This window comes from Desulfosediminicola flagellatus (assembly GCF_005116655.2).
Lineage (GTDB): Bacteria > Desulfobacterota > Desulfobulbia > Desulfobulbales > Desulfocapsaceae > Desulfopila > Desulfopila flagellata.
The window spans coordinates 5,931,545-6,162,230 of record NZ_CP050698.1; the positions used below are offsets into that span (position 1 = coordinate 5,931,545).

The 230,686-nt window shown below is 44.9% G+C and carries 179 protein-coding genes, 1 tRNA gene and 2 other RNA genes (2 of these 182 cut by a window edge); 95 read left to right on the plus strand and 87 right to left on the minus strand.

Features of this window, described 5'->3' with window-relative positions; genetic code table 11:
• The 3 genes in view from FCL46_RS24625 to FCL46_RS24635 are tightly spaced (at most 12 nt apart) and all read left to right on the plus strand, a layout consistent with a single transcriptional unit that may run on beyond the window.
• Positions 1-743, plus strand: the end of a protein-coding gene (locus tag FCL46_RS24625; protein WP_136809138.1) for a sigma-54 interaction domain-containing protein. 814 nt of this gene lie to the left of the window's left edge; only the last 743 of its 1,557 coding nucleotides appear in the window; the start codon falls outside the window, past its left edge; it ends in the stop codon at positions 741-743.
• A 3-nt stretch (positions 744-746) separates the two neighbouring features.
• On the plus strand, positions 747-1,301 hold the full coding sequence (locus FCL46_RS24630) for an epoxyqueuosine reductase QueH (RefSeq protein ID WP_136809139.1): 555 nt from the start codon (positions 747-749) through the stop codon (positions 1,299-1,301).
• A 12-nt stretch (positions 1,302-1,313) separates the two neighbouring features.
• Positions 1,314-1,985, plus strand: coding sequence for an XTP/dITP diphosphatase (locus tag FCL46_RS24635; RefSeq protein WP_136809140.1), 672 nt, complete (start codon positions 1,314-1,316; stop codon positions 1,983-1,985).
• A 23-nt stretch (positions 1,986-2,008) separates the two neighbouring features.
• Here FCL46_RS24635 and FCL46_RS24640 read toward each other — a convergent pair whose 3' ends face one another.
• The 4 genes from FCL46_RS24640 to dnaN all read right to left on the minus strand — a co-directional run bounded on the left by FCL46_RS24640 (position 2,009) and on the right by dnaN (position 9,233).
• Positions 2,009-3,040 carry an NAD(P)H-dependent glycerol-3-phosphate dehydrogenase gene (locus FCL46_RS24640; RefSeq protein WP_420811296.1) on the minus strand — a complete coding sequence of 344 codons (1,032 nt, stop codon included), beginning with the start codon at positions 3,038-3,040 and terminating at the stop codon, positions 2,009-2,011.
• Complete coding sequence (gene gyrA, locus FCL46_RS24645; protein ID WP_136809141.1) at positions 3,015-5,501, minus strand: DNA gyrase subunit A; 2,487 nt, start codon at positions 5,499-5,501, stop codon at positions 3,015-3,017. Before gyrA ends, FCL46_RS24640 begins: the two co-directional genes overlap by 26 nt.
• Before the next feature lie 131 nt (positions 5,502-5,632).
• On the minus strand, positions 5,633-8,047 hold the full coding sequence (gene gyrB, locus FCL46_RS24650) for a DNA topoisomerase (ATP-hydrolyzing) subunit B (RefSeq protein WP_136809142.1): 2,415 nt from the start codon (positions 8,045-8,047) through the stop codon (positions 5,633-5,635).
• Positions 8,048-8,102: 55 nt separating this feature from the next.
• The gene (gene dnaN / locus FCL46_RS24655) at positions 8,103-9,233 is read right to left on the minus strand and encodes a DNA polymerase III subunit beta (RefSeq protein ID WP_136809143.1); all 1,131 of its coding nucleotides are present in this window, start codon (positions 9,231-9,233) and stop codon (positions 8,103-8,105) included.
• A gap of 1,249 nt (positions 9,234-10,482) precedes the next feature.
• Between dnaN and FCL46_RS24660 the strand changes: the two genes are divergently transcribed.
• The gene (locus FCL46_RS24660; protein ID WP_167505986.1) at positions 10,483-11,493 is read left to right on the plus strand and encodes a serine hydrolase domain-containing protein; all 1,011 of its coding nucleotides are present in this window, start codon (positions 10,483-10,485) and stop codon (positions 11,491-11,493) included.
• Between the two features lie 76 nt (positions 11,494-11,569).
• On the opposite strand, the gene FCL46_RS24665 is transcribed toward FCL46_RS24660, so the two are convergent.
• The 4 genes from FCL46_RS24665 to FCL46_RS24680 all read right to left on the minus strand — a co-directional run bounded on the left by FCL46_RS24665 (position 11,570) and on the right by FCL46_RS24680 (position 12,772).
• The gene (locus tag FCL46_RS24665; protein ID WP_167505987.1) at positions 11,570-11,743 is read right to left on the minus strand and encodes a hypothetical protein; all 174 of its coding nucleotides are present in this window, start codon (positions 11,741-11,743) and stop codon (positions 11,570-11,572) included.
• A 21-nt stretch (positions 11,744-11,764) separates the two neighbouring features.
• Entirely contained in the window at positions 11,765-12,067 is a 303-nt protein-coding gene (locus FCL46_RS24670) for a hypothetical protein (RefSeq protein ID WP_136809145.1), read from the minus strand.
• A 14-nt stretch (positions 12,068-12,081) separates the two neighbouring features.
• Positions 12,082-12,396 carry a peroxiredoxin gene (locus FCL46_RS24675; protein ID WP_136809146.1) on the minus strand — a complete coding sequence of 105 codons (315 nt, stop codon included), beginning with the start codon at positions 12,394-12,396 and terminating at the stop codon, positions 12,082-12,084.
• Positions 12,397-12,514: 118 nt separating this feature from the next.
• Positions 12,515-12,772 carry a sulfurtransferase TusA family protein gene (locus tag FCL46_RS24680; RefSeq protein WP_136809147.1) on the minus strand — a complete coding sequence of 86 codons (258 nt, stop codon included), beginning with the start codon at positions 12,770-12,772 and terminating at the stop codon, positions 12,515-12,517.
• A 321-nt stretch (positions 12,773-13,093) separates the two neighbouring features.
• Here FCL46_RS24680 and FCL46_RS24685 point away from each other — a divergent pair, with 321 nt between their 5' ends.
• The 6 genes from FCL46_RS24685 to cmk all read left to right on the plus strand — a co-directional run bounded on the left by FCL46_RS24685 (position 13,094) and on the right by cmk (position 19,596).
• A complete protein-coding gene (locus FCL46_RS24685) occupies positions 13,094-14,338 on the plus strand; it encodes a YeeE/YedE thiosulfate transporter family protein (RefSeq protein ID WP_136809148.1) in 1,245 nt (414 codons plus the stop codon).
• A 430-nt stretch (positions 14,339-14,768) separates the two neighbouring features.
• Positions 14,769-15,881 (plus strand): HD domain-containing phosphohydrolase, encoded by a 1,113-nt coding sequence (locus tag FCL46_RS24690; RefSeq protein ID WP_136809149.1) that lies wholly within the window; start codon positions 14,769-14,771, stop codon positions 15,879-15,881.
• 37 nt (positions 15,882-15,918) lie between these two features.
• Entirely contained in the window at positions 15,919-16,203 is a 285-nt protein-coding gene (gene gatC / locus FCL46_RS24695; protein WP_136809150.1) for an Asp-tRNA(Asn)/Glu-tRNA(Gln) amidotransferase subunit GatC, read from the plus strand.
• Between the two features lie 85 nt (positions 16,204-16,288).
• Positions 16,289-17,746, plus strand: a complete 1,458-nt coding sequence (gatA, locus tag FCL46_RS24700; protein ID WP_136809151.1) for an Asp-tRNA(Asn)/Glu-tRNA(Gln) amidotransferase subunit GatA — start codon at positions 16,289-16,291, stop codon at positions 17,744-17,746.
• A 52-nt stretch (positions 17,747-17,798) separates the two neighbouring features.
• A complete protein-coding gene (gene hisC / locus FCL46_RS24705) occupies positions 17,799-18,911 on the plus strand; it encodes a histidinol-phosphate transaminase (protein ID WP_217909516.1) in 1,113 nt (370 codons plus the stop codon).
• Positions 18,904-19,596: a (d)CMP kinase gene (gene cmk / locus FCL46_RS24710; RefSeq protein WP_136809153.1), complete on the plus strand. Its 693-nt coding sequence runs from the start codon at positions 18,904-18,906 to the stop codon at positions 19,594-19,596. The genes hisC and cmk overlap by 8 nt, the downstream gene beginning before the upstream one ends.
• Before the next feature lie 180 nt (positions 19,597-19,776).
• Here the strand turns inward: cmk and FCL46_RS24715 are convergent, their stop codons facing one another.
• Entirely contained in the window at positions 19,777-20,400 is a 624-nt protein-coding gene (locus tag FCL46_RS24715; protein WP_136809154.1) for an OmpA family protein, read from the minus strand.
• Between the two features lie 426 nt (positions 20,401-20,826).
• Between FCL46_RS24715 and FCL46_RS24720 the strand changes: the two genes are divergently transcribed.
• The 9 genes from FCL46_RS24720 to FCL46_RS24760 all read left to right on the plus strand — a co-directional run bounded on the left by FCL46_RS24720 (position 20,827) and on the right by FCL46_RS24760 (position 28,984).
• Positions 20,827-21,255, plus strand: coding sequence for a DUF2721 domain-containing protein (locus FCL46_RS24720; protein WP_136809155.1), 429 nt, complete (start codon positions 20,827-20,829; stop codon positions 21,253-21,255).
• A 1-nt stretch (position 21,256) separates the two neighbouring features.
• A complete protein-coding gene (gene rlmKL / locus FCL46_RS24725; RefSeq protein ID WP_136809156.1) occupies positions 21,257-23,437 on the plus strand; it encodes a bifunctional 23S rRNA (guanine(2069)-N(7))-methyltransferase RlmK/23S rRNA (guanine(2445)-N(2))-methyltransferase RlmL in 2,181 nt (726 codons plus the stop codon).
• A gap of 117 nt (positions 23,438-23,554) precedes the next feature.
• Positions 23,555-23,956, plus strand: coding sequence for a response regulator (locus FCL46_RS24730; RefSeq protein ID WP_136809157.1), 402 nt, complete (start codon positions 23,555-23,557; stop codon positions 23,954-23,956).
• Between the two features lie 222 nt (positions 23,957-24,178).
• Positions 24,179-24,547, plus strand: coding sequence for an Hpt domain-containing protein (locus FCL46_RS24735; protein WP_136809158.1), 369 nt, complete (start codon positions 24,179-24,181; stop codon positions 24,545-24,547).
• Between the two features lie 81 nt (positions 24,548-24,628).
• Positions 24,629-26,251 (plus strand): response regulator, encoded by a 1,623-nt coding sequence (locus FCL46_RS24740; RefSeq protein ID WP_136809159.1) that lies wholly within the window; start codon positions 24,629-24,631, stop codon positions 26,249-26,251.
• Between the two features lie 201 nt (positions 26,252-26,452).
• The gene (locus FCL46_RS24745; protein WP_228723277.1) at positions 26,453-27,523 is read left to right on the plus strand and encodes a 3-oxoacyl-ACP synthase III; all 1,071 of its coding nucleotides are present in this window, start codon (positions 26,453-26,455) and stop codon (positions 27,521-27,523) included.
• Positions 27,511-28,095, plus strand: a complete 585-nt coding sequence (gene amrA, locus FCL46_RS24750) for an AmmeMemoRadiSam system protein A (RefSeq protein ID WP_136809160.1) — start codon at positions 27,511-27,513, stop codon at positions 28,093-28,095. The genes FCL46_RS24745 and amrA overlap by 13 nt, the downstream gene beginning before the upstream one ends.
• Entirely contained in the window at positions 28,092-28,718 is a 627-nt protein-coding gene (locus FCL46_RS24755) for a hypothetical protein (RefSeq protein ID WP_136809161.1), read from the plus strand. Before amrA ends, FCL46_RS24755 begins: the two co-directional genes overlap by 4 nt.
• Before the next feature lie 56 nt (positions 28,719-28,774).
• The gene (locus tag FCL46_RS24760) at positions 28,775-28,984 is read left to right on the plus strand and encodes a hypothetical protein (RefSeq protein ID WP_136809162.1); all 210 of its coding nucleotides are present in this window, start codon (positions 28,775-28,777) and stop codon (positions 28,982-28,984) included.
• 13 nt (positions 28,985-28,997) lie between these two features.
• Here FCL46_RS24760 and FCL46_RS24765 read toward each other — a convergent pair whose 3' ends face one another.
• Positions 28,998-34,250, minus strand: coding sequence for a trifunctional serine/threonine-protein kinase/ATP-binding protein/sensor histidine kinase (locus tag FCL46_RS24765; protein ID WP_136809163.1), 5,253 nt, complete (start codon positions 34,248-34,250; stop codon positions 28,998-29,000).
• 182 nt (positions 34,251-34,432) lie between these two features.
• A complete protein-coding gene (locus FCL46_RS24770) occupies positions 34,433-35,494 on the minus strand; it encodes a hypothetical protein (RefSeq protein ID WP_136809164.1) in 1,062 nt (353 codons plus the stop codon).
• Between the two features lie 141 nt (positions 35,495-35,635).
• Between FCL46_RS24770 and tsaA the strand changes: the two genes are divergently transcribed.
• On the plus strand, positions 35,636-36,358 hold the full coding sequence (tsaA, locus tag FCL46_RS24775; RefSeq protein WP_136809165.1) for a tRNA (N6-threonylcarbamoyladenosine(37)-N6)-methyltransferase TrmO: 723 nt from the start codon (positions 35,636-35,638) through the stop codon (positions 36,356-36,358).
• A gap of 29 nt (positions 36,359-36,387) precedes the next feature.
• Here the strand turns inward: tsaA and lptC are convergent, their stop codons facing one another.
• The 4 genes from lptC to FCL46_RS24795 all read right to left on the minus strand — a co-directional run bounded on the left by lptC (position 36,388) and on the right by FCL46_RS24795 (position 40,299).
• A complete protein-coding gene (lptC, locus tag FCL46_RS24780; protein ID WP_136809166.1) occupies positions 36,388-36,972 on the minus strand; it encodes an LPS export ABC transporter periplasmic protein LptC in 585 nt (194 codons plus the stop codon).
• Positions 36,969-37,613 (minus strand): KdsC family phosphatase, encoded by a 645-nt coding sequence (locus FCL46_RS24785; RefSeq protein WP_228723278.1) that lies wholly within the window; start codon positions 37,611-37,613, stop codon positions 36,969-36,971. The genes lptC and FCL46_RS24785 overlap by 4 nt, the downstream gene beginning before the upstream one ends.
• A gap of 175 nt (positions 37,614-37,788) precedes the next feature.
• The gene (gene kdsA / locus FCL46_RS24790) at positions 37,789-38,637 is read right to left on the minus strand and encodes a 3-deoxy-8-phosphooctulonate synthase (protein ID WP_136809168.1); all 849 of its coding nucleotides are present in this window, start codon (positions 38,635-38,637) and stop codon (positions 37,789-37,791) included.
• Between the two features lie 3 nt (positions 38,638-38,640).
• The gene (locus FCL46_RS24795; RefSeq protein ID WP_136809169.1) at positions 38,641-40,299 is read right to left on the minus strand and encodes a CTP synthase; all 1,659 of its coding nucleotides are present in this window, start codon (positions 40,297-40,299) and stop codon (positions 38,641-38,643) included.
• A 201-nt stretch (positions 40,300-40,500) separates the two neighbouring features.
• Between FCL46_RS24795 and msrB (FCL46_RS24800) the strand changes: the two genes are divergently transcribed.
• On the plus strand, positions 40,501-41,547 hold the full coding sequence (gene msrB / locus FCL46_RS24800; RefSeq protein WP_136809170.1) for a peptide-methionine (R)-S-oxide reductase MsrB: 1,047 nt from the start codon (positions 40,501-40,503) through the stop codon (positions 41,545-41,547).
• 108 nt (positions 41,548-41,655) lie between these two features.
• On the opposite strand, the gene FCL46_RS24805 is transcribed toward msrB (FCL46_RS24800), so the two are convergent.
• Both FCL46_RS24805 and FCL46_RS24810 read right to left on the minus strand, forming a co-directional pair.
• A complete protein-coding gene (locus tag FCL46_RS24805; protein ID WP_136809171.1) occupies positions 41,656-42,372 on the minus strand; it encodes a YkgJ family cysteine cluster protein in 717 nt (238 codons plus the stop codon).
• 48 nt (positions 42,373-42,420) lie between these two features.
• A complete protein-coding gene (locus FCL46_RS24810; protein WP_136809172.1) occupies positions 42,421-42,621 on the minus strand; it encodes a hypothetical protein in 201 nt (66 codons plus the stop codon).
• Positions 42,622-43,090: 469 nt separating this feature from the next.
• On the opposite strand from FCL46_RS24810, the gene FCL46_RS24815 reads away from it, so the two are divergent.
• On the plus strand, positions 43,091-43,756 hold the full coding sequence (locus FCL46_RS24815) for a DUF2959 domain-containing protein (RefSeq protein WP_136809173.1): 666 nt from the start codon (positions 43,091-43,093) through the stop codon (positions 43,754-43,756).
• A gap of 236 nt (positions 43,757-43,992) precedes the next feature.
• Positions 43,993-44,844: a KPN_02809 family neutral zinc metallopeptidase gene (gene ypfJ / locus FCL46_RS24820; protein WP_136809174.1), complete on the plus strand. Its 852-nt coding sequence runs from the start codon at positions 43,993-43,995 to the stop codon at positions 44,842-44,844.
• Between the two features lie 81 nt (positions 44,845-44,925).
• Here ypfJ and FCL46_RS24825 read toward each other — a convergent pair whose 3' ends face one another.
• Entirely contained in the window at positions 44,926-45,816 is an 891-nt protein-coding gene (locus tag FCL46_RS24825; RefSeq protein ID WP_136809175.1) for a phospholipase C/P1 nuclease family protein, read from the minus strand.
• A 316-nt stretch (positions 45,817-46,132) separates the two neighbouring features.
• A complete protein-coding gene (locus FCL46_RS24830; protein WP_136809176.1) occupies positions 46,133-47,764 on the minus strand; it encodes a hydantoinase/oxoprolinase family protein in 1,632 nt (543 codons plus the stop codon).
• Between the two features lie 270 nt (positions 47,765-48,034).
• Between FCL46_RS24830 and FCL46_RS24835 the strand changes: the two genes are divergently transcribed.
• Complete coding sequence (locus FCL46_RS24835; protein WP_136809177.1) at positions 48,035-48,838, plus strand: enoyl-ACP reductase FabI; 804 nt, start codon at positions 48,035-48,037, stop codon at positions 48,836-48,838.
• Positions 48,839-48,851: 13 nt separating this feature from the next.
• Here FCL46_RS24835 and FCL46_RS24840 read toward each other — a convergent pair whose 3' ends face one another.
• From FCL46_RS24840 to FCL46_RS24880, 9 genes are all read right to left on the minus strand, one after another.
• Positions 48,852-50,885: a TonB-dependent receptor plug domain-containing protein gene (locus FCL46_RS24840; RefSeq protein ID WP_136809178.1), complete on the minus strand. Its 2,034-nt coding sequence runs from the start codon at positions 50,883-50,885 to the stop codon at positions 48,852-48,854.
• 298 nt (positions 50,886-51,183) lie between these two features.
• Positions 51,184-52,086 carry an agmatinase gene (speB, locus tag FCL46_RS24845; RefSeq protein WP_136809179.1) on the minus strand — a complete coding sequence of 301 codons (903 nt, stop codon included), beginning with the start codon at positions 52,084-52,086 and terminating at the stop codon, positions 51,184-51,186.
• Positions 52,083-53,261 carry a carboxynorspermidine decarboxylase gene (gene nspC / locus FCL46_RS24850; RefSeq protein ID WP_136809180.1) on the minus strand — a complete coding sequence of 393 codons (1,179 nt, stop codon included), beginning with the start codon at positions 53,259-53,261 and terminating at the stop codon, positions 52,083-52,085. The genes speB and nspC overlap by 4 nt, the downstream gene beginning before the upstream one ends.
• A 26-nt stretch (positions 53,262-53,287) precedes the next feature.
• Positions 53,288-54,505 carry a saccharopine dehydrogenase family protein gene (locus FCL46_RS24855; protein ID WP_136809181.1) on the minus strand — a complete coding sequence of 406 codons (1,218 nt, stop codon included), beginning with the start codon at positions 54,503-54,505 and terminating at the stop codon, positions 53,288-53,290.
• A 254-nt stretch (positions 54,506-54,759) separates the two neighbouring features.
• Positions 54,760-56,685: a biosynthetic arginine decarboxylase gene (gene speA, locus FCL46_RS24860; protein WP_136809182.1), complete on the minus strand. Its 1,926-nt coding sequence runs from the start codon at positions 56,683-56,685 to the stop codon at positions 54,760-54,762.
• A 359-nt stretch (positions 56,686-57,044) separates the two neighbouring features.
• Positions 57,045-57,977, minus strand: a complete 933-nt coding sequence (gene ctlX / locus FCL46_RS24865; RefSeq protein WP_136809183.1) for a citrulline utilization hydrolase CtlX — start codon at positions 57,975-57,977, stop codon at positions 57,045-57,047.
• 329 nt (positions 57,978-58,306) lie between these two features.
• Complete coding sequence (gene msrB, locus FCL46_RS24870; RefSeq protein WP_136809184.1) at positions 58,307-59,389, minus strand: peptide-methionine (R)-S-oxide reductase MsrB; 1,083 nt, start codon at positions 59,387-59,389, stop codon at positions 58,307-58,309.
• Positions 59,390-59,998: 609 nt separating this feature from the next.
• Positions 59,999-61,066 carry a sensor histidine kinase gene (locus FCL46_RS24875; RefSeq protein ID WP_136809185.1) on the minus strand — a complete coding sequence of 356 codons (1,068 nt, stop codon included), beginning with the start codon at positions 61,064-61,066 and terminating at the stop codon, positions 59,999-60,001.
• Positions 61,067-61,076: 10 nt separating this feature from the next.
• Positions 61,077-61,781 (minus strand): response regulator transcription factor, encoded by a 705-nt coding sequence (locus FCL46_RS24880; protein WP_217909517.1) that lies wholly within the window; start codon positions 61,779-61,781, stop codon positions 61,077-61,079.
• A gap of 1,390 nt (positions 61,782-63,171) precedes the next feature.
• Here FCL46_RS24880 and FCL46_RS24885 point away from each other — a divergent pair.
• The 4 genes from FCL46_RS24885 (at position 63,172) to FCL46_RS24900 (ending at position 70,998) form a co-directional block, all read left to right on the plus strand.
• The gene (locus tag FCL46_RS24885) at positions 63,172-64,296 is read left to right on the plus strand and encodes an NrtA/SsuA/CpmA family ABC transporter substrate-binding protein (protein WP_136809186.1); all 1,125 of its coding nucleotides are present in this window, start codon (positions 63,172-63,174) and stop codon (positions 64,294-64,296) included.
• 9 nt (positions 64,297-64,305) lie between these two features.
• Entirely contained in the window at positions 64,306-67,143 is a 2,838-nt protein-coding gene (locus FCL46_RS24890; protein WP_136809187.1) for a PAS domain-containing protein, read from the plus strand.
• Between the two features lie 292 nt (positions 67,144-67,435).
• The gene (locus tag FCL46_RS24895; protein ID WP_136809188.1) at positions 67,436-68,347 is read left to right on the plus strand and encodes a PilZ domain-containing protein; all 912 of its coding nucleotides are present in this window, start codon (positions 67,436-67,438) and stop codon (positions 68,345-68,347) included.
• A 461-nt stretch (positions 68,348-68,808) separates the two neighbouring features.
• A complete protein-coding gene (locus FCL46_RS24900) occupies positions 68,809-70,998 on the plus strand; it encodes a malate synthase G (protein ID WP_136809189.1) in 2,190 nt (729 codons plus the stop codon).
• Positions 70,999-71,139: 141 nt separating this feature from the next.
• Here FCL46_RS24900 and FCL46_RS24905 read toward each other — a convergent pair whose 3' ends face one another.
• The 10 genes from FCL46_RS24905 to FCL46_RS24950 all read right to left on the minus strand — a co-directional run bounded on the left by FCL46_RS24905 (position 71,140) and on the right by FCL46_RS24950 (position 83,519).
• Entirely contained in the window at positions 71,140-71,877 is a 738-nt protein-coding gene (locus tag FCL46_RS24905; protein WP_136809190.1) for a creatininase family protein, read from the minus strand.
• A 216-nt stretch (positions 71,878-72,093) separates the two neighbouring features.
• Entirely contained in the window at positions 72,094-72,939 is an 846-nt protein-coding gene (locus tag FCL46_RS24910; protein WP_136809191.1) for a hypothetical protein, read from the minus strand.
• Positions 72,940-73,111: 172 nt separating this feature from the next.
• Positions 73,112-74,290 carry a Shedu anti-phage system protein SduA domain-containing protein gene (locus FCL46_RS24915; protein ID WP_136809192.1) on the minus strand — a complete coding sequence of 393 codons (1,179 nt, stop codon included), beginning with the start codon at positions 74,288-74,290 and terminating at the stop codon, positions 73,112-73,114.
• 300 nt (positions 74,291-74,590) lie between these two features.
• Positions 74,591-75,679 carry a tetratricopeptide repeat protein gene (locus FCL46_RS24920; RefSeq protein WP_136809193.1) on the minus strand — a complete coding sequence of 363 codons (1,089 nt, stop codon included), beginning with the start codon at positions 75,677-75,679 and terminating at the stop codon, positions 74,591-74,593.
• 612 nt (positions 75,680-76,291) lie between these two features.
• On the minus strand, positions 76,292-76,822 hold the full coding sequence (locus FCL46_RS24925) for a MerR family transcriptional regulator (RefSeq protein ID WP_136809194.1): 531 nt from the start codon (positions 76,820-76,822) through the stop codon (positions 76,292-76,294).
• 63 nt (positions 76,823-76,885) lie between these two features.
• Complete coding sequence (locus FCL46_RS24930) at positions 76,886-77,371, minus strand: hypothetical protein (protein WP_136809195.1); 486 nt, start codon at positions 77,369-77,371, stop codon at positions 76,886-76,888.
• A gap of 560 nt (positions 77,372-77,931) precedes the next feature.
• On the minus strand, positions 77,932-79,374 hold the full coding sequence (locus FCL46_RS24935; RefSeq protein ID WP_136809196.1) for a hypothetical protein: 1,443 nt from the start codon (positions 79,372-79,374) through the stop codon (positions 77,932-77,934).
• A 2-nt stretch (positions 79,375-79,376) separates the two neighbouring features.
• Positions 79,377-79,763: a hypothetical protein gene (locus FCL46_RS24940; RefSeq protein WP_136809197.1), complete on the minus strand. Its 387-nt coding sequence runs from the start codon at positions 79,761-79,763 to the stop codon at positions 79,377-79,379.
• Between the two features lie 32 nt (positions 79,764-79,795).
• Positions 79,796-81,280 carry a hypothetical protein gene (locus FCL46_RS24945; RefSeq protein ID WP_136809198.1) on the minus strand — a complete coding sequence of 495 codons (1,485 nt, stop codon included), beginning with the start codon at positions 81,278-81,280 and terminating at the stop codon, positions 79,796-79,798.
• Between the two features lie 526 nt (positions 81,281-81,806).
• The gene (locus FCL46_RS24950; RefSeq protein WP_136809199.1) at positions 81,807-83,519 is read right to left on the minus strand and encodes a DUF389 domain-containing protein; all 1,713 of its coding nucleotides are present in this window, start codon (positions 83,517-83,519) and stop codon (positions 81,807-81,809) included.
• A 319-nt stretch (positions 83,520-83,838) separates the two neighbouring features.
• Here FCL46_RS24950 and FCL46_RS24955 point away from each other — a divergent pair, with 319 nt between their 5' ends.
• From FCL46_RS24955 to FCL46_RS24975, 5 genes are all read left to right on the plus strand, one after another.
• Positions 83,839-84,918: a (Fe-S)-binding protein gene (locus FCL46_RS24955; RefSeq protein ID WP_136809200.1), complete on the plus strand. Its 1,080-nt coding sequence runs from the start codon at positions 83,839-83,841 to the stop codon at positions 84,916-84,918.
• Positions 84,919-85,484: 566 nt separating this feature from the next.
• Complete coding sequence (locus FCL46_RS24960; protein ID WP_136809201.1) at positions 85,485-87,017, plus strand: GGDEF domain-containing protein; 1,533 nt, start codon at positions 85,485-85,487, stop codon at positions 87,015-87,017.
• A 340-nt stretch (positions 87,018-87,357) separates the two neighbouring features.
• Complete coding sequence (locus tag FCL46_RS24965; RefSeq protein WP_136809202.1) at positions 87,358-88,173, plus strand: AraC family transcriptional regulator; 816 nt, start codon at positions 87,358-87,360, stop codon at positions 88,171-88,173.
• A 186-nt stretch (positions 88,174-88,359) separates the two neighbouring features.
• On the plus strand, positions 88,360-89,142 hold the full coding sequence (locus FCL46_RS24970; RefSeq protein ID WP_136809203.1) for an epoxyqueuosine reductase: 783 nt from the start codon (positions 88,360-88,362) through the stop codon (positions 89,140-89,142).
• Positions 89,143-89,190: 48 nt separating this feature from the next.
• Positions 89,191-89,550 (plus strand): tRNA-binding protein, encoded by a 360-nt coding sequence (locus FCL46_RS24975; protein WP_136809204.1) that lies wholly within the window; start codon positions 89,191-89,193, stop codon positions 89,548-89,550.
• Between the two features lie 376 nt (positions 89,551-89,926).
• On the opposite strand, the gene FCL46_RS24980 is transcribed toward FCL46_RS24975, so the two are convergent.
• The 8 genes from FCL46_RS24980 to FCL46_RS25015 all read right to left on the minus strand — a co-directional run bounded on the left by FCL46_RS24980 (position 89,927) and on the right by FCL46_RS25015 (position 99,161).
• Positions 89,927-90,484: a GNAT family N-acetyltransferase gene (locus FCL46_RS24980; protein ID WP_136809205.1), complete on the minus strand. Its 558-nt coding sequence runs from the start codon at positions 90,482-90,484 to the stop codon at positions 89,927-89,929.
• Entirely contained in the window at positions 90,475-91,596 is a 1,122-nt protein-coding gene (rsgA, locus tag FCL46_RS24985; protein WP_136809206.1) for a ribosome small subunit-dependent GTPase A, read from the minus strand. The genes FCL46_RS24980 and rsgA overlap by 10 nt, the downstream gene beginning before the upstream one ends.
• 594 nt (positions 91,597-92,190) lie before the next feature.
• On the minus strand, positions 92,191-92,667 hold the full coding sequence (locus FCL46_RS24990; protein ID WP_136809207.1) for an Lcl C-terminal domain-containing protein: 477 nt from the start codon (positions 92,665-92,667) through the stop codon (positions 92,191-92,193).
• A 473-nt stretch (positions 92,668-93,140) separates the two neighbouring features.
• Positions 93,141-94,340 (minus strand): ABC transporter permease, encoded by a 1,200-nt coding sequence (locus FCL46_RS24995; protein WP_136809208.1) that lies wholly within the window; start codon positions 94,338-94,340, stop codon positions 93,141-93,143.
• 12 nt (positions 94,341-94,352) lie between these two features.
• On the minus strand, positions 94,353-95,558 hold the full coding sequence (locus FCL46_RS25000; protein WP_136809209.1) for an ABC transporter permease: 1,206 nt from the start codon (positions 95,556-95,558) through the stop codon (positions 94,353-94,355).
• Positions 95,559-95,688: 130 nt separating this feature from the next.
• Entirely contained in the window at positions 95,689-96,363 is a 675-nt protein-coding gene (locus tag FCL46_RS25005) for an ABC transporter ATP-binding protein (protein WP_136809210.1), read from the minus strand.
• Entirely contained in the window at positions 96,360-97,514 is a 1,155-nt protein-coding gene (locus FCL46_RS25010) for an efflux RND transporter periplasmic adaptor subunit (RefSeq protein ID WP_136809211.1), read from the minus strand. Before FCL46_RS25010 ends, FCL46_RS25005 begins: the two co-directional genes overlap by 4 nt.
• 372 nt (positions 97,515-97,886) lie before the next feature.
• The gene (locus FCL46_RS25015) at positions 97,887-99,161 is read right to left on the minus strand and encodes a 4Fe-4S dicluster domain-containing protein (RefSeq protein WP_136809212.1); all 1,275 of its coding nucleotides are present in this window, start codon (positions 99,159-99,161) and stop codon (positions 97,887-97,889) included.
• Between the two features lie 781 nt (positions 99,162-99,942).
• Here FCL46_RS25015 and FCL46_RS25020 point away from each other — a divergent pair.
• From FCL46_RS25020 to FCL46_RS25100, 17 genes are all read left to right on the plus strand, one after another.
• A complete protein-coding gene (locus FCL46_RS25020; RefSeq protein ID WP_136809213.1) occupies positions 99,943-100,872 on the plus strand; it encodes an amidohydrolase family protein in 930 nt (309 codons plus the stop codon).
• A gap of 192 nt (positions 100,873-101,064) precedes the next feature.
• Complete coding sequence (locus tag FCL46_RS25025) at positions 101,065-102,510, plus strand: aldehyde dehydrogenase family protein (RefSeq protein WP_136809214.1); 1,446 nt, start codon at positions 101,065-101,067, stop codon at positions 102,508-102,510.
• 102 nt (positions 102,511-102,612) lie between these two features.
• Complete coding sequence (locus tag FCL46_RS25030; RefSeq protein ID WP_136809215.1) at positions 102,613-102,891, plus strand: BMC domain-containing protein; 279 nt, start codon at positions 102,613-102,615, stop codon at positions 102,889-102,891.
• Between the two features lie 214 nt (positions 102,892-103,105).
• A complete protein-coding gene (locus FCL46_RS25035) occupies positions 103,106-103,384 on the plus strand; it encodes a BMC domain-containing protein (protein ID WP_228723440.1) in 279 nt (92 codons plus the stop codon).
• 135 nt (positions 103,385-103,519) lie between these two features.
• Complete coding sequence (pduL, locus tag FCL46_RS25040) at positions 103,520-104,191, plus strand: phosphate propanoyltransferase (RefSeq protein WP_136809217.1); 672 nt, start codon at positions 103,520-103,522, stop codon at positions 104,189-104,191.
• On the plus strand, positions 104,184-104,780 hold the full coding sequence (locus FCL46_RS25045) for a hypothetical protein (protein ID WP_136809218.1): 597 nt from the start codon (positions 104,184-104,186) through the stop codon (positions 104,778-104,780). Before pduL ends, FCL46_RS25045 begins: the two co-directional genes overlap by 8 nt.
• On the plus strand, positions 104,781-105,065 hold the full coding sequence (locus tag FCL46_RS25050) for a EutN/CcmL family microcompartment protein (RefSeq protein ID WP_136809219.1): 285 nt from the start codon (positions 104,781-104,783) through the stop codon (positions 105,063-105,065).
• Positions 105,066-105,139: 74 nt separating this feature from the next.
• Positions 105,140-105,460 (plus strand): hypothetical protein, encoded by a 321-nt coding sequence (locus tag FCL46_RS25055; RefSeq protein ID WP_136809220.1) that lies wholly within the window; start codon positions 105,140-105,142, stop codon positions 105,458-105,460.
• 88 nt (positions 105,461-105,548) lie between these two features.
• On the plus strand, positions 105,549-106,868 hold the full coding sequence (locus tag FCL46_RS25060; protein WP_136809221.1) for a 4Fe-4S dicluster domain-containing protein: 1,320 nt from the start codon (positions 105,549-105,551) through the stop codon (positions 106,866-106,868).
• 37 nt (positions 106,869-106,905) lie between these two features.
• The gene (locus FCL46_RS25065) at positions 106,906-107,469 is read left to right on the plus strand and encodes a BMC domain-containing protein (RefSeq protein WP_136809222.1); all 564 of its coding nucleotides are present in this window, start codon (positions 106,906-106,908) and stop codon (positions 107,467-107,469) included.
• 909 nt (positions 107,470-108,378) lie between these two features.
• On the plus strand, positions 108,379-109,386 hold the full coding sequence (locus FCL46_RS25070) for a TRAP transporter substrate-binding protein (RefSeq protein ID WP_136809341.1): 1,008 nt from the start codon (positions 108,379-108,381) through the stop codon (positions 109,384-109,386).
• Positions 109,387-109,480: 94 nt separating this feature from the next.
• A complete protein-coding gene (locus FCL46_RS25075) occupies positions 109,481-111,358 on the plus strand; it encodes a TRAP transporter large permease (protein WP_136809342.1) in 1,878 nt (625 codons plus the stop codon).
• 90 nt (positions 111,359-111,448) lie between these two features.
• Positions 111,449-113,929 (plus strand): (2S)-3-sulfopropanediol dehydratase, encoded by a 2,481-nt coding sequence (gene hpsG / locus FCL46_RS25080; protein ID WP_136809223.1) that lies wholly within the window; start codon positions 111,449-111,451, stop codon positions 113,927-113,929.
• A 236-nt stretch (positions 113,930-114,165) separates the two neighbouring features.
• Complete coding sequence (gene hpsH / locus FCL46_RS25085; RefSeq protein WP_136809224.1) at positions 114,166-115,089, plus strand: (2S)-3-sulfopropanediol dehydratase activating enzyme; 924 nt, start codon at positions 114,166-114,168, stop codon at positions 115,087-115,089.
• A gap of 323 nt (positions 115,090-115,412) precedes the next feature.
• Positions 115,413-116,798: a sigma-54 interaction domain-containing protein gene (locus FCL46_RS25090; RefSeq protein ID WP_136809225.1), complete on the plus strand. Its 1,386-nt coding sequence runs from the start codon at positions 115,413-115,415 to the stop codon at positions 116,796-116,798.
• Between the two features lie 54 nt (positions 116,799-116,852).
• The gene (locus FCL46_RS25095) at positions 116,853-117,581 is read left to right on the plus strand and encodes a sulfite exporter TauE/SafE family protein (protein ID WP_136809226.1); all 729 of its coding nucleotides are present in this window, start codon (positions 116,853-116,855) and stop codon (positions 117,579-117,581) included.
• 61 nt (positions 117,582-117,642) lie between these two features.
• Positions 117,643-118,260: a nitrite reductase gene (locus FCL46_RS25100; protein ID WP_136809227.1), complete on the plus strand. Its 618-nt coding sequence runs from the start codon at positions 117,643-117,645 to the stop codon at positions 118,258-118,260.
• A gap of 72 nt (positions 118,261-118,332) precedes the next feature.
• On the opposite strand, the gene FCL46_RS25105 is transcribed toward FCL46_RS25100, so the two are convergent.
• Positions 118,333-120,081, minus strand: a complete 1,749-nt coding sequence (locus FCL46_RS25105) for a cytochrome c3 family protein (RefSeq protein ID WP_136809228.1) — start codon at positions 120,079-120,081, stop codon at positions 118,333-118,335.
• Between the two features lie 272 nt (positions 120,082-120,353).
• Positions 120,354-120,512 carry an NADP-dependent isocitrate dehydrogenase gene (locus FCL46_RS25110; protein ID WP_167505989.1) on the minus strand — a complete coding sequence of 53 codons (159 nt, stop codon included), beginning with the start codon at positions 120,510-120,512 and terminating at the stop codon, positions 120,354-120,356.
• Between the two features lie 326 nt (positions 120,513-120,838).
• Between FCL46_RS25110 and FCL46_RS25115 the strand changes: the two genes are divergently transcribed.
• Positions 120,839-123,754, plus strand: coding sequence for a DNA translocase FtsK (locus FCL46_RS25115; RefSeq protein ID WP_228723281.1), 2,916 nt, complete (start codon positions 120,839-120,841; stop codon positions 123,752-123,754).
• A 355-nt stretch (positions 123,755-124,109) separates the two neighbouring features.
• Here the strand turns inward: FCL46_RS25115 and FCL46_RS25120 are convergent, their stop codons facing one another.
• Positions 124,110-126,335: an NADP-dependent isocitrate dehydrogenase gene (locus FCL46_RS25120; RefSeq protein WP_136809229.1), complete on the minus strand. Its 2,226-nt coding sequence runs from the start codon at positions 126,333-126,335 to the stop codon at positions 124,110-124,112.
• Positions 126,336-127,043: 708 nt separating this feature from the next.
• Positions 127,044-127,931 carry an HDOD domain-containing protein gene (locus FCL46_RS25125; RefSeq protein WP_136809230.1) on the minus strand — a complete coding sequence of 296 codons (888 nt, stop codon included), beginning with the start codon at positions 127,929-127,931 and terminating at the stop codon, positions 127,044-127,046.
• Between the two features lie 425 nt (positions 127,932-128,356).
• Here FCL46_RS25125 and FCL46_RS25130 point away from each other — a divergent pair, with 425 nt between their 5' ends.
• Together FCL46_RS25130 and FCL46_RS25135 are read left to right on the plus strand one after the other, a co-directional pair.
• Positions 128,357-129,403: a threonine aldolase family protein gene (locus FCL46_RS25130; protein ID WP_136809231.1), complete on the plus strand. Its 1,047-nt coding sequence runs from the start codon at positions 128,357-128,359 to the stop codon at positions 129,401-129,403.
• Positions 129,404-129,417: 14 nt separating this feature from the next.
• A complete protein-coding gene (locus tag FCL46_RS25135; protein WP_136809232.1) occupies positions 129,418-129,867 on the plus strand; it encodes a MarR family winged helix-turn-helix transcriptional regulator in 450 nt (149 codons plus the stop codon).
• 192 nt (positions 129,868-130,059) lie between these two features.
• Here the strand turns inward: FCL46_RS25135 and acs are convergent, their stop codons facing one another.
• A complete protein-coding gene (gene acs, locus FCL46_RS25140) occupies positions 130,060-132,042 on the minus strand; it encodes an acetate--CoA ligase (protein WP_136809233.1) in 1,983 nt (660 codons plus the stop codon).
• Between the two features lie 432 nt (positions 132,043-132,474).
• Here acs and FCL46_RS25145 point away from each other — a divergent pair, with 432 nt between their 5' ends.
• On the plus strand, positions 132,475-132,801 hold the full coding sequence (locus tag FCL46_RS25145; protein WP_136809234.1) for a putative zinc-binding protein: 327 nt from the start codon (positions 132,475-132,477) through the stop codon (positions 132,799-132,801).
• Positions 132,802-133,004: 203 nt separating this feature from the next.
• On the opposite strand, the gene FCL46_RS25150 is transcribed toward FCL46_RS25145, so the two are convergent.
• The 6 genes from FCL46_RS25150 to FCL46_RS25175 all read right to left on the minus strand — a co-directional run bounded on the left by FCL46_RS25150 (position 133,005) and on the right by FCL46_RS25175 (position 141,069).
• Positions 133,005-134,552 (minus strand): RNA-binding domain-containing protein, encoded by a 1,548-nt coding sequence (locus FCL46_RS25150; RefSeq protein ID WP_136809235.1) that lies wholly within the window; start codon positions 134,550-134,552, stop codon positions 133,005-133,007.
• Positions 134,553-134,829: 277 nt separating this feature from the next.
• Positions 134,830-136,032: a sodium ion-translocating decarboxylase subunit beta gene (locus FCL46_RS25155; protein ID WP_420811297.1), complete on the minus strand. Its 1,203-nt coding sequence runs from the start codon at positions 136,030-136,032 to the stop codon at positions 134,830-134,832.
• Between the two features lie 395 nt (positions 136,033-136,427).
• Positions 136,428-138,188, minus strand: coding sequence for a biotin/lipoyl-containing protein (locus tag FCL46_RS25160; RefSeq protein WP_136809344.1), 1,761 nt, complete (start codon positions 138,186-138,188; stop codon positions 136,428-136,430).
• Positions 138,189-138,296: 108 nt separating this feature from the next.
• Positions 138,297-138,560 carry an OadG family protein gene (locus FCL46_RS25165; protein WP_136809237.1) on the minus strand — a complete coding sequence of 88 codons (264 nt, stop codon included), beginning with the start codon at positions 138,558-138,560 and terminating at the stop codon, positions 138,297-138,299.
• Between the two features lie 240 nt (positions 138,561-138,800).
• Positions 138,801-139,085: an antibiotic biosynthesis monooxygenase family protein gene (locus tag FCL46_RS25170; RefSeq protein ID WP_136809238.1), complete on the minus strand. Its 285-nt coding sequence runs from the start codon at positions 139,083-139,085 to the stop codon at positions 138,801-138,803.
• A 247-nt stretch (positions 139,086-139,332) separates the two neighbouring features.
• Entirely contained in the window at positions 139,333-141,069 is a 1,737-nt protein-coding gene (locus tag FCL46_RS25175; RefSeq protein ID WP_228723282.1) for a vWA domain-containing protein, read from the minus strand.
• 318 nt (positions 141,070-141,387) lie between these two features.
• Here FCL46_RS25175 and FCL46_RS25180 point away from each other — a divergent pair, with 318 nt between their 5' ends.
• The 4 genes from FCL46_RS25180 to FCL46_RS25195 all read left to right on the plus strand — a co-directional run bounded on the left by FCL46_RS25180 (position 141,388) and on the right by FCL46_RS25195 (position 145,710).
• A complete protein-coding gene (locus FCL46_RS25180) occupies positions 141,388-142,200 on the plus strand; it encodes a sigma-70 family RNA polymerase sigma factor (protein WP_167505990.1) in 813 nt (270 codons plus the stop codon).
• A gap of 97 nt (positions 142,201-142,297) precedes the next feature.
• On the plus strand, positions 142,298-143,239 hold the full coding sequence (locus FCL46_RS25185; protein ID WP_136809240.1) for a hypothetical protein: 942 nt from the start codon (positions 142,298-142,300) through the stop codon (positions 143,237-143,239).
• 139 nt (positions 143,240-143,378) lie between these two features.
• Complete coding sequence (gene pyrF, locus FCL46_RS25190) at positions 143,379-144,092, plus strand: orotidine-5'-phosphate decarboxylase (RefSeq protein WP_136809241.1); 714 nt, start codon at positions 143,379-143,381, stop codon at positions 144,090-144,092.
• A 160-nt stretch (positions 144,093-144,252) separates the two neighbouring features.
• A complete protein-coding gene (locus FCL46_RS25195; RefSeq protein ID WP_136809242.1) occupies positions 144,253-145,710 on the plus strand; it encodes a TrkH family potassium uptake protein in 1,458 nt (485 codons plus the stop codon).
• 433 nt (positions 145,711-146,143) lie between these two features.
• On the opposite strand, the gene FCL46_RS25200 is transcribed toward FCL46_RS25195, so the two are convergent.
• From FCL46_RS25200 to FCL46_RS25220, 5 genes are all read right to left on the minus strand, one after another.
• Entirely contained in the window at positions 146,144-146,857 is a 714-nt protein-coding gene (locus FCL46_RS25200; protein WP_136809243.1) for a substrate-binding periplasmic protein, read from the minus strand.
• Between the two features lie 336 nt (positions 146,858-147,193).
• Entirely contained in the window at positions 147,194-147,892 is a 699-nt protein-coding gene (locus FCL46_RS25205) for a FadR/GntR family transcriptional regulator (protein WP_167505991.1), read from the minus strand.
• A gap of 78 nt (positions 147,893-147,970) precedes the next feature.
• Positions 147,971-148,378 carry a hypothetical protein gene (locus FCL46_RS25210; RefSeq protein WP_136809245.1) on the minus strand — a complete coding sequence of 136 codons (408 nt, stop codon included), beginning with the start codon at positions 148,376-148,378 and terminating at the stop codon, positions 147,971-147,973.
• An 815-nt stretch (positions 148,379-149,193) separates the two neighbouring features.
• The gene (locus FCL46_RS25215; RefSeq protein ID WP_136809246.1) at positions 149,194-152,364 is read right to left on the minus strand and encodes a hypothetical protein; all 3,171 of its coding nucleotides are present in this window, start codon (positions 152,362-152,364) and stop codon (positions 149,194-149,196) included.
• Positions 152,365-152,721: 357 nt separating this feature from the next.
• The gene (locus tag FCL46_RS25220) at positions 152,722-153,396 is read right to left on the minus strand and encodes an HAD family hydrolase (protein ID WP_136809247.1); all 675 of its coding nucleotides are present in this window, start codon (positions 153,394-153,396) and stop codon (positions 152,722-152,724) included.
• An 890-nt stretch (positions 153,397-154,286) separates the two neighbouring features.
• Here FCL46_RS25220 and FCL46_RS25225 point away from each other — a divergent pair.
• The 8 genes from FCL46_RS25225 to cooS all read left to right on the plus strand — a co-directional run bounded on the left by FCL46_RS25225 (position 154,287) and on the right by cooS (position 163,729).
• Entirely contained in the window at positions 154,287-155,237 is a 951-nt protein-coding gene (locus FCL46_RS25225) for an aldolase catalytic domain-containing protein (RefSeq protein WP_136809248.1), read from the plus strand.
• A 610-nt stretch (positions 155,238-155,847) separates the two neighbouring features.
• A complete protein-coding gene (locus FCL46_RS25230; protein WP_136809249.1) occupies positions 155,848-156,990 on the plus strand; it encodes an AI-2E family transporter in 1,143 nt (380 codons plus the stop codon).
• 30 nt (positions 156,991-157,020) lie between these two features.
• A complete protein-coding gene (locus FCL46_RS25235; RefSeq protein WP_136809250.1) occupies positions 157,021-157,953 on the plus strand; it encodes a ComEC/Rec2 family competence protein in 933 nt (310 codons plus the stop codon).
• A 149-nt stretch (positions 157,954-158,102) separates the two neighbouring features.
• Complete coding sequence (locus FCL46_RS25240; protein ID WP_136809251.1) at positions 158,103-158,714, plus strand: TetR/AcrR family transcriptional regulator; 612 nt, start codon at positions 158,103-158,105, stop codon at positions 158,712-158,714.
• 23 nt (positions 158,715-158,737) lie between these two features.
• Complete coding sequence (locus FCL46_RS25245; protein ID WP_136809252.1) at positions 158,738-159,259, plus strand: PaaI family thioesterase; 522 nt, start codon at positions 158,738-158,740, stop codon at positions 159,257-159,259.
• Positions 159,260-159,675: 416 nt separating this feature from the next.
• On the plus strand, positions 159,676-160,749 hold the full coding sequence (locus FCL46_RS25250) for a patatin-like phospholipase family protein (protein ID WP_136809253.1): 1,074 nt from the start codon (positions 159,676-159,678) through the stop codon (positions 160,747-160,749).
• Between the two features lie 276 nt (positions 160,750-161,025).
• Complete coding sequence (locus FCL46_RS25255) at positions 161,026-161,688, plus strand: Crp/Fnr family transcriptional regulator (RefSeq protein WP_136809254.1); 663 nt, start codon at positions 161,026-161,028, stop codon at positions 161,686-161,688.
• Between the two features lie 151 nt (positions 161,689-161,839).
• Positions 161,840-163,729, plus strand: a complete 1,890-nt coding sequence (gene cooS / locus FCL46_RS25260) for an anaerobic carbon-monoxide dehydrogenase catalytic subunit (RefSeq protein ID WP_136809255.1) — start codon at positions 161,840-161,842, stop codon at positions 163,727-163,729.
• Positions 163,730-163,851: 122 nt separating this feature from the next.
• Here cooS and FCL46_RS25265 read toward each other — a convergent pair whose 3' ends face one another.
• The 4 genes from FCL46_RS25265 to FCL46_RS25280 are packed head-to-tail and all read right to left on the minus strand — an operon-like array spanning position 163,852 to position 167,045.
• Entirely contained in the window at positions 163,852-164,292 is a 441-nt protein-coding gene (locus tag FCL46_RS25265) for a CBS domain-containing protein (RefSeq protein ID WP_136809256.1), read from the minus strand.
• A gap of 59 nt (positions 164,293-164,351) precedes the next feature.
• Positions 164,352-164,936, minus strand: coding sequence for a LutC/YkgG family protein (locus FCL46_RS25270; protein WP_136809257.1), 585 nt, complete (start codon positions 164,934-164,936; stop codon positions 164,352-164,354).
• On the minus strand, positions 164,933-166,318 hold the full coding sequence (locus tag FCL46_RS25275; RefSeq protein ID WP_136809258.1) for a lactate utilization protein B: 1,386 nt from the start codon (positions 166,316-166,318) through the stop codon (positions 164,933-164,935). The genes FCL46_RS25270 and FCL46_RS25275 overlap by 4 nt, the downstream gene beginning before the upstream one ends.
• Entirely contained in the window at positions 166,290-167,045 is a 756-nt protein-coding gene (locus FCL46_RS25280; RefSeq protein WP_136809259.1) for a (Fe-S)-binding protein, read from the minus strand. Before FCL46_RS25280 ends, FCL46_RS25275 begins: the two co-directional genes overlap by 29 nt.
• Positions 167,046-167,423: 378 nt before the next feature.
• On the opposite strand from FCL46_RS25280, the gene norR reads away from it, so the two are divergent.
• On the plus strand, positions 167,424-168,995 hold the full coding sequence (norR, locus tag FCL46_RS25285; RefSeq protein WP_136809260.1) for a nitric oxide reductase transcriptional regulator NorR: 1,572 nt from the start codon (positions 167,424-167,426) through the stop codon (positions 168,993-168,995).
• A 188-nt stretch (positions 168,996-169,183) separates the two neighbouring features.
• Here the strand turns inward: norR and FCL46_RS25290 are convergent, their stop codons facing one another.
• Positions 169,184-172,411 carry a YhdP family protein gene (locus FCL46_RS25290; RefSeq protein WP_136809261.1) on the minus strand — a complete coding sequence of 1,076 codons (3,228 nt, stop codon included), beginning with the start codon at positions 172,409-172,411 and terminating at the stop codon, positions 169,184-169,186.
• A gap of 680 nt (positions 172,412-173,091) precedes the next feature.
• Complete coding sequence (locus tag FCL46_RS25295; RefSeq protein WP_136809262.1) at positions 173,092-173,532, minus strand: flavodoxin domain-containing protein; 441 nt, start codon at positions 173,530-173,532, stop codon at positions 173,092-173,094.
• Positions 173,533-174,072: 540 nt separating this feature from the next.
• Between FCL46_RS25295 and FCL46_RS25300 the strand changes: the two genes are divergently transcribed.
• From FCL46_RS25300 to FCL46_RS25325, 6 genes are all read left to right on the plus strand, one after another.
• The gene (locus FCL46_RS25300; RefSeq protein ID WP_136809263.1) at positions 174,073-174,657 is read left to right on the plus strand and encodes a helix-turn-helix domain-containing protein; all 585 of its coding nucleotides are present in this window, start codon (positions 174,073-174,075) and stop codon (positions 174,655-174,657) included.
• Positions 174,658-174,946: 289 nt separating this feature from the next.
• Entirely contained in the window at positions 174,947-175,174 is a 228-nt protein-coding gene (locus tag FCL46_RS25305) for a 4Fe-4S binding protein (protein ID WP_136809264.1), read from the plus strand.
• A gap of 201 nt (positions 175,175-175,375) precedes the next feature.
• On the plus strand, positions 175,376-176,434 hold the full coding sequence (vorB, locus tag FCL46_RS25310) for a 3-methyl-2-oxobutanoate dehydrogenase subunit VorB (protein WP_136809265.1): 1,059 nt from the start codon (positions 175,376-175,378) through the stop codon (positions 176,432-176,434).
• Between the two features lie 3 nt (positions 176,435-176,437).
• A complete protein-coding gene (locus FCL46_RS25315; protein WP_136809266.1) occupies positions 176,438-177,187 on the plus strand; it encodes a thiamine pyrophosphate-dependent enzyme in 750 nt (249 codons plus the stop codon).
• The gene (locus tag FCL46_RS25320) at positions 177,181-177,750 is read left to right on the plus strand and encodes a 2-oxoacid:acceptor oxidoreductase family protein (protein ID WP_136809267.1); all 570 of its coding nucleotides are present in this window, start codon (positions 177,181-177,183) and stop codon (positions 177,748-177,750) included. Before FCL46_RS25315 ends, FCL46_RS25320 begins: the two co-directional genes overlap by 7 nt.
• 60 nt (positions 177,751-177,810) lie before the next feature.
• Positions 177,811-178,866, plus strand: a complete 1,056-nt coding sequence (locus tag FCL46_RS25325; RefSeq protein ID WP_136809268.1) for a Glu/Leu/Phe/Val family dehydrogenase — start codon at positions 177,811-177,813, stop codon at positions 178,864-178,866.
• 103 nt (positions 178,867-178,969) lie between these two features.
• Here FCL46_RS25325 and FCL46_RS25330 read toward each other — a convergent pair whose 3' ends face one another.
• Positions 178,970-179,710, minus strand: coding sequence for a DUF4114 domain-containing protein (locus FCL46_RS25330; protein ID WP_136809269.1), 741 nt, complete (start codon positions 179,708-179,710; stop codon positions 178,970-178,972).
• Between the two features lie 710 nt (positions 179,711-180,420).
• Entirely contained in the window at positions 180,421-181,629 is a 1,209-nt protein-coding gene (locus tag FCL46_RS25335; RefSeq protein ID WP_136809270.1) for a molybdopterin molybdotransferase MoeA, read from the minus strand.
• A gap of 411 nt (positions 181,630-182,040) precedes the next feature.
• On the opposite strand from FCL46_RS25335, the gene FCL46_RS25340 reads away from it, so the two are divergent.
• The 4 genes from FCL46_RS25340 to FCL46_RS25355 all read left to right on the plus strand — a co-directional run bounded on the left by FCL46_RS25340 (position 182,041) and on the right by FCL46_RS25355 (position 188,227).
• The gene (locus tag FCL46_RS25340; RefSeq protein ID WP_136809271.1) at positions 182,041-183,705 is read left to right on the plus strand and encodes a hypothetical protein; all 1,665 of its coding nucleotides are present in this window, start codon (positions 182,041-182,043) and stop codon (positions 183,703-183,705) included.
• Between the two features lie 374 nt (positions 183,706-184,079).
• On the plus strand, positions 184,080-185,264 hold the full coding sequence (locus tag FCL46_RS25345; RefSeq protein ID WP_136809272.1) for an ABC transporter substrate-binding protein: 1,185 nt from the start codon (positions 184,080-184,082) through the stop codon (positions 185,262-185,264).
• Positions 185,265-185,650: 386 nt separating this feature from the next.
• Positions 185,651-187,534 carry an anthranilate synthase family protein gene (locus tag FCL46_RS25350; protein WP_167505992.1) on the plus strand — a complete coding sequence of 628 codons (1,884 nt, stop codon included), beginning with the start codon at positions 185,651-185,653 and terminating at the stop codon, positions 187,532-187,534.
• Between the two features lie 192 nt (positions 187,535-187,726).
• Positions 187,727-188,227: a hypothetical protein gene (locus FCL46_RS25355; RefSeq protein WP_136809274.1), complete on the plus strand. Its 501-nt coding sequence runs from the start codon at positions 187,727-187,729 to the stop codon at positions 188,225-188,227.
• Here the strand turns inward: FCL46_RS25355 and FCL46_RS25360 are convergent.
• On the minus strand, positions 188,197-189,315 hold the full coding sequence (locus FCL46_RS25360) for an adenylate/guanylate cyclase domain-containing protein (protein ID WP_136809275.1): 1,119 nt from the start codon (positions 189,313-189,315) through the stop codon (positions 188,197-188,199). The two genes, FCL46_RS25355 and FCL46_RS25360, sit on opposite strands and share 31 nt — an antisense overlap.
• Before the next feature lie 502 nt (positions 189,316-189,817).
• Between FCL46_RS25360 and FCL46_RS25365 the strand changes: the two genes are divergently transcribed.
• Both FCL46_RS25365 and gnd read left to right on the plus strand, forming a co-directional pair.
• A complete protein-coding gene (locus tag FCL46_RS25365; RefSeq protein ID WP_136809276.1) occupies positions 189,818-191,791 on the plus strand; it encodes an FAD-containing oxidoreductase in 1,974 nt (657 codons plus the stop codon).
• Positions 191,792-191,930: 139 nt separating this feature from the next.
• Positions 191,931-193,379 (plus strand): decarboxylating NADP(+)-dependent phosphogluconate dehydrogenase, encoded by a 1,449-nt coding sequence (gnd, locus tag FCL46_RS25370; protein WP_136809277.1) that lies wholly within the window; start codon positions 191,931-191,933, stop codon positions 193,377-193,379.
• Positions 193,380-193,412: 33 nt separating this feature from the next.
• Here the strand turns inward: gnd and FCL46_RS25375 are convergent, their stop codons facing one another.
• The gene (locus FCL46_RS25375; protein ID WP_136809278.1) at positions 193,413-193,604 is read right to left on the minus strand and encodes a hypothetical protein; all 192 of its coding nucleotides are present in this window, start codon (positions 193,602-193,604) and stop codon (positions 193,413-193,415) included.
• Between the two features lie 314 nt (positions 193,605-193,918).
• Here FCL46_RS25375 and FCL46_RS25380 point away from each other — a divergent pair, with 314 nt between their 5' ends.
• The 7 genes from FCL46_RS25380 (at position 193,919) to FCL46_RS25410 (ending at position 200,334) form a co-directional block, all read left to right on the plus strand.
• On the plus strand, positions 193,919-195,763 hold the full coding sequence (locus tag FCL46_RS25380; RefSeq protein WP_136809279.1) for a PP2C family protein-serine/threonine phosphatase: 1,845 nt from the start codon (positions 193,919-193,921) through the stop codon (positions 195,761-195,763).
• Between the two features lie 2 nt (positions 195,764-195,765).
• On the plus strand, positions 195,766-198,300 hold the full coding sequence (locus FCL46_RS25385) for an ABC transporter ATP-binding protein/permease (RefSeq protein WP_136809280.1): 2,535 nt from the start codon (positions 195,766-195,768) through the stop codon (positions 198,298-198,300).
• On the plus strand, positions 198,275-198,790 hold the full coding sequence (locus FCL46_RS25390; RefSeq protein ID WP_136809281.1) for a Crp/Fnr family transcriptional regulator: 516 nt from the start codon (positions 198,275-198,277) through the stop codon (positions 198,788-198,790). The genes FCL46_RS25385 and FCL46_RS25390 overlap by 26 nt, the downstream gene beginning before the upstream one ends.
• Positions 198,787-199,182: an ATP-binding protein gene (locus FCL46_RS25395; RefSeq protein ID WP_136809282.1), complete on the plus strand. Its 396-nt coding sequence runs from the start codon at positions 198,787-198,789 to the stop codon at positions 199,180-199,182. Before FCL46_RS25390 ends, FCL46_RS25395 begins: the two co-directional genes overlap by 4 nt.
• A gap of 34 nt (positions 199,183-199,216) precedes the next feature.
• Positions 199,217-199,552, plus strand: a complete 336-nt coding sequence (locus tag FCL46_RS25400) for an STAS domain-containing protein (RefSeq protein WP_136809283.1) — start codon at positions 199,217-199,219, stop codon at positions 199,550-199,552.
• Positions 199,553-199,748: 196 nt separating this feature from the next.
• Positions 199,749-200,072 (plus strand): hypothetical protein, encoded by a 324-nt coding sequence (locus tag FCL46_RS25405; protein ID WP_136809284.1) that lies wholly within the window; start codon positions 199,749-199,751, stop codon positions 200,070-200,072.
• 58 nt (positions 200,073-200,130) lie between these two features.
• The gene (locus FCL46_RS25410) at positions 200,131-200,334 is read left to right on the plus strand and encodes a hypothetical protein (protein ID WP_136809285.1); all 204 of its coding nucleotides are present in this window, start codon (positions 200,131-200,133) and stop codon (positions 200,332-200,334) included.
• 47 nt (positions 200,335-200,381) lie between these two features.
• Here the strand turns inward: FCL46_RS25410 and FCL46_RS25415 are convergent, their stop codons facing one another.
• Entirely contained in the window at positions 200,382-201,359 is a 978-nt protein-coding gene (locus FCL46_RS25415; RefSeq protein ID WP_136809286.1) for an HD domain-containing protein, read from the minus strand.
• 429 nt (positions 201,360-201,788) lie between these two features.
• Between FCL46_RS25415 and FCL46_RS25420 the strand changes: the two genes are divergently transcribed.
• On the plus strand, positions 201,789-202,682 hold the full coding sequence (locus FCL46_RS25420) for a GGDEF domain-containing response regulator (protein ID WP_136809287.1): 894 nt from the start codon (positions 201,789-201,791) through the stop codon (positions 202,680-202,682).
• Between the two features lie 126 nt (positions 202,683-202,808).
• On the opposite strand, the gene purF is transcribed toward FCL46_RS25420, so the two are convergent.
• The 7 genes from purF to FCL46_RS25455 form a co-directional block, all read right to left on the minus strand.
• The gene (gene purF / locus FCL46_RS25425) at positions 202,809-204,224 is read right to left on the minus strand and encodes an amidophosphoribosyltransferase (RefSeq protein WP_136809288.1); all 1,416 of its coding nucleotides are present in this window, start codon (positions 204,222-204,224) and stop codon (positions 202,809-202,811) included.
• Between the two features lie 422 nt (positions 204,225-204,646).
• Positions 204,647-205,792 (minus strand): M20/M25/M40 family metallo-hydrolase, encoded by a 1,146-nt coding sequence (locus FCL46_RS25430; protein ID WP_136809289.1) that lies wholly within the window; start codon positions 205,790-205,792, stop codon positions 204,647-204,649.
• Between the two features lie 227 nt (positions 205,793-206,019).
• On the minus strand, positions 206,020-207,198 hold the full coding sequence (ispD, locus tag FCL46_RS28530) for a 2-C-methyl-D-erythritol 4-phosphate cytidylyltransferase (protein WP_136809290.1): 1,179 nt from the start codon (positions 207,196-207,198) through the stop codon (positions 206,020-206,022).
• Between the two features lie 280 nt (positions 207,199-207,478).
• An RNA gene (rnpB, locus tag FCL46_RS25440) (RNase P RNA component class A) lies at positions 207,479-207,833 on the minus strand.
• An 18-nt stretch (positions 207,834-207,851) separates the two neighbouring features.
• Positions 207,852-208,562, minus strand: coding sequence for a zinc ribbon domain-containing protein (locus FCL46_RS25445; protein WP_136809291.1), 711 nt, complete (start codon positions 208,560-208,562; stop codon positions 207,852-207,854).
• A 20-nt stretch (positions 208,563-208,582) separates the two neighbouring features.
• Positions 208,583-209,416: a Nif3-like dinuclear metal center hexameric protein gene (locus FCL46_RS25450; protein WP_136809292.1), complete on the minus strand. Its 834-nt coding sequence runs from the start codon at positions 209,414-209,416 to the stop codon at positions 208,583-208,585.
• A 204-nt stretch (positions 209,417-209,620) separates the two neighbouring features.
• Positions 209,621-209,697 (minus strand) — tRNA-Ile (locus FCL46_RS25455).
• A 654-nt stretch (positions 209,698-210,351) separates the two neighbouring features.
• Between FCL46_RS25455 and FCL46_RS25460 the strand changes: the two genes are divergently transcribed.
• The 6 genes from FCL46_RS25460 (at position 210,352) to FCL46_RS25485 (ending at position 218,363) form a co-directional block, all read left to right on the plus strand.
• Positions 210,352-212,205 carry a M48 family metallopeptidase gene (locus FCL46_RS25460; protein ID WP_136809293.1) on the plus strand — a complete coding sequence of 618 codons (1,854 nt, stop codon included), beginning with the start codon at positions 210,352-210,354 and terminating at the stop codon, positions 212,203-212,205.
• Between the two features lie 2 nt (positions 212,206-212,207).
• Positions 212,208-213,056 (plus strand): deoxyribonuclease IV, encoded by an 849-nt coding sequence (locus FCL46_RS25465; RefSeq protein ID WP_136809294.1) that lies wholly within the window; start codon positions 212,208-212,210, stop codon positions 213,054-213,056.
• Positions 213,057-213,327: 271 nt separating this feature from the next.
• A complete protein-coding gene (locus FCL46_RS25470; RefSeq protein WP_136809295.1) occupies positions 213,328-215,127 on the plus strand; it encodes a GspE/PulE family protein in 1,800 nt (599 codons plus the stop codon).
• Positions 215,128-215,172: 45 nt separating this feature from the next.
• Complete coding sequence (gene smpB, locus FCL46_RS25475) at positions 215,173-215,634, plus strand: SsrA-binding protein SmpB (RefSeq protein ID WP_136809296.1); 462 nt, start codon at positions 215,173-215,175, stop codon at positions 215,632-215,634.
• A gap of 84 nt (positions 215,635-215,718) precedes the next feature.
• Positions 215,719-216,085: a transfer-messenger RNA gene (gene ssrA, locus FCL46_RS25480) on the plus strand.
• An 817-nt stretch (positions 216,086-216,902) separates the two neighbouring features.
• The gene (locus tag FCL46_RS25485) at positions 216,903-218,363 is read left to right on the plus strand and encodes an alpha/beta hydrolase (protein WP_136809297.1); all 1,461 of its coding nucleotides are present in this window, start codon (positions 216,903-216,905) and stop codon (positions 218,361-218,363) included.
• Between the two features lie 50 nt (positions 218,364-218,413).
• Here the strand turns inward: FCL46_RS25485 and FCL46_RS25490 are convergent, their stop codons facing one another.
• Together FCL46_RS25490 and FCL46_RS25495 are read right to left on the minus strand one after the other, a co-directional pair.
• Positions 218,414-219,190, minus strand: a complete 777-nt coding sequence (locus FCL46_RS25490; protein ID WP_167505993.1) for an alpha/beta fold hydrolase — start codon at positions 219,188-219,190, stop codon at positions 218,414-218,416.
• A gap of 338 nt (positions 219,191-219,528) precedes the next feature.
• Positions 219,529-223,032: a PAS domain S-box protein gene (locus tag FCL46_RS25495; protein WP_136809298.1), complete on the minus strand. Its 3,504-nt coding sequence runs from the start codon at positions 223,030-223,032 to the stop codon at positions 219,529-219,531.
• Positions 223,033-223,960: 928 nt separating this feature from the next.
• Here FCL46_RS25495 and FCL46_RS25500 point away from each other — a divergent pair.
• On the plus strand, positions 223,961-224,929 hold the full coding sequence (locus FCL46_RS25500; RefSeq protein WP_136809299.1) for a metallophosphoesterase: 969 nt from the start codon (positions 223,961-223,963) through the stop codon (positions 224,927-224,929).
• Between the two features lie 167 nt (positions 224,930-225,096).
• On the opposite strand, the gene FCL46_RS25505 is transcribed toward FCL46_RS25500, so the two are convergent.
• A complete protein-coding gene (locus FCL46_RS25505) occupies positions 225,097-225,759 on the minus strand; it encodes a TetR/AcrR family transcriptional regulator (RefSeq protein WP_136809300.1) in 663 nt (220 codons plus the stop codon).
• A gap of 626 nt (positions 225,760-226,385) precedes the next feature.
• Here FCL46_RS25505 and FCL46_RS25510 point away from each other — a divergent pair.
• Entirely contained in the window at positions 226,386-227,174 is a 789-nt protein-coding gene (locus FCL46_RS25510; RefSeq protein ID WP_136809301.1) for a class I SAM-dependent methyltransferase, read from the plus strand.
• Between the two features lie 648 nt (positions 227,175-227,822).
• Here FCL46_RS25510 and FCL46_RS25515 read toward each other — a convergent pair.
• From FCL46_RS25515 to FCL46_RS25530, 4 genes are all read right to left on the minus strand, one after another.
• Positions 227,823-228,335 carry a response regulator gene (locus FCL46_RS25515; RefSeq protein ID WP_136809302.1) on the minus strand — a complete coding sequence of 171 codons (513 nt, stop codon included), beginning with the start codon at positions 228,333-228,335 and terminating at the stop codon, positions 227,823-227,825.
• A gap of 492 nt (positions 228,336-228,827) precedes the next feature.
• Complete coding sequence (locus FCL46_RS25520) at positions 228,828-229,436, minus strand: LysE family translocator (protein ID WP_136809303.1); 609 nt, start codon at positions 229,434-229,436, stop codon at positions 228,828-228,830.
• A gap of 51 nt (positions 229,437-229,487) precedes the next feature.
• Entirely contained in the window at positions 229,488-230,297 is an 810-nt protein-coding gene (locus FCL46_RS25525; RefSeq protein WP_136809304.1) for an AraC family transcriptional regulator, read from the minus strand.
• A gap of 9 nt (positions 230,298-230,306) precedes the next feature.
• Positions 230,307-230,686, minus strand: partial view of a YaiI/YqxD family protein gene (locus tag FCL46_RS25530; RefSeq protein WP_136809305.1) — the 3' portion only. 73 nt of this gene lie beyond the right edge of the window; the window shows 380 of its 453 coding nt (coding positions 74-453); its start codon lies beyond the right edge, outside the window — the gene reads right to left on this strand; it ends in the stop codon at positions 230,307-230,309.

A 230,686-nucleotide genomic window follows, 5' to 3' on the forward strand; every position in this document is an offset into this window, starting at 1 on the left:
AAAGTGAGCTGTTCGGACACGAAAAAGGTGCTTTTACAGGCGCTAATGAGCGCAAAATTGGACGATTTGAGCAAGCTGAGGGTGGTACACTCTTTCTTGATGAAATTGGCGAAATAAGCAACTCTGTGCAGGTAAAACTCCTTCATGTCGTGCAGGAAAGGACATTTCAAAGACTGGGTTCAACACAATTGATAGAATGTGATGTGCGTCTTGTAGCCGCAACTAACAGAGATCTGGAAAAAGCGGTAAGGGAATCATCTTTTAGAGAAGACCTCTATTACAGGCTCAATGTTTTCCCGGTTTACATGCCACCTTTGAGAGAGAGACGTACTGATATTCTTCTTATTGCTGAATTCTTCCTTGAAAAATTTTCGAATGATAACAATAAAAAAATTCGAAGAATTTCAACATCAGCTATTGATATGCTGGTTCAGTATCACTGGCCTGGAAATGTCAGAGAACTGCAGAACTGCATGGAGCGTGCTGTTCTTATCTGTGACGAAGACACTATAAAAGGAATTCACCTCCCCCCTACCCTTCAGACTTCAGACCAGAGAACGGGTGAAAATCCATTATCACTCACATCGGCGGTTGAAAACTTTGAGAAGGAACTTATTATTGACGGGCTGAAAAAGAATAATGGTAACCAGACTAAAACTGCGAAATATCTTGATACCAGTCTGCGCATCATTAATTACAAGATTCACCAGTACAATATAGATCCTAAAAAATATAAAATATAATTCGTGAAAATTCTTCTCCATACCTGCTGCGGGCCCTGTTCAATTTATCCTATTGAAGAGTTGAGTAAAGAATATGCAGTATCTGCCTATTTTTTTAACCCAAATATTCACCCTTTTCAGGAGTTTAAACGTCGTAAAAACAGTCTCAGAGAGTACTGCGAGAAAAACCGAATCCCCATAATAGACCTGGGCAGCTACGGCATGAAGGAGTTCTTACGAAAAGTAGTATTCCATGAAAATACCAGGTGCAATGTGTGTTATTCGTGGCGCATGGAAGAAACCGCAAAACGAGCAGCTGAAGATGGCTTTGAAGCGTTTACGACAACCCTACTTTACAGTCGCTACCAGAATCACGACAAACTCCGCCAATGTGGGACAGAACTTGCTGAAAAATATGGTATTAGCTTTATTTACAAGGATTTTCGTGAAGGTTGGCAATACGGTATAGACAAATCTATAGAACTTGGTATGTACAGACAACCATACTGTGGATGTATATATAGTGAGCAGGAGCGTTATGATAAACTTCTGCGAAAAAAGAACAACACTACCAAATAGAAGGAACTTAGCATGGTTTCTATGATCGTACTGGCAACACGCAATAAGAATAAAGTTAAAGAATTTCAGGAAATCCTAAAAGATACCGACCTTGAACTCAAATCACTTGACGATTTTGGTCCCATTCCTGAAGCGATTGAAGATGGTCAGACTTTTGATGATAATGCCTACAAGAAAGCTATTCATACCGCTAAAATTTTAGGAATACCTGCTATAGCTGATGATTCAGGGCTGGTTGTTGATGCCTTAAATGGTGAACCTGGAGTCTTCTCTGCCAGATATGCAGGCCCGGATGCAACTGATGCAGACAACTGTGAGAAACTCCTTGATCAGCTCAATGGCAAAGAAAACAGATCTGCTCACTTTATGTGCGTAATATCTATTGCTGTGCCTTCAGGTCCTGCTCTTACGTATGAAGGACGATGTGATGGCGTTATTTTAAAAGAAAAACGAGGAGAAAGCGGCTTCGGATATGACCCGCTTTTTTACTTTGAGGATTTTGGAAAGACATTTGCAGAAGCCACGATGGCTGAAAAAAATGTCGTCAGCCATCGTGGAAAAGCACTTCAGGAAGTTAAAAAAGAGATCCCGCAAATAGTTAAATGGCTTGAACAGCGTCTGTTTGAAGAAAAACCACCGCATCCAGACCACGACCAGTTCAATGATAATGATTGGTCAAAGTAACATCGCAAAATATACGGATCTGTTTATTCGACCTTCAATTCTCGATTAAGCAGATCCCGTACTGCATCCGAACAGTTTTTATGCTCATAAATGATTGCATAAACCTGTTCCAGTATAGGCATCTCTACGCCAATCTTCCGAGCCAATTCATAACCGGATCGTGTTGTTTTTACACCTTCAGCGACCATATTCATTTCACCGATAATATCGTCGAGTTTACGCCCCTGTCCAAGCTTTAATCCTACGGTTCTGTTACGACTGAGATCACCAGTACAGGTAAGCAGCAGATCACCAAGACCGCTAAGTCCTGAAAATGTTGATGGTTCAGCATGTAAAGCAACTCCAAGGCGTGTAATTTCAGCTAACCCTCGAGTTATCAGAGCGGCACGGGTGTTTAAACCATACCCCAAACCATCACATATTCCTGCAGCGACGGCGACGATATTTTTGAGTGCTGCACTTATCTCAAGACCAATGACATCAGTACTTGCATAAACTCGAAAAGTATCCGTACCAAAGCACTCCTGGAGTAATTTGGCAATATTCAGATCCCTGCATCCAATAGTGATTGCAGTCGGATGATGCTGAGCCACCTCTTTAGCAAATGAGGGACCCGAAAGTACTGCTGTATGAATAGTATGCTTAATTCCAAGGGAATTATGAACATCCTCCATAACCTGATTCATGGTCATGAGGGTTCCATTTTCAATTCCTTTAACAGCGGAGACTACACATGATTCAGGTGGCAACAACGGTGCCACCTGTTCATACACCGCTCTATATCCGTGAGATGGGACGACCATGCAGATAATCTGACATCCTCCAACAGCTTCGTTTAGGTCAGCTGTTGGACGAATATTGTCATCAAATGGAAATCCGGCAAGGTATGCTGAGTTTTCTCTTTCTTCCTGTAGCTTCTTAATATGTGACGGATTATGTCCCCACAGCGGTACAGAAAAGCCTTTTGACGCTAAAACCATAGCCAGGGCCGTCCCCCATGAACCGGCCCCAATTACAGCTATTTTCTGATTATTCTTCACCATCGGATTCTTCATCTTCATCTGTGGAGTTATCCTTGGCTACAGAATCCATACCTACGACTTTCTCTTCATCATCAAGATTGATGAGACGAACACCCTGTGTGGTACGGCCAATAACACGGACTGTACTGAGATCCATACGAATCATTTTACCGCGATCAGAGATGAGAATAATCTCAACCTCGTCATCAACCTGAGTTGCTACAATGACATCCCCGTTTCTTTCACTTTGTTTAATACCGAAAATGCCTTTACCACCACGCTTCTGGATTCGATATTCTCCGATCGGACTTCGTTTACCATATCCATTTTCTGTAACAACAAGAATGGAGTCATCAGAGGATACAACGATAGCACTTACCACTGTATCTGCTTCGCGCAATCTCATACCGGTTACACCGGCAGCAGTTCGACCCATTGTCCTAATATCAGACTCATGGAAATGAATAGAGAGTCCCTGTCTGGTCATCATCAGGATTGTGTCATCACCACCGAGAATGTGTGCAGCTATAATTTCATCACCTTCTCTAATTGTAAGTGCACGTTTTCCTTTGCGTAATGGTCTCCTGAATTCCTGGAGGCTGGTCTTCTTGATCCTACCGAATTTTGTAACCATCATGATGGTCTTTTCCATGTTTTCATCATCAAATGATGAAACAGGCAGGATAGCAGCAACCTTCTCACCTTCAGCCAGGTGAAGCAGATTGACTATTGCTTTACCACGCGCAGTTCTACCGGCCATTGGCAACTGGTAAACCTTACGCCAGAAAACTTTTCCGTAATTTGTAAAAAACAGGAAGGTATCAAGTGTTGAAGCAACATAGAGACTTGATACGAAATCTTCCTCTATATTTTTAACGCCTTTAACCCCTTTTCCGCCTCTGTGTTGAGATCTGTATAAGGTTGCAGGATTACGCTTAATATATCCTGAATGGGTAACAGTGACGACCATGTCTTCAGGAGCTATCAGATCTTCTGGAAGAAACTCGTCTACAGCCTCAATAATCTCTGTTCTTCGATCATCACCGTAGGTTTCACGGATTTCGAGGAATTCATCCTTGATGATTTTAGTTATCAGATTTTCATCAGCAAGAATCTCTTTTAATCGTGTTATATCTTTAAGAATAGCCTCATATTCTGCGGCTATTTTCTCACGCTCAAGACCGGTGAGACGCTGCAGTCGCATATCAAGTATTGTCTGAGCCTGAATATCACTCAAACTATACCTGGCAATCAGTTCTTCTTTAGCTTCCTGCGGATTTCTTGAGGCCTTAATCAGAGCAACAACATCATCAAGGTTATTTATCGCAATATTAAGACCTTCAAGGATATGTGCCTTTTCTTCAGCCTTACGCAGTTCAAAAGCTGTCCTTCGATAAACAATGACCTTACGATGAGAAATAAAATGCTCGAGTATCTGCTTTATATTCAGCACTTCAGGCTTGTTATTAACAATTGCTAAAAAGTTGATACCAAACGACTTCTGCATCGGTGTCATCTTATACAATTGATTAATTACAACATCGGCATTCTCATCTTTTTTCAGTTCTATAACAACACGAAGCCCTTGTCTATCGGACTCGTCTCGTACTTCTGAAATAGACTCAATCCGTTTATCTTTCACAAGAAGAGCAATTTTTTCAACAAGATGTGCCTTGTTTTGCTGATAAGGTACCTCTGTTATAATAATTGCTTCACGCTTACCACCCTTTGACTTCTCTACGTGCGTGAGCGCGCGCATGGTAATAACTCCCCTGCCCGTCTCATATGCTTCGCGAATACCTGCACGTCCACAAATAAGAGCTCCTGTAGGAAAGTCAGGCCCGGTAATGATAGACATCAATTCATGAACCGTAACATTAGGATCATCAATCATTCCTATCAACCCGTCTATAACCTCCGTAAGGTTGTGCGGTGGAATATTGGTAGCCATACCTACAGCAATACCTGATGAACCATTTACCAGCAGGTTAGGTATTTTTGACGGCATAACCGATGGTTCATTAAGGGAGTTGTCGTAGTTTGGAACAAAATCGACAGTTTCCTTATCAAGATCAGTAACAATTTCACGGTCAATTTTGGTCATACGCGCTTCAGTATAACGCATCGCTGCCGCAGAATCGCCATCAAGAGAACCGAAGTTACCCTGTCCGTCCACAAGTGGGTAACGCATGGAAAAATCCTGAGCCATACGTACAATCGTATCGTATGCAGCAGTATCACCATGAGGATGATACTTACCGATGACGTCACCGACAATACGCGCGGATTTGACATATGGCCTATTGAAGAAAACACCGAGTTCACGCATGGCAAACAGTGCTCTTCTATGAACAGGCTTCAATCCGTCACGAACATCAGGAAGCGCGCGACCTACGATTACACTCATGGCATAATCGAGATACGATTTCTGCAATTCTTTTTCTACAGATATCGTTGGAAATATTTCTTTTACATTATCATTTTCAGTAGTCATAACTATATGTAATACAGAGTATTATGTGACCCATAGGCCGGATAAGTAAACCAGATTATAGCCCAGCTTTGCTGGATAAGTCCCTTTGCCAGGTTGTTCACACGATGAACATGCAAACAATCTGTAAGGTCTTAAATATCGAGATCAGTAACCTCGAGTGCATGATTCTGAATAAACTCTCTTCTCGGCTCCACCTTATCACCCATCAGCGTGGTAAAGATGTCATCAGCCTGTTCCGCGTCATTAATCGTTACCTGTACAAGTGTACGGTTTTCCGGGTTCATTGTAGTCTCCCAGAGCTGATCAGGGTTCATCTCACCAAGACCCTTGTATCTCTGCAGATGACTTCCCTTAAATGATTCGTCACGAACAGATTGAACCATCTCATTCCAGTCGCCAACTTCACGTGAAGTTTCCTGTCCCGACTTAGCAATTGTGGTAAGAGTGAAAGTACTTTTCAGATATGGCTGTATTTCCTTAAAAATACTGAGTGCTGTCCTATACTCGTTAATAAGTGGAATTTGCGGTCCAAGTGTCATCATTATCTGCACTTTTCCACGTATTGCGATATCCGCTTCATAACAGTCAGGACGCCATCTACAGGATCGTACGTTGCCTATAACAAGTTTATCAGCATGCAATTTCCCAATGAGTTCCTTTACAAACTCCTCATTTGCAAATTGATCTGCTGAACGAATATTGTTTTCAAGCATGAAATAGAGCATTTCTTCCCAGATATTCATGCGATGCATGTACGCAACAATACGCTGGTAAATAGAGAGTTTCTCCATAAGAGAAACCATATCACTACCTTGAATAACAACAGGTTCTTCACCATTGATAGTTACGCGTACCTTCTCACTCGCCTCGGTGAAAAGGTGAGCGTTAAGCTCGGAATCTTCAAGGAAGTATTTCTCTTTTTTTCCTCTTCCCAGCCTGTAGAGAGGTGGTTTTCCTATGTAAATAAATCCACCCTGAACAAGCGGCAACATCTGACGATAAAAGAAGGTAAGGAGCAGGGTACGAATATGAGCACCATCGACGTCAGCATCTGTCATAATAATAACTTTATGATAGCGCAGCTTATCAACATCAAATTCGTCTTTGCCTATTCCACAGCCAAGTGCAGCGATGAGCTGTTTTATCTCTTCACTGTTAAGGATTTTATCGAATCTGGCTTTTTCCACGTTCATGATCTTACCACGAAGTGGAAGAATAGCCTGGATAGAACGATCTCTACCCTGCTTTGCAGAACCACCGGCAGAGTCACCCTCCACGATGAATATCTCTCTTTTTGCTGGATCCTTTTCCTGGCATTCAGCAAGCTTGCCAGCCATCAACAAAGATGTTGAACCTTTCTTTCTCGAAAGATCACGGGCTCGCTTAGCTGCTTCCCTTGCCCGTGCAGCTTCAACAACTTTTCCGAGAATACGTTTTGCGATATGTGGATTCTGCTCAAGAAACTGGGTAAGTTTTTCAGTACAGACAGACTCAACAATTGACTTAACTTCTGAGTTACCAAGCTTGGTTTTAGTCTGTCCTTCAAACTGTGGATCTGGAACATGTACTGAGATTACACACGTAAGTCCTTCCCTGACATCCTCTCCCCCCATTTTCTCTCTGAGGTTTTTCGGGATGATATCATCACTTGCATAACGGTTAATGCATTTTGTCAGTGAAGAACGGAAACCGGCAACATGGCTACCGCCTTCTCGTGTATTAATATTATTCACAAAACTGAAAAGTCTTTCTGAATAGCCGTCGTAATACTGGAATGCTATCTCAACCTCGACCTGATCCTTCTCACCTGTAATCAAGATAGGTTCCTGGAATACAGGTGTCCTGTTTCTGTTAAGATAATTGACGTAAGATAAGAGACCACCAGTGGCATGGAATTTATCTTCCTCGCCGCTACGTTCATCTTTTAAATGAATTTTAATATCTTTGTTAAGAAAAGAAAGCTCACGAATTCTGGTCTTTACGGTTTCGTAATTATAAACCGTAGTCTCCTGAAATATACCTGAATCAGGCTGAAAGGTTATGGTCGATCCTGTTTTTTCGCTGGTGCCTATTTCTTCAAGTTCTGAGGTTTTATCGCCATAAGCATATGTCTGCCTATATATTTTACCGTTTCTCCTTACAGTCGCGATTGCTTCAGAAGAGAGAGCATTCACAACAGAAACACCAACACCATGCAAACCACCTGAAACCTTGTATGTCGAATGATCAAATTTACCACCAGCATGCAAGGTGGTCATTACAAGTTCAAGAGCTGATATGTTCTCAGTGGGATGCATATCTACAGGAATACCACGCCCATCATCCTCAACTGTTACAGAGTTATTCTCATGGATGGTTATACGTATTCTGCTGCAGTAACCCGCAAGAGCTTCATCGATACTGTTATCAACAACCTCCCAGATGAGATGATGTAATCCTACTTCAGAGGTACTACCAATATACATCGCTGGTCGTTTTCTAACAGCTTCAAGGCCGTCAAGTACCTTAATCTGCTCGGCACCATAGTCGTTTTTTTCTTCTGTCACGCTCTATCCTTCTATATAAAATTCAAATAATGAAACAGTTGATTCAGAAAAATTCCTATAACTGCATAGGCATTATGATACTTGTAAAGCCTTTATCCTCAACAGATTTAATAAGACATGGGCTGTTGTTTGAATTGATGTAGGCATCTATTGTTTCACACTCCATAACCTGCAGTGTCTCAAGGAAATATCTACAGTTAAAACCTAGAGTCAGCGGATCGCCGTCATATTCGATAGATTGAACATCCTTCGCATTCCCCAGATCAGCGTTCTGAGAGGTAAGTGTCATCTTATCGTTGTCTATCTGCAGCTGAATTGTATGAAAGATATCCTCAGTGAAAAGGTTAATGCGTTTCAAGGATTCGAGAAAGGGGATCCTGTCAATCTTTGCACAGTTTTCAAGTTGTACGGCATTAATGATAGCCTGATACTGCGGGAAGTCACCATGCTTGAGTCTGATGATCATTACAGCTTCACCATCTCGCAAAACCAACTGTTTTTCTTCAAAAGAAATTTCTATGCTGTCACGGGATTCACAGAATTTTTTCCACTCCTGAATACCTTTTTTAGGTATCAGCGTAACATCATTTAACCGAAGTTGGCTAATATCTGCTGCCACATCTTTTTCCATAATGGAAAGTCTATGGCCGTCTGAAGATATCATTTTGAGGAATGCTCCATCATCTCTCTGTTCTTTTTCAAAGAGTACTGAAGTCAGTGAATAGATATTTTCCTGATCATTGGCAATGGAGAATATGACCTTGTCGATGAGATCAAGGAATACATGCGACTCAAAAGAAACAAAGCTATCATCTTCGTATTCAGGAAATTCAGGAAACTCGTCGTTAGCCATACCTGCGAGATTGTATGTACTGTGGCCGGCAGTGATAACAACCCAACTGTTTTCAGTCTCTTCAATGGTAATTGTGTCAGAACCTGATTCTCTGACAATCTCGAATATTTTTTTAGAGGGCAGGGTAAGACTACCGGCATCCTTGATGTCGGCAGGAACAAACAGCCGTAAACCAACTTCAAGATCTGTGCCGGTAAGTACCAGGCCACTATCCTTTACCTCTATGAGGACGTTGGAAAGAATGGCAAGCGTGCCTTTCTTGTTGGTTATGTTTTGCAGGCTGTTCAGGCCATCTAAAAGATCATTTTTAGCAACTGTACAGTGAAGCGGCATATGGGACTCCTTTTTTGGCGAATCCTGATGTTATTTATTTCCGGTACTCTTGACGGGGATAACACACAGATAAAAGCTATAAGCTTCTGATTTAATGAGTATTTACAGATCCATTCAGCGTGATGACAACCTTTTTAGAAAAGTGTTTTTTGAGTTATCAGCAGACTTTCAGGCTTTTGATAAATTGAGACAGTGTAATAAAGCCGGTTATTTCACCTTTTACTTTGCTGGAAAACAGGTAAATCAAGGCAAAAAATAAATCGATAAAACAAATAGATAAAATAAATTTTACCAACACAATAATCTAGTAAAAACAGGTGAAAAATACAATAAAATAATCAGTTCAGGCCTTCTTAAAATGAAAAAAAAAGCCCCTCTTTGATAGGTTGGTCACATTTTTTGCATATCTTTTCATTTACCAAGAATCTTTCGATGCACATAAAAACGGCATAACATACTGGTTTTTTAATATTTTTATAAATCAAATAACACGAGAGCTTTCAAACTGCTCACGTTACAACATGATTGTCTATTTTTTACTGAGTAGTCAAAGTTGATCTAAAATGACCATCAGAGAGCCTCAATAGTGTCATTTTTTCAGATTTGGTAGATCTACATACCTATACTCATCTTTTTATGAATCGACTTGAAAAGACCGTTTTTTGTTGTTTTCTTTTAATGAGGTTGTGTCTGAGAAAAATTTTTCCAAATCTGACTCCTGATTCATTCTTTTTAAGAAAAGAACAAAAAGAGTTTTTCTATTGATGTTCAGTAAGGAGGAGCCTTCAGGATTCCCTTTATTTTATTATAAAGAAACTATTATTTTTATTAGAACGGTGGATATGTTTAAAGAACACCTAATCTATTGATAACAATGGTAATTATATGAACATTGTTATGTATGGAAACTCTACCCGTTTTGTGGATAACGCGTTTTCCACAGAGTTATCCACAATGATTCAATACGTTTTCCACAAAACGGTGTTAAAAAGATGTTGATAACTTTCTTGATGATTGTTGATAACTTTTGCATATACGCAATGTAGTGGCATAAATCGAACCAGCTATAACGGTGTAAAAAACGTTTTTTTAGGGTCTGCAAGGGGATAAAAATGGAAAAAAGTGAGGAATGGCCAGAGAAAACATGAAAAGTTATAAGGAAAAAATGATCAGAGAAGGCCTGGATAATCTTTTATCAACATTCTCAGCAACTCAGGTACCAGCAGGTATTAGTCTTGCTGGATCTATAATGAAAATGGGTGTTTCAGAGCGTTTTAGCTACAATTCAGGCCACACAGAACTGATTAATCAGAATATCCCGGTTTCAGCGGAAACATTCTTTGATCTTGCTTCATTAACCAAACCGCTTGTTACAGCCTTGTCGTTGTATATTCTAATGGAGAGTGGAAAAGTCTCATTACCCACGACATTGAAGGACCTTTTCCACCCAAAGGTTATTCCTGTAAATAAACAATCAATTCAAATATATCACCTTCTCTCTCACTGCTCAGGATTGGCTGCGCATAAAAATTATTACGTTAAAGCACTTGGACTCTTACCTGAGAAACGAAAGGAGTATATTATCAGTGCAATCCTCTCTGATAATTTGCAATACAGAACCAGTTCTGACCACTTATATAGTGACCTGGGTTACATCCTTCTTGGATATATTATAGAGACAATAACAGGGGATCAACTTGATAGGTTTTTTGCAGATAACATCTCGAAACCCTTAGGACTTGCTGATTCACTTCTCTTTAAATTTAAAGAACTACAGGCAGGTATGGCGAGTTGTGCTATGACAGAGGTATGTGCCTGGACTAACACCTGGCTCGAAGGAAAAGTACATGATGATAACTGCAGAGTTATGGGTGGAGTAGCTGGGCACGCAGGGCTTTTCGGGACGTCGCATGGAGTTTTAAGGGTATGTGAAGCTCTCATTGACGTGTGGCAGGGAAATGATGGGTTACTTCCCATTAAACAGCGTTCTTTGATGACATTTCTAGAAAAGATAGAGGGTTCGACCTGGAGGTGTGGTTTTGATACTCCTACCACGTTGTATTCAAGCAGTGGTAGGTTATTTGGTAAAAATAGTATAGGTCATTTAGGTTACACAGGTACATCTTTTTGGATAGATCTGGATAGAGGGATTAGTATAGTACTGCTGACAAACAGGGTGCATCCTACGAGACAAAATGAATTTATTAAAAGGCTTAGGCCTCTTATTCACAATATAGTTATGGAAAAACTGATAAGCTGAAGAGTGGAAAAAGAAATGAAGTCCTTTCGGGTAATGAATTACCCGAAAGGACTTGTGAAGGACGTGTATGAGTGGTTTACCACCAGGAGATGGTCTGGTCCGCCTCAAAAATCATATCTACCAGTTTGTCATAGTCCGGAGAGTCAGCATAAAGATCAAAGCTTTCAGCCTCTCTGTCACGGGTAACAATTTCTACCAGTTTTTGTATAGTCTCATCAGGTTCAGATTTATACACATTGAGAATCTTCATTAGCGTATCCTTTAAAGAATATTATTTAATTCCGTAAGGAATGATGTGGGTCATCTCACGAAGCTTTTCACCGAGCTCTTCAATTGTGATGCCGGTAAGATCGCTTTTTTCGACATTTGCTGGAACAGTTGTGAGGATATCGCCTTCCATATCACGTAACATCTCTATGGTTTCTTTGGCATACTCATCCATTGCAGGAAGTTCCGTATCCATTACTACGCCATACGCGTACATATTCTCAACAGCAAGACCCAGTGCTGAGCGAATGCCGTCTGTAGCATAGTCCTCATGTCTGAACATCAAACATACTTTTTTGTATTCCATGATCCAGGATCTCCTTACAGACTGAGATAGCAGTCAAAATCTTCGATGATTATGCCGTGCTGTGCTTGGGTAGCCATTTTTTGGGGAGTCAGTCCAGCAGGGACATCGTCAACGCTATATCCTTGCTTTTGATAACTGTCTACGCAGATGGATACATCGTCGGCGATTTCACATAATTCTGCAAATGCAGGATCTTTTGATAGGTTGGTAGCTTTCCATGTGAAAAATATTTTAATATTTGCTCCTTTCGACTTTGCTGCTTTGGTGATGCCCATAAGATGCGGCATACACGCTTCAGTCGTGACAAATATTCCTAAACTTTTTGCCATGATTATCTCCTGTTGAGGATAAGGCGGGAAATTTCAGTGTAGCGGTAAATATTTAGATATACGAGGAGATTACCTGTTCAATAAAAAAAATATTCCTTACTGAACAGGTAGGTTGTGATTATCCCTTCTTGATAAAAAAGGATATGTAACCTGTTTCTTCTTTCTCTCCCAGGTACTCATGACCTGCGCGATCACACCAGCCAGGGATATCATTTCGAGAACCTGGATCGGTACCGTCAATCTGCAGAATCTCGCCTGTTGCGAGTTTACCAATCTCTTTTTTGGTGCGTAAAAGAGGCATTGGACAACTTAATCCTTTTGCATCGAGAACGGCGTTTGCGGTTATTCCTTCATCAGCTTTTTTAGAATCACTCATATGGACCTCCTGACAATTACTGGTTCGTTTTATACTACAGGGTAGTATGTTAGGACATTAGGTTCTTGTACGATAGATAACTTTGATTGAATGACAAAGCTATACTGTGAAGAAAAAAATCTGTCAAGAAGTAAAAAAAACAGCATAATTGGCTAATTTTTATGCTAAAATGGTTATTTTTGTACGACATTGTGGAGGTTGTTGCGCAAATGAATGACTATTCATATTTGTGGTTCTTGACAAATAAAAAGTTGAGTTGTAAAGGAGTAGATATTTTGCCATGAGCAGGACACCTTTAAGATATGTGTTAGGAGGGAAATAATGAGTGAAGAATCTGTATTAGCAAGCAAGGCGAAAGGGCTATATAAGTTGTTTTGCCAAACTGAATGGAATCCTACGGTAACTGGTGTAGTGGTTGCATTTCTTTCGGTAATGATAATGGCCTGGTGGAGACCCTGGGGTGCTGTTGGAGCTTTACGCAGCTGGGGTGACTGGATAATGTACGGAATAAGTTCAGTTGTGGGTTCCGAAGCTGGAATTCTTGCTCTGTACGATGAAGCACCTCGTTCAGTGTTAGTTAACTCCGGTTCAGTAATTGGTATTGGTTTTATTGTAGGTGCATTTATTTCAGCATGTGTTGGAAAAGAATTTGCTCTCAGGGTTCCGCCTTACAGAGAAATGGTGAAAGCTGTCATTGCCGGTATCCTCATGGGGATTGGAGCATCACTGGCAGGCGGATGTAATGTCGGTGGTTTTTATAATGCTATTGGCAATCTTTCAGCGAACGGATTTTCAATGATGCTTGGTCTTGTGTTTGGCGTGGTGCTCGGACTTAAGCTCCTCTATGTGGAAATGGAACATATAAGCTGGGGTGACGGTGGAGCTAAAACCATTTCATTGCCATCACCAGTAGTGTCCGTATTTGCTTTGCTCGGAATTGCAGGCCTGGTGGCTGGTGCATATGGCTATGCAGGCTTTGAAGATGATGAATACATCTCATCTCTTAGCGGAATTCTGTTGTTAGCAGCAGCTCTTGGATATACTATGCAGCGTGGACGCTGGTGTATGGTTCAGGGATTTCGTGAGCCGCATATGACCGGTGATTGCACTATGGCAAAATCTGTCATGCTCTCGATAGTCATTGTTGCAATAGGTGCAGCTGTTCTGAAGTATGCCGTACCTATGAGGGCTGAGGGAGAGGCAGTTCTTGCACCAATGAATTATGTCCGTGGAACCTTTGGCTGGGGAAGTATCGTTGGTGGTTTTCTTTTCGGCCTGGGAGCTATGTTTGCAGGTGGTTGTGGATCAGGAACATTATGGCGTGTAGGTGAAGGACAGGTCAAACTGATGATGGTTGTTCCTTTCTTCGCTGTGTCGACTTCAATGATGACAGCCTGGTTCAGGGATAATGATTTTGAGGCTGATGGTGTTCTTGGTTCCTACGTGTATCTTCCTGATGTCTTAGGATATGGTCCGACACTAACCCTGATAGCTGGCAGTATGATTATCTGGTATCTGGCGGTGAGCTGGAACGAGGATACCAATAAACTTATTGTTCCTATGTGATCTTGGATAGGCATAACAATTATTAATCGCAATCTCCACTGGATGGAGATTGCGATTTTTTTTTGATTTGGATAGACGAGACTCCTGCCAAATATTTTAAGTAGAAATGTTACCAATAAACAATATAGTTGTACTTAGAAGGTTCTAAATTTTTATACTTCTTTTGAAGTCATAGTCTGTTCTCACGCTGCTCTGCGGTGAGGACAAATGATTACCCTCTTATTATCCAATTTTCATAAATTAACGATATTAAACGAAAAAAAACATTAAACAAGTACGCGCATATTTTAAAAAAATTATAGGAATTTGCTGAGAATGCATTCCCGGGTAGAGATCAGGTTGATTTAGCCAGGGAGGGACGTTGCAAAAAAATATAGGAGACTGTAATCTTATACATTGTTAATATGCATTTTTTCCCGGAGAAATTTACTTGAGAAAAACGCAGTCAAAAATCCTCATAGCTGATGATGATACGATGGTTCGCTCAACCGTTTCCAAGATACTGGAAATGTTCGGGCATGCCGTCTATGCCGTCGAAGATGGTCGAGATGTATTAGAAATCATTGATGAAACATTTGACGTAATCATTCTCGATATAAACATGCCGGATATGGATGGTTTTCAAACCATTACAGCGTTAAATGCGTTGGATCTGGATATCCCGGTGCTGTTCCTGACAGGCGCAGGATCGATGGATTATGTCGTAAAGGCCATAAATCTTGGAGCATATGATTTTTTGACAAAGCCTATTGAAGATCTGGACATTTTTAATGTCAAGATCCGCAGGGCCATAGAAAAAAGAATGTATGTCCTGCAGGAAAGACGCTATAAAGCCGAACTTGAAGATGACATACGACTTAAGGCAAAAGAGCTTGAAGAGAAAAATAAACTTCTCCTCAGTTATAGTCGGAGTCTTGAGAACGCGACAGTTCAGTTGATGTCCAGTCTACAGAATGCCATGGAGGAGAAGGACTTCTATACGGCCGGACACACCATGCGTGTAACAGAATATGCTGCTATGCTTGGCAGGGCCATGGGGTTTCCTGAAGAGGAATTGAAAATACTGAGTAGGGCAGCTCAGTTCCATGATATAGGGAAATTGGTTATCGATCTTTCCTGCATACAGAAACCAGGGAAGCTTACTGACGAAGAGTGGGTACTTATTAAGAAGCATCCGAGCGTCGGAGCAAATATAATTGGACCCCTGGGTTTCATGGAAAAAGAGCAGTTTATTATTCGTCATCATCACGAGCGAGTAGACGGAAAAGGGTATCCCGATGGCTTGAACGGAGATGATCTTGATTCGCTCACTAAAATCCTTATTGTTGTCGATAGTTACGACGCTATGACGTCAAAAAGGAACTATCGGCGGAATTTAAGTATGGAAGTGGCAATTGAAGAGTTGTTTGCCTGTAGCGGAACACAGTTTGACTTAGAGACTGTAGAGTGTTTTTCTAAGAATATTGTTAATTTTACCCCAGATAAAAGTGTTTTCTCCAGTGAATATATTGATGGAGTCTACGCAGCCAAAAACAAGAAGTAGAGTTACTACTACAAGCTGAAAAGGTACGGCAGGAATTATGAAAATTACGAGGGAAGAGGTTTTGCATGTGGCTCATCTGGCCCGGCTGAACCTGAATGAGGACGAGCTTGTCAAGATGACTGAGCAGCTGGATAACATCCTCTCTTATGTCGATAAACTTTCAGAGCTCAACACTGAGAATGTGGAACCTACAACTCACGCGCATAAATCGGTAAATGCCTTTCGTGAGGATGTTGTTCTTGAATCGTTGAGTCGCGAAGATTCACTAGCTAATGCGCCGGAAGATAATGGTGAGATGTTCACTGTACCGCGAATAATCTGAGTTTATTGCGTAAAAACGGTAAAAGCTAAAAAGAATTCCTACTGTTAAACCAGGCTATTAATGCCTGTTTTTTTTTGAGGTTTGTATGCAGCCCTATGAACTTACCATGGTACAGGCCATGGAAAAACTTGATGCAGGTGAACTTTCCTCCGTTGAATTGACACAAAGCTGTCTAAAGAGGATTGGAGAGGTTGAAAAAGACCTGAAGTCGTTTGTCACTATTGATGCTGATTCGGCTATTAGACAGGCGGAAAATGCCGATAAAATGCGTCGGGGAGGAGCTGACGGCAGCCTTCTCGGAATTCCTTTGGGGATCAAGGATTTACTTTGTACCAAAGGGATACGGACTACGTGTGGATCTAAGATTCTTGAGAATTTCGTACCGCCTTATGACGCTGCTGTTGTAGAAAATATAAAAAATGCAGGCGGAGTTATTCTTGGCAAACTCACCATGGATGAGTTCGCAATGGGTTCAACCTCCGAGACATGTAAATTTGGAGTACCGCAAAACCCATGGAAAGAGGGCTATGTTGCCGGTGGATCATCCGGTGGTTCTGCATCCTCAGTGGCATCTGGTGAATGTCTTGGTTCACTTGGTTCAGATACAGGTGGATCTATTCGTCAGCCAGCTTCTCTTTGTGGTATTGTCGGATTAAAACCGACCTATGGTCGTGTATCCAGATATGGTCTGGTTGCCTTCGCTTCCTCTCTGGATCAGGTTGGTCCACTTTCCCGTGATGTTGCCGATTCAGCGCTGATGATGAATGTTATCAGCGGTCATGACAAGCGTGACTCCACATCCATGAAGATGGAAACTCCTGATTTTTCCAAATCTCTGGTTGAAGGTGTCAAGGGGTTGCGAGTCGGTGTTCCTGAAGAGTACTTTGGTGAAGGGCTGGATCCTGAAGTTCGCCGCATTGTTGAAAACGGTATAAAAATCTTAAAAGATGGTGGTGCTGAGATTGTCAATCTCTCTCTGCCGCACACGGATTATTGCGTTGCGGTTTATTATCTCATTGCACCGGCAGAGGCCAGCTCAAACCTTGCACGCTATGATGGTGTTGCCTATGGATTGAGAGATCAAAAAGCGGAATCTCTTCTTGAAATGTACAAAGAGACGCGATCTGCAGGTTTTGGTGCAGAGGTGAAGCGAAGAATCCTGATAGGAACCTATGCCCTATCATCCGGGTACTATGACGCCTATTACAAAAAAGCATCTCAGGTCAGAACCCTGATTCTTAATGATTTCAACAGGGCGTTTGAGAGTTGTGATGTCATTATCTCTCCCGTAACGCCTACCCCTGCATGGAAGATCGGTGAAAATGTCGATGATCCGCTCTCTATGTATCTTTCAGACATTCTCACGCTTTCTGCAAACCTGGCAGGGATTCCGGGGATGTCGGTTCCCGGAGGTTTTAGTGATAAGGGACTGCCTGTGGGGATTCAACTGCAGGGTGCACACTTTCGAGAAGATGTACTGTTGAAAACTGCTTATAATATCGAAAAAGCTCTGGGGATGGGATCACAGATTGCCTCTCGCTAGCACAATACAAAGAAGTATTTAAATATGAATGACACATATTGGGAGAAATCTGTTGAAACTTCAAATTCCTGAAAATATACAGGCCATAACTCCATATCCGCCAGGAAAACCGTTAGACGAACTTGAGCGGGAGTACGGGGTTAAAAATTCAATTAAGCTTGCATCAAATGAGAATCCGTGGGGGCCTTCACCCAAGGCAATCGCAGCCATACAGGATGCACTCGGCAGCCTCAACAGGTACCCGGACGGGTCGAGTTACTACCTTACTCAGGCTATCGCCAAACATTTTGGTATGTCAGCCCAGGAAATTGTTTTGGGCAGTGGCTCAAATGAGGTAATTGAATTTCTGGTGAAAGCATTTGTAGGGGTGGATGATGAAGTTATCACCTCTCACCCTTCTTTTTTGATGTATCAGAAATTTGTCCAGGTACGTGGTGGAAAGAATCTGGTGCTGCCGTTAAAGGGGATGAGGCATGATCTTCAGGCTATTCTTGCATCTGTAACAGCCAGGACCAGGCTTGTATTCCTTGATAATCCGAACAATCCTACCGGCACATATATAAATCCTGCCGATTTATATACATTCCTCAGTGCAATGCCTGAGCATGTGATTGTTGTGCTTGATGAAGCCTATGTGGATTTCATGGATATGAGTTATCAGGTAGATATCTATTCGCTGATAAAAAACAGTGATGGACGTTGTCCGGTCGTTTCGTTGCGGACCTTTTCTAAAGCATACGGATTATCCGGTTTGCGTGTTGGATTTGGTTTGATGGCAAAAGAGATTGCTGATTGTCTGCATAAGGTGCGTCAACCGTTCAACATGAACAGCCTTGCTCAGGTTGCAGCTCTTGCAGCCCTCGAGGATACAGCGTTTTTTGATCAGACCATTAAGAAAACCATCACCGGTCGAAACATTTTAATGCGCGGAGTTGAAGAACTCGGTTGCAAAAGTTATCCTTCTGAGACCAATTTTTTCCTGATTGATGTGGGTGGAGATGCAGACGCTTTGTATAACGCGATGCTCTATAAAGGGGTAATTGTTCGTTCTATGAGGGCATACGGATTCCCACAATGCATTAGAATAACTATTGGAACTGATGAAGAAAATGCACGTTTTCTAAACGCGTTTTCTGAATGTCTGAAAGAACTTGAATATGTCTGATAAACACAACATAGTCACAATTGATGGCCCGTCAGGTGTTGGTAAATCGACCATCAGCAGGAAGGTAGCTGCAGCACTCGGTTTTACATACCTCGACACTGGAGCAATGTACCGGGGGGTAGCGTATTATCTGCAAGAGCTTGGAATCATTTTTGATGATGAGGCCCGTGTGGCACAGTCGCTCGACTCGCTGGTGCTGAAGTTGTTACCGGCCAGGGATGAAAATAGCGATGTAGAGGTCATTGTTTCAGGTAAAGATGTGAGCCGGCAAATCCGAACACCGGAAATGTCCATGGCGGCATCGGCTGTGTCAAAACTCGGTGCTGTTCGATCTAAGCTGACGTCCATGCAACAGGAAATAGGAAAGCATGGAAAAATAGTCGCAGAAGGCCGTGATACCGGAACTGTTGTTTTCCCTATGGCTATGTATAAATTTTTCCTTGAAGCTAATCCGGAGGAGAGGGCTCGCCGCAGGGTCTTGCAGCTTAATGAAAAAGGAGAATCTGCAGATTTTGATCAGATTCTGAAGTTAACTCTTGAGCGGGATAAGAATGACAGTGAAAGGGCACTCGCTCCTTTAAAGCGGGCAGAAGATGCTATAGCGATAGATACAACAGAGTTGAGCATTGAAGATGTTAGCAGGAAAGTGCTGGAAACGATTAAGGCTAGGAGTTTTTCGGCTTGAGCTTTTTTTCTTCAAATTAAAGAATTTTGTAAACTCAGGTAAATCTATACACTGTATATTGCGAGCAGTAATCTTTCGACAATAACGACGATTTGAGTAAAAAGGGTTTAATCCTAAATATTTCCCGCTGCTGACAAGGAAACAGACCCCTGGCTTTTATACAAATCAGGGGTCTGTTTTTTATTCGATAATAAAGTCTGCGCGTCTGTTTTGGGAATATGAAATTTCGTCCTGTCCAAAAAAGAGTGGTTTTTCCTCACCATAAGAAACGGTTCGAACTCTAGCAGGATCAGTTCCCAGGTCAACAAGGTACTGCTTGGTATTTTGGGCACGTCGCTCTGCAAGTGCTATATTATACTCGTTGGTTCCCCTGTCGTCGGTGTTTCCTTCTATGACAACATAGGCGTTCGGAATCTGGCGAATATATTCAGAATTACTTTCCATTTTCGCAACCATATCCGGTCGGATAGTTGCCTGGTCGAAGTTAAAGTAAATAGGGGAGAGGCCTCGAGTGGAGCGACCATAAAGCTTTTTATACTCTTCAGTGGGTTCAGCCATTCCTTCCGCTGCGGTGACTGAAGTGGCTGTTGATGTGTCATCAAGACTGCCTTCAATAGGAAGACTTTCTTCAGAGTAGCCACCACCTTCAGCTGCAGGGTAGCTGATTGGCGTACCTGCATCTGCACCTCCGTCCATGGTGGTTTCCGGTGGCATAACGGTTTTTTTGCCACATCCGCTGCCAAGCAACAGGATGAGGGATCCAGTAATTGCAGTGAGTAGAAGGGTGGTGCTCTTCGTTTTCATGATGCCTCCTGTAATGCTTGTGAGTGGTATAGAAAAATGAAATGCATCTGGGAATTTAGCTAATTCATTCTAGCCGCAATGGCATTGAGGTCAAGTTATTTTGTAGGGATAACCTGTGATTTCCAATTGTCATAATAGAAGTTGCGGATAGGTGATACTCTTTACAATGTACACGTGTCATGTCCTGTGTCAGGTGTCGTAAAAATGTGAAGCTTTTTCTCTTCCTGCAAGGCGTGACTGATGGAGCATAGCAGCGCCATGTAACAGAAGGAGTAACGAGGTCAGGAAGTGAAAAGGGCGAGCAGAATTAGACATCAGAGGCATAATAGGACAGCGCGTAATTTTAATGCTGTACACAATAAAAACAACAACCGCTCGAGACACTGTCAGGAGCTGTACGATTAAACACTCTAACCAATTAAATTCATGGAAATAACGCTCACCACTCCCGCCCTGCTTTTTCCTGCAGTGGCCTTTCTCCTGGTTGCCTACACAAGCAGATTTCTTGCTATTGGGGCCAGAATACGAAACCTGCATGATAGATATCAGACACGCTCGGATGCAATAATCTATAAACAAATTGTCAGCTTGAAACGACGGGTTGTACTTATTCGAAATATGCAGGCGTGTGCTGTGGCAGGACTTTTTCTTTGTATTTTTTCTATTTTTGTCCTTTTTGCTGGCTGGATGATGATGGGAAAGGTCCTTTTTGCCGGAGCACTTGTACTTTTTCTGGCTTCTCTTGGGATTTCACTTCATGAAATTCTACTCTCTGTCGATGCTCTTAACCTGGAACTGATTGATATTGAAGACAGGGTTCAGGACGACAGTAAAAACAATTTAAAAGATGCATGATATGAATACAAACGACATCTCGGAGAGTCCGTTAATGAATAGCAGATACACTTTTGCAGCAACCTGTGGCGCCGGAACTGAAACTCTGGTGGCTGGAGAAATTGAAACGTTTGGTGGTGATAAGTTTGAAGAAGGACGAGGCGTTGTCAGCTGGGAGGGGAATCTCGAGAGTGGTTACAGGGCCTGCCTCTGGTCAAGGTTTGCTTCGAGAATTCTCCTACAGGTGAAAACGTGCACAGTAACCGATGAAGAGTCGCTCTATCAGGCGGCTCTTGAGGTTAACTGGAGTGAACACATGGACGTATCCACCACGTTTGCAATTGATGCAACTGTGACTGCAGATGCGGTTATAAACCATAGCCGATTCGCGGGATTAAAGGTTAAGGACGCTATTGTTGATCAGTTCCGTGATCAATATGGTGAACGGCCTTCTGTGGATATCGAGCGTGCAGGGGTTCGGATAAATCTTCTCGTAAAGGGAGATATGGCAATTTTTGCTATCGATCTTTCCGGAGATGCTCTTCATAAACGTGGCTACAGGGTTGAAAAGAGTCTGGCACCGTTAAAAGAAAACCTCGCTGCGGCAATTGTACAGTTGAGCGGTTGGAACGCAAATTGTGATCAATCCACCCCACTTGTCGACCCAATGTGCGGATCGGGCACTTTACTTATTGAAGCAGCTCTGATGTATGGTGATATTGCTCCTGGTCTGTCTCGGAATTACTTTGGATTTACTGGTTGGAAGCAACATCAGAAATCACTTTGGGACACTCTTGTGAATGAAGCTCTTGCACGGGAGGATGCGGGTAATGAAAAAGAATGGCCGGTAATTATCGGATATGATGCAGATGCGCAGGCTGTTCGGGCTGCGAGAAACAACGTGATGAAAGCGGGCCTGGATGACAGGATTCGTATTGAAAAGGCAGAACTGGCATACCTGCAGCCCAAAGAAGGTGTCGGAACGCTTCTTTCAAACCTTCCCTTTGGGGAGCGCCTTTCAGAGACTGAACAGGTTGCCCAGCTTTACCGCGCACTTGGAAGAATAGCTAAATCTCATTTTGCAGGATGGAAGCTGGCAGTATTCATCTCAAACCCTGAACTTACAGATAGTTTTACTGTTCAGTGGGAAGATAAGCATCGGCTGTATAACGGTTCTCTGCAATGTAGAGTCTTGCAATGTGTTGTGAAAAAGGACGAAGAGCAGGATTTTACATGGCAGGTAACGGATACCCCGGTTGAGGGTGATGGTGTCGATTTCAAGAACCGCTTTCGAAAAAATCTCAAAAAGTCCCTTAAGGCGGCAAGAAAAAATGAAGTGAGTTGCTTTCGTGTCTACGATCGTGATCTTCCAGATTACAATGTGAGTATCGACATATACGAAAAGTGGGTACATGTTCAGGAATATGCGCCACCACAGACTGTTGAACCCAAAATTGCTTCTGCACGATTTCAGACCGTATTGAGATCTGTCAGGGAGATTTTTGGCATCAGGGCGGACAGGGTTTTTATCAAGACGCGTGAAATACAGCGTGGGAAAAAACAATATCAGAAAAAATCAACTCGAAGAAAAATGCATGAAGTGCGTGAGGGGAAGTGTTTCTTCCTTGCAAATTTCACCGATTATCTTGATACCGGGGTTTTTCTTGATCACCGGCCGGTAAGAGAGATGATTCACCAGAAAGCGTATGGAAAACGGTTTTTGAATCTCTTTGGATACACGGGTACAGCCACCGTGCAGGCAGCAACAGGCGGTGCAGCTACCACAACAACAGTTGATCTGTCTAAAACATATACTGACTGGGCAAAGATGAATCTGGCGCTCAACGGTTTTGCAACTGGCAAGAAAAACCGGGTCGTGAGTGCTGATTGCATGCAGTGGCTTCAGGAAGATACTGGAATATATGATCTGATATTTGTTGATCCTCCGACATTTTCCAACACCAAGAAAGAGCGACGCGTGTTCGATATTCAGCGGGACCATCATAAGCTGCTGGAGTTGGCTATGGCTCGTTTAAGTGAAGACGGTTTACTGATATTTTCTACAAACTTCAGAAGGTTCAAGCTGGATCCACAACTCAGCGAGAAGTATCAGACGACTGATATTACACGTTCGACAATTTCTTTTGATTTTGAAAGAAACCAGAAAATTCACCTGTGCTGGGAGATGAGAAAGAAGAGCTAGCTGAGCTGGCGAAAGTCCGGTACACGAGTATGAAAATGCAGGGCAGACCTTTTTCTCATTTACGGGTTCATGATATCTTTATTCGTATGATTATTTTTTTCTGAAAAGGATGGATCTATGAAAACCCTCATTGTCGAAGATGATTTTCTCGCCCGCTCTCTGCTGACCACAGTTCTTGCAGAATACGGGGTGTGTCATGTGGCGGTAAACGGGGAAGAGGCCCTTGCCGCAGTGGTGCGAGGTTTTGAAGAGAAAAATCCGTATGATCTGATTTGCCTGGATATCATGATGCCTGTTATGGATGGTCAGCAAGCCCTGCAGGAGATTCGCAAGATTGAAGAAACAATCGGAATAATGGGGATTGATGCGACGAAGGTCATCATGATTACGGCTGTGGATGACTCAAAAAATATCATGAAAGCGTTTCGTCAGGGACAATGCGAAGCGTATCTGACAAAACCGCTGGATCGGGAAAAGTTGTTGAAACATCTTGTTGATCTAGGTCTTGTGGCCGGGTAATTGTCTCAGAGTCATACACAGCATTCTCAACCGAGGTGTTAGCCTTATTCGGTTAAATATAGTCGACCTCTTTCCACCTTTTTTCCTGTGATCTGTAAAAAAAGGTCGCAGGAAAAGCATGTACCCTGTCTAATTGTAGGTGTTTATAGTTGCGGGAACCTACTCAATATATTAGGGGTAAGAGAGTAAGAAACATCTCTCAACCTTGCAGACTGGAATTGAATGAAAAAGACTATTTCATATTCCAATCCTCCGCCTGTAACCATTCCGGTTCTGCGCGAGCATTTCAGGACCACGTATACGCTTGATGAAGCTCAGGTTGAGTTGATGATCCAGAGTTCACAGCTTTCTCTTGAGGTGACATTGTCAGCAGCCAGAGAGGCTTTACTGAAGGATGACACCTGTCAGCCGTTAGCACGGGCTGCTCACAATCTGAAAGGATTGCTCCTGAATATGGGAGAAGAGAGTTGGGCACAGGTTGCGCGACAGATTGAGCAGGCAGCAATATCAAATGAAGAGTTTGATTATGCAGGGCACATTGACAGGTTGTACGTAGGAGTTGCAGCAGTAATGGGATACACTCCTGAGTAGTTTGGCTTTCAGGCCGACAGTAACTCCACACTATCATTTACAATCACTACTTTATTACTATTTACATAGAGGGACTCTCTGGTGAATAACGAGATTGAAAAACTGCAAACAAAAATAGCTGATCTCCAGAAGAATAACAGTGCACTGAAAAATCGCATAGTATCGCTGGAAGGTGCATTGGATAAAGCTGAAAGGGCCAGCCTGGTTAAAAGTGAGTATTTGGAAAATCTGAGTCACGAGATCAGAACATCCATGAACGGCATAGTCGGTATGACAGGTCTTGTCATGGAAACTGAACTCAGCCGGGAACAGGAACAATATCTGGAGATGGTTAATACATCTGTGGACCGTTTGCTGGAGGTAGTCAATGAGGTTCTTGATTATGCAAAGATCGAGGCCGGGTTGCTAGATCTTGATCAGCAGGATTTCAATCTCAAAGAGAGCCTGGATCACGATCTGTATCTTCTCAAGTTGAGTGCAGAACAAAAGGGACTCTCTCTCACCTGTAAGATTGAGCCGGATGTACCGGAATACATCTATGGTGACCCTAAACGACTGGTACAGGTATTGACCAATCTGGTGGCAAATGGCATACGTCACACCGATTCAGGTGGTGTTGCTATCTCAGTAACAAATCATGGATATGATGATAATAATCGTTTGTCTTTACTCTTCTCAGTCGATGATACAGGAGAAGGCATAGATATTGAGAAGCAGCAGCGTATTTTCCAGACATTTTGCCGTACCGACTTATCCGGCGGAATAACTGCAGGTGGAGTAGGGGTAGGGCTTACAATCTGTTCTCAACTGGTGAAAATGATGGGAGGAGAGTTGGGACTGGCTTCAAGCAAAAAGGGATCAACATTCTGGTTCTCTCTTCCATTTAAAGAAGTGGCCGATTTTGATTTCAAGATTGAAGTAGACGAGCTTACCAAAACACGACAGGCTGAAACTGCGTATTATGCACTGCAGGGGGCAAAAATACTTCTGGCAGAGGATGAACCTATTAACAGTGTTTTGACCGAGACTATGCTTACTAACGCCGGCGTAGAAGTTGTATGCGTTGAAAATGGCCAGGAGGCACTGGATAAAACCAAAGAAGAAGATTTTAACCTTATTCTGATGGATGTTCAGATGCCGGTCATGGATGGTTTGGAAGCGACCAGAAAACTTCGTTCAAGAGAGAAGAAGAGTGGCAGGAAATCGACACCGGTTATAGCTCTTACAGCTCTCGCTATGCAGGGTGACAGGGAAAAGTGCCTGCAGGCCGGAATGGATGATTATCTTACAAAGCCCATTGAAAAGTCACAACTGCTTGGGATATTGTCCAGGTATATGACCAGTTCCGCCCTCGTTGTGGACAGTGATATGGAAAGTCAGCAGGTGATGGTTCGTTCACTGGTGGAAAATGGCTGGAACGTGACAATAGCAGAGACTGGAAGATCTGCCATGTATGAGGCTTCACTTAACCGATTTGATCTTATTCTGCTTGATACCAAAATGCCTCAAATGGATGGAGTCGAGGCGGCCAGGGTTATTCGTAAGCTTGAGGAATACTCTGGAAGACATGCATATATTGTCGGGATTGGTGTTGGAAACGGCGGTGAAGAAGAAAAATGCATAGAGAGTGGTATCGACGGCTATATAGAGCGACCTGTAACCAGGGATAAAATTAGTGAGAAGTTGCAACATGTACAGAGATAGATTTCTTTTTGCCGGGTTATTGTTGTCAATAGACGGTTGAATGAACGAAAAACCGGTAAAATGGCCATTTGAGCTAATTTACTTGTATGGTAGTACTACTCCACGTATAATGTCCCGCTGGTCAGTAGCAAGGAAATACTCTGGGGTGCCGATACGCTGCAACTTCGCGCAAGCTGCCGTCTGGCATTCTCAGAGGAAATAATGTTTTTTGGTAACCACTCATCATCTATGATCAGCTATTCGCACGTAAGTCTCGACACTTTCGGATATGAACTCCCTCCCCGAATTCTCACTTCAGAGGAAATAGAAAACAGGTTAGCTCCGGTTTATGAGCGTCTAAAACTGCCGCAAGGCCGTCTTGAGCTAATGAGCGGAATCCGTGAGCGGAGGCTCTGGCTGGATGGAACCCGGCCAAGTGAAGCCGCTGCAAAAGCGGGCAGGCGTGTGCTTCAGGCAGGTGATATTGATCCCGCCGAGGTTGAATGTCTGATATTCACCTCTGTATCGCGTGATATGATGGAGCCTGCAACAGCCTCTTTTGTTCACAACGCTCTCGGTCTGCCTGAATCCTGTCTGATCTTTGATATCTCCAATGCATGTCTCGGATTTCTGGATGGTATGATAACCCTGGCTAATATGATAGAATTAGGGCAGGTGAAAAATGGACTTGTGGTCTCGGGGGAAACAGCTGAGGAGCTACTTGATTCAACCATTCGTACTCTGGTGGCTGATCAAAACCTGAGTAGGAAGACCATAAAACCGGCTTTTGCTTCTCTTACAATAGGGTCCGGGTCCATGGGCCTGTTTATGAGAAGAGCTGTTGAAAACGAGACAAAACCACGTCTTGTTCATGGTGCCTGGCGGGCCAGTACGCGATATTCAAATCTTTGTCATGGTAATCAGGCAAGCGGTAACTCGACGCTGATGGCGACCGATTCCGAAGAGCTTCTCCACAGGGGAGTTGAAACTGCCAATCACACCTGGCGAGAATTTTCGAGAAAGCCTGGCTGGGGTGCTGAAGATATTGATGGATTTTACTGTCATCAGGTTGGAACGGCGCACGCACGATTGCTTTTTGACACTCTTGGTCTTGATATTTCTAAAAACTTTGAGACACTTGCCACACTCGGCAATGTGGGCTCGGTCTCAGCACCGATTACCTTAGCTCAGGCAATGGAACAGGGAAGATTTGGTCCGGGACAAAAAGGAGCGTTGCTAGGTATAGGCAGCGGCATTAACTGCCTTATGCTGGGCATCGAATGGGACAAATGATAACAGGTGAAATAGACAGAAAGCAGGCAAAAAAACTGCTTGAGCTCGCAAGACAGACAATCTATGCAAAATTGCATGATCAGGCATTAGCGATAGAACAGCCTGAAGATGATTGCTTTAACGAGAATGCTGCAACGTTTGTAACTTTAAAGATTGCTGGCCAACTGCGTGGATGTATAGGATCGCTAAGCCCCACAGTTTCACTCTGGGAGAGTGTTAAAACGAATGCGCTCAGTTCTGCTTTTCATGATTCCAGATTCAGTCCACTCACAGCTGATGAGCTTAAAGATGTTCATATAGATATTTCAATTTTGACTTCTCCTGTCGATCTTGTCTATGTTGACGCAGAAGACCTCATTACCCTTTTGCGACAGGGCGTTGATGGTGTTATTTTGCAATATGGCAGTAGAGGAGCCACCTTTCTGCCTCAGGTCTGGAAGCAGTTGCCGACGGCCGAACTCTTTTTGGGACATCTGTGTCTTAAGGCAGGTCTTTCAGAAAATTGCTGGCGGGAAGACCACCCAACAATTCAGACGTATACTGTTCAAAGTTTTGCAGAGGAAGAGGTATGAAGGAACTGGTATTACCGGAACATCTGGCTGAAAAAATGGAACAGCTTTACCAGCAGATGGAAAAGGATTACAGCAATGTAGCGAGAGCCCTTGAATTCAGTTGTGAGGGATGCCCGGATAACTGCTGTGACTCCTATTTTCAACATCACACGTACGCTGAGTGGGCATATCTATGGCACGGTTTACGTCAGATGCCACAGGAAAAGCAGGACCAGATTCGAGGTTGGGCTGAAACGTATATAGCGGAGTGCCGCAAGGCCGAAGATAAGGGTGAACGCCCACAGGTAATGTGCCCACTCAATGAAGAAGGGCTCTGTATTCTTTATGCCCATCGTCTGCTGGTCTGCAGAACGCACGGTGTGCCTGCACGAATGCGTCGCCCGGATGGTAAGGTTATGCCGTTTCCCGGATGTTTTCGCTGTCAGGATATTGTTGAAGAACGTGAAAAAACCGGCCTTAAAACTCCCCACGTTGAACGAACGCCCTTACTGATGGAACTGGTCAAGGTGGAGGATGAGTTTCTTGAGCATAAACGCCACATGTATCCTCGACTGAAGCTGACTATTGCTGAGATGATAGTCAATGGTCCGCCGTCAATCCCGACCCCGCACTGCGAACGATAGCAATTCTCGATCTATTTAGCGTTGTATATTTTTGCCCTCTGAGGCTTTGAGAAATAATGACAAAAGAAGAAAAGTTTCCTGGCGACCTCTGGGATAAAGTAGGGTCTTTGGAAGATATTGAAACCATGCAGGTCCTGACTAGGCTTTTTGATGTGTATGAGCTACAACTACAGAATAATCCTCAGGATGGCGCAGCTCAGCAGTTCTTTAAGTACCTTGAGCAGGCCATTGCCCAGGCCTCGGAATGTAACCTGAATCGTCGATAGCCCGCATTTCAGGTTATATGTCAGTCGCCGCCGTGATCTTTTCGACTTCCAAGTCATTTTTCAGAGGATTTTCTGTAATTGTCGGCAGGGAAATGATGAATGTCGTGCCTGAACCTGGGGTTGAAATAAAGTCCAGATTGCCCTTGTGATGCTTAATAATACCGTATGAGATAAAGAGCCCAAGCCCGGTGCCATCTTCTTCTGTTTTGGTTGAAAAGAATGGCTCAAACATGCGGTCCTGGTTGTCATAGGCAATGCCTGTTCCTGTATCAGAAACCTCAATAACCATTCCAGCACCGCTTTTTCTCGTTTTAACCGTCAAGAGGCCGCCACCGTCTATCATTGCGTCCACAGAGTTCATTGTGAGATTGAAGAGGACCTGCGTTATCTGGTCGACAATGGCATCGACCTGAGGGAGTGAGTGGTCGTAATCTTTTTTCAAACGAATCCTGTTGGCAGAGAAGTGCTTTTTCTGAAAAAGCAAAACGTTGTCAATAAGATTGTGGATATCTATTCGGGTGAGTCTTCCGGTAGACGGTTTGTTGAGTCGTTGGAGGTTCTGGATCAGTTTTTTCATTCGTTCGCATTCCTCCAGACCCAGCTCCAGAAGCTGTTTGTCACTGCCGGACATTCCGTCCCGTTTATGGAAGTCGTCAATGAGATATTTTAATCCCATAAGCGGATTTCCAAATTCATGGGCGATGGATGCCGATAATCTGCCGAGAGCACTAAGCTTTTCAGCATGAAGTAGCTGGAGTTGAGTGTTTCTTCTTTTCTCTACTTCAGTATTCATTCGTGTGACAGTACGCTCCAATTCTTCGAAGAGTCGTGAATTTTTCAGTGAAATTGCAGCTTGTGTGCCAAGGAGGTGCAAGAGCTCCTGTCTGTCCGGCGGGAAGGCACCGGTGGCAAGGTTGTTCTCAAGGTAGAGGATACAAAAAATCTCACCCTGATGAATAATAGGCATACAGAGCAACGATCGTGGCTTTTTCTGTAAAATATACGAGTCGTTGGTGAAGAGCCCTTCCTTGCAGGCGTCGTTAAGTACAACGTCTACAGCTGCGTGGGTGACGTAATTTACTATTGCGACTGAGGCGATATCCTGAGAGCTTATCGGGGTATCTGTAAGCGTGACGATTGAACTGCGATAGATAGACCCTCGCACCTTTATTTTCCAGTCATGCTTATCACGAAAGATGAGAAATCCGCGCTGGGCACCTGCACTTTCAAGCATTATCCGCATCATCTTTTTTAACAGTTCATCAAGTACCATTTCACTGTTGAGAATGCGGGAAGCCTTGATAACCGTCATCATATCAAGCCGGGAACCGCCCTCACCGGGAAGTAGGGTGTTTGACATGGGGATGGTTCCACTGGAAGCCAGGCTCTTTTGGGTATGTGCTGAAGGAATAACCCACTCCTGTGCATCAAGATGATTAACTTTTGATACAGCACCCCATCGCTGATAGCAGTAGCGGGCCTCCCTCATGTAAGGACGTGCTATGTGTGCTTTTCCTTTACTATTATAGAACCTCGCCGCACATTCATAGGCCAGAGCTTCTTCTTGAAGATATTCGTGTTCCTTGGCGAGATGAATGGCCTTGTCATACCATTCCATGGCTTTTTCAGAATTGCCGCGAATGCGTTCACGCTCAGCTTCGACAAGGCTGAATTTGTGCTCATAATTTTGCGGTGCATAACGGGCCCATATCTTCAACAAGTTCTGGTTTTTACGGATTATGAAACTGGAAGCAATTTTTTCTGAAGCGTTGAAGTTTCCATATTCTGCCAGTCGAGCCAGTGAGTCGTAAAAGTGAAAGACAGGCAGAAAAACAGAAGAGGTGAGGCTCGGGAGATATCCTTTTGCCTTATCAGAATAGTCCAGAGCCTGGCGGTAGTTGTTAAACAGCACAGCATGACTAAGCTTGATTATCATTGCAAGACAGTATGATGATTTGTCACCTGATTGCAGATAGCCGGAGAGCTGAATATCTTCATCGAAATATTGGCCTTTCAGGATCGCTGGTTCGCGGGTTTCTTCCGTAAGGTTATTCACTGCCTGGCGAATAACCTTTATCCTGTTGAGCTGAAGTTGTTGATTGAGCCTGTCTATTAAAGTGAAATGCTGTTCTATTTCTGATCGGGTGGTGCTGAGATTACTGCCTTGAAAATAGTGGCGAAATGAAAGAGAGCAGGCAGCATTGGCTGATGTATCAAGATCTCCGTTTTTAAGCCCTTCCTGAATAGCAATCTTAAGCGGTTGAAGTGTAGTTCGGATGTGCGACTGCCAGTGGGCTATGAAACTGTTATAAATATATGTGGGCAGCCCTCCCGTCTTTTCGTCAGCCATATCTTTTCTGAGCTGCAGGGCTGTACTGGCAAAGAGGTTAGCGCGCGGAATATTTCTGGCAGAGGAGGCACAGAGCAGTAATCCATGAGTCAGGTAGCCTGTAACTGAAGATTCAACGCTGTTTCCATAACGTAGAGTCAGCCGAAGAGCATGTTCACTCAGTAATGGTAGAAGGTGAGGATTTGCCGTGTAGGCAGCAGTGCCCATATCGTGCAGAAAGCCTATGGTAAGAAGAGCTTTCCTGTCAGTCATCTGAGGAAGATTACGTAGCTGGGATTGACTAACCCCGAACAGTCGAGTCCGGCTTCTCATCAGTGATAATAGCATCTGGAGTCGGGATGGCTGTTCTGGAATTTGTACACCCAGACGAAAAAGCATTTCGCGACAGCAGTCAACAGCCTGGGCAGGCAAGCTCTGAGCTTTCAAAGAACGTACACGAGTTCGATAGACTCTTGCAATATCCTCCACGTCGGTTGAGTACTTTGTAACCGCTCGGAAGTACAATTCAACGTCATCATAGTCTGAGCACAAAAATGCTGTTTCACATCCCTCAATATGTAGGGTGACAGCAAGACTATTGTCAGTGTGCCAGGAGTCATCAGACAAACAGGATAGCCCCCGCAGTATGTAGCTATGTGCGGAGGTGTAATCAGACGATCGCTTTGCCTTTTTTGCCGCATCCAGGTTGACTTTGGCGAGTTGGATTTTTTCCGATTCGTCGGTTATCTGGTCGATACCGCAGTTGAGGTGGCTTGCTATTTCAAAGAGTTGTCTGTCGTAGTGTGTTGTAGCAACAGTGTTAAGCAATATTCTTCCGGCCTTGTATCGAACAATCCTGCAATTGTCGCTACTTATCTGCTGATGAATGGCCTGCCATATCTGGTCGTGTGCGAAGTGAAAATAGGATTCATCAGCTATGGATGGCATAGGCTTTTTAAGAATAAAGCCCTGACACAAGGCATCATGCAATTCTTTGAGGCACTCTTCTGCAGAGTAGCCGAGAAGTTTTGTGAGCAGCTGAATTGAGAATGTATGACCAATACAGGAGGCTATCTTTAAAAGATTGCGAGTGGATTCGGTAAGGTCTTCTATTCGCTTAACCAGTAAATCAGCAATGTTTTTTGTCAGGTGGCTATTAGAAACCTTTTCTTCATCCCATTCCCATCGGTTGTGCCGAGACGAATACCTGAGGTGGGACTCTCTGTTTATAGAGTAGAGAAATTGTTTAAGATAAAAAGGGTTTCCTCCTGTTTTTTTGTGACAGATTGTTGCAAGGCTTGCGATATCTTGAGTCTCAAGATTGAGTGTTTGTTCGAGGAGGAGACTGGTATTCTGAAGATTGAGTTCACCAACAGGGAGACGTTTAGTCTGATGGAGGTGGCTGTTTTCGCGTGCATAGATAAATCGGCTAAGCTGGTTCTTGCCATCGTCCAGTTCATCACGATAAGTTGCGATAAACATGAATCCGCCGAGATCAGCGGAGCCGAGCAAAGTATCGAGCAACTTGAGACTGTCGGGATCAGCCCAGTGGAGGTCGTCGAAAAAAAGGATTAATGGAGGACCTGCATGACAGGCAGCTTGAAAGAAGCTCTGAAAAACCCTGGTAAATCGGAGTTCAGTCTCTACGGGGTTGAGTTCAGAGATTGATTCCTGTTTGCCAAGTATAAGATCTAGCTCCGGGATAAGTTCGGTAAGAACCTTACCTTCTCCATTAAGAGCTTTTAAAAAATTTCTTTTCCACAGATCAATCGATTCCTTGCCCTCTGAGAGAATTTGTCGAACCAGATGCTGAATCGTTACTGAAAAGGCGGCATAGGGGGTTATACTTGAAACCGGTTCAAAGCTGCTCTGCAGGAAATAGTTTTTTTCACGCGATAAGCGCTTTTTGAACTTCTGCACCAGAGAGCTTTTACCGACGCCGGATGGACCCGAAATCAGGTATATTACAGATTCTCCATCTTTTAGCAGATGCAGGCCAGAACTGAGTACTTCCAGTTGATTGTCTCTGTCATACAGCCTGTTGGAGATGTTAAGTGTTCGTAAAGTTTCTTCACCTCCCGGCTCAAAATTACCGATAGTTCCATGTTCTCTTAAGCTATGGAGACAGCGTTTCAGGTCGGCAATGACTCCGTAACTGTGCTGATATCGATTTGAAGGAGACTTTTCAAGAAGTTTACTGATGATCGCTGAAAGTGGGCCCGGAATATCTGCATTAAGTTTGCTGGCAGAAGGAGGTGTCTGGGCAAGGTGAGCATGAACGAGTTCAGCCGGTTCTGTCGTTTCAAACGGCAGCGATCCGGTGGCGAGCTGAAAGAGTGTCACCCCAAGGGAATAAAAGTCGGTACGGTAATCGACAGCAACCTTAAGGCGTCCTGTCTGCTCCGGCGAAATGTACGGCAGGGTACCGTCAAGCAGAGATGATTGTAACTCGTTATTGTCGTCAGCATCACTTGAGGTCGCAATATTGAAATCAATGAGTTTAATTCGCTTTTTATCGTTGCTGACAAGAATGTTGGAAGGGTTCAGATCTTTGTATATAATTTTTCTGGAGTGAACCTCTTCCAGTGCGCGAGTCAGTTCAATGCCAATCTGCAGTATTTCGATAGTGTCAAAAATAGTGCTTTGCAGTGCCTCTTCAAGGGTGAGGAATTCGCCTTGCAAGTCTTCAAGCACCATCGCCAAGGTGTTGTGGTGTTTTTCGAGCCCTAGTGTCTTGATGATGTAATTGGAGTCAAAAGAAGCCAGGAGGAGATACTCATGGCGAAGGCGATTAAGTCGATCGGTGTCAGGACGATCACCTTTGACCAGCTTGATGACAACGGCTTGCCGGGTTGATTTCTGTAGAGCCCGATATACGACTGTGTTGCTGTTTTCGTATATTTTCTCAGTTGTTGTGTATCCGGCAATTGTCGGCACAGATATCTCCTGCTGCTAAAATTAACCTATTTGCGGGAAGCTGAAACTATTGAAGCTGAATATTGTAACAGTCACCAGCAATAAAAGGCAAACCGTAAAAACAGGGAATATCGTCTTCATCAGTGCTTTTATGTGAAAATCCTGAAGTGAATATACCTCTTATGAGTATGGTTTGAGTAAATTCAGATTGATAACAGCATTTCTGCAATGGTGTCAGCTCCATTTTCATATACCGGAGGTTGACGGGGATTGGCGAGTATTTCAGGAAGGCGGGCAATCCATCGCCCTTGAATAAAATCATCCACGGACAACAGGGTGCCTTTCATCTGATTCTGTATATATTTTTCCAGGATTTGAGACTCGGCAAAATCCGGTCGGGTAATACAGCATATCCGTGTTCCAGCCTGGTAGCATTCAGCGGTTGTTGAGTATCCGCTTTTGCATAGTACAAGATCAGCTGCAGCAACGATGTCCGGGTGATAATATTGCGAGGTGCGGCCCAGTGCCAGACAATTATCTGAGATGGTTTGGGTCGAGGGTTGTCCGGCGAGAATATAATAGTTGTTTGAATGATTGCGTATTTGATGCCAGGCAGGCATGTTAAAGTCGATTCCGCCCATGGAGATTACAATGAGTTGCTGATCACGAAGATCTAAAGACTTCCTTATGTCTGCAGTGGGAAGGCGGCGTTTGCGAAAAACTGGAGGAACTGTCGGGGCTGTACTGATTGGTTTACAGACAGGCGTAACCTGAATATGATAATCTGCCATTCCATATATCTCTGAAAGGGTCTTTATTGATCTGAAAAGATCCGGGTGTTCAGGTACAAAGTTTTGGTAAATCCAGTCCCATGTGAAGTTTTCAATGAGTATGGACGGGATCTTTGCAATTTCAGCTGCCTGGATTCCCATCGGCGAAATATCACAAATAACAGCATCACAACCGTTCATTGCTTTTGCCAGTTGATCTACAGGTATTTGAGAGGACTGCAGCATGCTGTCGAGTGCAGCTATAGTCCCGGGGATATTATTACGCAGGGCATCATATTGTACAATCCCCACATCAGTTGCAACCCGATGGAAGCTTATATTCTTGAGTGATTCCTCAAAAAGATGTTTGGGAGCTGTTGTGAACAGTACGATTTCAAGTGATGGGTGGCGGGATTGCAGGGCTTCCAGTATGGCAATTGTTCTGGTTGCATGGCCGAAACCATGGGGCGTAATACAGGCTGCAATGCGCTTCATGATACGGTAAACCTCAGTAATTAGAAAAATGTACTACAAGATAACCCCGGTTCATTCAATGTAACCGGCGAACACCTTGAAGACAAGCTGTGCTGATAGACTGGAATACTAAAGACTTTACAAAAATAAACAAAAAATATAATGACAAAACGTTACAATATGGAGCCGATTGGTGAAATCCGCTCATGCTATACTGAAAAGTTCGGAATCCCCAGGCAGCCGGGCCTCGTTACAGCCGCTGTTGGACAGCTTGAATTTTACCCTCCGTATAACAGAGAGGAGATGTTCAAGGGGTTGGAGGCGTTTTCTCATATATGGGTCATTTTTATCTTTCACGAGACTATTAATGAAGGCTGGAAGCCGACGGTGCGACCGCCGAGGCTTGGTGGACAGAAGCGGGTTGGGCTCTTTGCCAGCCGTAGTCCGCATAGACCCAATCATCTTGGAATGTCGGTGGTGCGTCTTGAAAAGATACGGGTGGAGAAGGGGAGCGTAAGCCTTGAACTTTCAGGTGTTGACCTGCTCGATAGAACCCCTGTGGTAGATATTAAGCCGTATGTTCCTTATTCAGACGGTCCTGAAGATGCCACCTGTGGTTATGCGCGTATGCCGGTCGGCCAAAACCGTGTGGAATTTTCGCCAGAGGTGGAGCAGTTTTTAGTCTATTATCAGCAGGCTACAGGTCGAGATCTACGGGAACTGGTGCTTCAGACACTACGTAACGACCCTCGTCCGGCTAGCCAACGTGCCGCCGGGCGTGAATTTGGTATGTTGTTGTGGAATGTTAATGTTCGCTGGCGAGTTGTTGACGATGGTTTCGAAGTGTTTAACTGCGAAGAGCGAAACAGCGATACGCCGCAGTAATATGTGCGCAGATGCGATCTGCGCAAAAATCACGGTGAGATGGAGCCTTCTATCAAGCAAAGAACACGACCACCCATCTCATAGTATCCTCGTTCAACGTCATAATCGAGACTGGTGCCGACGACCTCAATGGTTTCACCCTCTATCCGCGTCTTACCCGGACAGTTCACCATCCGCGTCTCATCATCATAATAGAAGAGGTCGGTATAGAGGTGCTGATCAGCAGCCGGTTTGGTGATAACAACGTTGTCCATCAGGGTGAGGTGTTGTGTTGAGCCGTTAAAGATGCCACGTTCCGCAACAACATTTGTTGCTTCACCTTCGTTGTTAAATAAGTCCGCGTTGACCTGATCAAGAATGTACTCATTAGGTTTTTCAGTTGTGAAGGCCGATTTAGAGTGAATCTCAGCTGTCATTCTACCATTCTTACTTTGAAGGATACGGACTGTTTCCATGTTGAAGTTCTGGGCTTCCAGGTCTCTCGTGGAGGTTATTTTTTTGTCATAGGAAACGCGGGGAGTGAGGAAGTTACCGATAGGTATCCGCCAGACTGGAAAGGTGATTATCAGGCCAAGTGGTATAAGCCAGATCAGGTTTCGTCGTTTGATCATCATCCGAGAGTATATTCCCGAAGAAGTTTCTGTAACTCTCTACGAGCACTAAGGATCAGTGTGCAGGCATCCCTGACAGCTCCTTCCCCGCCCGGTCGTGAAGTTACGTAGTGTACAACGTCCTTAAGTTCATCAGCTCCATTGGCTGGCGTAATGGATAATCCCACTTGTTGAAGCAAGATCAGATCAAGCCAGTCATCACCCATATAGGCAACCTCAAATGGTTTAAAACCGGTTTTTTTAAGGATCTCTTTGAACGCTTCATTCTTTTTTCGCGCACCCTGATAAATATGAGTCATTTTCAGTTCGGTGGCGCGACGCTCAACCATAGGAGATTTCCTGGCAGTGATAATACCAGTTTCGACACCTGCCTGGTGTAGTAGGCTGATACCGAATCCGTCCTGAGTGTTGAATGATTTCAATTCTTCTCCACTGCTTGAGTAGTGCAGGGTGCCGTCAGTCAGCACACCGTCAACATCAAGCAGCAGAAGTCGTATGTTTTTGGCTTTTTCAAGAACCAGTGCGCTGACTCCGGCCGGATGCGTTTTTTCACCACGTTCACGCGCTATCTGGCGGTATCCGTCCATTACTTCACAATCAGAAGGATAACCACCAGGGGAGGATGGAGTGCAGGGTTCTGTCATAATGTCTATTGGTTTGACTAAGAGGTTGTTCGAGAATTGCAATTTTGTCTCGAATCGAGGCATTTATAAAAAACAAGCGCAGTCATATGTTGAATATTACGAGCATTGTTTTTTATAAATAACGAAGAGTTGGGGCAAAAGGGCATTGTTGGACAGCCTCCTCGGGGAATTCTAATCAGATCAGGCCGGTCACAGCCTCACGAATACGCAACAGCTGAACGAGCAAGTCTTCGATCTGGTCGAGCGGAATTGAATTAGGGCCGTCACATAGTGCCTTATCCGGATCAGGGTGTATTTCCATAAACAGCCCGTCAATACCGGCAGCAATTGCAGCGCGTGTAAGCGGGGCTATAAATTCGCGCTGTCCGCTGGATGATCCACCGGCACCACCTGGAAGCTGAACTGAATGGGTAGCATCAAAAACAACAGGACAACCAAGTGAACGCATAATTGGAAGTGAACGCATATCCACGACCAGGTTATTGTAGCCAAAACTTGCACCACGTTCCACGAGCATCACTTTGCTGGAGCCGGATTCACGCAGTTTATTCACCACGTTTTTCATATCCCATGGTGAAACGAACTGGCCCTTCTTGACGTTTACCGGCTTTCCGCTCTTAGCAGCAGCCGAGAGCAGGTCGGTCTGGCGACAGAGAAAAGCAGGGATCTGTATGATATCAAGTACCTTTGAGGCAGCCTCAACCTGATGTACTTCGTGAATATCAGAAACTACAGGAACCTGAAGTTCTTCACGAAGGCGACCAAGGATCTCAAGACCATCTTTTAAGCCTGGTCCGCGATATGAGGTTATTGAGGTGCGATTTGCTTTGTCAAATGAGGCCTTGAACACATAGTTGATGCCAAGCCGCGAACAGATTTCCTTCATTTGTGTGGCAACTGTTCTGGCCAGGTCTTCAGACTCAAGTGCACAGGGACCACCAATCAACATCAATGGCTGGTCGCTGCCGACACTGAAACCAGTGCCGGCAGGAGATTCGATCGTAACTGGAGAAATCTCAGTCATCAGTTATTTACCCAGTTTTTTTGCAAGTGCTGCGCTGATGAAATCCCTGAAAAGCGGATGTGGCTTCATCGGTTTTGACTTGAATTCAGGATGGAACTGACAGCCCAGGAACCATGGATGATCAGCAATTTCAACTATCTCTACCAGGTTGTTGTCCGGGGATGTTCCTGCGATAGTCAGGCCGTTTTCTTCAAGGATAGCTCTGAATTCATTGTTGAATTCAAAGCGATGACGATGGCGTTCTGAAATCTCTTCCTGTTGATAGGCCTTGGATGCATAGGTCTCTTCTTTGAGCACGCATGGATACGCACCAAGTCGGAGAGTTCCACCCAGGTCAGAGGTTTCGTCGCGCACCTGCTTCTGGTTGGTTCTATAGTCAAACCATTCCTTTATCAGGTAGATAACAGGTTGATCTGTCTCAGGATCGAGCTCTGTTGAGTTTGCGCCTTTCAGTCCAGCGACATTACGGGCATATTCAACAACAGCAAGCTGCATACCGAGACAGATACCGAAGAATGGTATCTTGTTTTCTCGGGCATATGTGATCGCTTTGATTTTGCCTTCTATGCCTCGCTTTCCAAAGCCGCCAGGAACAAGAATGCCGTCGCAGCCATCGAGCAGCGTTGCGGGATCTTTTACTTCAAGGTCCTCTGCGCTTAGGTAACGCAATTCAACCTTGGTGCCTTTTGCCATACCACCATGAACAAGTGCTTCATGGAGACTTTTGTAGGATTCGGTCAGGTCAACATACTTGCCGGTGATAGCAATAGTTACCGTGTTCTTCGGGTTCTTGATGCTGTGAACCAGTGCTTCCCATGGCTTAATGTTTGGTTGACCGGTCCAGATGTTAAGGAGTTCGAGAATCTTGGTGTCGAGCCCTTCACGGTACAGGTTGATTGGCAACTCGTAGATCGTGTCGCAGTCAATTGCTGTGATAACCGCATCTTTCTGAATGTTGCAGAACAGTGCTATCTTTGCCTTGAGGCTCTCATCAAGAGGTACCTCGGTTCGGCAGATAAGGATGTCCGGCTGAATACCATCGGCCCGCAACTCTCTTACTGAGTGCTGGGTCGGTTTGGTCTTCACTTCACCCGCGGTTTTAATATACGGCACCAGGGTAAGATGAACAAATAGAGAGTAATCACGGCCAAGATCACCACGTAATTGGCGAATGGCTTCAATGAACGGCAGTCCTTCGATATCGCCGACAGTTCCGCCGATCTCAATGATAGCTACATCGGTACTGCCGTCTAACTGCAGTACTGCAGCCTTGATCTCATCTGTAATGTGCGGAATTACTTGTACTGTTCCGCCAAGATACTCGCCACGCCGTTCTTTGGATATTACAGAATGATAAATACGCCCGGAGGTGTAATTATTCTTCTGTGCCATAACGGCGTTAGTGTAGCGCTCGTAGTGCCCCATATCCAGATCCGTCTCCGCACCGTCATCGGTTACGTAAACTTCACCATGCTGAAACGGGTTCATTGTTCCCGGATCGACATTGATATAAGGGTCGAGTTTTTGAAATGTTACTGTGAGCCCACGGCTTTCGAGCAATGCTCCTAAGGCTGCTGACGCAAGACCTTTCCCTAAGGATGAGAGCACGCCGCCGGTGACAAAAATGAACTTGGTCCGTTTGGTATTCTGTGTCGTTTTCATGTCCGGCACTATAGCAATCGAGTTCGCTTTTTTAAATAGAAAAATAGCGAACTCGTGTGAAAGATGAAATCAGGAATTATACCAATTTTGTAGCAAAATAGCGGAGCAAGGTAGATATACCTGATAGGGTTGCTTGTCTGAGCCTGTTGTAGTGCATATTTTCTTATAGAATCAAGGAAATCAACCTTACGGAGGCATGTAATGCAGTATACATTTATCTTAAGCGCATTTCTAGTGGCGATAGCAAGTGCTTTGGCTGTAGAAGCCCGGGCAGCTGATACATATAAAACCGCTATATTCGGTGGCGGGTGTTTCTGGTGTATGGAACCGCCGTTTGAGCAGGTAGAGGGAGTGGTTGACGTAAAAGCAGGTTATTCCGGTGGAAAAGAGAAAGATCCTACCTATGAGCAGGTGTCTTCAGGCCGGACCTCGCATCTTGAATGTGTCCAGGTAGTCTATGATCCTGAAAAAGTTTCATACAGAGAACTGGTCGAAGTTTTCTGGCATCAGATTGATCCTACCGATAAAGGCGGTCAGTTTGCTGATAGAGGGAATCATTATACAACCGCAATTTTTTACCACGATGATGAACAAAAGGCGATTGCCGAACGTTCCCGTGATGAGCTTGATAGCTCAGGAAAGTTTGACAGTCCTGTGGTAACGAGCATTTTACCGGCTACACTTTTTTACCCTGCAGAAGAATATCATCAGGATTATTACCTGAAAAATGTTCTTCATTATTCCGCTTATAAAACAGGATCAGGGCGGGCCGGGTATATTGAGCGGGTCTGGAAAGCAGATACGAAAAGCGAATATGTGAAACCGTCTGAAGCAGAATTGCGTGAGAAGCTTAACGCGATGCAGTTCAACGTTACCCAGAAGGATGGCACGGAACCTGCATTTGATAATGAGTACTGGGACAATAAAGACGCAGGGCTTTATGTGGATATTGTTTCCGGGGAACCGCTTTTCAGTTCAACAGATAAGTTTAAATCAGGAACCGGCTGGCCGAGTTTTACTCAACCTGTTGATGGGGGAAATGTTGTCCTGAAGTCTGATCAGTCTCTTTTTATGGTACGTACTGAAGTGCGGAGCAAGAAGGCGGACTCACATCTTGGACATCTCTTTGACGATGGGCCGGAGCCGACAGGAATGCGATATTGTATCAATTCTGCATCGTTACGCTTTATCCCTGTTGAGAAGCTCGAAGATGAAGGGTATGGCGAATATCTCCATCTTTTCAAGTAACCACATAAACGAATAGAGTGTTAGTCTGTAAAAAGCGCAGTTTCAATGTGATTGAAACTGCGCTTTTTTTTTCGTGATTTTTACAGGTTGGTAGTGAGAAAAGAGTGTCTATTTGCCGTTAAGAATGTCTTCGACGGTTTTACCAGCTATTCGCGTGGTGAAGATCTCTTCAAGCAGCGGAGCAACATAGGTATAATCTTCTTCACCGAGCATGAAACCGGGAAGAGGCTGTCCGTTGAGCACATTGGCTCGGGCACCGATTATACGTGGGGTATCTCCGAGTTTGTCTGCAACTGTTTTGTAGGCTGAGATGTCAAGCAGGGCGACCAGTACATCCAGCATATTGCCCCAGTATTCACGTTGTCCGAGATGTTCTGTCAGTTGACTTATTGCTGTAGATGCAGCGATATACTTTTCAGATACAACAGCTGCCCGGTTTGGTGAGCACGTATGCAGTGACAGAAAACATCGACAGCTAAACGGGCGTGCAGGGTAAATGGCGCAGATTGCATCCTCTAAAAATGGACACGGGGAATATGAAGGATCAGTTTCTGGTTCCGGCTCTCTGCCAGCCAGGCAGGCTGCACCAAACTGGTTGATGGTTTGTTTCGGCCGCTGGGGAGAATTTGCCAGATTGAGTTTATCCACCAGCCACTGCTCTTTATTCTCCTGGATAATATATCGAAGAATATGTTCTCCCTCCAGAGCTGTAATAGTTACATTCTGGGTGCAGCAGGTGGCGCAACCCTTCTGGCAGGCCCACTCTTCTTGTGTTGACCATGTTTCGAATGCATCGTAGATAATCTGGAGAATCTGTGATTTCATAATAGAGTAAGGAGATTGGCAGAGTTTGGTGGAAACGTAATGTGGTATTTATTGTCTGTCATCAGGCGTATCTGTTGATGTCGGTTGGTCATCCGGTTCCTGAACATAGCCGGTACCGAGGCAATCGGGACAGTCATCCCAGTCCATAACAAAGCGGCTTACACCTCGAAAGAATGAGATCTGACCTGAGCCACCACAACCTTCACAGGTTTTTTTAGCTGTCACGTTCGTGTTTTCGGTATTTGACATAGCACACGTTTTTTTATGGAATCAGCATATATAGCGTTGCTGACAATAAACCAATCTTTTGTTGTCTGGATAATGGCGAAATATAAAAGAGAAAAACTTATAGCACAAGATGATGATACCCCAGGAGGCTGTCCGAGAATAGATGTTTTGTTCAAAACCCCTATTCTCAGACAGCCTCCTGGTAAACATCCGGTAATGTTTTGGGTGGCGCATTTTGCATGAATGGGTTTCCATGATTAAGGTGATTGCATTACGCAATACTACGTATTATCAGAATAATATCTAGGAGGCTGTTCGAGAATAGACATTCCTCAAACTCGCCGGGATTTTCAAAAATTACTGATTGTCGTATCATGTATATGGCTGTGCATATTTTTTGAAAATGTCTCGATTTTGACCAAGATTTCTATTCTCGGGAACCCTCCCGGGGACGTGCCTTTAAACGTTTCAAGGAGAAATCGGAGAGAAAATGGTGAAAAATTTTCAGAGAAAAAAGATTAACCCGCTCGTTGTATTAATAGTCCTGCTACCCCTTTTGCTCAGCAGTTGTGCGGATACATATTACGGAGCAATGGAAAAGGTGGGTGTACATAAGCGGGATATCATGGTGGACAGGGTAGAGAATGCCCGCGATGCCCAGGAAGATGCACAGGAACAGTTTCAGACAGCTTTAGAACAGTTTAATTCAGTTGTTCAGCTTGAAGATTCCGATTTAAAACGTGCCTATGATAAGCTTAATGCAGAGTATGAAGCGAGTAAGGATATAGCGGAAACTGTGTCATCACGAATCGAGAAGGTTGAAGATGTTGCGGGAGCTCTCTTTGAAGAGTGGGAAGAAGAGCTGGAGCTCTACCAGAATAAGGAGTTCCGCAGATCAAGTAAGGTGAAGCTGGAGAAAACCAAGACTCGCTATAGGGATATGCTTTCATCTATGCACCGTGCGGAAAAAAGCATGGAGCCGGTGTTACGGATCTTCCAGGATAATGTTTTGTATTTAAAACATAATCTGAATGCGCAGGCTATTGGTTCGTTGAAAGGGGAGTTTGCTTCGCTCAAAGGAGAGATTGAGCGGTTAGTCAAGAGTATGAATCAGGCTATTGATCAGTCTAATAAGTTTATTGCGGACATTAAGTAATAGTTTTGTGAAAAATTGCCTATTCACTCAAGCTCAGCGTTATGAAGTCTGATTTAATCCTCGCCATATTAACGATATGTCTGCGGTTAAATCAGACTCCATGCCTCGATCTTGAGCGAATACGCTAATTTTTCCCGAAAACTATGATCGTTTTAAGATGAATGGTTCGAAAAACAAAAAAATCTAACCAGTTGGTAAGATCGGGGGAATTGGTTGCATTGTAGTGAGGGGACAACATGCTCTGGAAATCTGGGCGGAGAAGTTCAAATGTAGAAGACAGAAGAGGGAAAATTCCTCGTGGAGCAAAGCGGGGCGGTGGTATCGGAATTTTGATACTGGCTCTTGTGGGGATGTACTTCGGGATTGATCCTTCAATAATTCTTCAATCTAACCTGGTGGGCGATCAACCTGCCTATACCGAAAGTGGTCGAGTGCCAACGGCTGCTGAAAATGATCTTGCCGATTTTGTATCTGTCGTCCTGGCGGATACCGAAGATACATGGGATGCCCTGTTCACCAAAATGGGTGGAACCTATCAGCCGCCCACACTAGTGCTTTTTTCAGATGCTGTGCAGTCTGCCTGTGGAAATGCAAGTGCTGCCATGGGGCCGTTTTATTGTCCTGCCGATAAAAAAGTCTATATCGATTTAAGCTTTTATAAAGATCTTAAAAGCGACATGAATGCACCTGGGGATTTTGCCCAGGCCTATGTGATAGCACATGAAGTTGGTCACCATGTACAAAATCTTATAGGGATCAGTGATAAGGTGCATGCACTTCGACAAACGCTTTCAGAAAAAGAATATAATCAGGTGTCCGTTAAGTTAGAGTTGCAGGCGGATTGTTTCAGCGGTATCTGGGCGAATCATGCTAACCGGGTGCGTAATATTGTTGAACCGGGAGACATTGAGGAAGCATTAAACGCCGCATCGATGATCGGCGATGACCGCCTGCAGAAAAAATCCCGCGGTTATGTAACGCCTGACTCTTTTACCCACGGTAGTTCAAAGCAACGTGTAGAATGGTTTCGTACGGGGTGGCAAAGCGGGGATGTGAACAGCTGTAATACATTCAATGGTGAAACCTAACCACCTGTTGCTGATCGCATTTCACATGTGTGTTGGTGGGGAATCAGAGCTTCCAGCGCAGGCTGAAAGCTCTGGGGTGTTTTAGCACAACTTTTTCAGGTCATTCTCTATCAGGAAGAGTGCTTTGATGCTGTTTTTTAACATGTCTTTAACCAGCTGGTGGCAGAAAGCATCATACACATCTTTTTGGATGACGTAGGTATCGTCACCGATGCTGAACTCTTCAGTTGTACCGAAATTTTTCCCGAGTGGTCCAAAGGTTCCAAAGCCGCCAAACTTACAGGCTGAAGGGTAGCCGTTAAGGTATTTCGTGTTTTTATCCGCCCAGAAATAATTCCATGGAAGTTCGATGCCTTTCCCGTTTCGTTTCACCTGGCAGGTTGAATTTTCAGGTTGAAGAAATTTAAGAGTGATTTCGGCAGAATCCTGATAAAGCCCAAGGATATCAATATCCGGGCTGACGGCTAACGATTTTGCGTCCTGTTCAAGTTCTTCTGCAATATCGCTGATGTTTTTACTGTCGCTTAAGAACACGTCGCTCAGGTAGCTTTCAAAGCTGTCTGCGATAAGCGGACCATGGTACACAGGCACAACATGGGAAGGGCAGGACATGTCCTGGATATGATGAAGAATTCTTCCCGTAAGATTGCACGCATCTTTTGTGGATTTTTTTTCTATCTCATCAGTAAGCTGTTCACATCGTTTTTTAAGAATATGGTCAGACGAAAGATGAAGTGTGAGTGGTTCCATAAATGACCAGATTGGCTCTTGAAGTATATCGCGGTCGAGATTCCGGTTATAGAAATGCCAGTTGGTGGCACGGGTATAGATGGGGCTTATATCAGCGTCTTCAGATCCTTTTTGGATCAGGCTGCTGTATTGTAACAAGAATGGAACAACGGCACTTTGCGAATATTTAACAAATTGACGAATGGCTTCCGCAGTTATACGTATATGATCTGATGCCTTCATGCGTTTGAATAACTCCTTGTTGTAATAATACTCTGGGGGACATTACATATTTCTGTCCTGAGCTTACTTATGGAGCCTTACATATTTCTGGCATTTTATACCGCGGGGATATTTTTTTATATGAGAATAGTATTCGAAATTCGATAGAAAAGATGATTGTCTGAGAATAGACCGGACAATCAAGAGTATGGGTAATTATATTGTTAGGCTGTGGGCGCCGTGTATTGCAAACGACAAAAGGGCCATGTAGAAACAGGGCTTCTTTGTCGTTTGCACTCACGTGAAAAGTAAATAATTTACGGGAGTATATGTGCCTTTAAGTGCGAATTGTTCTGCCGATCATGGCGGCACCGATAGCGTTGCCCACCTCACAATTTTTAGGGAAACTGACGGTCGTCTGCAGGCGCTCGGCTACAGCAGGGAGGAGGTGCCGGGCAGCAGCGCCGATGCCTATAAGTGGAATCTTCAGCGAGAAACTCACCCCGAGTACAGAATGTGCATTGCGTTGGTCTAAAAAGCCTGTCAATGAGTTCCCCCAGTAGTGCTGTACGACATAATCTATAATTAGGGTCTCTATTTTTTCCTCAGTCTGCTTAATGATCAGGCGGCTGAATTCCTCCGGACCTATATGCATTTCTTTACCAAGAATTTCAGCACCTTTTCTGGCAGCTTCAGTGTTACCGATAGCTATGATCCCAAGCACGTGCAGGGCATCTGTCGGTGTAAATCCACACTCGTAAATCTGCTGGAGATGACTCATCCTCTCGAGTTTCTTTTCAAGTGTGATTCCGGCTATTCCGGTTGCCTCTCGAATTTCATGAGGGGTCGCACTACCGGTTTTACGCAGATAGTCTTCGACCTCATCTCTTTTCTCAGAAAATTTCTCCTGATAACAAAGAATGCGTTTTGCCTGTTCGTCAGTGCCCAGCCATTTTTCGACCGGAACAATATCACCTGCCATAGAGAGTGGTACTACGCGACCCGGGCCAAGAGTTATTTCCCCCTTTCGGGAAACTGAGGCAAAGCTGTCACCGCCAATACCGCCGGTAACCATGTCAACGGCCTCAACATGAGTGCGCCAATTGCCGATTTGGCAGCCTTCTTTGGCAAGGATAGGTTCACCGTTTTTTATCATGGCGATATCGGTGGTCGTTCCGCCAACATCAATGATCAGTGCATCTTCTATGGTATGCAGGGCACCGAAATGCGCAGTACAGGCCGGACCGCTGGCAACAGTGGAACCTGCAAACTCGATAGCCTGGGCTGAGTTGATGGTGGAACCGTTACCACTGACAATATACACAGGGCAATCAAGTTCAAGCTCAGTCATGGCCTGTTCAATACCGTGCAAATATTCCTGCATCACGGGCATGAGTTTGGCGTGAAGACCTGCTGTTGCTGCCCGCTCTTTCATACCTGCGATATTGCTTGTGCGATGGGAGCAGAAGACCGGCTTGGGATCGAGCATAGATATTGCTTTTTCTGTTACCAGTTCATGGGCAGGATTCTTAATTGACATTGCAGAGCAGACACCATAGGCGTCAACTTCATTCTTAAGTCCGCTTACCATCTCGACAAGACTCTCAATATCAAGCGGTTCTTCTTCCTGGCCTGTGATGGTGTGACCACCTTTGATATAGACCACAGCCTTGACCGGCAATTTGAAATGGCGGACATAACCGATGACCAGGAGTGCAACTCGTGCACCTTTGTTTTCGACAACCGAGTTTGTGGCAAGGGTGGAGGATACGATGAGTGATTCGATCTGATCACGGTTTATACCGCTTTCCCCAAGCAGGGATGAGAGTGCATCTCCTGTTCCCTTTGCCAACTGCATATGGGTGGTGGGCTTTTTTGCAGAAGCTATAATCTTGCCGGTAGTGCTTTCCAGCAGAACTGCGTCAGTGAAAGTGCCGCCGGTGTCGATTCCTATGATATATTTGGACATACTGAAATATTTTTTAAATTCAAGTGAGACTGGTGACAGTACCAACCAGGTAATTAACGGTGTTTATGCCTCTTGAGCTAATAACGCCCCCCTTACCTTTTCCGGGGAACTGGAACTAATTAGCAGTTGATATACCGTAAACAGTGGTGAATGAACAGGGGAAAAGGCATAAAGAGAGATAATCTCCCTGTGCGCAAACCCATAATCTAGTGTATCTTTGGCGTTCAATCCCACTATTAAATATTTCAACTTAACATATACGTTACTACTATGAGCTTTCTGGATGTACGAGGCAAACTGTTTGTTGTTTTTGGTCTGGCGAATAAAAAATCGGTGGCATGCGCCATCGCCCGAACCCTGGTTGCCGAAGGGGCTGAGGTAATTCATGTTGTCCGCTCTGAAGAGCGAAGAACAACGGCCAGAAAGCTCTTTCCGGAGTCTAAGGTGTTTCTTTGTGATGTCGAAGAAGAAGCAAATATCATTCGGGTGCGCGATGAGATAGCTAATGAACTTAGCGGGCAGAAGGTGGCTGGACTTGTCCATTCTATAGCCTTTGCTAACTATTCTGAAGGGATGAAGCCGTTTCATGAGACCCTGAGACAGGATTTCCTCCAGGCTGTAAATATCTCCTGTTTTTCGTTTATCAGTATATCCAACCATTTTAAAGAGCTGCTCGCTGAAGATGCATCAGTTATAACAATCTCAATTTCCACGACCCGCATGGCTGCGGAAAATTACGGATATATGGCTCCAATAAAAGCCGCGCTGGACTCCTCACTCTGTTTTCTTGCAAAAAGCTTCTCAGCCTTTTCTCAGGTGCGGTTTAACGCTGTTGCACCCGGATTGCTTAAGACTTCGGCTTCGGCAGGTATTCCCGGCTATGTAGATAGTTATCTCTTTGCCGAAAAGGCGATCCCGAGAAAGCGGGCACTAACTACCCAGGAGACGGCGGATACCGCAGCATTTTTGCTTTCACCACGATCTTCAGGTATCAATGCTCAGACCATTGTGGTGGATGGTGGAATGGAAGTGAATTATTTTGATAAAGAAATCATTAAGGGTACTGTTGGCTGAAAACGGTCATTAGCTAAAACGACCAGAGTGCTTTGAGGTAAACGCCTCTTTCAACTTCAGTTTCAGCTGTGAAAGACTCTGAGATAAATTCTGAATTACTGGAGTTGAGAAGGTTTTGTCCGACAAGGGATAATTTCAGGTTATTGGTTGCCTGATAGTTAATACTGATATCGACATCAACATAATCATCAATCTCAATACCTCTGGTTGCAGCAGATGGACTGGAAACTGGCAGATTATCTACATATCTCAACCATACGTTCATCTCAAGTTTAGCAGTAAGGCTCAGCTGTGAGAATAATGAAATTGAATGTTGAGGGGCTGAGCCTTCATAGACATTTTCCTGACCTGATGGTAGCAAGAGGGAACTGTCCATGTCAAAGTTGATGTATGAATAGGCCAGGTCAAATTTTGTCCAGTCGAGAGGCTTCCAGGTAATTGCCACTTCGGCACCATAGCTGTTGCCGTTTATGCTATTGGAAAATACGCTTTCATAAGGGTTCAGAGGGTTGGGCGCTGAGTCGAGCAGTTTGTCATAATCGTTATAGAAAAGAGCAAGATCAAGAGAGAATGTATCGTTAGGGAAGCACCTGTAACCCGTTTCATAGCTAATAACTTCTTCAGAATCATATTCTGTATTGCCGACAAGCGTTATGACGGCAGGGTTTGGTGGCATATCAGGTGCAACTCTTACTACAACTGAGCCATTACTCTCAAATTGTGAGGGCACTTTGACTGCGCGTGACACTGCAGCCCAAACGGAGGTGTCTTTGGTGGCCTTCCAGAGGATCCTGGCGCTTGGCTGGAACTCGGTTCCGGTGTAGTCATTGTTTTCCCACTTGGTGCCGAGTGTGAATATGAGTGTATCGGCAATTACGCTTATAGCGTCCTGGATAAATCCGCTATATGTAATATCTTCAGTCTCTGCAGGAAGAATGCTTGCCTGAAAGGAATTTGTGAACTCAGCATCTACCAGGCGGTAACCTACACCTGTAGTAATATCATTACGATTTCCCAGTTTCTTTTGATATTGAATTTCTGCATCAAAGGTTCCTTGTTCCTGCATAAGAAAAGATTCTTCTCTTTTTGCGAAATCGTAATAAATTTGAGCGGATAGTGTGCTGTCGTTGGCGAATTTTCGATTCATTTTCGCCATGATATTCCAGCCGGTGGCTTCGAATTCTTCCCGAAGTTCAGTTATGTATGGAAATGAAGGTAGAAAATATGGAGAGAACGATTGGTTTATGGAATTTTCATAGAGGTCGCCCTGAACTGTCCAGGCTGTTTTCTTTTCTGAGCCGCCATCTACACGAAACCCTCCTCGGCTTGAGTCCCAATCATCATGGGCATCAGAGCCGTCTCTGGCGAGTTCAAATGAGTCTCGCTGGTCGTAAGTAAAATAGGCTCGGGCGTGTACATTCTCACCAATTGCCCGACCGTAACGCAGTCCTAGCTGAGCCTCTTCTTCAGTGCCGCCGCCCACGCGTACAAGACCGCCATGCGTATCTTCAGCCTTTTTGGTGATGATGTTGATAACGCCATTAACGGCATTGGCGCCCCAGAGCGTGGCTCCCGGGCCTCGAATGACTTCTATTCTATCAATGTCTTCAAGCAGGGTTCCCTGCATTTCCCAATAGACTCCGGAAAAAGCAGGAGAATAGAGAGTTCGTCCATCCATGAGCACGAGAAGTTTATTAGCATAGCGGCCGTTAAATCCACGTGTTGAGACAGCCCATTTATCAGAACCGATTCGTGCAACCTGTACACCGGGTGCAAGTCGTAACGCATCCTGAATTGTAGTTACTCCAGAGCGTTGGATATCTTCATGACGGATAACAAAAACTGCGGCGGCTGCGTTGGCAAGAGCTTCTGGCTTTTTCGAGACCGAAGTGATGGTCACCTGCATCAGCTGGGAGATGTCCATATCCAGAAATTCATTGTAACTCTCGTTCTCTACCGTTTGCTTAGCATAGACGAGTGGACTTGACAGGGTTATGGAGCCCGCCAGCAGGAAGGCAGCTGAAGACGTGTAATGCAACAGGTTCATCAGGTCTCTCCATACGGCTGTTTGTGTTTAGTCCGAAGTTCTTAGTGTTCTTTTTCTATTACAAACTCAACAGATTGATTTCATATTGAAAAAACAATCATCTCAAATGACAGAGTGTCTTTCTTTTGGAATCAAAATTACATTGAGGAGAAATTCGGAGCAGAGGGTATTTCCCGTGAAACTACAAACAAATGATATCAAAATGCCTTAGCGATATCCAGAAATACCTAACGTGTTAATGTATCTTGGTGATGTGGGAGATGTCTACAAAAATGGTTTGTGGCGGCTATACTATGTGTTATCTGGCAGCGAATGTGTGGTGGATTGTATGTATTTTACTTCCGGTCAGATAGCCCATAATATTGTAGACAAGCTGGGCAGCAGCAAAAGAATAGCCATGGAAGTTTTTAATAGGTGCAAATTCAACAACATCAAAACCGATACAGATGCGGGTGTTCATTATCTCTTCAATGAGCCACATTGCCTGATACCAGCTCAAACCACCGGGAACCGGGGTGCCTGTGGCGGGCATGATGGCACCATCAAGGCCGTCTATATCAAAAGTAATGAATACCTTTTCAGGGAAATCTGCAGGCAGTTGCAGTTTATGTCCGTTTTTATTGATATCTTCACTGTCTCTGAATGGGATTTTATGTGTTTCCCGATAGCTATGTTCTTCAAGGGAGTAGCTGCGTGTTCCCAACTGGTAGATCGGGATGTTTTGCTCATGGATTCTGCGCATAACACAGGCGTGGCTGTATTTTGAGCCTTCATAGCTGTCCCGCAGATCGGCATGAGCATCGAACTGGATAACTCCAAATTCACCGAAATAGTTTTTCAGAGCAGGAATTACTCCGCAGGTTACAGTGTGTTCTCCACCGAGGATTACCGGAATTTTCCCGAGAGTAAGGGTGGTGTTAACCTCAGTAGAAATGCGTTGTAGAACATCCTCACATGATCCGGAACAGTCAACAGGAGGAGCTGTATATATTCCCTGGTCTGCAGGTACATTATTGCCTGTTAAGAGTTCAAGCTGGGACGAGGCTTCAAGTATGGCTGCAGGACCGTCCGCGGTGCCTGTTCCGTAAGATACAGAATTCTCAAAAGGTACAGGGATTACATGAAAGAGCGCGTTCTCCGGATGAGACGGAGCGACATCATCACCATGAAAATTCAGTATTGTTTCCCCTGTACTCTTCATGCGATTCTGCTCCTGAAATCATTATAACTAAAGCTGCGTACCAGTTTTGGTGCTGAATCAGCACGAGTACAGGTATATATAGAAGGCAGCTCAACACCATTAAATGTGGTGTTTTTCACAAACGAATAGAGTGCCATATCGGTAAGTACCAGACGTTTACCCGGCTTAAGCGGTTCTTCAAATGAATAGTCACCGACTATATCACCAGCCAGGCATGAGATTCCACCAAGTCTGTATGTATGTGCCAACTCCTCTTCTTTACCACTATCAACGATATGTGGACGATAGGGCATAGCGAGGACATCGGGCATATGGGTTTCTGCAGAAGAATCAAGAATTGCGATATTCATACCGTTATACATAGTGTCGATGACGGATGTCACGAACACTCCGGCATTAAGCACCACAGCTTCACCCGGTTCGAGATACACTGGGATATTGTTATATCGTTTGCGAAAGGCGGATAGGGTTTCACAGAGCAGATCAACATCGTAATCATCACGGGTTATATGATGACCGCCCCCGAAATTTATCCACTTCATCTGGGGTATAAATTTACCGAATCGCTTTTCAAACGATTCAAGCACCCGAACAAATACATCAGCATTCTGTTCACAAAGGGCATGAAAATGCAGCCCGGATATTTCAGAAAGATCTATACCTTCGAGATCTTCAGGGTTCAGGCCGAATCGTGATCCGGGAAGACATGGGTTATAGATATCCACTTCAACTTCGGCATGACCCGGATTTACCCGAAGCCCAATTTCAATATTTCTGCCGGCTGACTGGACAGCGGCGTGATGAGTCTGAAACTGGCTGATAGAATTAAACAGAATATGATCGGAATAGCGGATAACCCGTTCCAGCTGTTTTGGTGTATAGGCTGGTGCGTATGAGTGCACTTCACGGTCGAAATCTTCACGACCGAGTTGGGCCTCGATCGGTCCACTGGCGCACACCCCGTGCAGATATTCACGGATAAGCGGGAACAGTGCAGGCAGGGCAAATGCCTTTAATGCCAAGAGAATCTTTGCGCCGGTTCGCTGCTGCACCTGATCAAGCAGTTCACAGTTACGTCGTACTGCGTCTTCGCTTATCAGGTAGCAGGGCGTTTCCACCTGGCTGGTTAACCGTGCAGGAAAATCAGCCAGGGTTTTCTGATCAATAGTATTCATTAACAGGTTTATCTAAAAAAAAATTGCTATTCAGGGAGCTTACCTTCAAAGTCGACAACCTGCCATGGCAGCCCGTTCTTGTTCAACTCTTCCATGAACATATCAGGATCAAGTTGCTCAACATTAAATACACCTTCACCCTTCCAGATACCTTTCAGCATCATCATGGCACCAATCATTGTTGGCACACCGGTGGTGTAGGATACTGCCTGAGACTGCACCTCTTCATACGCTTCCGCGTGATCGCAGACGTTGTAGATATATTTTTGCAGAGGCTGGCCATCTTTTTCACCCTTGAACACACAGCCGATAACTGTTTTACCGGTGTAGTTGCTGCCAAGAGAGCCAGGGTCGGGCAGCAGTGCTTTCAAAAAACGGATCGGCACAATTTTCTGGCCTTCAAATTCCACTTCGTCAATACGGGTAATGCCTACATTATCAAGTACTTTAAGGTGAGTAATGTATGGCTGACCAAACGTCATCCAGAAGCGGATACGCTTAAGACCGTTTATATGTTTTACCAGTGATTCCATCTCTTCATGGTAGAGAAGATAACTCTCGCGCGGGCCGGCTACCGGGTAGTCGAAGGTGAAATGTACGCAGTCATCATCAAGAATAGCAGGGGTCTCTATCCATTCGCCATCTTTCCAGTGGCGTACTATCTGGGTAACCTCGCGGATGTTTATTTCCGGGTTGAAGTTGGTGGCAAACGGGTGTCCGTGGTCACCTGCGTTACAGTCAAGAATATCAATGGATTCAATAGAGCTGTAGAGATGTTTCTGGGCCCAGGCGCAGAAGATGTTGGTAACACCCGGATCAAAACCACAACCAAGTACTGCCATCAATCCTTTTGCTTTAAACTTCTCCTGATATGCCCACTGCCAGCTGTACTCAAAATGTGCTGTGTCTTCAGGCTCATAGTTGGCGGTATCAAGATAATTAACATCGCACTCAAGACAGGCATCCATAATGGTCAGATCCTGATATGGAAGAGCGACATTTATTACCAGCACCGGCTTGATCTTTTTCAGTAACTCAACCAGATCAGGCACCTTGTCCGCATCAACAGCTGCTGTCTTAATCTCGACATCATAGAGATTTTTCACTTGAAGAGCGATATCATCACATTTAGATACGGTGCGGCTTGCCAGCCAGATATCAGTGAAAACCTCTTTGTGCTGAGCACATTTCTTTGCCACAACATTGCCGACTCCGCCGGCTCCGATAATGAGTACCCGTGACATGTTTTTCTCCTTGAACAACAGTAATTCCGGTTAATGAGTATCTGTTCTGAAACACATAACACATGTGAAATTTCAGAAGTGACCTGATTTATTCTTTTTCGTAACTATTTACAGGGTAAGCGACTTGGTTTTTTAAACCTCTGTATTTGTAGCTGCTTGCAGGGTGCCGAAGATTTTCGCAAGCAGATTGGTGAAACGTATATGTCATACGTAAACCAGACTGATCGCGGAAAGATTTGGTGCTCTGTGAGCAGTTACTCTTTTTCAAAATATGTGTATCCCCGCAAACCTTCTTCAAAACCGGCAAGGATGGATTTTCGTTCACGTGCTGTTATATATCCTTTATGGATAGCATCTTCAGCGATGTTTTTGAGCCTGTTTTTAATTGCCCGCAAGTCGTACTCTACATACGAGAGTACATCAGCTACTGAGTCACCTTCAAGTTCACGCATGAATTGATATGTTCCATCATCATTTACATGAATTGATACAACGTTGGTGTCTCCGAAGAGATTATGCAAGTCTCCCAGTGTCTCCTGATAAGCACCTACCAGAAAAACACCAAGATAGTACTCATCACCGTTTTGTAAAGGGTGGAGCAAAATGCTTGACTTGTCCTGATAGGTGTCCGGGAATTTATCAATTTTTCCGTCACAGTCACAGGTTATATCCGAGATGATTGCTTGTCGTGTAGGTTCTTCCTTAAGCCGATGGATTGGCATCAAAGGTAGAATCTGGTCAATAGCCCACACATCCGGCAGCGATTGGAACAAGCTGAAATTACCGTAATACACGTCATAAATGAGCCTGTTAATCTTCTCAACATCTTTTGGGATGTGGTCGAGCTCTTTGGACGTCTCGGATATTTTAATCAGGATATGTTTGACGAGATTCTCGGCAATCGCTCTTTCTCTAATAGTAATATGGCCGTGTTTAAACAGCTGGCGAGCCTGACTGCGATAAAACAATGCGTCGTTACAACACTCCTGGATTGTTTTTGTTGAGACCATATTATAGGTGGCCATCAGGTTTTCCAGGAGGTCGTTGTCTACTTCAGGGAGCTTATCAGGGATTGGTGGTGGCTCAAATGAGCTGATATCAAGGATATTGAAGATCAGCACGGAATAGTAAGCGACAATTGCCCGGCCCGATTCTGTGATGATTGTCGGATGCGGGATGTCATTTTTATCAAGAACCGTAATGATCGATTCAACGATATCAGAGCAATACTCTTCCATTGAGTAGTTGCGACTTGAGTGCGAGTTGGTGTTGGAGCCGTCGTAGTCGACAGCAAGGCCACCGCCGAGATCAAGATATCCCATTGGGGCACCTTCAAGAACCAGCTCTTCATAGAGACGACAGGCTTCCATCGCTCCGGCACGGATATCACTGATGTTTGGAATTTGTGAGCCTATGTGATAATGCAGTAACTGCAGACAATCGAGCATACCTTCCGCTTTAAGCCTGTCGATAGCATCAATAATGTGGCTCATGCCGAGGCCGAACACACTTGCATCTCCACCAGACTCAGCCCACTGGCCATCAGCCTGGGTGGAAAGTTTGATGCGGAAACCAAGCGCAGGTTTGACATCGTGGAATTTAGCGCGCTCAATTATAAGGTCGATCTCACCGGGGACCTCAATTACAAAAAAGACCTGGTAGCCCATTTTGATGGCGTGAAGTCCAAGGTCTATAAATTCTTCATCTTTGTAACCGTTGCAGATCAGGCAGGCACTACGGTTATTCAGCATAGAGATCGCTGCAATAAGTTCAGGTTTGCTTCCCGCCTCAAGTCCGTGATTATACTGGCCTCCGAACTGGCTGATCGCCTCAATAACCTGTTCCTGCTGGTTTACTTTGATGGGGAAAACCCCCTTGTAAACACCGCGGTAGTCATTATCACGAATTACTTTGCGAAAGGTTTCATGCAACAGCTTGATCTGTGAGCCGAGGATGTTTTCAATCCGCAACAGCACTGGCATAGAAAGACCTCGTGCTTCAATCTCTCTCGCCACTTTTCTCAAACTGAGACTCGGCCCGTTATCCGCTCCGGAAGGTGTGACGACCACATCACCCGAATCGTTTATCGAGAAATATCCGGCACCCCAATTATCAATACCGTAATAATCGGTTGCTTCTTTGATGTTCCATTTTTCTTTTCCGAAAAATTCCTGCGACATATCGCGTACCTCGGGGTTGCAGTGTTTCTATTTCCGGGGCGGATTATCTCCGCCTGCGCATCTGACCAAATTTGAGAAACGCCATTTAAATTATAAGCGCAATAAAGTCAATATAATTCGTTGTTGGAAAATGTCAGAACAATCGACAGATAACCCAATAAATATCGTGTTTACTCCAGTATGTAATTGATTACTGACTGAACGTTTTCTCATAAGCAGAAATATGCCGGTTCTGCTTAGCCCGGATTTATCATAAGTACAGTTTTTTTGCAGGTCGACGCATACGTCATGCCGCTGTAATAATCTACCTGAATTGTGGTTGCCTGTAGTGCTGCAACTACAGCCAAAACTATCACATCTCAGTGCCGTTTGGCGAGATGAATTCCGGCCATCATACAACGGATAGATCCGCCTGCAAGCTCAATTGTCGGTACTGAGAGTTCAACGATTTTCGCAGATTGTTCGATGATCTCTTTTTGCTCAGGCAGAAGCGAGGTTGCAGCTCGTGTTGAGATTGCAAGAATACGTGAATTACCAGCTGCGAGTTCCATGGCGTTTCCGGCAAATTCATTAATTTGGTGATTGGTCAGCGATATAACCTCTCTGCCCATATCCTGTATTCGTTCGCGTATCTCTTCTTTTCTCTTGGGGTCTCGTATGATGTCGAAGCCGACCAGGGCAAATTCTGTACCGATACACATCATCACATTAGTGTGGTATATCGAGTTTCCATGCTCATCAGCGGTGTCAAAAGCCATGGGTTCAAAGTTGAAGTGTGTGCAGAATCGTTCAAGCGGGATAGGGTCTGCCCTGTTTGATCGCGCTGTGTAAGCAACACGGGCAATATGATCGAGAACCATGGCACCGGTGCCCTCAAGAAAGAGATCGTCATATTCGAGGCAGGAGTAATCGATAACATCTTGCACCCGATATTCCGATTTGAGCATTTCTATAATGTCATAGCGCCTTTCACGACGACGGCTGGGATTAAACATCGGGTATATTGCGATATGGCCGCCAGAATGGGTGGAGAACCAGTTGTTCGGGAAGACTGAGTCAGGAGTTTCTTTTTCGCCGAGGTCTTCAAAAATGTGTACCCGAACCCCTTCCTGCTCAAGTCGGGCCGCAACTTCGGTAACCTCACGGCGGGCCAGGCGGGCAATTTCTTTGGACGAGAGGTGCCCGTCTGTCCGTTGGAATGCGTTGTCGGATGCGGTTTCCGGGTTTGGGTGAAACCTGTGTGGGCGGATCATGACGATCGCACCAGGGGCCTGGATAAACTGTGAACTCATTTACTTGTCTCCCGGCTAAGTCGTGCCCGACCGAAAACAGCCAATTTCCCTAGTAAGCGAGGCACGAGACTCCAGGTAAGCGAGGCACGAGACTCCGAGATACGTAATGTATTCATTGGGCTAAAATCATCGACTGCTTTGAACGTGAAAAAAAAATGCAGATTTTTGTTTAGGCACTAAATACGATGTTAACACGCAGAGAAACAATATAATCCATGTGGTTGTGCCTGACAAACATTACTAGCATTTCTCGTTGTATTTATAATGAGAAATACGAGTAACGTTTGGTTGCGAACAATTTTTATACGATTTTAGCGTAAAGGTATTCATTAGAAAAAAACTTTAAGCCATTCGTCGTAGCCGTTTTCGGCGAGTTCTTCTGCAGGAACAAATCGAAGCGAAGCTGAATTGATGCAATATCTGAGACCAGTCGGTTGCGGGCCGTCATTAAACACATGGCCAAGATGAGAATCACCGTGCTTTGAACGCACTTCGATTCGCGTATAAAAAAGGCTTTTGTCTTCATGTTCGACAATGTTTTCGCTTACCAGAGGTTTGGAGAAACTGGGCCATCCTGTGCCGGAATCATATTTATCCAGGGAACTGAATAGCACTTCTCCAGAAACTATATCAACGTAGATTCCGCGCTTTTTGTTATCCCAGTATTCATTTTTATACGGCGGTTCGGTTCCTTCGTTCTGGGTGACATGGTATTGGAGTTTGGTGAGCTGTGACTTGAGTTGACTTTTGCTCATTTTCTTTGGTTTCTCCTTGTCCCAAACACTTTTTAAAAAGGTGTCCCTGCCTGACCCGTTTCTATAATATTTATACCTGATCGGATTTTTACGGTAATAATCCTGATGGTACTCTTCCGCAGGGTAAAAGGTGGCTGCTGGCTGGATTGGGGTTACAATCCGTTGCTTGAAGATACCGCTTTTATTAAGCAATGATTTGGATTGCTCTGCTGCCATTTTTTGTTCATCTGAATAGTAAAAAATAGCCGTAGAATAGGCATATCCTCGATCGACGAACTGGCCGCCGCTATCTGTAGGATCAATCTGTCTCCAGTAGACATCCAGCAGATCGTTGTAGGACACTTTGTCTGTGTTAAAGGTGATCTCAACCACCTCAATATGACCACCACGTTCGTAATTTTTGTATGTAGGGTTTTCTGTTTTTCCGCCCGCATAGCCAGAAACCACTGAGATAACGCCATCAATTTCTTCAAATGGTTTTTCCATACACCAGAAACAGCCGCCGGCAAAAAGCGCTTTTTCTATAGATCCTGTATTCATCGTATCCGTCACGAGAGTTTTGCTTTCAGTCGCAGGTGTCGATTCCATATTTTTGGCTATAACAGTACCAAACGTTACAATCATGAGTAGTGCGGTCAGGGTTATTAGGTTTCTCATAAGACTCCTCAAGGGTTTTCGTGTAATCGGGTCGTGCCCATTGCAGGTTTTACTGGCTTTCATTCGAAGAGAGAGTTCGAATATATGTACCGGACTCTTTGAGTTGTTTTTCGATCTCGTTGATATTTGTCATATCTGCATCAAAGGTAACGGTATTTATTTCACTGTGGTTTCGCCACCCTTTATCAACAGCGATAATTCCCGGCTGCCCATCCAGGGCAGATTTACCTACGTCATATCAGGCTACAACGAAGGTGGCCTCTTTTGTCTGACTTAGAGAATTTTCTGCAAAGAGCGTCGGCGGGTTCTGATAAGAAGCTGTTATTGCGATGAGTAAAAATGCCATAAGCCATTTCATAGATGTTCTCCACAGTTGAAGGAGGTGGTTGCAGGATGATTTCCTGATCAAAACAGAATGGTCATGTTCTTAGGACTGCCTATTACCCATAAGTCAAAACTTCAGCCTTACAGATTGCGCAAAAGCTGAGAAGATATGGGTAATGGACAGCCTCCTTGTTCTATGACTGATACAATAGGCAGTGAAGGTAAAGGAGGGTTAAAGGGAATGTAAAGATTGTGTAAAGATGCAAAAAAACATTGTGGGATGCGTTATGCGGGCAGGCTGAACCAGACATGTGTTTCACATGAAACACTTTGAGCTCCAACTTTTCCCCCATGGGCTTCGACGAGTTCTCTGGTGATGGCGAGTCCTATACCTGCTCCTCCGCTGTTTCGTGATCGTGATCGGTCAGCTCGAAAGAATCGTTCAAAGATATAGGGCAGATCGGCCTCTGAAATTCCGGGACCACTGTTCTGGAAGTCGACGGTGACCTGTCTTTCAGTACGCGATATGCTAATTTTCACCTGACCTGAATCAGGGGTGTAGGTGCAGCAATTATCCACCAGGTTTCGAATTGCCTGCAGAATTTTATCCCGATCTGCAGAAATGATGACTGGATTTTCGGGGAAGTCGGTCTCGACAGTGATTGCTTTTTTCTGGAAACAGCTGTGGTTCAAGGCGAGCATCTGCTTCACGAGGTCGGCAAGAGCGATTTTCTCAAGCTTGAGGTACGCTTTTGCTGCATCGGCCCGTGCTAGCTGCTGAAGGTTTTCGACAAGGTGTACCAGATGCAGGTTTTCCTTTTGCAGCATGGTAAATGTTTCCGGGCTTGGCGGGATGACACCGTCATTTAGCGCTTCGAGATACCCACGAAGATTGGTAAGTGGGGTGCGTAGTTCATGAGCCACATCGGCAACCATGTTTTTTCTCAGTTGTTCTACCTGCTCAAGGCTATTTGCCATTTGATTGAACGCCTTGCCGAGTTCGCCGACTTCATCAACAGTGGTAATATCAGCACGCAACGAATAGTTCCCGGCAGCAAGTTCTCTGGTTATTGCAGTCATCTGGGAAAGTGGTCGCAGAATCCTCCGGGTGAGCAAAAAACTGAGCACAAAGGCAAGAGCCAGTGCTGCAAGGCTTGCCCAGACAAGATAATGGTGAATCGAAGTGAGAAACATCTGATGAATGTGGTCAGGCGACACCTCGTAGATGTCCATCAGTGCCATAAAGTAGTTAGCTGCGAGTTTGTCTATAGCCAGCCAGACGATCAGGAAGATAACACCAATCACAGGGATGATATTCGTCAGCAAGAGTTTCCATAACAGTCTATTCTTCATCTTTTAGGCTTTACTCCTCATCCGGTTCGGCAAATTGGTAACCGAACCCTCGTACAGTCAGAATGAGCTGCGGCTGAGAAGGGTTGGCTTCTATCTTTTGGCGCAGTTTGCCGATATGCACATCGATAACTCTATCGATCACCGCTTCACCGTGATCATAGAATCGATTGAGCAGTTCATCCCGCGTGAAAACTCGGCCTGGCGAAGACATAAGGGCTTCAAGCAATTTATACTCTGAAGAAGTCAGGCTGACAGGTTTACCGGAGAGAGTCACCTTGTGCTTTTCCGGGTCGAGGGTGAGGCTGTTGTGCGTCAGAACAGTTTGTTCAGGGGCCGGACGTGATTGGGTTCGACGTAAAATTGCTTTTACCCGTTCAACAAGTTCACGCGGGCTGAAAGGTTTAACCACATAATCGTCTGCACCAAGCGATAGCCCCATTACTCTGTCAATTTCCTCCTCCCGCGCTGTCAGCATAAGTATCGGGACATCTGAATCTTTTCTGAGTTGCCTGCAAATATCCCAGCCATCTACTTTAGGGAGCATAACATCAAGAATAACAAAGCCCGGATTGTGGCTACGGGCCATTGCCAGTGCCTGCTCACCGTCATAGGAGGCGATAGTAGAGAATCCTTCCCGTTGCAGGTAGGTTTCCACCAGACGTGAGGTGTTTCTGTCATCTTCAACTATGAGGATCGGCCCGTTACATGTGATCACCAGATTCTCCTGTACTGTTCAGCAATAATAGAAATATTTCGGTATTATCCAATAGTATAATCAGATAATAAGCAGTGTCATTAAGATTGATGGACTCATAAAAAGCCCGAGCTTTTTCTAGAGCCCATTTGTGCATCTAAGATGACTTTTTGCGAGATCATCAGGATTGGCTAGGAGGCTGTCCGAGAATAGAATTTTTCGCTCAGATCAAGGCAAACTCGAAAAAATACCGGAGGCATATATTCGATATTCCGAGGATAATTTTTCGAGTTTAACGAAGATATGGGTGGAAAGGGCATTGTCGGACTGCCTCCTAGGAGTCTGTCGGGTAATAGCTATTTTTTCACAGATCAAGACTTTTTTAAAAAATCAAGCAGAGCCATATGGTTGATATCGAAGTCTCATTTCATTCGCTTATCTGCGAGCATTATTTTTTTAAAATTCCGAAGAGTTTGGGCAGATAGCGTAGACTTCGAAAGGCCATTGTCGGACAGCCTCCTAGAGAATTGTTACAAGCTCCTGGCAAAAGGACGTATAGGGTGAGCACTATGAGTGCTCACCCTATACTGGGGGGGAGAAAGAACAGCATGGGGGGTACAGAATTTTGGTGAATCCATTTCTCATTGGAAGCAGGAGATGTGCTTGTAGTCCTCATTGCTTCCTTAATGACTGCGTGAACAGTCAGCTCTCATCAATTCTTGCAAATACGATGAGCGCATTATGTAAACTGACAGCTGCAGCATACTTCTGAAACAGTGTCAGGTGTATCAGAACCCTGCGGTTGCCGGGGGGGGGGTAGCAACCGCAGGGGGAGGAACTACTTCTCCGCACAAGCATAGTGCTGTTTGGAAAAGCAGCATTAGTGTGAATCAGTAACCTGTTTACTTTAGTACTCTGTAAACCTTTACCTATTGGATCTTGTTCGGAGTCTTCGCTATGCTCCGCTTACCTGCCCTTTTAGCACACTGACTTCGTTTCTCATTCAGTCCTATGACTGATATATTTTGTTGGGATACAGCCGCGTCTATGTGTCCCAAAAGCGTTTTAACAGCTTTCCTGATTTACACTTCTACTAGCAGGTAGTGTGCCAATTTGAAGAATGTAGTGTTTTGAAGGGGTAGAGCGTTTTGATGCGGATAGTCTCAGTTGAGAGTTACCTTTTTTGCACACAGTGCAGTTGTTCAGAGTACGTTTTTTTCTTCTTTGGAGAGAACGAGGGCTGATAGTGGAAGAGGGGTTCATTACGTATATATAATCGTAGCATCTACGTATGCGACTGATGATGTGTCTTTTGTTATGGGCCTGATTTTCTGCTACAGTGGAATGACACCAATTGTGAGATAGACTCTTGAGTTATCAGTTTGTTCCAAACTTTGCAGGGGGATCTGTAATGTGCAATAATTTCCGATCGGGTCGGGTTGTAACGTTTTGGACTATATTAGCGTTTCTGGGAAGTCTGTGTATTGGCGTAGCAGCATGGGGCGCTGCCGATAAACCCGGAACAAATCCGGCATATGCAGAGTATGATTTTGGTAATGAGCAACATGTTGTGCGATTTGGCGCCCAGCCACTTGGTGTTCTACATGCGGTTGTCCCAGAGGTGATGAAACGAGATAAGATATTGGCGAACTATCTTGAATCACACGATATGGTATTTAGACCCCTGCCATTTTATAACGGTCCGGATATTAACCACTTTATGCTTCAGGGTAAGCTTGATATAGCCATGGCGGGAGACTTCCCCACACTTACCCTGGCAACACAGGGAGACATTGAAGTGGTGGCAATTTCGAAGCGGGATAAGGCGTCAGTGGTATCATCTGACACGTATACAAACATTGTGGACCTTAAAGGAAAGCGTATCGCTTATCCTGCCGGGACATCTTCACATCTTGGATTGCTGGTTGTAATTGAAGCGGCAGGGCTCCATGAGTCCGATATGCAGATGATAGATATGAATATAGAGAAATTGACAGGCGCTCTTGTCAGTGGAGAGATCGATGCCTTCGCAGGCTGGGAGCCGGTACCTTCGGCTGCACTTGCCGCCAATAAGAGGCTTAAGATTATTTCACAGTTTCTCAATTCAGATTTCACATATTGGCGTAAAGGATTTGCACAGCAATATCCGGAGGTGGCGAGACACGTACTGGCGGCATATGTGCGGGCCATTTATTGGTTGAAAGCAAATGATGCCAACCTCAGTCTGGGGGCAAAGTGGTCAATTGCGGGAACAGAAGCGTTTCTGGGTAAGCAGTCAAAATTATCTCTTGCTGAGTTCAAGCAGCGAATACGAGAGAACCTCGCTCTTGTGGGGAACACGTCTATTCCGTTTAATGAATTTGATGAAGGCGGCTATCTCTACAGAGCATTTAAATTGCTCCAGAAAAAAGGAAAGATGAAAAAAGAGGCACAATGGGAGCAGGTGCAAAATAGTCTGAGGGCAGAGTTGGTTCGGGAAGTGTTAACTGATTTGGAAAAATATGAGACCTTAACCTTTGACTATATAGTGAATTAGGAAAACATCGTGAAATTCGTATTAGGCAAGATATCTTCGCTCGGACTGAGATCAAGAATGCTGCTGTTTTTTGGAGGTGGCATGGCAGTTGTTCTGCTGCTTATTCGAATGATCAGTCTTTTCGGGATACCTGTGCTCGGTGTAAAAGGCGAATACGATCTGCATACGAATAAGGCTGTTGCAGAGATGCAGGTGCTGGCTGACCAGCAGAAAACGCTTATGTCTCATTGGTTTACTGAGCGGTTAGCGGATCTGAAGTTTTTTTCATCAAGTTTACCTGTGCAGAGTGGAGCAGAAGAGGCTGCACGGCTTATCGATACGAATCAAAATGGCCCTCCAGAACTGCACGACTTTCTACTCAACAATACACTTTTGAAAGGTGTCCTGCACCAGATGGAACAGGTACGGTCAGCATATGGACTCTATGGTTCAATCGACCTTTTAAACCCTGCAAGTAAACTGATAGTTGCATCAACAAAAACATCACGAGTCGGTACTGTTCTTACGTCTGATGAGTTGAAACTTCCTGAAGGTACTCTCTGGGATAACCACATCGCATTTGTCAAAATGCCTGATGATCTGCAGACATCGCTTCTTTTTCTCTCAACTGTTCAGGCAATTGATGGGAAAGGTGTAAACGGTATCGTTATCTTTAAAATATCGATAGAAACCTTTTTAGAGCAACTCCTGAGTATTGAACGTTCACTGGGGGCTGGAGGGGAGATTATTCTAATAGATATGTTCCAGACTCTGCTTACTCCTCTCAGGCATAGTCTGCCCAATGGTACAATTGCAAAGCCCTTGGAATACAGGCTGAAAACCCGTTCTGCTGATTTTGCCGCCTGGGGTGTGGATGGGCTTGTAGAAGCGCTTGATTATAGGGGTGTTCCGGTTATGTCTGTTGTGCGCCATATGCGTCTTGCTTCCGATTTTGCGGTGAGTATGATCGTCAACCTGGATCAGGATGTGTTGTATGCTCCTGTTAGAAAAAGCCTGGTTGTATCGTTAGGTGTTCTGGCTATTGGGCTGGGAGCTGTAATCCTGCTGGTTGTTATTGTCGCTCGCCAGCTTGCCCGTCCTCTTGAGCAGTTAAGTAAAACCGCGCTAAAGATCAGAACCGGAGACCTGAGCGCCAGATCGCCGGAAGTGGGCGGAGATGAGGTGAGGGAGCTCGCGCAGGCTTTTAATGACATGGCTGATACTATTCAGAAATCACATGAAAATCTGGAGGCGCAGGTCGCGGAACGAACAGCCGCACTGGAGGCAAATAACAGGCTGTTGCGTGTTGAGATAGAAGAACGACTTGAGGCAGAAAAGAAAATTCGGGTGAGCGAAGAGCGCTTCAGGCTTGCAATGGATGCCACGAATGACGGCCTTTGGGACTGGAATGTTGAAACCGGAGAAATGTACTTCAGTCCTCAGTACTACAGAATGCTGGGATATGAGGCAGATGAATTCCCAGCTGTTATTGACAGTTGGTACCAGCTTATTCATCCTGAAGACCGTGAAACTACCATCGCGGCAAACACTGCATGCGTAAATAATGAGACTCGGCAATTCAATATCGAATTTCGTATGAAGGCAAAAGATGGGACATGGCGTACTATCCTTAGTCGGGGCAGAGCGGTTCTGCGTCGAAAAGATGGCAGTGCTATTCAGATGATTGGTACGCACGCTGATATTACTGAGCACAAACAACTCGAAAATCAGTTGATGCAGTCGCAAAAAATGGAGTCGATCGGACGACTTGCCGGCGGTATAGCCCATGATTTCAATAATATGCTTGCAGTCATCTTTCTCTCGCTTGAGATGGCTAAAACGCGTCTTGCAGAGGATGACCCTGTACATGAGCAACTCAATGATATTAAAAAAGCAGCTAGACGGTCACGCGATATTACCCGCCATCTGCTGACCTTCTCTCGCAAGCAGGTGACGTCTCCGCAACTATGTCTGCTTAATGATATTTACCGTTCTATTGAGACATCACTTGCCCGCCTTATAGGTGAAGATATTGAGTTGAGTTTTCACCCGGCTGCTGATCTTGATTATATTCTTATTGATCCTACTCAGATAGACCAGGTGTTGGTGAACCTGGCGATCAATGCCCGTGATGCCCTTCCGGATGGAGGCAAACTTACTTTCGAAACAGCTAATGTGTCGTTTGACGCAGATTACTGCAGAGAGCACACCGATACTAAACCGGGTAAATATGTAAAACTGTCTGTAACAGATAATGGCGTCGGCATGAATCCGGACACTGTTGAAAATATATTTGAGCCCTTTTTTACAACTAAGGACATTGGTAAAGGAACTGGCCTCGGCCTTGCCATGATCTATGGAGTTGTTAAGCAGCACAACGGGTTTATCACTGTAGAGAGTGTACCGGGTGTCGGCACATCGTTTAATCTCTATTTTCCGCGTGTTGATGCTGGTGTAAAGCCAGTCGCTGAGGTTCAGGATTCGCTTCCTGTACAAAAGGGTGTTGGTAAAATCCTTTTGGTGGAAGATGATGTCACACTCTGCGAGATGACACAGAGGATGATTGAAACATTCGGCTATACGGTGACGTCTGCCCACTCCCCGGATGAGGCGCTTCTACTGTTTGAGTCAGGGTGCCAGGATTTCGTTCTGTTGTTGACAGATGTGGTTATGCCGGGAATGAACGGCCGTCAACTTGCAGAGATTGTGAAAGATAAATGTCCTGACATCAAGGTGATGTTTATGTCCGGGTATACTTCGGATGCTATAGTGCATCGTGGAGTGATTGAAGAAAATGTTAGCTTTATCCAGAAACCCTTCCGCACTAAAGACCTGGCCGCTAAAATACAGGAAACCATTGCACATTGAGTTCTCCCATCTGGTTCCCATCCTGAAACGCCCCTGCTAGACAATATCAGCGTGGGGTCCAAAATTTTTATCTTCAGAATGTCAGCTGGAATATCAGCTATATGCTTGCAGTAAAAAGCTGAACTGCGCCTCTGCATTGAATAGAATGCAGAGTTTTAGGATGAAAACTATCTACAAAAATCACAAAAAAAAATTCTATAAATACTGAAATTATGAGAAAATCACAGATATGGTATTACACGAGAAGATTCTGTTCTATTCAATAGCACTGTCAAGGGAGTGACGAGAAACAATGGCTGATCAGGAAAGTGCAGTAGATTACGATAAACTCCTGAAACAACTAAAGGGATTCTTTCCTGGTGAAGGGCTTAATATCGAATCAGTTAAGTATGATATGAATTCCAGGAAGCTATTTATTAAGCCTGAAGATTTCCTTCCTTATCTGCAAACAGCCTTGTTGGACGAAAAACTGATAGAAGTTCGGTTTGATTATAATGATAACCCTCATTTTACCAGGATTATCGATTGGCCGGCAAAAGAGAAAGAAAACGCATCTGATGAGGTGCGGGCTGCGTCAGCACCCGGAGCATATTTTCAGGATATGACCCATATCACTTCGTTGCCAATGGAACCTTCGATTGGCAATTACCACATTAAAAAAAGTCAAAGCGTTGTAATGCGTTTTTTCACAAAATCGTTTGCTGTCGAGTTATGTACGACATTCCTCAGAACAAATAAATATGAGAATCTTCCTGTACTACAGTTCCAGTTCCCCGTAATTGGCCGGCTACTGAAAGGTGAACGGGAATACCGGGCAAAAGTTACGAAGGGTTTTGATTTGAAAGTACATATAACTGGTAAGCGTAAACAGCCTGATATAATGACAGATATAATAAATGTCAGCGCAACCGGTTTGGCATTTTCCTTGGAAAAAAAGGATGTTAATAATTTTTTGGAAAATGAAACGAGAAAGCTGAAGGTGATTAAGGATGGCGAAGAGCTGTTCAAGGTTAATGCAAAGGTTCGCCATGTTTCGCGGATACGCAAACGAACGAGTATTGCGTACTTTTGTGGTGTAGAGCTTGATCTGGTTACTCAGAGCATGACTCGTGAGGTGGAAACACTTTTGGCAACGGTCCAACGTGCTCACCTTCAGGCGCTTTCAGGTCTTTCCCGCGAAACCGGCTATAATCTTATAAGCTGATCGTACCCTGCTGACAATAAGTCCAAGACGTATTATCAGGCTGATTCAACGTCTTGTCAGCAGTAAACTGCCATTTCCGTTGCCTTCTGATACTTCGCTTTCAACCGGGTATTGTGACCTTCACGTTTATCGTGTGTCTCCGACCTTCGCTCAGTTTTACCAGCCAGGTTGCCTCAGTTACGAGGAGAATCATCCCTTCACCGAAAAGAGCAGAACTGCACAAATAACGTATCGTCCTTGAATCATAAGAGTATTGTATACGAATTTGTCCATTGTGCTAAGCAGGTGGTATCGTTTGATCAGATTAATTCAGGTGAAGATCTTGCACTTTGCGGAGGATTATGTAGAATTGGCCCAACCAATATCGATGTTCATCTGAAATATGATACATGCATACGATGTGAAAAGAGGCTGTAATACGATGAATTCCCAGGGAGTTTCCCTGGTTTACGGAGGGCTGTATGAATATATCCACGGAAAATCGGGTTCGAACAGGTAATCTTGAAATTGCCGGGCCATTGCATGATGTAGTTGAAAAACATATAGCACCAGGCACCGGGTTGCCTGCTGAGAAGTTCTGGTCGGCGCTTGAAACAATGCTTGCGGAAATGATGCCGAAAAACAAGGAACTTCTTCAGGAGCGTGATGAGTTTCAGCACAAACTTGACAGCTGGCATACATCAAGAAAGGATCAGCCTTTTGACCTTGAAGAGTATACGACGTTTTTACGTGAGATAGGCTATATCGTTGAGGAAGGCCAGGATTTCACCATTACCACTGAAAATGTTGATAGCGAGATCGCAACAATTGCCGGGCCTCAGCTTGTTGTTCCGGTTACCAACGCCCGTTACGCCCTGAACGCGGTGAATGGCCGTTGGGGCAGTCTCTATGATGCACTGTATGGCACCGATGTATTGCCCGAAACTGATGGAGCAGAGAAGACTGCGGGATATAACCCCGTTAGAGGCGCTGCAGTTATCAATTACGGCACAGGTTTTCTTGATTCAGCAGCACCATTGGCAACAGGCAGTCATGGTGATGTGCAGGAATACAGAATTGAAGAGAGTGAAGGTAACTACCAGCTTACAGCTACCATGAGTGATGGCAAGTCATCTGGCCTTGCGGATTCAAATCAGTTCGTCGGGTATGTTAAAGATGATGAAATCATGTCGATATTGCTTAAGAAAAATGGACTGCATCTTGAAATCCAGATAGATCGACAGAGTCAGGTTGGTAAAGGTCACCCTGCCGGTGTTAAGGATATTCTGCTGGAATCTGCAATGACCACCATCTGCGATTGTGAAGATTCTGTTGCTGCGGTTGACGGCGAAGACAAGGCACTGACCTATTTTAACTGGCTTGGTTTGATTAAAGGCGACCTCACCACCAGCTTTAGTAAAAACGGTAAGGTGGTGGAGCGCGGAATGAATGGTGATCGTGAATATATCGCGGCAAATGGCGGGACGATCTCACTTTCAGGCAGAAGCCTTATGCTGATTCGTACTGTCGGCCATCTGATGACCACCGATGCCGTGCTCTATAATGGTGAGGAGATACCTGAAGGCATTCTGGATACAATGGTTACGGCATACGTGGCTAAAAATGAGCAGAATGGCAATGTACAATTCGCAAACAGCCGTGAAGGCAGTGTCTATATTGTAAAACCAAAGATGCATGGCCCTAAAGAAGTTGCGTTCACCTGTGCATTGTTCAGCCGCACAGAAGAGCTGCTGGGGCTTCGTGCCAAATCGCTTAAAGTCGGGATCATGGACGAAGAGCGGCGAACAACAGTGAACCTCAAAGAGTGCATTCGTCAGGCAAAAGACCGCATTATTTTCATTAACACAGGCTTTCTTGATCGTACGGGAGATGAAATTCACACCAGCATGGAAGCTGGCGCGATGGTGAAGAAAGACGATATGAAGAATCAGCGGTGGATTGCTGCTTATGAAAATAACAATGTCGATGTTGGTCTTGCAGCAGGCTTTTCGGGCCGTGCCCAGATCGGTAAAGGCATGTGGGCCAAACCGGATATGATGGCAGAGATGGTTGCAGACAAAATCGGACATCCAAAGTCAGGTGCCAATTGTGCCTGGGTACCATCTCCGACAGCAGCAACGTTGCATGCAATGCACTACCATCAGGTAGATGTTTTTGCAATCCAGCGAGAACTTGCCAGCCGGGAAAAGGCGGAGCTAGCCGATTTACTCACCATCCCCTTACTTAAAGAAGAACTTGCGCCAGAGGCTATTCAGCGCGAACTCGACAATAACGCTCAGTCAATTCTCGGGTATGTTGTGCGATGGGTAGAGCAGGGGATAGGTTGTTCAAAAGTGCCTGATATTAACGATGTCGGCCTGATGGAAGATCGGGCGACGTTACGTATTTCCAGCCAGTATTTTGCCAACTGGATTCATCATGGTATCTGTTCTGAAGAACAGGTGATGGAAACGTTAAAGCGCATGGCCGGAGTAGTAGATAAACAGAATGAAGGTGATTCAGCCTACCGGCCAATGGCAGTGGATTTTGAAAACAGTGTCGCTTTTCAGGCCGCATGTGAACTGGTTTTTAGCGGTATAGAACAACCAAACGGCTATACCGAACCTATTCTTCATGCACGCAGGAAGCAGGCTAAAGCGAAATTTGCTTAATGATTTGAGTGAAGTGATAGCAAGAGATATCAGGCCAGACTCCAGAGTGGAGTCTGGCCTGAATGTTACACGATTCTGGACAATGCTCGATATTCTAGGATGTTAATTCGGTATCGAGAATTGGTAAAGTTACCAACTCAATTAAAGGTGATAAAATTTTTCATACCTTTCAAGAATATCTTCTATTGCTCTTTCGAAAAATTCTTGGCCGATATCAACAGATGCTAGAGAAGAGTCAGCCCCCATTCTCCCATCGGGAAAGTTGTTTTTGAAATCAAAGCAATCTCTGAAATTAGTATTTGAAGATAACTCTTGTGGTAACTCAACATTTTTTACTGCACTTGGATGAGCATAAAAACTCAGTGATAATTCTGACGGTGTAGCATGAGAGCCTTCTGCGTCTTTAAAAGATGTCTCAGATAAAGCTTTTACCCGATCACCGTCATACCAGCTCCATAAATGAAAATGTGCAGAAGATGGCTCTTTGTTAAGGCTATGTTCTGCATATATTTCTGAAAACGCTGTGGTTACTGAAGCTACATTTCCGCCATGGCCATTAAGAAAAAATAAGTGTGTAAAACCATGGCTTGTCAATGAAAGAATAACGTCTTTTATTAATGCTATCATTGTAGTCGGTCTGAGTGTAATCGTACCAGGAAACGACATATGGTGTTGTGACATTCCAAAATTTATTGTCGGAGCAATCAGTATATTTTTTCTTTCCGATATACCATTCGCCAAAACTTTGGGACATATTGAATCGGTTCCAATCAGCCCCATAGGTCCATGCTGTTCTGTTGAACCGATTGGAATAATGATATCTGTTCTAGATTTTAGATAGTCTTCAACTTCACACCACGTTGAATATTCAAGCTGCATTGTATTTCGACCTATTGTGTTTTTTGTTCACATAACCTATAAACCCCGCGGTGAGGTTTGGTAACCTGCCCGCGCTGTTTGCGGGTCCGTGTTTATTGGCTGGTTAGCAAGAGCATGTGCTAGCCATGTTGTCAGCTAATCTTGCATTGCATAAATATTATCTAATAGATTTATATTGAAAGCAGCAATCGCCATTGAACACACTACTAATTGACTCTATTCCTCTTCATAAGACCAATTTCGATATATTTCAAATTGGTCAATATTACTGTCGTTAATAAAAGCTTCTAACATATCTATCAGTTGATTATATTTCGTACATAGTGAAGAATTTGATTCAAGAGGAAATACACCATGTTCAAGTTTAGACTTCTCTGATTTGAGTGACTTTAAAACAGTTTCGACAATTGGGTAAATCTCAGAATAATTAGCTGCATACCTATATAACCAGCCATTTTCCAACCATGCACTTTCCCATATTTTCTGCCAATCTTCGCTAGTAACTCTCTTGTTCATTTGGTAACAAGCCCATCGAAAAGCAGGAGCTGTACTTATACTTTTACTTAAAGGGGGAGTCCCAAAGATACTTTCAAAATCACTATATTCACCATCTGCTTTCCTAAGAAGCTTGTCGTACTCAGTATCATTTAAATTACAAACACCTTCTCTAATAACTGAAAGTATTGATCGTTGAACATATGTGTACCTGTTTCGACGATTATATCCATAATTAGCTAGCATTTCGCTTGCATTAGTGAGGACATGTCGCAAAGGCCTAGGGTTAGTTCCTCCCAACTTACAATTGTCTTTTGCCTGAATCTCTCTCGACCAATCTACCCACATAGAATAATTAAACTCTGAAAATTCTTTTGATTGTGTTCTAAGCAATTGAAGTGCAGATGATAGTTGAATCGCAGCTGAGTTATGGTGGGAGGCCAAAGCACTTTGCTTAGCTATGAGTTTAGACTGCCTACTGATTTGCAATGATCCAAAGGCAGCAATAGCAGCAGCTACTGAAGCGATAGCAGATAAGAATGCAGGAGCATAATCAATTAAGTTCATTTCATTCAGTACTCAAATCTTTTTTGTTATACAATTTCACAAAACCTCAAATTTTGAAATGTTTCTAAACGGGTGCAATTCCAATTTCATTATTGCTAACGTGGAGGGTAACCGGCGAGCGTCAGCGAGTCCGTGTTGACCCGTTTGTTAGCAAATTCGTATGTGTTATTTTTTAAAAAGGAATTAGTTTAATATGATGCGGGACATTGAACCTTGTTCCAGAATAATATTTTCGATGAGTTTTACTTATCCCATATTTTTTGCTTTTCCCTAAAAATATAGGAAATTCCATTGTTTCCATATTTGCCCAATAGTACATACGAATTTGTGTTTTGTCTTTAAATGGAACTTTTAAACCATAAATCGCAATTTCTCCAAGCTCAAACAAGCACTTAGCTTTTTCCAACAAATCACTACCAACAACTAAATTCATATAACTTTTATTCACCTTATCAAAGATGCAGGAGTCATCAAAGTTAACATTATCTATAATTATATCCTTAAAATGCTCTCCATTTATCTCAAGAGTAATTATGGTAGATTCTGCTGTAACTCCTAATTCGAACAAAATATAAATCGGTTCATTATAATTAAAACCATGTGATCCTTCTTTAATCTTCACCAAATGCGTATACTTTAATCCATCGATTACTCTTAAATTCAGGGTTCCATCTTTGTCTATATAAAGCGATGCTCTATTGCTATGAGGATTATTCCCAAAATCAAAAATAAAATTTTCAACGTCATGGTGTTTGTGAATCTTTACGGCGCTGCAAATTGTAAATCCTTTAAGTGAATCAAATTTAGAATAATTCTTATTCCAATGGTATTCTAAATAATTTCGAATATCGTCATAAGTTTTTAACTGTGTCTTACCACCTTCTCGATAGAGGATTTTTTGGATTTCAAATTTGTCAAGGCCATCATTTCTTCCTGCTATAATGAACGCTTTTAAGTTTTTGTGAATTTCTTCATTGTATTTTGTCTTAAAAGAGTCGCGATTCAAGGCTTCATCAAAAAACTCATTATATTCATGACACTGAGAAATATATTCCCTGAATGAACTGTAAAATTCTTTACGTCGTTTGGCTGACTTAAGAACAGTAGTGTCAGGTCTTTTAATTTCTACAATGGACCACAATGAGTCAATGTCCCGTGCTATAAAATCGGGTATAAATGTTTCACGTTCAGTTTTTAAAATTGCGTGTGGGATAACCTTATCAAATCCTAAAAGATCAAATATTATTGGATTCTCTTCAAACCACTCTTGATAGTATTTTTCCTCATAGATGTGGTTTTCCAATAAAATGTCAATACCGTTAAGTGCATTTTCAATCTCTTGTCTTCTCATGTGTTTAAATAAAATAAAAGCTATATATTTTCTTCATAATTATTTTTTACCTATGCTAACCATTGATTATCAGGTCAATTTGCCCTGATAATATGATATCAACGGGGTTTTCGGGCACAATTGCCCTGTTTCAATATCTAGGTTTATTTTGCTGAACCGCTACAATTGGTACTTACTTTTGCTGACTTACTAGAAGAAATCGCCTGCAGATTTCCTTCTATATCAACCTAACAAGTGGTGGCCTTCAAAATTTGGTGAAAAGCCAGATAATCCTCTAGTTTGCCCGTCTGGTATTCTCCTTTAGCTGTATGGGTTGGCCTTGTCTCCAATGAACTCATCGATTTGCTTTCGAAGGCCGCGAAGTTCTTCCTGTAGCCCGTTTTCATCAACTTTATGCAACCAGGAGAGAGCCTTGAAAACTGCTCTGGCGTCTTCATGTTTATCCTGTTTATGAAGACACATGAAGTGATTCCAGCCAATGAGGGCGGTATGAGGGTGCTGCTCACCGTCCTGCTCTAGGTGATATTCATGGAGACTGCCGAAGAGATTAGCAGCGTGTGCCCATTCCTCTTTGCTGGCCAAATAAACGGCTGTATTAGCTTTAGCCAGAAGTACTTGCGAGGCTGTCTCTCCATGCTCTTCTTCGAGGTCAGAGAGTTTTTGGAGAAGTTCTTCGGGCGTCTCTGCTCCGGTAATTCTGCGGAGTACAGCTCTTAGCTGCTTGAGACTATCTGGCATTTCTGTTTCATCAGTTTCGATGACCCAGAGTAGACTCTCCAGTACAGTTTGGGCAGATTGTGTTTTTTCTTGCCGATATAGACATTGGTAGAGCATAAACGCGGCCTGAGCCGTGTCTGGATGTTGTTCACCATCGTTTTCAACATGCTCGTTGTAAAGCTGACGCCAAATCTCTTCAGCCTCTGCCCATTGTTCCTGCTGCATTAAGTTTTGAGCTTCTGCTGCCTTTTGTACATTGGGAGGGGGGGGGGCGGGTTGAATGTGTTCTTTTCGAACTGTAAAGAACGGTTGTAAGTGTTTGCGAAGCTCACGAAGATCCGAGGGAAGCGATTCGTCCACAGATTTGCATAGCCACTCAAGCGATCGGATAATTTTTACAGCGTCCTCGTGACGTTCAAGTTTATGCAGGCAGTTGAAATAGACCCAGGCTGAAGTGGCCGTATCGGGGTGTTCATTGCCAAGGTTTTTGCTTTGTATTTCCCAGGCGATGCGAGCATGATGTTCAGCTTCGCTCCACAGTCCCTGATTTGCCAAGGTTATGGCGAGTTTGGTCATTGAAGTGAGGGTCTCCGGGTGCTCAGGGCCAAGGCGCTCAGTTGTTTTTTCCAGAGCCTGCTCCTGAAGGTCACGTGCAGCGTTATTATCGTCCATATTCTTTTGTGTATAAGAGAGGTTGTATATTGAAGTGAGAGTATCCGGAACCAAAACGATTCTGACTGATAAAGCATGCGTGCGTCTTCAAATCGTCCCCACTGGATTTCTCTCTGATAAAGTGATTGTGAAAATCATGCTGACCGAGATTGAAAAGTATCTGTAACCTGCAATAAAGAGATGCTGATATTATTGAAGATATACCAGCAATGTACGGTTTGCGAGACAATTCTTTTCGACCGGATTCTTCGGGCATCAATCGGAGATAGACCACAATTACTTGTTTATAGAGGGTACTTCCTGACTATACGTAACAAAATTACAACCGGTGGAATGGTATGGTTTGGTTATTAACACTCTGTTTTTTCATTAAATAACTATAGAAATTGAACTGGGGGCGGACTGCATCAACTTGCTTGATACTGATAAATATGTTGTCAGGCAGGGGGGAGGGAGTTAGACCTTAACGCGTTAGAATTTTGGTTATTGAGAGTTTTTTACCTAAAAAATATCTCTGGTCGCACTTGATATCAAGATAGTACCATCTGCGTATTGGGTTGGTTATACGTATGAAAGCCTTTGAGGGAGTGGGAGTCGGGAGTTGGATTGGTGTTAAGATGAACTTCCTGCCCATTTTCTAATATTTTCAATCTCATCTTCAGGGATGTTGAGTTGTCTGAGAAATTGAAGATGTTTCTGAGGTGCCATTTTCTCAAAACGTATATGCCATTGATGCATATCTTCCTCAGAAAAGCCTGCACCTTGTAACAGTGATGTCCATATCTCTTTAGTCATTGCGCGTGATTCTCTCAGGAGGTCTGTGTTTTGCAATAGTCCTGCAACGACCTTTTGTTGTTCGTACAGCTCTGAAATTTCACTGTTTAACTCGACAAAGCGCTGCTTAAGCACGTTGGTGAATTCTGTTTGCGGCGAATTCAGAATTTTCTCAATATGTTTTAACGGTAGACCTGCTTTCCTGTAGAGACAAATCTGCTCAAGTTTCTTTTCATCTTCTGGCTGATAGACTCTGTAACTGCCTTTTTCATGGTCTGCTGGGCTAAGAAGACCGATAGAATCGTAATAGAGCAGGGTGGATCTCGATAAACCATATTTCCTGGCAAGCATGCCTACCGTTAAGGTCATTGAGTATCTCTTATGTGTTGAAGAAAGAGTGGGTTGAAGCAGTTATCAACAGTGCATTTGATATCATGATTTTGATGAATCCGGCACTAACGCACTACCAGTTTTTAAATAATGGTTCAGCATTTGATATAAAGATTCCATCATTGTTTTGTATTCATTTTCATCATAACCCAAAACTGCCTTATCACCTTCATTGTTGAGGGCGGTTATCTCCTGCATCCAGTTGAGGGTCGTGAGCGTCTCCTCTGTTTTCAGGGTAATCTCATATCGTGTTGTGCGAAGATTTCCGGTCCTGACAAATGTGATTTTAGTGTCAGGTACATACTCACTGACTACCCAGATTTCATCTCCAAATCGTTCATCGTAATCTGTCTTGAATACACAACCAAGCTCAGCAAAACCAGACTTTGAATAGAGCAGAGTGCACTGCCAACCGGGAATCCAGTCATACTCACGAACAGGACAGAGCAGCGGGAATATTTCTTGTGGTAATGCTTCAAGTTTCATTATGTATTCATACGATTTTCGCTTTCTGTTTTCGAGCTTCATAGTTGTCTCCCAGCTGTAAAAGGTACATATATTATTGGTGAATGCTGAGGTGATAGTGCCCTATAAAGCTATAGACAGGTCAAGAGGAAAAACGATGTGTAATTGTTTTCTGGCTCGTTTGTAATAACGTATGAAAGGCAGATTGGCGCGAGATGACATCTATATGATGTGAGGAATAATTGGTGAGGTGAATAATCTTAAAAGTATGCTGTTGGACTATGTGACAATGCTCGGACAATGGGGGCAGACCAATTCAAGTTTTCGAAATACAACAAATCTGTTGTGAGTTGCGGTTAGTTTTGCCCTTAGATGTCCCTTTTGATAGGTGAAAGCGGAAACGTTACTTTTCGAATTTCAGTGCCATTTCTGAGGGTTATGCTGGAGGAAATGATTTAGAAAAATGTAAGCTGAAGTTACCAGGATAGGATTTTCGAGCATATTGGTGGGGGACAACGCGTCCGCGCGAGAGACTGAAACTTGTGGGCTCACTGTGAAGGCGGACGTTGATCCGCACTTATCATTGCGGGTCGCTACAGAAGCCCCCTCATACTTATGCTTGGTTAGTGAGGTTTCTTGTATTTTATGCTCAACTCAAAAGCTGTTTCGACGGCTTTGCTCCATTTATCACTGCCGACTTTCTTATATCTCTCTACCTGATACTTCATCCATTTTTCCATATTTTCAGGTTGCTGTATTTTCTTTCTTATCGACACACAGATGTTGCGCAGAATCCAATAATTATGCCCTGCCCGGTCGATACGCAAACGTTCAATCATTGGATCATTACCAGATCGCATACGACTGAAAAAAGGGATATGTGTCTCTACAAGATCTTGCCGACTCTCAAGCATGTTAACTACAATGTTTACATCCGTTGAAGTAGTAACTCCTAATTCACTGCGTAAGGCGCTCCAATTTGATGGGAAATCCTGTTCAAACCTTTTGAAATAGGGTGTTCTTGAAGTATAGGGTTTGTTGTTAATTAACGCATATGCCGCCACTTTATTCATTTTCATTTTTAAGAAAGCGTAGCGAGACCCATATAGTTTACCCGTATTAGAGTCCTTGAATGGAGCTGTAGAATCAATACTAACAGCCCGAGATTGATTGAATAATTGACCAATTAACGCTATCAGGATTGGAGATCCAACACCGAGGACATGGATTGGCACATCTGAATTTAACCCATTGACTACCCCCATCGCCAATGCAGTAGCAATGAGATAAGCCTCGGGTAAAATTTCAGGAAACATCTCAATCTTGTCTCCAAAATTCAGGCTAGTAATCCATCGCCGACTGCTCATCGGACCACCAAAGCTGATCGCTAGAGCCTCTGGGATTTCCGTAAGTTGTTTGGCTCCCTGGAAGGCGCTGGAATAATCGTAGGCGTGAAGCACTAGAAACTTGGCAGTTTTATCCAGTTCTTTCCTGTTGCCGAATTCACCAGCCAGCTGGCGCTTGTAAAGGTCACATGTATTTTCTTGAAAAACTTTTACCGCCTCGGCTTTAGGTTGAAATACTGGATCCATCAAGCCGCATAGCATGAGCACAGGAATCGTATAGTCTTCAAGACCAATAAGATAGTGCGGTTTAATAATGACTTGGCGCTCGATAATCTTTGCCAGTTCTAACTTACCCGTCTTTTCCTGACAGGCAGTGGCTATTTTGGCGATCAGATCATCGCGTGCTTTGAATATATTTGTACTCAATTTTCCCTGAGCATCAAACATTTCAAGCGCTGAATCGAGCAATGTACCAGCCTCTTTTTCAAAGGCTTTTGCGATTGCTTTCATGCGACTGAAATTACCATTATCACTGATCAGCAGGTTGTTCCTTTTCTTGACCCAATGAGCAAGTTCTATTTTCTTACTGTTTGTGAATTGCTCTGATAGAAGGTACCCTTCCCGATTTAGCGTGATTAGGTCATCGGGATTTGCAGTCAGGGTACTCAAGTTTGAGATAAAAATATATTTATCTCTTTTGTAGCGCGGAATAGATGTCATTATTAAACATTCGGATCATTCGGCCGAAGGAATTTGTCGAGAGCTTCCTTATGATTATTGTAGCACTTTAGCCATGCATGTGCCGCAGCCTCCCCCTCGATATCGAACTCATTGCAAAGATCCAGTTGTCTATTAAGTTTGTATAGGGCGCCGAGATATGAGCCTGCCCCTAGCAGGCATGTCCTAATAAGCTTGTCTCTTGCGATTGTTCCTCCTCCTAATCCAAAAGGGCCTCCGATTGTCGGAATTATTGCCGAACAAGAAAGCACTGAAGTTGCTCCGGTAACCATCGCACCGTTTCTCCATTGATCGGCAGTATCCCAGCAGTCATCAGCATGCTTTCTCGCGGCTTGTAACGCATCGTTGAGGTCTGAACATGGTCTGGCCATTTTGTGTCTCCTTAGTGATTGCTGGTAGTTGCCTACCTTATGAATGGTTGAAAAAGCAACTCCCCTGCTCCAAAGCTACTGCTTGACTCATTAATGCCATCTATATCATCAACAAGATTGTGTGGTCCAGGCGACCAGAATAAATTCGCACGGTTGGGCCACACCTGGAAGTACGGTCTGCATAGCCTGTAGAACCTCATCCTGAACGACTTTTCTGCAATTTTTGCGATTGGAATTGAGTCGATATGAAGGGCAGGGGCACCGCCTCCAGGAGGCGTAAAATCAAATACACCTGATGCTCGCACATAGCTCCCTTTTGTAATACCAGAATGAGCCATGTGGACGAACACAGCGACAATGTCGCCCTTAGCACCGCTCGATGGATCAACAAGTGTTGCTCGACTGATAAGCTTTCCGCTGGGTTCCCGCATTGCTGATATACTCTCCACGAAGCCTGAAACTTCAACTAAAGTTCCCGGTAGTGAGTTCGACAGCTGACTCAATTCGATATCTTTTCCATTTGGAATCGCAGAGTCGAATGCCAGGTCACCGGCATCTGATAGAAGCTCTCTAATCTCATCAGGAATACTCGGTGCACGCATCCAGATACTGAGGAGTGAAGAGGAACCATAACTTGCTACTGCCTCACGGACCATCCTTCCTGCCTCAGCAGCTCGGCGGCCCAATTTCTCTGCCCGCTGACCAGCACCGGCACTACGTAACGCGTCGTAAGCCATTCTTGCTACAGCCGCATGTCGCGCCATCATAGGCAGTTCACTTTCAACAAAGCAGGCCAACACCTGGAGGGATTCGGGGGCAACTCCAGGCTGTGCATTGGCGAGATCCGATTGGATTGTTTGTAACATTGTATTCAAAGAGGAGCGGAATGCAGAGAACGCACTAGTCAAGAGAGACCCAACTAAATCTGCTGTATTTTCAGCATTACTGGCCTCTGTCGACAGCGCATCCAAAGCAATGTTGAATTCAGCATGATAGATCGTCAGAAGACCTCGCACACGGGCGGCTGTAGAAGCCTCTACAGCAAGCTTGAAGCTCTGAGGAAAACCCAGCGGCTCCCCCTGGCCTGCTATTGCCTGGGTAAGCTCAGCTCCAGTAATCGTGCCTGCAACGATGCTGTCGATTAGTGCCTGAAACTCGGGCAAGGTATCGGGAGACACCACTGTGTGCTGATCAACGATTATGGCCATCGCCTCATCCAGATGGCTGTCATTCGCTGAAATGACATCGTCCAAAAAAGCGCTCACTCTGGATGCAAGCTCAAGTTGTACAGCAGCCTGGGCTCGATTTCCCTTTGCAGTCATCGACAAAATCATGTTCGACGACATACCCAGACCGAGGCAGGACAATCCAGCAATTTTGGCTGCTTTCCAGTCGCGTGTACCGACAGAGTCGCGTACTCCAGAGAGTTGTAATATCAGTGCATCGTGAAGAGCACCCATAGACGTGGCTGCCGGATAAAAGTCAATTAGACCATTAAGACTTGGTTGAATATCCATTCTCAACTCTCCTTATTTTTATACATAAGTAACGGAGGCAATAAGCAGCGCTTAATTGTAGAGACAAGATCAAGTCTGGGCGGCCGGATATCGCTTTCAATAGCCTATGAGTCAGCTATGCTATTGTTGAAAGGCTGCATTGGTGAGTTATTTTCAGGTTATTTAATACTAAGAATCAGTAACGATTGTGTCAACGACGTTCCCCTAAACCATTTTCAATACAAACGGACCGGCAATCATTGGTAAAAAACACTAGAAAGTATTCTAAGCACCTGGTGTGGCATTTGTATTCCCTTTTAAAAAATCGATGTAGCGCTTTCATAACAATTATACTGACCTGGCGGAGGCTTGATGCTTGGTGCGGACCAGGCAAACGCAAAAAAGAGCTATGGCTTAATTGCTGAGAAAGCTCTTTTTGTTATTTAAAAGAGCGATGTAAGGAGTTTGCGAATCTGAAAACGAATAATCACATGCAGTCGTGGAACGTCAACTCATTCTCCTCATGTGTCATGGGCAAAAGCCTCTATTACAGAGAGGAGTTCTCAATGATTTTTTTCATCTCACTTTTAATACCTGCTTTATTCTGCTTGTAAGCACGCTCAGCAAAGGTCTCATAGCTCACATAACCGTTTGCCGTAGCGAGGGCCTGTAGCCTGGACATGATATGCAGGGTAACGTGTTGTCCAGTCTCGGTCAGGAGTCGTTGTTCCAGCTCGTTGACGATTTCGGTAGGGAAAAGGGTTATGCCTGAAGTATCCAGATAGAGATGCAGGTTATTCTCAACTATCCCGTGCGACATTCCGTTGAGTGATTGTTCCTTGGAATCTGAGAACCAGCTGTCTATAACAGTTTTCGCCTTTTCCAAAGTAACTTGCTGGTCAGGTGTCAGATCGACAAAACCTACCAGATCAAAATGAAATTTTCCGTCACGGTCATACAATTCTGACTTTAAGTACCGGATGACCAGATCAAGGTCTGGTTCTTCTATACGATCACGTAACTGCGATTCCAATTGGCGGATCTCTTCTATCGGAGGAGTGAGAAGACCATGGATGGTTGCGACAACAAGCAGCTGATTATCTCTTTTGATCAGTCGTACCAGTTTCAGGACCGATCCTGGCATCTCCGCGAGAAAACTTCTGATGACTGAGTCGGCAATTTTGGTTTTAAGCACATTTTCCTGTGGGGTCTTCTTGATAAAATTGCCATCGAGGTCAAGATCGGTAAGCTGGCTGTAGGTATCTAAAGCAGAAACAGTTTGGGCTATTGTACTGTTTATCGTCAATTCTACAGGCTGATCGAGTTTTTTATGCAGACTCTCTTGAAGAATGTCCACCTGCGTAGGAGAAATGGTAGTAGCTGATTGAACATTGGCAAATACATAGATCTGGCCATCGTCCTCATGATAAATCATATCTCCAAAACTGCTTGAAGGAATATTGGCCAACTCGCTCTCGAGAGTCTGTTCGATTGATTGGCGTAAATAGCGTTCTCTCCTGATGGATTGCAGGGACTGATAAAGAAAAAACGCAATGAGAAGAAAACCGATTATTGGCAGGCTGAAACGCTTGAGGATGACAGTGCTTTCGAGCTTATCGTATTTCTTGGTCATCTTAAACAGCCAGAAAACCGTTGAGCCGATGAGTAAAATCGATAGGAAATTGCTGAAAAAAAGAAGAAATGAGCCTATACCGCCGCTATATGCGCCGAGTGAGAAGCAGAGACCGGTGTTGGCAAGGGGTGGCACAATTGCTGTGGCAATGGCAACCCCGGGCAGGGCTGGACTGATCTTTTCATCTACAAGTGCATAGGCTCCAGCGAAACCCGAAAAGACAGCAACCAGCAGGTCAAAGAGCTGTGGCCGGGTGCGAGCCAGCATTTCAGGTGTCGCCTCCAGCCCGGGGTACACTGTTCCGAGCGTAAAGCCCATTAAAATAGCAGCGACAACTCCGACTATTTCCGCCTGTGCAGCTCTGCCCAAAAGCTGGGCATCACTTCTGATTAATGCCAGCGACATCCCGAAAATAGGTGTCATTAATGGCGCGACAAGCATGGCCCCGATGACCACCGCAGTGCTGTTGGTTATCAGGCCGAAACTGGCAATCATAGTCGAAACTACAACCATCATATAAAATCGGATTCCGGGCTCGGATCCTTCAGCAATATCCTGTCGTACAAGGCGGCGACGATCATCAGAAACATGGAGAAAATGTTTAAATCTCTGTTCACTTCCGGCCATTTTCACCTCAGCTATTTAGTTGTCCTGATGAAACGCTGAGTTGCTCGATTGATTGGTGATTTTGTTGCCTCTCAGCCCTTATAAATTGAGTATAAGGGTTAAATTGAACATCCGCAAATAAACTGTTGAAAAGTAGAAGTCGTCAATGGTGAATGGTTCTAAATGTGGTTAGGTGTGCTGGCGGAATTTCAATCCGTGATCTGGGGCGGTTGTGTTGTTAAGGTGGAAAAGTTGTGTTACATGACACATAGTTTATTACCGGATTGAGTTAACCAGAGAATAATACTTTGAATGAGTATCACGGCAACCGAGTAACATATTGAAAGCGTTACATGAAACTATTGAAGGATGTGTAAATTGCAATATTTGCGTAAAAGAATGTGCATTTTTACAAAAATATGGCACCCCGGGAGCGATCTGTAAAAGATACCTGTCGGGTGAAAGGTCTGTTGACTCACCGGTTTTCGAATGTAATCTTTGCGGCCTGTGCAAAGAAGTGTGTCCCAAAGACCTGAAAGTCTCAAAAGCATTTCTGGAGATACGGTCAGCTATTCAAACCGGATCAAAGCCTGCCAATGCGGTCTCAATACATACGCAGCATACGACTATCTGTGCCTATGAAAAACGTGGGGGATCGCCCCTCTTTGCGTTGCATCAATTTCCTCTAAAGAGTGATGCTGTCTTTTTTCCTGGCTGTACCCTGGCGGCTACCCGGTCTGCTACTACCCTGAAAACGTACGAGTATATACAGAAAATCAAACCCGGTTGTGGAATCATTCTTGATTGCTGTGCAAAACCCTCCGACGATCTCGGGCTGACCGGCAGGTTTAGATCGATGTTCACAAAACTTGTGGACAGGTTAAAAGCTGGTGGGGTGAAAAAAATCTACACAGCCTGCCCAAGCTGTTATGTAACCTTTAAAACACATGCACCTGAATTGGAAACACTCACAGTCTATGAGCTGCTATCTGCGAATCCTCCAACGCAGCTAGGAACTGTTACAGAAACAGTTACAGTCCATGACACCTGCACAACCCGGCATGAGCCTCAAATCCATGATTCGGTTCGTTCACTCATACGTTCAACAGGTGCAGAAGTCGCAGAGGTTAGGCATAGCCGCGAGAAGACCATCTGCTGCGGTGAGGGCGGTTCTGCCGCATTTATTGCCCCTGAAATAACAGATAGCTGGAAGTCTATCCGCAAAGAGGAAGCTGTTGGAAAACGCGTAATCACGTATTGTACCGGCTGTTCATCAATGTTTGGAAATGAATTACAAACTACCCATCTGCTCGACCTGCTCTTTAACCGGGAAAAGGCATTAAAAGGTAGAGAGCAGCGCACCAAAACCCCTTTTACCTATCTGTATAGAATTCTCTTAAAAAACCGCCTCAGAAAATAGGACATGTTGGCTGCAATAATCATCTCGACGCAGAAATTGGAATTGAAAATTATGTCAATTAGATTGAACGGTTACAGATTTCTGTCATTAGGAAGAAATGATCTAAGCGGTTTATGATTTTTTTGTTGATGTTAAGCGGTGATCCACCTGGAGATGGTCCAATGACCTCGTTGCTGCATTAATTGCCAACTTGTAATTGTCTGGCATATCATATGCTTTAATTCAAATCAGCAGGGTAACTTCTTTTGTGGCCTGTTCAGGTCGGTTTCCCCTGCTTTTACTGTACGTCAGTATCTATGATTAAGTGGTCCCCTTTTCTCTTGAAATCGAAATTGTATTTTCGTCGTTGAACACTCTTGGTTTCCGCCTACCAATTTTCAAAATATCGGCTTAAAAGAATGTCCATTTTTTATAGTTGAATCAGTATTGAAAACTTTTTGGTTTGGTAGCTGCACAATAAGCAGATATACTCGTAATAGTGATCGGTTGGAGCAATGACACTGCAGTTGAGAAACTTCGTTGAAACGGTAAAACAATAGGGTCATCTCAAAAGGAAAGCAGAACACGTGGTATTTAAAAAAGATATTGGATCTAAAGGGTTTTTAAAAAAGACCAGTAGTGGCCAAAGAAGGGATAGCGAGGAAGCGAACCGCTTCATGCAGTATACTGTCATCTGCAGTGCTGGTGCCCTCAATATGCTCTTTTTCGGCATATTGAACATGGTGTCGGGTAATATGTCACTTGGTATCCTGGTGATTACCTGCTGTATCTCGCTAATCTTCGGTTGGATTCTCGTTTATCTCAAAAAAGCCGAACAAGGTGTGTACCGGCTCAATACCATTTTGTTCACGATCCTGATGATCTATCTTGTTTACCTTGGAGGGGAGGAGCATTCCAAACTCCTGTGGGTATATATCACACCATCGGTCATGTATTTTCTCCTTGGTAAAACAGAAGGTTCCATAGGCATCAGCAGTTTTCTCCTGTTCATCGGTCTCTACTTCTTAATGCAGGATGAAATTCCCGGCGGACATCTCTATGGGAAAGCTTTTGCTGGCAGGGTGATGCTCACACTCTGTATCATATCTATCATAACGTATTTCTACGAAAACCTTCGTCATCGGTACCGCAATCAAATGGAGCAGAAAAACGAGGAGCTTAAGGCGGAAAACAGTCAGCGGCGTCAGGTAGAAAAGTCACTTCGCGAGAGTGAGGAACGGTACAGGGCTATTTACCAGCATGCGGCTGAGGGCATTCTGTTAATAAGCTTCTCCGGAAAAATTGTTGAGTGTAATCCGCAGATTCAGAGAATGCTCGGTTACCGGGAGGAGCAACTTTTAGATAAGGATATTCACTCATTGTTCAAGGCCGAAGATCTTATTCAGCAGCCATCGCAGCTTGAAGAATTGAAAAATGGAAAGACGGTCTTCATCGAACGGCGGTTAAAGACAAGTCGAGGAACCTATCTGCAGTGTGAGCAGAGCGGTAAGCGGATCAGCGACAGGTTCATCATTCTGATTTACCGTGATATTACTGAACGTAAAATTGCCGAAGAGGCACTTGAAAAAGCCAACCATATGTTGCAGCGGCTGGCAGTGCAGGATGGGTTGACCGGCATTCCCAATAGAAGGAAATTTGATGAAACCATAAATAGCGAATGGTACCGTATGCAGCGGGATAAAACGAAGTTAGGGATAATCCTGTGCGATATCGATTTCTTCAAGCAATATAACGATCACTATGGCCACCAGAAGGGTGATGAATGCCTGAAGAAGGTCGCGAAAGCCCTTTCAGCAAGTGTGCACAGGCCCAGCGATCTCGTTGCCCGTTACGGAGGTGAGGAGTTTGTAGTGCTGCTTCCAGACACCACGGTTGATGGGTGCATGATAATCGCAGAGAAGATGCGTGTCTCAATTGAAAAACTTGCAATCGAGCATATCAGATCAAAGGTATCTTCTACGCTGACGATGAGTTTCGGAGTTGCAGCCTTAGTTCCAGAGGGTGAGTTCAATCCTGATCTGATCCTCGCCCCTGCAGACAAGGCCCTCTACCGGGCCAAGGCAAATGGCAGGAATATGATCTGTAGCGGAGAGGAGTAGTTTGGCACCGTCTTATTGGCAGTTGATCATTTTGTACACCAGTTTTTCAGGAGACAAGGTACCGATTGTAAAGTCTCTCCAAAACCGGGGGCACTGCTGACTGGCCTTTAGTGTTGGAAATGCAAACCTAAAGCAGTGCGACAAAACACTGGCCTCTGGCAAATTCTTAGCATCTTTCTTCTACTCTGAGAGCCTGTAACTTGCTCCACTAATAGCCGTGTAAATGGAGTGTCTTTTTCGGGAAAATTTCAATTTCATTTCAGACTTTCCTTTGATTTCAACCATTGTAACTTCTCTTTTAATTATTGTATTTTGTTAAACCTGTAATAGACTTGTTGGCATGAACGAATCACTCCAGTATAGATCGCCATTGTCTCCGGGTATCGAGGCGCTTTCATGTGCAAATAGCTTTGCCTTTACCAAACACATTCATAATGGGCATGTTCTATGGCTCAACTCCGAAGGAGGGGAACAATACAATCTGAAGGGTTGTACGACCATCCTGCAACCAGGTAGTGTAAGTATCATTGAACCAGGAATTGTCCATTCCAATAGACCATGGGACCCGGCCAAGAGGCACTTGCGAAGTCTGTACCTTGGGGGAGAATTCTTTTTGCATCTTGAGAAATTGCTCACGGGTGAGGTTAAAGGGAAGCTTACACTACCGACGGCTGTCATTGAAAACCGTAAATGTTGGCAATTGGCAATTCTTTTACACGAAGCGATAATCAACAACCACGATCAGTTATTGGTTGATGAGCTTATCGTCTCGCTCTTTTCAAGAGCTGAGATGTTACAATTTGGAGAAGTGATTTGTCGTGGGGTTACAGATAATTCAAGCGACAGAGTCATGAACATCGTTGAATTCATGAGAGCCCGATGCAGCGAGGATATCTCTTTAGACAATTTAGCAGAAATTGCTATGTGCACCTCGTATCATGTGATTCGGCTGTTTAGGAATCAGGTTGGAATGTCGCCACATGCCTATCTTGTTCAGTTACGCCTGGAGAGGGCACGAGAATTGATTGATAGTGGGCAAAGCATAGCAGATGCAGCATTACTTGCTGGATTTTCCGATCAAAGTCATTTAACAAGAAGCTTTAAAAAGCGATACGGATTGACACCTGGCCTTTATGGCTCTCAAAAGCTGTCCTGACAGTCGGAGCAGTATTCTTTCTATCACCAATGAAAATATGTATGTATGTTTTTTTGGCTGCCCGATGTCAATTTTGTTCAAGACGTATTCAATTCCTTTCTTTACTGTATTTCTGAGTAGGATGTTTTCCTGCAAGCGCATCGAATAGAAGCATGCAGAACTTTTCAGAAAAGTAAAGGAACAGCTATGAAGTACAAAACTATACAAACAATTGAAGATTTCGTCGCAGAATATCAGAAGAAAAAGAACATATCTACAAGGTGGGGCGTTCCGCTTGTTGGGTTCGCTGAAGCTACTGATCCACTTTTTAACCAACTAAAAACAGTGGTGAGTCCTACTCACGCAGTTCCACAAGACCTGTTGACGAATGCCGGGACTGTAGTTTCTTTTTTCCTGCCTTTTCCTAAGTCTGTTACTTCCACGAATATCAAAGGGCGCCTAAGCTCTCCTGAATGGGCTGTAGGTTATGTTGAAACCAACGAACTGATAAAGCAACTCAGTCTTCATCTGACAGAAGTATTTGCTGATGCAGGTGAAGAAGTGGTCACCATTCCCGCCACTCACAATTGGATTGAAGACAAATTGATCAGTAACTGGTCCCACCGACATGTGGCCTTTATAGCGGGACTTGGGCGATTTGGACTCAATAATATGCTGATTACCGATAGAGGATGTTGCGGCAGACTCGGGAGTTTGATCACATCCGCTGTGATAGAACCTGATGCGCGACCAGCTCTGGAAAGCTGCCTCGACAAATATGACGGCAGTTGCAAAAAATGCGTCCGTAAATGTGTCAACGAAGCACTTTTCAAAGATTCCTTTGATCGGTTCAGATGTTACGACCAATTACTCAAAAACGTTGAGGAATACAAATCTGTCGGTTATGCGGATGTATGCGGTAAGTGTCTTACCGTAGTGCCTTGTTCCCATATAAACCCTGTAAAAATGAAGCTCAGAGCAAAAAAATGAAATGCTAAACGGATTTTATTCTAATCTTCAAATGTTAAGGAAAGAACAATGGCAAGTACAATAAAACCTGTTGTTCCCTATGATAGCTCATTCGCAATGCTCGATGTACGAGTTGGAAGGGTTGTCGAGGTCGAACTGGAAACCAGAACGCATAAGCAGACATATAGGATGGTTGTGGATTTCGGCAAATATGGAAAGCGAATAAGTTACGGTCGTTTTACCTGCCACCCCGTTGAGGAAGTAAAGGACAGGCTTGTACTTGGTGTTCTAAATTTTGACCCAAGGCCAATGGGGCCTGTCATTTCAGAGGTGTTGATTCTAGGTGTGCAATACCCAAAGGCTGAAAGCGGTGAGGCCACATTTGTTTCACCTGCAGTTAATGCGAAAGTTGGTAGCAAGTTGTTCTGATGAATGCTTTTCATCGTAATCTACGAGTTAACCTGATTAACGTGGTAAAGGCAGAAAGAGCGTTGAGCTCCCAAACACTGCAGTAGTAGCAGATCAAATCTCAAATCTTGAGTTGAAGATTGCCAAAGAGCACCTCAATCAATGTAACATGGGGCTGGAGTTTATATAGACTGTTCTCCTTAACTTGAGGGGTGCCGCCCGATGACCTGCTATTTAAGGTTAGATAGGTTAGATAGGTTAGATACACTGTCAGGAATAATGTTCATCAAGCCCTTGTTGTGGCTTTTAATATCGCCAATGCTCACCGTAGTTATTCTATCCCTTACGGTTACGGCAAACTACTCAGGTGTAATCCCTGAGTAGTTTGCCAGTTCCCTTATTCCCGCCAATGTTCAGGCTGGTGCAATGTTTCGGCGCATCGGATTTTTCCTTTTATGGTGCCGATAATGCCGGGCATGAGTTCCTGTACCATCCAGGCTGATGCATGTTCCGCTGGAATTGGGTAAGGCGCTTCAAATCCGCAAACGCCAGCCGGGGTAAAGCCGCAGCGAGGGTAATAGCCGGGATGTCCGAGCACAAAAACGAGTTGTGTTTTTGATTTTCGAAGCGCATCCAGACCGGTCATAATCAATTTTCGACCAATACCCTTCGCCTGAAAATCAGGATGCACGGCAAGAGGTGCAAGGATTTGAGCTGCGATATTGCTTGCAGCCCCTTCAATATGTACCCTGGTAAACAACACATGTCCTACCACGGTGTCCTGCTCAACAGCGATCAGTGAGTGGCGCGGTTCGGCGGTTGGATCTGCCAGCAAACTTTTTACAAGCTCACCGATAGCCACTCCCTTCTCCTTACCGTTAGCAGCACCGAAAGCCTGCTGGTGGAGATGCTGGATGTCTAGCTTATGTGCTGGTTTGGCAGATATTATTTCCATTGTTGATTTCTCCTGTTTTTCAAATTTTTCACTTTTTTTGAAATATGCTGCCACCGTTCTTTTTCCACTCTGTCGGCACTTTTATTTTGACGCTCGCGGGTGTAGTCAAGCTCATTGTTCAGCTTGATATAGTTGTTCAGCCGTCTGGAGGATATTTCTCCTGTGGCTATCTCTTCAAGCACCCGACATCCAGGCTCGCATGTGTGCGTACAATTGCTGAACCTGCATTGTTCGGCTAATGCCTCAATATCAGGAAATGCGCTTATACTGTCAGTTACTTGCCGAGACAGGCCGATTTCCCTGATGCCCGGATTATCAATGACCATTCCGCCCCCGGGCAGAAGAAACAGGTCACGGCTTGTTGTTGTATGCCGGCCTTTGCCGACCCTTTCTCCGACCGCCTGGGTTTGTCTGATGTTTTTCCCGGCAAGCTGATTGATCAGGGTGGATTTACCCGCACCCGATGAACCGATCAGAGTAGCCGTCCGGTGTGGATAGAGCAGTGTTGCAACACGCGTAACCGCATCAGTGTCATATAGTGACAGGGGATAAACCGGTACGCCGGGAGCGATAGTCTCCACCTCGCAGACAAATTGCTCCGGGTTTTGTTGCAGGTCTGATTTGCTGAGCAAAATGACCGGTTCTATACCGCAATGATAGGTAAGTGTTAGGTATCGTTCGATCCTTGCTGGGTTGTAATCCCTATCAAGGCCGCAGACGATAAAGGCAAAATCAATATTGGCTGCTATTCCCTGTTCGTCATATACTTCAGGATTCCGGCCAGATCTTCCTCCGGCTGTCTTTCTGGACAACAGATTATTTCGTGTAAAAATGTATGTAATAACCTGCTCGTTCACAAGCACCCAGTCGCCAACAACCGGGTATATTCCAGTTGCCTGGTTATACAGCCGACCGGCCAGCGAAACATGGAATACTTCATCTTCTTGCATTACTGTAAAGACTTGCCTGTGCACCCTGACTACCCTTGCAGGGGTGGAATTGGCAGCTGAATTATCGTATTGGTGTTGAAAAAATGGTGACCATCCCAGCTTTGCTAGTCTGGATAATAATGTTTTTCCGTGTAAATATTTGTTGTTCTGTGTGTTTTGCATGGTTTTTCCCTGTTGTGTTGTAAGCACAGCCGAGAGCGGTTCGAATGTACGGGTATATGGAAATACCGAAGCCGAAAGCTCGTCAGGCGTGAAAAAAAATACGGAAAACAGTTACCGGAAAAAAGACGCAAAAATATTGCAGAGGTTCGACGGAACCAAGAAGGAAGAACAGCTGGCATAGCCCCGGAGTGATGTCCGAATTTGCCGCTGCTGATGTGGTATCAATCGTCTGTCTGGTTACGCTGCGGTTTTCCCGGTAACGTACAACACAAGATCAATTGAATTGGTGAACATAAAATCTCCTAAATGAATTGAATTACCAAAAAACGTGTACACAGGAATTGCCAGCTTGTCAACACGAAGATTCTGGAAAAGCTACGAAGTAAAAAGGTGATGGGTGTATTTGGGTCAACTTGACCCTCCCACATAAAAAGTATCCCAAAGTATCCCTGAAAAGTAGTGTTATTAAACTATTAAATGCCTGAAAACATAACTTTTTTCAGCTGAAAAGTGTAATTTAACTATCGACGCTCAACCTTTATACTTCTACTGTGCTCCTTAACTTGAGACGCGACACCCGATTCCCCGCTCTTTTCATTGCCGCACAGCTCGAACGCCGTAGCTGCCACTGAACTCTCGATGGTGTTTACTGACGTAGCCATAGTCAAAGGTTATGGCGCGTGCGCAACAAGAACCTTCAGTTTCCGAAGACCAGTAACTATATGTGCCTCTTTCTGCAAAAATTGGGTCGAGTTTGACTCTACCTCCAAAAATGTCCTTATTTGACTTTGAAGGCTCATAGATCGTTTTCAATTCTGCAATGGTTGGCAAACGCCAGTCACTGTAGCCCCCAGAGGAAAGCCCATTGACATAATCTATGGATTCATTCCAGTTCACAGAGTGGCCCAGGTCAACGTAGCTATCTTTTTGGGTCCACATCATTCCGGTTTTGGTGTCCTTAATCACACCTTTACCCAAATCTATATAACGACCATCTGCTGAGCGATTTTCAGCATAGGCATAACCAGAGAATAAAAAAACAATTGATACAATCAGTGATAGTTTCTTCATTTAATCCTCAATAGTTTTTGAATTAGGTGTGAATAATTACTGTAACTGTTCAGCAGCACCCCACCTGCCCCCGATCGGGACGCTTCGCATAGGCATACTATAGCCAATCGTCCCGCTTGAGGCCATCTGGAGCACTGCTAAACAGTTACTGGCAACAGAAAAGGGTACGTATGAGGTCTTGACTGAATAGTTACTAATTACTTTGATACTGAATAGTCGATCATTAGTTGACCATGCCAAATGGTTTCAGCGCCGCAGCAAAGTGTAAACTAATCGAGCTGCCGGTATCTTGTGAATTTTCCGAATCATGATAGAGATATTACAAAAGAAAAGTATGAATTGACGATTTGAATAGGTCGACCATAAGTAGAATTAGGCCCAAAATCGATTTTTTTAGCTTACTCTTGCCAATTAAAGCTGAGAGTCTTCACTTCACATCCTCAGCGGATGGGATACTGCTGAATAGTTGCTGTTTATTCTGCCCGTAATGCTTCTACCGGATCGAGTGCGGCTGCATTACGGGCAGGCAAAACGCCAGCTAATAGACCGATAGCAGCAGCCAGTAGTTCGGCATAAAGCGCATATATCCAGGGAGTGTGTGTTGGCAGTGCCGGGACAAATACCCCGAGAAGCCAGGCGATACCGGCTCCGATTATAAGACCGGCAAGACCACCGATAGCGGCAAGAACCACAGCCTCACCGATAAAGATCATCAGGATCTGGCTTCGGTTCGCGCCGATTGCTCTTAGAAGGCCAATCTCCGGAGTTCGCTCGTTAACGGCAATGGTCATGATGGTAACAATCCCTACCCCTCCAACGAGCAGTGAGATCGCTCCGAGCCCGCCAACCGCCATGGTGAGAATGTTCAGAACCGAGCCAAGCACTTCCAGCATCTGTTCCTGAGTGGTGACAGTGAAGTCTTCAGCGCCGTGACGCGCGATAAGGAGTTTTCTGGTTCTCTCGGCGATGGTTGTTGACTGTAATCCCGATTTGTACAGGAGGTCAATTTCCATAAGGCTTTGCTGGTTAAACGAACTCATTGCTCTGACTGTGGGGATATAGACGGCATCATCAAGGTCGAATCCGAGCATCTGCCCTTTGGATTCCATAACTCCTATTACCCTGTAACGTTCTCCGGCAACCCGCACGAGTTTTCCCAGCGGGTTCTCCCCGCCAAACAGCTCAGTCTTTACTTTGCTGCCAAGCACAACAAATGCCCGTGCAGCGTTACTGTCATCGGCAGGCAGGAAGCGCCCGGTAACAACCTTTATCTGCCAGACTCGTGATGCTGAAGGGCCGACTCCAAGGACGGTGGTATGGCGTCTTCGTTTACCATATTCTACTGGGCCGTTTCCCTGAATCAGCGAAACGGTATCGATGATACCGGGGAGCCGACGGATAGCCTCCTCATCTGCGATGCTCAGGGGTCTGATATTGTTAATTACCGCTCCGGAAGTACCTAGAGTTGTGACCTTGCCGGGATTGATCCCTATCAGGTTGGTGCCGAATTGTGTGAATTCAGCAAGAGTAAATCTGTGAATCCCTTCACCAATAGAGGTGAGCAGGACTACTGAAGCGATACCCACGGCAATTCCCAGCGTGGTGAGGAAGCTGCGCATTCGTTGATCAATCAGGGTCCTGAGTGAGAGCCGTACTATGTCACGAATAAACATGGTAACCCTCCGTCAGCGTCGTGAGAGAGATTGCACGGGATCAAGTTTGGCTGCACGCATGGCAGGTAGAACCCCGAAAATAAGTCCTGTCGAGATTGCGACTCCCACGGCGGTCCAGATCGACCAGAGTGGGATTGAAAGAAGCATTGCCGGGACTATTCGGCCTATAAGATATGTCCCGATAACAGCTAACCCAAGACCGAGAATGGCGCCGATTATAGAAAGAATAGCTGCCTCGGCCATAAAGAGAGTAACAATCTGGCTGCCGGGTGCTCCGATCGCCTTTAAGAGCCCTACTTCTGATCGTCGTTGTGAGACTGCGATCAGCATGACGTTCATGATCAAAATCCCTGCCACAGCTATGCTGATAGTGGCAATCCCGGTAACGGTAAGGGTTAAGGTCGTGAATATTCGGTCGAAGGTTGCGAGTACAGCGTCCTGTGTAATGACCGTGATGTCATCATCGCCGTCATGGCGTGCTCGTATTATTTGTAATACGGATTTTTTAGCGCGCGGAATCACATCGCGATCGGCTGCTTCCACCAAAATTCTGAACAGAGTTGAGCTGTTAAAAAGGGATTGTGCAGAAGCAACGGGGATTACCACAACATCCTTCATATCAAGGCCGAATGATTCCCCCTTGTTGCTTAATACTCCGATAACTCTGAACCGCCAGTCGCCAACCCGGATTGTTTCACCAAGCGGTGAGACATTGCCGAATAGCTCCTGTTTTAATTTGTAGCCGAGAACACAGACAGGAGCAGCTCGCTTTATATCTCCTTCAGGCAAAAAACGGCCATGAGCCATCCCAAGTTGGCGAACATGAAACAGATCAGACGTTGATCCGAGTATGGTAACCTCTCTTTCGCGGCGACCTTTGGAGACCGGAGCGGCCCCGAGAGTAATGGGCGCGACATATTTGATGCTGCTGGAGTGATAAAGAGCCTGGGCATCGTCAAGGGTGAGGTCTCTCGGTGTAATGCCGAGAAGAGGCGGTGCTCCACCTACTGTTTCGGAGCGTCCCGGAAGCACTATGAGTAAATTCGTGCCAAGCGATGAAAACTGGCCGACGACATAGCTTCGTGCGCCATCGCCTAAGGTTGAAAGAATCACCACGGAACAGACCCCGATAGCCATCGCCAGAAGCATAAGCAATGTTCGTGTCGGGTAGCCTGTTGATGCCTGATAAGCAAAACGGATGATGTCTTTTAGTTTCATCGTGTTATCCGTGGCTAGGAGGGAGCGAGAATAAGGGTTTTGGTCAAATCTGTTGCTTTTCCAGGATTCTGCATAGACTGGAAAGGTGCATAAACACTCAGTCCTTTAACCTTTAACCTCAGTCCTAGAATCATTGCGAACGGTCAGAATCTATACGACCGTCAACCATAAGGATCTGTCTGGCTGCACGTTTTCCGAGTTCTGGATCATGCGTTACCATGATTACAGTCATATTCTGATCGTTGAGGGTTTCGATTATCTCTATCACTTCCTGGCCGGAGACTCTGTCGAGATTGCCGGTAGGTTCATCAGCCAGAAGGATATGAGGTTCCATGATAGTGGCCCGGGCAATAGCGACGCGCTGACGTTGTCCACCGGAAAGCTGATCAGGGCGGTGGCGGGACCGGTTGCCGAGGCCAAAATCTTTGACAGCTTTCTCGACCCGTTTTTTTCGTTCCCGGGGGTCTACACCTGCAAGTATCATCGGCAGTTCAATATTTTCAGCTGCGGTCATTCGCGGAACCAGATGAAAGAACTGAAATATAAAGCCAACCTTATGCCGACGAAGTGCTGCCTGCTCGTGATCGCTCAGCTCCGTCATATCTTCGTTTTCAAGCAGATAGATACCGTTGTCAGGCCGATCGAGCAGACCGATCATGTTAAGCAGAGTAGACTTACCTGATCCTGAAGGCCCCATTATGGCAACATATTCACCTTGCTTGATGGTGAGGTTTACATCCTGCAGGGCATGCACCTGTTCGTCGCCGACAGTAAAGACGCGATTTATTGCTGATAGGCTGATCATTCTATATTCTCTGCAAGTGTTGCAGAGACCTTGTCTTTAAGGCCCGGCTTATCAACATTTGTAACGACAAGCTGCTCTTCTTTCAGGCCGGAGAGTACCTCAGTAAAGGCCCAGTTACTCAGCCCTGTAGTTATTTCCACCTCGCTAACCCGCTTTTCAGCTGGTGAGAATACAAACACTTTTGTACCGTCGATAATTGATTCACTGGGGATTTTCAGGGTGTCGGCGCTGATAGATATAATTATCTCGACATCAGCACTGTATCCGGCAAGCAAGTCTTTAAAATCATCTTCGTTAACAAACGAGGCCTCTATGTCAACGGTTCGTGCCTGCTTTTCAACATCAAGTACATACGAGGAAATGCGCCGCACTGTACCTGCAAATGTTGTGTTCTTAAATGCATCCAGGGTTATCCTGGTTTCCATGCCTATCCGAATCTCTGCAGCATCAACTTCGTCAATAGGGGCAGAAACGTAGTAGCAGCTGTTTTCAATAAGGTCGACAGCCGGCGGGGTAAGCACCCCGACAGGAGAGGGCGTGACGTATTCGTTGAGCTCTCCCTCGATTTTTGCAACAACACCATCAAATGGTGCAATGAGACGGGAACGGGAAAGATTTGCCTGTGCCACAGTAACGCGTGCGAGCCCCATCTCTACCGCTGCACGGGAGGCAGCACATTGAGCTTGTAATGATTTGGCCTGGGTGACAGCCTGGTCAGTCTGTTCTTCACTGCCGACCTTGGAGAGATAGAGTTGCTGTGAACGTTTTGCCTGCCTATCAGCCTCTTCTGCTGAGAGGCAGCTAGCGTTTGCCTCCGCCTCTGCGACAATGACTTCCCGTTCTGCAAGTGCAAGCTGAGCTTTCAGGTCATCATTCCAGATTTCAAGCAGCAGACTGCCTGCTTTGACCTGATCACCCTCCTTGATGGGCAGGATGGCAATCTGACCTCCCATACTTGGTGAAAGCTTGGCCCTTCGGCAGGCATTCACTGTACCGGCGCGGGTATTTGCCACGTTTTTTTCAACAGAAGCTCGTGTAACCGGCTGGACCAGAACCTCGATAGGTTTGGGGCGGGTTTTGTACCATATTGCAAATGCAATGGTGGCAATAATTGATAGAAATATTGTCCAGCGAATGATCTTGCGCATCATATCCTCCTGCGGGTGACAGTGCTGTGTTACCACCAACAGCCCTGAGGAGAGGGATCGTTTCTGCTTCCCTGATCTGTATTGTGTATAGGTTGTGTTAACTGAATTGGTGCTTTTATGTGTTAGACACCAAAACGTTCATTAGAGAAAGTGGTTTTTGTCCTGAAAGGTTTTTGCGACCTAACTTTCTGTAATAGTAAATATATACACTGACAACATTCTGTCGATTTACGTATTGGAGTAATTGACAGAACTGAGGAGCGGGTGATGTCAGTGGGATGTGAAAATATTGAGCAGAAATCTCAATTCTGGGACAGCCTCCTGAAAGCTGTGTTAGAAAACTGAAAATAAAGAGTTGATGGCAGGATAAGTTTATTATCTCCTCGCAAGCAACGCTTCCAAATATTTTGATTTCAATTGTTTACTGGCCAGTAGTTGCTTTACCGGCGACAAGTTGAAAATTGCCCCGAATAGTGCAGCCAGAGCCCTATGGCTGAACAATACCTGGTTATCAAAGATCAGATTTTGCAGTTTCCCACGTTCAATTGCCATAACCACTGCACGGTGGGCACTATTTACTGGTGTTATCACCCGGGCATCTCGCGGTGTAAGTGATATAGACTGAGAGGGGCAGGCCCGCACACAAACCCCGCAACCAAGACATATTTCTGTATCAAGCTTTGCCCGTTTGCGTTTTGGTTTATGCGGATCATTGGCTGAAACGAGCCCCATTGCTTCAACAGGGCAGGCGTTGACGCATTTGCTGCAGCCGTTACAACTTTGGGTGTCGATTACAGGCAAAAAGTTTGAGGTATGTACTGGGTGAAGATTGGCGAAGCGTTTGGCAGCGAGCATTGCTTCGCAGCAGCAACCGCAGCAGTTGCAGATAAAGTTTACGCGTTCACGGACGTTCTCGCCAAATTGTACCAGATTGTTTTCGTATGCTTTGTGAAGAAACTCTTTGCCTTCGACTCTATCAACCTTCCTGGCATGCCCATGTCTGATCAACGATGCTGCAGACGTGTTAAAGGTCATGCAGATATCCATAGGGGCAATGCATGCCTTGCCTACATGCTTCATTTTATGGCGACAATAGCAGAGGCTTATACCCATATGGCTGGCAGTCTCAATTACTTCGCTTGCACGCTCATAATCGAGAACATGAAGCGTGTTTTCATTGTTGAGTTGAGGCTCTTGTACAAAGACTCTTCCCAGTTGGGTTTCACCTTCTCCAAAGAGTTCACGGACGAAATCCTCCTCGACATTAAGGTACTGATGAAACAATTCACTCAACAGTTTCTGATCAATGTCGTCTTTGGTTCGCATGAGTGAAAACTCAAAAAATCCAGCCATAGGAGGGGGCAGTATATAGTGCGTCTCATCGTCGTGTACTATATCAACAAGAATTGCTCTCTCTGCTAATGTATCAAGCACGTTACGTGCTTCTTTATTCTCTACACTCCAGGCGCGGGCAGCCTGTTCTGCGGTGAATGGTTTGATGGGCAGCTGAGAGACCAACTCTGCTTCACGATCATTGAGGAGCATTTTCAGGATCTGCTCAAGAAGTGCAGAGGGAGGGGCTCCCTGAGGATATCGGTTCAGTCTTTCGGTAAGCCTGTCATAGCTGGAAAGGTTGACATGATGTGCCATGCTGTAATCCTCCATCTGGCTGATCTGGTGATGTTCTAATGATATTTTAGCATGTTGTTGAGAAATTCCAAGTGATAGGATAACGTTATGTATGACTAACTGTATTTCCAGGCGTGAGCTACTCGCATCTTGTGCTCTTAATTTTTACCCTCCGGTAAGCGAGGAACGAGATTCGCAGATAGCAGCTGTATTTCTGCGGTAAACATGAAACACACGCCTCAATCATTCCTTTCCTGCTAACTCTTCCGATGTAAATCACCGAATGTTGCGCTATTGCAACTCAAGTGCAAAGCTGCAACACAAGCAACAGTCAATACTCATGACGTGTCGCATTTAGCCGAATCATTGTCCATATTTCAAAATTTCATCTCTTTCCTGACTGATATGCTCTCTTAAGACAGACGTAGTGTTGCGGGTTTGCAACGTGTCTGGTTCGCTCTCAATACCACGGCAGTTCTACGTATCTGTATTTACACGGTAAAGTGTGGTTTTTACTGCATGGCATAATATGTGCTATTGAGGTAGTGCCCCATGAATTACTGCCATTCCATTATCTTGGCAGGTCTGGGCAATAATGTGTTTGTCAAATATGGTCGGCTTCGAAAAACATCAGCGTCATTTGGCATAAAGTCATGACATCGCATGTTTATGTAAGTGGTTAGGCAAGAGGCTTTGTACCAGCCCATCAGATTTGACAACCTTGGGTACATGCTTTGGGAAGCACATCTCATTTGGCAGAGAATTTAAATATAGCAATAGCATACAACAGGAGGCGGACAGCGTGGGCATAATAGACTTTCGATTTAGGCCGAATACAAAAGAAACCTTAGATGGTATCGGCAGCAGCCCAATGTTTTCGGGCTTGTGTGACCTCATTAAGTTTCCCTCAATGGCACCCCAGACCATGGATGAGGTTGTTCGTGATTTGAAAGCATACAATGTAGTAAAGGCGGTTATTACAGGCCGCGACTGTGAAACAACCTACGGAGCAAAATCCAACAACCAGAGTGTTCTTGATTTTGTTGCCTCGTATCCTGATATGTTCATCGGTTTTGCAGGCGTTGATCCTCATAAAGGAATGAACGGCCTTCGCGAACTTACTGCTGCGGTACTTGAGAAGGGTATGAAGGGTGCAGCAATTGACCCATACCTCGCACAAATTTATGTAAACGACGCAAAATACTATCCGTTCTACGCTAAGTGTTGCGAGTTGAATATCCCTCTGATCATCACTACAGGCCCTGCTACTCTCGTTCCTCAGGCTGTAATGGATCATGTTGCGCCACGCTATATAGACTTTGTTGCCCGTGACTTCCCTGAATTGAAAATTATCGTCAGCCACGGTGGTTATCCATGGATTTCTGAGATGATCAACGTTGCTCAGCGAAACGCCAACGTCTATGTCGACCTTTCTGAATATGAGCGTTCTCCACTTTCCGAGGCGTATATTCAGGCGGCTAACACCATGATCAGCGATAAAGTCATCTATGCAAGTGCTCACCCGTTCGTCGATTTCAAAACCGCACTGAAGACCTACGAAGATCTGCCTTTCACCGCGGAAGCGCGTGAAAACATCATGTACAACAACGCAGCCAGAGTTCTTGGCCTCCCTATTCAGCAGCAGAGTCGTGCAGCAGCTGGAGATGAGGAAAGCCGCCTGGTAGAGCAGGTCTTAAGAAGACTCGCCCAGGAGAATATCAGCTTGGCGTAAGTTTGCTGGTGTTCTTTGAACGATGTTTCTATGCAGAAGCCGAACGGTTTGATGCATGTTCACCCCACGTTTCAGCAGGACCAAAAAAATCGTGATATCGGTTAGGCGATGTCCCAATAGTCCCAATAGGTTCTGATGATAGATCACGATGAGTAAACTCGTGAAAAATACAATCTGTAAGGAGTAGGAACTATGGTGGATAAAGATCTCTTATCCATACAGGAAGCCAGGTCTCTGGTACGATCCGCGCAAAAAGCCCAGGCGGAAATTCGTAAATTAAACCAGAGTCAGATCGATGCGGTGACTGAAGCAATCGGCAAGGCTGCTGTACAGAATGCGGAATCACTTGCAAAGCTTGCAGTGGAAGATACCGGCTTCGGACGTTGGGAAGATAAGACGCAGAAGAATCTGCTCGCAAGCGAGATGCTCCTGGATAATATCCGCGGAATGAAGACCGTTGGTATCCTGCGAGAAGATGACGTGGAAGGTATTTGGGAAATTGCCAAACCTGCCGGTGTTATCGCTGCACTGATTCCTTCAACCAACCCGACTTCAACCACAATCTTCAAGTCAATCATCGCTATTAAAGCTGGTAACGGAATTGTTTTTGCTCCGCATCCAAGTGCGTTGAATTGTATTAAGGCGACTGTGGACATGATCAAGCGCGTTTTGGTTGAGCAGGGTGTACCTGCTGATCTCGTAAGCGCAATGAGTGTTCCGACAGTTCAGGGTACAGAGGAACTGATGAAACAGTCAGACCTCATCCTCGCTACCGGTGGTCCGGGCATGGTTAAGGCTGCGTATAGCTCAGGTAAGCCGGCACTTGGTGTTGGCGCTGGTAACGTTCCTGTATATATCGAGCGTAGCGCTGATATTGCAGATGCAGTCGACAAAATCATGTCAAGTAAGACCTTTGATAACGGTACCGTCTGTGCATCTGAGCAGGCAATTCTCGCTGACCGTGTGATAACCGATCAGGTCAAGGCAACCCTGAAGGCTAAAGGATGTCTTTTTCTCCAAGGCGATGACGTAATCAAGGTTAAGGCTATCATGGAACGCCCGGGTGGAGGCATGAATCCGCAGATCGTTGGTAAGGATGCGCAGACCGTTGCTGCCATGGCTGGTATTACCATTCCTGCAGGAACACGTCTGATGGTTTACGAAGAAGATGGAATCGGTCCTGAATTTCCTTTCTCAAAAGAAAAACTCACAGCTCTCATTGGTTATTACACTGTTGAAGACTGGCGCCAGGCCTGCGAATACTGCCATAAGCTGCTTATAAACGGTGGTATTGGCCATACTCTGTCAATTCACTCAAATGACAGAAATGTCATCCGTGAGTTTGCAATCGAAAAACCAGTGTCCCGCATGGTGGTGAACACCGGTTCGACTCAGGGTGCGGTGGGTATCTCTACTGCTCTTGCTCCATCATTGACGCTGGGATGCGGTAACGAAGGTGGTAGCTCGACTTCCGACAATGTCGGTCCAGAGCATCTCTTTAATGTGCGAAGAGTCGCTTTCGGCAAGGACCAGAAGGCTCCTGCCGTAGCAGCAGCAACCACAACTGTGAGTGTCAATGAGGTGGAGAGAATAACCGAACTGGTTATGAAACGCCTTAAAGAGGGCGCTGTAATATAAGTGGTTTTTATCAGGTAACTACCCTTGTGCTTTTGCGCGATAGCGCGAGCAGGAGGGTAGAGATCAACATCGTTGATGTAACTTATTATCCGAATCGGAGGATTGACTATCATGAATGCTTTAGGAATGATCGAAACAAAAGGTTTTGTAGGTGCTGTAGAAGCTGCTGACGCAATGGTTAAAGCTGCAAATGTAACCATGGTTGGAACCACCATGGCTGGCGGCGGACTTGTTTGTGTTGTTGTTCGTGGTGATGTAGGTGCTGTTAAAGCTGCTACTGATGCTGGTGCTGTTGCAGCAGAGAGAGTTGGCGAACTCGTAAGTGTACACGTTATTCCACGTCCACATAACGACGTTGAAGCTATTCTTCCTAAAGCATAATTAGTCAATTATACGCTTGAAGAAAATAGAGCCTGGGCCGGCGGACTGTTAACAAGCCGCCGGCGCGTTCTGTACGCTTTAAAAGAGTCCTATGTAGTTTGCAGGATGGGACGGCTAACGGAGTAGGAAAATGAGTGAAGCTCAACCTCGAAAAAGAAAAGCACCTGTAGCCAAAAAGAAGGTAGCACCGCCCAAACGACTCGGTGCTGTAGGTATGATTGAAACCAGAGGTTTCGTTGCCGCCATAGAGGCAGCAGATGCCATGCTGAAATCCGCAAATGTTACCCTCGCCGGCATGAAGAAGGTAGGTAGCGGTCTGATTACAATCATCGTCAGGGGTGATATCGGCGCTGTACAGGCTGCTACCGAAGCCGGAGCAGCTGCTGCAAAGGCGGTAGGAAAGGTGCGAAGCGTTCATGTTATTCCGAATCCCCATGAAGATGTCGAAGTAATTATACCAGCCAACGACGGGCATACACTGCCAAAAGTCTGAATTGGCCGGATGAGTTCCTGTGGAAATGATCAGGGACCGGTTTGTTGATGACGGAGCAATTAATGCTCATTTGCACGGTATGCAGAGGGCGGGAATTATCTGGTTTCGAAAGATCTTGAGAGGCACAAGTATATTATGTCCGTGAATGAAGAACTCATTTCAGCAATAGTCGGGGAAGTTACGAGGAGATTGAGACAGCAGTCCAATCAGAACCAGAACGATATCCCAATAGAGCTTTCCGCCCGACACGCTCATCTCTCTGAAAAGGATTATTACGAGCTTTTCAAAGAGCCGCCAAAGCAGTTGCGTGAACTGTCTCAGCCTGGCCAGTATCTTCTGGACAAGCGATTGCGTCTGATCGGGCCAAAGGGCGTGATCGATAATATTGCCATTCTCGGACCATTCAGAAAAGAATCACAAATTGAACTCTCTGTAACTGACTCACGCATGCTGGGAGTTAATGCTCCGGTCAGACATTCCGGTGACATTGATGGTACTCCCGGTGCGGTTATTTCTTCTTCTGAAGGGCTCATTGCACTTGATCGCGGTGTCATTGTTGCCGGAAGGCACATTCACATGCATCCTGATGATGCAGCGCGATTTGGCGTAAACGATATGGATCTGGTCTGTGTACAAACCGAGAGCCATCGACCTGTCATTTTCCGCGATGTCCTTATCCGCGTAAACAAAAATTTCCGTTTATCCATGCATATTGATTTTGATGAAGGAAATGCCAGTGGATGCACTTCCAAAACCCGCTGCATAATTATTAAAAACGTTGCAGAGGTGCAGTGTGCGTGTGGATAAAGAACTTGTAGAACAGTTGGTGCAACAGATTCTCGGTCAGCTTACTCATGGGCATGGAATCGAGAACGTTCTCATCCTCGGTTCAAAAAATGATGTTGTAGATATCCAGTTGCCCGACGACGACGGGGTGACCAGAAGGATGTTCTACAGTGACGAAGTGTACGATGCTGGCCAGATAGACCGGTATATACTGCCACGACTCGAACTGGGTGATATGGCAGACCTGGCTCTCGGTAAAACGACCTCTCCACGATCTGATGAAGTGCTGAAGCTGTTGATGAGCGGAAAAACCGTCGAGGTTGTCTCCTATGCGTTCAGTGCTTTCGAAAACACAGCTCCCCCGAAGTTATTTCAACTGTATTGTGATTATGCTGAGACTCTGAGCGGTTTTGGGCTTCGTCCTTACACAGCGGTACAGAAAAAAATCCGGCTTAATAAACGGGTCATCAGTGAGCAGGACCTCGAGAAATGTCACGCTGAAGGGATTAGCCGTATTGCTGTAACAGATAAGGCTCTGGTGACCTCTCTTGCGGAAGAATGTGCGAAAAAATTCGGAATAGAAATTCAACGTGATGAGAGAGGTGCATAAATGATTGTAGCCAAAGTAGTCGGCAATATCTGGGCCACCCGCAAGGAAGAAAGTCTGCAGGGCATGAAGCTGATGATTGTTCAGGTTATCGACCCGGTAACAAAAGAACACCGTAACAGTTTTGTGGCTGTTGATCAGGTTGGTGCAGGTATTGGTGAAATGGTCATCGTTTCGACAGGTAGTTCTGCTCGTCTTGCAAAGTTAGGAAGGCATTCACCAATCGATGCAATCATCGTGGGAATTGTGGATGAGATGGATGTACCAGGCAAAAAAGAAATGTCATGATGGCTGCTTCACTGGTTATTGGTGGGTAGTTGTCAGAATATGTATAAATACAATGAGATGTCGATGGAGAAATCATGAAAAAGAAATTGATCAGCGCGGATAATATCAGCGATTTTCTCGGCGCTGGTGCAAAAGAAATTTACGTAGACAGTAGCATGATACTCACTTCCGGCGCGAAAGATGTATTACGTGAGAAGAAAGTGAAGATCCTTTACAGCAAGCAACCTGCAGCGGATATCGCTCCGGGCCGGAATGCTCAAACGTGTAAATCCCAGGATCTCAAGACGGTTGTAACAAAGATCGTTTCCATCCTTAGAAATGATTTTCAGGTTACTGATTCCAATACTGTTGAAAATGTTACCCAGAAGGTGCTTTGCAGTCTTAAGCGTGGATAGTGGCAGTAGTATGTGTTTCGGTCAAAGAGTTAATAGCCATCAGTAAAAGTCAGATAGATCCTCGTATCGCCCTGGGGTTGAAGTAATTATGAGCATGAATCCAATTGTTGCAGAAATTCAAGAGAATGGCGTTGTCGGAGCCGGTGGTGCTGGATTTCCGAGCCATGTGAAGCTGGCATCGAATGCCTCCACCATTATTGTCAATGCTGCTGAATGTGAGCCACTTATCCATAAAGATAAAGAGATTTTGCTCCATCATACAGCGGAGTTTCTTGCTGGCCTGAATATGGTTATGAGGGCTGCTTCTGCGAGTGAAGGTCTCATTGGTATCAAGGAAAAACACACGCACATCATCGATCATCTGAACCAGAGTGTCGGACCAGATGTCCGGGTGGTCCCTATTGGAGATTTTTACCCTGCAGGCGATGAAATTACACTTATTTACGAGACTACTGGTAAGGTTGTTGAAGCTGGAAAGCTGCCGATTACTCAAGGTATTATCGTAAACAATGTTGAGACCCTGCTTAATGTCGGCAGGCGTAAACCGGTCACCACAACCTTTGTTACACTCGGTGGAGATGTTGAGAATAAGGTGACCCTGGAAGTACCCATTGGTTTGCCTATTCGTACTTTGATTGAGTATGCGAGTCCGACTATCAGTGATTATGTGGTTCTTCTCGGCGGCCCGATGATGGGACGACTAACGTCTGATCTCGATGAAGTTGTAACCAAGACCAGTTCAGCGATTAACATTTTACCAGCAGATCATGTTCTGGTTCGAAGAATGCGGGTTATGGGCAAGCCGGATACCGTACGAAAAGTCGGTAAATCCGCCTGTGATCAATGTATATTCTGTACCGCTCTCTGCCCAAGGTATCTGCTTGGTCATCCTATTCAGCCACATAAATCCATGCGGGCACTGATGTTCACTCCTACCGGTGAAAGTGTACCGGAAATGCACGCTATGGCCTGCTGTGAGTGTAATCTCTGTACTATGGTGAGTTGCCCGGAAGGGCTGTATCCCGGAAGTGTGAGCACCTTAAGTAAGCGATTCGCCGGTTCTTCAGGAATGAAGTTTGATGCAGCTGAATTTCAGTCAACAGGCCCTCATCCGCTTATTAAATACAGGCGGACCCCAACCAGTAAACTTAAGCGTATGCTCGATCTCAATCGTTTTGGTGATAGCGGGCCGCTTATAGAGCATTTCTTTTCACCAAAGGTTCTTTCTGTGCCACTGCGCCAGCATATCGGTAAAGCGGCAGAGGCGATTGTTTCGGTCGGTGCTCTGGTAAATGCTGGTGAAAAAATAGCTTCAGTGGGAAGAAATCTGGGCAGTGAAATTCACTCACCAATGACGGGTAAAGTGTTGAACATTACAGACAGCACCATTGAACTGGAAATTGGCTAAAGCGAAACGGTTTAACGTACTACTATTTAGATAACTTATGAAAACAACAGCACATTCAATTGGCGTTTTAGAACTTTCCAGTATTGCAGCCGGCTACCAGGCTCAGGATGCGATGCTCAAGGCGGCAGACATTACAATTCTTATTGCCAGGACCATTTGCTCCGGAAAATTCCTGATTATTGCGGGTGGATCGGTATCCGCTGTAAATGCTTCTCTTGAAGCAGGAGAGGCGGTGGTGGGTTCTTACCTGATCGAAAAACTCACAATCGCAAATGTGGACCAACAGATTTTCAGTGCTATCGCCGGCACAGTACATGTCAGCGATGAGAATTTCAGGGCCTTGGGGATTGTCGAGACATTCTCTGCAACCAATATCATAGAAGCGGCAGATGCTGCAGCTAAGGCAGCTGATGTAACACTTTTCAGAGTCCATGTCTCAATGGCGATTGGAGGCAAAGGGTACTTTCTGGCGACTGGGGATGTCAGCGCCGTTCAAGCAGCAGTAGATGCGGCCTGCTCAGCTATCGAGCTTTCCGGAATGCTGGTAAATAGGGTAGTGATTCCTGCGGCTTCAAAAGAAATGCTGCAAGAGTTGCTCTAACGAAAGAATCAGCCGATTGTAGTAAAGACGTTCCCCCTGGATTGAACCTCTATCAGAAAATGTGGTGCGGATTGCGATTGATAACAGAAAGTAATGCTATTCAATCCGGGGGGAATTTCTCATTGATCACATGTAGTCGATGAGAATACAGGTTTTCTGCTAAAAACTTACTCATCCCGCAAAACAACCAGCCCGGTACAGCTATTCACCATAGCGATGCCGGGCTTTTGTCTTTTTCGTACGTTTTGTCTACCACAAAAGCAAAGAGTTGCTTGCAATATTGCTATATTTTTGCCCGGATTTTGCCCGGATTTCTCATCAAGAAAGGCTTTCGCAGCTTCAACATACCAAGGCCTTTACTCATCGTATTTTCCTGGACGCGTTCCTCGGACTTAATGTTTTTTGCTGAAGCATTAAAACACGTTAAAAAAAGGGGATAGCCACATTCTGGTGCAAAAATGTAACATGTGTTGCAAGAATGCAACGCGTGTTAAGGCCTTGTATTTGTGTTGTTTGCGGAAGTGTAGTGGAAATGTTGCACGTGTGCAACATCTGTTGGTTTGAATTTCAGACAACATTGTCAAACCGTTGCCCAGAACATATACATTTTATAACCCCATGCAACAGATAGGAAAAGGAAAAAGATCAATATTCGCGAAGATGTGAAGTAACACGCGCAAACCTTTGGAAGTGTAGGGAGAAGTTGAGCGTATCATTTTTTTTCGGGAGAAGGATTGCTTACAGAATTGTAAGAAAAGACATAATGGTTGTTGTTGAGCATTATGTCTTTTTGCGGGAACTGGCATGTCTATTGCTTTATACACATATAGTAATGAAATACAGTTTCTAAAATGTGTATGAGGGCGAATGGATCGCTATTACAAAAGTTTTAAATTTTTTGGAGGAACTATGCGTTATTTTGGGAAAAAGTTTATGGTTGCCGCATTGACTGTTGGTTTGATTGCAGGTGCTGCAGCTAGTGCTCAGGCAAAAAAACTCACCCTCCGTCTCGGTCACCCGATGGCGCCTGGCAATAACGTAACTCTTGGTTATGAGAAGCTGAAACAGCTCGTTGAAGAGCGTTCAGGTGGAAAAATCAAGGTTCAGCTTTTCGGAAATGCTATGCTTGGCAGTGACCGCGTAACCATGGAATCCACCCAGCGCGGTACTCTGGACATGGCTTCCGCTTCTTCTCCGAACATGGCCAACTTCTCAAAAGCGTTCATGGTATTTGACCTGCCATACGTAACCAGCCCTGAGCACCAGAAGAACCTTTACGCAGCACTTGATAGCGGTCCTTTGGGTGAATACCTCGCAGCTGAGTGTGAGAAGATTAACCTGAAGCCGATCATGTACAGTGAGTATGGTTACAGAAATTTCGTATCTACCAAGAAAGAAATCAACACTCTTGCAGACCTCAAGAATCTCAAAGTTCGTACCACCGCATCTCCTGTAGAGGTTGCAGTTGCAGCAAAGCTTGGCATGAACCCAACTCCTATCGCATGGGGTGAGGTGTATACCGCGCTTCAGCAGGGTACTGTTGATGCAGAAGGTAACACCTTCTCTCTTCTTAACGATGCAAAGCACACTGAAGTTCTCAAGTATGCTATCGATTCTGCACACAATTACTCCATGCACATCCTCCTCATGAACAAGAAGAAGTTCGATTCTCTGCCAGCAGAGACTCAGGAACTCCTGGTTAAAGCAGGTAAGGATGCTCTTGACTACCAGCGTTCAATCACCGCTGACCTCGAAGTTAAAGCTAACGAGGCTTTCAAAGCTCAGGGTATCGCTATCCACAATCTTACCGCTGAAGAGCGTGCAGAGTTTGTTGAAGCTACCAAGCCTGTATGGGCACAGTTCACCAGCGAAATTCCTGCTGAACTCATGACACTCGTGGAAAACACCCAGAAGTAGTTCTCATGCGGGGCAGCCCGGCTGCCCCGCCGTTTGAAATAATTGAGGAAACATAATGACTACTCCTTCTTCTCTCGCTGGCACCGAGGACTCTATGGCTTCTGTAGAACCTGTAGAAAAGCGTTCTCCGAATGCATTAATGGCCGCAATTCATTGGTTGGATGAGAATTTTGAAAAGCCTTTCCTCTTTGCAGGAATGCTCTCCATCATTCTTATTATCACCTTCCAGACCTTCTATCGTTACATTGGATCATATTTCTCAACAGATGCCGCTGGTGCCATTTGGACTGAAGAACTTGCACGATTCATCTTTATATGGATTTCCTACCTGGCGATTCCGGCAGCGATTAAAAAACGTAATAATATCCGAGTAGATATCGTATACGACAGACTTCCGGCCCGCTACCAGGCAATTAGCTGGATTGTCGTCAATATGTGTTTTCTCACCCTCGCCGGAGTTATTTTTGTTCTGGGATTGAAAAATCTTGGGATGCTTCAGGAATATCCACAGGTGGCTCCCGGCACCGGCATGTCATATTTCCTGCCTTATCTCATTTTACCTATTGGTTTTGGTCTTATAAGTATCCGTCTGCTGCAGGATATGTATAAGCAGGTTCAGGAATGTGGTTTTGTCGACACGCTCATTGGCCTTGGCATTGCTGTTGCTATTGCCCTGCCTGCGCTCTACAGTGAGTCTTTAAGTACCCTTGCTATCCTTTTTGGTTATTTTCTCCTGTTCCTCGTTATCGGCGTACCAATCTCAGTAAGTCTTGGGCTTGCGGCGACTGCTACTATCGTTAACGCCGGTACTCTGCCGATCGAGTATGTCGCTCAGATTGCATTCACTTCCATTGACAGTTTCCCGATCATGGCAATCCCGTTCTTTATCGCTGCGGGTGTCTTCATGGGTGCGGGTGGACTTTCTAAACGACTCTTAAGCCTGGCTGATGAACTTCTTGGTGCCCTACCCGGCGGTATAGCCCTGGCAGCGATTGCAACCAGTATGTTTTTTGCAGCTATCAGTGGTTCAGGTCCCGCAACTGTTGCGGCTATCGGTTCCCTTACTATCCCGGCAATGGTTCAGCGTGGTTACGACAAACTCTTTGCCGCTGCAATTGTTGCATCCGCAGGTGCTATTGGCGTAATGATTCCGCCAAGTAACCCCTTTGTTGTATATGGTGTGAGTGCTCAGGTTTCTATCGGCAAGTTGTTCATGGGTGGTATTGTCCCGGGAGTGCTGACCGGCGTTGCCCTGATGATTTTCACCTATTTATATTCTAAAAAACGCGGTTGGAAAGGTGTTGAAAAAGACAGAAACATCGGCACTTTTGTAAAAGCTTTCTGGGATGCAAAATGGGCGCTCATGGTGCCTGTCATCATCCTTGGTGGTATCTATGGCGGCATTATGACGCCTACTGAAGCCGCAGCACTCGCAGCGTTCTACGGTTTGGTTGTCGGACTGTTTGTCTACCGCGAGCTCAACCTGAAAAACATCGTGCCGTGTTTTATGGATGCATGCAGCACATCTGCTATCGTTATTATCCTGATGTCCATGGCCACTATTTTCGGCAACATCATGACTATCGAGCAGGTTCCGGCGACTATCGCAGAAGCGATGCTCAGCCTCACGAACAACAAGATAATGATCTTGCTTCTGATTAACGTTCTGCTCCTGATTGTCGGTACCTTTATGGAAGCACTTGCAGCGATCGTTATTCTTACCCCGATCCTGTTGCCTATTGTTATCAAGGTTGGTGTTGATCCGGTCCACTTCGGTATCTTGATGGTTGTCAACCTCGCTGTCGGTTTTGTTACCCCTCCTGTAGGTGTAAACCTCTTTGTTGCAAGTGGTGTGGCAAACGTAAAAATAGAAAAATTATCCAAAGTTGCACTGCCAATGGTCGGAATCATGCTCTTTATTCTCTTGCTGATTACCTACATCCCCGCATTGCCAATGATATTCGTTAACTAAATACTTTTTAAATCTGCTGACAGAGGAGGAAACACCTCCTCTGTCACTGCAGGATTAAGTGATTAATACTCACCCCACTAGGAGAAAACTATGCAATGTTGTGTATCCCCACATGAACAACGTCTCTTGGATAAAATAGAAGGTAAAGAAGACATTTACCGCGCATCACATCCGCGCGTATTTAAGATCCTTGATACTTTTGACGGTTTAAAGCCTGTCATTGATGTAGAACGTGCGCAGTACTTCACCGAGTCCATGAAAGAGACCGAAGGCGAACTGCTTACTCTCAGATGGGCTAAAGCGATGAAGCATATCGCTGAAAACATCACCGTATATATCGACGAAGATAACCTTATCTGTGGTCGTGGTGGTGTTAAAGGTCGTTATGGTCTCCTTTACCCAGAGCTTGATGGTGATTTCCTTGATATCGCGATCAAAGATCTGCCAAACCGTACCGAGTCTCCTTTCTCTATCTCAGCTGAAGATGCAAAGATCGTTATTGAAGATATCGCTCCATACTGGAAAGGTAAGACCTACCACGAAGCGTTAAACGCTGCTTTCCCTGCAGATGTACATAAGCTCTCTTATGATGATCCGGAAGGACTTAACTCTCGTTTCATCGTCAACGAGACCTCTTCTTTCAGATCTTCTATCCAGTGGGTACATGATTACGAGAAGATCCTTAAGCGTGGTTTCGGTGGAATTAAAGCTGAAGCGTTAGAGAAGATCGAAGCACTTGATCCGCTTTCTCCTAGGGACAACGTTGAGAAGAAGCCTTTCCTTGATGCAATCGTTATCGTTTGTGATGCGATCATCATCTGGGCACAGCGTCACGCTGCTCTTGCTCGCGAACTCGCTGAGAAAGAAACCGATATGAATCGTAAGATGGAACTCTTCAAGATGGCTGACATCTGTGAACGTGTTCCTGAGCATCCTGCACGTACTTTCCACGAGGCTGTACAGTCTCAATGGTTTACTCAGATGTTCTCCCGTATCGAGCAGAAGACCGGTACCATCGTATCTAATGGTCGTATGGATCAGTATCTCTACCCTTTCTACAAAGCTGATATAGAAAATGGTACCATCGATGATGACCAGGCACTTGAATTACTTGAGTGCCTCTGGGTTGGTATGGCACAGTTCATTGACCTCTACGTATCTCCTACCGGTGGCGCGTTCAACGAAGGTTATGCACACTGGGAGGCAGTTACCATCGGTGGGCAGACTCCTGAAGGACGTGATGCGACCAACGAACTGACCTACATGTTCTTGAAGTCCAAGCGTGAGTTCCCTCTTCACTACCCGGATCTCGCTGCACGAATTCACTCCCGTTCTCCAGAGCGTTATCTTGCTGACGTTGCTGAGACCATCAAAGACGGTTCCGGTTTCCCGAAGCTGATCAACGATGAGGAAGTAGTACCCATCTACGTATCTAAAGGTGCCACTTTCGCTGAAGCATATGACTACGCTGTTTCCGGTTGTACAGAAGCACGTATGCCAAACCGTGACACCTACACCTCCGGTGGTGCCTACATAAACTTTGTAGCTGCTTTCGAGATGGTATTGAACAACGGTAAAATGCTTAAGCACGGCGAAGAGCAGCTTGGTCTTGAGACCGGCGATCCTCGTGAGTTCAAAACCTGGGACGAGTTCTGGAATGCCTATGTAAAGCAGCATCAGCTCTTCCTTAAGACCGCTTTTCAGCAGCAGTACATCATCAACAACCTTCGTGCCAAGCACTTCGCTCAGCCTATGGGTTCTGCGATGCATGATCTCTGCATGAAGCATTGTCTTGACCTGCACACTCCGCAGATTCCTGAGGGTATCAACCTCGGTTACTTTGAGCACATGGGTCTTGGTACTCTTGTTGACTCGTTGTCTGCAATCAAGAAGCTCGTATTCGATGACAAGAAGCTCACCATGAACGAGGTTATCGAAGCGTGTGCATGTAACTTCGAAGGCAAAGAAGATGTTCGCCAGCTCCTTATGACCGCTCCTTGCTACGGCAACGACGATGCATATGCTGATGATATCGCTGTAAAGGTTGATGAGCTGAATGTTCTCTTTGGTCAGAAGTACTCCAAAGAACTCGGAATGCACAACGATATCCGTTACGTACCATTTACCTCTCACGTACCTTTCGGTAAGGTTGTTGGTGCTACTCCTAACGGTCGTTACGCATGGACTGCATTGTCTGACGGTTCTTCTGCATCTCACGGTGCTGATAAGACCGGACCTACTTCTGTACTGCTTTCCAACTACAACTCCAAGAACTATGGACACCGTGATCGTGCAGCGCGCATGCTGAACATCAAGTTCACTCCGAAGTGTCTTGAGGGCGAGGAAGGAACAGACAAGATGGTATCGTTCATTCGTACCTTCTGCGATCTTAAGCTCTGGCACGTACAGTTCAACGTAATCAATAAGTCCACGCTTATTGCTGCTCAGAAAGATCCTGAGAAGTACAAGAGCCTTATCGTTCGTATCGCAGGATACTCTGCATACTTTGTTGATCTTTCCCCGGATCTGCAGAATGATCTGATAGCCAGAACAGAGCACGAGTCTGTGTGATAAGCACTAACTGGAAATGGCCCTTTTTTCCAATATCAGCGTTGCCCTCAGCATGTAATCCTCGACGTATTTCATAGGTCATCGATTACACACTGAGGGCACCTCGATCTTGAAAAAATGACTCATTTCCAGAGAAGTACTGGCAAGTACCAAATACGCGCAAAATACTATTTTGCGCGTATTTGTAAGATGTAATAAATTCCCCTCCAACCCAATTACCAGAAGCTGGCTGCAAAATGACAAGCAAAGAAATTCAGAACACTACCGGTACAGTATTCAACATTCAGAAATACTCTGTGCATGACGGCCCGGGTATCCGTACCGTTGTTTTTTTGAAAGGTTGCCCGCTTTCATGTTTATGGTGCAGTAACCCGGAGTCCCAATCGTTCAAGCCGCAACTTGCCTACAACAGAAATAAATGTATTTCACTTTCAGAGTGTTTGCGATGTGGTGAAATCTGTACTCCCGGAGCACTTGTTCAAGGAGATGATGACAAAATTTCAGTTGACTGGGATGTGTGTACAAACTGTCTTGCCTGTACCGAAGTGTGTCCGGCTGGTGCGCTTATTACGTACGGTGAAGAGCAGACAGTAAAAGACGTGATAGATCAGGTTGAAAAAGATGCCTCGTTTTATGCACGATCCGGTGGTGGTCTTACTCTTGGCGGTGGCGAACCGCTGGCACAACCTGATTTTGCTATCGCATTACTTAAAGAAGCAAAGCGTCGATATATTAAAACCGCAATCGAAACCTGCGGTCATGTCTCAAAAGATGCCATTCTTGAAGCTGGTAAGTATTGCAATATGCTGATGTTTGATATCAAGAGTCTCGACACTGAAAAGCATAAGAAATTTACAGGGGTTGGCAATGAGTTGATCCTTGATAACTTTAAGGCGATACGTGAAGCGTTCCCTAAAATGAAGGTACGTGTGAGAACCCCGGTAATTCCTGGTTTTAACGATACTGTAGAAGATATCAGGGCCATCGTCGATTTCCTGAAAGAGTATAACGTGGAGTATGAATTACTGCCGTATCATCGTCTCGGCACGCAGAAGTATACCAACATGGGTATGGATTATCCGCTTGGTGAGGTTGCTCTCGAAAATGAGAAATTCCTGCCACTGCTTGAAATTGCTCAGGAGATTGGTTTTAAAAAGTAATCCGGAAAATCAATGAAATGATCCCGGGGTAAAATGTATGCCTGAAATTTCTTTGTTTATTACGCGACTAAGCAGAGGAACTACCTCCTCATTGTAGTACGGGCATCGAAGAAGAATGTGGTTATATCTGCTCTCCACCAGGTATAGCCACATTCTTTTTATCAGGTCGAACTCTGTTATAATTGAGGTGATCCACTTTGATATTTCACGTAACCAGTGGTACGTTATGAGAATTCAACGGAAGATAACGGGGTGGAAGATGAGTGATAACGGCATCTCCGGTGATGTAAGTTTAGTAATTCCAAGAGGTAAATGGTGGAGCGATGGAGCAGTATTCTGAAATCCTGTCAAACAATGTCATAAATATTCTCGAGGCTCTGGATGACGGTGTTTATGTAACCGACAAGGCGGGTACTACACTCCATGTCAATGAGATGTATGAAAAGCTCACCGGGCTGAAGCGCACTGATCTGCTTGGGCAGAATGTGCGGATACTGAGAGAGAAGGGTGTTTTTGATTTCATCGCTAACCCCAAAGTTGTTGAAACGCTGAAGCCGGTTAACAATGTTCAGGTACTGAAATCCGGCAAACGGGTTGTGCTTCGCGGTTTCCCTGTTTTTGATGTAAATAATGAACTTGCATTAGTTATCACCCTGGTTCGTGACGTTACCCTTATCGGGCAGATGCGCGAACAGATTCTGCAGCAGAAGAAACTCATATCCATCTATCATAACCAGATAGAGCATCTTTCCACCGGTTCTAAGGTCGAGAGCGCATCCTACGAATCCGCCCAGATCAAACAACTCTCAGAGCTGGTTAAGCGCGTTGCGTCAACTGATGCAACCATCCTGCTTCTTGGCGAGACCGGTGTAGGTAAAGACTGGTATGCCAGAATGGCCCATGAAAACAGCCCAAGAAAAGACGAAGTCTTTTTAAAGGTAGATTGCGGCTCAATTTCAGAAAATCTTATAGAATCAGAGTTGTTTGGTTATGCTCCCGGTGCCTTTACCGGTGCAAGCAGGCAGGGCAAGATCGGTCATTTTGAGATCGCCAATAAGGGTACGGTCTTTCTTGATGAGATCGGTGAACTGCCGCTTACCATGCAGGCAAAACTGCTTCGTGTGCTTCAGGATCAGGAAGTTATGCGGGTAGGTTCATCTGTACCGCAAAAGGTTGATGTACGAATCATCGCTGCGACCAATCGGAATCTTGAACAGGAGGTTGCCAACGGTAACTTCAGAATCGATCTATTTTACAGATTACGGGTTGCGGTTGTTGATATTCCACCCCTGCGGGAAGTACGCGAAATGATCCCCGGATTGGTGAATCACTTTCTTGAGCGGTTCAGATCCAAATACAAAAAAGATATCGTTTGTCATGATGACACCATGAATATATTCATGGCGTACAGATGGCCTGGGAATATCAGGGAACTTGAAAACACTATTCAGAGCCTTGTTGTTACCTGTCAGGGACACGAGATTCTTCCTGAAGACCTTTCACCCTGCATGCAGGCTGCATCGTATGAGATGATGTTTACTCCGGCTGGAACGTTGAGTGGTGGTTCGGGAAGAAGCCTCAAAGCCATCATGGCCGATTTTGAAAAACAGGTTATTCAACAGGCTCTCGATAGATACGGCTCGGTAAATGAAGCCTCTTCCGCACTTGGAATCAATCGTACGACGCTTTTTAGAAAAATGCGCGATTGATTATTTCGTGTTTATTTCACCCTCGTCAATAAACTCCCACGGAGTCTGATTGCTATGCCTGATCTGCTTTTTATCGTGCTGGGATGGTTTCTCGGCGGATTTATCAACGGCGTTGCAGGTTTTGGTGCGGCTATGATCGCCATGCCGCTTATTGCTCCGTTTATCGATTTTTCAATAGCTGTCCCGAGTTGCACACTCATTGTGCTCACTTTGAATTGTCAGGTGGGGTGGACTTTTCGTCGCTATATTGAGTGGGGATATGTTAAAGGGATTTTCATTGGCGCTATCCCCGGTGTGATCCTTAGTGTTCTGGTACTTGAATATATCTCAGAAAACTGGTTGAAGGCCGGTATGGGAGCTTTTATAGCCTTTTATGCTCTCTGGAGTTTGTGGGCCGATAAAGGTGGCACGAGAGTTATCAGTGTCGCCTGGGGGTATCTAGCCGGCGTGCTGTCTTCTGCGCTTGGTATGGCTTTTGGTTTTAACGGCCCGCCGCTTGCTGCCTATATTGCCTATAGCGGGTGTTCCGCACAGGCTGTAAAAGGTGTACTCGGAGCGGGCTTTATTATTACAGGTGTGTTTATTGTTGCGGCCAAGGCAATTGGTGGTGAGGTCACCCAGACCGTGCTGCTCACTTATGCTGCTGCAACACCGGCTGTTATAATCGGTAGTAAGATCGGCATCTGGTTGTCATCCTCATTAAATGAGTATTCCTATCGGAAGGTGCTGTTTACGGCTCTGGCTGCAATGGGGCTCAAAATTGTATGGTCCGCGCTGGTTTGAGATTTTTTCGATATCACAGCCCGGAATGTAACGAAATATAGCTATTATAAGAGAAATCGAAATGGAAGAGTCAAAGACTGTAAGTATTACCGTATTGGTACCGGCAGGCCGTTTGCCGCTTGATATTATGGAAGCTGCTTCTAAACTGGCGAGTGAATATTCGTTCGGTATTTATCTCTCAACTGCACAGAACCTGAGACTGATCGATGTTCCCGCTGATGCTGCGGACGCTATAAAAGCACAACTTGCTGAACTCGGTGCCGACTTCAAAGGACCAGGAAAACATCTGGGCCCACGTGTCTGTATTGGTAAAGGCAATTGCAATCTTGGTGTTATTGATACTGCGGAACTAAGCAGAAAGATCGTTGAAAGATGTGCTGGTCGTGAGAAATATAAGGCGAAATTGAAAACTGCTATTTCCGGTTGTACAATGTGCTGTTCAAACGTCAAGACCACCGATATCGGGGTAATGGCCACCCGTGAAGGGTACGAGGTTTTTGCCGGTGGCAAGGGTGGGCCTTTCCCTAAGGTTGCTATACGCATTGAGAAGACCGCAGACGAAGAGAGGGTTCTTGATATTGTCGAGCAACTGGTTGAATTTCATGACAGCAAAACTGCAACGAAGCAGAGAATGTATAAGCTGCTGAATGATCCGGATTTTCCGTTTGCAGAAGTGTAAACGATAAAAAAGGCCGGGCATTTTCTGCCCGGCCTTTTTGGTGGATTTTAATACACTCCTCGTAAGAATTTCTTATTCGAATGTATGGCAGTCAGCGCAGCTAACCTCTTCCTCAATATGCTCTTTGTGAGAGTCATCCTCCCATTCTTCCATTTCATGGCATTTTGAACAGAGGGTATCCAGGTCTGTTATAAAGCCTGTAGGTTCTGAAATATGACAGCTTGAGCAACTGACATCATCTCTGTGCTCCTCATGCATTTTCTGCCACGACATATTCTCACGCTCGTGACAGAGGGTACAGGCTTCTACAGCGGCAGGGAACTCATGGTAACCTAGTTCTGTGAAAGGCAGCATTTTGATACCATCCGGAGTGTCACCCGAAAAATTATGACATTCGCTGCAGCGCGGAGCGCGGTCGCTCGGGTCTACACCGTGGGTTATCAACATCTCTGCATCTGCGAGAACGATGCTGTAGCTCCCGATAAGACCCTGATCGTCCATTCCATACTTTACTGCTTCGTCGAAGATGCCTGTCATGAACATCCACATAATGGCTGGAGCGATAATCTGTTGACTGTCATCGTGGAGAGGTATATTGGAATAGTGTCTCTTGATCGGCACGATTAAGGAGTTGCCATCAAATGCTGCGCCGTTAGCATATGCCATGTTGTATATGCCATTTTCACCGGGTTCAATTGTCTCACCGACGTTGTAGACATAGGATGTGCCGTCAAACCAGACATATTCTGGCAGGACCTCGGGTTCTTTGATCTCAAGACCTACCCAGCCACCCTGGCCATAGCAAAATGCAGGGTTCCAGTGTGGTTCCAGCCAGTCGCGAGACATTTCCGTTTCACCACCCTTAGCAAATTCCCGGATATGACAGACCTGGCAACTGACCTGTCCTGTTGCATGGCGATTATAATCATCGTTATCATGGGGTTTTTCTTCATGGCATTTCTGACAGGTCGGTTTTTCGGCCTCTGTCTGCCTCAAATCGATTCCGCGACCGCCAATCTTATGTTGGCGATTGTCATGACAGCTGACACAGCGCAGGTCGGCCCCGTCTATAGAGAGATGAACATCTTCATCGATACCGGGATTTACAGAAGACCATCCCATATCACCGCGTTTGACCCAGTCACCGCCACCTGCAGATGCATGGCAGCGAAGGCAGGTGTAACGGGTTGGTTTATGTACGTTCTGCGCGACCTCTTCCATAGTAATTCCTGTCGGCATATTACTGTAATCAGGCTCTGATATATAATTACCATCTGCGTCTTTGAGTCCTAAGAGATAGGTGACCTCTTCCCCTTTGAACGTTGTAACTGTGATCGTATCATTTGGATCAAGCAGGAGCTTACGTCTGTAGACATCACTATGACACATAAGGCAATCCACATCTTCAACCGCCGGATCATGCGGTGCATTCCCATCGAGCCTTACATGACAGGAGAAGCAGGTATTTCCTGAAGACATGGCGTAGGTACAGAACGTGTTAATACCTCTGTTGGCCTTGCCCAGATCTTCACCATCTGTATTAATCAGATCCGGAGTGGGACCATTCCACTGCATATGAACGGATTGTAGTGCATGATTAGCCTCGCTCCGGTGACATCTGATACAGGTTATGGGGCCCTCGTAGGATGTTATCCTGAGATGCTGTTGTATTACTCCATCATCGTCGCCATTTCTCCATTGGTTACCCTGATCTGAATTACTGTCATCTGTAGTAAAGTACCCTCGTGATGCGTTCGCGGCCTCTGAGCTGTTTACTCCAATCAGCATGCAGCAGATAATTGCCAGTGCAAGTCGTTTCATGTTGTCTCCCTGAATGAATAGTTCATTATCGGATAAGGCAAAAACTGTCCAAATCGTCTGGGGGGTATGAAATTACAGTGTGTTTGGGTAAACGATTTCAGGGCGGCGAGGTTACGCCTGTACAGGGTGGAAAATGCATTGATGAGGGGATTCCAACAATTAGAAACGAAGAAAAGTTGAGACTGGGGCCGGGATCGTCATGTCAGATAACGACGCCGGCTGATGATGGCCTTTTTACATGGCATCAATAATGGCGTTCATAGTAGCGCTGGTTACCATCGCTTTATCCGGAAGGTGATAACCTCCGATATCCACAGGATTGCCCTGAGCAGCTGTAAGTTCTTCGAGGATAACTCCTTTTCAGCAAGTTGTTTGGCAATGGTGGTAAGCCGCTGCTTTAACTCGGTGTTGGTGTCCTGAGACGTTGTCATGGGTGTCAAGCACTCTTTCAGGGAGTGTGTAATCAAGGAAAAACTGGCACGTTCTCTCCTTTTATGGTTCATTCGTGTTTCGTCTGCTTAGGCTCAAGACTACTGGTATGACGTAGTTCTTGCACTCAAACCATGTTGCTCATGGTGTATGATTACAGGAATGTCGTATCAGCTAAAAGTATGCATTTATCGAACGAGCCCCCTCTGTTGCCCCTGGCATGGTATATCTATGGGTATATCGCAGAGATCAGGTTGTGCTATGAAAATGCAGGCGGGTTGTCATCCTAACCGTATTAAACTCAATATCACTACATATAGGCAGTTTCGTGGGAATTTATAAAGAAGGTTTTGATTACAAATACAGTCTTGATAAGGATGTTCTCATTCTGAAAACAGAACGTGGTCAGTTTAAATTTAAAATTGATAATGTTGATGTGCTGGAAAATATCCACGATATTGCTTCGTTGATTGTCAAGGAATTGCAATGCGTTGACGAGAAGCAGGATCCAGGCCGAGACAACTTGAATCTCTATGACAAGCTGTTGCTGGTAACACTGAACATAAGTGAAAAATATACCAAACTGGAAAAAAAATATGAGGAGGTCAGGAATGTTCTGGAAGACCTTCAAGCGTTGAAGTCACAATTGCAGCATGCCATATCTTCCCGTGCGACAATACGACCCTCAGCAGGACATACTGCAAAGAAGAAAATGGACAAGCAACCGGCAGATTTGCTGCAGCGCTCCACATTGCCTCAAAAAAAGACGAGTATCGACGGTTCAGGTGTTGCAGAATGTGCTGTGGAAGAACACTTTCCTACTCACCCTGAACACGCCGTTTCCAACACATTTGTTCCATCAATTTCTGCAACCACCGCTGACTCGAACGCTGTTCCATCGGCTCTTTTGCATTCCGCTAAACGAAAAGAACGCACAGACACCTCAAAAACTGACAAGGCAGATTCAGACGTGGTTGTGGCTTCAGCTTCAGAGAAACAGGGAATCAAGGAAAATCAGGGGGTAACGGGTGATCAGTGTCAGCTCGCTACTAATGAAGAGAAGCCCGCGCTGCCAGCTGGTATTGTAGAGGCAGAAACACGTGCGCCGGATACGGCCAACAACCATTCTGAACTTAGTACAAGCTCTGTATCGACTATTCCTCCGGCATCCGACGTATCTGCTTTCCCCGCTGTTTCAATGACAGAGAAATCATTGGATGAACTGATTCAAGAAGGTGAGACACGTCAGGATGTGACTGATAGTAGCGTGTCCGGGTCTACTTCCTGCATTGCGGGGGGAGAAATGAGTATACAGGAGACGACTACACCAGGCCAGTCTCCTGAATGTCAGGAAGATTATGAATATATTGAGCAGCAGGATTCAGCAGGAAATACCTTGGCAGAGGTAACGTCTTCCTCACCGATAGCAGTGGCGGAAAGTACTGTTGAAACCTCAATGGTAACTGCTGGCTCCCTGGATTCTGCTGACGATGATATGACTGCACAGTCAGTAGAAATGGTTGAGTCGGACAGTGTGGTAGCAGGTACAGCACGATTGGGCTCTGAATACGATGGAGAATATCTGCCTGGAGGACAAAGAGGAACCATGCCTTCTCCAGACCGTTCTTCTTCCTCGGAATGGTCTCAGGATGCAGAGCCACTCTCTGAGGCGAACCAGGATACTTTCACTTCGCCTTTACCGAGAACAGATGAATCCTTTGGAGAGGGTGGATATCATACCGGACATGATGTTGATAATGCCGCCTGCCTTGAGCAACACGATGGGCAAACTGATCAATTAGAAGAATATAAGCTGCCTCTGCTTTCTTTTCTTAAGAATACCAGCAATGAAAATCTGGTGGACCAGGATCGTATTCGGACAGACGCAGAGCTTCTTGAGACAAAGCTGGGGTATTTTGGAATTAAGGGTGAGGTTATGGGGATTCATCCCGGACCGGTGATCACCACCTATGAATATAAGCCGGACCCAGGCATCAAAATCAGTAAAATTGTCAACCTTGCAGACGATCTGGCGCTGGCCCTTAGCGCCTATAGCATCCGTATTGTCGCTCCCATTCCAGGCAAGGATGTGATGGGTATTGAGATACCCAACATTAAAAAGAGCCTGGTTCCGTTCATAGATATTGTCATCTCAGCAGATTTTCAGGAGAGTACCTCAAAAATTCCCATCTGCCTTGGTAAGGATATTGTCGGTAATCCCGTAGTTGTAGGGTTGGATACCATGCCTCATCTGCTTATCGCGGGTGCCACGGGAACAGGGAAGAGCGTGGGGCTCAATGCGATGATTACCAGTATCCTCTATAAAGCAACTCCGGATGAGGTACGGTTTATAATGGTAGATCCCAAGCGGATCGAACTTTCGTTCTACAAAGATATTCCACACCTGTTGACACCGGTTATTACTGACATGCACAAAGCCAACACTGCACTGCAATGGCTGGTTCGTGAGATGGATAGACGCTATAATCTGCTTGCGGAATTCCAGGTCAGGCATATCGAGCAGTTCAATCAGAAGTTGGCAGCCTCAAAATCTGGCGAATATTGTGAATATGATGAAGAGCTGGAACCTCTGCCGTATATCGTTGTGATCATAGATGAGTTGGCAGATCTGATGATGACAGCTTCCAGAGAGATAGAGTTTTCTCTGACCCGTCTGGCACAGATGGCGCGTGCGGCGGGAATTCACCTCATTCTGGCAACCCAGAGGCCTTCGGTTGATGTGTTGACCGGTATCATCAAAGCGAACTTTCCGACGAGAATATCGTATCAGGTCTCCTCTAAAACGGATTCCCGCACCATTATTGATTCAAATGGCGCTGAAACCCTGCTCGGTAACGGTGATATGCTGTTTGTACCTCCAGGAACTGCCCGGTTGACGAGGGTCCATGGAACCTTTCTCTCAGAAGATGAGCTGGATGACATCACAACCTTTATCAAAAAGCAGCGAAAACCCAATTATATTTTTGATGTTCTGAGCGAGTCGGATTCCGATGATGTTCAGTCCAACGATCAGCAGGATGAGTATGATGAAAAGTATAATGAAGCACTGGAATTTGTGATGGCCAGCCACCAGGCTTCCATTTCAGGAGTTCAGAGAGCGTTGCGTGTGGGTTACAACAGGGCTGCCAGGATCATTGACCTCATGGAGAAGAATGGCGTTGTAGGCCCACCTGATGGGGCCAAGCCCCGCAAGGTGCTTGTTAATGATATTAATATGATGTGATGTTCTGAATATTTTCAAAAAAGTCGTGAGAGATACCGCTAATTTTTACGCTTGAAAGCCAAGAAACAGACGATCTTCACTTGAAAAGAGGAGTGGCAGAAATGCAAAAGCCGGAACTAACGTACAGTCCCGGCTTTTATGTATACGCTTCTGTTATAACGGCAGTGTGTTTAAAACTGCTGGTATATTTTACAACGCATCATAACTACTTACAGGGTAAGCAACGCGGTTTTGTAAACCTCCGTATTTGTAGCTGCTTGTAGGGTGCCGAAGATTTTCGCAAGCAGATTGGTGAAGCGTATATGTCATACGTAAACCAGACTGATCGCGGAAAGATTTGGTGCCCTGTGAGCAGTTACAACGCATCAATAATGGTGTTTAAGGTAGCACTTGGGCGCATTGCATTGGTGACCTTTGTAACATCCGGCATGTAATATCCGCTGATATCTACAGGGTTGCCCTCTGCTTCAGCAAGTTCTTTCAGGATGACTGTTTCTGCATCAGCAAGCTCTTTTGCAACTGCTGCAAATCGTTTTTGCAGCCCAGGATCTGTGTCTTGAGATGCAAGAGCTTCAGCCCAATAGAGTGCCAGATAATAATGGCTGCCTCGATTATCCAGTTCACCTGCTTTTCGTGAAGGAGCTTTATTGTTTTCCAAATGATTACCGATTGCCTGATCAAGTGTTTTGGCAAGAAGGCTGGCTGTGTCATTGTTAAAGGTGTTAGCCAGATGCTCGAATGAGGCGACGAGCGCGCAGAATTCACCAAGTGAATCCCAGCGCAGATGCCCTTCTTTGAGAAACTGCTGTACGTGCTTCGGGGCAGATCCGCCTGCGCCGGTTTCAAAGAGTCCTCCACCATTCATAAGCGGTACGATAGAGAGCATCTTGGCACTGGTGCCGAGTTCTAAAATCGGGAAGAGATCGGTGAGGTAATCTCGAAGTACGTTGCCGGTAACTGCGATGGTGTCCTGACCTTTACGTACCCTTTCAAGAGTGACTTTCATTGCCTCTACCGGAGTAAGGATTTGAATATCGAGTCCATCAGTATCGTGGTCCTGCAGGTAGGTTTTTACTTTTTCGATAAGCTGTGTGTCATGGCTACGTGCCGGATCGAGCCAGAATATCGCGGGCGTTCCGGAAAGTCGTGCGCGGTTAACTGCGAGTTTGACCCAGTCTTGAATTGGCGCGTCTTTAGCCTGACAGGCTCTGAAAATATCACCTGTGTCAACCTGTTGTTCAATCAGTGTTGCACCAGTGCTATCAACAACCTTGATGGCGCCTTTGCCGGGTGCTTCAAAGGTCTTATCATGAGAGCCATACTCTTCTGCTTTCTGGGCCATCAGACCGACATTGGCAACTGAACCCATGGTGGCTGGATCAAAGGCACCATTTTTCTGGCAGTCTTCGATGACCTCCTGGTAAATGGTTGCATAACAGCGATCTGGAATCATGGCGATGGTGTCGTGCAGAGCATCATCCGGTCCCCACATTCTGCCGCCGTCACGCACAACTACAGGCATGGAAGCATCGATAATCACATTGTTGGGAACATGCAGGTTGGTAATACCTTTGCTGGAATCAACCATGGCTAGTTCAGGACGCTCTTTGTAAACCGCCATAATGTCCGCTTCGACTTCTGCACGTTTATCAGCAGGCAGTTTGTCAAGTCGTGCATACACATCACCAATACCGTTGTTGACGTTTACACCTATCTCTTCAAATAGCTCAGAATGTTTGGCGAAAACATCCTTGTAATAGACCTTAACGCAATGACCGAACATGACGGGGTCGGAGACCTTCATCATGGTTGCCTTCAAATGCAGGGAAAGAAGGACACCATCTTCTTTGGTGGTGTTCATTGTGGCTTCAAAAAAATCGCGCATGGCGGAGACGTTCATTGCGGTTGCATCAAGCACTTCGCCTGCCAGTAATGGCGTGGATTCTTTCAGAACCTGCTCACTGCCATCAGCACCCTGAAAAACGATTTTCACGTCGGTTGGCTGCTTGATAGTCACTGATTGCTCGTTGCCAAAAAAATCACCATTATCCATGTGTGCGACACGGGTTTTGGATTTTTCAGGCCACGGCTTCATCATCCGATGCGGATTTTTCATGCCATGAGCTTTAACTGATGCAGCTGCACGTCTGTCAGAGTTGCCTTCACGAAGCACAGGATTTACAGCACTGCCAAGCACTTTTGCAAAGCGCAATTGCAGGGCTTTATCTTCATCTGTCTTCGGGTCTTCCGGATAGTCTGGGATGTCGAATCCTTTAGACTGCAATTCACTTATTGCTTCCTGCAACTGCGGGATGGATGCACTGATATTAGGCAGTTTGACTATATTAGCTTCAGGGCTTTTGGCGAGATCGCCAAGCTGAGCGAGGTAGTCAGGAATTTTCTGTTCCTCTGTCAGGTTGTCCGGGAAGTTTGCGATAATCCTGCCCGCCAGGGAAATGTCCCACGATTCGAAATCGATCCCTGTACCTCTGGTAAATCCCTGCAATATTGGCAGCAACGAATAGGTTGCCAGAGCGGGTGCCTCGTCAATTTTGGTATATACAATTTTTGCTGTTTGCATGGTCAATTGTTTATTTTGGGTGAAAGGTTAGGAATGTTTTCGAGAACAGGTGGGAGGAAACAGCAGTTGTGGAAATCTCATAAATGAAGCTGCAAAGATGCTCTCAAACCGATGATCACCCCCAGAATATCAGAAACTGAACAGTATAACAACTTCTTAGCAAAGTTGGTTGAATTATCAATTTTTATCTTCGGATGTCAGACGTGGTACGACCTGATTGAAAAAAGGCCAGTGCAGAATGTGGTTTTAACCATTGGGTAGACTAAAAGCAAATTTGCCTGACGTTAGAGTGTAGTTAGAACGAGTGAAGATTTTTTTTTACTCTTGAAAAGTGGGAGGGTTCGGCTGGCAGCCACCTTACTGTATTTTAGAAACATGTTTTGGATGACCAACCCTTTATAACGTTTAAATAAAGAACTGGGTCTGATTAGTGCTTGAAATATAGCAAACCTGATCTGCAAAGCTGTTTGGTTATTCACTCCGTATTCTTTTAATCCGCTCAAAAGAATACGGATGTGTCGGCATAAGCGAAAAAGCCGTCTCGTTATTCTTTTCGTGTTGTTCTTCCAATCGTTCCAGTATGTCTTCGAGATAATACATCTTCTAGTTAAAGATGCGATTATGCCTCACATGAATGGGCGGATCAGGTGAAAAAACTGGCTGTTATATACAACAACATAAAGGTACTGCATATGTCAGGTTATAGGGCTAACGCGATAGCATCGTCATAATTGAGCTGCCGTGAGCGTGATCAATCTTCACCCACGCATACCATGATTCAATCGCAAGATTTTCCCATGGGAGGTTAATATTTTTCCAGTTTGTTTCTATGTCAGGTAAATGAATCTTGATGGTGGCAATAATGTCATCCTCGTCCTCATCATTCGGGTTGCAACAGAGAAACGCCATTATGTCTGCGAGCTGGACAATGTGTGCAATTCTGGAGAATTGAGAAGCCTGAGTCGGATTGTGGTGGTAGGCGAGTGCGGCCAGCATTTCTTCTGGGAAAAGCCATTTTCTCAACAGATGACTTCCAACCATATCATGCCCTAAAGCAAATTGGTTTATTTCCAGATCGAGTTGTTCCTGATCACTGAAACACGTCATCCATTTTGAAGGAGAATATTCATCAGGAAATGTTAATAGCATAGCGAGTTTGCCTATATCATGCAGAAGACCGGCGATAAAATACTGCCCTCCTGATAGGTGAAAATGCTCTCCTATTATTTTTGAAGCCAGACCTGTCGTGAAAGAGTGATCCCAAAAGGTATTGATTGCAGTTTGGTGTTGTTCCGCAATCTGACTGAAAGATGAGACAACCGCCTGGCCCAGGACGATACTTTTTACCTCGTTGAATCCCAAAACCACAATTGCGTTCTCTAATGACTGTACTTTTTGGGGTCTTCCAAACAGAGAAGAGTTGGCAATTTTCAGGATTGCTGTACAAATCGACTGGTCTTGAGCAATGACTCGTAGTATGTCATTAGCTGAGCTCTCAGGATTGTTAGTAACTTCAATTACTTTCACGACAGTGTCAGGAAGAGGTGGGAAAGACTCAATACTTTTTTCTATAGTCTGCATTCGTGAAATGGTCATGGCAACATTCAAACTGTTTTTGTGTATATCGACTGCTGATTTATTTATTGTATCATGAAAAATCAAAATACAATATCCGTGCTTATGTCTTTGATTTAATTGTGATACGCCCTTTCGTTGCAGCGTAACATTTTGGAATTATATGATAACATTGATTTGGACATGTCATGATTATTTTAGATGGGCATGCAGAGCTGAGATGTGTTGTCAAACAATTGCAATAAATTGTTTTGCTACGGATTACTAAGGTGCCACCTCAGCAATTTCTTTCTATAGAGGCCATGCTTTTTTCTGCCTTGAATATTGCTCCAAAGGGCTATTAAGAGAAGGTCACCATGTTTGTTGTTGACAGTGAAACTCCAAATCAATATAGATGCACTTTCAACTAAAACTGTTTAACCCAGTCACGCGAGGGATATAGAATAATGTACAGCTTCAAAAACGATTACTCTGAAGGTGCTCATCCAAACATTCTGCAGGCTCTGTTGCTTCACAATAGTACACAGGAAGAAGGGTATGGCTTAGACCGGCATTCGCAAAACGCAATTGTATTGCTGCAAAACCTGGTTGACGACCAGGGTGCAGATATACACCTGCTTTCTGGTGGAACTCAGACTAACCTTATTGCCATCAGTGCATTTTTACGACCGCATGAAGCATGCATTACCGCAAAAAGCGGACATATTGCCACCCATGAAACAGGTGCCATTGAAGCAACAGGTCATAAATTACTTGCGGTAGATTCCAGTGACGGAAAGCTTACGCCGGAACTGATAGAACCTGTCCTGACGGAACATCATTTTGAGCATATGGTGAAGCCGCGACTGGTGTACATCTCGAATCCTACAGAATTGGGAACTGTATATTCTAAAACTGAGCTGCAAGCGCTCTATGATTTTTGTCAGGAAAAAGATCTCTTACTCTATACGGATGGTGCCCGTTTAGGGGCGGCTCTTGTAAGTAAGGATTCTGGTATGACGTTGAAAGAGATGTATGCACTTACTGATGCATTCTTCGTAGGTGGTACCAAAATCGGCGCATTGCTGGGAGAGGCCGTCATTATAAAAAATGCGCAATTACAAATAGATTTTCGATATTTAATTAAACAACGAGGAGGTCTGCTTGCCAAAGGACGGGTTTTAGGCATTCAGTTCGAAGAACTCTTCACTAAAAATCTCTATTTCGACCTTGCACGACATGCCAATGAAAAGGCGCAATTCATGGCAGCTGAACTGGCAAAAGCGGGTTGTGATTTCTGGATTGATTCCCCGACGAATCAGATTTTTCCCGTTATGGATAACAGGGTAATTGAGGAATTATCAGGTCGGTTTCAATTTTATGTATGGGCCCAAAAGGACGAAAACCATTCTGCAATTCGGTTGGTCACTTCGTGGGCAACTTCGCAGGAGGCTGTTGAACAATTTATTCAGGCCTACAAAGAAGTATGCAAAGACGTACTTATTCATACCTAATCTCAGGGCAATCGATGAAATTAGAGGACGTTGTTCTTCGAGAAATCGGCGCATTAACCAGAACAATCCATGCGATTATTGAGATTAAATTCAAAACGTTGAATCTTCAAAAAGGGCAATCGATTTATCTCACCAGAATTTGTGAGAATCCGGGGCTCAGTATGAAGGAATTGTCGCAGTTGTTAATGGTCGACAAAACCACCACCTCAAAGGTTGTACACAAACTTATAACAGAGGAATTAGTCAGCAAGACTCAGGATGCACACGACAAAAGAGCCTATAATCTTTTCCCTACAGAAAAAGCAAAACAGGCCTATGACTTCATTATAGAGGAAGAAAATCGATTAACCGCTCAATGCTATTCTGGTTTTAACATCAGTGAGCAAAAGGCAGTTCTTGCATTAATCCAGAAGATGCGCCAGAACATCGAAGATGACTGGTTTGAACTCAAGCGTTACCGCTGAAAACAATTCGGGCTCTTATGCTACAAACACCCATCAGGTGCTCTGAATATCATTTCAAAGCTAAAGGTGGAGTTTTTAAGAAGCAATGTTTCTGCATCGGCAAATTACAAAGGACCTATCCTTTCAAGGATAGGTCCTTTGTAATTGCTTGTGGTGCGGGCATAAAAAGAATGGTTGAGATAGTCGGGTGTCTTATGAGTTTGTTCGTCCTTCGATCAATTGCTCAATCACATGTGGATCTGCCAGGGTAGATGTATCGCCAAAGTTGTCAAAATCGTTGTCTGCTATTTTGCGAAGCATTCTTCGCATGATTTTGCCACTTCTGGTCTTAGGTAATGAAGGTGCGAATTGAATTACATCGGGTGAAGCAATCGGCCCGATTTCTGAGCGCACATGGGTACGTAGCTCAGTAAGGAGTTCTGGCGTTTCTGTAATATGCTGATAAACAGTCACAAAGGCATAGATAGCCTGCCCCTTGATCGTATGTGGCACTCCAACAACGGCAGCCTCACTGACACTTGGGTGTGTAACAAGTGCAGATTCAATTTCTGCAGTTCCAAGCCTATGGCCTGAAACATTTATAACATCATCAAGTCGACCCATGATCCAGAGATACCCGTCCTGGTCCATTCGGGCGCCATCACCAGCATCGTAAAGGCCGGGGAAGGCATTGAAATAGGTTTCTTTATATCGTTTGGGATCACCGAAAACTCCTCGTAACATTCCTGGCCACGGTCTGCGTACGACAAGTCTGCCACCTTCATTTATCCCTGCAGGATTTCCAAGTTCATCAACAATTGCTGCATCAATACCTGGTAACGGCCTGGTGGCTGAACCTGGTTTAAGGTCTGTAGCATATGGAAGAGGAGATATCATAATTCCACCTGTTTCAGTCTGCCACCAGGTGTCAACTATAGGTAATTTACCTTTACCGATTTTCTCGTGATACCACATCCAGGCTTCAGGATTTATAGGTTCTCCTACAGAACCAAGAAGCCGAAGGGAAGAAATATTATGCGCTTCAGTCGGTTCATCTCCAAATCGCATTAATGCCCTGATTACAGTGGGTGCTGTATAGAGGATATTGACCTTAAACTTATCTACTATCTGCCAGAATCGATCCGGTGCCGGGTAGGTGGGCACCCCCTCAAACATAAGAGATGTTGCTCCTAACCCAAGCGGGCCATAGAGAATGTATGAGTGACCGGTAATCCAGCCGATATCAGCTGTACACCAGTAAACATCGGCATCTTTGAGATCGAATACCCACTGGCAGGTGTGCATTGCGTACGTCAGATATCCGCCAGTTGTATGGACAACACCTTTTGGTTTTCCGGTTGATCCTGAAGTGTAGAGAATAAAGAGAATATCTTCTGCATCCATCTCTTCAGGATGACAATAATCGGTAATGTTTTTATTGCTTATCTCGTTGTGATACCAGCTGTCTCTTCGTGGTTCCATTTCCGGATCAAGGCCACCACGATTGACGACGATGCAGTTCGTTACCGTGTCACAATTCTTCAAAGCCTCATCAACGTTGGGCTTCAATGGAATTGTTTTACCTGATCGAATAACAGCATCGGCTGTAACAAGCACTTTCGCTTCACAGTCCTGTATTCTGTCCTGAAGGCTTCCTGAAGAAAAGCCCGCAAAAATGACTGAATGGATGGCTCCGATTCGGGCACAGGCGAGTAAGGATATTGCCATTTCCGGGATCATAGGCAGATAGACAGCAACACGATCACCTTTTTGAATTCCTTTGCTCTTTAATACATTGGCAAATCTGCAGACTTCTTTGTGCAGGGTCTGATAGGTATACTCTCGGACATCTTCATCGGGCTCACCCTGCCAAATGAGGGCAGTTTTACCTTTACGACCATTTTCCAGATGTCTGTCGAGGCAATTGTATGAGACATTGAGTTTTCCGCCTTCAAACCATTTAACCTCAGCCTTATGCAAATCCGCATTCAGGACGGTATCCCACTTTTTAGTCCAGGTGACGAGTTCTCCTGCTCTATCTGCCCAAAATCCCTCCATATCGTTCATGGACCGGGCGTATTCCTTCTCGTATTGTTCAATATTCGTGATGAATGCGGCTTCCTGTCCATCTGCTGGTGGAGTGAAAATACGTCCTTCATTTGACAAGCTCATTACTGCGTTAACATTTGCTCCCATAACTCGTACATCCTTAATGTGTTGCCCGTAAAATCTGATGCTCATACATGCGTAATTCTGAAAATACCTGTGTTTAGGGTCCGTCAGTTTCTCATGTCTTTACGGTTTTCAGAAAAATCTGCATGTTGTACTCTATACATATCAGTTGAGTGTACACGTGTTATCGGGCGAAATAACACCATGTGCAACATTGCTGAAAGTAAGTATCAATAATATTGAAGCTTGAAAGAAAACCATATTTTAATGGATAGTTCCAGTAATAAATGACCAGATCAACTGTAGATAACAGGGTTTTGGAAACTAAGTTTCGTGTGGATTTTAGATTTTATACACAACATTGCAGAGATGGTTTGGATAGAAAACTTGAAAAAAATTTAAAAATCTATTCAAATAAATCAATAAATCGAAGAAGTCGCTGGATAATGAGTAACAATGTTCTGGCAACTTACTCTTGGTGAGGGGGCGAGAATTGCATTGTGTGGTGACAAGCCATTCATTGTTATGGATGGTTGCCACCAGGAGTGCTACAGAAACCATTTCGAATCAATTGGTTGCAAATATGAATTTCATCTTTTGCTGGTAGAACTTGGGATAGTGAAAGATTGTGATTGGGAGCTAATAGTTGAGGAGGTGCATCTTGGTTCAAGATACAATTATTGCGGAAAGTACACGGGTATCAGAAAAGCCGCCAGTGATGCTCTGATTGGGTGGGGAAAAGATACGTTAACCAGTCAGAATAGCAGCAGGATGAGAAGTTAAGCCTGAACCTTCTTTTTCATTGGTTTCTCGATTTATTGCTATCAACTTTGTCACATCAGGTCTTGCGATGAGCGAGAATTACACGCTCTATTACTTCTGATTTTAAAAGGTACAGGTGACATTACATTACTATGCTTTGTCTTTCTGAGAGCGGGTTATACAGGTTATACAGTAAGGGCAAGCAGAGGTTCTAAATATTCTGGCTAGCGATCACTTAAGTATTTCACCATTTGGCTCATTGTGAGCTTAATGCTTGCTGGTCCTGATCTGATATAAAAATCTTCATTTTTCCCAACCCTGAGAAATACCGGTTTTCGAACAGGTTCACATTCTACAACTACGATAGCCTTTTCGGAAATTATGCCAATTTTCACATGAATATAACGGGTAAACTCCGCTCCGATATGAGTGGATATGAGGTTTTTACAATGGAGGAGACATTTATCGTGATTAGCAAAATCATCATCTTCAATACCATGGATATCTCCACTGTCTGTTACGCCGAGAAGAATAATTCCACCATCACTGTTCATGAAACCTGAGACAGATTTTAACCAGGCAAGCTCAATTTCCTTCCCGACTTTTCCTGATTGCAGATTTTTCCTGATTGTAGATTTAAACTCGACGTTAGCTGACTCTCCAGCGTTGATAAGTTTTTTGATATCAGCAGAAAAACTCTCCTGTTCTATCGTTTTAATTGGGAGATCGCGTAATTGTGAGCTGTATTTTCGAACAAGAAGTGAAGCAAGAAGAACACCAGTAACCAAGATGGCAAAAGACATCAGGATGAGTTGAAACCACCTGTTTTGCACATCTTTCGTTATATGACTTTCCGGTACAAGAATAGCGAGCCAATTAGCTTCCAACTCGTTGCTGAGTGGAATGAATCCTACCCACCATCTGCTTTTATCTACTCTGAAGTCAATAAACGCTTCTTCTTGAATATGTAGCTCATTCCAGCGTTTGATCGCGAGATTACCGGCCTTACTGTATGTTTTAGAGTTCCGTTCTACAGAGACAGGGGAGTGTGTCTCCTTGGCTGAGTCGTATGTGGAAAAAGATAATCCACTACTATTGAATATCATGATGCCCAGATTGCTTGGTAGTGTTATCTCATCTACCATATTCAAAACAGCCCCGACGGTAATTGAGATTGCAGCAACACCCTGGGCAGTGCCATGTGTATCACTCCAGGCTATAGCCCCTGTAATGGTTTTTTCTTTGAGTATCGGATGAACGTAGAGATCAGTCCAGTATACCGGTTTATCGGGTGGCTGATTAATAGCACCATTATGCCAGTCAGGTTTCTCAACGGGTGCGTCCTTGCCGTCCGAGATTATCGTTTGTATTTCACTGTTTTTCTGAAACAGTATGATTTGTCCCCCGTTATTGTTCACTAAGGTAATTTCCCCAATTTCAGGACGAAGCAAGAGGATTGGTGAGAGCAGTGCAGTAATTTTCTCAGGTGCTGCAAAATCAATAGCGCCGACTTGAGCCCACCTCGCAATGAGACCCAGATCATGCAAAGTCGGGCGGAAAATATCCTGAAACCTTTCCCGGACAATACGTGTAGAGTCTGTAATAACCCTTGCAGATATCTGGTTTTTGGTTCTGCTGCCCTGAATGATTCCGATAGCAATAATGAGAGAGGATGTGCAGAGGAGAATGGTTATGATATCACGGAACAGACGTCGCTTGATATTTCTTGGACTGCTTGTGAATAGTTCTTTAATACCAAGGTAATGAAGCATAGTTAGTTGGTTAAAATAGTAAATGTTGTGAGAATATTAGCATGTTGCAAAAGCATGTTGCAAAAGCATTAAGGTAATCCTAACCTGATGATCCCGTTGTGACAACGTCAATAATCAATATTGAAGTAACTGATTATAATTGGAAGATTTGTGTAAGTATTGGAGGTAATGGATTGGTCGTGTTATGTTATTCTGGAAATATGAACGAAAAAAGGCCGGATTCCATTAGGAATCCGGCCTTTTAGTTTTCAGCAGTATATGGTGTAGCTTGTTACAACTACAGCAGCGCCAGCAACACACCGGCTGCAACGGCAGAGCCGATAACACCGGAGACGTTAGCACCCATAGCATGCATGATCAGGTGGTTCTGAGGGTTAGCCTCAAGACCAACTTTGTTAACCACACGTGCAGCCATCGGAACAGCAGAAACGCCTGCTGCGCCGATAAGCGGGTTGATCGGGGTCTTGGACATCTTGTTCATCAACTTAGCGAGCAAAAGGCCACTGGCTGTGCCGATAGCAAATGCCACCATACCAAGCGCCAGGATGCCAAGTGTCTCAAGGTTGAGGAATTTGTCGGCAGATAGCTTGGAGCCGACACCGAGACCAAGGAAAATGGTAACGGTATACATCAAAGCGTTCTTGATGGTATCGGCCAGGCGGTCGACAACGCCACATTCTTTGGCGAGGTTACCAAGCATGAACATACCGATGAGCGGTGCGGCGGAAGGCAGTAGCGTTGCACAGATACCAAGAACCAGTAATGGCAGAAGGATCTTCTCGACTTTTGAAACGTGTCTGAGCTGAACCATCTTGATTTCGCGTTCTTCCTTGGTGGTCAGCCATCTCATAATTGGCGGCTGGATGATCGGAACCAGTGCCATATATGAATATGCTGCAATAGCAATAGAACCAAGCAGTCGCGGTGACAATTGACTGGAGAGGAAAATGGCCGTAGGCCCATCCGCACCACCAATAATACCGATGGCAGCAGCGTCCTGCAGCGAGAAGTTAATTCCTGGAACCATGTCGGAGAGAAACAGCGCACCAAGTAGAGTGGTAAAAATACCAAACTGAGCGGCACCACCGAGCAAAATGGTTTTTGGATTGGCGATCATCGGACCAAAATCGGTAAGCGCGCCAACACCCATGAAGATGATCAGCGGGAAGATTCCCGTCATGATACCTACTTCATAAATATAGTAAAGAATACCGCCAGGCTCGGCGATTCCCGCCATCGGGATGTTCGAGAGAATTGCACCAAATCCGATAGGGATCAGCAGCAGTGGCTCGAATCCTTTAGAGATACCGAGAAAAAGCAGCAGCAATCCAACGCATATCATCAACACGCGGCCGATACCTACAGTCCAGTCTTTATTGGCCTGACCGTCTATAATCCCGTAAATACCAGTGGTTTTAAAGAGGTTATGTGCCAATTGCGAGATGGATGGCAGTGCTGCCGAGGCCTCAGATGAAGGCATGTCGACAACAATTGCAGACGGCTGAACAACACCGAGTATCTCGTTTTTGTGTACTTTCTGGTATGGCTTTACGGATATATCAGTCAGCTTGCCTGAAAGACCTGCTTTCAGCACGATGACTGTACCTTCTTCTGTTTTAAGGGTGGCTATCTTATCACCGCTGTAGATAAAGTCACCGGTTCCAACTTCCAACCTTATGACTTTTGCATCTGCAGGAGACACTATATCCACCGTCGCATCTGCAGCTAAGGCGTTACCTGCTCCAAAGAGCGCGCCTAGAACCGCAAAGAGCATGAGCAATCTTATCTTCATATTGCTTTCCCAAAATAAACGATAGATTTAAAGGTTCCCGTTTGTGTCGGGAACCTGTGAATACGCGAGTGTCCTTGATGCAATTACGCGATGGTAACCAGGGGCTCACCAGTCTGAACGGTATCACCTACAGCTACATGCAATGCTACAATCTTGCCGGCAGAAGGAGATTTGACGTCAGATTCCATCTTCATTGCTTCCATAACCACGAGTGGCTGGTCCTTGGTTACGGTGGCACCAACTTCTACAAGCACCTTCAGGATATTACCCGGGGTAGGTGCTTCAACGTCGGTACCTTCAGCAACAGGAGCGGCAGCAACAGGTGCAGCAGCGGTAGCCTGAACTCCACCAGCTTCGGTGACGTTAACATTGTATGGACGGTTGTTAACGGTGATGGTGTAGTTGCGTGGGCCCATTGCTGCAGGGGCAGCAGCCGGAGCAGCTTTAGCAGCTTTTTTGTCTGCCGGCTTCTCATCAGAAATTTTACGCACGTTAACCTGTGCTTTTCCCTGGAGGAAGTCGAGACCTTTGGATTCACAGCTGGCAATAATGAAAATGTTCTCATCAGTAACCGGAAGATTGTTGTCCTGAAGAATTTTTGTAGCCTTAGGAATACCCGGCTCAAGAATATCAAGTGGATCATCGGTGAAGACAGGTTTTCCAAGTTGCTCTGAAGCAAGTTTAACGATCTCAGGATCAGCAGGAACCGGAGTGCGTCCGAAGTAACCGAGAACCATGTTGCCGTAGCTTGGGTTGATCTTCTTCCACTTACCCTGGGTAACGTTGAGGTATGCCTGCTGGAAGTAGAACTGGGAAACCGGAGTAACGGAAGTACCGAAACCACCGCGGGCAACTACCTCGGACATCTCTTTAATAACGTCACCGTAGAGATGGAGGGTGCCGGTGTCACGCATCATCATGGTGTTTGCGGTAAGCGCTCCACCAGGCATTGGCGACAGGGTAACGTTTGGAGAAACCATTTTGGCTTCTGGCGGGAAGAAGTAATCTTTCATTGCTTCTTCAAATGCTTCAACCGCAACAAGTACCTTTCTATAATCGATATCGAGAGTGTACTCGGTGCCTTTTAATGCGTGAATCTGAGAAAGGATATCAGGCTGGCAGGTACCACCGGAAACAGGGGTTTTTGCAAGGTCGATACCGTCAGCTCCACCTTCGATAGCTGCCATGTTCTGGGAAATACCCAGCCCTGCGGTGTCATGGGTGTGGAACCAGAGGATGGTGTCGTCGGAAACGATCTTACGTGCAGCTTTGAAGGTCTCGTATACTTTTCTCGGATTGGAGGTACCGGATGCATCTTTGAAGCAGATTGAATGGAATGGAATGTCTGCAGCAAGGATCTGCTTGAGGCGATCCATGTAAAATTCTGGATCGTGGGCACCGCTGCAACCTGGTGGAAGCTCCATCATGGAAACAACGATCTGGTGATTCAGTCCGTGATGAGCGATACGCTCACCTGAGTACTCGAGGTTACGGATATCATTTAATGCGTCGAAGTTACGGATGGTTGTCATGCCGTGCTTCTTGAACATTTTCGCGTGCAGGTCGATGATATCACGTGGACACTGGCTCAGTGCAACAACGTTGATACCACGTGCAAGTGTCTGCAGAGCGACATTCGGGCCAACCTCGGCACGAAATCTGTCCATCATATCAAAGGCAGACTCACCACAGTAAAAGAACAGAGACTGGAATCGTGCGCCGCCGCCGGCTTCGATATTGTCAATTCCAGCATCGACAGATGCTTTTACTGCCGGCATGAAGTCGTCTGTCAATACTCTGGCACCAAACACTGACTGAAAACCATCCCTGAAGGATGTATCCATGAATTTAATTACTTTTTTGCCCACGTTTTTCTCCTCGCTTTTGTTTAATTCTTACAACAAGTTCTGTGCAAATTCAGTAGGGTATCTTCTTTGGTTCAGATAAATAGTTCAACCATGGGCGAACTTCTCTGCTTCAAACGCTGCAACTGCCGCAGCAATTACTGCGATGTCATCGTCTGCATCCTGTGAAGATTTCTTCTCTTTTCTGCTCCTTGCCAATAACTCCCTTTCCAGCTTGATCGCCTCTAACTCTCTAGCTGTCGCACCACGGGTCAGGTGGGAAACAAGCTGAATGAGGAAAATCATAAAGATTAGGAATAGCACGACGGTTGTCATGCCAACGAACATCAGTTTTACGCCTTCAAGAATCATGCGGGGTCGGCCTCCTCCTGGTGAAGGTTGACTGGTATAAAAAGTAAACCACAGCGGCCAATGTACACTATGAGCTGTGGTCGTACAAATGCATTAAAATAAACGGACTAATCAGAATTACTTATATGACGGCGGAAGGAGTAGGCCATTGGCATGACATGCCTGACAAACTCCTCGCTGTTATAATAAGGAAGAAAAACCTGCTGAGGTAGGGTGGGGAGAGTGATTTGAACGTACTAATTATACTTCATAAATAGCGTATTCTGTTTTCTCTCCAAGCAGATTGTCTATTTCATTCTGAATGTTGATGCGCTGCTCATTATTGAACCAGGCGTCCCAATCCTGCTGTGAACGCCAAGTGCTAATTACCATACACTCATCGTCGTGGTCAAGACGTTTGAGCGTTTCCCCATAGATGTAGCCGGGCTGGCTAAGAGTCAGAGCACGCAGTTTTTTTAGAAGGACTGTAAGCTCAAGAATATTTGCAGAAGCTACTTTACGTCGGATGAAGATTTTCACGGTCATGAGTGGTTTCTCCTTATCGGTAAAGCTGGTTGGCTGCTGGTGAGATGAGCTTTTTTCAGCAAAAAACACCAGTGATTACTCCACGCTGCTGAGGATAATAACGTGCATTTAGGTGTGGAAAAACAGTGGTTCAGCTAATTAAAGCGTATCTGCAATAACAGATTTTGTAAAGATTCTTTCAAAAGTTTAGGATGCCAGGTGGAAGAATGGTCGATGTATCAAATATTCTGATACATCGACCCGAATGTTATCGTTTGATTAATTGTGCCATTTCGAGCAGGCGGATAAATTCTGCCCGATAACCATCCTCGTCCCGGCCTTTGCTGTTTTTTGCAATGTCTATAAGTTCATTCAGATCCAAATCATGTATATATGGTGATTTTTTCAAAACCATACCAAAGCCTGCGACAGAAGAGGCAAAACGAAAATCGTCAGAAGTGGCGCTGAGACTATTTGCCGAGTCATGAACAGTAATCGTCTGCAACTGCGATATTTCCAGCCCAATCGGTTTGTATCTGAGCTTTAATGTCATAATTTCAAAAGAGTCTGTGCTTACTGATTGTACCTTTCGGTATTTGAGTTCATCGACTTCCGGGATATCAGGAGAACCTGCAGGAATAATCTCATAGAGTGCGGTAACGGCATGGCCTAGTCCGATTTCTCCGGCATCTTTTTTATCATCTTTAAAATCTTCGTCGGCAAGCATTCTGTTCTCATAACCGATAAGCCTGTATGCACCGACAATAGCAGGGTTGAACTCAACCTGGATCTTTACATCCTTAGCGAGTGCAAAGAGCGTGGAGGCCCGCTCTTTAATGAGTACCTTTTTGGCTTCAAGCAAGGAGTCGATATATCCATAGTTGCCGTTGCCACTATCAGCCAGAATTTCCATGGTATCGTCATGGTAGTTGCCCATACCAAAGCCGAGAACGGTCAGGAATACACCAGTTTCACGTTTTTCGGTGATCAGTTTTCTCAATTCGCCACGGCTCGTTGTTCCAACGTTGAAGTCACCGTCTGAAGCAAGGATTACCCTGTTATTGCCTTGTGGCATGAGAACCTGTTCAGCGAGGGCATATGCGGTGATTATACCACTCGATCCATGGGTCGAGCCGCCTGAAGTAAGGTTATGTATTGCAGCACGTATTTCTTCTTTTTTGTCACCTGCAGTCGGTTGCAGGACGATTCTGTCAGCACCTGCATAGACAACTATCGATACCCGGTCTTTAGCAGTAAGCTCATCCACCAGCATCAACATCGATTGCTTCAACAGGGGCAGCTTATTGGCACTATTCATGGAGCCGGAGACATCAATCAAAAAGACAAGATTAGAGGGGGGAAGCTCTCTTGCATCTATCTTTTTTGCCTGTAGTCCGATTTTCACCAGTTTGTGAGAACTGTTCCATGGCGCCGGTCCGAGCTCTGCGGTGAGAGAAAATGGTCCGTCTTCAGGTTGAGGGTATTCATAATTGAAATAGTTCACCATCTCTTCGATGCGGATTGCCCCTACAGGCGGCAGACTTCCGCTATTAATAAAACGCCTGATGTTTGCGTATGATGCTGTGTCAACATCAATGGAAAAGGTGGAGAGTGGATCGTTATTGGCATTGATAAAGACGTTTTCTTCCAGTGGAGTATATGATTCAGTGTTGTGAGCAGGTATTGGCGGAGCAATGCCCTCGCCCACAGGGAAAGCCACCATCTGGTGTGCTGCTGACATTTTACCCTTTTTCCCTTCCTGGAATGCTCTTGACACGGGTGGAGCTTGAGGTTGCACTTTTGCACCCGTCAATAGTTGCGATGCAGCAACATCGCTAACTGACAGTTTAACTTCCTGTTCGGCAGGTATGGGTTGATGCCTCGAACTGTACATAGTCGATTGATCAGCTTCTTTGTGGCTTCTGGGGGATTCACTACAACTAAAAAGCAGTGTGAGTGAGGTTGCAAGAATGAGTGTGCTGGTGATAGGTTGTCTGATTTTCATGATGTCCTCTCTGGAGTTGGAATAGTACAGCATCTTTTTCTGTCTACACTCACTGACGGACCTCAACGATAATTGTGTCGCAAAAAATAAAGAATATTTTTTTAATCCGACAGGCTCCTGGATTACTCATAAGAATATTGTGAATTTCGTTTATTATACACGAGTATATCTGTATTAATAGGGCATGTCTTCGAGCCGAATTTCGTAATTGTATCTATTGGACATATTTGTAAAACGATTAAATTTCGATAACATCCAGCTAAAATACTGTGTTGAATAGCGTGGTGTACATTCTTTAAGAAGCTATCGGGTTACGCATTGAAGGGAACAAAAGAACAGATATTGGAGCACTGGGAGCTTATTAACCGTTTGGCAGTACGCCGGTTTGGAGAGCGGCCTCTTGCGGAAGAGGCGGCGCTTTCGGTCATGAATGGATTGCTGGCAAATGATGGTGAACGATTAAAAAAGTACAGCTCGAAATCATCGTTTGCAGCGTATCTTGCTTCTGTCACTTATCATCTGCTTGAAGATTTTTCCCGCAAACGTTATGGCCGAAAACGTGCCCCGCTGTGGATTAGAAATCTGGGTGGTATCTGGCTGCATCTTTATACCCTGCTTTGCCTTGAGCGCCTGGAACCAGCAGAGGCCATAGAGTTTGTTCTGCAAAAAGGTGATGAACATTCTGTTGAGACTGAAGTTGAAGATGCGGCCTGGACAGTAAAGCAGCAGGTTACAGACTGCGGCAGTCATCAGGGGCTTGAAGTTGGTTATGATGAAGAGCAGATACCGGTTGTTGATGAGGGCAGTTGTATACACCAGGCTGATCGTGTTGAAGATCTTGATAAAAAGCAGCTCTTCACCATGCTGTTCTCAATTTTGACTGATAAGGTTGATGATGTTGATACGAGCAGTCTGCAAAAACTGTGTGCGTTTGATGCCCGCCTTTCAAGCGAAGAGAAGCTGTTGCTAAAACTCTGCTACCAGGATGAGCTAACGGTGGCTGCCGCCGGTGAGATGCTTGGTTTAAATCGGCATCAGGCACATGGACGGCTCAGAAGGTTGCTTGGCAGGGTGCGTGAAGATCTTGAGCGAATTGGTCTGGATCATGAAATTCTGGAGCTTCTCAGGTAAAATCAGTTGTAAAAAGAGACGACACATCGCTTTGGCTTGTCCGTCAGGTAGATTAGAATAGAAGAATACTATAAATCCCCAGTTAATGGATCGCAGAATGGCCGATATACATAATCTTGATGATCAGCGGAAAAAAGATAAGCTCACAGCGCATATTGCACTTGGCGCAGAAGAGTCAGAAGAGGTTCTGGGGGATTGCCTTAATCCCGAACAACTGACAGACATTGCTGTGGGCGACTGCACTCCTGAAGAAAAAGCGCGTGCCCTTGCGCATTTTGGAACCTGTAAGAAATGTTATGATGCCTGGGTTGCCATTAGCTTCTCTATCGCTGCTGTACATAGGGGGACGAACAGGCCGGCAAGCTCTTTCGGCAGTGTCAGAAATCTCACCTTTTTAGGTTCAGCTTTTGCCATTGCTGCAAGCGTTATGGTTTTTTTGAACATTAAAGATGAACCGATGGTACAGCAGGTAGCAGCTCCGCCAGCTATTGAGCGGAAAGCGGTCGGTGATAATGTTGCCGGAGAGGTAGGTGCTGATGCAGAGCCAGTGCAGGCGAAAAAAATCGAGAACGCACTGGCTCCTCCGGTTCCTGCAATGACACAACCTTCTGCTGCTGCAAAGGCAAAAGCTCGTCGGCAAAGCGAGCCGACCAGGGTGTTGATGCATGCAGATGCAGAGAACACTGCACAAAAACGTTCGCCTGACATGGCTGCAGAGGTTCAGGCTGTAGCAGGAACCACTGCATATACTGAGAATGAATCGTTGCAACTGGGCGAAACAGTTTCGATTGCACAATGGTTGGCAAAGGTAAAAGAAGCGTGTCTGGTGGCAGATCAAAAAACAGATCAGCCTGCAGCTTTATACTGGCAATCATTGTCAGATCAGGGAGTACATCTTGATATGAGAGAAATCCCGGCTTCCATGCAAGACCGGATAAAGCGAATCACAGTGCTTTTGGCTGCAGCAGAGCAAACAGGTAGTGATCAACACTGTCGCTCCATTCTGGCATTACTTGCAGAAGATGGTGTTACGGAGTAAATAGAGGGCAACTTTTCCCGGCAGCATAGCCTGTGCGATTTTTAAAAAAACTATATATGCAGTTTACCAGGCTGAGTGATCCATGAACTGTAAAGGTTCATTGAGTGGCTGGATTAAACGGATACCCAAAGAGAGCATTATGAGCAAAAACGAGATCCCATTAAAAGATCGGATAATAGTCGCCCTGGACGTGAATGATCAGGAAAAAGCCAAAGAGATCGTCAAGCAGTGTGAGTCGCACATCGGTTTCTTTAAAGTCGGCCTGCAGCTGTTTATGTCGAGCTATTTTGACACTGTTGACTGGATTGTTGACCGGGGTCATAAAGTCATGCTGGACCTGAAGTTTTTTGATATTCCCGAGACAGTAAAACTCGCTGTCGAGCAGGTAAACAGCCGCGGTGTAACCTTTGCCACCATTCATGGAAATGACCCGATCATCCGTGCTGCTGTCGAAGCACGCGGTGATATGCAGTTGTTGGCTGTCACGGTGCTCACCAGTTTTGGTGAGGAGGATCTGCGGGCAATGGGTATGACCCAGTCTGTTGAAGATCTCGTTTACTATCGGGCAAAACGCGCTTTGGAGCTTGGTTGTGACGGTGTGGTTTCTTCGGGCCTTGAGGCTGAGAGGATGCGCAACGACCTCGGTGAAAAATTGCTTATTGTCACTCCGGGAATCCGTCCCGGTGCCAATATAGAAGATTCCGGCGATGACCAGAAACGCATTGTTACAGCAGGAATGGCTATCTCCAACGGTGCAAACCATGTTGTAGTTGGGCGTCCGATCACCAAAGCCGAAGATCCTATCAAAGTTATCGAAATGATGCAGCGGGATATTGTTGAAAGTAAAGGCTGATTACTTTAGCCCAAAAAAAATAATTTTTTACCCGGTTTGCTGGTAAAAACCGGGTAAAAGAAAAAAGTACAATGATGATGTAGCTGTTTACCTCCGGACCCCGGTTTTGCGTTGTCTGCATTTCCTCGCGCCCGGTATTTTTTTCTGGAATTGTTCAGCTATGAATTACCGTTCGATTGCTAACGTTTTTGGTGTGCTGTTTGTTGTTACCGGCAGCTCAATGATCTTCCCTATAATCTGTTCACTTCTTTACGGCGAGGATGCCGTGATGCCTCTTGCCATCTCAGCTCTTATTGTTGTAGCTGTCGGCCTGATCGTAAAACAGATATTTAGAAAAAATTATGATTTCAGTATGAAAGATGGTTTGTTTCTCGCCTCTTTCGGCTGGGTAATGATTTCTGCTGTTTCGGCTCTTCCCTTTATGCTGAGTGGTGTTATCCCTTCTTTTGCTGACGCATTTTTTGAAATGATGTCAGGATACACAACCACCGGTGCGACGATTCTTACAGATATAGAAACGGTTCCAAAAGGGTTACTGTTCTGGCGAAGCCAGACTCATCTGCTTGGCGGAATGGGTTTCTTAACCCTTACCTTGCTGTTTCTGCCCCATGGTATGGGAGGTGTGCGGATCTTTAGGGCTGAATCAAGCCCGGGTCAGGTAATTACGGGGGAGAAGTTCAAGGCCAGAAATAAGGATACCATGATCTGGCTCTGGTCGATCTACCTTGTGCTGAATTTGTTGCAGACTATCCTGCTGATGTTTGGGGATATGTCACTCTTTGACGCGCTTTGTCACGCATTCGGAACTGTATCAACATCCGGCTATTCTACCATGAATGCCAGTCTTGGTGCGTATGACAGTGCCTACATTGACTGGGTGACCATTGTCTTTATGTTTCTTGGCGGTGTCACCTTTGTACTCTTTTACCAGTTGGTAAAAGGTGATGTGCGGGCAGTTTTCGGTAACACTGAGTTCCTCTGGTATGTTGGGTTTGTGGTTGTCTTTTCCTTAGCTGTAAGCCTTGTGCTCTATCTCAGCGGCTATTATTCCGGCTTTGCAGATTCATTGCGCTACGGTGCTTTTCAGGTAGTTTCACTGCTGACGACTACTGGCTTTACGACTGCCGATTACGAACTCTGGCCACAGGCGGCCATGATGTTTCTCTTTGTAGTCTGCTTTATCGGAGCGTGTGCCGGGTCTACAACAAGTGGCATCAAAGTGGTTCACTATGTGCTTATCTGTAAACATATGTTGGCTGTTATCCGCAAAATTTTTATACAGCCGATGACTGTCAATTCGGTACGGCTAAATGGTCGGCCTGTGGAATCCACTGTCGTTGATCTTGCTGTCTGCTATTTTATCGTAAACATATTCATGGTGCTGATCGGCGGCTGTGTAGTTGTGCTGCTGGAGCCGGTTGATTATATAACGGGATTAAGCTCAATCGTTGCCACTTTAATGAATATCGGGCCGGGATTCGGAGCTATCGGGCCAAGCGAAAACTACGCCTTTTTCTCAGATGCCACAAAATGGTTCCTGTCCTGGAATATGCTGGTCGGTAGATTAGAGATGTTTTCAGCGCTTGTAATATTTTTACCGGCATTCTGGAAGAAGTAAGGCTGGGAGCACAGTTGATTATCTGTGCTCTTCCCTCATGTGAAGAGTGATGACAGCACTCAGGCAGTACTGGTTTATTGAGGTGTATAGATATCCTCTTTCGTATGCCCCGATATAGGCAAAACAGCCAACATTTCGGATGGAAACGAGGCCTGTTTTCACTATGACAGGAGTACGCTGGCTGATGAGTTGGAGGGCTGTGAGTAGCGGGTTGTGTTAGCTGAAAATATGTGGCTGTTTTTCAAAAAAAACTGAATACACAAGGTATGTTGATAGTTTTTTACAACACTATCAACATACCTTTGTTTAGGAGCCTGTCGGATTATATCCTTTTTCCCCATCTCGGCGTTATTTTTTGAAAATCCCGAAGAGTTTGGGCAAAAGGCCATTGTCGGACAGCCTCCTAGATAGATTACACAAAATAATTGGCTGGTTACTGAACGTAGGCTTTGATTATCTCGTCATATCGACCGGAGTCTCTAATCGTTTTTAACCCGGCGTTAAAATCGTCGCGAACAGCAGGGTCATTGAAGAGGATTTTGTAATCAACTCCTGGAAAAATTTCATGGAGCACTATTTCCGGTGAGGTGTCCATGTCTTTTACCTGCTTCTTATAATATTTGAAAATATTAATGTCTGAAACGATCAGATCTGTTCTACCTGAATACAGCACCTTTACCTGTAGCATTTGCTGTCCCTGCTCGCTGTAATTGCTGTTTCCTTTGGCAATTTCCGCAAATTCAGGCCCTAGATATTTCGTGGCATTTTGAAATGCTACTACTTTTTTATCCTTTAAGTCCTGAATTGAATTAACTGCGATATTGTTTTTTTTCAGTGATATAGCATAATTTTTATAGGTTATAACTGTGTCGGAATAGTTGCCCGTGATGCCAGATGATTCATTAATGGTGATTGCACCATCATAATTTTTATAGTCAACCACAAGCCTAACGAATGGTACGTATTTGAGGGTGACATTGTGGCCTTTAGCCTGCAGGGCTTCTTTGATAATTTCAAACTCCATTCCGCTGTTATCTTCCTGGATTATATATGGAGGTAGTGACAGGCCTGCAACCAGAGTCAGGTCTTTTGCCTGCAATGTGGTCACAGAAAATATAAGTAACAGGGCGAAAATCAGATGTTTCATAGTGGGCCTCCTGGTTGTGGTCCGGTCAATGTATTGTTATAAGAATTTGTAAACAGTGATGTTTGTCAGTGGGTGGGTTGTGTACCTCATAGTGCCGAAGAATTGTTGCCTTCAGCTACTGGTTAGCTGATAAATTGATGCTATCAAAGTGAGGGGGGCAACGTCAAATGTGCTTTTTCTCGACAATGTGTGAAATGGGACCGGCGGAGGGGTAAGGGTGAGAATCTGTTGAAAATAGAGGTGTGGCTCTGGGAAATATTTTTACGTCAAAAAGATTTCCCAGCCTATTTTCCGAGTGTTAATCGCCTTGACAGCGATGAGGAGAGAGGTCACGCATTACCCGTTCGTTTGAACGAATTCCTCATAATCCTGCATGGAGAATGAGACATGAAGTCTGAGGAGGTTGCGGGCGTCCTCGGCTTTACCGCGCTTAATTGCGTTCAGGATTGGTCGATGTGCCTGAAGAACAGCAATGGGATTGTTCTTGTTTCGTACATATGCATTGAGAAACAATCGAAGGTGGGAAGTGATTGCCTCATGCATCATGACCAGGAAATGGTTGTCTATAATGAGCGTCATTTCCTGATGGAACTGCAGATCCATATAGGCGACGAGTTCACTTGGAGTATTCTCATCCACATTCTGGTCCAAAATCGATTCAAGACGCCGGATATCTTCTTCGGTGCGTTGCAAAGCTGCCAGTCCGGCGATCTCGCTTTCTACCATAATTCGTGCATCCACAAAATCTTTCAGTCTTTTTGAGTCATTGAGAGCGAAATAGGGGATGAGCATATTTTTTAAGGTACTGGATTTCAGATGCTCAAGTACAAATGTACCCTTGCCATGAGATGTCTGGGTGATGCCCATGGCATTCAACCGGCTCAGTGCCTCTCGTAGAGTTAGTCTGCCAACTCTAAACTCATCCTGCATTTTTCTTTCACTGGGCAGTTTGGAGCCGGGTTCATACACTCGTGTGTTAATGCGCTCTGTAAGAATATTAACCAGCGCATCAACCGTTGAGGTCTTTTCTATCATCAAGTGGTCCTTCATTTCACGAAAGCATGGCCAAATATCTTATGCCGGGAAAAGCAGAAGAAATCTGGCCATTGCCTATTAGGCAGTTTTGCCGGCTTCAGGGGCCTGCAAATCATATCTCTTATAGTAAAACAATACACAGAGGGTATACAAACCTATAGCTGTACCGATAGGCACTGAAATAAGGCTGAATAGTGCAATGCAAAACCCTCTGATTCCCGTGGTCCATTTGCGCTCAAGGGTAATATCTTTTGAAAAATTCAGCAAGATTGTCGACCATCCGACAAGAAGAACGGGTGCAATAATCCAGTGCACTCCGGGGAACATCGAAGGTGGTGGAGGTGATCCCGGCTGAGCAGCAAGCCCGCCTATCAGCAGAAAAACTGATCCAATAATTCCGAGCCAACCGATAAACGCGTAAATTCTCCCAAGAAACAAAAGATGCCAGGACAGTACGGGTAGGGATTTCAACTCGTTGTTTGTCATCAGATTCTCCTCCGGGTTGCGTCCGAGGTGCCGGACTAAGCTGGTAATTGACTCCTGTTGTATTCACTGCTAACTGATCAGATCAGTTATTGGTGTTATATTGAGACCATTGGTGCTGGGATAGTGCAGGATATGGAGACAGTTATTCCGGTAAGTTATTTATGTCCATATACTATTGTATAAAATGGAAATAATCAAGATGGTATTAAAACAGGTTTTGATAGCGGTGGTGGGCTGTTATTGATCTGTTTATTGTAATATATGTTTGAAATAAAAGAGGGAAATCTCGAGATATAGACGTGTTGTGGATTTTGTGATGGTCCTGTAAATAGATAATGTTTGGTTTAAGTTGCTGATTATGTTTGCTATCTGTTGTCTATGTTGTCTTGGCAGCTGGTATGATGAGTGACGTTGGTGGAGTCTTCAGTATACCAATGAGAGCAGGGGGTTGCTAATACCATTAAACCGGGACTACCCACCATACCAGTAAAGGAGATATCCATGTCGCGGGTCATGCTGGCAGTTTTTGCTGCGCCTCGTTGTTTAGCAAACCTCTCCTCGGTATGTTGTTGCATTGAGTCCTCAGAGGTTTGTGGTCGCGTTTAATCTGTTGATTATTGTATTCGGGGTGATTCTCCTATTGCATACATTGAGTGCCAGTGGTGGTATGGAGACTATTCAGACTGGTTTTCGTTCAGCCACACGATAGTCTTCTTCCGAAAACTATCGTGTGGCCCAATATCAGTGTTGTGCGTTCAATCTTGAACCACCTGCTTACCTTTCGGAATGTAAACTGGACACCATATGTATTCATGCTACTGTTGTACCTTGTGGCGCATTTTTCCAAGTCTTTCCATATCGGCAAGATATTGCTCTGAGCGGTCAAGATAGAACGAGAGTGCCTTGGAAAAATTTTTGCCGACCAGTCCATCAACGAACTCCTGGCTGATTTCTTTATGACGTTTTAAAACCAACTGCGATCTATAAAAAATCAGCCACTCTTCTTCAGACATATCCTCGCAGATGATACTGAGTGCTTTCTGCGCCCGTGGTTGATACATCCAGAAATGCATGAGATCAAGAGCGTTGACGATGATCAGTTTTTCCTGATCACGTGCTTCGTAATTGAGGGTCTGCATCATCATCTTGGGAGACTGCAACATCTCAAGTACGTCTTCTTCAGGGAATTGCAGGTCAAGTTTTGAAAATACAGAGAAAAGTTGAGAAATCTTGGTGCGATATGCGGACAGCCGTGCCCTGACATTTGTTTGACGGTCTGCAAGACCTTCGATAACAGCGGCAACGCAGTCTGAGGCAAACTTGGATATGATTGCAGCCCATTTCTGTAAAGCTCCGGAGACATCAGGTACGCCAGCTGTCTGCAGCATGGTTGCAATAAGTCCATTAAGTAAAATAGCCACCGGTATGGCAATGATCGATCTGAAAAAATTGCCTATTGTTGCTGACTTCGGTAACCCCCTGATTGCGTTATGGCTTGAAATATAGATCCCGTTGGCCAATCCCATCACGGCATAAAGGAGAACCGGGTTGGTGGCGGTGGTAACGCCAAAAGCTTTGTCAAGCAACAGGGTTTTCACCAGGTAGTCCAAAAGGGGTACTGAGAATCCGGTATAGAGCAGAGAGTCAGCGATTCGGCTCCAGCTGATAAGCGAATTCCAGGGCAGAAGAGGAGAGCGGCGAAGCCCGCCTCCGCCAAGAACAGATTGGATTATGTTACGTGAGCCGGTGATCCCAAACCAGATAAAGGCACCAAAATATGCGAGTAACCACCAGTCTTTGGTAAGGCTGAAGGTGAGAAAGGCCGGGATGAAACCAAGGAGGACTTTAAGGCTGTTTTTCAGGTTGGTATTGAGATACTTCCATGGATTTTTCAACCGCTCAACGCTTGGGGTCTCTTCAAGCATGATTTTGCTTGTACCGTTACTGCCTTTGCCGCCAAGGGTTACAATATTGCCGGGTTGTTTGGCATGTATCTGAAATGCGTCGAGAGACCAGTCGGACCATTGCTGGCGGTAACTGTTTCTGATAATCGGCAGCGATTCAATGAATCGACCTATCGAAGACGATGCAGAACTGGTAGTTGGGCGGGTGTGTACGTTTTGCGTAAGGCGTGCACTTGCAGGAATTGCTAACCGGGTTGCCTTTTGTACCACTTTTGCTGCAGCCTTTCTGGCTCTGACGGGAAGTGTGTCGAGTACAACCAGCCCCATGCCGTAATGATGCTCTGCCTGGCCGGTGGAGCCTGAACCAATGCGGGAACGCAGGGTTCGCTTTTTGTAGTACGTATGAAACGTCGAAAGGTTATAAAGGATGTCGTTAAGCTCAAGAATCCTTTGCTGCATAACTTTCAATTCTTCTGTTAGCGCGTCATCTGCCTGCTTTTCACCGGAAAGCAATTCGACTTGCCGAAGCAGTCGTATGAGCTGGTCATCGTAATCAAGGATTATAGCCCGGATCACTCGTTTAAGTATAATTACGTTGTCGTCATTGAGTGCGCGCTGCAGGTCGGCGATTAGGCTGTAATGGTGTTCTGGGCTTTTCAGATCAACGGCCTCACCTTCTACTTTTCCATAGCCGGGGAGTAAACCGGAGGTTATGCCGTGTGCTGCATTTTTCAGGTTATAGGCCTGAATATGGGTAAACATTCCTTCGCTTGCATAGAGAATTTCCAGAGTATCCTGTACCGAGAGGTTGCTCAGATTTAACGTGAATTTTGAACTTGAGTGCAGAGAGAGCAACTTTTTGAGCAACTCTTTCGGACTGAAGTTCAACAATTGTGGTATCTTGTCGCTTGTCTGTGGATGACCTGGGTTATGGAGTTCCGGATTGCATGAAGGGCGAAGATAGTTATCAATAATCGATTCAACATGAATTTTTCGAAAGCGATTAAGACGTTCTTTTAGCCTACTTTTGATCTCAGGATCAGTGTCTGGGGCATTCAGGATTTCGTGCACTGATGCCAGATTTTGTCGTATCTGTTCTTCGATTTCGTTATGGATGAATCGCGCCAGATGCAACAGTGACGGTTGGCCGGCCCCTACAAATTTTAAAAAGGCATCGAGTTTGAGTGGGGCGAGTGAGATTTCAAGTTCATCGTTTAAGCTGTATCGGTGGCGGCTATTGAAAACCTCCAGTACCTCAAAGACGTATTTCTGTTGATAGAGAGAAACTTCACGCCCCTCAATCATAAGTTCTTTAACTGCATCTTCTTCCAGAAACTTGAGAAGCGCACTATTATCCTGAAAGCCGTGGGGTTCCCAGGTGAAACGTATATATTTATCCCTGAAGCGGGCAGACATCTCAATACCAACCTGAACTTTCACATCAAGAATGGCACTGGCCTCAATCAGTTCCTCAACGACTTTCGGATGCACATAGTTGTAGTAAACAACGGTTAGATAGCGAATACCTTTAATCCAGGCATCCATCACAAGATGAGTAGGCGACTTACGTCCTTTGGTGTTTGCGTCATGGACATGGTCATCAAAAGCAAACTGGTTCCACTCTTCCGGCATCTCAAGCAGATGGTATTTACTCAGCTCTGAGCGAACCTTTCTCGGGTTACCTGTTGAAACCATGCGGAAATCATGGGCCAGTTTTAATTGCCGGAGTTCATTGTCCCTGCTGCGCAGCAACTCCTTCATGATCTGTAGAAGGACCCGCGCAGTGTTTTTCTGATAGTAGGTCGTGGATGAGAGAAACACCTCGTCACGCAGTGAGCGCAGGGCGGTAATTCGGTCGCGTGCTTTGCCCGATTCAAATGATCCGAGCAGGCCGGCAATGGCAAAAGCGATGCGCAAACCACGGGCTGCTGCCATTTCCTTGATGCCATGCGGGTGCATGTGTTCAACAAGGAGCGAATGGAGCGTTCTGGACTGCTGACCTCGCTCAAGTACATCGTTGACGATGGTTAAGAGCTGGTAGTCGTTTTTGTCAAAAAAAATAGGGGATGGTTTGTTATGCATAAAGAGGATGTATATTTCGTTAAATCAAAAGTGCTATCTGTTGGTCCTTGTAAGAACAGCCTAGGAGGCTGTCCGACAATGCTCTTTTCACCCATATCTTCGTTAAACTCGAAAAATTATCCTCCGGTAAGCGAGGGACGAGACTCCGAGATATTAACTATATGACTCCGGTAATTTTGCGAGTTTGTCTTGATCTGAGCGAAAATCCCTATTGTCGGACACCCTCCTGGGGAGTCAGTTTTTTAACCTGCTGTTAGTGCTTCGGTTATCTCTCTCAGCAGGTTCGGGAATTGTCCTTGCAGATATGTAAAAAGCATAACCTGAGAAACCAGATATGTCACCTACACAGGTTCAGGATCAGGTAAAAAGCTGCCAGGGGAAGTCAGTTGATGAGCGTATGAAAAAATCAGCCAGCTCATATCCATCTTTTGGTGTTCCGGGTTCCGGCCATGCGACCACTGTCATACCGGCAGCTGATGCAGATTTTACACCAACTGTTGAGTCTTCCACAACAAGGCACTGGTTAGGTGAAATCCCAATTTTTTTAGCGGCCAGCAGATATGGTTCAGGGTGGGGTTTACCGTTATCCACATCTTCACCTGAAATGCTGAACGATACAAATTCAGTAAGTTGCAGAGTGGTCAGGTTAGCGGCCACAACTGCAAGATCTCCGTTTGAAACACATGCCTGAGGGATTTTTCGTGCTGCGATCTCTGAGAAAACACCAACGGGTTCAGATCTTTTCATTTCTGGTTTAAGTGCTTTGCAGTACATCTGAGCACATTCAGTGCTGAAAAGAGTTGAGTCAGCGTTGAAGTCATAAACTGATGACAGATGTTGCCATTTTTCGGCCATTGATTTGCCAAGCAGCTCAGCATTATCTTCTATGTTGAGTGTATAACCGCGATCTTTGCACCAGTCGGCAATCACCTGATAGTGGAGTTCTTCGCTGTCAATCAATGTGCCGTCTATATCCCAGAATACTGCTTTGATGGTCGGAGAGGTGGTCGGCTGAGTCATGTAAGTACTCATAAATAATGTGCTCCGGCAGCTCAAGAAAGTTGAGTGCCTGTTCGCTTTCGTTTTACGTGGAAGGAGTCAGCTTGAGAGAAAAAGGAACTTCTTCGACAATCTCCCGTGATTCCTTGTTCATATTGACATCAAGACATCTATACAGCATTGATTTTTACTACGCAAGCTGGACAGGTTGAAAATGATACAGAGTTGAATGTGCAAATTGAAAGACACCTTCTGTATCAACAGTGATTCCTATTCTGGTTGCTCATCGCGATGCGTTATATTACGCCCCCAAAAGACATTATCTTCATTTTGCTTAGCATGGAAGAGAAACATGTATAAGATTGAGGAACTTACGCCATATTAGATTATGTCAACTCCTCCCCCGGATTTTAGCGTCACTTCTATCCTTGATGAAATATCTCTCATGATAACAGGCTGGATCATTTTTTTCTTTGAGTGTAGTTAGTTTTGATGTGAGTAATGGCTAATAAAATTAATCAAAAAAGAATTAGATCAGAATAAAACATCTGTAATGTTGACTTGGATGTTAATATTTGCTAATAATTTCTGCTCTCGAATGTGTTGCTTGGGTAACTACAGATGCTTGTCGATATTTGTGTCGTATAACCACTCAGCACCAGAGAGAAAATTCCAGGGGGTTCTGTGAATTATTAGCTTCAACAGACCCTTTTGCTCGGAGATATAAAATTACCAGGAGGCTGTTCGAAAATCGTCATTTCTTCTCAAATCGAAGAATTTTGATAATAACAAGCGCAGTCATGTGTCTGATATTTATAATATTGTTATTATCGGGATAACGAAGAGTTGGGGAGGCAGGGAATTCTCGGACAGGCTCCTGGGCAATGTTCCGGTATCAATCCATCAGTAAACAGGAGTAAGTAATGTACAAGGAAGAGATCAAAGTAATCGATTGCACTGTCCGTGATGGCGGCCTGATGAACAAATGGCAGTTCAGCGATAAATTTGTTCGAAATGTCTATAATGCTCTTGCAGATGCAGGTGTTGATTATATGGAAATAGGGTATCTCAGTTCAAAAGGTGCCTTTGATGCTAAAGAGTTCGGTCCATGGAGATTCTGTCACGAAAAGGATCTGAAAAGGATCATCGGTGATGGCGAAAAGCGTATCAAATTGTCAGCTATGGCTGATATAGGTCGGATTGAGATTGATGATATCCCTCCGGCATCGGAGAGTTCGCTCGACATGATCCGTGTTGCGTGCTACGTCCATCAGGTGGATACTGCGATCGCCCTCGCACATCACTGCCAGGACAAGGGATATGAAACAACCATCAATCTCATGGCAGTTTCAACATTAGGTTTGCGTGAGTTGAATGAATGCCTTGAAGACCTGAACAAGAGTAAGGTACCAGTCATTTATCTGGTAGACTCTTTTGGTGCATTCTATTCTGAAGACATCGATACCCTTGCGCAGAAATATGTTGAGAGGCTACCGGGAAAAACAATCGGTGCACACTTTCATAACAACCAGCAGCTTGCTTTTGCAAACACCATTTCAGGAATAATAAACGGAATTAACTATCTTGATGCGACTCTCTACGGTATTGGTCGTGGCGCTGGTAACTGCCCGCTTGAATTGCTGTTATCCTTTCTGAAGAATCCTAAATTCAAAGTACGTCCGATTGTTAAGTGCATTGAAGAAGAGATCTTCCCATGGGCACAGAAAATTGACTGGGGCTATTCGGTACCATACATGGTTACCGGGACCATGAACCAGCATCCGCGAACCGCAATGGCTGTGATGGAGTCAGACAATAAAGATAACGTAACCGAATATTACGATACAATTGTTAACGCAGTGGGCTCAGTCTGATACTTTCAGTTGTATACATAAGCAGTTCAAAAAAATGGCGTACGGTTGATAAAACCTTACGCCATTTTTTATGAGGGTTCAGTTGCCAGGCGTTTAACTATCTGCTGTTCCATCTCGATGTGATCCAGCAGTGCAACGGCGTTGTTGAGTGGGGAGATAACTTCAAAAAAGACTATCAATCCCCAATACGATCTGAAACATTTTGGCCGATAACTCCCCTCGATAATTCCAAGCGGTATTGTTGAGAAGTCCAGGTTAGATGTTACCTCAAATAATTAACTATCAACAAACATCTAAGAAATATATCAGTTGCATTACAATGTATGAGTTCTTCATGAGTTGAAAATCGTCTCTTTTGATTCGTGGCTTTTTACAATGGAAATGATTGCTTGAGATGTTAGGGTTTTGCCTGTCGTTTTGCTGGTTTCTGAACACGTTTTTCCCGCACCATACGTCTGAAATATTAGCATCATTTGGGTATGTTAAAAGCAGTAGGATCCCGGTAGACCAAGAGTCCTGCTACAAAAAACTACTATGGAAATGTTGAATGTATGGTAAGAGTAGTCAGTTAGCAGTATAAACTGCCCAATGGTCTGTAATCGGAGAGAAAATGAAGCGCGAAGCAGTGCATAAAACAGTGTTGTTAAGTCTGGTGTTTCTCATCTCATCAATATTTTTGACGATGATACACCAGTTTTTGATGCCGATGTTTATGGCGGGTCTTTTTTCTGCAATGGCAAGTCCGGCTCATCATTGGTTGACCAGAAAAATAGGTGGCCGTGAGAATATCGCTTCGGTACTGATAATAATAGGAATAGTCGTGCTTGTTATTGCACCGCTTTCTATGTTGATCGGGGTTGTGGTATCTCAGGCGATTAATGTTGGGCAGTCTGTTACTCCCTGGGTGCAGTCATTTATCAATGAACCGACAACGCTTACCCTGTATCTTGAGAAAATTCCATACTATGATCAGATACTGCCCTACCGTGATGTGATTATACAGAAAGCTGGTGAGTTGGTTGGTACACTCTCCACGTTTCTCATAGATTCACTGAAATCTGCAGGCACAATGACAATTAATGCAGTGTTTGGTTCAGTAATCATGCTCTACGTGATGTTCTATTTTCTCACCATGGGCGATGTGCTGCTTGAACGAATTCTGTACTTTCTGCCGCTAAAAAATGATGACGAGCAGGCATTGCTCAGACGGTTCACCTCCGTTACACGAGCAACCATAAAAGGCACCTTGATCATAGGTCTGATGCAGGGCACAATCTGCGGATTCGCCTTTGCTTTTGCCGGTATCAAAGGGCCGGTTTTCTGGGGAAGCGTGATGGCTGTGACCTCCATCATCCCTGCGTTCGGGACAGCGCTTGTTTGGGGGCCCGCTCTTGGAATACTCCTGTTGCTGGGTGATTTTTCAGGTAGTATTATCCTGGCTGTGCTTTGTGGGGCGGTTGCAGGAAATCTTGATAACGTCATCCGCCCGCGTCTCGTGGGTAAAGATACCGAGATGCATGACCTATTTGTGTTGTTTGGTACACTTGGCGGTATTGCCATGTTCGGATTGCTGGGAATTGTCATCGGGCCGATCATTGCTGCACTGTTCATTACTATCTGGGAAATTTACGGGAATGTTTTTCATGAGTATCTTCCTGATGTCGGTCCTATCCTGAAGGCCGCACGAATGCAGGAAGATTGTGAACCTCAACAGGATCCGGAAAGCTGTGATGTGCAGACGAAGGTGGAGTGAGCTATTATTTTACTTGGAAAAAAATGAGTATTGGAAGAAAATGCACATAACAAACTGGTGCAGTTAATCGCCATTCAACCAGGCGGTGGCCTGTTGCCATCCCCTATAATATCAGCGACTATTTCAATGACTATACGGCCAATTATTATTGTGTGTCTTGGTGTCTTATTTACCTCTATGAGCATGGTGTCCTCGGCGTATTGCGAGGCATTAAACATTTACTTTGCCGATGTCGGACGTGCTAACGCCACCTTATTCTATCAGCCGGGTAAGTGTGCAATGCTTGTGGATACAGGGTCACAGGAGAGTAGCGAAGCGTTGCTCAGTGTGATGCGAAAAGCTGGAGTGAAGGCACTTGATTTTGTGGTAGTGACTCATCCACATAAGGACCATTTTGGTGGACTGCAAAGCATTGCCGATAATTATGAGATTCGTGAGCTGTCTGATAATGGTGACACCAACGAAGATGAAGAAGGGTTCGTTGCGTATAGTAAACTCCAGTTCAGCCTGCCGTACTCTGTGCTTGCAAAAGGTGATTCGTGGAGGTGTGGCGATCTTTCCATAGAGGTACTGCATCCATCCGCGGCGTTTGACACTGGAGATGATTACAATAGTAGATCGCTTGCTCTTAGGATGGGTTTCAACAGTTTCAGATTATTATTGATGGGTGATGTATCCGGTGCAGGTGAAAGAAAGATGCTGCAATCATCACAGGAGATGGAATCCATGGTGCTTCACGTTGGTCACCACGGAGAGAGCAATTCTACCTCAAGAGAGTTGCTTGAGCGGGTAAAACCTAAAATCGCTATCATAAGTAATGGAAAAGAGGATCTCTCCAGAGGTGTATCCCAACAGGTTCTTGATAGACTCGCTGCCAATGACGTAAAGACATTCCGTACAGATCAGGAAGGTACTATCCACTTGCGGGTTGCAGAAAATGGCAATATTCGTCTCAAGCCTTAATCGTTGCGGGGATGGTACCTGATCCGCAGATTCAGCTGAATCGTCCTGATCATTTCTCTGTGTATACTTCTTGACGTCAGATACTTCTGGCGTTATTAAATGAATGTTCAATTAATAAAACAATTCATTTTAGAAGTAGTAGATGCCATATGGAACAAACCGCAAGAAAACGTCAGACAGCAGAGCAGCGAAAGCCAGCTATCCTTATGGCATTTTATCATGTTATTGAGAACGAAGGCTTTGAGAATGCTTCTGTAGCTAAGGTGGCGAAAAAGGCAGGCGTTCATCCAAGCCTGGTGATTCACTATTTCGGTACTAAGGAACGTATGGTGCTGGCGCTGGTGGATGACGTGCTGCAGACCTATTCAGATCTGTTTCGAAAACTTCCCAAGACCGGTGAACCGGTACATCGACTTGATCACCTGCTTCGCCTGATATGGAGCAGGGAGTGGCATGAGGCAGCAAGTTTTTCTGTTGTTTTTTCATTTCTGGCATTAAGCCAGAGAGATGATGCGGTTATGAAACGAGTGCAGAATCTGTATGGTAAATACCGTGATTACCTCGTCGAGCAGGTATCATTTTTTTCAGAATCCGGAATTATCAGGGTGGATGATGTCGATGCTGCAGTGGAAGCGCTGATCTCACTGTCTGAGGGGTCACACTATTTTTGCAGGTATCATATTACCGGTGACTCACTGGAAACCCACTGCCAGAATATGATTTCCTCGGCAAAGAGGATTCTGGGTGTTGTTACAGAGTGAATCTAATCTTCCTGGAGGAGAGTATGTTTGAAGGATTACCAGAAAATGCCAAGAGAAGCGTCCAGTGGCAATCTCTCGTTGGTGTTGACAAAGAATGTTTTGGCTGTGGTGAAGAGAATTCCCATGGCTTGCAAATGAAGTTTGAGATGAATGATTCAGCAACTCAGCTTCGATCTCACCTTATAATGGACAAGCGTTTTCGTGGCTGGAGCAATCTTATCCATGGTGGTGTTCTCTCAACAATACTTGATGAAACAATGGGGTGGACTGTACTTTGCCTGACAAAGCAGTTTATGCTTACAAAGGGCATGCAGGTCGCCTTTAAAAAGCCGGTGCGAATAGGCATGAAGATAACCTCCACCGGCTATATCAAAGAGCACCTGAGTAAGAAGAAGATCGTGGTTGTTGCGGAGATACGGGATGATGCGGGTGCACTTTGTGCATCTTCAGAGGGTGAATTTGCTCTTTTCAGTAAAGAGCAGTTTTTACGCATGGGAATAATGCCGGAAGAAGATATCAATCTTATGGTGGCATCAATAGCTTAGAAGGCTGTCCGACAACGCCCTTCCGCCCCATATCGTCGTTATGTTGGAAAAATAATGCTCGCAATATTGAATATATGGCTGCGCTTATTTTTCCAACATGCCTAGATCTGAGGCGAAATGTCGATTCTCGGACAACCTCCTGGGACTGCTCAATACCCATAAGTCAAAACATAAGCCCTGCAGACGGCGCTGCATCTTTGAAAACGTGACAAAAGGACTGAGGAAAAAGGACTTAGGGCTAAGTAAATTGCACTGCGAATGCAATAAGCTTCTGAATTACTCTGTCCTTAAGGTAAGCCCGCTTTCAGCCTATTGGAAATGGTGTAAAAACAAAATGTTGCGTAGAAGATGACAAGGTGGGGGGAATGGATAGGCTCCTAACTTCGGGCCGAAAACGAATATAGATGGTGTAAAAAATGTCAGGTGATCTTCTCTTTCTTGCTGGCCACAGAGCGTATGAACGTATACGTGAAAATGGTCTGGAAGCGGATGATGTTGAGATGGTGGTTGGAGCTTCTGGGGCCGCGAAGTGGTTGGTTTTACATGGACTTGAGTCTGAACTCTTTGGTAGTTGGTTTCCGGGGAGGAGTAAAACACTCCATCTTTACGGTACGTCGATCGGCTCTTGGAAATCGGCCGCTGCAGGGCGACAGAACCCGCTTGAAGGGTTTGACACTCTTGCCCACGCATATATCCACCAATACTATAACGGCACAATCACACGTGAGCAGGTTGCACGTGAAACTGAACGGATTATAGGTGATTTTTTGGGGCCGGGTGTACCTGAAGAAATTCTTGCCCATCCATACTGTAAGATACATCTCTCGGCAGTGCGCTGCAGTGGAGCGCTGGCATCTGATAGCCCGAAGATAGAGATAGCCGGGCTTGCCGGGACATGGCTGATAAACCGGTTATCAAGAAAGCTCTTTAAGCGGTTGTGCGATCCAACGCTTTTCTATCATCCTGATGCTCCTCCACCATTTATCGACAGTGATGAATTTAGCGGTGGTAAGATAGCGCTCACTGCAGAGAATTTTCGGAAAGCGATTCTTGCCAGTGGTTCAATTCCCTGTGTGATGGATAGCGTGCGAAATATCCCGGGAGCACCCTCAGGTGCCTACCGCGATGGCGGACTATACCATTACCACCCGGCTTTTGATTTTCTTAATGGCCGCGAAGGAATAGTTCTTTACCCTCACTTTTATGACACTGCAACCCTTGGCTGGCTGGATAAAAATCGTCCAAGCCGAATTGCTGATGGCAAATTACTGACTGATGTCCTTATGCTGGCCCCCTCTCCTGAATTTATTGCAGATCTCCCATTAGGGCGAATACCTGACCGCCGGGATTTTGAGCGACTGGCTGGCCGCGATGATGAGCGGGTAGCTTTTTGGGAAAAGTCGGTAGAGATGAGCGCCAGACTGGGAAGGGAATTTCTAAAAATGGTTGAATCCGGAAGGATTAGAGAAGTTGTAAAGCGGATTCCTTAGAAGGCTGTCCTTTTCCTGATATTTGCACTTTCAAGCCTGGCAATATCAAGATTCCCTGTATTTGCTATGTGTCTATTCTGGTTTCCCGATGTCTTCTTATATCCCTGAATAACGTATAATGGACTATCTCTATAAGCGAACTGTCAGCCAGCTGACAGTTTTCGCTGTGAAATGTTCTATTGTCCTGATTTAGCGTGAAAGTTCTGTTTTGGGTTGAATATTCTGACGTGTCTCTGGTTGGATGAGAGAAAAAGAGTAATAAATGAGGCGGCATCAATGAAATTTTTAGAAGAAAATCTTCTCGATCATCTGCAAAGACCGGAGTTTAAGGACCTTCATTCTTCGTTAATACCTCAAACCTTTGCCAAGGGTTCGTATATTTGCCAACCGGGAATCGGGAAAAATCAGGTGTTCATTGTTGTAAGCGGTAGAGTCCGAGTCTATCTTGGCTACGAAGAAAAAGAGTTTAATTTAGGGATACTCACCCGGGGAGATATTTACTCTACTCATACCGGAACATTTGTTCAGGCCCTCACTGATAGTGAGGTACTGATGACAGATGTTGCAACATTCAGGCAGCGTATAGTCGGTGATCCGGAGGTGACAAAAGCTATGGTTCGGGTATTGGGCAATATACTTAAGACCTCGTTTGCCATTATCGACGGTCTCGCCTTCAAAGATGTCAATTCCCGATTGGTTGCACTGCTTTCAAACGAGGCGCGGCGACATGGTTCTGAGTTGCAGGATGGCAGCATAGAGGTGAAAATCGATCTCTCTGTTGAACAGATAGGACGCTTAGTCGGTTCAACACGTCAAACCGTGTCCACATTACTTAATGATCTTGTAAAAGCTGACCTCATCGAGAGACCGAGGCGTGGCGAGTTTCTCATCCCCAATCTTGTTGCATTAGAAGCTGTGGGTGGTATACACCACACCTGAAAATCGTGTTGAAAGGTTTACAGAGTGTCAGCAAGGCGACAGTTTTTTCTCACGTATTCTTTACAATGTTTAACAGGCAGAATAGTTCCGGCAGCTACATGTTTATAATATAACTGCTGGATGGTTGTAGTAAAATACTAGAGGAGAAACCATGTTTACAAAACCCACCCCGGCAAAAGATCTAACCATCTGGGAAGATGCTGAAAAGATGATAGAGAAGGCGAGACGAGACGGGGTTGAAACTGTCTGGGATCGTTTCGAGCAGCAGACACCCGGCTGTAAGTTCTGTGAGCTTGGTCTGACCTGTAAAAACTGTAATATGGGACCGTGTCGAATCAGTATCAAAGAAAATGGCAAAATGCAGCGCGGAGTTTGCGGTGCTGATGGCGATGTGATTGTAGCCAGAAACTTTGGTCGTTTCGTTGCCGGTGGTTCAGCTGGTCACTCTGATCATGGTCGTGATCTGATTGAAGTGCTTGAAGCTATTGTTGAGGGCGAAGCGCCTGATTATACGATCACTGATGTAGAAAAATTACAGCGAGTTGCAGCTGAGCTTGGTATCGCTACAGAAGGGCGCGAGGTGATGGCCATTGCCGGTGATCTGGTAGATGCGTGTTTTGCTGATTTTGGTAGTCGTAAAAAAGAACTGGGGTTTGCCAGCCGTGTACCTGAAGTGCGCAAAGAAATATGGCGTAAGTATAAGGTTATGCCACGGGGAGTTGATCGGGAAATTGCTGAAATGATGCATCGTACTCATATGGGCTGTGATAACGATGCGGTAAGCACCTTGTTGCATGCAGCGAGGACAGCTCTGGCAGATGGCTGGGGTGGTTCAATGATCGGTACCGAACTCTCAGATATTATTTTTGGCCTTCCAACCCCGAGTAAATCACAGGTTAACCTGGGTGTAATAAAGGAAAGCAGCGTCAATATCCTGGTACATGGACATAACCCGGTGGTCTCGGAAATGGTGCTTGCCGCTGCGCGTGATCCTGAAATGATTGCAAAGGCGCAGGCCGCGGGTGCAGATGGTATAAATATCGGTGGACTTTGTTGTACCGGTAATGAACTACTGGGAAGACAGGGAATCCCTATGGCGGGTAATCACCTGATGACAGAACTTGCCATTGTTACAGGTGCAGTTGAGGCTGTTGTCGTTGATTATCAGTGTATTATGCCAAGCATGGTGCAGGCGGCGGCCTGTTATCACACCAAATTTATTACCACTGCTGATAAGGCACAATTTACTGGTGCAATTCATATCTCGTTTAACACTGCGACAGCTGCAAAGCAGGCACGAGAGATTGTTGATATGGCAATCGAGGCTTATGCAGAGCGTGATCAATCGCGTGTGGAGATTCCTGTTGCACCTGTGGACGCTGTTACCGGTTTTTCCAATGAAGCATTATTGAACATGCTTGGTGGGACTCTTGACCCATTGCTGGATGCCATAAAAGATGGCTCTATTCGTGGGGTGGTTGCCATAGTCGGATGTAATAATCCAAAATTTCAGCATGATTCACAAAACGTCGGCCTGGCAAAAGAGCTGATTAAACGGGATATTCTCGTACTGGCAACAGGCTGTATTACGACAGCTGCCGGCAAGGCCGGGCTTATGGTCCCTGAAGGCAGCGAAATGGCGGGCACGGGCTTACAAAAAATCTGTTCAGCGCTCAATATTCCTCCTGTGCTGCATTTTGGCTCCTGTGTCGATAATTCCAGAGTTATTCAGCTTTGCGGTATTATCGCCAATGCGCTGGGTGTTGATATTTCGGATCTGCCAGTATGGGGTGCCTCTCCTGAGTGGTACTCAGAGAAGGCGGTTGCCATTGGCCTGTATTGTGTGGCGTCGGGTATTCCTGTTCAGATTGGTACTCCACCTCAGATAACCGGTTCAAAACTGGTAACTGATCTTGCTCTGAATGGGTTGGAAGATGTTTTTGGAGCATCTTTTCTCGTGGAACCTGACTATGCCGTTGCTGCAGAAAAGATGGATGAACGAATAAAAGCTAAGAGACGGGCTCTCGGCCTCTCGGAATAGCAGCTTAAAGAACAATCGCCTGTAATAATAAACATTACAGGCGATTGTTCATTGCTATCTTGAAACTCTTTTCAGAGTGCGTTGATTAAGGGACGCAGTTTTCTGTGTTGAAGGTGACTTTGTCACCCCGGATATTTGTCAGCGATATAGTCTTTGAAGTATTTGAGCTCAACATCCTTTTCTGTTACCTGGGCACTTACAACATCTCCCATGGAAATCAGACCAATAAGCTTATTATCTTTTAAAACAGGTAGATGGCGAATTCTTTTTTCCGTCATTATGGCACGAACATAGTCGAGGTCATCATTTTCGGCGGCAACGATCAAATTTTTTGTCATGATAGTCTCGACTGTGAGTGTTCTGATGCCCTCAACATGTTTAAGTGTAGCCATCAGCACATCACGTGCACAGATAATTCCGAGAACCTGCTCATCTTTATCAACAACGAGCAATGACCCTATTCGATTGGTTGAGAATATCGACATGGATTCCAGAACAGTTGTCTCAGCTGGAATGGAAACGACCCGACTCCCCTTAACTTCCAGTAAATCTCGTACGTTCATTTAGTTGCTCCTGGTAGTGTTGAATATTGATTCGGAAGTAGTTGCACCTAATAATACGGTTATACAAAAAATACATATCCTGATTTTGGACCATGGGCGCCGATAACCAGCGATTGCTCGATATCAGCCGTCTTTGAAGGACCCGATATAAAGGTGCCGTAGCTTGAACCTGTAAAATCGATTCGCTCGTATGCATCATGCATGGTGGCAACGATATTTTTCGTTTCCACTACTATTATACTGTTTTCAGCGAGAAAGTAGAGTGCCCTGTGACGATTATCAGGGTTTTGCACCCAGACGGCACCGTTTTCAGCCACAGCAAATTCTCCTTTAATAACTGCTAGATTAACTGATGCCAGTGAATGCGGTGTCTCTGCGCTATTTCCATTGTCACTTGAGATAGCACATCCTGCTACATTGCATACTATGTCACTGGCATCAGGATAAAGCTCTCTTGCTTTTGATTCAATATCAGCGATACTTTCAAGAAAAACAGCTTTGCCACCAACACCGTGTAAGGCTTCACTGAATTGAGTGTTGAGGTCGTCATATACGATGGCCTCGATATTGTGGTCAGGAAGTTGTGTGCTGGCATCAGTTCCAGCAGACTTAATGCTGTTTAGAATACTGTCTTTGGATGTCATGACTTTCCTCCTTTCCGCTCCTTGTACAGCTCTTTGAAACTCTTCCTGGGAAAGTCTGGTAATTCACGGTGCTCCCCCCATTCATTTAACTTTGAATAGACAAGAGATCGTGGTAGATGCGGCACGATCTTTCGCGCCATTTTGCCACTGATATCCAGCAGAAAGGGATGTTTGAAAACCCAGGCGACCAGCCCTAAAGCCACTTCCTTTTTTTTATCAAGTAAGCCTGCATTAACAACGTCCTGTCGATGATAATAGAGCTGATTGTGTAAATCTATTTTCATAGGACAGACATTGGTGCATGATGCGCATAACGAGCAGGCGAATGGCAATGTTTTGTTACTCTCAAGATCTTTGCTTGCTCCAAGGGATGAACCTATCGGACCGGGGATGGTGTACTGATAGCTGTGGCCGCCGCTTCGACGATAAACAGGGCAGGTATTTAAGCAGGCACCGCAACGAATGCAGTTAAGTGACTCTTTATACTTTTCATTACCAAGAATAGCAGAGCGGCCGTTATCAACGATAACGATATGCATCTCACCACCTTCCACAGGGCCATGGAAGTGAGAGGTGTATGAGGTTATCGGTTGCCCGGTTGCACTGCGCGCCAGAAGTCGTGTGAAAACTGCCAGATCTTTAGCGCGGGGAATGATCTTCTCGATTCCCATTGAGGCTATATGCAGTTTGGGAAGACCTGCGCCTAAATCGGCATTTCCTTCATTGGTACAGACGACAAAACCACCCGTATCGCTGATGCCAAAGTTGACACCCGTCAGCCCTGCATCAGCATGTAAGAATTTTTCTCTAAGATTTGCGCGTGCAGCATGGGTCAGGTAGGTCGGATCGCTATTGCCCGCTTCGGTGCCCATATATTGCTGAAAGGTTGTGCTAACATCTTCTTTTTTTAAGTGAATTGCCGGAAGGACAATATGCGAAGGCGGTTCGTTTCGAAGCTGGACAATTCGTTCACCGAGATCAGTATCTACAACTTCAATGCCATTTTTTTCTAAATACGGGTTGAGGTGGCATTCTTCGGTGAGCATGGATTTACTCTTTACCAGCTTTTTCGCCTTATGGGATTTAAGGATATCCAGAACTATGCGGTTATGTTCATTGCCGTCTTTTGCCCAGTGAACCTGTATTCCCCGTGCCTGTGCGTTTGCTTCAAACTGTTCGAGGTACATGGCGAGATTAGCCATGGTGTGGGTTTTGATGTCTTTGGCGAGCTGGCGAAGCTGCTCCCACTCAGGAAGGTTCCTGGCGGCACGGTCACGTTTTTCCCTGACGAACCATAGGGCTTTGTCATGCCAGTGGGTTCGCTCCACGTCCTGGGTAAATTGTTTAGCGAGTTCAGGATGTCCCATGTGGTGCCTCCCCATTTAAAATCTGTGCGATATGCATAATACGCAGGGGTTTTCCCTGGCGACGAATGAGACCATCCATATGCATTAGGCAGGAAAGATCGGCGCCTGTCATAACTTCCGCACCGGCATCTAAGTGGTCTGCGATCCGGTCATTTCCCATGAAGGCCGAAATTGCATTTTCAGTAATTGCGAAGGTTCCACCGAAACCGCAACATTCATCCGGTCGACTAAGAGTAACAAGCTCAAGGCCACGTACTTTTTTCAGTAACGATTCGAGCTTATTAAATGATGGAATGTTACGTTCACTGGGACTTCCGAGTCCTAGTTCACGATGTCCGTGGCAACTGTTGTGCAGACCGACTTTATACGGGAATGATACATCGAACTGCTCAACCTTAATGATATCGTGGAGGAATTCACATAATTCATAGGTGTGAGTTTTGAGATGTTCAAAACCATCTATACCGTCCAGAAACTGAGCATAATGTTTACGCACCATGGCTACACAACTTCCGGTGGGTCCGACGACATAGTCATATTTGCTGAAAATATCTAAAAAGCGCATTGAAAGTTCGTGTAGATCCTTGGTGCATCCGGTGTTTGCCATGGGTTGTCCGCAACAGGTCTGCGACATGGGATACTCGACGTCCAGTCCCTGCCGTTCAAGCAGTTCCAGAGTCGCCATGGATGCTCCCGGATAGAGTTCATTCATAAAGCATGGGATAAACAGGCCGATTTTCATAATGAATAACTCCTGAAGGGCTAAATAGTCAGCATAAACTTGAAGAGATGTAATTGTCGTTTGTTTCACCATGCCCGGAGAGCTGTGCCAGATCGTTTGATGCCGATTCAGTATTAAACAGTTCTGATATCGTGATCTTACTGTACGGGGCATGATGATGGCTGAATTATGTTCAAAAAGAATGTAAGCACGGATGTTATGAACATCTACACAATAAATCGCGCCTTTAGGCGATGGGCTGTATATCCTGTGTTGGCAGAGTACAAATGATCAGGAGTCTTTTATATTCTAATACTTCTTCTGATTATCGTTGGTAGTTGTTGTTTCTGCAACATCCGGCAGTTGTGTTTTTGATACAATGTTGTACTAGTTACAACTATGAGTAAACTAGATACGCTTGCTGCTATAGCAACAGACCTGACGGCCGTATTGAGTGCAGAAGATCGCTACCAGCGACTGCTGGAGGCCCTGCATATTGCAATTCCCTATGATTCCGCTGCACTTTTGCGTGTCAACGGAGACTGCCTTGTTCCACTTGCTGCACGAGGGTTGACACCTGATGTTATGGGACGTGAATATTTTCGAAAAAATCATCCGCGGCTCGATATTATCTGCGGGTCCGATGGACCGGTGGTTTTTTCTCAGGACAGCCCCTTACCTGATCCGTTTGACGGTATGCTGGCAAAAGACCCGGGTGGTTTACATACTATTCATGCCTGTCTTGGTTGTCCGTTGTACATCAATGAAAAGCTTGTCGGGGTGCTGGTCGCGGATGCGCTTGATCCGAAAGCTTTTAACAAGCTGCCGAAAAAATATGTTATGGCCATAGGCTCAATGGCTGGAGCCCAGATGCAGACCGTCGACCTGCTCGCTGCCCTGGAGAAACAGGCTGAGCGACAGGGGCTGCTTGCCTCGGACCTGATGCAGGATATTCACCTGCGTAGAGGGAGTAATATTCTTGGTAAAAGTAAGACGATGCAACACCTCCGCGAGGAGATTGAGCTGGTTGCCAAATCGGAGTTCACCATACTCATTCTTGGTGAGACAGGGGTTGGAAAAGAGCTGGTTGCGAGATCCATCCACAGCCAGTCGCGTCGCCGGGACAAACCGCTCCTCTACCTCAACTGTGCGGCTCTGCCTGAATCACTTGCCGAGAGTGAGCTATTTGGCCATGTAAAGGGTGCCTTTACTGGTGCCAATAGCGACCGGACCGGTAAGTTTGAGCTTGCGGATGGCGGCACCCTCTTTCTTGATGAAATCGGTGAACTCTCGCTTGAGATACAGGCAAAACTCTTGCGGGCGATTCAGGAAGGTGAGGTGCAGCGGATCGGGTCGGAGAAGATGTTCCATGTTGATGTGCGATTGCTGGCAGCAACCAACAGGAATTTGGAAAAAGAGATACAGACGGGGAAGTTCAGGGCCGATCTCTATCATCGGCTAAATGTCTACCCGGTAACTGCACCACCTTTGAGGGATAGAAAAGAAGATATTGCAATTCTTGCAGGCCATTTTGCCGAGAAATCGGCTGCTCAACTGGGACTTAAAGCGGTGCGACTTGGTGATGACGCATTACAGTTGCTGCACAGGTACAGCTGGCCGGGAAACGTTCGTGAGCTGGATAATATCATATCGAGAGCAGTGCTCAAGGCCTCTCATTCGAGTGGGAATAAAGAGTTTATCATTATTCAGGCGAACAACCTTGCAGGAGACTTTGGTGATGCCATCTACACCAACCCTACCCCCGTCGCAAAGAGTTATCCGGTCATGGAAACTGGGAAAATCTCCCTTCGGGACGAGGTAAAGTCGTTTCAGATACGGTTGATAAAGACAGCCCTCATCAATAACAACGGCAACTGGGCGGCTGCGGCGCGAGACCTGGATATAAACAGAAGTAACCTGCATAACCTCGCCACACGACTAGGAATTCGTCAGAAAAAAGAAGAGGACTGATGTTCTCCTCGGGCGATGGTTAATCAACCATATCCAGCGTGATGATGCTGCGTATGTAAAGGCGGTTAAATCATCTATGGATGCATTGACTGCTAATGCGCCTGATCAGTAAGAGAATTCTGGCAGAGGTCGCTCGATTTTTCAGGCAGTATGGAAGTGTTTTGGTTGATTGTACTATACGCCTCTGCTTATTCAGCTTCTTCGCCTAGCTTCTCAACAAGGTTGATGGGGAGTTTCAAGGTACGGTAAAGCATTGAAAACGGCATTGTGGCAACTTCTTGAAATAGCAGATTCTCAACGTCAGGGTCGGTGAGGTCTCCGGTGATTTTCAGGGTGATTGACGGCTGCTTCTTATTGCCTGCAAGGATATAACCGATAAGCGGTATTTTCTGGATATTGGTTTTTGCCTGTGTTATCAGATTCATGTCCATATCTATCTGAAGATTGACGAAATCTGCCCAGCCTGTGCCTGTAATATTGAATAGCGGGGATTTCATCTCAAGAGATTCAAAGGTGGCAACACCTTTTTTGACAACCGCACCGGCAATGAGCGAATTGATGAACACCCCGTTAGTACTGTATTCGGGGTTGGAAAAGGTGACGAGTGCCGGGACAGTATTAAGAAACGCCATGATGTTATTAAAGGCTGTATGCTCTTTTAAAAGCGTGTCTTTTACCTTGACGAGTGTTGAGAAGTTATCAAATTTACCAAATGCCACTAAGGACATTTTGCCGCCTTTAAACGTAGAGTTATGCAGCAGGGTGCCCATAAAAACATCATTGAGTTCTTTCCCTTCCAGCGTGAAGGACTGATCGGCACTCTCCAGAGAGATTGTACCTCCAGCATGCTGCAGGTTAAGCGTAGTTCTTTTACCTGCGTGTTCAATATAAATGTTGTCTGCCGGAGCATGATTGTCTGGCGTGAAATACAGAAAACTGTTGTAGGCATCGAGGGTGAGAGAGAATGGGCTCTCCTCGTCTGGCTGCTGCACTGGTGGTTGACCGCTCTGAATTTCTTCTTCTTTGTTGTCCTGTTTCTTTATCAGGGAAATGATTTCCGGTACATTATACCCGATGGTGTCTGAACTGAGGCTGAGATGACCCTTGCTGTAAGATACGATCAGGTCGTTATTAACTGTTGCCCAGAGATTTCCTTTTGTCATATGACCGGATAGTGTGTAGGTCGTTATAGGTGTGGTGTCTTTTATCAGCAGGGGCATAGCGTATGGCAGATGTGCTGAAAATGTATATGTATCTTTCCCCGTTCCTGTAGAAATAATCACTTTTCCGGAGTTGAGATGATACTTTTGCAAGAGTTTCGATCGCTCATGCAGGGGGGCCAGATCAGATATAGTTGCAGTCCATTGTGGTTCTTCACCGTATTTTAAATCAATCAGGATGTTGAATTCGGGGAAGTTTACCAGTGTACTTTGAGGGCGGGAAATGATAGTACCGTGCATTTCTCCAATTGGATTGTTGTTGAGAGTTACCTTGTGTAAAAAGATGTCTCCCTTTCTTCGTTTGTAGTCGTAGAATCCGGAAATTTCACCATCAAAAAAATCGCCATAGACCAGTCGGTCGCTTACAAAGCTTAGCTCGTTGGAGTTGGAGCTGAATTGTAAAGGATTCAGCGTTACAGGAGTATTATCCATCCGCCAGATAGAGGTCTCCCGTGAGCTGATCGATAATTGTTTACCGTATTTAACAGTAAATGGCAGCCCTGTGCTTTCTAGAACACGGTTGTCGACAGCGTATTTCAGAAGTGTACCGTGTATATCCGCAGATTGTTTGTTGATAGAAAACGATCCGGATATTTCAGCCTGGATTCCGAGGGGACTACTCACCAGAGTCGGCGAGAAACTCGCTCCAAGATCAGAGTAATTGAACGGCCCGCCAAAAGATGCGAGATCAAATTCTTTATCATCAACGGTAATTGAAGATGCGCTGGCAGTGTACGTTAGTCCATCAGGGTTAAACTTCAGTTGAATTGTTGGTCTTGGGCTATCTTTTTTTAATCCGACAAGTGTTTCGCCAGTTTTGATGTGTAATTCTTTGACGGTAATATCCAGCTTTCCAGAACCGGTTTCACCATTAATATTTCCTGTGGCAGTTACGGCAAAAAGCTCAGGATAAGACGCCTGAAGTTTTTCTATTGTTACCTGGCTGTCGTTAATGAGGACCAGGCCATCGGTAACGTCAAAAAGATTACCTTCGTGCTCGAACACGCTGTCTTTAACAGCAAACCGTCCTTTGGCTTTAATGATATCGAGGTTGAAGTGTAAGGCAAGGGTGAGTTCAGCGTCTGTTTTTCCTTGTGTTTGTTTGAATGGCAGGGATATTTCGTAAAAATCAAGTAAGCGTAGTATGTCTTCATTGAGTACTGCGGGTGCATCTATGTAGGCAGTGAGGAAGATATCATCAGGATCTATAAAATTGATATCCAGCCAGCTCTCTTTGCCATGCTGCCCGTAGAATGTCGCGTTGCTGGGCTTGATGGTCAAGACGCCTTTCTCGAAAACAACATCGGCATATTCAGCTTTGATTGGTTCAAAACCCTCAGCGAAGACGTATTCACAGTCATCAATCGTTATCTCAGCATATAGTGTATCAAGGATGAGTAGAGGATTGTCCCAGGGGAAGTTTCCCCTGAAGGTTTTTAACCTGTAGCGACTCCCCGTAAGATACTCTGATATCCAGGGTTCTATGTCCTTGTCGATTCCAAACAGGTCTACGACCGGTTTGATTACTTCAATTTTGCCGACTTCTTCTCCCTGAAAGCTAATGCCGTCGGTGTCAGCTGTAAAAGATATTGTTGCAGGAAGACTGTCGGCAATATTAGCAAGTAGATCCCCTGTTATGACCGATTTGTGTAATTCGAGTCTGATCTTACCTGATATTTGAGAGTTGAAGCGTTTGCTTGAAAGTTGTGTGATGTGTGCGGTGAGATTTTTGTCTGATAAATTAAGGTCTGAAGAAATGTTGATATCAGACGATTCGAGGGTGAAAAAAGATCGCTGACCTGCATATTCGGTGCAGTGCAGGCTACCTGTAAAATCTCTAAAAGTGATTGTTTCAATGGAAACAAGCGAAAATAATTGGGCTACTCGGGGGAGAGTTTTAAGATGCCGGGGGAATGAAGGCTTGTCTACAGTTTCTGCATCTGCTGTATTTTCTACACTAATGGTATTGGTCGATGTCGTGTCGATTTTCAGTGTGCCTATCTGCAACTCCAGCCCGGTTTTCCAGATAAGTGAAATATTTGATAGATGTGCTTTACCTATATTCAACGAATCGAGTTGAATACCTGCCTTGAGCACAACAGATATCAGGATGATGAGAAGAACACTTAGCAGGGTGCAATTCTTCAGCAGCCTTACCAGCATTCCTGATTTTTTTTTCGCTGAAGATGTGCTCACGTTTCACTCACGTCCAGTCTCTTGAAAGTATTGTCATTAGATAAGAGCAGGTTACATGTCAGATAGTATCGCATTGCAGGAATATTGCCTAGTCAGAAGTTTTCTCACGAAAACTATAATCGCTGGAGGTGCTGAAGTTAAAGATAGATTTATTGCCAGGAGACTGTTGGGCTGAACCCTTTCTGCAGAGGCTTCACTTACCTGTTCACCTCGTAGTTATTGCCAAAAAAAACAATGCTTCAGGTAAGTGAAGACTCCGATTTTCACTATCTGACTGTATTTAATTCCCGGACAATGATTGACTTGAGCTAAAAAATGCTCAAGTCGACAGAAACGTAGGGTCTGTTATCGGCAAAAAAATGAAAAGTTTTGAGGTGTTCACAAAGAATTGTTGATTTTGTGGTAGGGAAAACAAAAGGCGGAGGCTGTGCTGACGCAGGAGAGTGTTAGGCTGCCTGGCGTTAAAGGCTGCCCGCGAAAGAGTGAGAGATGGTGTCTGAATGCTTTGGTATTACAGATGATGTTCTTGTTTCAAGGCTTGATACGTTCCTGTTTTTTGCAGCAATGTTACTACTCAAGTGAGCAGGATACAGTTGACGGATTACGTTGAGGGGGAGCACCCCTGAAATATGTGGATCTGTACTCCCCTGTCAGTCCCTAATTGTCACGAGTACCGAGCATTAAAGCTTTTCGCAAAAGGCTTTACCATAATCCTGACAAGCTTTTAATCCTTCCTGTGTTGTTATCATTGATTCGGTGAGGTTGAGTGGGCCGAGTTCAGTCATGTTCATTTTGAAAACATACTCCATAGTATCAAAAATCATGGGAGCCGACTCACCACTATGGGTATGCGAACCAAAAGCTGCGCCGGCTATTCCGGCGAGTTGAGCCGCTTCAGCGAGGAAGAGAAACTTTTTCATACCACCTGTCATATCTTTGTGGTAGGTGGGGCAACCGAATATGTAGCCATCATATCCCGCAAGCGTCTCTTTACCATCTATGCTTGATATATTTTTCAAATCCGGCTCATGGCCGGCAAAACGGATCCCTTCAGCAAGAAAATCAGCAATTTTTTCGGTGTTGCCTGTTCTGCTTGAATACGCAATGAGTATTTTTTTCATACGTGCTCCTTGAGCTTGAAGTTAATGGTATAAAAAACATGTTTAGGCTACAGCGTGGTATTTCGTTTAAATGCGATAACATATCTCAATTGGTAATTGATATTATCTAATAACTTTTACTGTTATTGTTTGCAAGGGAAAAAAGAACGTTTCGAAAAAAAGGGGGGAAGTATCCCACTGCACAATGCCGTTTATTAATAGAAGGATAGTCTGTCGTTTATCAACAATCGTAGTCCTTTCAAATAGACATTTACTACCCGTGATTTACAAGATGATGAGAGACATGGTATACAAACGTAGTTGCATGATAAAAACTCATCAAGGAGGCTTTCGGATTGAACCCTTTCTTCTCAACTTGGCGTTGTTGTCGAAAATTTAGTACTTGCCATAGAAATGATATTGCGAGCATTATTTTTTGAAACTTCTGAAGAGTTTGAGAAAAGGCCACTCTCGGACTCACTCTTAGCGAGTACACTCGTCTGTCCTGCAAAGGAGAGGTGACAATCAGTCTTTAAAAGCGTCTCTTCGTATTGAAATATAATGGCACATGATATCAATCATAAAGTAGCCTCCTTAGACATCGGCCATCAGGTCCGGGTCTTACGTAATCAACGGGGGTTGACTCTTCAGGAACTCGCCGAATTGACAGGGCTTTCTAAACCTAATCTTTCTCAGATTGAGAACAACCTTGTCACACCGCCTATAGCAACACTACTTAAGATTGCCACTGCACTTGGAGTGGCAATCGGATATTTTTTCAGGGAATCCTCTAAACCTTTAAACGTTGTAGTCACACGAAAAGATGATAGATGCGGAGTTGCGAAAGGCCCTCATATTTCACACATAGGTTACACCTATGAGCCATTAGCCTACACAAAGATCAATAAGAATATGGAACCCTTTGTGGTGGAAATGGAGGAGCGTGAGGCTTCAGACATTGTTTTCAACAATCACCGCGGAGAGGAATTTTTATTCGTTCTTTCCGGGCAGATTGAGTTTCGTTGCGGTGATGATGTAATCCTCATTGAAAAGGGAGACAGCATCTATTTTGACGCAGATATTCCTCATGGCTATAGAGGTGTTTCCGGTCCTGCAAAAGCATTGGCAGTAATTTTTCGACCATAATTTTCTGATCGGTCCTAATTCGTATTTCTCAGTAAGGTTTTCCCCAGCTGTTCTCCTTGTGGGACGATGGCCAGCACTTTGGCCATCGTCCTGTCTAATCGTGTTTTATTGCTTGACACAGCTCCCCTTTCTGCTACCATTTAGTTAAGCAGTAATTAACAAAGTTTATTTACCAGAAACAAGCGCTATTGCTGGAATTCATTTGTAATGGGATGTTATTTTTGAATAATTCCGGTGATGAGTGCCTGACAAGATCTGATGTAGAGATAGATATAGACGGAGGCAGAATATGGCAAAACCTAGAGGAAATATTCTTTTCGATAGTGAGCGCTGCAAGGGATGCGGGATGTGCCTGGCTGTTTGCCCTGAAAAGATTCTTTATCTGGATGAGAATGTGAGTAATTCCAAGGGATATCACCCTGCGCAAATTTCAGATTATTCCAGGTGTACCGGCTGTTGCAGCTGTGCACTCATTTGTCCTGATGTTGTTATCACTGTTGAAAGGTTAGCTGCGTAATTGTCAGATGATGAACAGTGAGAAGAGAAATCTAACGGTTTCCTGTTATATGCGCCAAGAGAAACCAGGTTTCTAGGAATTTGTTAAAGTGATATAATTCGTGTGTTTATTCTTATTTTCATGGTGTGGGTCGCTCATGGTTTAATGCGTAAATACACGGTTAATCTGGCGCCTGAGAATGATAGATGAGGAGGCGGTAAAATGGCCAAGACATTAATGAAGGGAAACGAAGCCCTGGCTCTGGCAGCAATAAAAGGTGGTTGTACACACTTTTTTGGCTACCCGATCACTCCTCAGAATGAAATCCCTGAGTTTCTTGCCCGTGAAATGCCGAAAGCCGGTGGCGTATTTGTACAGGCAGAAAGCGAGATAGCTGCAATCAATATGGTTTTCGGTGCTTCAGCAGCAGGTGCCAGAACCATGACAACATCTTCTTCCCCAGGTATAGCCCTGATGCAGGAAGGCATGTCACTTCTGGCAGCGGCTGAGTTACCCTGCGTGATAGTGAATGTTCAGCGCGGGGGGCCTGGTATTGGTGGAATCCAGCCGGCACAATCTGATTATTTCCAGATGACGCGTGGTGGTGGCAATGGGGATTACCGTATCCTTTCATTTGCTCCTGCAACTATTCAGGAATCTACCGAAATGATACAGGATGCTTTTGATCTTGCGGATAAATACCGAACGCCGGTTTTTATTGTGAGTGACGGCCTGCTGGGCCAAATGATGGAACCTGTTGAGTTTACAGAAAGGCCTAAAGCCAGCTTGCCTGAAAAATCCTGGGCAGTTGTCGGCCATGGAGGCAAGCGAAAGGCAAACAGTATAACGACTGTACGTCTTGCTCCCGAGGCGCTGGAACAAACTAATCTTAACCTGCAGGCTAAATACAATCTGATAACGCAGGACGAGACACGCTGGGAAGAGCAGGATATCGAATCTGCAGAGATAATCCTCACAGCATATGGCTCTATGTCCCGAATTATCAAAAACGTGATTGCCCGGCTAAAGAGCGAATCGATAACTGCCGGCTTGATTCGCCCGAAGACTCTCTGGCCTTTTCCTGCAAAACCATTTCAGAACCTGCCTGATTGTTGCCGTGCTGTTCTTTGTGTTGAGATGAGTTGTGGGCAGATGGTGGATGATGTCAGGCTGGCGGTTAACGGAGCCAGACCGGTAGATTTTTATGGCCGGGCCGGTGGAGTTATTCCATCGCCTGATGAGGTAGTAGAAAAGGTAAAATCTCTTCTTGGGAGGAATTAACTCATGTCAGTGATATTTGCAAAGACAGATGGCCTCACCGAGAAGGAAACCCACTATTGCCCAGGCTGCACTCACGGAATTATTCATAGACTGCTGGCGGAGGTGCTCGAAGAACTTGGGCTACTCAATGATTCGATAGGTTGCGCTGCGGTCGGGTGTTCTATTTTCTCCCACAGCTATCTAAATGTCGATATGGTGGAGTGTGCTCATGGGCGTGCCCCAGCTGTGGCTACAGGCATAAAGCGGGTTCATCCGAACAAACCTGTTTTTACCTATCAGGGAGATGGGGATCTCGCATCCATAGGTACTGCTGAGATTATCCATGCTGCCCACAGAGGTGAGAAGATCACAACCATATTTGTCAATAATGCGATTTATGGCATGACGGGCGGGCAAATGGCTCCCACAACTCTTCCTGGCCAGAAAGTGACAACTGCGCCCGAAGGACGAGACGTTGAGCATAGCGGGATGCCTCTCAAGATATGTGAGATTTTCGCACAGATTCCGGGTGTCGCGTATATTGAGCGGGTTTCTGTGCATAGTCCTGCTGCAATACGAAAAGCCAAGCAAGCGATAAGACGAGCCTTTGAGGCGCAGGTTGCCCGTAGGGGGTTTACCATGATTGAAGTGCTTTCAACCTGTCCGACAGGGTGGGGACTCTCGCCCGTTGAAGCTCTGCAATGGCTCAAGGAAAACATGATTCCCTACTATCCGCTTGGCGTATTCAAATCGGTGGAGGACACAACATGCTAAACGAAAAAGTTATTTGTGCAGGATTTGGCGGCCAGGGTGTGATGTCAATTGGGCAGTTGCTGGCCTATGGCGGAATGCTTGACAACCATAATGTCACGTGGTTGCCATCATATGGACCGGAAATGCGTGGCGGAACTGCGTATTGCAGTGTGATGATCTCGAAAGAACCCGTCGGATCACCTGTTATTTCAAGGGATGCAACCAGCGCCATCGTAATGAATTTGCCATCCCTCAGAAAATTTGAGAGCTATGTCATTAGCGGTGGTGACCTGTTGATTAATAGTTCGATGGTGTCAGAGTTAGCAGAAAGAGACGATCTCAACTGCTACTATATTCCGGCTAATGATATTGCTAAGGAGTGCGGTAGCGACCGTGCTGCCAATATGGTTATGCTTGGTGCCTACCTGGCCATCCATCCGGTAGTTTCACAGGCTAGTGTCAAAAAGGCGTTTCTTAAAGTTTTCGGCGATAAGGCTGAGAAACTCCTGGAACTGAATATGTCCGCCATCGAGGGCGGTGCAGCCAGTGTCAGAGATACTCTCAGGCTGAACCGTGCGGCTTGAGGGGATAATTGAACAGATTAAAGGAAAACATTGTAAGTATATGTAACACCGGAGCATGTCATGAATGTCTATACTGAATTGGATGTCGATGGGTACGAACGTGTTGTTCGTTGTGATAACAGTGCTGTTGGTTTTACTGCATGGATAGCCGTACACAACACTGCCCTTGGCCCGGCCCTGGGAGGTTGTCGAGTATGGCAGTACGATTCTGAAGAGGCCGCGTTAACCGATGTACTACGGCTAAGTAAAGGGATGACTTATAAGAATGCACTTGCCGGATTGTCGTTGGGTGGCGGTAAGGGTGTTGTTAATACAGATCTTTCTTCAGTGAACAGGAAAACACTGTTTACAGAGATCGGCAGGTTTGTCGAACATCTTAAAGGCCTCTATATTACCGCGGAAGATGTGAACAGTACCGTTATAGATATGGAGATTGTAAAAAAACAGACTGAGTATGTCGCAACTGTTGGAGCCAGCGGCAATCCGAGTCCGTTTACTGCTCTTGGTGTGTATAACGCTATCCTTGCAGCAGTAAAGTATAAACTAGGAAGGGATAATCTTGCCGGACTAACAGTTGCAATCCAAGGTGTCGGGGAGACAGGTGGCCGACTTGCAGAGCGGTTGTATGCTGATGGCTGTAACATTGTTGTTGCTGATGTAAATGTCAGAAATATTGAGGTGCTTAGAAGGAAAATCTCCTTTGATCTGGTTTCGGCAGAAGAGATTTATGACGTTGAATGTGATATTTTTGCCCCATGTGCACTTGGGGGCATTCTTAATAATATAACAATCCCTCGTCTTAAGTGTTCCATTATAGCAGGAAGTGCTAATAATCAATTGCACACGGAAGATGATGGCTATGCTTTGCGAAGACGGAAAATTCTCTATGTGCCAGACTTTGCGATTAATGCAGGTGGTGTGATTAATATCAGCTGCGAAATAGGGCAGCAATATTCATCGCAAAAGGCAAGAGAAGCAACAGCTAATATAGGGAAAACTATTAAGAACATAATAGAACTGGCAGAACAGCAGAAATTACCAACCAACATTGTGGCCAATATTCTTGCTGAAGAAAAATTCATTAAGGAAAGTTTGCCGAAAAGGAAAGCGGTGTAGATGATAATTGGTAACTTATCTGTAGTGATACACATAGGTGCAGCCCTTTACCTATCCTGGGGCTGCACTTATGTGTTATGCTGCTGTTGGGATTAATATGTTATTAACTTTTTGACTTTCTTCTGCGTTGAAGACCTGCAAGACCAGCGAGACCAGTACCAAATAACAGCATTGTTGTAGGCTCAGGTACTGGATTTACAGATTCAACCATAACGACAAAATCCGCATAATCTCTATCACCTCCACCACTGAGATCTTCCCATGCAAAAATGTATTCGTTATCTAACCATTTTCCTGCCGCTGCACCAGGAAGCTGAATTGTATCACCGTTTCCACCTTGGTATGCTGCCATGTGATCAATTCCATCAGCATTTAAACTGGTATCACTGTAAAAAGGACCTTGAGGAGAGCCGAGGTAGAAGCCAAATGAATTTCCAGCAAAGTCAATTCCAGTATCGTTAAAACCTAAAAATACGCTTCCATCCAAGCCTATTTCAAGAAGTGTACGATCGCCAGCCCCATTTGCTCCTGCAAAAATCTCAACAGAGTTTGTCTTGTCTGTAGAGTCGTAAACACCGAAAGTTGTGATGTTTTTAAATCCAGCAAGTTCAACGATTAATCTGGTAAATGCACCGCCTGAGCCACCAATACTCCAGATTGAATCACCAGAATCATGGAGCATGTCATTTTTTACGTCAACTGAACTTGGTCCGCCAACCGTGAAACCATCAAAGACTCCCTGTAAATTGGCACCATTGATAACTGGAGTAGCATATGAACTCCCTGCACTAAATCCTACAACTACTAAAGCTACCAATGCACTTCGAATTATTGTCTTTTTCATCAGTTCCTCCCTAAACGATTCGTTCACAGATTCGAGAGCGAATCGTGATTTCGTTTTGAATGTCAGCCGACATTCCCCTTATGAGGTGCCAATTAACCCATGTCACCTGTGCTATAGAACTTAACCAAAATGAATATATGAGCAGGCCATCTGGTTGGAGTTCTGTGTGATGAGCCGCCCCTTCTTTTATTAGGTGACTCAAACTGTCTGGCTTCACATAACTATATGCATTAATTATCATTATCAACTAAAAATAATAATTATTTTGGAAACCTCTGGAATATAAGGGTCTCCAGCCTGTATAATTAAAGATTATGTAAAGTATATTGTCTATCCTGCCAAAAACATGCAGTATTTACAGGTAGTAGTTAGGCGATATAGCGAAGTTGGTGGTGTATTTACCTGTTTCTCAGTTGAAAATGAGGTGTCATGAGAATTGATAGTTCAATGGCAGAGGATTGGAGGCAAAAAAACGAAAAAAGCGTCAAGTAGACTTGCGGACTTGATACTGGCAGACCATGTATAACTGATCGACTTTGGGTCGAGTAGGTGGAGTGAACGCTTATTGGTTGACGATGCTACTGAAAAGAAACATTGAGTTAACTGGAAAAAGAAACATCAGCCCGTATTTCTCATCAACAAAATAATGAGAAATACGGCTTGCCAATTCACGAATGTGCTATGGTTTTAGGTGAATAAGCTCTCCGCTCTTAAAAGCTGCTCAGTGATAATGGCGATACAATGAGGTGGATATCTACTGTTTCACCTGCAGAGAAGCCCAGTTTATCCGGTGGGAAAACAACGTAGCAGGTAACAGAATCATGTTTGTTCACAGATTTGACCAGACATTTACCATGTTCGAAAAAGAGTGATGCAGCAGTCAGTTGCATCATTCCCGATCGCCTCCTGCTAATGCTGTCACAAAGCTGTGCCTCAATGGTCTGAGGGTATAGCGTCGAAAGTCCCTGTAACTCTAATAGTGTTGGTCCGACAATACTGTTCATCAGGGCGCGAACGGCATTTGGAGGCCCTGGCAGGCCAAAAAAAAGCGTTCTGGCAATAGTACCGAAAAGAGAGTTCTTGCCGGGAATGAGATTGAGCCGATTGTAGATAACCTCCCCTGAACAATCACGAAAGCATTGTTCAATCAGATCATATTTTCCCGGCCCCATGCCGCCTGTGCTAATAACGACATCAAAATCGCTTTCCGCGATCTTCGAAAACATTTCACGTATTTTATCATCCGTATCGGTAACAGTCCCGAGATATACAGGTTCTCCTCCTGCCTGCTTGATGCTTCCTTCAAGAAGATGCCTGTTTGAACAGATTTTTAACCCTGCATGTAATTCAGCTACAGAATCAACAAGTTCACTGCCCGAACAAAAATACCCGACTTGCGGCTTTCGATATACTTCGAGGTGCTGATGTCCGACAGCGGCGAGCAGACTGAGAATATCCGGAGTGATGACCGAGCCGGCTGATACTATTTTTTGATCTATAGCAATCTGACTTCCGCATTTTTGGATATAGCTGTCAGATCGATTTTGAGCTTCAGGAGATATTGAGAGAGTGGTTTCTTCAACGGTGCATTCTTCCTGAGCGAATACTCTGGAGCCACCATTGGGAATCATTCCTCCAGTCATAATTCGAGATGCCTGGCCAGGTGCCAGCGACAATGCTGTAGTGTTACCAGCTTGAATTACCCCTGCGACAGAATAAATGCACAACTCCTTTGTGTCATTTTCACGGTACGAGACGACATAGCCATCACGCATAGATTGTGTGAATTCAGGCTGTGGCACTTTGGCAAAGAGATCTTTGGCAGTAACACGTGTAAGACCCTCCTGCAGGGATACCGATTCTGTTGCTGTCGGGGAAAGTGTGCTGGCGATAGCCTGTCGGCAAGTAGCATAATCCATAAAACAAAGGCCTCGTTGGGGTTGTGAATAAAAATCCGGCAGATACGCAGCTCAGCATACATGTATTTGTGGAGGCTTTAAACCTTCAAATTTCATGGGGAGAAATGGGGGGAAGGTTGCGGGAGCCACGTGTTGATATGCTGGTTCATTGATATAAAACGTTTGTCCGCCTTTTTGACTTAACATGTGTCAAAAACTCGTCAAACAATGGTTTGTTTTAATGAGATATCAGGATGTTTCGGATAATGCTGATAGTGCCAGCTCTTTTAACCACTGTTAAAATGGTAAAACTTTACAACGCTTAGGTCGATACGTCTGGTAGACCCAAAATGTATGGATCAAATTTTGCAAAGTTACGGATGAGCACCAATCAATAACTACGCAGTAACTATAACAGCAAGATGGATCGCTATGGATAGACAGATAACGCTTCAACCTGACCGTGCAGCTGTTAGATTTTCATCTCCAGTAAAGACAGACAGCAGTGGATCGACAAGCTTCGAGAAAATGCTCAATGATTTTAACGAGAATAATTCTACAATTATATCAAAAACTGAACCTGCCAAAGTGGTATTGGTCGGTGAGATTACACAGGAAAAACGGACGGTTTCTGAACTGCTGATGCAGCATGATGAGTTGAAAAAAAACGGTTGGAATATTTTGTCATCATCTCAGAACCGTAACAAGGATTACACCAATTTACAGGCTGGTACGCGCATTTATTACGACCGGGAAAGCGGGACGCTGAGTTGGTCGGGTAAAGACCAGAGCACGCCAGCTTCTGAAGTGTACAGAAATAGAGTGCAGTTTACACCGCAACCTATTGTTACAGTGCAGAAGCAGGAAGCGCTGCCTGTTAGCCCTGCAATACTCGAACTTGGTGAAATCAGTAATAGCCAGCCAACAGTGTCTCATTTGCTTAAAGCTGATCAGGGTTTAGGGAGCGAAACCTGGAATATTCTCGCTGCAGCACCGAATTCAACCAAAGATTTTTCCAGTCTGCCTCCTGGCACAAAAGTCCTCTATGATAGCACCACAAGAGAAATATCCTGGCAACTGCCTGGTAATAGCGTAGTCTCAAATCCTGCATCAGGAGAACTATTGTCGCCAGCGCAAGAAGCTTCAGTAGAACCTGCGTCGCGTACAACTGTTATGCAGCCGGCTCCGTTTGAGCAGAGAGCGCCTGCAAATCAGGGGCAGCAGATACTTCTGGGGACGATTGACTCAAATAACAGTACCGTTTCTCATCTGTTAATGAATAATCCGGAATTTAAAGATCAGGCCTGGCAACTGCTGAATAATAGCGTGAATATCAATAAATCATTTAACCAGATACCTGTAGGGGCTGAAGTGTTCATTGAGCCGGGCACTATGGAAATTAGCTGGACCGGCGGGGAACAGAGCCGTGCGGCAACTCCGGTACTTTCCGCAACACTTGTGAAAACCGTACATTTGGAAAATGAATTTGCAGAATCCGCAATACCGGCGGCGGATCTTATAGAAGCAGTTCAGCCGTTTATTGGTAAATCATACAAGGATATTGACTGTTATGAGTTGCTGGTGAAAGGACTGCGGAGAATGGATATTCCCTATGAGGGAAAAGACGGACTGTTTAATAAGTTGACAACAATGGCAAAGGAGAAAGGTTTGCCGGTGAATGCCTACTTAAACGGTGAAGGAATTGTTAAAGCCGCAGGCACGCTTGTTTTATCCAAAAGCTATCCCCGGATGGGAAATTGGAAGGATGACGCGAACACGCTGATCCGCGAGATGGAACCGCTACTGGATAAAGGCCAGATCCTTTCGTTTTCAACTGAGAAGCGCGGGCATACTGGAATTGTCTCACAACAGAATGACCAATGGACATTTATCAACTCGGGCAGACTCGATAATTCTCTCACTGACAATAGTGTTTCCAGAGGAGTCGGCGAAGAGGTGCTGCAGGATGAGATACGCAACTGGTTTAAATTGGCACACTCGAAGGGTGAAAGTCTATCAGTAACTCTCGGCCAATTAGAGCAGCAAAAGGTCCTTACTGCATATAATATGGCTGGTAAGTTCTCACGACAGATATAACTCCGTTACTTTTTCTTTATTGCTGATCGCGAAGACGATTCGGGGAATAAAGAGAGGATACTAAAGCATTAAAAAAAAGGGGCATACCTGGTTTTAGGTATGCCCCTTTTTAATGAAACACTTTCGGTCAGTGTGTTGTGCGATAGAGGTTTGCAGATAATTCTGTCACGTGGGCGGGCTGGGTTTGATACCCTGAAAGCCTGACAATTACTGAGATTTTATTTGTTTTGTTTGTTGAGAAATATCATTTATTTTCGGTTGATTAATCGTCTGTTGATCGTGTAAGTAACAGGATTATTGCACGTTTTGAGAACGTTTCTGAGGAGAAGCAGAGTCGAAAAAATGATGTTTGAGATTTTATTCGGAGAGAAATAATGACCCCCACACCCACCAAATCGTTGAATGTAGCAGTTTTTGTTACTGTACTATTGTTGTTGACGCTTACTGCAACAGCGCAAGCAGTTCAATCCATCAAGATTGGGCTGAATTTCCCATTGACAGGTGATCTTAAAGATATGGGTATTACAAGCCGTGAAGGGGCTGAAATTGTCCGAGCGGAAGTGAACGCGGAAGGAGGACTATTGATTGGAGACAAAAGATATCCGGTCGAGTTTATTTATGCCGATAATGAATCAAATGTAGAAAAAGCAGTCAGCGGTGCGCTGAATTTGATCTCCCGCGAGAATGTACTCGGTATTATTGGTCCTTGTGCCAGTTCAAATGCTATACCAGTTGGTGGAATTAGTGAATCGTTCAAGATACCGATGGTCTCATCAACCTCAACAAACCCGAAGACCACCCTAAAACGGCCGTTTGTATTCAGGGCCTGTTTTCTCGATAGTTTTCAGGGAGAGGCCATGGCACGTTTTGCAACGAAGGAATTTAAGGCTGAGAAAGCAGCAGTTCTTTTTGATTCCGAAAATGCATATCCCAGAGGACTTGCCGAATTTTTTAAATCGGCATTTGAGGGGATTAAAGGGCCTGGTTCAGTTGTCGCTTATGAAAGCTATGAGGCTGATGACAGTGATCTTTCCGCCTTACTCGCTACTATAGTAAAATCTGATGCAGATGTTCTTTTTGTACCGCAGTATGCCCATGAGCTACCAAATATCCTTAAACAGATTCGGGCTGCCGGCTGGAAAAAAAGCGTATTAGGTGGTGATGCCTGGGAAGCCTCTGATCTTATGGAAAATTGCGGAGACCTCTGTAAGGGGCTGTATTTCAGTTCGCATTTTGCAGCGGTTGGAGCAAAAGGTATTGCAGGAGATTTTGTTGAGAGGTATCAGGCTCAGACGAAACAGAGCCCTACAGCTTTTGGTGCCCTTGCCTATGATGCCACAAAACTGATGCTTAAGGCTATTTCCCGGGTGGATGATTTTACGGGGAACCTTTTTATTGATCGTGCGGCGGTTAAAGAGCAGCTTGCTTCGATACAGGGCTTTCAGGGTGTCTCCGGTATCGTTAACATGAACGCGAGTGGTGATCCTGCAAAAAGTGCAGTTGTTATCCGAATTACAGAAAACGGCGAGTTTGAGTCATATTCTTCAGAGGCACCATAACCAGATCCTGTAAAATTCTGCAAAATATGAGCAGATAAAAAAGACGAAGTTGACATATGAACGTCAACTTGCTAGCTTTGGCATGTTCTCATAAATAGAAACATCACAATACACACAAGACAACAAACGGATTACGATACAAACCATGCAGAACACATCTTCCACATCTATCCTGAGCTGGTGCAGCACCAACTGGCGTAGCTGGCAAAACTGGCGCAGATATGGTGACGGAAGTTGGCACTGAGATAGTTCTTAATACGTTTTTAATATTAGGCCCTTGCAGACCAATTTCAGGTCTGCAGGGGCTTTTTTTTATTTTTTTCTCCAGAAGAGAGCCAGGGACCTGAAGCAGGTGTTGCACATCCAGACTCAACAGGAGAATGAAAATGAAACAATTACTGCAAACCCTTTGTGAAGGTTCCACCCCGTTTTGTATCATTCAGAAACAGGACAGTGAAGAGATTCTGATAGTTACGGGCGAGAATGGCCGGTTTCGTAACATCGCGGATATTCCCAGAAAGCATGATGACACTGATGGACGTTGCATCTACGACACTATTAGCGTGGTGCCTTTTTGTCAGATACGTGAGCGTGGTTATACCGTTCGTGATGAGGGTGAGGAGATTCTGACAATAGTGATTTCTTCTCAGCATGAGGTGGATGCAGAAGAGTTTTTGGGACTTCTCCCTTCTGAAGAGATCTGTTTGCAGGAAGATATTTCTTACGATACTACCGAAGCAGAATACGCAACTATCATTAAAAAAATTGTTAATGATGAGATCGGTAACGGTGAGGGTGCCAACTTCGTTATACCGAGAAATGCCACCGGACGAATTGCCGATTTTTCAGTGCCACGCGGTCTGACAATTTTTAAATCACTGCTTGAAAATGATTATGGAACCTACTGGAAATTCATCTTCTACGACACCGACAGATTCTTTATCGGCTCCACACCTGAACGACACCTGTATGTGAAAGGTGGGCGGGTTAAGATGAATCCTATCAGTGGCACGTTCAGAAAAGATCGTAACTGGTCAAAGAGAAAAGCCTTTAAGCAGGATCTTCTCCATTTTTTGAGCGACCAGAAAGAGATAAACGAACTATTCATGGTGGTTGATGAAGAATTGAAGATGATGGCAAAGATGTGTGACCGCGGTGGGGCAATTGTCGGTCCCTTATTAAAAGAGATGTCAAAGCTTATCCATTCTGAATACCTGCTCGCGGGTGAGAGCGATAAGGATATTTTTGAGTTGTTTACAGATTCAATGTTTGCAGCCACGGTTGTTGGAAGCCCTGTAGAAAATGCCTGTAATATCATTGCCAAATATTCAGAATCTTCCAGAAGGTATTACGGAAGCGCGATGATGCTTGTCGGCAGGGATGAAAAGGGGGAAGATTTTCTTGATTCCCCTATTACAATCCGCACTGCAGAGGTAGATGTTACAGGTAAGATGTACTTAAGCGTCGGGGCCACTCTGGTAAAAGATTCAATACCTGAAGAAGAAGTGCTTGAGACCCGCGCAAAAAGTGCCGGAATCCTCGCAAGTATCACCGAACCTCATCGGAAATGTACTGGTGGACCACTGTTAACCCGTTTGTATAACGATGATGAGATTATTGAGACACTTGTTCAGCGTAACCAGAACCTCTCAAATTTCTGGTTTTTCAGGCAGGAAGGAAGAGGAGTAGCAAACAGCAGTGGTACGAAGGTTCGTATCACTATCATCCATAATGAGGATGACTTTGTATATATGCTGCGCCACATGTTCAGCTGTATGGGTATAGAGGTCTCGGTGGTTCGCTTCAGTGAATACGACATAGAGCGTGATACCAGTGATATAACTCTTCTCGGACCGGGACCTGGTAACCCGAATGAGCAGGATGTGGAAAAAATAGCGATCAATAACAGTATTGCCGCAGAGCTTATCCGGCGCAAAAAACCGTCACTCTTTATATGTCTTGGCCACCAGATACTCTGCAAATCCCTCGGGTTTGAGGTAAAGCGCAAAGATAAACCATTGCAAGGCTCTCAGGTAAAAATAAACCTGTTTGGCAGAGAAGAACTGGTCGGTTTTTACAATACTTTCGCGCCACAACTTCCAGGTAAACCTGTTGAGATGGAGGTCTCTTCTATTCCTGAAACAAACGAGTTGATCGGGCTTCGTTCGCAACACTTTATCAGCTATCAATTCCATCCAGAATCGCTGCTTACCAAAAATGGTTTTAACATACTCCAGGAGAGTATTGAGCACCTGCTGAGAGCATGCTGATAGGTTTTTTGCTTATATAACGGCCCAATATCTGGTGTCACCTGCTATTCGGCCGTTATTGTGTAAATACCTTAACGATATCTGCTACCTCAGATAAATTACCATATTTTCAAAATCGAGAGTCTATAGTATTACTTTGGCCTGATTGCTTTTGCTTGAATTAATACTATATAAAAACGGGTGGTTGGTGAAATGAAAAGAATATTTTTATTAGCGATATTTGGGGTTCTTATCGGCTCTGGAACTTCTTTTGCAGCAGAAGTGGAAGAGTTACGCACTGCCAGAACGGATAGTTCTTTTTCGGTGCAGGCTGAGTATCTCTATGATGTCTGGTTGAGCGGAAATATTGGCGCGAAAAAGAAAACAATGAAGGTCAAAATAGATGAAGTGAAAATTACAGTGCCAAAGGGAGATCGACAACTTTCCTACCTGTCATTCGGGCTTGCCGCATCAACTGACAAGGGGTGGAAAATCATCCGTGAAAGTGAAAGATATAGTATCGATCGGTTACTGAAGACAAATGAGACGTTGAGTATTAGGGATATACGGCTCTCTTTTCCTGTCTCCGGTAACTACAGGAAAAGTGGTTTAAAGCTCACTGACCTGCACGGGGCAAAAGGCTGGTTTGTCTTTACGATTGGATTACAAGGTGGTGGGACCACCTATGCCCATGCGGCGTTGGACCGGGAGTAGTTTACCCGGGCGAGTTCATTGTTTTGGTCAAGTTCCCGAAACAGAACACGATGGGCGGAAACAGGGTTGTCATTATGTTTGAACTGCAGAGAGCAGGCATCAGAAAAGGCAAACTGATTCTGCAAAAGGGAATAGGTCGATGTGGATACACAAATTTCGTTACCGGGGCAGTTTGCTTCTAGTCGGGCAGCGAGATTTACGCCACTTCCCAGCACTGTATAGTCGCAGAAATCTGTAGAACCGATTGTACCGGCAACCACTTCATCAGTGTTGATCCCTATTCCAAGCAGTAGCTCTATTCCGAGCTGCTTTCTCCATTTCACCCTGATTTCTTCCATAACCATTTGCATTTCTATTCCAGCCAGGACAGCATTTTCTGCATGATTATCCATAGGTATCGGGTTGCCCCAGACGACCATTATGGAATCACCAATAAGCTTATCCACTGTCCCGCCATGTTTCCTGGCTATGTTTATTAGCTTGCCAAAACAGTCACGTAATATGCTGATTACAACCTCAGGTGGGATTTCTTCACACAGTCTTGTAAAACCCCGTAAGTCGGCAAAAAGGATAGTTACCGTTTTGCGTATACCGTCCTGGTTGAGCATGTCAGGGTTTTTGATCAGCATTTCTGCGACCTTGGGTTCAATATAGGTTCCCAGGGTTTTGCGTATACCATCTTTTTCCTGCTGCAGAAAGGACTCTTCCCAGGCGAGAACACGAATAGTTGAAATAACAGATCCTAATAATGGTGCCAGAAGTGGAATATATATAGATGATCCAGAAGCATAGGAATAGGACAGTACAAGATAAAAAAACCAGATAATGATGATATATAATATGCCTTTGCTTGCACCTTCCTCGCTGATAATGAGACCCGGTAGAAACGTATGGAACATGATGATGAATATCATAATGTTTGTTGGCAGGGGGGTGTAGTGTGTTGCGGGATCCAGGGAGATCAGCAGGGCATCGAAGGACGTGAAAATATCAAGGAATTGCAGGGTACAAAGAGTAAACCCCATGAGAAAAGAGACGCAGAGAAATACTCTCAAGCGTGAATAGTCTTTTTTTAAATGAAAATTCATAATCCAGTGCCTGAACAAAAAAGCATGTAGGTACCCTTAAAATCATATTTATCTTTAAGGGAGGAAGACGAGTTAGAGTGCTGTTGGTGCTGTAAATTCCTGAAATCGGATCCAATTCTGAAAACATTACTGGACAAGAGCGTAATCTTCAATAAGAAAGCGTTATTTGTTATGAACATTTGTCGAAAAATGCGCTGGTATTTTGTAGCCCTGTATCTATTTGTTCATATTCATGATCTTTTGTTGAAGTATCGGATGGAAAAAATCATTCAAATCCCGGAATGAAATTCAGTGATGTATACTCATATCTAAGACGATGATTAAAGAAGGTGAGCCTGAAGTCCATATCAGAGATTTTGAGCCAGTGGGTGTGGACGATAGAAGCATGATGTCCCGCAGAACCCGACTTTTGAAATCTCAAAGAAGCAGAGATGGATAGATAGTTCCAATTTGAAAACGGTGTGCTTCAGAATGAAAATATTGAGGTAGGAGGTAAGAGTAGATGGATGAAAAGGTATGTCTTACGGAAACTGATCTGGCTGGTTTGGGGAATGTTTTTCGAGCCAATGTAGACATTCAGGATCGCAAATATGGCTTTCCATCGAAAACATATGCGCGCTGTTTTGTCGGTGAGGAGGCAGTGCAGAAGCTGATGGAATCCGGTCTGGCTTCAGATGAAGAGGATGCTATCCGTTTGGGTAATATTTTACTTGAGAGTGGTTTTTTTCATCATGTACAGCGAGCGCATGTGTTCAAGAACGAATACCTTTTTTATCGTTTTGCCTCAGATGAAGACCATGGTCGGGTGCCTGATCAAATGGCTGGTATGGTTTCGGTGAAATGGTCGGATTTTCTGGGAGAACTTAAAGCCGTGAGAGGTGCAGGTGGTTCTTTGCAGGCAACTGTTCCCGGGCCGGACGCCGATCTTGCCGATATGGAGCAGGTCGATCTTGAAGCTGTTGGTATTTCGCCCTTAGATGAATATAATGCAGCCCTTTTGGATAATGTTCATCCGAAAGAGTGGCAGGATCCCGATCCCAAGTCAAACTACAACCTTGTCGTGATTGGTGCAGGTGCAGGTGGACTGGTTACTGCTGCAGGTGCTGCAGGGGTTGGAGGACAGGTTGCTCTGATCGAATCTCATCTCCTTGGCGGAGATTGTTTAAATGTCGGATGTGTTCCTTCAAAAGCCCTGCTTCGTTGTGCTAAGGCTGCTGCGGCTGTTCGTGATGCCCATGAGTACGGTGTGAAAATAGATGGTAATGTCTCAGTAGATTTTGGTTTTGTGATGGAGCGGATGCGAAAGTTGCGTGCCAGGATATCTCCCGTTGACTCAGCGGCCAGATTTTCCAGCCAACTCGGTGTTGATATGTTTCAGGGGCGTGCAGTATTTACCGGGAAAAACAGCGTAATGGTAAACGGCAAAACCCTCAAATTTGCTAAAGCAGTTATCGCTACAGGCGGAACTGCTGCAATCCCTAAAATTCCTGGCCTAGAGGTTGCGCGTTATCAGACCAATAGCTCTATTTTCAATATAACTGAGTTACCCAAACGATTGGGTGTAATTGGAGCAGGCCCAATCGGTCTTGAACTTGCTCAGGCTTTTCAACGTTTTGGTTCAAAGGTTACTGTGTTTTCCCGGAGTGGGACAATACTGCCTAAAGAAGACCCTGAAGCGGCAGAGCTGGTCAAGACTTCCATGATAAAGGATGGCGTGACCTTTGCTTTTAACTCAAGCTATAAATGGGTTAAAGGGACAGCAGATAACGAGATAATTCGTGTGGCTGTGGATATTGCCGGCGAAGAGAAGATCATGGAGTTTGATGAACTTCTCATTGCCACCGGCCGTAAACCTTCAGTGACCGGACTTGGGCTCGAGAAGGCGGATGTTGAGTTTGATCTGAGAAAAGGAGTCCTTGTCAATGATAAACTCCAGACCTCCAATCCAAATATCTATGCGGTAGGTGATGTTGCCAGTAAATATCAATTTACTCATATGGCTGACTTTATGGCACGGCTGGTGATAAAAAATGCACTGTTTTTCGGTCGCGATAAGGTGTCGGACCTGCTTGTTCCCTGGGCCACTTATACCGATCCTGAAGTTGCCCATGTCGGTTTGTATGAAAAAGATCTGGATGAACGGGAGATTGCCTACACCACCTTCAAACGTGAATTCTCTCATGTTGACAGGGCAATAGTCGATGGCGAAGAGCAGGGGTATGTAAAAATTCATGTTGCAAAGGGCAAGGGACAGATACTCGGCGCAACAATTGTCGGCAGTCATGCAGGAGACATGATAAGCGAAGTCTCAGTTGCAATGCAGGCGGGAATGGGGCTTGGTAGTCTGGCAAGTGTAATACATCCTTATCCGACAGCGGCAGAGGCAATTCGTCAGTGCGGTGATGCCTATAACCGCGAGAGGCTGACACCTGCGGTAAAGGGCATTTTTCATAACCTTATGGCACTGAGGAGATAGCTGCTGACTGTATGGTTATCACCAGGGCGATTAAGCTTATGTGGAGTGTTTTGCAATCAATGCTTGAAACAGTGCGATGGTGTGTGGATACTTCCATAGAAGGGCTTGTCAAATCGCATTTTAACATGAGAGAGAAATCATGAAACATACAATGGGTGTTGCAGGGCTGGCAGTTATGGGGGAAAACCTTGTACTGAATATGGTATCGAAAGGTTTCTCTGTTGCTGTATACAATCGCACATATGCAAAAACGGAACAATTCTTAGCAGGCAGAGCGCAAGGGAAGGAAATTTCCGGTTTTCAGCAGGTTGAAGATTTTGTTGATGCCCTGGAGTCACCACGCAAGATCATGTTAATGCTTAAGGCGGGGCCTCCTGTCGACCAGTTTATAGAGCAGTTATTACCGCATCTTTCACCTGGTGATATTGTTATTGATGGTGGTAATTCCAACTACCACGATACCACTCGAAGGGTAGCATATCTCGAAAGCAAAGGATTACATTTTATCGGTAGCGGTGTTTCCGGAGGTGAAGAAGGAGCTTTGAAAGGACCTTCCATAATGCCTGGTGGTTCAGCAGGAGCCTGGCCGTATGTAGAGCCTGTTTTCACTGCTATTGCCGCAAAAGTCGATGACGGGTCTTCGTGTTGTGCCTGGATGGGGCCTGAGGGAGCAGGCCATTTTGTAAAGATGGTCCATAACGGTATCGAATATGGAGATATGCAGCTCATTTGTGAGGCATATCACTTCATGAAATCGGTCCTTGAAATGTCTGCAGCTGAAATTCACTCAGTATTTATAGAATGGAACAACGGAGAACTGAGTTCGTACCTGATTGAGATAACTGCTGAGATTACCGGTTTTCTCGATGAAGATGGTGAACCCTTACTCGATAAAATTCTCGATGCGGCAGGGCAGAAGGGAACCGGTAAATGGACAGTGGATGCAGCACTCAATTTTGGCGTACCGCTCTCGCTGATCAGTGAATCTGTTTTTGCCCGCTGTCTCTCAAGCTTTAAGGATCTACGTGTTGCCGCTTCGAAGCAAATAAGCGGCCATGTCTATAGCTTCGACCATGAAAAAGAGACAATGCTTAAAGATCTGGGACGAGCATTGTATGGTGCTAAAATCATGTCGTATACTCAGGGATTCGGACTGTTGCAGGCTTCTTCAAATGAGTTGGGATGGAATCTTAATTACGCCGAAATTGCCAGAATATGGCGTGGCGGCTGCATTATCAGATCGGCATTTCTCGACCGGATTACCGATGCCTTTACTAAAAATCCGGGTCTGACCAATATGCTGCTCGATCCATATTTTCTTGGGATGATTGTAGATATCCAGGGGAGTTTGCGCAGGGTGGTGCGTACTGCGGTAATGGCGGGTATCCCGATGCCATGCCATAGTGGAGCAATCAGCTACTTCGACGGATTGCGTACCGCCAGACTGCCTGCAAACCTGCTTCAGGCACAGCGTGATTATTTCGGGGCGCATATGTATGAACGTGTCGACAAGCCGCGAGGCGAGTGGTTTCATACAAACTGGACAGGAGAAGGTGGAGACACCACGTCAACGACATACTCAAAGTAACATGCCTGACGTATGATGTGTTATTTTCGCAAATTAAGAATCAAGCAATCCGGCAGCTTTCCAGAATGGTTTGATATTTAATGCTTCTACCAGGTACTCTTCCCAGTGCTCTTCAGAATGAATACCGGTGAACTTCTCAGTATATTCATTTTTAATCAGTTTTTGCATTCGGTTGCTGGTTAGCCGCCACTCAATAGCGAGGTCATAGCGCTGTTCTGGTGTCATGTATTGTCTCCTATAAAGATTAAGTCTGGTATCACTATAGAAGAATCGTCTTACATAAACCTTAAAGGCCCTGTAAAGACGAGATGAATTTTGAAATATATCATCTTTCCAGACAGTTGGCTGATGTGTTTATGGTGCTGTGCGTGAAGAAAATACATATAGCTATATCTTAGGTATAGGAGATGTATGTGTTGTGCCCTTGCATCAGTCACATATTGCGAATTTGAAATTGTCAATTCCGGAAAGCTGGCTATATAGTATAATATAAACAGAATTTTACTTTCTAACCCTCAATCCCCCGGCATACATACAACATGCAACTGTTTCGGATATTACAGCCACGTACGCTGCAGCAGCGCAATACCCTCTATATACTGCTGCCGACGTTGATAGTGCTGTCGCTTATGGGACTGGTCAGTTTGATGCTGGTGAGGCAGGTGCTGCTGAAGCAATGGGAGGAAACAGCTATTGCAAAGATGCAGCGGGCAGCTTTTGAAGTAGATCAGCGATTGTTACGTCCAAAACGGGTGCTTATGCTTTATCAGAAGCATGCCGGAGAAGAGTTTAATCGTCAGATTTCACGGTTTTTATTGGGAAGACTTCGGGAGATGGAGGGAGTCGTTCAAGTAAATTTTGAATGGGATGAACTGGAGCAGCCTGTCACCAACACACATACAACGGGGATGGGTTCCCGTGATGGAATGCGGTCTATGCAATATTCAAGAATGAGAACCCTGGATGTTACTCCGCCGCAATATGACGCTGATTTGCAGGGTGAGACGGTGTCGCTTGTTAGCGAATTCCACGATCTGGATAACCGTAAAATAGGCCAGTTGGTTGTGAAAATTTCTTTCTACGACCTTATCGACAGGATCGTCAAAACTCCCTGGTGGAAGAGTAATAAAGCTTTTCTGGTAGATCAGAAGGGACATATACTTGCCCGTACAGAGTTGTTTGAAGAAGCGACAGAGCCTGTTGATCCGACACGGCTATTCGGAACAGAAAGCAATTTGGAACAAAAAACGCTTGGTGCATTGCAAAAAGAGAGTTTCGGAACTGTTTTTGGTGAAGGTATGCCGCCAGAAGAAGTGAGCGGCTTCTATCGTTTGCAGGAGGCTCCCTGGACGATGGTGCTGATAGCGCCCGGCAATCTGGCTTTGCAACCTATCCTGAAGTTCAGGAAATACTATTTTCTCACTGGTGGTATCGGTATCATTCTAGCGCTTCTGCTGATACGTCTGACGACAAGTACTACTGCTCATGCCATCAGCCGGGTGACAGATGCCGCACGCAATCTGGCCAAAGGTGAATTCGGCGAACCGCTGGTTGAACGGGGGCAGGACGAAGTCGCTCAGCTGACAAAGAACTTCAACATAATGACTCGCCAGCTCAAAGAACGCATGCTGTTGCAGGAAGCAATGGGGGTAGCACGTGAGGTCCAGCAGAATCTATTGCCGCAATCGAGTTATCGGCTGGAAGGGCTTGATATCAGCGGGGCGAGCCTCTATTGCCAGGAAACAGGCGGGGATTATTACGATATTCTTCCCGATAAAAAAGAGCAATGCAGGGTGAATGTTGTGCTTGGTGATGTTGTTGGGCACGGTATCGGAGCTGCACTGCTTATGGCCTCAATCCGTGCATTTATTCGTTGCCGTACAGCGTTACCGGGAAGCCCGGCAGAGGTGATTGGCGACGTAAATGAACTCCTTTGTAGAGATACCGAACGGTCGGGAAATTTTGTAACACTTTTTTATCTGGTTCTTAACCGGGATGAGCACCAAGTTCAGTGGGTCCGCTGTGGCCATGATCCTGCGATTGTGTATAATTTGGTGAATAATACCTTTTCAGAGCTTCGTGGAGAAGGGCTTGTGCTCGGATTCGACAGTGAATGGGAGTTTAAGGAGAGTACCCTCAATTTACCTGATGAATCCATAATTCTTCTGGGGAGTGATGGCGTATGGGAAACGGAAAATGAGCATGGTGAACAATTTGGCAAGGAGAGATTGAAGGATCTGATTGCCAAAAAACATCATCAAAGCTCAGAGGAGATCACCACTGCAATAACAGATGAAGTGACCCGCTTTAGAGGGAATAAACCGCAAGACGATGATGTTACACTTGTTGTCATTAAGACGACAGTGTGCAAAAAGAACACGTGAAAATGAAAAAAGACTCTACGCAAACATCACCGCCTTCGGTAATTGAAAGATCACTCTTTTACTGGGTGGTAAAGGGCAATGGCAAGCTGCAGGTTGTATTGTTGATTGCTATTCTGCTTGTTGTTGTTGCGCGTGTACTTCCACTTGAAATGCAGAAGAGAATCATTAATGAATCAATAGCGTTGAGGCAATTTGATCATCTGGTTCTCTATAGTATTATTTATCTCAGCTCTGTTGCAGCCGCAAGTGGCCTGAAGTTGGGTATCAACTACCTGCAGACGATCATTGGTGAGAAGGCAATGGTGGCAATGAGGCGGGAGCTGTACAAGCACATACTCACGCTACCACTTGCTTTTTTCCGAAAAACACATCCGGGAATGGTAGTCTCTTCACTTGTAACCGAATTGAGTACAGCCGGATCATTTGCAGGAATGGCCATTGCTGTCCCGCTGACTAATATCCTTACCTTGCTGGCAATGGCTGGTTATCTGCTCTGGCTCAATACTAAACTCGCTTTGGCAACGCTTGGAATTTACCCGATTATTGTTTTTCTTCTTCCTTATCTGCAGAAGAAGGCGAATAGCGCCAATACTGTGCGGGTAGACTTATCTCGAAAAGTTGCCAGCCAGATTACCGAATCAATAACAGGTATTCAGGAGGTACAGGTTCATGGTGCCTACAGCCGTGAGAACAGTAAATTCGGAGAGTTGGCAGAGCTGCTGCGCAAGGTTCGTATACGTTGGACATTTCTTCGCTTCGGGATAAAAACCACCAATAATTTTTTCGTAAGTCTCGGGCCATTTATTGTATTTATGTTCGGTGGTTATCTTATTCTACGCGGTGAGTTGGAACTCGGTGCCATGGTAGCATTTCTTTCTGCTCAGGAGAAGCTGTACGATCCCTGGAAAGAGTTGATAGATTATTATCAGGTGTATCAGGATGCGAAGATTCGTTACGAGAGAACCATGGAGCATTTTGCAGCAAGTCCAGATTTTGATCCGGAATATATCACTGATCAGACGCACACCTTCACTGGTGGAATAGTTGTGGAGAATTTGTGTTTTGAAACCGCCGAAAGAACACGACTTCTTGATGATGTCAGCTTTTCACTTGACCCGGGAATGCACCTGGCTGTAGTTGGATTTTCAGGAAGCGGAAAATCGACATTGGTACAGTGTATTGCACGTATGCACAAATATAGTGCCGGACAGATCACTATTGACGGGTATGATGTGCAAGAGCTCACCAAAAAAGACATAATTAGTAATGTCGGATACATATCTCAGAATCCGTTTGTCTTTACCGGCTCCATACGGGAAAACCTTCTGTACGCGGATCAGGCGGTACGCGAAATAGGTGTGAGTGACGATAAGGTTGAAAAAGTGGAGATTCCACGTGATCGGCTTATTCTCTCCCTGCAGCAGGCCGGGCTGTTTGTTGATGTCATGCGATTTGGCCTGGAAAGTCTGCTCGAGGCAGACAATAAAGAAATGGCGAAGAAAATTGTCCAAGTCCGGAAAAGCTTTAGTGAGAATTTCGGGGATCGTCTTTCAGGATATCTGGAATTTTATAACGCAGAACGATTTCTTTATTATTCAACGATTGCAGACAACATTCTGTTTGGAACAGCTCTCGACCGTACCTTGAGTATAGATAAGCTGATAAGCAATGAAAAGATGCTTGGTTTTCTGCGACATGCCAATCTGAAGACACCATTGCTGGAGTTAGGTATTGAGCTTGCGCGGCAGACTGTTGATATCCTGGCCGGTTTTGATAAGGTCGATATGTTCTTTAAGTACAGTCCGCTGGAGCCGGAGATGCTTGGGCAGTGTAAAAAACTGCTTGATTACCTGCAGAATCATGAGCCTTCAGAATTGAATGAGAAAGAAAAAATCTTTTTTATCAAGCTGGCTCTCAGATTTATTCCTGGAGTACACAAAACCGCAAGTTTGACACCAGAACTTGAACAAATGATACTTGCCGGTAGATCAGTCTGGGTTAAGTGGAGTGAAAAGCATTATTCCGGTAAATTCAGTCATTATGATGAAAATACATATATTTTCGATCAGTCGATCTTAAATAACATTTTCTTTGGCAGGGTGCGAACCGATTTGCCTCATGCCCAGGAGAAGATCAACCAGGCAATTATTCAGTTGTTGATCGAGCAGGACGTTCTCGAGGAAATTGCGGGTATCGGGATGGAATTCGAAGTGGGTAGCATGGGTGACAGGCTCTCCGGTGGACAACGGCAGAAACTTGCAATTGCAAGAGTATTGCTTAAACAAGCCAAGATTATCATCATGGATGAAGCAACCTCGGCGCTCGATAATAAATCCCAGACCCGCATCCAGAAATTGATTGAAACACGTTGGAAGGGTAGAAAAACTGTAATTTCAGTAGTACATCGCCTTGATACAATCAAAAACTTTGATAATGTGGCGGTTATGAAGGCAGGAAAAATCATCGAATTCGGGCCGTATTCCAGCCTGATGGAGAAAAAGGGGGTACTGTATGAGCTTGTCTCTGGAAGGCGGTAACAGGCAGATCCCGGAGTTGCAGCGAAACATGGAAATCCTCAAAGAGGTGTCATTTTTTGAAGGTTTTCCGGTGGAGGTACTGAAACTTCTGGCATATTTATGCGTCCGTGGAGAGTATGAAGAGGGGGACATCATTTTTGAGAAGGGTGATGATCCCGGAATGGCTTATTATATCTTATCAGGTTCGACTGTGCTCGTTCGGGATGGTAGTCAGGGGGAGGAAAAACTCAGAAGCTATGCCGCAGGCGAATTCATTGGCGGATTTTCATTGCTCGGACCGATGCCTGCTCTTTTTACATTACGGGCTGAAACGCAACTATCGGCGATTATTCTCACCCGGGAACAATTTACCAAAGTACTGGAGCAGCATGTTGAGTTGAATCCGCTGTTGAGAAAGGCAATGCTCAAGCAACTTCGGCGCTGGGAAAAGCTCAACATCGAAGAACTTGATACCTGCTGTCTGCAGAAAGTCGGTGTAACGTTGCTATGAAAATCACCTTCCAGCTTAAGGCATCACTTGATCGGCTATGTTCGCTCTGCAAAGCTGTTGAGACGTTGCAGAATTCGATGTTCTGCTCTGATAAGCAGATGTTCGAAATAGTGCTGATGCTGGAAGAACTGTGCGCGAATGTGATAAATTATAGCGGAGCCAGGTCTATTGAAGTGAATTTGTATAAGCACTGGGAAGAACTGGTAATCACCATTACCGATGACGGTGATCCATTTGACCCGACAAAATTGCCGGAGGTCGATATAACTCAGCCGCTTGAGAAGAGATCGCCAGGGGGCCTGGGTATTCATCTTGTACATCATTATTCAGACAGTTTTGAATATACGCGCAAAGATAATAAAAATATTGTGACCCTGAAAAAGGTCATTTAAAACATATATTGTATAGGATAACGAGGCGAAAATTATGGATTATTCAGTCGCAAGACAGGAAGATACAGTAATTGTAAAGCCGATAGGCCGGCTTGATTCAGTAACATCGCCGGAATTTGAAAAAAATATGGCCCAGTACCTGAAAACACCAGGTTCAAATCTACTGCTTGATTTTGATGAACTTGATTATATTTCGAGTGCCGGACTACGTGTCGTGCTCAATGCCGCCAAGGTTTTCAGAGAGGTGGAGTTTCAGTTCGCTGCGTGTAATATGCAGGATCATGTTCGAGAGGTTTTTGAAATATCAGGTTTTGACAGTTTTATAACTATTTACGATTCTGTAAGCGATTTTCTCAACAGAGGGGCCTGAAAATATCAGGTAAGTTTTAGTGTAGTGCCTGAACGAAAACCTGCAAATTTGTTAAGTTCAAGGCTGGCTTTTTTCTTTTCCTGCAAGGCACGACTGATGGAGCATAGCAGCGCTATGTAACAGAAGGCGTAACGAAGCCAGGAAGTGAAAAGGGCGAGCAGAATTAGACATCTGAGGCATGACAGGACACTATGTAATGGGATCGAAATCAGTGCGTGGTCCAATTGTGTTTCCATTTTATATACAGTATGAAGTGCGGCCAACATCTTCGAATACATCCGTCTCTTTTGATGGAGCAATTGCAACAGTAATTGTTTTTGCAGAAACTGAGGCGTTGGCACGTGCCAGGGCCGCCCGGCATGTAGCACGTGAAGAGTTTGAAATTATTGAAGTGAAGCGGGCAATGCTGATCAGCCAACATCATGTGACTCACATGGGTGGTGTGTTGAAAAAGGTATATCTGAAAGCCGAACAGGCAGGGATTGCTGCAGTAATTGATGGCTGGCAGGCAAACCGATAAATACTTCGGAGACGAATCTGCCTGTGAATTTTTTTTAAAGCACGGTGAGGAATTGAACGTGAAAGATGATATAGGAGAAAGGCTGGTAAGTGCCTTGAAAGATCCTCAAAAATCAGAAAGCAACGAAAGTTTCATGAAGGCCATGGAACTTACCAAGGCCTATGCAAGTTCAGGATCTATTACACATTTTAGTGCAGTGGCCAGGACATTTTATGAGCTTTTTGAAATGTTTGAGACGGGCAGGGATCCACGGCAGAAATAAGTGGCTATAATGGCACGCAAGCAGGTGAGGTGGCTGACGGTAATTGATCAAACTATAGGCTGCCTGCGCCTGAGATATTGGCCCAGTTCTCCTTCACCGCTGTCATGTTTCCTCACCACCTCTTCGAGGTATCTGATATTTTTTGTGATATATTCCATGTACAGGTTGCAATCCAACTGCCACCATTCCTGAAAATGCGTCCGCATTGAGATGCATTTGTTAGTAAATGACTTCTTGAGTCGATTCTCAATAACTTCGTGATAGAACGTGGTTGTCTGCCGCATGAGAGCAAGTGACGACGGGTGCTGCTGGATGCCGGCATCCTGTTGCTCCATATAAAGCAACGGGAGGCTTTCCAGATAATATCTGTCGGCCATCTGTGCGAGAATATCTGCAGTTCCCAGTATGTGGCCGGCAATTTTAATTTCTTCTGATTCAAAGTTGATGGTATCTGGTTCTACAGTCAGGTTGGTACAATTAATGATTGATTCGCAGTTATCGAAGTAGGCACCTGGAAAACCACGCTTATGCATATAGTCCCGGAGAAAGCTAATGGAGCGTTCTTCGTGGGATTTCAGGTAGGCAGCACCTGAGGGTTTCGAGTCTTTAACGGTAAGTAACATTCCGGTATCATGAAAGTACGCGCATATAAGGCCAAGTTTTATGATATCAGGAGGTAGATGCACCGACTCACAATGCAGAGCGTGAAATAACCGGATAGTTGCGAGCGCCACATTGCGGGTGTGTCGCAGGTCATGATATCTCGTGCTACTCTCACGAAACCCTTCAAAATCTCCGGAAAATATTCCGGTAAGGTCTTCGTATATTTTTGTAATGTAATCGGGGTTGCTTTCTGGAGATAACTCTCTAAAAATACGAATCATTTCAGGGAGCGGATCGCCCATGTCACCACCTTCGAAAATTTCACGGAGTTGTGAGTGGGAAAAGTGTGATATGGGCTTTGCCTTTTCTTTCAAATTGGTTGCCGGGTTTTTATTGTGGGTGGGCGCTTGCCTGTTGGTCATAGAATAATCCTATCTATTCAGACCGTACAAAGCAATTGAAACATAAATAGACGTGTAATTTCGGCATGGATGATAGTAATAAAGGAAAGGTGTTATAATTTGGGAAAAATGATTCCTTCGCTGGATTTTAAATATAATTGCATGCTATTATGAGCTATTATGCAAATAATTTGTAGTAAAAAAAAATAGTTAGTGTTTATTCTGGTTTGAGAGTACGTTATTTTGGTAAGGATGCAGCAGATTATCAATCAGTTAGCTGACGATTTTTCAACAATAAAACCAAATAATTAGATATAATTCATTGGGAATTATGTTCTGTCCTGACTGATTTTGGAATTGAGTATTGAATCAAATGATGACAATAACCATCCGGCTTACGAATGTGTATCTCTTGAGTTGGATATTACGCTAGGCTGAGTTGCTTTCAAAATGGAAGATAAAAAGTCCGCTTCAATTCTGGTTGTCGATGATGATGAACTCGTTCGGGTTACTCTGAATATTCTTGTTTCCGCTCTTGGGTACGAATGTCTTGTTGCCTGCAACGGAAAAGAAGCTCTTGATGTACTGGAATCACGAGAGATCGATATTGTCCTTTCGGATATCGTTATGCCTGAGATGGATGGTATTGAGCTGTTGGCACAAATTAGAGAGCATCACAAGAAGACGGATGTGATCGTTGCTACGGGTTACAGTGAACGTGCAAGCTACGCCGATATGATCAAGGCCGGCGCTATGGATTTTATAAAAAAACCTATAGATCAGTCCGAACTCGAAGCGAAATTGGATCGCGCGTTCAGAGAGCGTGAGTTGATTCGAAAACTTGAGCAGCTCTCATTAAGTGATGGCCTGACAGGTCTCTATAACAGGCGTGCTTACGATCAGAGATTTACCAGAGAAGTTGAGAGAGCACATCGGCAAGGGTATCAGCTTTTTCTGGCCATCATTGACATTGATAATTTTAAGGATTTCAATGACACATTCGGGCACCTGGAAGGCGATCGGGTGTTGGTTGAGTTGGCGCATATACTGGAGGAGTGCACGCGTAACAATGTTGATATGTGTTTTCGCCTAGGCGGTGATGAGTTTGCTGTATTGTTACCTCAGACTTCTGCAGATCAGGCAACAGAGATAGTCCAGCGTATTCTCTTGAAATATATAGAATGTAGTTTTGGTAAAACAACTCTTTCCATTGGTGTTGTCTCCTGCAGGCGAAATGTTGATATACCGATGAGTGAAGATGAAAATTCTATGAAAGAGCGGGCCGATCAGGCAATGTACGATGCTAAAAACAGTGGGAAGAACTGTGTGATCTGCCGGATTTAACGTAAATATTCTCATTCAAAAAAAATATTTAAAATTTCTGTTTTTCCGTTTCGTAGATATTAAAAAAGCCTCTTATCCGGATTGTCCGGATAAGGGGCTTTTTATTTTTCGATGAAGACGAAATGATTAATCGAGTGCTTCTTTGGTAAACGATTTATCAGGAGCTACCGGGTAAACACCGTTAAAGCAGGCAAGACAGAAGTTTTCTTTTGGCATCCCTGTTGCCTCCACGAGACCCTCAAGGCTCAGGTAGTGCAGTGAGTCGAGGCCGAGATATGCTGCGATCTGCTCTACTGTCTTATTGCAGGCAATGAGCTGAGCTTCCGATGGGAAGTCAATTCCATAATAGCAGGCGTTGCGGGTTGGTGGACAACTGACCACCATGTGCACTTCTTTCGCTCCGGCTTCTCTCAACGCACGAACACGACTTTTGCCGGTGGTGCCGCGAATGATGGAGTCTTCAACAATTATAACACGCTTGCCTTTTAGAAAGCCGCGTACCGGGTTCAGCTTCACTTTGACATTGAAGTCACGCATGGACTGGGTCGGTTCAATAAATGTGCGGCCGACATAGTGGTTACGGATAACACCCATTTCCAGGGGGATTCCAGATGCCTGAGAATAGCCGAGTGCTGCATAATTACCTGAGTCGGGAAAAGGCATGACAAAGTCGGCGTCAATTTTTGTTTCGCGGGCAAGAATTGCACCCATGCGTTTTCTGGCAAGATAGACGCTGCCGCCGAAAATGTCAGAATCTGGCCGGGCGAAATAGACCTGCTCGAAAATGCAGAAGTTGGTTGACTGTTTTGGCCACGGGAAGATTGAGCGCATCCCGTCCTTGTCAAAGATCAGCATTTCGCCGGGTTCAACATCACGAAGATATTCGGCATCGACAAGATCAAGGGCGCAGGTTTCAGAGGCAACAATATAGCCGCCGTTATTGAGTTTACCGATGCAAAGCGGGCGGAAACCATCCGGATCGCGCACAGCAACCATGGTACTTGGTGTCATCAGCAGCATGGAGTAGGCGCCTTGCATGGCAAGAAAAGTCTCGCGTAATGCCTGCTCCAGTCCTTTTTGGGCAGCCCGTGCCATCAAATGAAGTACAACCTCACTGTCCATAGTGGTCTGGAAGATGGAACCGCGTTCTTCGAGTTGATTTCGAAGTTGCAGGCTGTTGGTCAGATTACCGTTGTGGGCAACCGCAAGAGTCGTGCCCTTGTGTGTTACCAGGAGCGGCTGGGTGTTGGTGATATTTGAGGCACCCGTAGTCGAGTAGCGGACATGACCGATGGAAATGTTTCCTTTAAGGGTTTGCAGAATGTCCTCAGAGAAAACTTCAGGAACAAGGCCCATGCTTTTGTGTTGGGTAACCTTGGTGCCATCTGAAGTGACTATTCCGGCACTCTCCTGCCCTCGATGCTGTAGTGCATAAAGACCGAAATAGGTCAGTTTGGATGAATCATTGTGACCGAAAATGCCACAGACACCGCATTCATGAGTCGGGCGAAGGGCCTGAGGCTTAAAGTTATTATCTGACATAAATAGGTTCCATTGGATTGCTTCGTACTGCAATTGATCTGAACTGTAATTTATCAGGTGAGACAGTAGATGGCATGCAGGGAAATGCTTAAACCGGATTTTTCAAACTTCTGGCAGCTTCATATAGCGATGTCGAATATTCTCGTCACGTTGAATGACTGACAATATTAACAGAGAGCGCATCGCTCTATCCATGAGGTCCGGACTAAATGGTGAAAGGCACAAAAACATACGCCTTTGTGCCTTTCGTCTAAATACAAGAACGAATTTTTATAGCATGTGGAGCTTTAATTCAACAAGAAAGAATCTGGTGATGCAACTTTTCAACGAAGCGTTAGTGGTTTAGAAAAGAGACCGTAGCGCTTTTCAGATTTTACCATACAGGCAATTTCTTTTTCCCTGACATCACCATTGAGTCTATTCTAGCCGATTGCTATAACGTATATCAACTCTGTAAGACTTACCAGATGGTTTAAGTCGAGTTGTTCATCGGTGGTATGTACATTTTGCATACCTGTGGCAACAATTGCAGTGGGCAAGCCATAGCCATTAAAAATATTGGCATCACTTCCCCCACCTGCGGTCAGGAATTGCAGGTTTTTTCCGGTTTTTTCACCTGCTTTTCTAACGCGCTCAATGACGGCAGAATCCAGAGACAGTCTGAGTGCAGGGTATTCAGCCTTGGTGGTAATGTTGAGTTGAGGTCGGATAGTGTTTTCTGGTGATGGATTACACCATTCCTCTACAGTTTTTTTGAAAACATTTTCAATTTCGGTAGTATAGATGGAAAGTTTTTCTGCAGAATGGCTGCGTACCTCACCTTTAATAATCACCTGTTCCGGGACAATGTTGGTAGCCACTCCTCCGTGAATAATGCCAAGGTTCGCTGTGGATTCTTCATCAAGCCGACCAAGCTTTGTCTCATTAATTGCCTTTGCTGCAACCTGGATAGCACTGATCCCCTTTTCCGGATTAAGTCCGGCATGTGCTGCGGCCCCCGTGATTTCAATAGAAAATTTATTAGCTGCAGGAGCGCCATAGATCACAGTGTCTATCGAGCTTGAATCAAGCGCGTAACCGTAGGTAGTATGTAACTGCTTATAATCAAGGTTCTTTGCACCGAGAAGACCAACTTCTTCACAGGTGGTGAGGATAATTTCAATAAGGCCGTGTTTGATTTGCTGCTCTTTTATAAGCGTTAGCATTTCAATGATTGCAGCAATGCCCGATTTATCGTCACTGCCAAGAATTGTATCTCCGCGACTTGTGAAAATATCACCAGTTCTATCCACCTGAACATCATCTCCAGGCTCCACAGTGTCCATGTGGCATGCAAAGAATACTCCTTCGAGATCATCATGGTTGCTATTGAAGCGGATGATAAGGTTACCGCATTCTGAACCAGTTTCCTTGCTGGAATTATCTTCTAGTATTAGATCTGCACCGAGCTCTGCAAAAACATTTTTAAGATGTTTAGCAATGTTGCCTTCACGACGGGACGGACTGCTTATTTCACAAAGGCTGGTAAAGGTTGTAGCCAACCGTTCACGTTGAATATATTCTGACATAAAATACCCTTTATAAAGGAGTGATGGACTCGTAAAAAGATCTGTCGACGTTCTCGAAGTCTTCGCCTATCGGAAGTCTGCGCTTATCGGATGACTATGTAAAAAAGTTCGATATACGAGGTGTAGTCTTTTCTCGCAGGGTCTCAACAATACATGTGGTATGTTGAGGCCCTGTGAAAAACCTACAACGAAGGAGATCGGTCTTTTTACGACGCCATCAAGAAGTGTTATTTTTGTAAAAGTACAACGGCATGGCAGCTAATGCCTTCACCGCGTCCGGTAAAGCCCATCTTTTCTGTGGTTGTTGCTTTGAGATTAATTACCTGAGATTCGGTCTTACATGCTTTTGCCAGAATCTCTTTCATGGCACCAAGGTGCGGAGCAAGTTTCGGCTGCTGGCAGACTACGGTGATATCAATGTTAGCGATACCGTACCCTTTACTCTCGGTCAGTTGGATCACCTGGTCAAGTAAATTTATCGAATAGATATCTTTAAACTTTGCGTCAGAGTCAGGAAAATGGCTGCCTATGTCACCGGCACCGAGTGCACCGAGGAGTGCATCACACAGTGCATGGGTGAGCACGTCGGCATCGGAGTGGCCTGCAAGACCACGTTCGTAAGGGATAGTAACACCACCCAGTACAAGCTTTCTCTCTTTCACAAGTCTATGGGCGTCAAAACCGTGGCCTATTCGCATTCGTGGTTCCATTGCCTGCGGGGCTGATTGCTGCATGATGTTCTCTGCCAGAGGTAGATCCTCCGGGCGGGTAATTTTCAGGTTGGTTTCTTCACCTTCTACCAGTGTTACAGGGATGTTTGCATGTTCTAAAAGCATTGATTCGTCAGTGACATCCATATCTGCGGCAGCTTCATAGGCTGTAAGCAGGAGCTCACGTCGTGCTCCTTGTGGGGTCTGAGCCTGCCAGAGATTGTCTCTGTCAACAGTGCCTGTGACCCTGTTTTCACTGCCGCCCCGTTTTAAGGTATCTTTTACAGGCACTGCGGCAATTGCCGCGCCATGTAGTTCGACTGCCTTCCAGCATCGATCGATCAAATCATGTGTGATAAGTGGCCTGGCTCCGTCATGAACCAGTACGATATCAATATCCTTATTAAGTGTATTGAGCCCGGCACGGACAGAGTCCTGCCGTCGCCTGCCACCAGCAATAACGGTGAGTGACTGATGAGTAAGGCCGTGTTCTTCAAACATCTGAACTGTCCGGCTTATCCAGTCTGACGGGACAACGACAACAGTACGGTCTATTTGTGGATGGGTGATAAATCTGCGAACGGTGTGGACTAGCAGGGGCGCGCCCCCAATCTGATGGTACTGCTTCGGGTGGTCGAGTTTCATCCGCGTACCGTTTCCTGCAGCAGGGATGATGGCGGCAACTTTTGGCGTCATTTTGATTCTGTTGTATTCAAAGGAGATGGGCTGAATATCAGCTGTATAACATCTTTAAATAGTGCTCGACCGAAAACCGCCAATTTCCCCAATTTCTTCGTTAGTCTCAAGTTTTAATCATTAAAATACTCAGTGTATTCGAATGGTTAAAATCATTGCTCGCCTTGAAGCTGAGAAAAAATGCAGGTTTTCGTTCAGGCACTAAATAAACAAAATACTGACTGGCCTGAAAATAAAACAGGCCGCTGTAGAGTTATTACACTTCACAGCGACCTTTTAAAAAATGGAGTGGACTATAAGCCGAATTCTGTACCTCTTGCGAGGCCATGATCATTTAACTGGGATGTTGATTGCTCAACACCTCTTGCAACCTACCCGGAGATTTCGGGCGGGCAGCCCTCAAACATCTCCCTATTTGGTCTTGCTCTGGATGGGGTTTACCATGCCTCTCTTGTCACCAAGAGAGCGGTGAGCTCTTACCTCGCCGTTTCACCCTTACCTGATAAAATCAGGCGGTTTAATTTCTGTGGCACTTTCCCCCGGTCACCCGGAGTTCGTGTTACGAACCATCCTGCCCTGTAGAGTTCGGACTTTCCTCACCGGGATAAACCCGGTGCGACCATGCATCCACTCCAAAGTCGTACTTTTTTTAATTACTCTGGTGCCTGATGATATACTATCCTCTGACAAGAAGGACATTCAAGCATCTGATCGCCTTTAAGCAGAATATTGTACTTCTGCGGTGGCAGAGACATAAAGCAACCCTGGCAAACACCCTGTAGAACATTAGCAACAGCAAGGCCGTTTCTATGCGCTCTGAGAGTATCGTATTTCTTGAGGAGTCTCGCTTCGATAGTCTTAGCTTGGTTCTGGCGCTCAGAATCTTTGCTTTTCTTGCCTTTGTTGATGGCTTCGATAGCAGCGCGAACTTTTTCTTTTTCTTCCTCGACCAGAACTTTTTCACCTTTGAGGAGGTTTTTCTCTTCCTCAATCTGAGCGATCAGGGTCTCAATCTTCTCCATGAGAGCAACGATTTTTTCTTCGTTCTCTTTAACGTTCTTCTTGCCGTCTTCGATTTCCTTCAAGAGGGCAGTCTGCTCACGACCGGTCTGAACCTGCATCATCTTGGACTGACGGTCCTTGACGTGGTCCAATTTGTCATTTGCCAACCCTTCAAAATCACGCTTTTCTTTTTCTAAAGCTGAAATTTTTTCGGTAAGTTCGCTGATGTTCTGCTCGCGCTTTGCTAAAGCTGTGATGCGTTCGTCAAGGGTGTTCTGTTCTGACTTGATCTCGTTATCGATAGTGTCGATCTGCAGATCAATGCCCTGAAGAATGATAAGTTGCGCTATATGCTCGTTCAAGATACTTCTCCTGTCTGGGGTTACTCTTGGGTAAGACTGTCTTCGTGCAGATAGACAAAAGGATGCTTTTCCCTCTCTGTCTGCAAAATTTCAATTTTCCAATTATTGGCGTCGGCAAGGTTACCGATTTTCTGTGCCAGTAGTTGAACTGCAGCTTTTTCGGTGCCGTAATGCGTACCGTCAATAATGCAGAAATCACGCTCTTCGGCCCAACGGGCAAAGTTGTGTTTTACTTCCGAGGTCAGATAGATATCTACGCCACTATTGTAGGCGACTTCGGTAAAGTCTGAGCAGCTGCCACCGCAGACGGCGACGCTTTTAACCTGTTCCGGTAATGGTCCTGCCACCTGGAGTGTCGGCAGGCCAAGCACCTTAAGTGCTTTTTTGATGAATTCTGATATTTCAACAGGTTGTTCGTATGATCCGATCCTGCCAAGGCCGGTTTTTTGTTCTGTGCATCCTGCTGATGGCAGCAGTGGAGAAAGGTTGCTAAGGCCGAGTGAAGTGGCGAGTATGTCGCTAACCCCTTCGGCTGCACTGTCCAGATTGGTGTGACAGGAAATAATTGATATGTGGTTACTGAGAGCTTTTTCGAGAATCTTGCCTTCGGGGGTGGCGGTGTTGATGCTGGGGAGGGGGCGGAAAATTACTGGGTGGTGGGTGAGGATGGTATCTGCACCTTTCGATATGGCTTCATCGATTAAGGCGTTGGTAGCATCCAGCCCGATGAGCACTGATCGAACCTCTTGCTCGGGGTTACCAACCAGCAGACCGACATTGTCCCAGTCCTCTGCGAGGTTGAATGGTGCCTCCCGATCTAGCCCATTTAATATGTCCTTAATTGTAACTATCATATAAAAACTGTAGTAATATCAACCCTGCAATAAAAAAAGGTACAACCCCTGTGGGTTGTACCTTTATAATAACTCCGTCTGAAACGGGTATCTCTGCCCGAAGCGACGTTCGTAAAAAGGGGCGGTGTGTAATCCCCCCTTGTCTGTATGCAGTGTGTGTGTAATTCTCAAGGAACCGTGTTCGTGTAACCGATTTCATTGTAATGGTGGGCGCAGTAGGACTCGAACCTACGACCGACCGGTTATGAGCCGGTGGCTCTAGCCAACTGAGCTATGCGCCCTCTGATAATGGAAACATACTATATAAAATAAAATAGCAAATAATGTCAACGAAAAACGTTGAGGGCGCAAAAATAATTTTTCGATTGAAAAGAATGTAGACTGTATTTTGTTCGAGTCAACATAAAAGGTGTTGCCGAGGATCGATAATTTACACTTTAAATATGATATCAATATATTCGTAATCAAAAAACATGAAATGTGTTGTGAGGGCAGGTAATAGCATTGCAGGCCGGGTACTAGGAGGCTGTCCGAGAATAGGAATTTTGGTTAAAATCGAGACATTTACAAAAAATAAGCACAGCCATATAAATGATATCGAAGTCTCATTTCATTCGCTTATCTGCGAGCATTGTTTTTTGAAAATTCCGAAGAGTTTGGGCAGATAGCGTAGACTTCGAAAGGCCATTGTCGGACAGCCTTCTGGAGCATTGCAAAGATAGAATTGGAGGGTTTCCATTACATAACTGTCATGTTACTGGCGAAAAAAACAAGGAGACCTACAATATAATGGAAACCTGAGGGAATGTGCTATATCTTCAATAGGTTTTGTTTGCAATACTTGATGAATCGAATTTTCAATAATCCCTGAACTGGTTTCCGGATTGGGGCTATTTATACATATTCCTGAGCTGTAATTTTAGTGAGGTTCTCGCTTGATATATACCAATCTCCTGCTTTTTCTGGTCGCTGTTTTTCTCTTTACCATGGACGCTGTTCCTGAAGTGCCAATGCTCCCAGGCTGGTCGGCATTAATGATCTTTGTGTTTACTGTGGTAGGGCTTGACCGGCTCTGTGTCTATCAGTTCAGCAGATCGTCTACTCTTACATCGGCCGGATACTTCAGTGCAGAGAAACGATTGTCGATAGCTTCTCTCCTGGTTTTCGGATTTGGTGCGTTGTATCTCTGTGATGCCAAATATTACCTCTCGATATTATCTTTGGGCGGCCATTTGCCGGCACTGGTCAATGTCGGAGGTCTGGCGCTGTTTTTAGCCTACCTTTCAATTATGTGGCGGGTAGCGCGGAGAAATTACCAGCATGTTTTCGGGCGGAGTTATCAGCCTCTTGGATTTATAATAAATAACGTAAAAGCTAATCTCCCTATAGTTCTTCCGTGGGTTGTGCTTTCTCTCTGCTACGACCTGCTGGCGCTTATCCCCTATCATCCTATTCAGGCTGTGCTCGCATCGCAGTGGGGAGACCTCGTGTTTTTCGTCATGTTTCTGCTCTTTGTGGTGCTGTTTTTTCCTCCACTCGTCCGTTGGTTATGGGGGTGTAGGCCGCTCCCGGAAGGTGACCTGAAAGATAAGCTGCAGCGGTTTTGCAAATCCCAGAACTTTAAGGCAGAGCTCTTTTTGTGGCCGCTTTTTGAGGGCAAGGTGTTGACCGCCGGAGTTATGGGATTGCTTCCCGGCCTGAGATATGTATTGCTTACTCCAGCAATAATCCAAACCATGACAATGGAGGAACTTGAGTCAGTTATGGCCCATGAGATTGGCCATGTAAAGCGGTATCATCTGTTGCTTTACCTCATGCTTATCTGCGGGTTTAGCGTTTTTGCAGGACTGTTGGCTGCGCCATTTATCTATTTTGTACTTTCCCAGAATGTTGTCATTGATCAGATGGTTAACTTCGGAGTAAGCCCGGATACTGTTGAGACGACTATGTATGGGGTCGTCATCCTTACTGCGCTTGTGATCTATTTCCGTTTTATTTTCGGTTACTTTATTAGAAACTTTGAACGACAGGCCGATCTGCACGTGATATCCGCTGTTGGCACGGGCAGGGCACTTATTTCTGCGTTTGAAAAGATCTCGTATATGAGCGGGAATATCCGTGATGAGAAGAACTGGCATCATTTCGGTATAGGAGAACGGATTGATTGCCTTGTCGAGGCTGAGCGTGAACCTGAAAAAAGTCGAAAACATGATATAAAGGTGCGTAACAGTCTCATTGGCTATGTAGCTGTTCTTGTGATAGCAATTGCGCTACTCGGTCAATATCCGACAGGGCAGCATCATCAGGAGTATAAAGAAAACTACACTTCAGCATACTTGATAAAAAAAGCTGCAGATGAGCCTGAAAACCCTGCATGGCATCAGCTTTTAGCGACGTTTATGCTCAGTAAAAAAATGGAGGCCGAAGCACTTGCAGCGTATGAAAAGGCATATAGTTTAGAGCCTGCCAATCCAAAACTGATGAATAACATTGCTTGGCTGTTAGTGACCAGTGAAGATCTGACTCTTCGTGATCCACTTAAGGCGCTGACCCTGGCTCGAACCGCTGCGACCCTAATGCCTCAAGGATATATTCTTGACACCCTGGCAACTGCCTATTGGGCTAACGGATTTATCGAAGAGGCTGTGGATGCTGAAAAGCAGGCAGCTTTTGCTGATCCCGGCCAGCGGAACTTTTATATGTCTCAGGCAGAGCGTTTTATGCGGGAAAGCTACGAGGAATCGGTTTCACGCAAAGAATCAGAACAACAAAATGTAATAGAAGGATAACGATGGCATTATTTGGTGCACACGAATCGGTAGCTGGCGGATTATATAAGGCATTTGAACGAATTGACAGTGTTGGTGGTGAGTCGCTGCAGATATTCACCCGCAATCAGCGGCAGTGGAAACCTAAACCGTTAACTCAGGATGAGATTACATGTTTTAAAGAAGCCCAGGAAAAGCATAATGCCATGCCCGTTGCGTCCCATGGATCGTATTTAATCAATCTGGCAACAGCTAAAGATGAGTTGCTGGCAAAATCGATAGACGCGCTTGAACTGGAGCTTGAACGATGCAGTCTGCTTGGTGTTCCCTATGTTGTACTTCATCCTGGCTCCCATGGCGGCGATGGTGTTGAGGCCGGTCTTGAGCGATTTGTTGCAGGTATGGATAATGCGCTTGAATCTGGATATGATGATGTAATGCTCCTTATTGAGACAACAGCAGGGCAGGGAACAGGGTTGGGCAGCGCTTTTAATGAGATTGCCTATATTCGGGAGCATTCACGTTTCGCGCATAAAATAGGTGTCTGTGTTGATACCTGCCATATTTTTGCTGCGGGTTATGATCTTCGCTCACCTGAAGCCTATGAAAAAACGATTGGTGAGTTAGAGAGCACCATTGGGCTTGAGCATATAAAATTCTTTCACCTAAACGACTCAAAAAAAGAATGTGGGTGCAGAGTGGATCGTCACGAGCACATAGGTAAAGGCGCAATCGGTCTTGAAGGTTTTAAGAATCTGGTCAACGATTCCCGGTTTGCCGAGCTACCCATGACACTTGAAACGCCAAAAGGAGAAGATCTGGCCGAGGACCGCGAGAATATCGAAGTTTTACGCGGGCTGATTGAAGGGTAGATTTGGGTCTTCTGGGGCCTTGTCAGCTTAACTCCTTTATTTGTTTGTCGAAGTGCATTGCAAAATAGAATAATGGATGTTTACTATAGTGATGATTTTGTAATCACATGATAACGCTATAGTATTTAAAATAATCCCTTAATCCGGAGTTGATAATTCTCAGTAGCAGTTCGACTGCAAAAAAAATCAGGTGGCAGGTATGTTAAAAGCCCTGTCCACACTGCTGGTTCAAAAAACGGGCTGCTGATGTGAAACTTCTTCAAGGTATATTATGCAACTTCTTAACAGTGATGCGCTTCTCGACATTCTTCAGCGTCACCGCAAAATAAGCGCCAAGCAACGACAGTTTATTACTCTTGAAAAAGGTAAGCAGCGCCAGAAACTGTTGCGATTTGCCCAGAAAAACAAGGTAAAAGAGAGAGTCAGTCCTGATCTGGTTGAGGTCATTGTTTCATTCCAGATGCATATACCCGGCACCAAAGATTTGCTGGATGAAGAAACCATCATGCGCACGGTGGCTAAAGAGACGGGGATGGCGTTCAAAAAGCTTGATCCTCTCGATCTCGATATGGATATTGTCACCAAGACGATTCCGCGCAACTTTGCAATACGTCAGTTGATTTTACCCATCGGAATGGCAGATGGCGTACTTGAGATGGCTGTTTATCACCCGGATTGTCAACCTGTCCTTACAGATATCGAGCAGGCCAATCAGGTAAGTATCAGGGCGGTTATATCCACCAAGTCTGATATTCAGCGTATTATTGGTGAGTTTTTCGGGTTTCAAAAATCGATCAGTGCAGCGGAAGATCAGTTCGGTATTTCTGACGCCTCAAGCGCTTCGGTTGATATTGGCAACCTCGAGCGATATGTAAAGATCTCGTCAGCTAAAGATCTGACATCCTCTGACCAGCATATCAAGAGTGCGGTCAACCATCTCTTTAACTATGCGCTTGAACAAAGGGCCAGTGATATTCATATTGAGCCAAAGCGTAGCCAGACCCTTGTCCGCTTTAGGATTGATGGTGCATTGCATACGATCTATAAGCTGCCAAAGGCGGTTCACTCGGCAGTAACCTCGCGTATAAAATTTCTGGCCCGGCTCGATATAGCTGAGAAGCGGCGACCGCAGGATGGCCGAATTAAGCTTGGTGTTAAGGCGGAAAAAGATGTTGAGGTGAGGGTTTCGACAGTACCGGTTTCATTTGGTGAGAAGACCGTTATGCGTATCCTTGACCCGGATGTAATCTTTCAGGATGTTGAGCAGCTCGGTTTTTCAAAACACGATCTCTCTGTCTACAATTCGTTTATCGGCTCGCCTCACGGGATAGTGCTGGTTACCGGACCGACAGGTAGTGGTAAGTCTACTACGCTCTATTCGACCCTGAAAAAAATTGCTACACCCGAGAAAAATATTGTAACGGTGGAAGACCCGGTTGAGATGGTGCACGAAGAGTTTAACCAGATTTCGGTGCAACCGCTTATTGACGTGACCTTTTCAACAATTTTGCGTAATATCCTGCGCCAGGATCCGGACATCATCATGATAGGTGAGATTCGTGACCATGATACCGCAGCTCATGCGGTGCAGGCGGCAATGACAGGACATCTTGTATTTTCGACCCTGCATACCAATGATGCAGTTTCATCGATTATACGGTTGCAGGATCTTGGTCTACAGCCATTTATGATTGCTTCAACGCTTCTTGGCTGCATGGCCCAGCGACTGGTGAAGACCATCTGCCCTGATTGCAAGACAAGCTTTGAGATAGACAGTGCCGAGTTGCTGAGGATGGGTTTTCCTACCACGGAGAGCGGCAAGATGACGCTCTATAAAGGCGAAGGTTGTCGATTATGCCGCGGCACAGGGTATCGTGGCAGGTGTGGAGTTTTTGAGATTTTCCCGTTTTCCTCTGAGATTAAGCGAATGACTGCGGCAAGTGAATCGAGTACGGAGTTGAGAAAAGTTGCAATCCGGGAAGGAATGACTACATTACGCGAGGACGCGTGGAGAAAAGTACGTGAAGGTATCACTACGCTTGAAGAAGCGATACGCGTAACGTCAGAGTAAGACTGGGAATGAGAGGCAGGGAATCAAGGAGATAAGAGCTTCGGTATGAAAATAGTTTGTCAAAATAAAAAAGCATATCACGAGTACCATATCGATGCAAAATTCGAAGCTGGAATGGTACTGACCGGTCCTGAGGTGAAATCCTTGAGAGCAGGAAAGGCCAACATGCGTGACGGCTATGTGCAGATAGATGATCGCGGTGAACTAAAGATGTTTAACGTTCACATCTCGCAATATTCGTATGCCACCCATAACCCGAATGAGCCGATGCGCGCGCGCAAGCTCCTGATGCATAAACGGGAAATAAAGAAGCTGATTGGAAAATTACAAGAGAAAGGCCTTGCCCTGATCCCATTAAAGATTTACTTTATAGAGAACGGAAAAGCTAAAGTAGAACTTGGGCTGGCCCGGGGTAAAAAACAATATGACAAGCGGGCTACGTTAAAACAACGTGATAGCGACCGCGATATCCAGCGCGTCATGCGCCGGGGTAGTTTAGGATCTTAGACGTTCTTTTTAATGTATTAAAAAGAGTTTCTGCAAGATGCTTATCCCACTCAGTTGGGATTGAATTTGATCTTTTAGATTATTGGGGACGAAACGGATTCGACGGGGATGTGTAAGCTCGTCGTTGCATGCCGAGCTTTCTGTTTGCTCGTAAAACCGACAGTAAAACAATTATAATCGCCGACGATTATAACTACGCAGTAGCAGCTTAATAACCTGCTTACCGCCGTCCACCCAGTCTTTGCCCGTAAGACTGGATCTGGGCGCCGACTCAACGGGCTGGCTTTCGCTAATGGTGTCTGTACTTTAGCTGGCGAGATCTTCATAGACTAGTGTTAGGCTGCTTTGTTTCCGCAGCAATCCTAATGCGAAACTTAAGCCGGGAACTAAGCATGTAGATGCGAGAGGGGAGCATTTGCGGACGCGGGTTCGACTCCCGCCGTCTCCACCAATTAGAAAAGCCGAAATTAATCATTTCTTATGTGATTGATTTCGGCTTTTTTGGGTTTGTACGCTTTTTACCCCACTAATCCCTCTAGCCCGAATGCCAAATTATTTCCCCATATCTTAAATTCATCCTCACCACATTCTCTACGAATTTTTAAGCCAAAAAATCGTCAATAACCTAAAATTACAAAGGTTACAAAGGCAAGTGTCAACAGATATAATTGGTTGCAGTGACGGCTTTAGGGTGTTAGGTTTTGGTGGTAATCGGATAGTTCTCCCTCTTTATTTTTACATACAGATACTGAATACTTCTAATCTTCGATTGTTGTGAAGAGGAGCCATGAATACACCAGGGTATCTTTTCAAGTCTAAGCTCTGGTCTGTATTGTGTTGGTTGTTCTGTAGTATTTTCTTACCTGATCCCGAGTCTGTCTGTGCTGATCTCGCTCAGTCTACATTAGCTATCGTCAATTGGGGTATTGCTGTCACAGAGCGAACTGCTAATATTTTTCAGTTACAATACCAATGATGAGGGCATCAGTAGCTTTGTGGCTATGCCTTTTTTCAATGCGAGGAAAGGGAAAATAAACGTGAGCTCTCAATCTTGCATATTTTCTGGTAGGCCTTTAACCGATAAATTTTTCGGGTTCCCGCTTACTATCTGCCTTACCCCTGGCTTTATATGACATTGGGATTCTAATGTTCAGGACTCAATCAGGGGTATGTTATTACTATTAAGGTGTATTATATTTTTACCTGGTCGGTGAAAAGTGTAAATATCATCGCCAAAAACATCATCTCGATTTAGATAAAAGGAAGCAATGACAAAGATTTTCAGGCCGTTATTCTATGCTATTGCAGGGTTTATTATAGGGGTTGCTCTGATCTACGCCAATCAGATGAGAAACCGACCTGATCTTGAAATCTGGCATCTGGCAGAATTAGATGAAGAGCTGCATGCAGAGTCAATTGAACAACTCGCAAATCTTGATGATTACCGCAAGCAGGAAGTGAAACTCTTCAGTCAGCTTGATTCACTTGTCTATAGTGATAACCTGCGCTCAACAAAAATACATTTAAACAGATATCAACGCAAAAGCTGGAGTGACCCTGCCGCCAGAGAAGTTAATTGGAATCAGACCTTCGAGCTACAAGCTCCAGCCCCGGTAGCCGGAGTCCTGCTTTTGCATGGTCTTTCCGATTCACCATACAGCCTTCACTCGCTTGCTGAGAGCTTACATGCAGGTAATGCTTGGGTTGTCGGTTTGCGCCTCCCGGGACACGGTACGGCCCCAAGTGGCCTGACAGATATTACATGGCAGGATTTTGCTGCAGCGGTGCGGTTGGCCATGCGGCACCTGGCTGAGAAGACTGGGCCGAACGTGCCGCTCTATATTATTGGTTATTCAAATGGTGCGGCCTTGGCGCTTGAGTATACGCTCTCGGGAATGCTGGGTGAACAACTACCGCAGCCTGCCGGTCTTGTTTTTATCTCACCAGCAATTTCGGTATCTAAGGTTGCGGCCCTAGCCCGATTGAATCTTCTGGTGTCGTTGCTACCTGGTCTTGAAAAACTCGGCTGGCTTTCTATCGAACCGGAAATCGATCCATACAAGTACGGCTCTTTTGCAGTTAACGCCGGGCAACAGATATATCTCTTAACAGGCAGAGTCGCGACCATGATGGATACGTTGATTGGCGCAGGAGGATTGAAAAATTTACCTCCTGTACTCGCCTTTCAATCAGCTGTTGATGCAACGATACCACCCCAGGCAATTATCGATAAGTTTATGGATCGGCTCAGCCCAAAAAATCACCATATGGTACTATTTGATGTGAATCGGCTGGCTGCGGATATGGCTCTGTTTAGAACAGACCCCAAGCCTGCTCTTGATTCCCTGTTTGAAAAACCGCTTCCCTTTGCCGTGTCGATGGTTAGCAACCAGCAGAAGAGTACTGGTGCTGAAATCGAAGTGAAGTATAAGAATGCAGGGGAACTTGAGGTACAGACAACAACTCCCGGGCTCGCCTGGCCTGCCGGTGTGTATTCCCTTTCACACGTTGCTCTTCCGTTTGCTAAAAACGACCCTGTTTATGGTGTGAAACAGCCTGGCGATAGTGCCTCGTTTACTCTGGGTTCGTTTGAAGCAAAAGGTGAGAAGGATATTCTTTCGGTTCCTATGTCGACACTTATCCGTCTGCGTTACAATCCGTTTTACGATATTCTGGAACAGATGACGATGGAGAGAATTCTGGCGCCAACCACGGCCGGGAACGAGTAAGATAAAAGAACACCTTGAAGTTGGTTCTGTCTGAAAACTAAAGATATAACCTATTTTAAATTCGAATCCGGATGGTTAAATTTTTCGTGCTCTAGAAAATAGAGCGTTTGTCGAATGACCTCATCGTCATCCATGATAAATGTGTGGCTTACAGGTAGAACCATAAAATCCGTCATCCCTTCAAGTCGGGCGCTCTCCACTGAGACTTTTCCATCATTAGGGCCCGGTATCATGTTAGCCATCCAGAGGTCATAGACGGCAGGGTCATCACCGGTGATAATACCTAAGGGAAATGTCGCTGGCCCCAACTGTCTGGGCAGACTATTGGGCCCGGTTCCTAACTGTTGCCCGGCTGGCCCATTCTGCCATTCAAAGAAAAAATATTCATGTATGTTATCTACCACTTCACTTCCCTTGTTGGGAGGACTCAACATCACTACCCGCCCCAACTCTGGAATACTCTTTTGGGAGAGATAGTAACGAAGCAGTATTCCTCCCATTGAGTGGGTGACAAAATTGATTCTTTCTGCACCCTGCTCCCGGCACTTCCGGATCCCTTCGGGAATCGCTGTCATGGCAAGACTTTCTACTGTTTCACTCCGTGATGGGTAATCGATATTCGCAACACTATAGTTTTTTTCATATACGGCTTCAGTGATATCATCCATAGACCATGATGAGCGAGCTAAACCATGCAGAAACACAACGCACTCAATTGAGCCTGGTCCATTTTGGCTGTTCGCCGAAAGTGGAGTGGTACATGAAATAGTAGTGAGAGCGCTGAATATTGAAAGAACAATGAGGCAGGAAGTCCGAAATTGAGACATGAGAGATCTCACCTAATGTATGTTGAACGTAGAATTGACGAAATGTGATTATATGCGAACGTCACGTACTCTTAGCGTGTGACGAAACTTTCTGCTTAGCGTTGCACCGTGCTTTTGAGTTGATCGGCAATATATTTATTGTGTTGAAGATTAACGGAAAGTTCCGGTTGTGTATACATAGTATACGAAGAAAGACTGACTATTGCTGACTATTGCTGACTATTGGTGAGGGTGTGGGCGGGTTCTATGTATCTACCTTGTTCAGCACACAACTGACCTCGCAACGAATAATATTCTGTCGTTGTAATACCATCTGGTTAACAGGAAAATGCTACCTATTAACTTTTCAAAGCCTCCTGAACTTTCAGGGCAAGCGTTTCTTTTGAAAAGGGTTTCGGCATGAAATGTACACCCTCATCGAGGACGCCACGATGAGCAATCACATTAGCTGTATAGCCTGACATATACAGTACCTTTATGTTGTCGTGTATTGTTGCTAGTGTTTTAGCCAGATCCCGTCCATTCATGCGAGGCATAATCACATCTGTAACAAGAAGATGGATTTTACCCTGATATTCCCGGGCGATATCCAGGGCTTTTTCCGGGGTCTCCTTGGCTATTACATGATACCCCAGCCCCTTTAACATCTTTTCCCCAAGCTTGAGAATAGCAATTTCATCTTCAACAAGCAGGATCGTCTCGCCATTGCCTTGAGGCATTGACTGGGGGACAGGGAAACCCTCTGCTATCGTACCTTTTAGAGCACGAGGCAGGTAGATCTTGATTGTTGTACCTTTATCCACCTCACTGTAGACATTAATGAATCCCTCATTCTGCTTGACGATGCCGTACACCATAGACAAGCCGAGGCCGGTGCCTTCTCCTACGCTTTTTGTGGTATAAAACGGTTCAAAAATATTTGCCAGGGTTTCCTTATCCATCCCGCAACCATCATCACTCACTCCCAGCATTACATATTTCCCTGGAGTAAAGCCAACGTGGTTTCGGCAATACTCTTCATCAAAAACCGCATTACCTGTTTCAATGGTTATTTTCCCTACACCTTTGATAGCGTCTCGCGCATTGACGCACAAATTAGCGAGGATCTGGTCCAGTTGACCCGGGTCTATTCGAATTATCCATAAATCAGGTTTTGGCAGCCAGGCAAGATCGATATCCTCACCGATCAGACGGCGTAGCATTTTTAAAAGTCCTTCGACTGTACTATTAAGGTCGAGCAGATCAGGTGAAATGGTTTGTTTCCTGGCAAAAGCCAGCAATTGCCTGGTGATATCTGCAGCTCTTCCGGCCGCCGCCATAACCTCGTTAAGATCCGCAACCACAGGGTTTTCGGCTTCAACCTGCTCAAGTGCAAGTTCGGTAAAACCCATTATTACATTGAGCATATTGTTAAAATCATGCGCCACACCACCTGCCAATCTGCCAATCGACTCTAATTTCTGTGACTGAACCAGCTGTTTTTCAAGATGCTCACGGTTTGCTTCTCCTTCAATACCTGCTTGCTGGAGGCCAATTACATGAAGTGCATAGGCAAGGTCTCCCGCCAGTTCTAAAAACAACAATCTTTCTTCCGCATCGACTTGCAGTCCTTCAGCGAGGGCGACGACCAGATACCCATAAAAAGTTCCTTCAAAGCCAAGTCTTGTGCGTAATATTGCTCTGTCTCTATCCTCATCTATAGCTTCGCAAATATTACAGACGTTTTTTCCTTCCTGATTGATAAAAGATTCATCTTCCAGGCTATTTCCCCGGCAACATAGAGGCAGCACGTTCTGCTCTATGGCGCTCTGTAATGTCTGAGAGTTTTCTGCTATACCGGCGGCGCCCCATTTTGAGGGTTTATCTTCTTCATCAGTTAATACAATAATGGCACAGTCATATCCTCGATTATCAACCAGAATGTGACTGCAGGCCTGTATAAGTTTTTCAGTATCATTTTCACGAATTATGAGTTGGTTGATATCCCGTATAGTTCTCAGGACCTGATTCAGGTGGGCGATTCTGTTTTCGTTGCGCTTTTGTTCGGTGATATCCTGAAAAGAACCGCGAATCTGAGCAACTTCATCATCGATAACATATGGAACGCCGATAGTACGAACCCATTTCTGTACACCTTTAGCTGTTGTCAATTGCAGCTCAAGATCGTAAGGTTTCTTCTCTGATATCGCTTCATTAATAGCTTTTTCGATTTTCGTCCGATCCTCACCGTGGTAAAAGCTCAAGCCCAGGTTCATATCAGCTTTTTCTGCTGGGTCCAGATCATGGATTGCTGCCACTTCGTCAGTCCAGGAACCTAGACCGGTGCGGGTATCAAACTCCCAGCCACCAATTTTTGCGATTTCACCCATCTGCCGCAACAGATTAGCCAGATAGCGCCTCTGCTCAGTTGCTTTCTTTCGTTCGGTTATGTCACGGGCAACCCCTTGAATACATAGAGGCTTCCCTAGCTGATCATGAACAACTCTACCGTGAATTTCAAGAGGGACCATCTCCCCATTTTTTTTCAACCAGTCAGTTTCGAAGAGAAGACTTTCGGATTCATCTTTTTGGGCCAGCTTAGTCGTGAGGAACTTTTTCATATCATGAAATACTTCTTCACTACAGTGATCGGCCAAACTGCTGCCAAGCCACTCATCTTCACGAAAGCCTGTTACTTTGAATATGGCTTTATTGACAAAGGTGAACGTGAGATCAAGATTCAATGTCCAGATTATGTCGAGAGCGTTATCAGCCAGAAAGCGATATTGTGCTTCACTATCCTGCAACCTTTTCTGGACTTCACGCTCCTCTGTCTGGTCACGGAAAACTAATACAACTCCGGTGATATTGCCTATATCGTCCCGTATAGGTGCACCACTGTCGGCGATTGCTCTTTCCGTGCCGTCTTTTGCAATAAGGAGAGTGTGATTTGCCAGGCCTACTATACTGTTTTCAGACAGGACTTTTTCAATCATGTTTTCACAGGGAATGCGGCTTGTTTCATTTATAATGTTAAAAATCCCTGTGATATCTGCCCCCAGAGCATCAGATTCCCTCCAGCCTGTAAGTTCCTCCGCGACCTGATTAATCATGGTAAGTTTGCCGGAAGTATCAGTGACGATAACAGCATCACCGATGGAATGTATTGTGACTTGAAGCTTTTCCTTTTCTTCTGCTGCCGATCTTTCCAGTCTTCGGGTTCTATTAACAGTAAAAAAGGCAATGTAGAGTGAGAGGCAGACCCACAATCCAAGAAATATTGTGGACCACCATCTCATTTCTTGGTCTACACTTTCTATGTTCTCTAGAAAACCAGTGGCCTTATTTCTGGCATACTCTGCCAATTCTACCATTTTAATTTCAAGTTTTTCTACATGGGCAGCTCCTTCTTGCCTGGTTATTCGGGCAGACTGTTGACGGTCACCTTTTTGAATGGTGGCAATAACGCTTTCCCGAATAGGGGCCCATTGCTTAAAGAGTAGAAGAGCCTCGGCCACTAATTGCTTTCCCTTCTCACCCAATATCTTTTCATCAATAATGTCCAATTGCTCAAAAGTATTCTGCTCAAGACTTTTCACTTCTGCAATTGCTGTATCAATGATGCCCGGGTCAGTAAAAAGCACCACATCTTTCATGTTGCGGTGCATCTTGATTATATTGGTGTGTACTTTGAGCGAGGCATTGGAAACAACAAGTGGATGGTCATAAATCGTTCTGGTCAGCTTTACCAGATTACTGGCTCCATGAACAGAAAATGTAATTTGAACCACATAAAGCACCAACAGTGTTGCAAAAGCGTAAATAATTAAACGGGTAATACTCGTTTTTTTTGGCATTTCCATAAAATATTCCAGTGAGGATTTACTGGGTTATGTCGTTTTGAATCGAGCAGAAATTACGTGCTTGAGCATGTAGCAGTCATTACTTCAGCTTTTCTCGACAAGGTATCACAGAATACAGATAAAACTGATAGCACAATAAACGTGTAAAAGGGGTACGTCCCTAAGTTAGCTGGGTTAAATGGCAACAACATTGGAGAAAACCCGAATGCGGAGGTTGTCTCCGAGAGAAAGCAGCATGAGTCAAATGACGTGTGGAATACATTGGCACCATCCACATTCTAGGGTATCGATAATTTGATTGCAATCTTTTTGAGATTAGTAATTACTCATTTTATATTGGTTTTATTGTTTTTTTTACGAAATATGACATGGACCTTACTCCAAACCAGGCATATTGGGACACGAATAAACTCTATTTCACTTGCGCCTCGCAGTGCACTAAAATTGAGGAACAATTTTACGACTTTTAACAATTTACAAAGCTCTTTTCTGGTTTTAAAAGGATGCTCATTTTTTACAAATTGTGTCGATAACTCTTCTTTAATCCTATCTGTGCTAAAACTTGTGACTGTTCTGCAAAATGGCCCTGGAACGGTTATCAGGCAACTGTTACGCTTTTGCCAGCGATGCAGGGTACATCTTTTGGGTTTGCAGATAAGCTGAAAATTGAAGTTGTGCATAGAACGTATGTGGAGAGAGCCTGACTTGGCAGTTGCGTCTGGATTCTGTTTGCCTACCGGGTTCAACACTCAAAGTGATCTTGTAACTTGTAATTATCTGTTGTTGTAATACCATCTGAGTAGCAGTCCTCCTAGATCGATGCAGTAATTGAACGCCATCGTATTTTTCAGATAACTCTTTTTAAATACACGTTAATTCGGTGCCATGGTATGGTTGCTCATAAGATCCAACATTCAGCCAGGAGGCTATGAGAGATATGTACTACGACATCATCGGGGATATTCACGGGCACGCGGATAAACTTGAAGATCTGCTGCTTGAGCTAGGGTACGCAATGACTAATGGCGTCTATCGGCATAATGATCGAAAAGCTGTATATGTCGGGGATTTTATAGATAGAGGCACCCAGAATCGAAGAGTTATAGAAATCGTGCGGAATATGGTAACAACCAGGAATGCTTACGCTGTGATGGGCAATCATGAGTATAATGCCATCTGCTACCATACCCCGAAATCAGGCATCGATTGGCTGCGTCCCCACACCAAAAATAAATTCAAGCAACATGAGAGTTTTCTGGCAGAGTACCCAATAGGATATCCTGATACTCAGGATGTTATCGAATGGTTTAAAACCCTGCCTTTATTTATAGACTGTGAAGCACTGCCTTTTCGTGTGATACACGCCTGTTGGGATCAGCGGAAGATAGATTATGCCAAAGAACACTATCTGAATCACAACAATGTGATGAGCGGCAGGAAGCTTGAGCAGTCTGCGATAGAAGATGAGGATCCGTATTCTCTCTTCAATATTATCGAGAGGCTATTAAAAGGTGTTGAAGTAGGTCTTCCGCAGAAGCCTGAGAAAATAACCTTTCTCGACAAAGACAAGTTTGAGCGCAGTCGGATACGGGCGAAATGGTGGGGCAGTACCAATGCCAGTTATCGGGAAATTGCTTTTGGCTATAGTAAGCAGACTCTTGCGTCGTTCCCTGATGACCAGCGACCGGGTAATAGAGAAATCCCATTCTACAGTGAAGATGAAGTTAAACCCGTTTTCTTTGGCCATTACTGGATGAGAGGTGATCTGGAACTGCAGCAGGAAAACGTATGTTGCGTTGATTACTCGGCTGGAGTTGGTGGTGAACTCGTCTGTTACAGTATTGAAAATCCGGGTGAGGGCGGCAGGTTAAATGTCGCCAACTTCACAAGTATATAGATTTTGAGGTATGTGATTGTAATCAAAAACAGTCTGCTACCTTGAAAAGAGTGAAGACCGACTGTGTTTTTTGTAATCACCTGCAGCAACCTGTATTTTTCCTCGCAGCTCATCCCAAACCTGGGGGCAGATGTCTTTATTGTAGCTGGCCTGAATTTCGGCGTAGATTATTGAAGATCGTGATGAAGGTCGTTTGGGAGGGGCAAACCGGCCTCAAGAATCATTGATCGTGCAAGCTTTGTGGCAGCGGTATGAAAGAATTCTGTGTTCAGGCTGTCTTCACCTCTGAGCATTTTTATGGTGTTTTTGGCCATCGAGTAGAGCAGAATCTGGCCGTACAACAAATCTGACCAGGCAGCTGCTTCAGCTTCTGTGGCTTCTGGATTGATATGGCGATAAAAGTTTGCCGAGCTCTCTGAATTTGGTCTGAATAGTATCTCAATCAGAGTGGTCATTGCGCTGGTAGGGCTTGCCAGTTCCCGCAGGAGGATTTTGGCTTCCCATTCAGGTCTGTCTGGTCTGAAATGATAGTGAAACGTTCTGAAGACAGTTGTGCGGATTATTTCTGCCTGGCCTTCGGAAGTTTGAGCGAGAACCGGATTTTCGGCGATGACGTCGGCAAATATTGTCGATTGACTTCTTCTGTGTGCTGACAGGCAGGCTTCGGTGTAGAGTTTTTCTTTACTGCCGAAATGATAATGAATGGCACTGAGTTTTACGCCGGCCATATCTGCAATCATTCTGGTGCTGACCCCTTCATAACCGTTGTCTGCAAAGAGTTCACCAGCGCTGCTAATAAGTAGATCTTTTGTGGATGTTGTTTTTTTCATCTGGGTGTTGTCTTGCTTCTGTTGATTGGGGGGAGACACGAAGTAACTCGCATATTCTGTGAAGAGTAAGTTTTTTTCTTCATCATTGCAGGTGTTTGGCGAGTTGCTGTGAAGTGTTCAGGCTAAAGTTGAAAAAGGCGAGAGGGAAAGGCTGTGCACCTTTCCCTCTCACAAACGAACCGCTTAATGAGAGAGAGTAGGGCGTTAGGGAGATAAGCGATCCGTAACTTGTAATTTTGACTGTTTGATTTCACGTTAGCAATTATCTTTTTACGATCGGGCTGTTTGGCCAAGTGATCATTTTAGTCAGTTTGTAAAGCTGACAGACAAAACGTGTGGTCGTATGAACAATATATTAGGTCAACTGACCTAAAGTGTCAAGTTGAGATTCAATATCTTTCTGTTATTTATGCAGGAATTTCATTTTGGTTGAGTACGGTGCTGTATGTAAAGAATATCTGGAATGTTATTGAGACGATATCCGATCTATATAGTGTAAAAAAACTGCTGCCTGCCTCTATTGGGAATGGTGTGATAAGATGATATTTACAGGGGGAGAAGGATCAAAAACGACATTCTGAGCAGGTGGCAGCAGGATGTCTGAGTAAATACGAGGAAAGTAAAGGATGGTCAGCATCGAAAAACTCGCAGCACTCACACCAGAATCTGGGGATCTGCTTTGTACAGAAATCATTGGTGAGCAGCATGTGCAGGTTCGCCAACTTGGCAATCTGCGCTGGATGAATTTTGGAGATGTGCCACTACAGTCGATAATCCTGATTGAAGATCCCGCTCGGTTAATCTTTCCCTACACTGAAGCGATGATGGCAGCTTTTCTTTTTTGTGAGCATCCAGTAAAGCTGCTCAACTTAGGTTTTGGGGGGGGATGTCTTGAGCGTTTTCTCTGGTCTGTGAATCCTGAAATACCCATTGTTTCAGTCGAATCGAGTGAAGCAGTGATTTCTCTTTCTAAACGATATTTCTCTATCCCTGAGAGTTTTCAGGTGTCTAATTTATCTGCAGAGGCGTATCTCAACCAATCCAAAGGGCAATACTCAATTATATTCTGCGATATATTTGATGCAGACGGGCATCCGCCCTGTATGACTGATCCCGTATTTTTTTCAAAGGTGTATGAGCATCTTTGCGAGGATGGAGTTGCGGTATTCAATACCATTGTCTCCTCCGAGCAGGACTTGATCGATATACTTCTTCCACTACGGTTGTCTTTCCCATGGGTATGCCTCCTTGATTTGCCAAGGCTTAACAATGTTCTGCTTTTTGCTTCCAGGCAGAAACCACCTGTTAATGTAATTCTAAAAAATAGAGCAGAAAAGCTTTCAAATATAATGGGTATTGATTTGTGCGAAGTAGCGGAGCACTTAACACTGTTGCCGAAAAGCAGGGCTACCTGAGTCTCATATTCATTTCGTCGCGCCTGAAATTAGCACCTTACGGATCTCAACCGCCTGGGAGCTTGGCCGAGAATAACAATTTTCGCTCAGATCAAGGCAAACTCGAAAAATTACCGGAGACATATAATCGATATCTCGGAGTATCGTTCCTCGCTTACCGGAGGATAATTTTTCGAGTTTAACGAAGATATGGGGGGAAGGGCATTCTCGGACAGCCTCCTGGGAGTGATGCTGTGGCTTAATTCGATGAATGCCAGTCGTGAAGATTTAGAAAATTGTACAAGTATAATAAGGTGTACAAGTATGAACTGTTTGCCTGAGGCTGTTTGGGCAGTTTAACCGAGTGGCAAAAAATATGAGATCACATTTTAGGGAATTTAAAAATATCGACTGTGACCCTTATCTTGAGTCTGTAACAGGCCAGATCCAGCATATCAGTTTTCTGGACATTAAATGCAATGATAACTGCGAGATTATGCCGGAGCATTTACGACGAAAACGATAATAATTGAGGAATTATGGATGTGATTAAGATACCGAAAACGCAATAAATAAAAAGGATTTGAACAGGAGAGAGCAGGCAGCCTGCAAACTCCTCTGCGCGTGTATCGCACAGAGGAGGATAAACAAGCTGGATAGAGATGTAATCTACGACTGTTTTACGGAAAAATTCTCAAGCATAATAGCCAGAAGCTTACCGTCTATTGGTTTTGGCAGATACTCGTCCATTCCGGCTGTAAGGTATTTTTCTCTGTCACCGGTTGATGTATATGCAGTCATGGCGATAATGGGCAGACAGGCGTGTGCGCGGTATCTGCTATCGGAGCGCACAATTTGTGTCAATTCCATGCCGTCAATTTCCGGCATCTGAATGTCGGTCAATAGTACATCAAAGACATCCGCAGTTTGAAGAGCCTTGAGTACTTCTTTGCCGCTTTTAACAGAAGTGACACTATGACCAAATTTTGAGAGTACGCGTGAAAGAAACAGTCTGCTGATATTGTCATCTTCGGCAACAAGGATCTTAAGGGTCTGCTGGGTTGAATCCTTATCGTCGATTTTTGTTGATTTACCTCGAGCGGATCGGGGTGAATGTGGTGATGGCATATGAGCTGCAACAGAGAACCCGGTATTAAATGAAATCTCGCAATTGTGGGGCATATTACCTCCAGGCAGTATGTGCTTATGGGCTGGTTTTTGAAAAATTATATACGTAGCTCAGCGTATTGCTATGACAGGTTGAATTTCTATGCCTGCATCGTGCTCTACTAAGAGATTTGTCTACGATTATTTTTCAATTCCGATGGCCATGATCAAGGTTGACCGAAATTAATGAAGCTGACCCTTGATCTCGCGTACTGATGGGGGGCGATTTCGTACTCGATATTCTGGTAATATTGAGTGAGCGGGTATTAATGGCTTCCTTGCTGTAATATCCTATCTGTAGGATACCTCATTAAGATACGCACACCCTACCACATGTCTTCTGCTGTTTGCAAGTGTAATGGTCATGTTAGTTATTGTTTTATAGTAATTTTTTTAACTCCCTTGTTAGAGTGTGTCTGTTGACCCATGATGCTTTTTGAAGGTGAAAACCTGTAAGTGATTACAGCTATATGAGTACGGGTTGCCAGTACCACAATGTAATAAAAATCAGGTAAATGGTAGCAAAATGCCAAATATGGCAAGCATGACGCCTGAGACTTTCTCTATATAGAAAATAGTACGGTCCATGAATTTTTTTATTGAGGTGTTGGCAAGGACCAGAGCGACAGTGCAATCCCAGAAAAAAACCACGCTAGTCATCCACAACGCATACATGCATCTGCTAGTAAGGCCTGTCTGTTCTGATACCAGAACTGTGAAGAGTGATAGATAAAAGATAGCATTCTTCGGGTTGAGAATACCTGAGAGAAATCCGAGAACAAACTGATGCAGGACACTTTCAGTCTGTAAAAAATTACGTGGGTGTTTTTCATGGAGTTGTTGTCTCGGCGCTTTGATGAGCATAATTCCTATAAATACAAGATATAACGCACCAAGGTATTGAAGCATGGACATGAGCCATTGCATTTGCCGAATTGCCTCAATTCCTGCAACAGCGCAGATGAGATAAACCGCATTGGCAAAGGCAATCCCTGCACAAATCGCAATGCAGTATCGTATTGGCAACCTGATAGATGCCTGCATAATAAGAAAAAAATCAGGTCCTGGGCTTAGCAGGGCCAGAAAGTGGGCTGTAGCTATAAGTGCAAATTCCATATCATCCTCCGTTGTATGTTTAAGAGGATGGTACTGCTATTTTGCGTAGTATTATTGTACGAAATTGAGGCGGTATTCCAGTGGGGTGACTGTCGTCATCGCTTTGAAATGGCGGTGAAGATGGCTTTGGTCAAAAAAGCCGCATTGAAGGGCTGTTTCAGTTATATCCATTCCCTGCTGCAGAAATTTTCTTGCCTGCTCAATTCTGCAATTCATTCTGTAGGCGTGCGGGGTGATTCCTGTTTCGGCCTTGAAACGGCGCAACAGCGTGTATGGGTTGCTATTAAGGACACTGGCCAGGGAATTGAGGGTGTAATCTTTCTCCAGATCCTGCTTCAGTATGTCTTTGAGCTGCTCAATAGATTCGAGTGTGGAATTTTGCTCAGATTGCGGGCTGCATACCTTCCTGAAAATTGTGGAGACCAGATCCACCAGCAACTGTTCTTTTTCCTGAAGATGAATTTCTGTACTGAGCAAGTGCTGCATTACCCGGCAGTAGCTGTGATAGAGTTTTTTATCATTAACCTGGATCTGGTCCACGGAAATAAATGTTTCAACATTCCAGAGTGAGTTCTGCACTGCTGTGCACCATTCGACATCAAGGTACAGCATATAATAGCTTCTTTTTTCGCTTTGAAGTGGATTGCAGGAGTGGAGTGTTTCCGGATTGATAAGCGCCAGTGATCCCGGGCTGAGCGTTGCCGAATCACTGCCGACAGTGTAACAAACAGCTCCTTTGCTTACAGCACCAATGCTCAATGTCGAGTGGATATGCGATTTGAAGGGGGAGGAACTGCTGGTTGAGTATCGGTATTCTGCAAAAGGGAGCTCCCTATCTTTTTTAAACGTTTCACTGTGCATGATGCTTTTCTACCTGCCCATGTTTTGTGCAAGGAATTTATCTAATTGGTTAGCGAATTTTTGCCGATCTCCAGCATTGAGTGGTGGCGGGCCACCTGTTTCTACGCCGTTATTTCTCAGAGAGTCCATGAAATCTCTCATGCTGAGTATGGATCGGATATCTTCGGTCGAATAAAAGTCGCCTCGTGGGTTAAGGGCATGACCCTTTTTCGCAATTACTTCGGCAGCAAGTGGTATGTCAGCAGTGATCACAAGATCATTTGCAGACATTCTTTGAACAATTTCATTATCAGCTACATCAAGGCCTGCCGGCACTCTGATTGTGGTGATGAGATTTGACGGTGGAGTGCGTAATGTCCGGTTGGCTACCAGTGTCAACTGCGTTCCCG

Bases quoted from the DNA above. Each gene is read 5' to 3' on its own strand.
- FCL46_RS25380 (WP_136809279.1), top strand. From the start codon at position 193,919: ATGCAACTGTTTCGGATATTACAGCCACGTACGCTGCAGCAGCGCAAT.
- speA (WP_136809182.1), bottom strand. From the start codon at position 56,685: ATGTCGCAGGAATTTTTCGGAAAAGAAAAATGGAACATCAAAGAAGCA.
- FCL46_RS24995 (WP_136809208.1), bottom strand. From the start codon at position 94,340: ATGTTTATTCGTGACATAGTACGGCTCTCACTCAGGACCCTGATTGAT.
- gnd (WP_136809277.1), top strand. From the start codon at position 191,931: ATGAAACATACAATGGGTGTTGCAGGGCTGGCAGTTATGGGGGAAAAC.
- FCL46_RS24875 (WP_136809185.1), bottom strand. From the start codon at position 61,066: ATGAAGAATAGACTGTTATGGAAACTCTTGCTGACGAATATCATCCCT.
- purF (WP_136809288.1), bottom strand. From the start codon at position 204,224: ATGTCAGATAATAACTTTAAGCCTCAGGCCCTTCGCCCGACTCATGAA.
- FCL46_RS25010 (WP_136809211.1), bottom strand. From the start codon at position 97,514: ATGATGCGCAAGATCATTCGCTGGACAATATTTCTATCAATTATTGCC.
- FCL46_RS25485 (WP_136809297.1), top strand. From the start codon at position 216,903: ATGACAAAGATTTTCAGGCCGTTATTCTATGCTATTGCAGGGTTTATT.
- FCL46_RS24915 (WP_136809192.1), bottom strand. From the start codon at position 74,290: ATGAGAAGACAAGAGATTGAAAATGCACTTAACGGTATTGACATTTTA.
- FCL46_RS24935 (WP_136809196.1), bottom strand. From the start codon at position 79,374: ATGACATCTATTCCGCGCTACAAAAGAGATAAATATATTTTTATCTCA.
- gyrA (WP_136809141.1), bottom strand. From the start codon at position 5,501: ATGACTACTGAAAATGATAATGTAAAAGAAATATTTCCAACGATATCT.
- FCL46_RS24885 (WP_136809186.1), top strand. From the start codon at position 63,172: ATGTGCAATAATTTCCGATCGGGTCGGGTTGTAACGTTTTGGACTATA.
- FCL46_RS24760 (WP_136809162.1), top strand. From the start codon at position 28,775: ATGACAAAAGAAGAAAAGTTTCCTGGCGACCTCTGGGATAAAGTAGGG.
- FCL46_RS25230 (WP_136809249.1), top strand. From the start codon at position 155,848: ATGAAGCGCGAAGCAGTGCATAAAACAGTGTTGTTAAGTCTGGTGTTT.
- FCL46_RS25090 (WP_136809225.1), top strand. From the start codon at position 115,413: ATGGAGCAGTATTCTGAAATCCTGTCAAACAATGTCATAAATATTCTC.
- FCL46_RS24665 (WP_167505987.1), bottom strand. From the start codon at position 11,743: ATGAAGATTCTCAATGTGTATAAATCTGAACCTGATGAGACTATACAA.
- FCL46_RS25280 (WP_136809259.1), bottom strand. From the start codon at position 167,045: ATGAAAATCGGCCTGTTTATCCCATGCTTTATGAATGAACTCTATCCG.
- FCL46_RS25300 (WP_136809263.1), top strand. From the start codon at position 174,073: ATGGCACATGATATCAATCATAAAGTAGCCTCCTTAGACATCGGCCAT.
- FCL46_RS25490 (WP_167505993.1), bottom strand. From the start codon at position 219,190: ATGTCTCAATTTCGGACTTCCTGCCTCATTGTTCTTTCAATATTCAGC.
- nspC (WP_136809180.1), bottom strand. From the start codon at position 53,261: ATGAATACTATTGATCAGAAAACCCTGGCTGATTTTCCTGCACGGTTA.
- hpsG (WP_136809223.1), top strand. From the start codon at position 111,449: ATGCAATGTTGTGTATCCCCACATGAACAACGTCTCTTGGATAAAATA.
- FCL46_RS24835 (WP_136809177.1), top strand. From the start codon at position 48,035: ATGAGCTTTCTGGATGTACGAGGCAAACTGTTTGTTGTTTTTGGTCTG.
- FCL46_RS24735 (WP_136809158.1), top strand. From the start codon at position 24,179: ATGAAAAAGACTATTTCATATTCCAATCCTCCGCCTGTAACCATTCCG.
- cooS (WP_136809255.1), top strand. From the start codon at position 161,840: ATGTTTACAAAACCCACCCCGGCAAAAGATCTAACCATCTGGGAAGAT.
- FCL46_RS25060 (WP_136809221.1), top strand. From the start codon at position 105,549: ATGAGCATGAATCCAATTGTTGCAGAAATTCAAGAGAATGGCGTTGTC.
- FCL46_RS24910 (WP_136809191.1), bottom strand. From the start codon at position 72,939: ATGAACTTAATTGATTATGCTCCTGCATTCTTATCTGCTATCGCTTCA.
- FCL46_RS24990 (WP_136809207.1), bottom strand. From the start codon at position 92,667: ATGAAGAAACTATCACTGATTGTATCAATTGTTTTTTTATTCTCTGGT.
- vorB (WP_136809265.1), top strand. From the start codon at position 175,376: ATGGCCAAGACATTAATGAAGGGAAACGAAGCCCTGGCTCTGGCAGCA.
- FCL46_RS24770 (WP_136809164.1), bottom strand. From the start codon at position 35,494: ATGAAGCGCATTGCAGCCTGTATTACGCCCCATGGTTTCGGCCATGCA.
- FCL46_RS25375 (WP_136809278.1), bottom strand. From the start codon at position 193,604: ATGACACCAGAACAGCGCTATGACCTCGCTATTGAGTGGCGGCTAACC.
- FCL46_RS24785 (WP_228723278.1), bottom strand. From the start codon at position 37,613: ATGACAGAACCCTGCACTCCATCCTCCCCTGGTGGTTATCCTTCTGAT.
- FCL46_RS25000 (WP_136809209.1), bottom strand. From the start codon at position 95,558: ATGAAACTAAAAGACATCATCCGTTTTGCTTATCAGGCATCAACAGGC.
- FCL46_RS25415 (WP_136809286.1), bottom strand. From the start codon at position 201,359: ATGACCAACAGGCAAGCGCCCACCCACAATAAAAACCCGGCAACCAAT.
- FCL46_RS24755 (WP_136809161.1), top strand. From the start codon at position 28,092: ATGAAGGAACTGGTATTACCGGAACATCTGGCTGAAAAAATGGAACAG.
- FCL46_RS25245 (WP_136809252.1), top strand. From the start codon at position 158,738: ATGTTTGAAGGATTACCAGAAAATGCCAAGAGAAGCGTCCAGTGGCAA.
- FCL46_RS25515 (WP_136809302.1), bottom strand. From the start codon at position 228,335: ATGCCCCACAATTGCGAGATTTCATTTAATACCGGGTTCTCTGTTGCA.
- ypfJ (WP_136809174.1), top strand. From the start codon at position 43,993: ATGCTCTGGAAATCTGGGCGGAGAAGTTCAAATGTAGAAGACAGAAGA.
- FCL46_RS25195 (WP_136809242.1), top strand. From the start codon at position 144,253: ATGAATTACCGTTCGATTGCTAACGTTTTTGGTGTGCTGTTTGTTGTT.
- FCL46_RS24920 (WP_136809193.1), bottom strand. From the start codon at position 75,679: ATGGACGATAATAACGCTGCACGTGACCTTCAGGAGCAGGCTCTGGAA.
- pduL (WP_136809217.1), top strand. From the start codon at position 103,520: ATGTCCGTGAATGAAGAACTCATTTCAGCAATAGTCGGGGAAGTTACG.
- FCL46_RS25075 (WP_136809342.1), top strand. From the start codon at position 109,481: ATGGCTTCTGTAGAACCTGTAGAAAAGCGTTCTCCGAATGCATTAATG.
- FCL46_RS24895 (WP_136809188.1), top strand. From the start codon at position 67,436: ATGGCTGATCAGGAAAGTGCAGTAGATTACGATAAACTCCTGAAACAA.
- FCL46_RS25350 (WP_167505992.1), top strand. From the start codon at position 185,651: ATGAAACAATTACTGCAAACCCTTTGTGAAGGTTCCACCCCGTTTTGT.
- ispD (WP_136809290.1), bottom strand. From the start codon at position 207,198: ATGACGCCAAAAGTTGCCGCCATCATCCCTGCTGCAGGAAACGGTACG.
- FCL46_RS24720 (WP_136809155.1), top strand. From the start codon at position 20,827: ATGGAAATAACGCTCACCACTCCCGCCCTGCTTTTTCCTGCAGTGGCC.
- FCL46_RS25360 (WP_136809275.1), bottom strand. From the start codon at position 189,315: ATGAATTTTCATTTAAAAAAAGACTATTCACGCTTGAGAGTATTTCTC.
- FCL46_RS25175 (WP_228723282.1), bottom strand. From the start codon at position 141,069: ATGAAAATCAGACAACCTATCACCAGCACACTCATTCTTGCAACCTCA.
- FCL46_RS25145 (WP_136809234.1), top strand. From the start codon at position 132,475: ATGTTCTGGCAACTTACTCTTGGTGAGGGGGCGAGAATTGCATTGTGT.
- FCL46_RS25430 (WP_136809289.1), bottom strand. From the start codon at position 205,792: ATGTCAGAATATATTCAACGTGAACGGTTGGCTACAACCTTTACCAGC.
- FCL46_RS25170 (WP_136809238.1), bottom strand. From the start codon at position 139,085: ATGACCGTGAAAATCTTCATCCGACGTAAAGTAGCTTCTGCAAATATT.
- FCL46_RS25210 (WP_136809245.1), bottom strand. From the start codon at position 148,378: ATGACAAACAACGAGTTGAAATCCCTACCCGTACTGTCCTGGCATCTT.
- FCL46_RS25305 (WP_136809264.1), top strand. From the start codon at position 174,947: ATGGCAAAACCTAGAGGAAATATTCTTTTCGATAGTGAGCGCTGCAAG.
- FCL46_RS25005 (WP_136809210.1), bottom strand. From the start codon at position 96,363: ATGATCAGCCTATCAGCAATAAATCGCGTCTTTACTGTCGGCGACGAA.
- FCL46_RS25165 (WP_136809237.1), bottom strand. From the start codon at position 138,560: ATGATTCTTGAAGGCGTAAAACTGATGTTCGTTGGCATGACAACCGTC.
- FCL46_RS25365 (WP_136809276.1), top strand. From the start codon at position 189,818: ATGGATGAAAAGGTATGTCTTACGGAAACTGATCTGGCTGGTTTGGGG.
- FCL46_RS24795 (WP_136809169.1), bottom strand. From the start codon at position 40,299: ATGAAAACGACACAGAATACCAAACGGACCAAGTTCATTTTTGTCACC.
- FCL46_RS24830 (WP_136809176.1), bottom strand. From the start codon at position 47,764: ATGTCCAAATATATCATAGGAATCGACACCGGCGGCACTTTCACTGAC.
- FCL46_RS25295 (WP_136809262.1), bottom strand. From the start codon at position 173,532: ATGAAAAAAATACTCATTGCGTATTCAAGCAGAACAGGCAACACCGAA.
- FCL46_RS24980 (WP_136809205.1), bottom strand. From the start codon at position 90,484: ATGGAAATAATATCTGCCAAACCAGCACATAAGCTAGACATCCAGCAT.
- dnaN (WP_136809143.1), bottom strand. From the start codon at position 9,233: ATGCCGCTTCACTGTACAGTTGCTAAAAATGATCTTTTAGATGGCCTG.
- FCL46_RS25130 (WP_136809231.1), top strand. From the start codon at position 128,357: ATGTACAGCTTCAAAAACGATTACTCTGAAGGTGCTCATCCAAACATT.
- FCL46_RS25225 (WP_136809248.1), top strand. From the start codon at position 154,287: ATGTACAAGGAAGAGATCAAAGTAATCGATTGCACTGTCCGTGATGGC.
- amrA (WP_136809160.1), top strand. From the start codon at position 27,511: ATGGGACAAATGATAACAGGTGAAATAGACAGAAAGCAGGCAAAAAAA.
- FCL46_RS25135 (WP_136809232.1), top strand. From the start codon at position 129,418: ATGAAATTAGAGGACGTTGTTCTTCGAGAAATCGGCGCATTAACCAGA.
- FCL46_RS24825 (WP_136809175.1), bottom strand. From the start codon at position 45,816: ATGAAGGCATCAGATCATATACGTATAACTGCGGAAGCCATTCGTCAA.
- FCL46_RS25390 (WP_136809281.1), top strand. From the start codon at position 198,275: ATGAGCTTGTCTCTGGAAGGCGGTAACAGGCAGATCCCGGAGTTGCAG.
- acs (WP_136809233.1), bottom strand. From the start codon at position 132,042: ATGGGAGCAAATGTTAACGCAGTAATGAGCTTGTCAAATGAAGGACGT.
- gatA (WP_136809151.1), top strand. From the start codon at position 16,289: ATGCAGCCCTATGAACTTACCATGGTACAGGCCATGGAAAAACTTGAT.
- FCL46_RS24745 (WP_228723277.1), top strand. From the start codon at position 26,453: ATGTTTTTTGGTAACCACTCATCATCTATGATCAGCTATTCGCACGTA.
- kdsA (WP_136809168.1), bottom strand. From the start codon at position 38,637: ATGACTGAGATTTCTCCAGTTACGATCGAATCTCCTGCCGGCACTGGT.
- FCL46_RS24950 (WP_136809199.1), bottom strand. From the start codon at position 83,519: ATGGCCGGAAGTGAACAGAGATTTAAACATTTTCTCCATGTTTCTGAT.
- FCL46_RS24930 (WP_136809195.1), bottom strand. From the start codon at position 77,371: ATGAAGCTCGAAAACAGAAAGCGAAAATCGTATGAATACATAATGAAA.
- FCL46_RS25070 (WP_136809341.1), top strand. From the start codon at position 108,379: ATGCGTTATTTTGGGAAAAAGTTTATGGTTGCCGCATTGACTGTTGGT.
- FCL46_RS25065 (WP_136809222.1), top strand. From the start codon at position 106,906: ATGAAAACAACAGCACATTCAATTGGCGTTTTAGAACTTTCCAGTATT.
- FCL46_RS24660 (WP_167505986.1), top strand. From the start codon at position 10,483: ATGAAAATGGGTGTTTCAGAGCGTTTTAGCTACAATTCAGGCCACACA.
- FCL46_RS24640 (WP_420811296.1), bottom strand. From the start codon at position 3,040: ATGAAGAATCCGATGGTGAAGAATAATCAGAAAATAGCTGTAATTGGG.
- FCL46_RS25470 (WP_136809295.1), top strand. From the start codon at position 213,328: ATGCAACTTCTTAACAGTGATGCGCTTCTCGACATTCTTCAGCGTCAC.
- FCL46_RS24680 (WP_136809147.1), bottom strand. From the start codon at position 12,772: ATGAGTGATTCTAAAAAAGCTGATGAAGGAATAACCGCAAACGCCGTT.
- FCL46_RS25340 (WP_136809271.1), top strand. From the start codon at position 182,041: ATGGATAGACAGATAACGCTTCAACCTGACCGTGCAGCTGTTAGATTT.
- FCL46_RS24970 (WP_136809203.1), top strand. From the start codon at position 88,360: ATGAAGTACAAAACTATACAAACAATTGAAGATTTCGTCGCAGAATAT.
- FCL46_RS25465 (WP_136809294.1), top strand. From the start codon at position 212,208: ATGGCATTATTTGGTGCACACGAATCGGTAGCTGGCGGATTATATAAG.
- FCL46_RS24670 (WP_136809145.1), bottom strand. From the start codon at position 12,067: ATGGAATACAAAAAAGTATGTTTGATGTTCAGACATGAGGACTATGCT.
- FCL46_RS25500 (WP_136809299.1), top strand. From the start codon at position 223,961: ATGAGAGATATGTACTACGACATCATCGGGGATATTCACGGGCACGCG.
- FCL46_RS25050 (WP_136809219.1), top strand. From the start codon at position 104,781: ATGATTGTAGCCAAAGTAGTCGGCAATATCTGGGCCACCCGCAAGGAA.
- FCL46_RS25250 (WP_136809253.1), top strand. From the start codon at position 159,676: ATGTCAGGTGATCTTCTCTTTCTTGCTGGCCACAGAGCGTATGAACGT.
- FCL46_RS25265 (WP_136809256.1), bottom strand. From the start codon at position 164,292: ATGAACGTACGAGATTTACTGGAAGTTAAGGGGAGTCGGGTCGTTTCC.
- FCL46_RS24730 (WP_136809157.1), top strand. From the start codon at position 23,555: ATGAAAACCCTCATTGTCGAAGATGATTTTCTCGCCCGCTCTCTGCTG.
- FCL46_RS25450 (WP_136809292.1), bottom strand. From the start codon at position 209,416: ATGATAGTTACAATTAAGGACATATTAAATGGGCTAGATCGGGAGGCA.
- FCL46_RS25105 (WP_136809228.1), bottom strand. From the start codon at position 120,081: ATGAAACGACTTGCACTGGCAATTATCTGCTGCATGCTGATTGGAGTA.
- FCL46_RS24900 (WP_136809189.1), top strand. From the start codon at position 68,809: ATGAATATATCCACGGAAAATCGGGTTCGAACAGGTAATCTTGAAATT.
- cmk (WP_136809153.1), top strand. From the start codon at position 18,904: ATGTCTGATAAACACAACATAGTCACAATTGATGGCCCGTCAGGTGTT.
- FCL46_RS25095 (WP_136809226.1), top strand. From the start codon at position 116,853: ATGCCTGATCTGCTTTTTATCGTGCTGGGATGGTTTCTCGGCGGATTT.
- FCL46_RS25160 (WP_136809344.1), bottom strand. From the start codon at position 138,188: ATGGATACATCCTTCAGGGATGGTTTTCAGTCAGTGTTTGGTGCCAGA.
- FCL46_RS25155 (WP_420811297.1), bottom strand. From the start codon at position 136,032: ATGCCTTCATCTGAGGCCTCGGCAGCACTGCCATCCATCTCGCAATTG.
- FCL46_RS25200 (WP_136809243.1), bottom strand. From the start codon at position 146,857: ATGAAACATCTGATTTTCGCCCTGTTACTTATATTTTCTGTGACCACA.
- FCL46_RS24840 (WP_136809178.1), bottom strand. From the start codon at position 50,885: ATGAACCTGTTGCATTACACGTCTTCAGCTGCCTTCCTGCTGGCGGGC.
- FCL46_RS25520 (WP_136809303.1), bottom strand. From the start codon at position 229,436: ATGGAATTTGCACTTATAGCTACAGCCCACTTTCTGGCCCTGCTAAGC.
- FCL46_RS25220 (WP_136809247.1), bottom strand. From the start codon at position 153,396: ATGAGTACTTACATGACTCAGCCGACCACCTCTCCGACCATCAAAGCA.
- FCL46_RS25150 (WP_136809235.1), bottom strand. From the start codon at position 134,552: ATGCTTCATTACCTTGGTATTAAAGAACTATTCACAAGCAGTCCAAGA.
- FCL46_RS25315 (WP_136809266.1), top strand. From the start codon at position 176,438: ATGTCAGTGATATTTGCAAAGACAGATGGCCTCACCGAGAAGGAAACC.
- FCL46_RS25325 (WP_136809268.1), top strand. From the start codon at position 177,811: ATGAATGTCTATACTGAATTGGATGTCGATGGGTACGAACGTGTTGTT.
- hpsH (WP_136809224.1), top strand. From the start codon at position 114,166: ATGACAAGCAAAGAAATTCAGAACACTACCGGTACAGTATTCAACATT.
- FCL46_RS25495 (WP_136809298.1), bottom strand. From the start codon at position 223,032: ATGGAAATGCCAAAAAAAACGAGTATTACCCGTTTAATTATTTACGCT.
- FCL46_RS25275 (WP_136809258.1), bottom strand. From the start codon at position 166,318: ATGGGGAGGCACCACATGGGACATCCTGAACTCGCTAAACAATTTACC.
- FCL46_RS24905 (WP_136809190.1), bottom strand. From the start codon at position 71,877: ATGCAGCTTGAATATTCAACGTGGTGTGAAGTTGAAGACTATCTAAAA.
- FCL46_RS25270 (WP_136809257.1), bottom strand. From the start codon at position 164,936: ATGACATCCAAAGACAGTATTCTAAACAGCATTAAGTCTGCTGGAACT.
- FCL46_RS25400 (WP_136809283.1), top strand. From the start codon at position 199,217: ATGGATTATTCAGTCGCAAGACAGGAAGATACAGTAATTGTAAAGCCG.
- FCL46_RS25015 (WP_136809212.1), bottom strand. From the start codon at position 99,161: ATGGCACATCATGTCAACCTTTCCAGCTATGACAGGCTTACCGAAAGA.
- FCL46_RS25240 (WP_136809251.1), top strand. From the start codon at position 158,103: ATGGAACAAACCGCAAGAAAACGTCAGACAGCAGAGCAGCGAAAGCCA.
- FCL46_RS25185 (WP_136809240.1), top strand. From the start codon at position 142,298: ATGGCCGATATACATAATCTTGATGATCAGCGGAAAAAAGATAAGCTC.
- FCL46_RS24815 (WP_136809173.1), top strand. From the start codon at position 43,091: ATGGTGAAAAATTTTCAGAGAAAAAAGATTAACCCGCTCGTTGTATTA.
- FCL46_RS25525 (WP_136809304.1), bottom strand. From the start codon at position 230,297: ATGCACAGTGAAACGTTTAAAAAAGATAGGGAGCTCCCTTTTGCAGAA.
- FCL46_RS24685 (WP_136809148.1), top strand. From the start codon at position 13,094: ATGAGTGAAGAATCTGTATTAGCAAGCAAGGCGAAAGGGCTATATAAG.
- FCL46_RS24805 (WP_136809171.1), bottom strand. From the start codon at position 42,372: ATGAAATCACAGATTCTCCAGATTATCTACGATGCATTCGAAACATGG.
- FCL46_RS24945 (WP_136809198.1), bottom strand. From the start codon at position 81,280: ATGGATATTCAACCAAGTCTTAATGGTCTAATTGACTTTTATCCGGCA.
- FCL46_RS25335 (WP_136809270.1), bottom strand. From the start codon at position 181,629: ATGGATTATGCTACTTGCCGACAGGCTATCGCCAGCACACTTTCCCCG.
- FCL46_RS24810 (WP_136809172.1), bottom strand. From the start codon at position 42,621: ATGTCAAATACCGAAAACACGAACGTGACAGCTAAAAAAACCTGTGAA.
- FCL46_RS25385 (WP_136809280.1), top strand. From the start codon at position 195,766: ATGAAAAAAGACTCTACGCAAACATCACCGCCTTCGGTAATTGAAAGA.
- FCL46_RS25100 (WP_136809227.1), top strand. From the start codon at position 117,643: ATGGAAGAGTCAAAGACTGTAAGTATTACCGTATTGGTACCGGCAGGC.
- FCL46_RS24675 (WP_136809146.1), bottom strand. From the start codon at position 12,396: ATGGCAAAAAGTTTAGGAATATTTGTCACGACTGAAGCGTGTATGCCG.
- FCL46_RS25255 (WP_136809254.1), top strand. From the start codon at position 161,026: ATGAAATTTTTAGAAGAAAATCTTCTCGATCATCTGCAAAGACCGGAG.
- FCL46_RS25125 (WP_136809230.1), bottom strand. From the start codon at position 127,931: ATGACCATTTCACGAATGCAGACTATAGAAAAAAGTATTGAGTCTTTC.
- FCL46_RS25395 (WP_136809282.1), top strand. From the start codon at position 198,787: ATGAAAATCACCTTCCAGCTTAAGGCATCACTTGATCGGCTATGTTCG.
- FCL46_RS25420 (WP_136809287.1), top strand. From the start codon at position 201,789: ATGGAAGATAAAAAGTCCGCTTCAATTCTGGTTGTCGATGATGATGAA.
- rlmKL (WP_136809156.1), top strand. From the start codon at position 21,257: ATGAATACAAACGACATCTCGGAGAGTCCGTTAATGAATAGCAGATAC.
- FCL46_RS25110 (WP_167505989.1), bottom strand. From the start codon at position 120,512: ATGACAACGTCTCAGGACACCAACACCGAGTTAAAGCAGCGGCTTACC.
- pyrF (WP_136809241.1), top strand. From the start codon at position 143,379: ATGAGCAAAAACGAGATCCCATTAAAAGATCGGATAATAGTCGCCCTG.
- rsgA (WP_136809206.1), bottom strand. From the start codon at position 91,596: ATGCAAAACACACAGAACAACAAATATTTACACGGAAAAACATTATTA.
- FCL46_RS24965 (WP_136809202.1), top strand. From the start codon at position 87,358: ATGAACGAATCACTCCAGTATAGATCGCCATTGTCTCCGGGTATCGAG.
- ctlX (WP_136809183.1), bottom strand. From the start codon at position 57,977: ATGAGTTCACAGTTTATCCAGGCCCCTGGTGCGATCGTCATGATCCGC.
- FCL46_RS25205 (WP_167505991.1), bottom strand. From the start codon at position 147,892: ATGATAGAAAAGACCTCAACGGTTGATGCGCTGGTTAATATTCTTACA.
- FCL46_RS25215 (WP_136809246.1), bottom strand. From the start codon at position 152,364: ATGCATAACAAACCATCCCCTATTTTTTTTGACAAAAACGACTACCAG.
- speB (WP_136809179.1), bottom strand. From the start codon at position 52,086: ATGAAGAGTACAGGGGAAACAATACTGAATTTTCATGGTGATGATGTC.
- msrB (WP_136809170.1), top strand. From the start codon at position 40,501: ATGCAGTATACATTTATCTTAAGCGCATTTCTAGTGGCGATAGCAAGT.
- FCL46_RS25025 (WP_136809214.1), top strand. From the start codon at position 101,065: ATGGTGGATAAAGATCTCTTATCCATACAGGAAGCCAGGTCTCTGGTA.
- tsaA (WP_136809165.1), top strand. From the start codon at position 35,636: ATGACAAAACGTTACAATATGGAGCCGATTGGTGAAATCCGCTCATGC.
- FCL46_RS25120 (WP_136809229.1), bottom strand. From the start codon at position 126,335: ATGCAAACAGCAAAAATTGTATATACCAAAATTGACGAGGCACCCGCT.
- FCL46_RS25345 (WP_136809272.1), top strand. From the start codon at position 184,080: ATGACCCCCACACCCACCAAATCGTTGAATGTAGCAGTTTTTGTTACT.
- FCL46_RS24940 (WP_136809197.1), bottom strand. From the start codon at position 79,763: ATGGCCAGACCATGTTCAGACCTCAACGATGCGTTACAAGCCGCGAGA.
- FCL46_RS25505 (WP_136809300.1), bottom strand. From the start codon at position 225,759: ATGAAAAAAACAACATCCACAAAAGATCTACTTATTAGCAGCGCTGGT.
- FCL46_RS25055 (WP_136809220.1), top strand. From the start codon at position 105,140: ATGAAAAAGAAATTGATCAGCGCGGATAATATCAGCGATTTTCTCGGC.
- FCL46_RS25035 (WP_228723440.1), top strand. From the start codon at position 103,106: ATGATTGAAACCAGAGGTTTCGTTGCCGCCATAGAGGCAGCAGATGCC.
- FCL46_RS24855 (WP_136809181.1), bottom strand. From the start codon at position 54,505: ATGTCACGGGTACTCATTATCGGAGCCGGCGGAGTCGGCAATGTTGTG.
- FCL46_RS24975 (WP_136809204.1), top strand. From the start codon at position 89,191: ATGGCAAGTACAATAAAACCTGTTGTTCCCTATGATAGCTCATTCGCA.
- FCL46_RS24715 (WP_136809154.1), bottom strand. From the start codon at position 20,400: ATGAAAACGAAGAGCACCACCCTTCTACTCACTGCAATTACTGGATCC.
- msrB (WP_136809184.1), bottom strand. From the start codon at position 59,389: ATGAGAAACCTAATAACCCTGACCGCACTACTCATGATTGTAACGTTT.
- norR (WP_136809260.1), top strand. From the start codon at position 167,424: ATGAGTAAACTAGATACGCTTGCTGCTATAGCAACAGACCTGACGGCC.
- FCL46_RS25355 (WP_136809274.1), top strand. From the start codon at position 187,727: ATGAAAAGAATATTTTTATTAGCGATATTTGGGGTTCTTATCGGCTCT.
- gatC (WP_136809150.1), top strand. From the start codon at position 15,919: ATGAAAATTACGAGGGAAGAGGTTTTGCATGTGGCTCATCTGGCCCGG.
- FCL46_RS25405 (WP_136809284.1), top strand. From the start codon at position 199,749: ATGGGATCGAAATCAGTGCGTGGTCCAATTGTGTTTCCATTTTATATA.
- FCL46_RS24925 (WP_136809194.1), bottom strand. From the start codon at position 76,822: ATGACCTTAACGGTAGGCATGCTTGCCAGGAAATATGGTTTATCGAGA.
- FCL46_RS25330 (WP_136809269.1), bottom strand. From the start codon at position 179,710: ATGAAAAAGACAATAATTCGAAGTGCATTGGTAGCTTTAGTAGTTGTA.
- smpB (WP_136809296.1), top strand. From the start codon at position 215,173: ATGAAAATAGTTTGTCAAAATAAAAAAGCATATCACGAGTACCATATC.
- FCL46_RS24635 (WP_136809140.1), top strand. From the start codon at position 1,314: ATGGTTTCTATGATCGTACTGGCAACACGCAATAAGAATAAAGTTAAA.
- lptC (WP_136809166.1), bottom strand. From the start codon at position 36,972: ATGATGATCAAACGACGAAACCTGATCTGGCTTATACCACTTGGCCTG.
- FCL46_RS25320 (WP_136809267.1), top strand. From the start codon at position 177,181: ATGCTAAACGAAAAAGTTATTTGTGCAGGATTTGGCGGCCAGGGTGTG.
- FCL46_RS25510 (WP_136809301.1), top strand. From the start codon at position 226,386: ATGGTCAGCATCGAAAAACTCGCAGCACTCACACCAGAATCTGGGGAT.